A 227692-nucleotide genomic window follows, 5' to 3' on the forward strand; every position below is an offset into this window, starting at 1 on the left:
CCCTGGACACCACCCACCGGATGCGGGATAACAAGCTTCATACAGTATTCGTCGACTGTATGCAATCTACCGCGACGGCAGCCGGGAGCAGCGCATCCGTGCTCCCAACTCCCCTACGAAGGGACAGGACTTCGCCATGCCCGACGACAACAGCCAGGACCTCATCTCCGGTGGGCATCTGGTCGCCAAGGCACTCAAGGCAGAGGGAGTGGAGGTCATCTACACGCTCTGCGGCGGCCACATCATCGACATCTACGACGGCTGCGTGGACGAAGGCATAGAGGTCGTCGACGTACGTCACGAACAGGTGGCCGCCCATGCCGCCGACGGTTACGCGCGCATCACCGGGAAGCCGGGCTGCGCCGTCGTCACCGCCGGGCCCGGCACGACGGACGCCGTCACCGGTGTCGCCAACGCCTTCCGCGCGGAGTCCCCCATGCTGCTGATCGGCGGCCAGGGGGCGCACACACAGCACAAGATGGGGTCGCTGCAGGACCTCCCGCACGTCGACATGATGACGCCCATCACCAAGTTCGCCGCGACGGTGCCGGACACGGCGCGGGCGGCCGACATGGTGTCGATGGCCTTCCGCGAGTGCTACCACGGCGCTCCGGGCCCGTCCTTCCTGGAGATTCCGCGCGATGTGCTCGACGCGAAGGTGCCGCGGGAGAAGGCCCGGATCCCCAAGGCCGGGCAGTACCGGGCCTCGACCCGCTCGGCCGGCGACCCCGAGGCCATCGAGAAGCTCGCAGACCTGCTGGTGCACGCCGAGAAGCCGGCGATCCTGCTGGGCAGCCAGGTGTGGACGACCCGCGGGACCGAAGCGGCCATCGAGCTCGTACGGACCCTCAACATCCCCGCCTATATGAACGGCGCTGGGCGCGGCACCTTGCCGCCCGGCGATCCGCACCACTTCCAGCTGTCGCGCCGGTACGCCTTCTCCAACGCCGACGTCATCGTCATCGTCGGCACTCCCTTCGACTTCCGTATGGGATACGGCAAGCGGCTCTCCGCGGACGCGACGGTCGTGCAGATCGACCTCGACTACCGGACCGTCGGCAAGAACCGGGACATCGACCTGGGCATCGTGGGCGACGCGGGGCTGGTCCTGAAGTCCGTGACGGAGGCCGCGTCCGGCCGCATCAACGGGGGCGCGTCCAAGCGCAAGGAGTGGCTGGACGAGCTGCGGGCCGCCGAGCAGACCGCGATCGAGAAGCGGCTGCCGAGCCTGAAGTCCGACGCCTCGCCCATCCACCCGTACCGTCTGGTCAGCGAGATCAACGACTTCCTCACAGAGGACTCGATCTACATCGGCGACGGCGGCGACATCGTCACCTTCTCCGGGCAGGTCGTGCAGCCGAAGTCGCCGGGTCACTGGATGGACCCGGGTCCGCTCGGCACCCTCGGCGTCGGTGTTCCGTTCGTCCTCGCCGCCAAGCAGGCGCGGCCCGACAAGGAGGTCGTGGCGCTCTTCGGCGACGGTGCCTTCTCGCTCACCGGCTGGGACTTCGAGACCCTCGTCCGCTACAACCTCCCCTTCGTCGGGATCGTCGGCAACAACTCCTCGATGAACCAGATCCGGTACGGCCAGAAGGCCAAGTACGGCGAGGAGCGCGAGCGCGTCGGCAACACGCTCGGCGACGTCCACTACGACAAGTTCGCCCAGATGCTCGGCGGTTACGGCGAGGAGGTCCGCGACCCCGCCGACATCGGGCCTGCGCTGCGGCGGGCCCGCGAGTCCGGCAAGCCCTCGCTGATCAACGTGTGGGTCGACCCGGACGCGTACGCCCCCGGAACCATGAACCAGACCATGTACAAGTGAGGGGTCCCGCCATGACAGACGCCATCACGGAAACGGCGCCCAAGGCTCTCTCCGGCATTCGCGTGCTCGACATGACGCACGTACAGTCCGGGCCCTCGGCCACGCAGCTGCTGGCCTGGCTCGGCGCGGACGTCGTCAAGCTGGAAGCGCCGACCGGCGACATCACGCGCAAGCAGCTGCGCGATCTGCCAGACGTCGACTCGCTCTACTTCACGATGCTCAACTGCAACAAGCGGAGCATCACCCTCAACACCAAGACCGAGCGCGGCAAGGAGATCCTCACCGAGCTGATCCGCCGCTCGGACGTCATGGTCGAGAACTTCGGCCCCGGTGCCGTGGACCGTATGGGGTTCACCTGGGACCGCATCCAGGAGATCAATCCGCGTATCGTCTATGCCTCCATCAAGGGTTTCGGTGACGGCCCGTACACCAACTTCAAGGCGTACGAGGTAGTCGCTCAGGCCATGGGCGGCTCCATGTCGACCACGGGCTTCGAGGACGGGCCGCCGCTTGCGACGGGCGCGCAGATCGGCGACTCGGGCACCGGCATCCACGCCGTGGCAGCGATCCTCGCCGCCCTGTACCAGCGGGTGAGCACGGGGCGCGGGCAGCGCGTGAACGTGGCCATGCAGCATGCGGTGCTGAATCTGTGCCGGGTGAAGCTGCGGGACCAGCAGCGCCTGGCGCACGGGCCGCTGGCTGAATATCCCAACGAGGACTTCGGCGACGAAGTTCCCCGCTCGGGCAACGCGTCCGGCGGCGGTCAGCCGGGCTGGGCGGTCAAGTGCGCGCCGGGCGGGCCGAACGACTACGTGTACGTCATCGTGCAGCCCGTCGGCTGGAAGCCGATCACGGAGCTCATCGGGCGTCCGGAACTGGCCGACGACCCCGAGTGGGCGACGCCGGAGTCGCGGCTGCCCAAGCTCAACAAGATGTTCCAGCTCATCGAGGAGTGGTCGGCCACGCTCCCCAAGTGGGAGGTGCTCGAGAAGCTCAACGCGCACAACATCCCGTGCGGCCCGATCCTGTCCACCAAGGAGATCATCGAGGACGCGTCGCTGGCCGCGAACGAGATGGTCGTCGAGGTCAGCCACCCGGAGCGCGGCAGCTTCACCACCGTCGGCTCCCCGCTGAAGCTCTCCGACTCGCCCGTGGACGTGGTCAGTTCGCCACTGCTCGGCGAGCACAACGAAGAGGTCTACGTCGGCGAGCTCGGCCTCGGCGACGAAGAGCTGCGCCTGCTCAAGTCGAACGGAGTGATCTGATTGATGGCCGAAGACCGCGTGCTGAGGGTGCGGACGCTCCTCGACGCCGTGCGGGCCGAGGGCCGTACCGCGCTGACCGCTCCCGAGGGCAAGGTGATCGCGGACGCGTACGGAATCGCCGTACCGGGCGAGGAACTGGCGACGGACGTCGACGAGGCCGTGGCGTTCGCAGCGCGCTTCGACGGGCCGGTCGTCCTGAAGATCGTCTCGCCGGACATCCTGCACAAGACCGACGCCGGCGGCGTGATCGTCGGTGTCCAGGGCGCGGCGGACGTGCGGGCCGCGTTCTGCAAAATCATCGAGAACGCGCGCGCGTACGCGCCAGAGGCACGTATCGAGGGCGTGCAGGTGCAGGAGCTGCTGCCGAAGGGCCAGGAGGTCATCGTCGGCGCGGTGACCGATCCGACGTTCGGGAAGGTGGTCGCCTTCGGGCTCGGCGGCGTACTCGTCGAGGTCCTCAAGGACATCACGTTCCGGCTGGCGCCGGTCGACGCCGACGAGGCCGTGTCCATGCTCGACTCGATCCGGGCCGCGGAGATCCTGCGCGGTGTACGCGGCGCGCAGCCCGTCGACCGGTGGGCGATCGCCGAGCAGATCCGCCGCGTCTCCCAGCTGGTCACCGACTTCCCGGAGATCGCCGAGGTGGACCTCAACCCGGTGATCGCCACACCGGAGAGTGCGGTCGCCGCCGACATCCGCGTCATCCTCTCCGAGGGGGAGGTCAAGCAGCGGCGCACCTACACGCGCGCGGAGATGCTCACTTCGATGCGCCGGCTGATGCAGCCCCGCTCGGTCGCCGTGATCGGCGCCTCCAACGAGCAGGGCAAAATCGGCAATTCGGTGATGCGCAACCTCATCGACGGCGGTTTCTCCGGAGAGATCCACCCGGTGAACCCCAAGGCCGATGACATCTTGGGCCGCAAGGCGTACAAGAGTGTCACCGACGTCCCGGGTGAGGTGGATGTGGCGGTCTTCGCGATCCCCGCCAAGTTCGTGGCCGCGGCTCTGGAGGAGGTGGGACGCAAGGGGATCCCCAACGCGGTACTGATTCCCTCCGGTTTCGCGGAGACCGGCGAACACGAACTGCAGGCGGAGATCGTGGCGATCGGTGAGCGCCACGGGGTGCGCCTGCTGGGGCCGAACATCTACGGCTACTACTCGACGTGGCAGGACCTGTGCGCCACGTTCTGCACGCCCTACGACGTCAAGGGCGGGGTGGCGCTGACCTCGCAGTCGGGCGGCATCGGCATGGCCATCCTCGGCTTCGCACGGGCCACCAAGACCGGTGTGTCGGCGATCGTCGGTCTCGGCAACAAGTCGGACCTCGACGAGGACGACCTGCTCACCTGGTTCGGCGAGGACCCCAACACCCAGTGCATCGCCATGCACCTGGAGGACCTCAAGGACGGCCGCGCCTTCGTGGAGGCCGCACGCGCCACCGTGCCGAAGAAGCCGGTCGTGGTCCTCAAGGCGGGCCGCACCGCGGCGGGCGCCAAGGCCGCCGGCTCCCACACGGGCGCGCTCGCGGGCGACGACGCCGTGTACGACGACATTCTCCGGCAGGCCGGTGTGATCAGGGCGCCCGGCCTCAACGAGATGCTGGAGTACGCGCGTGCGCTGCCCGTCCTGCCGACGCCCAAGGGCGACAACGTCGTGATCATCACGGGTGCGGGCGGCTCGGGCGTGCTGCTGTCCGACGCGGTGACCGACAACGGGCTGAAGCTGATGGAGATCCCGTCCGATCTGGACGCGGACTTCCGGAAGTTCATCCCGCCCTTCGGTGCCGCCGGCAATCCGGTGGACATCACGGGTGGCGAGCCCCCGTCGACGTACGAGGCGACGATCAGGCTCGGCTTGGAGGACCCGCGGATCCACTCGCTGATCCTGGGCTACTGGCACACCATCGTCACGCCGCCGATGGTCTTCGCGGAGCTCACCGCGCGCGTGGTTGCCGAGTTCCGCGAGCGCGGCATCGAGAAGCCGGTTGTGGCGTCGCTCGCGGGCGACGTCGAGGTCGAGGATGCCTGCGCATACCTCTTCGAACGGGGCGTCGTTGCGTACCCGTACACGACGGAGAAGCCGGTGGCCGTACTCGGCGCGAAGTACCGGTGGGCGCGGGCGGCGGGACGACTGTGAGGCGCGGTCGAGGGGCGGGTCTGTTGGGGGGCGGTCGATGAGGTGATCGAGGGAGGGGCCGGCCGGCGGTGCGCGCCGGCCGGCCCCGGGACCCGTGCGCGCACGAAAGGAATTGGACAGGGGGCGCTGGCCAGATCTTTCGACGCAAGGGGTGCTTTCGCGACATGACAACCACCGACATTCCCACGTCCGTCCCCTACAGGGAGGTGACGGACCGCAACGGCCGCCTTTACCGGATCGGCGAGACCGACCGGGACATCATGGGGCGACCGCGATGGACCATGGTGCTCTTCCCGTGGATGGGCATGATGGGCATCAGCTCCTCGGAGTACGCGTTCACATCGGCCGAGGACACACTGCACGAGGCACATCTGTGGTCGAGCGGCCACATCTTCTGGCTGATGGGTGTCTGGGTGTTCTTCCAGGCGGCCGTGGCCTTCCCCGCCGGGCAGCTGCGCGAGAGCGGCAAGCTGCCGGCGCGGTACGCGATGATGCTCGGTGCGCTGGGCACCATCCTCGGCTATCTCTCACTCGCGTACGCGCCGCATGTGATCGTCGCGTACATCGGCTTCGGCATGTTCAGCGGCATCGGCGCCGGTCTCGTCTACGCGACCTGCGTGAACATGGTCGGCAAGTGGTATCCGGAGCGCAAGGGCGGCAAGACCGGCATGGTCAACGGCGGTTTCGCCTACGGCTCCGTGCCGTTCGTGTTCCTCTTCACCTCGTACATGGACCTGAGCAACTATCAGGGCGTCCTGGTGATGGTGGGCTTGGTCTGCTGCGCCGTGGTCGCCTTCGCGGGCTGGTTCTTCAAGGACCCGCCCAAGGGCTGGTGGCCGGCCCACGTGGATCCGCTGAAGGTGTCGGACGACCCGAAGATCCGACGGGCGCTGGAGAAGAACCCGCCGGCGGTGAAGCAGTACACGCCGAAGCAAGCCGCCCGCACGCCGGTGCTCTGGATGATGTGGTTCTGTCTCCTGTGCACGGCCGGGATCAACATCTTCGGTATCGCGTTCCAGGTGCCGTTCGGCAAGGACATGGGCTTCGCCGGCGGAATCGTGGCCACGGCCATGTCCCTGAAGGCCATCGTCAACGGCACCGGACGGGGCGTCATCGGCTGGATCTCCGACCGCTACGGGCGCCGCAACACGCTCATCATCGTCTGCATCGTGCTGGGCTCCGCCCAGTTCGGCGTGCTGGTCTCGGGCTCCATGGGCAGCATGCCGTTCTTCCTGTTCTGCTCCATGGTCTCCGGATTCGGCGGCGGCGCGATCTTCCCGCTGTTCGCGGCCATGACCGCCGACTACTTCGGCGAGAACAACAACGCCACCAACTACGGGATGGTCTACAGCTCGAAGCTGATCTCGGGCCTGCTCGGCTCGGGCATGGGCGCCGTCGTGGTCAGCGCCTGGGACTACGAGGGCGCGTTCATCATCGCGGGTTCCATCGGTCTCGCTTCGGCCGTCCTCGCGCTGTTCCTGAAGGCCCCCGGCAGGCCCGGGGGCCGCCGTATCGCACCCAACCCGCATCCGATCGGGGAGGAGATGGCGTGACATGACGGCGGACCCCATCGCAGCGAACAGCGCATCGGCGCACGCCGGCGCCGACGCCGACGCCACGAACCTCTCGTACCGTGAAGTGACCGACTCCCGCGGACGCGTCTACCGCATGGGCGAGACGGACCGGGACATCCTCGGTCACTCGCGCAAGCTCATGGTGTACCTGCCGTGGATCGCCATGATGGCCATCAGCGTCTTCGAATACGCGTACGGTTCGGCCGAGGACACCCTGTCCCACGCACACGGCTGGACGCAGAGCAACACCTTCTGGATCCTCAGCGTTTGGGTCTTCTTCCAGGCCGGCATCGCCTTCCCGGCGGGCTGGCTGCGGGAGAAGGGCATCCTGACCGCCCGCCAGGCCATGTACATCGGTGCCGGCATGTGCGTCGTCGGCTTCCTCGCCCTGTCGCACCTGAGCAACGTCCTCCTGGCGATCCTGGGATTCGGTGTCGTCGGCGGCATCGGCTCCGGCCTCGTCTACGCGACCTGCATCAACATGGTCGGGAAGTGGTTCCCCGAGCGCCGCGGCGCCAAGACCGGCTTCGTCAACGGCGGATTCGCCTACGGCTCTCTGCCGTTCATCTTCATCTTCAACTACGCGTTCGACACGGCGAACTATCACCGGGTGCTGGATCTGATCGGCTGCTACGTGATGATCGTCGTGCTGTCCTGCGCGTTCTTCTTCAAGGATCCACCGAAGAACTGGTGGCCGGCGGATATCGACCCGCTGACGCACGCCGGCAAGGGCAAGAGCTCCGCCGGCCTGGCAAAGAACCCTCCCGCGGTGAAGCAGTACACGCCCAAGGAGGCCATCAGGAGCGGCGTGCTCCCGCTGATGTGGATCACTCTCGTCATGACGGCGGGTGTGTCGATCTTCGGTATCTCCTTCCAGGTCGATTTCGCCAAGGAGGTGGGCTTCGGCCCGCTGGTGGCGGCGTCGTCGATGGGCATCATGGCGGTCATCAACGGCATCGGCCGTGCGGTGGTGGGCTGGCTGTCCGACCTGTGGGGCCGCAAGCTGACCCTGGTGTTCGTCATCGTGGTACTGGGACTCGCTCAGTTCGGCGTGATCTGGGCGGGCGACGTCAGGAACGAATGGCTGTTCCTGTTCTTCGCCTTCCTCTCCGGATTCGGCGGCGGCGCCTTCTACCCGATGTTCGCGGCCCTGACCCCGGACTACTTCGGGGAGAACTACAACGCCACCAACTACGGCCTGGTGTACAGCGGCAAACTGATCAGCGGCCTGTTCGGCGGCGGTCTCGGCTCGATGGTGGTCGCGGCCTGGGGCTACAACGGGGCGTACGCGCTGGCCGGCGGGATCTCGATGGTGGCAGCGGCGATCGCCCTGCTCCTGAGGCAACCGGGGCGGACCAGGGAAGCCACCCGGACTCCGCAGCCACAACCGGCGGGCTGAGAGGGCAGCTCGGCACACGGCAACAGATCAGGCGGCCCTCCCCACGACGTTACGTGGGGAGGGCCGCCTGATTTGTTGTCCGGGAACCGGTGATGCCTGGTTAGACGCGCTTCTCGCGCAGGGCCGCGAGGTTGTCATAACCGATCTTCGCGTGCCGCAGTGACTGCCCCGGGTCGGTGGAGCTCGGGGCGTTGTCCTGCTCGACCATCGGGTTGTGGTAGTTCCTTGCGCCGACGCGTGAGAAGAACGTGGTGTAGTCGATGACGCCGGTGCCGAACGGGACCATGTCGTAGCCCATCCCGTTCGTGGTGTTGACGGTGCCGTCCTTGGCGTGGAAGAGCGGGTAGCGCTTGTTGTTGCGGGCGACGAGCCCCGCCGGGTCGAAGACGTTCTCCTGCGTCGAGCCGTCGTGGGCCGTGTAGGTGTGGAACTTGTACCGGGCGACGTGTGCCCAGAAGATGTCCATCTCCAGCCAGACGACCTTCGGATCGGTGATCTTGAGGAAGTACTCCAGCTTGCGGATTCCGGAGCTGCGGGTCGGGCGGCCCTGGGCGTCCAGCGGGCCTCCGTCGATCAGGAAGCCGTAGGCCGCGTCGTGGTTGTGGGTGTACAGCTTGATGCCCTCACGTCGGGCGATCTCCCCGAGCGCGTTCCACTTGTCGGCCGCCACGTCCCAGTCGGCCCGGTAGGCGCTGCCGGTGGGGTCGCCGCCCGTGCCCATGTGCGCCATGCCGAGGATGTTGGCGATTTCCAGGTGCTTCTTGAAGGTGTCCAGGTCGGGGGTGGTGAGCGGCCAGGAGGGCGGGATGAAGCCGTGGTTGCCCTGTGCCCTGAGGCCGTACTCGTCGAGCCAGGAGCGCAGCAGCTTGGCGCCCTCGACGGACTCCAGGCTGGCACCGCCCGGGGCGTTGGCGTGCTGGCCGTATCCGGCGAACTCCACCTGTCGGTAGCCGTACCGCGCGAGCTCCTTGAAGACCTCGCGGAAGCCGGACGGCAGGTCGGTGGAGAGTGGGTCGCGGCCTGTCGCATCACGGACGGTGTAGAGGATGATTCCGCGTTTGTCTGCGGGGACGAGGACGTCTCCGCCCCGGTCGTCACCTCTTCCCTGGTCCTGAGCGTCCTGAGCCAGTGCTGGTGAGGCCCCGAAGACGGGTGCGGCGATCGCCGCTGTCGCGGCGGCGGTGCAGGTGCTCAGGAAGCGGCGGCGGCTGACGCCGAGAGCGCGACGCAGGGCGTCGCCGGTTCCGGATTCGTCGTTGAATGCGGTCACGGTCTCTCTCTTTCGAGTCGGTGTACGGGTCGAGCGGGTGCCGAACGGTCTGCTGCTCTTCCGCGGGCCGGACGCGTTGTCAGTGGCGCGTGTTTCACTTTCTGCAGTTGCTCAGTTGCTCGTCATGCGAGGCCGGCCAGGTCGAGCAGCAGGGATTTCACATCGGTGGCCGCGATGCGGCCGCCGACGGCGCGGGGGGTGGAGCACATGATGAGCGGACCTTCGTCGTCGCTCGCGGGAAGGCGGCCGTGGCTGCCTCGAATAGGTGACGGGTCCAGGGGCACGACCGCCATGCGGTAGCGCATGCCGAGTTTCTTGCGGGCCAGCGCTCCGGCTGCCTTGACCCTGACGTAGGGGTCGAGGGGGTCCATGAAGAGCTCGGCGGGGTCATAGCCGGGTTTGCGGTGGATCTCGACGAGCTGGGCGAAGTCGGGGGCCTGGTCGTCGTCGAGCCAGTAGTAGTACGTGAACCAGGCGTCCGGCTCCGCGACGGCGACCAGCTCACCGGCGCGGGGGTGGTCGAGGTGGTGCGCCTTCTTGCCCTCGTCGTCGAGGAGTTGGTCGATGCCGGGCAGGTCCCGGAGTGCTGCGCGAGTGGCGTCAAGGTCCTCTGGTCGGCGGACGTATACATGGGCGAGCTGGTGGTCCGCGACGGCGAAGGCGCGCGAGGCCATCGGGTCGAGGTATTCCATGCCGTCCTGGGTGTGCACTTCCAGCAGGCCGGCCCGGCGCAGGGCGCGGTTGATGTCGACGGGGCGGCTGACGCGGGTGATGCCGTACTCGGAGAGAGCGACGACGGTGCGGCCCTGGGTGCGCGCGTCGTCCAGGAGGGGGGCGAGAGCCTGGTCGAGATCGGCTGCGGCCTGGTGTGAGCGGGGATCGTCGGGGCCGTAGCGCTGCAGGTCGTAGTCGAGGTGAGGGAGGTAGCACAGGGTCAGGTCGGGGTTGCGGCCGGCCATGATGTGCCGCGTGGCGTCGATGATCCACTGGCTGGAGACGAGGTCGGCGCCGGGGCCCCAGAAGTGGAAGAGCGGGAAGGTGCCGAACTTCTCGGTGAGTTCGTCGTGCAGGTCCGGGGGCCGGGTGTAGCAGTCGGGTTCCTTGCGGCCGTCGGCGTAGTAGACGGGACGGGGGGTGACGGTGATGTCGGTGTCCGCGCCCATGGCGTACCACCAGCAGATATTGGCGACCGTGAAGCCGGGGTGGGCGCGACGGGCGGCGTCCCACAGTTTGTCTCCGGCGACGAGACCGTTGTGCTGGCGCCACAGCAGTACGTCGCCGAGCTCGCGGAAGTACCAGCCGTTGCCGACGATGCCGTGCTCGGCAGGTGTGGTGCCGGTGAGGAACGTCGACTGGGCGGTGCAGGTGACGGCGGGCAGGACGGTGTCGAGCGCGGCCTGGGAGCCGGCCTGGCCCAGCGCACTGAGGCGGGGCATGTGCGCGAGGAGGCGGGGGGTGAGGCCCACGACGTCGAGGACGAGGAGAGGAGTCGGGCCGGGGCGTTGGTGTCGGTCGTCGGAACCGAGTGGGTGCGTCACGGGAGTTCCTTCAGGCCGAGGTCCGTCAGGAGGTCGCGGGCGAGGGTGAGTTCGGCGGCGATGCCGTCGGCGAGCTGGGATCGGGTGTGTGGGCGCAGCTCGGGTGGGAGGGCCTGCCAGGTGTAGGTCTCGACCTCGAGATGGCTGGTCAGCGGGTGCGGGCCGCCGACCAGCCGGGCCAGTGTGTCCTTGAGCACGGGAAGAGTGGAGGTGAGTGGCGCGGCGGGGGCCGCGTGCAGGGGGACGTGGAAGTGGGAGCGCCACGGGGTTCGGTCGGGCAGCGCATCACCGGCGAGGGCTTCGCCGAGGTCGTCGGTGCCGCGCAGTGCGGCGGTGGTGCGGGTGCGGGTCTGGTGGAGAAAGCGGGGTTCGTCGAAGGCGGCGAGGGCTTCGCGTACGTCGGGGAGATGGGGGTGTTCGGCGTGGAGTGCGGCGGAGAGCTGGGATTTGACGATGGGGATGCGGGCGGCCCTGAGCTCGTCCAGCGCGGTGTGCGGGTCTTCGAAGGAGGTGGCGAGGTGGCAGGTGTCGACGCAGATACCGATGCGGTCGTGTCCGACCGCGGTGAGGGGCGCGATGGCGTCGCCGGTGGTCTCGACGATGCAGCCGGGCTCGGGCTCGAGGCCGATGCGGATGGAGCGGCCGGTCAGCTCCTCCAGGGCGTCGAGTCGTCCGGCGAGGGTGGCGAGTGCGGCATGCGCGGCCTCGGCACGGTGTGCGTCATACGCGGTGCGCCAGGCGATCGGCAGTGTGGAGATGCTTCCCTCGGTCACGTCGTCGGGCAGCAGCTGGGCGAGCAGGCGCGCCAGGTCCATGGTGTGGCCGAGGCGCTCCGGGTCGGCCCAGTCCGGTTTGTAGACGCGGTACTTGACCTCCGCTGCACCGAATCCTTCATACGGGAAACCGTTGAGGGTGACCACTTCCAGGCCGCGCCGGTCGAGTTCGGTGCGCAGTCCGCGCAGCGCCGCGGGGTCGGTGACCAGAGCCCGGGCGGCGTCCTTGGCGAGCCACAGGCCGATGCCGAGCCGGTCGCGGCCGAGACGCTTGCGGACGGGTTCGCAGTGATCTCGCAGTTGGGCGAGGACGCCGTGGAGGGTTTCGGCGGGGTGGACGTTGGTGCAGTAGGCGAGGTGGACGGTGGAGCCGTCGGGGTGCCGGAACCGCATGGCTCACGCCTCCGTCTTCGGGGTGCCGCGCAGGATGGAGTTGCCCTCGTGGGTGGCCTCGGGCTGCGGGACATCGAGGGTGAGGCGGCCGCTGAGCCCGTAGAAGGCCACGGGGTTGCGCCACAGCACCTGGTCGACGTCGTCCTCGCCGAACCCCGCCTTGAGCAGCGCGTCGCCCACCTTGCGGGTCTTGAGGGGGTCGCTTCTGCCCCAGTCGGCCGCGGAGTTGACGAGCACCTTCTCGGGCCCGTACTGCTCAAGGACGGCGACCATCCGCTCCTCGTCCATCTTGGTGTCGGGATAGACGGAGAAGCCGAGCCAGCAGCCGGCGTCCTTGGCTTCCTTGACGGTCGTCTCGTTGAGGTGGTCGATGAGCACCCGCTCGGGCGGCAGGGCGGACTCGCGGACGACGTCGAGGGTGCGGCGCAGACCGGCCAGCTTGTCGCGGTGCGGGGTGTGCACCAGGGCCGGCAGCTCGTGGTCGGCGGCGAGCTGGAGCTGGGCGGCGAGTGCGGTGTCCTCGGCGGGCGTCATGGAGTCATAGCCGATCTCGCCCACGGCGACGACGTTGTCCTTGACGAGATACCGCGGCAGCACGTCGAGGACGGGGGTGCAGCGGGGGTCGTTCGCCTCCTTGGGGTTGAGGGCGAGCGTGCAGTGGTGGGCGATGCCGTACTGGGCGGCGCGGAAGGGTTCCCAGCCGAGGAGGGAGTCGAAGTAGTCGACGAAGGAGGCCGGCGAGGTGCGGGGCTGGCCCAGCCAGAAGGAGGGCTCGACGACAGCGCGTACACCCGCCGCATACATGGCCTCGTAGTCGTCGGTGGTCCGTGACGTCATATGGATGTGGGGGTCGAAGATGCGCATCAGGACTCCTCGCCGGTCGAAGCTGTGGAGGGGGCCGAGGGGGTGGCCGAAGGGGCTGGGCGACCGGCCAGTGACAGGACCCGGTGCAGGTCCTCGGGGACGGGGCGGCCCGCGGCAGTGCGTTCGTTCGCGTAGTCGACGAGCATGCGGGCCAGTTCTCCATCGGCTCGGGCGCGCTCCGCCAGGCCGGCCACCGCGTCCACGGAGACACCGGTGAACAGGCACTTGAGGACGGCGTGCCGCCAGTTGTGGGCATCCAGGTGTTCGGCGGCGTACGGGCCTACGGCGGCGGCGACCAGGCGCGTGTCGTTGGTGCGCAGGGCGTCCTCGACGAGTGCCAGGGCCTGGGGGCCGGTGACGAGGTGGGGCAGTGCGTGCAGGACGGCGCGGCGTTCGGCGGCAGAGCCCTGGGCGTAGATGCGGCTGAGGGTGGCGGGGCCGGCGCCTGCGGCGCCCAGGAGGAGCAGGCGGACGGCGTCGGCGTACTCGGGGCCGCAGCGGCGCCCGGCTTCGGCGAAGCGCAACTCCCAGCCAGGCGTTGCGCTTTGCGGCGCCTCCTCCTGGTGGGCGGCGGCCTCGGCGAGTGCCTGGTCGAGCCAGGCCCGGGCACCGTCGTCGAGAGCGGCGCCGAGCCGGGCGTGGAGCATGGCGATGGCGGGTTGCACAGTGGCGGCCGACTCCTCGAGCGCGGCCGACTCCCCGCGGCCGCCGACCGGGATATTGGCGTCCGGTTTCCCGCGGCCGTCGGCCGGGGCGGTGGCGGGGCCCGCGTCGTTGCCGCGTGGGTGGGCCGAGTGGGTGGGGTCGTGCGTCACGGCGTGCTCCCTTCCAGTGCGGCCTCGGCTGCCCCGGCCCGAGCCCGGCTGGCCCGTGCTGCTCCGGGGAAGGCGCGGCGCAGGAAGTCCAGCGACTCCTCCGCGAGGCGTGGGCCGGCGTGGGAGTGGCGGGGCAGTTCGACGACGGTCAGTCCCTGGTAGCCGGTGGCGGCAAGGGCTTCGAGTACGGGCGGGAAGTCGATCTCCCCGTCCCCGAACGGGAGGTGTTCATGAACACCGCGACGCATGTCCTCGATCTGGACGTGCCGCAGCCAGGGTGCCGCGGCCCGGACGCAGTCGGCCGGCGGCTCCGGCTCCAGGCACTGGCAGTGGCCGATGTCGAGGGTGAGGCCGAGAGCTTCGGGACTGCCGAGTGCCTGACGCAGGCGGTGGAAGTCGGCGAGCGTGGCGACGAGGTGGCCCGGCTCGGGTTCGACGGCGAGCGGGATTCCCGTGGCGCTGGCGGCGTCCAGGACGGGGCCGAACGCCTCGGTGAGCCGTTGCCACGCGACGTCGTCCGACGTGTCCTCGGGTGTGACGCCGCTGAAGCAGTGCACCGCGTGGGCACCGAGGTCGGCGGCGATGCGGACGGCGAGGATCAGCAGCCGGGTGCGTGCGGCACGCCCGGCCGGGTCCGGGTCGAGGAGGGAGGGGCCGTGCTTGCGGCGCGGGTCGAGCACATACCGGGCGCCGGTCTCGATCGTCACGCCCAGTCCGTGCCGGTCCAGGCGGCGGGCCACCTCGCGGGTGCGCGCGGCCAGGTCGGGGGCGAGCGGGTCCAGGTGCATGTGGTCGAGCGTCAGCCCGACCCCGTCGTACCCGAGGTCGGCGAGCAGACCGAGGGCGTCGGCGAGCCGCAGGTCGGTGAGGCCGTTGGTGCCGTATCCGAAGCGGAGAGTGCCTGGGCTCATGTCACGCTCACCTTCCGTGCGAACGAGCGGGCGGCCGGGGCCAGGACGGCGGTCAGCAGTGCGGTGCGGAGTCCGCCGCCGCGTGCGGCGAGTGCTGCCTGGAGCGGGATCATGGCTCGGATACCGGCCCCGACGGCCTGTTGGGTGAGCGGCGGAGACGGGTTGAGGGCGGCGTGGAAAAGGGGGCGGGCGGCGGTTGCGGCATAGGCCGCACCGAGGGCGCCCTGGAGGACGGCCGCAGTTCCGGCAGTCGCCGTTCCGGCAGCCCCGGTTCCGGCAGTCCCGGTTCCGGAAGTCCCGGTTCCGGCAGTCGCAGTTCCTGCAGTCCCGGTTCCGGCAGTCGCGGTTCTGCGGTTCGGCGCCGTGGCGCGCTTCGGCCCTGAGGGGCTGGAGCCCGGCAGGCGGACAGCGGCTTCTGTCCGTCGGCCTGCCGGGAGTTCGGGGGCGGCACGAGCAGTGCTGCGACCGGCTGTCCACGCCAGCAGCAGCGTCGTCGCCAGCGCCGCTAGCGGGGCCGAGGAGGAGCCGCCCTGGGCCTCCCGGCGGGACACGGCCGTCACCGCGAGCGTGTGCGCGCCGAGGACCGTCGCCGAGGGCAGGGCCCCGCGCCACCGGCCGCCCGGAACCGTCGCCGCCGCGCCCAGCGCCAGGTCAAGGCCCCGGGCCGCCGCCATGGCCACGGGACCGGCGGCCGTTCGCTTCAGACCCAGGTCGTAGGCCCAGACAGTGGTGGCGAGCGTCCCGGCGACCGCCAGGGCCGGCCGTCCGGCGCGCGAGGCCACGGCCAGGCCGGCGATGGTGAGGCCGCCCGCCGCCGCCAGCGCCGTGACGGGGCTGATGCGGCCTGACGGCAGCGGGCGGTGTGGGCGTTCCACGGCGTCGTCGGCGCGGTCGGCCCAGTCGTTGAGCGCCATGCCCGCCTCGTACAGACACAGGGAGGAACCGATGGCGAGAAGAGTGCGGCGATCGGGCCGGGCGCCTGCCGCGGCGGCGCCCGCGAGGGCGTCACCCGGCACCGTGAACAGCGCGGGAAGCCGGAGCAGTTCGGCCCAGGCGCGGGCACGACCCCCAGCTCGGACGCGCGGGCTCATCGCGCCGCCCGCAGCCGTCCGGCGAAGCCCACCAGCTCCGCGTACTGCTCCGCGAGTGCCGACGGCGAGCCCGGGTCGGGATCCTTGAAGTAGAAGCCGAGCTCCGGAAGAGGTCCTGACAGGCCGGTCTCGTGGGCGCGGGCGGTCAGGCGGGCCAGGTCGAGTACGAGGGGTGCCGCGAGGGCGGAGTCGCAGCCCTGCCAGATGGTCTGGAGCACCATCCGGGAGCCGAGGAAGCCGTCGAAGGCGATGTGGTCCCAGGCGGTCTTCCAGTCGCCGAGGGCCGGTACGTCGTCGATGTGCACCTCGCCTTCGGGGACCGAGCCGAGGGTGTCGGTGAGGACGCGTTCCTTGCCGGCGTTCTTCGCGGCGGCCGCACCCGGGTCGGCCAGCGCCGCGCCGTCGCCGCCGCCCAGCAGGTTGGTCCCGGACCACGCCCGCACGGCAAGGGCACGCTGCGCGAACATCGGTCCCAGCACCGACCGCAGCAGCGTCTGCCCGGTCTTGCCGTCGCGCCCCGCGTACGGCAGGCCGGAGCCCGAGGCCGCCGCGTGCAGTGAGGGATGGTGCAGGCCCGTCGACGGGGTGAAGTTGACGTACGGGCAACCCGCCCGCAGCGCCGCCGCCGCGTACAGGGAGCTGGCGGGGAGGGTAGAGGGGTCCCCCGTCGCCACCGGCTCCGTCGACGCGACGTTCACCACGACGGCGCGGGCCAGCCCGCCCCGGCGTACGAATTCCCGTATGTCGGCGGCGAAGGACTCGATGAGTTCCTCGTCGGAGCGGCTGTCGCCGGGCAGAGGACCGCCGCTGCGGATCTCGCGGTCGGCCGCGGCCAGTTCGCTGTGCACCGCCGAGGGCAGCCCGTGCGGCAGGACTCGCCCGGCGACCAGTGCCTCCGCGCGCTTGGGCAGGGGGCAGTCCACCGTGTCGTGCCCGCCGAAGACCAGGGACGCGAGCGGTGGCAGGCCGCAGTCGCTGAAGGGCGCCGTCTCGGTCACCATGCCGGTGGCCGGATGCAGACCGGCGGCCACGGCGGCACATCCCACGACCACGGTGGTGGCCACGGAACCGCGCGCTCCGACGAGCCACACGCCGGTACGCGGACGGGGAGCGGAAGGTTCGGCGGACATGGACAGCCTCCTTGACGACAGGACTGGGCGAGTGAGCAGGAGAAGCGGCACAGTGAGGAGGAAGTGACGGCGGGCGGAGGTCCGGCGTCCCCCGCCCGCCGCCGTCTAGTCGCCCTTCACGGGCAGATCCAGGAGCTCCTTGCCTGCGCCTGCGCCTGCGCCGAACTCCTTGATCCGGATGCTGCGGAACGAGACCTGGTCGTCGGCACCGTGGTTCTGGATGCCGATGTGACCGTCCTCGAGGCTTCGCGCCGGATCGGTGTTGGTGAAGTCGTTGATCTTCACCCCGTTGAGCCAGACGCGCAGCCGCTCGCCCTCGACACGGATCTCGTAGGTGTTCCACTCCCCCGGCGGGTTCAGGGCGCGATCCCGCTTCTTGAGGTCGGCGGACTGGAAACCGTAGACCGAGCCCGTCGTCTTCTCGGGCACGTCGGTCGCGTCGATCTGGATCTCGTAGCCGTTGTTCACGGCCGACCAGGGGTCGTCGGAGGCGGGGAAGCCCACGAAGATCCCCGAGTTGTCGTCCCCGGCCGTCTTCCAGTCGAGCTTGAGCGAGTAGGACCCCAACTCCTCGGCCGCGTACCAGAGCATGCCCATACCACCGGAGGAGGTGAGCGTGCCGTCGTTCAGCTCGAACGATCCCGGTCCCGCCTGCTTCCAGCCGTCCAGGGACGTCTGCGTACCGTCGAAGATCGGCGTGTAGCCGTTCTCCGGGCGGCAGTCGGCCTGGGCTGAGCCGACGGCCCAGCGGATGCCGCCGAGCAGGTGCTGCCGGAAGGCGGGGTCGGCGTAGGACTCCTTGGTGTGGCCGCCTCCGGTGTAGAAGGCGCGTCCGCCCTGGTAGTCCTGGCACCAGGCGATCGGGTGGTCGCCGGCCATCGTGCCGCCGGTGTACGACGACTCGTCCAGCGATGCCAGGACGTGGGCCCGTTCCCGCGGGTTGGAGCGGTAGTTGTACCACTCGTCCGTGCGCTCCCAGGCCGCCGCCAGATGCGATGTCGCGGGGTGTGCCCGGTCCTCCACATCCACGGTCGCGGGCTGGATCGCGGGGTGCGACTGGAAGTACGCGCCCGCGAGGCCGCCGTAGAACGGCCAGTCGTACTCGGTGTCGGCGGCGGCGTGGATACCGACATAGCCGCCCCCGCGCCGGATGTAGTCCTCGAAGGCGCTCTGCTGGACCTCGTCCAGTACGTCACCCGTCGTCGAGAGGAACACGACGGCGTCGTACTTCCGCAGGTTCGTCGACGTGAACGCCGTGGCGTCCTCTGTGGCGTCGACCGCGAAGCCGTGCGCCGCCCCCAGACCCCTGACGGCGGCGATGCCGTCAGGGATGGAGTCGTGCCGGAAACCGGCGGTCTTGGAGAACACCAGTACCTTCTTCTCCGTGGCCGCGTCCTTCCTGTCCGGGGCCGCGTCCTTCGAGACGGCCGGCCCCGACAGTCCGCCGATGAGCAGGGCGGCGCCCACCGCGGCGGTCACCAGTCGAGTTCTCGCACGCATTGCAGGCCTCCCCTCATTCCGTCGTGAAGGTGAAGTCGTCCACCTCGTACAGGGCATCGCCGATGCCGCCCTTGAAGACGAGGTAGAGCGTGGTGGTGCCGGTCGGAGCGCCCTTCAGGCCGGCGGTGACGTCCTGGTAGTCCTCCCAACCGCCGGTGGCCGGGACGGTCGCGGTGCCGAGCAGCTTGCCCTTGGCCGAGCCCGCGCGGATCTCGAGGGTGCCGCCTTCGCCGGCGGAGGCGACGCGTGCGCTGATCTTGGTCGCGTTGGACAGGACGTACGGCTGGAAGGCGATCCAGTCGCCGTTGCTGATGTCGCCGACGGTCTTGGCACCGTGGGCCGTCGTCCGGCTCTGGACGGTGATGCCCTCGGAGGTGCCGAAGTGCTCGGCCTGGCGGTGCCTGGGCTGGACGACGCTCTGGTCATGGCCGGTCAGCGCGGCCTGGCCGCCACCACCGGCGTCGGTGTACTCCGCGTTGACGACACCGAAGATGTTGGCGTCCTCGTCATGGCCGCCGTCGGCGCTGGTCTGAAGCGTGCCGGTGCAGCCGTTCGCCGAGGTCAGCGGGTGTCCGTGGCTGTCGTGGCCGAGGATGAAGGAGACCTTCACCTTGGCGCAGTCGATGGTGCCGTCCTCCGGGTCGGTGACCTTCACCTTGAACGGCACGGCGTCACCGAAGCTGAACAGCTGGCCGTCCTGCGGCAGTTCGAGCGTGACCTTGGGAGCGGTGTTGCCGACCACGATCTGCACGCTCGCGCTGCCGGTGCGTCCGCTCGGGTCCTTGGCGGTCAGCGTCGCCGTGTACGTCCCGTTCTTCTTGTACGTGTGGGAGGGGTTCGCGGCAGTGGAGGCGGCGGAGCCGTCGCCGAAGTCCCAGCTGTACGTGAGCGTGTCGCCGTCCGCGTCGGTGGTCCCGCTGGACGAGAAACGGACCTTCAGCGGGGCCTGCCCGGAGGTGCGGTCGGCGGCGGCCTGCGGGGTCGGCGAGTGCCCGTCGGTGGCGTTCTCGATGCGGTACAGGGCCGAGTTCTCGTCGCCTCCGAACCAGGAGACGCCGTAGTCGAGGACGTAGAGGGCTCCGTCGGGCCCGAAGGCCATGTCCATCACCTGGGTGCCGGACCACGGGACGTCGTTGATGGACTGCACGGTGCCGTCGGCGTCCGACGAGATGCGCTTGATCCAGCGGCGGCCGAACTCCCCGGCGAAGAAGTCACCGTCGTACGCCTCGGGGAACTTGACCGGCGAGTCGAGCGTTGCGTCGTAGTGGTAGACCGGTCCGCCCATCGGGGACTCGGAGCCGTCGCCGAACTCGGGCACGGACGGGCCGTTGTAGGGGATCCAGGCGGGCTGGGCCGGGGGCAGGTCGGTGAGGCCGGTGTTGTGCGGGGAGGTGTTCTTGGGGGCAGCGCAGTCGAAGGCGTCACCGGACGTCTTGGTGGCGAAGTCGTAGTCGACGTACGCGTCGTTCTTGCCCGTGCAGTAGGGCCAGCCGAAGTTGCCGGGCTTGGTGACGCGGGCGAACTCGACCTGTCCGGCAGGGCCGCGCGCCGGGTCGGCGGCTCCCGCGTCGGGGCCGTAGTCGCCGACGTACAGGATGCCGGTGGCCTTGTCGACGCTGAAGCGGAACGGGTTGCGGAAGCCCATCGCGTAGATCTCGGGCCGCGTCTTGTCCGTGCCGGGCGGGAAGAGGTTGCCGTCGGGGACGGAGTACGAGCCGTCGGCGTTCACCTTGATCCGGAGGATCTTGCCGCGCAGGTCGTTGGTGTTGCCGGAGCTGCGCTGGGCGTCGAAGGCCGGGTTGCGGTCGGCGCGCTCGTCGATGGGCGTGTAGCCGTCCGACTGGAAGGGGTTGGAGTCGTCGCCGGTCGACAGGTAGAGGTTGCCGGCCGCGTCGAAGTCGATGTCGCCGCCGACGTGGCAGCAGATGCCGCGCGAGGCCGGGACGTCGAGGATCTTCGTCTCGCTGGCGGTGTCGAGCGTCCCGTCGGTCTTCAGCACGAAGCGGGAGAGCCGGTTGACTCCGTCGAACTTCGCGAAGTCGGCCGCGGTGCCGGTCTCGGGGGCGTCGCCCGCCGGGGTGTCCAGCGGCGGGGCGTAGTAGAGGTAGATGAAGCGGTTGTCGGCGAAGCCGGGGTCGACGCCGATGCCCTGCAGGCCCTCCTCGTCGTGCGAGTACACGTCGAGCTTGCCCGCGACGCGGGTGTTGCCCGCGGCGTCGGTGATGCGCAGCTCGCCGTCGCGTGAGGTGTGCAGGACCGAGCGGTCCGGGAGCACCGCGAGGGACATGGGCTCACCGACCTCGGGCTCGCCCTTGGCGAGGGTGACCTGCTGGAAGTCCTCTGCGGCGGCCGCCGAAGCGGTCGTCGACGCGTTCGCCTCGGGGTCGGCGGCGCCCGCCGGCGGTGCGGCGAGGGCGAGTGAGGCGCCGGCGAGGAGTGAGCCGGTGAGGAGTGCGAGTGCCTTGCGGAGTCTCGGACGCTTGCTGGTTCGCGTTCTCGTTCCCGTTCTGTTTCCGGATTTCCTGAGCACGAAGTGCCTCCATGAAGGGGCCGGTCGTACGTGACGGGTGCGGGATTCCGGGGTGCGCCGTCACCCCGGAGCCATACGTGTTGTGTGCATTTCAGCTCTCTGCCCCAGGGACCGTAGCCACCTTTGTCCGGGCCCGAAAGCCCTTGGGAAGGAACTGAGTTGGACTTTTTCCAGCAGAAGGACAAACTGTGATGCGGGCAGGCCGGACTGCCCCGGCGCGGGGGATCCGCGCCGGGGAGCAAGCGCCTGGCAGGAGTGCCGGTGGATCGCCCTGCCGGGCTAGTCGGCGCTCCCGAACGCCGCGTCGAAGGACGCGGTCGGCGGCTCGAAGTCGTAGGCCTTCAGGCGCTGCAGGGCCTCAGGCGCCCCCTGCAGACGGTCCATGCCCGCGTCCTCCCACTCGACCGAGATGGGCCCGTCGTACCCGATGGAGCGCAGCATCCGGAAGACGTCCTCCCAGGGGACGTCGCCGTGGCCGGCCGACACGAAGTCCCAGCCGCGCCGCGGGTCGCCCCACGGCAGATGCGAGCCGAGGCGCCCGTTGCGGCCGTCCAGCCGCTTGCGGGCCTCCTTGCAGTCGACGTGGTAGATGCGGTCGCGGAAGTCCCACAGGAAGCCCACGGGGTCCAGGTCCTGCCAGACGAAATGGCTCGGGTCGAAGTTGAGGCCGAACGCCGGGCGCCGGTCGACGGCTTCGAGGGCGCGGTGCGTGGTCCAGTAGTCGTACGCGATCTCGCTGGGATGCACCTCGTGCGCGAACCGCACGCCCTCCGCGTCGAACACGTCCAGGATCGGGTTCCAGCGCTCGGCGAAGTCCTCGTAACCGCGCTCGATCATCCGCTCGGGGGCGGGCGGGAACATGGCGACCAGGTGCCAGATGGACGACCCGGTGAAGCCGACGACGGTGTCGACGCCGAACGCGGCCGCTGCGCGTGCCGTGTCGGCCATCTCCGCCGCCGCCCGCCGCCGTACGCCCTCGGCCTCCCCGTGCCCCCAGATCCGCGCGGGCAGGATCGCCTGGTGCCGCTCGTCGATGATCGCGTCGCACACGGCCTGGCCGACCAGGTGGTTGGAGATGGCCCAGCACTTGAGGCCGTACTTGTCGAGCAGCTGCCGCCTGGATTTCAGATACGAGTCGTCGTTGAGTGCCTTGTCCACCTCGAAGTGGTCGCCCCAGCAGGCGAGTTCGAGGCCTTCGTAGCCGAAGTCGCGGGCGAGCCGGCAGACCTCCTCGAGCGGCAGGTCGGCCCACTGGCCGGTGAAGAGGGTGAAGTCGCGGGGCATGGAACGGGCCTCCTAGACCGATGAAGCGGATGCGGCGGCAGATGGGGCCGCGGGGTCGGAATCCGTGGCCGTTACCGACAGGACGGGCGTGTACACCGCGTTCTTCGCCGCGCTCTCCTCCACCGCCGCCAGTACGCGCTGCACCCGCAGTCCGTCGGCGAAGGAAGGTTCCGGCGCGACACCCGTGGCGATGGCGGTCGCCAGGTCGCGGGCCTGATGCACGAACGAGTGCTCGTAGCCGAGACCGTGGCCCGGCGGCCACCAGGCCTCCAGATACGGATGGTCGGGCTCGGTGACGAGGATGCGGCGGAAGCCCGCGCTCACACCCGGTTCGGTGTGGTCGTGGAAGGACAGTTCGTTGAGCCGCTCCAGGTCGAAGGCCAGCGAACCGCGTTCACCGTTGAGTTCCAGACGCAGTGCGTTCTTGCGGCCGGTGGCGAACCGGGTGGCTTCGAAGGAGGCGAGCGCCCCCGAGGCGAACCGGCCCGTGAACAGCGCCGCGTCGTCGACCGTCACGGCGCCGAGTCCACTGCCGCTGCCGCCCGCCGCGCTGAGTCCCGACGACGCCCCGGCGGGCAGCGGCCGCTCCCGTACGAAGGTCTCGGTGAGCGCGGACACGCCGACGAGGGGTTCGCCCGCCAGGTGCTGTGCGAGGTCGACGATGTGCGCGCCCAGATCGCCGAGTGCCCCCGATCCCGCGAGTTCCCGTTGCAGCCGCCAGGTGAGCGGGAAGCCGGGATCGACCAGCCAGTCCTGCAGATACGTGACGCGCACGTGCCGCAGGGCGCCCAGCCGGCCATCGGCGACCATCTTGCGGGCCAGCGCGGTCGCCGGCAGGCGCCGGTAGTTGAAGCCGACCATGGCGACCTGGCCGCGGGCCCGTGCCTGTTCGGCGGCCTCGGCCATGGCCTCGGCCTCCTCGACGGTGTTGGCCAGCGGTTTCTCGCACAGCACGTGCTTGCCCGCCGCGAGCGCGGCGATGGCGATCTCCGCATGGCTGTCGCCGGGTGTGCAGATATCGACGAGGTCGACGTCGTCACGGGCGATCAGGTCACGCCAGTCGGTCTCCGCGGCCGCCCATCCGAGCCGGTCGGCCGCGGCCCGTACAGCGTCCGGGTCGCGCCCACAGATGGCCGCCAGCTCAGGCCGGCACGGCAGGTCGAAGACGCGCCCGACGGTGCGCCAGCCCTGGGAGTGGGCGGCACCCATGAACGCGTATCCGACCATGCCGACGCCGATCCGGCGCTTCCTGGAACCGGCACCGGCGCCTACTTCAACTGGACCGGTGTCGGCTCTGGTTCCTACCGGCCCGGCTCCGGCTGCCGCCCCGCTCTCGGGCTGCTCCGGCTGTCCCATACCGATTTCCTCCTCGTGGTCGACGCTCTGTGGGGGCGGGCGTACGCATCACTTGAAGCCGGTGGGCATGTACTGGTCGACGTTGTCCTTGTCGACGACGGCCGAGTAGAGGGTGAGGGAGGCCGGGATCTCGAACTCGGCCAGGCCCGATACGCCCTTGGACTGCCCGAGCGCACGCGCCAGATCGATCGCCGAGGCGGCCATGGTCGGCGGATACAGCACGGTGGCCTTGAGCACGCTGTTGTCGGCCTCGATCGCCTGGAAGGCGGAGAGTGCGCCCGCGCCGCCCACCATCAGGAAGTCGTCGCGGCCCGCCTGCTCGATGGCACGCAGGGCGCCGACGCCCTGGTCGTCGTCGTGGTTCCACAGGGCATCGAACTTCGACTGGGCCTGCAGCAGCTGGGCCATCTTGGCCTGGCCCGACTCGACGGTGAACTCGGCGGCCTGGCGCGCGACCTTCTTGATGTTCGGGTAGTTCTTCAGCGCGTCGTCGAAGCCCTGGGTGCGCTGCTTCGTCAGCTCCAGGTTGTCGAGCCCGGCGAGCTCCACGACGCGTGCGTTCTTCTTGTCCTTGAGCTTCTCGCCGATGTAGTGCCCGGCGTTCAGGCCCATGCCGTAGTTGTCGCCGCCGATCCAGCAGCGATACGCCTGCGGGGTGTTGAAGATCCGGTCGAGGTTGACGACGGGGATGCCCGCGCGCATGGCCTTGAGGCCGACCTGTGTGAGGGCCTTGCCGTCGGCCGGGAGGACCACCAGGACGTCGACCTTCTTGTTGATCAGCGTCTCGATCTGGCCGATCTGGGCCGCGGTGTCGTTGGAGCCCTCGGTGATCTCGAGCGTCACGTCCTCGTACTTCTCAGCGCGCTTCTTGGCGTTGTCGTTGATCGCGTTCAGCCAGCCGTGGTCGGCCTGCGGGCCCGCGAAGCCGATGGTGACCTCCTTGCCGGGCTTGTCGTCCGCGACCGGCTGGTCGTTCGCGGCGGACTCCTCCTTCTTGGGTTCGTTGCTGGTGCAGGCGGTGAGGAGGGCACCGGCGGATACGGCGGCGGTGCCGAACAGCAGTCCTCTGCGGCTCGTGAGCTCTGGCATGGCGGTGAACCCTTTCCTCATGTCGTCGTGCTTGCGGTACGGCGTTGGACCAGCACGGCGGCGACGATGATCGCTCCCTTGGCGATCTGCTGGACGTCGCTCTGCAGGTTGTTGAGGGCGAAGATGTTGGTGATCGTGGTGAAGATCAGGACGCCGAGGACGGAGCCGGTGATGGTGCCCCGGCCGCCGCTGAGCAGCGTTCCGCCGATGATCGCGGCGGCGATGGCGTCGAGTTCGTAGAGATTGCCGTTGGTGTTCTGGCCCGAGCCGGACAGGATGATCAGCAGGAACGCGGCGATGCCGCAGCACAGCCCGGACAGCAGATAGAGGTAGAGGCGCTGGCGCCGTACATCGATGCCGGCCAGCCGCGCCGCCTCCGCGTTGCCGCCGACGGCGACGGTGCGCCGGCCGAAGGTGGTGCGGTTGAGCACCAGCCAGCCGACGATCGTGACGGCCGCGAAAACGAGGACCAGCGGCGGAACGCCGAGGATGTACGCGTCGCGCTCCCCGAGATCGAGGATCCCGTCGACGCTGACGACCTGCGTCCTGCCGTCGGTGATCTGCAGGGCGAGGCCGCGTGCGGAGGCCAGCATGGCGAGCGTCGCGATGAACGGCACCATGCCGCCGTACGCGATGAGCAACCCGTTCACGAGTCCGCAGCCGACGCCGACGAGCACCGACGTGAAGAAGATGCCCCCGAAGCCGTACTCCTGGGTGGCGACGGTCGTGGCCCACACCGAGGCGAGCGCGACGATCGCGCCCACGGACAGGTCGATGCCGCCGGAGGTGATGACGAACGTCATGCCGACCGTGACGACACCGATGACGGACGACTGGGTGAGGACGAGCTGGAGGTTCCTGGTGTCCAGGAACTCGTCGGGCTTGGTGATGCCGCCGACGACGATCAGCGCGGCGAGCACACCGAGGAGCGACAGGGTCCGGATGTCGGCGCGCGCCCATACGGTGCGGAGCGGACTCCCGCCGTCCGCGGGGGCGGACTTGCGGGTGGATGCGGAATCGGGCCGGGGCCGTGCGTCCGGCTGACCCTGCTGCGCCGGCGAGGCGGGCTGCGTCATGACGTCGGACTCCCTTCCGCGGTCACGGGGTGTGCGGGGGTCACCGGGGTCACGGAGCTTCCTTCCATCACGAGGTCGAGTACGCGGTGTTCGTCGAGCTCCCGGGCGGGCGCCGTGTGCACGACGCGGCCCTCGCGGAGCACCAGCACACGGTCGGCGAGCCCGAGGACCTCGGGTACTTCGCTGGAGACGAGGAGGACGGCGAGGCCATCGTCGGCGAGGCGGCGGATGACGGCGTACAGCTCGGCGCGGGCGCCGACGTCGACGCCCCGGGTGGGCTCGTCGAGCAGCAGGACGCGGCAGCCGCGCAGCAGCCAGCGGGCGAGTACGGCCTTCTGCTGGTTGCCGCCGGAGAGCGTGCGCACTGGAACGGACGGGTTGTCGGGGCGCAGCGACAGTTCGCGCGTGGCCTTCCGCGCCGCGTCACGCTCGGCGGACCGGTCCAGCCAGCCGCCCCTGGAGAAGCGGGACATGGAGGAGACCGACACATTGCGGGTGACGGACTCGAGCATCAGCAGGGCCTGGGCCTTGCGCTCCTCCGGGGCGAGCCCGAGCCCGGCCCGCACGGCGGCGCGCACGCTGCCGGGCTTCAGCGGCTTCCCGTCGACCAGCACCCGGCCCGCGCTCGGCCTGCGCGCTCCGTAGATCGTCTCCAGGATCTCCGAGCGGCCGGAGCCGACGAGCCCCGCGAGGCCGACGACCTCGCCGGGGTGCAGGTCGAGGTCGAGGGGCGCGAACTCTCCGTCGCGGGCGAGTCCTTCGACGGTCAGTACGGGGGCGGAACGGAGGGTCGCGGAAGGATCGGACGGCCGTTCCGGGAAGACGTACTCGACGTTGCGGCCGGTCATCAGCGCGACGACCTCCCGCGTCGGGGTGGTCTTGGCGGGCAGCCCCACCGCGACGGCCCGGCCGTCCTTGAGGACGGTGACCCGGTCGCCGATCGTGCGGATCTCCTCGAGGCGGTGGGAGATGTAGACGACGGCGACGCCGTCTGCGGTCAGATCGCGGACGATACGGAAGAGGTTCTCGACCTCGTCCGGATCCAGGGCTGCGGACGGCTCGTCCATGACGATGAGCCGTACGTCGTGGGAGAGCGCCCGCGCCATCGAGACGATCTGCTGCTGGGCGGCGGAGAGATCGCCGACGAGCCGGGCCGGGTCGATCTCCGGGTGCCCGAGCCGCTTGAGGAGGGCCGCAGCCCGGGCGCGCGCCTCCCGCCCTCGTACGACGAACCCTGCCGCGGTCGGCTCATGGCCGAGGAAGACGTTCTCGGCCACCGACAGGCCCTCCACCAGGTCGAGTTCCTGGTAGATGGTGGCGATGCCGAGGCGCATGGCGGCGATGGGAGAGCGGAGGACGACGCGTTCGGAGCGCCAGGTGATCTCGCCGTCGTCGGGCTGGTGGGCGCCGGCGAGCACCTTGATGAGGGTGGACTTCCCGGCGCCGTTCTGGCCGAGCAGGCAGTGGACCTCGCCGGCCTGGACCTCGAGGTCGACGCCGTCGAGGGCGCGGACGCCCGGGAAAGACTTGGTGATGCCGGACATGGTGAGCAGGGGTGGTTCTGGTGCCATGACGGTTCCCCTCGGCGGGTGCGGCCGGTGAGCGGGTGCGATTCAGGGCAGGTGCAGTTCAGGGCGTGTACTGATATTTCGGGTACGGCAGAGCAGAGCGCTGTACGTGGATGCGGTACTGGGTGGTGCGGGTGGTGTGGGTGGTGCGGATGCGTACCGGCGATCAGGCCGGCGAGAACAAGTGGTCGCTGATGAGCCGGGCCGCGCCGGTCACACCGGCCGCGGGCCCCAACTCGCCGAGGACGATGGGCAGGTTCCCGGTCGCGAGGGGCAGCGACTGGCGGTAGACCTGGGTGCGGATGGCGGCGAGCAGCGTGTGGCCGAGGCCGGTCACGCCGCCGCCGATGACCACCAGGCCGGGGTTGAAGAAGCTGACGAGTGAGGCGATGACCTGGCCGGTGCGGTTGCCGCCTTCGCGGATGAGGTCGAGCGCGGTGGCGTCGCCTGCGGCGGCCGCAGCGGCGACGTCAGCGGCGGTGAGCCGCCCTGCCGCCTCGAAGCGGGTCGCGAGCTCGGGTGAGCGTCCCTGCTGGGCGGCCTCCTCGGCGTCACGGGCGAGAGCCGCGCCGCTGAAGTGGGCTTCCAGACAGCCCCGGTTCCCGCAGGCGCAGGGCCGCCCGTCCGGTTCGACCTGGATGTGGCCGATGTCGCCGGCGCTGCCCGTCGTACCGCGGTGGACCTCGCCGCCGACCACGATGCCGCAGCCGATGCCGGTACCGATCTTGATACAGAGGAAGTCGCCGACCGAGCGCGCGACGCCCGCGTGCTGCTCCCCCATCGCCATGAGGTTCACGTCGTTGTCGACGAGGACGGGGCAGCCGAGTTCCTGGCTGAGGGCCTCGCGTACGGGGAAGCCGTCCCAGCCGGGCATGATCGGCGGCGCGACCGGCACGCCTTCGGGGAAGCGGACCGGTCCCGGCACGCCGATGCCCGCCCCGTCGAAACCTTCGGCGAGCCCGGAGGCCTTCAACTTCGCTGCCATGGCGAGGACTTGCTCGAAGACGGCGACAGGGCCCTCGCGTACGTCCATGGGCTGGTTGATGTGCCCGAGCACCTCGAGCTCCGCGTTGGTCACGGCGACGTCGATCGACGTGGCGCCGATGTCGACGCCGAGGAAGCGCAGGTTGGGCGCGAGGCGGATGTTGTGGGAGCGGCGGCCGCCGCGCGAGGCGGCCAGCCCGTCGGCGACGACGAGTCCGGTCTCCAGCAGCCGGTCCACCTCGACCGCGAGCTTGGAGCGGGACAGATCGATCTGATCGCCCAGCTGCGCCCGCGAGTTGGGGCCGCCGTCACGCAACAGCCGCAGCAGTCGCGCCTGATGTGCGTTCGCGGGCCGAGCCGTCATACGTCTCACGTGCCCCTCCCCGCCTGATCGGCCTGTCTCCGTCGCTTTCGAGGGGAACGTAGCAGTGGTTGCCGAGAGTGGGAAGAAGTTGCGCAGGAACCGCCCCCAACTTTCTCCTGCGACAGGACAAAGCCCTGACCGGCCCGGCGGCTACCCCCGCTGCTCGCACACCCCGTGGTATTCGTGATGAATGATTCTTGTGACGGGGGCCACGGGGAACGTCGGATCCGAAGTGGTGCGGGCGGTGGCCGAGGCGGGCGAACCCGTGCGGGCGCTCAGGCGGGCGAACCCGTGCGGGCGCTCAGCCGTTCCGGGACGACACGCGGGCTGCCGGACGGCGCCGAGGCGGTGGCCGGAGACCTCAACGAACCGGGGACGGTCAAGGACGCGCTCGACGGCGTACGCGGCCTGTTCCTGCTGCCCGGCTACGGCGGTCAGCACCAGGTGCTCGCCGACGCGCACACCGCCGGTGTCCAGCATGTCGTGCTGCTCTCCAGCAGCTCGATCCCGGGCGGCGAGGACAGCAACGCGGTCACCCGCTACATGCTGGAGGCGGAGGCAGCGGTACGCGACTCCGGTCTCACCTGGACGTTTCTACGGCCCGTGGGCTTCATGTCCAACACGCTGGAGTGGGCACAGCAGTTGCGCGAGGGCGATGTGGTCCGCGCCCCCTTCCCACGCGTGCGCGTGGCGAACATCGACCCGTACGACATCGGCCGCGTCGCCGCCCGCGCGCTCCTGCCGCCCGGCCACGAACGAAAGGCGTACGCGCTGACCGGCCCGGAATCCCTGCTGCCCGAGGACAGGGTCCGCGTTCTCGGCGAGGTGCTGGGCCGCGAGCTGCGCTTCGAGGGCCTCTCGGACGCGGAGGCGCGCGAGGAGCTGAGCGCCCGCATGCCCGGCGCCTACGTCGACGCGTTCTTCCGCTTCCACGTCGACGGAACCCTCGACGAGTCGCAGGTCCTGCCGACGGTCCAGGAGATCACGGGCCGGGCGCCGCGCACCTTCCACCAGTGGGCCGAGGCGCATGCGGACGCGTTCCGGTCGTCCTGATCGGCGCGCAGACGCAGCTCGCCCGTCCGTGCTGTGCCGCCCTCAGGACTTCTCGCGCGCGTGATACGTCTTGCGCGTGTGCTCCGTATGGGCGCGCATGACCTCCGTGGCGCGCTGCTCGTCGCGGGCCGAGATCGCCGCGATCAGGTCGCGGTGCTCGATCCAGGACTGCTTGCCGCGCTGCCGGGCGACCGGCGTGTAGTACCAGCGGACGCGCCGGTCGACCTGGCCTGCCAGTTCGGCCAGGACGATGTTGCCCGCCAGCTCCATGACCTTGGTGTGGAACGCGGCGTTGGTCGCCACCACCAGGTCCACGTCGCCGTCCTCGACCGCCTGCTCGCCTGTCGCGCAGAGCTCTTCCAGCGCGGTGATCCCCGCGGTGCCCGCGTTGGCGGCGGCCAGCCGTGCGGCCTCGGCCTCAAGGAGCGTACGCACTGTCAGCAGCTGGTCCGCCTCGTCCTCCGTCGGCTCGTGCACGAACGCGCCCTGCGCGGGCCGCAGATCTACCCAGCCCTCGGTGTTGAGGCGCTGCAGGGCCTCGCGCACCGGCTGCCGCGAGACACCGAGATGCCCGGCCAGTTCGCTCTCGACGAGGTGCTGGCCGGGCTGCAGGGCGCGGGTCGTGATGAGTTCGAGCAGTGCCTCGTAGACCCGGTCCCGCAGGGGACCCGGACGTTCGAGCCTCGGCACCGCTCCCTGCGGCAGTCCTGTGGACAACATCGCGGTCCCCCTCCTGGGCGGCGGACGAGCCGGTATCAAGTGGCTTCGGACGAGCCGGTATCAATTGGCTTTCGTCTACAGTCTACTGAGCACAATGGCCAGTACCAGAGCCAGTTGGACACGTCACACCGCGCTCAGGGCGCCCCACCGGGCCGGCCCGTCGGTCGCCTCACGGGCAGCGCACGACCTGCCCGGCGTACGACAGATTGCCGCCGAACCCGAAGAGCAGCACGGGATCGCCGGTGCCGATCTCGCCGCGCTCCACCAGCTTGGACAGGGCGAGCGGAATGCTCGCCGCCGACGTGTTGCCGGAGTCGACGACGTCGCGGGCGACGACCGCGTTCACGGCGCCGATCTTCTGGGCGAGCGGCTCGATGATCCTGAGGTTCGCCTGGTGCAGGACGACCCCGGCCAGATCCTCGGGCGCAAGACCCGCACGCTCGCACGCCTGGCGGGCGATGGGCGGGAGCTGGGTGGTGGCCCACCGGTAGACGCTCTGGCCCTCCTGCGCGAAGCGCGGCGGGGTGCCCTCGATGCGTACGGCGTTGCCCATGCCGGGCACGGAGCCCCACAACACCGGCCCGATGCCGGGCTCGGAGCCCGGGGCGCTCGCCTCGACGACGGCGGCCCCCGCGCCGTCGCCGACGAGGACGCAGGTGGTGCGGTCGCTCCAGTCGGTCACGGCGGACATCTTGTCCGCGCCGATGACGAGTGCCCGCGCCGATGCCCCGGCCCGTACGGCGTGGTCGGCCGTGGCGAGCGCGTGCGTGAAGCCCGCGCAGACGACGTTGACGTCCATGGCGGCGGGGGACGGGATGCCGAGGCGGGCGGCGACCCGGGCGGCCATGTTCGGGGAGCGGTCCTCGGCCGTGGAGGTGGCGACCAGCACCAGGTCGATGTCGCCGGGTGTCAGGCCCGCGGCGGCCAGGGCCTTGGCTCCGGCGTGCGCGGCCAGTTCGTCGACGGGCTCGTCGGGACCGGCGATATGGCGGGTGCGGATGCCCACCCGGGACGTGATCCACTCGTCGCTCGTGTCGACCATGCCCGCCAGGTCCTGGTTGGTGAGCACCTGGGCGGGCTGGTAATGGCCGACAGCGGCGATGCGTGAGCCGTTCATGGGCGAGCCCCCTCGTGGCGGAGATACGGGACTCACCAGTCTGGTAAGCGACTCACGGGTACGAGGTGACGTAAAGCGACAGGATTGGGGCGCCCCACTTGTCGGTTTCCCTCATGCCGTACAGCCGCATGCCGTACAGCGCGGGGCACCCCTCCTCGGATCCTCGGAGGCCGGAGCCTCAGCCGGTGAACAGCTGCGTCGCCTTCTGCACCAGTTCGTAGACCCCGTAGGCGAGCGGCAGACCCACCCACAGCCAGGCGAAGACGATCAGTCCGCGGCGGCTCGGGCTAGGCGGACTGCTGGTCCCGGACGGTGTCGTCATCGGCGGCCTCCCTCGGGGCGGGGATGTGGTGGCGGGTGTGGACGGGACGTACGAGCTCGTTGGCGACGAAGCCGACGACGAGCAAGCCGATCATGATGGTGAGCGACAGGCCGTAGAGGCCGGAGCCGTGCTTGCCGGCCTCCTCCTGGCTGTCGGCGACCCAGTTGACGATCAGCGGTCCGAGGACTCCGGCGGTGGACCAGGCGGTGAGCAGCCGGCCGTGGATGGCGCCCACCTGGTAGGTGCCGAAGAGGTCCTTCAGATAGGCGGGGATCGTGGCGAAGCCGCCGCCGTAGAAGGAGAGGATGACCAGCGCGCACACGATGAACAGGGGCTTGGAGGAGTCACCGAACTGCACGATCAACAGGTACATCAGCGCGCCCACGCCCAGGTACAGCCGGTAGATGTTCTTGCGGCCGATGAGGTCCGAGGTGGAGGACCAGCCGATGCGCCCGGCCATGTTGGCCGCGGACAGCAGCGCCACGAATCCGGCCGCCGCGGAGACCGACACCGGGGTGTCCGTGTCCGCGAAGAAGTCGGTGATCATGGGCGCGGCCTTCTCCAGGATGCCGATGCCCGCGGTCACGTTCATGCACAGCACGACCCACAGGCACCAGAACTGCGGGGTGCGCACGGCGTTGCGCGCCGAGACCTGGACGCCCTCGATCGGGGACGGCGCGGACGGGTTGGGCCGCGAGTCGGGACGCGGCACGCGTACCAGCAGCACGCCCAGTGACATGAAGACGGCATACGTCAGACCGTGCACGAGGAACGCGAGCGCGATGCCGGACGGGTCCGCACCGAAGGACTCGAGCATCTGCGCCGACCAGGGCGAGGCGATGAGGGCGCCGCCGCCGAAGCCCATGATGGCGATGCCGGTGGCCATGCCGGGCCTGTCCGGGAACCACTTGATGAGCGTCGAGACGGGCGAGATGTAGCCGATGCCGAGGCCTATGCCGCCGACGAAGCCGTAGCCGAGGACGATCAGCCAGTACTGCTCGGTGGCGGCGCCGAGCGCGGCGAGCAGGAAGCCGGAGGAGAAGCAGCACAGCGAGACCGTCATCGCCCAGCGCGGCCCGTTGCGCTCCACGAGCGTGCCGCCGAACGCGGCGGACAGGCCCAGCATGACGATGCCGAGCTGGAAGGGCAGGGCGCTCTGGGTGCCGCTGAGGCCGAGCGCCGACTCCAGTGGGGGTTTGAAGACGCTCCAGGCGTAGGCCTGGCCGATGGAGAGGTGGACCGAGAGGGCGGCTGGCGGAACCAGCCAGCGGCTCCAGCCGGTTGGGGCGAGGGGTGGGCTCATGATCCCGAACGATAGGAACCCGTACGGGACTTGGGAAGGCGTTCGGGGACACGAACCCTGTCGACGGTATGCAATGCCTTGCTCAAAGAGCTGTCGCAGCTGCTGCGCGAACCCTTGCTGGCCCAAGTTCCATACTGTAGACAATATTTCGTCGACACTCTCTGTCCCTTGCTTTCCCTCCGGTTTCCCTCGACCGAACGGAGCGCCCCACAGTGAAAGTCGCAGTTCTCGGCGCCGGTGCGATCGGCGCCTACGTCGGGGCCGCGCTGCACCGCGCAGGCGCCGACGTGCATCTCGTCGCCCGTGGACCGCATCTCGCGGCCATGAGGCAGCACGGAGTGCAGGTTCTCAGCCCGCGCGGCGACTTCACCGCGCGCACCCACGCCACCGACGACCCGGCCGCGATCGGCCCGGTCGACTTCGTCTTCCTGGGTCTCAAGGCCAACTCGTACGCGGCGTGCGGGCCGCTCATCGAGCCGCTGCTGCACCAGGACACGGCCGTCATCGCGGCCCAGAACGGCATCCCCTGGTGGTACTTCCACCGGCACGCCGGCCCCTACGACGGTCAGCGCATCGAAAGCGTGGACCCCGACGGCGCGGTCAGTGCGGTGCTCGCGCCCGAACGGGCCATCGGCTGCGTCGTGTACGCGGCGACCGAGCTCGAAGGCCCCGGCGTCGTACGCCACTTGGAGGGCACCCGGTTCTCCATCGGCGAGCCCGACCGGTCGGTGTCCGCGCGCTGTGTGGCCTTCAGCGAGGCCATGCAGGCCGGCGGCCTCAAGTGCCCCGTCGAGCCCGACCTGCGCAACGACATCTGGGTCAAGCTGCTCGGCAACATCTCCTTCAACCCGATCAGCGCGCTCGCCCGCGCCACCATGCGGCAGATGTGCCTGCACGGCGGCACGCGCAAGGTCATCGAGATCATGATGGCCGAGACGCTCACGGTCGCCGAGGCCCTGGGCTGCAAACCGGGCGTCTCCATCGAGCGGCGCCTTGCGGGCGCGGAGCGCGTCGGCGACCACCGCACCTCCACTCTCCAGGACCTGGAGCGCGGCAAACCGCTCGAACTCGACGTGCTGCTCGCGGCCGTCGTGGAGCTGGCGGAGATCACCGATGTGCCGGTGCCGACGCTCCGTACCGTCCACGCCATCTCGGACCTGCTGGCCGACCGCATGAGGAGCGCGGCATGAGCAACAGGGCACGCAAGAAGGACCGCACGCCCAAGACGTACACCCGGCTGACGCACCCCCTCGTCCGCGACTCCCGCGACGAGCCGTTCCGCCGCGCCACGTGGGACGAAGCGCTCACCCGCGCCGCCGACGGACTCCGTGCGGCGCGGGGCGCCTTCGGGATGTTCTCGTGCGCCCGGGCGACCAACGAAATGAACTATGTGGCGCAGAAGTTCGCGCGGGTCGTGATGGGCACGAACAACGTCGACTCCTGCAACCGCACCTGCCACGCGCCGAGCGTCGCCGGTCTGTCGGCCGCGTTCGGCTCGGGCGGCGGCACGTCCTCGTACGAGGAGATCGAGCACACCGACCTGATCGTGATGTGGGGCTCCAACGCCCGCTTCGCGCACCCGATCTTCTTCCAGCACGTTCTGAAGGGCATCAGGAACGGCGCCCGGATGTACGCCGTCGATCCGCGGCGTACGAGCACCGCCGAGTGGGCGGAGAGCTGGCTCGGCCTGAACGTGGGCACGGACATCCCGATGGCGCACGCGATCGGGAGGGAGATCATCCACGCGGGCCTCGCCAACCACGCCTTCATCGAGCGGGCGACGACGGGCTTCGAGGAGTACAAGCAGCTCGTCGAGCCGTGGACGCTGTCGCTCGCCGAGAAGGTGACGGGTGTTCCGGCGGCCGCGATACGGGAGCTGGCGCACGCGTACGCCCGCGCCGAACGGGCCCAGCTGTGCTGGACGCTGGGCATCACCGAGCACCACAACGGCACGGACAACGTACGGGCGCTGATCAACCTGTCGCTGCTCACCGGGCATGTGGGGCGGTACGGCTCGGGGCTGCAGCCCCTGCGCGGACAGAACAACGTGCAGGGCGGCGGCGACATGGGCGCGATCCCCAACCGCCTGCCCGGCTTCCAGGACATCCTCGACCCGGACGCCCGGCTGAAGTTCGAGTCGGCGTGGGACACCGTGATCCAGCCGCACTACGGGCTGAACCTGACGGAGATGTTCGAGGCCATGGAGGAGGGCTCGCTCAAGGCTGTGTACTGCATCGGTGAGAACCCGGCGCAGTCGGAGGCGGACAGCGAGCAGGCGATCCGGCGGCTGAAGGCCCTGGACTTCCTGGTGGTGCAGGACATCTTCCTGACGAAGACGGCCGAGTTGGCCGATGTCGTGCTGCCCGCCACGGCGGGTTGGGCAGAGACCGACGGCACGACGACCAACAGCGAGCGGCGCGTACAGCGTGTACGCAAGGCGGTCGACCCGCCCGGCGAGGCGCGCGAGGACATCGACATCATCTGCGACCTGGCCGCCCGGCTGGGCCGCGACTGGAAGTACGCGGACGCGGAGTCGGTCTGGAACGAGCTGCGGTCGGTGTCCCCGGACCACTACGGAATGACGTACGAGCGGCTGGAGGAGCACCAGGGCATCCAGTGGCCGTGCCCCGACACGGAACAGCTCGAACCGACCTATCTGCACGGCCGGCTGTGGGACCCCGACCCGGCCGGGCGCGGCCGGCTCGCGCCGTTCGGTCTGGTCCAGCACGACCCGCCGGTGGACCTCACCGACGAAGAGTTCCCGATCCGTCTGACGACCGGGCGGCGCCTCGACTCGTACAACACCGGTGTGCAGAGCGGCGGTTTCGCGTCTCCGCTGCGGCGCGGTGAGTACGTGGAGCTGTGCCCGGAGGACGCCGAGCGGTACGGGGTCGTGGTGGGTGAGGACGTGCGGGTGTCGTCGCGGCGGGGGTCTGTCGTGGCGCCCGTGTGGGTCGACCCGGGGCTGCGGCCGGGGCTCGCCTTCATGACCATGCACTTTCCCGACGAGGTGGACACCAACCAGCTGACGATCGAGGCCAACTGCCCGATCGCGGGCACGGCGGAGTTCAAGGCGTCGGCGATCCGCATCGAGAAGCTGACCGAGAACGCGAAGGCACCCGTCACGGCCGTGAGGAGCTGAGACAGGCATGGATCTGCACTTCGGTGACAGCAAGCCGACGGACGAGGAGCGGGCCGCGGTCGACGCGCTGCTCGGCCCGCCGGAGTCGGCGTGGGAGGGCGCCGACGACCGCACCGACGCCGACCTGAGGTGGGCGCGCGGGGGCCGCGAGGCGCGGGAGCGGCGCGACCTGCTGTTGCCGGGGCTGCACGCGGTCAACGACCGCGTGGGGTGGATCAGCGAGGGTGCCCTCGACTATCTGTGCCGGCGGCTCACGGTGCCGCCGGCGGAGGCGTACGGGGTCGCCACGTTCTACTCGATGTTCTCGGTGAAGCCGCGGCCGGCGACGGTGCTGCACGTGTGTACGGATCTTGCGTGTGCGGCCGCCGGGGCGGCGGAGGTCTGCGCCGGGGTGGAGGCGCGGCTGGGGGTGGGGAGCGGGGTTTCGGTGGAGCGGAGCCCGTGTCTGGGGTTGTGTGAGCGGGCGCCGGCAGCGTTGGTGGTGCGGGCGGGGGCACCCGCGGCGGGCTTCTCCCCTGCCCCGCCCCTTCCCGAACCAGAGGGCTCCGCCCCCAGCGGGGTCCGGGGCGGAGCCCCGGTTTCGGGAAGGGGCGGGGTGGGGGAATCCTCCTACGCCACCGCCATCGCCGCCCCGGCCACCATCGACTCCGCCGTAGCCACCGCCGAAAGCCCCGAGACGGCACCCGCCGAACCCCCCGCCACCACGGCGGTCCCCCAGGCCGGCCAAGACGGCCTGGTCCTCCTGCGCCGCATAGGCGCAGTCGACCCCACCTCGCTGGACGACTACCGCGCCCACGGCGGATACGAGGCCCTACGCCAGGCCTTCGCGATCGGCCCCGCCGGGGTGATCCGCGAAGTGACCGACGCCGGCCTCGTCGGCCGCGGCGGCGCCGCCTTCCCCACCGGCCGCAAGTGGCAGGCGACGGCCTCCCAGCCGGACCACCCCCACTACCTCGTCTGCAACGCCGACGAGTCAGAACCCGGCACCTTCAAGGACCGGGTGATCATGGAGGGCGACCCGTACGCCCTCATCGAGGCGATGACGATCGCGGGCTACGCGGTCGGCGCGCACAAGGGCTACCTCTACCTGCGCGGCGAGTATCCGCGCGCCCTGCACAGGCTGACCCACGCCATCGAGCAGGCACGCGCGCGCGGCCTCCTCGGCGACGACGTACTCGGCCAGGGCTACGCCTTCGACATCGAGATACGCCGCGGCGCGGGCGCGTACATCTGCGGTGAGGAAACGGCGCTGTTCAACTCCATCGAGGGGTACAGGGGGGAGCCTCGCTCGAAGCCCCCATTCCCGGTGGAGAAGGGCCTGTTCGGCAAGCCGACGGCCGCCAACAACGTCGAGACGCTCGTGAACGTCCTGCCGATCCTCACGATGGGCGCCCAGGCGTACGCCGCGATCGGCACGGAGAAGTCGACGGGCCCCAAGCTGTTCTGCGTGTCGGGAAGCGTCGAGCGGCCCGGCATCTACGAGCTGCCGTTCGGTGCCACGCTCGGCGACCTCCTCGACCTCGCGGGCAAGCCGGACAGTCTCCGGGCGGTACTGCTGGGCGGCGCCGCAGGCGGCTTCGTACGCCCCGACGAGCTGGCCATCCCGCTCACCTTCGAGGGCACGCGCGAGGCCGGTACGACGCTCGGATCCGGTGTCGTCCTGGCACTCGACGACACCGTGCCGCTCCCCCGCATCCTGCTCCGCATCGCCGAGTTCTTCCGCGACGAGTCGTGCGGCCAGTGCGTGCCGTGCCGGGTCGGCACTGTCCGCCAGGAGGAGGCGCTGCACCGGATCGCGGAGCGCACGGGTGCCGCCGCGGCCGACGACATCGCCCTGCTCCGCGAGGTGGGCCGCGCCATGAGGGACGCCTCGATCTGCGGTCTCGGTCAGACCGCCTGGAACGCCGTGGAGTCGGCCATCGACCGCCTCGGGGCATACGAATGACCGCCGGGGAGCCGGTCGGCCACCGATCACCCGGAGGCATACGAATGACCGCCGTGGAATCCGCGATCCACCGCCTTGGGGCCCTCACGCCTGGCGCCCTGCACATGACGACCATCGACTTCCTGGGGGCGTACGCATGACCGCCATACCGCTGGGACCGCCACGCCGCCTCGTCGAGTTCACGCTGGACGGGCAGGAGGCCAGGGTTCCCGAGGGCTCGACGATCCTCGACGCCTGCCGGGCGGCGGGCAAGGACATACCGACGCTGTGCCAGGGCGACACACTCACCCCGAAGAACGCGTGCCGCGTGTGCGTGGTCGAGGTGGAGGGCGCCCGCACGCTCGCCCCGGCCTGCTCGCGCAAGGCCGAACCAGGCATGGATGTGCGCACCGACACCGAACGCGCCCGCCACAGCCGCAAGATCGTCCTCGAACTCCTCGCCTCCTCGGTCGACTTGTCGACGACACCGAAGGTCGCCGAGTGGATCAAGGAGTACGAGGCGAAGCCGGACCGCTTCGGCCCGGACGCGGCACGCCTCAACGAGGAACCCAAGATCGACAACGATCTGTACGTGCGCGACGACGACAAGTGCATCCTCTGCTACAAGTGCGTCGACGCGTGCGGCGACCAGTGGCAGAACACCTTCGCGATCTCGGTCGCGGGCCGGGGCTTCGCCGCCCGTATCGCCGTGGAGCACGACGCGCCGCTGACCGACTCGGCGTGCGTGTACTGCGGCAACTGCATCGAGGTGTGCCCGACGGGAGCGCTGTCCTTCAAGACAGAGTTCGACATGCGGGCCGCGGGCACCTGGGACGAGTCGGCCCAGACGGAGACGACCACCGTGTGCGCGTACTGCGGAGTGGGCTGCAACCTGACGTTGCACGTGCAGGACAATGAGATCGTGAAGGTAACCTCGCCGCACGACAACCCGGTGACCCACGGCAACCTCTGCATCAAGGGTCGCTTCGGCTACCAGCACGTACAGAACCGGGACTGATTCGGAACTTTCGGGACTTTCGGGACTGAGGAACACATGGGACGCGTCACCGAGCGACGGCGGGTGATCAGGATCCGGGACGGGGCCGTGAGCACCCGCCCGGACACACTCGTCGCCGAAGAACCCCTCGAGATCCGGCTGAACGGCAAGCCCCTCGCCATCACCATGCGCACCCCGGGCGACGACTTCGCGCTCGCGGCGGGCTTCCTGGTGAGCGAGGGCGTGCTGGGCACGGCGGACGAGCTGCAGAACATCGTCTACTGCGCCGGCGCCACGCAGGACGGCTCGAACACGTACAACGTGGTCGACGTGAAGCTGGCACCGGGCGTGGCCGTCCCCGACATCACCCTCGAACGCAACGTCTACACCACCTCCTCCTGCGGCCTGTGCGGCAAGGCGAGCCTGGACGCGGTGCGGACCACCGCCCGGTGGCCCATCGACGACACAGGCGACGGCAGCGCTCCCCCGGTCCGGCTCGAACCCGAGCTGCTCGCAAGCCTCCCCGACCGGCTGCGCGCCGCTCAGCGGGTCTTCGACCGGACCGGGGGCCTGCACGCGGCGGCTCTGTTCACGGAGGACGGGGAGCTGCTGGACATACGCGAGGACGTGGGCCGCCACAACGCGGTCGACAAGCTGGTCGGGCGCGCCCTGCAGAACGGCGGCCTGCCCCTGTCCCGCACGATCCTGCTGGTCTCCGGCCGGGCGTCCTTCGAGCTCGCACAGAAGGCCGTGATGGCGGGCATCCCGGTCCTGGCCGCGGTCTCCGCCCCGTCCTCGCTCGCCGTCGACCTCGCCGCCGAGACCGGCCTGACCCTGGTCGGCTTCCTGCGAGGCGACTCCATGAACGTGTACGCGGGTGAGCACCGCATCGCCCTGCGGGCCGCGGCCGCCCAGGGCTGACCGGCTCCCCGCTGCACGGCGGCGGGGCCCCGGCCGACGGGGAGCGCCCCCTGCGCCGGCCGGGCCTCGCCACACCCGGTGGCCGTTGCGAGCGACACGCGCAGCTCCGGCGTGGGCGGATGTTCCTCCCCGAGTGCACTGCCATGGGAAGGTCGGCCACCACACCCGGCGCCGGGTCCCTTGACGTCGGTGAGCACCGGGCCCGCGCGTGCCGCGCAACGTCACTCGCGCTCAGCAGAGCCGGTGATGTCGCGCTCCCGCGTCGACGTGCGGGCCGAGCCCGCCGCGGACGGGCAGGTCGTCGGTCGCGCTCAGCAGAGCCGGAGAAGCCGCCCGCAGGGGCAGCCGCCTCGTCCATCCGGTGGGAGGCAACATCGTCCCGGTCGGACCATTCCGCTTACGACGACTCGCGCACCACAAGCTGCGTGGGCAGGACAACGTGCCGACGCGGCGCGTCGGGATCGTTGATCTCCTCAAGGAGGAGGTGGGCGATGGTGCTGCCGATCTCCTCGACGGGCTGGCGCACGCTGGTGAGGGGCGGATTGCTGTGGCGGGCGATGATGGAGTCGTCGAAGCCGACCACGGCCACGTCGTCCGGGATGCGGCGCCCGGCCCGGCGCAGTTCCGTCAGGGCGCCGGCCGCCATGACGTCGGATGCCACGAAGACGGCGTCCAGGTCCGGGACTTGTTCGAGAAGTGAACTCATGGCGGTGCTGCCGCCCTCCTCGGTGAAGTCGCTCGTGGCCACGAGCTCCTCCCCGGCCGGACGGCCTGCCTCCGTCAGGGCATCCCGCCAGCCCTGAAGCCTGCTGCGTGCCACGTCCATGTCCAGCGGTCCGCTGATCGTGGCCACGTTCGAGCGGCCGCGTGACAGCAGGTGCCTCACGGCCGCCGCGGCTCCCCCCGTGTTGTCCGAGTGGACGTGGCTCAGCGACTCGTCGGGGCCTCGGCGGCCGGCAAGCACCGTGGGCAGGCCCATGTCCTCCAGCAGCCCCGGCAGAGGATCGTGCTCGTGCACGGACACCAGGAGCACACCGTCCACCCGGCGCTCTGCGACCGAGTCGGTGAGCTGGTCACGTTCCCCCTGATCGCGGACGAGCACGAGCTGCAACTGCGTCCTTGTCTCGGCGAGGACCGCGCTGACACCGCGGATGACCGCCGAGAAGTACGGCTCCGACCCGAGGCGGCTCTCCGACTCGGGGATGACCAGGGCCACGGAGTTGGTCTTGCTCGTGACGAGGCCGCGGGCCACGGAGTTCGGTACGTACTGGAGCTCGGCGATGGCGGCCAGTACGGCAGCCCTGGCCTTCTCGCTGACGAGTTCGGAGCCGTTGATGACGCGCGAAACCGTGGTACGTCCGACTCCGGCGCGTGCGGCCACGGTCTTGATGGTCGGCCGTTGCCTTCCCCCCATGGCTCCTCCCTCGATGCCGTGCCGTGGGGACGGCGTTCACCTGCGCATTGTGCCAGACAGGTGATGGCGGTCCGTCGCCTTGGGGTGGGCTCCCCTCCGACAACTCTCTGAAATCTAGTCAGTTCACCTTCTTGACACGGGAGTTGAGGGGCGGCGACGCTTCGGAAACCTTGGTGGGCACGTTCCCACCCGTGTTTGGGTACGTACCCAATGGACAAATCGGGCCGCTGAGCGGTCCGTACAGCTGGAGTTCCGGCGCGTCGACGCCGCCGCTAGGAGGACGGAATGAGCAAGGTCCGCAGGCAGTTGCGTACAAGAGTCGTGGCCGCGTTATCGGCTGTGACGGCTCTCGGCCTGGTCGTGGGCTGCAGTGGCAGCAGCGACACGGGGACCGGCGGGGGCCGGAAGGACGGCAAGGTCACCATCACCATGGGGCTCTTCGGCGTCATGGGCTTCAAGGAGACAGGTCTCCTCGAGAAGTACATGAAGCTGCACCCGGACGTCGTCATCAAGGCGGATGTCGCCGGTGACGAGCAGACTTACTACACCGCCCTGCAGACGCACCTGGCCGCCGGCAGCGGCCTGAAGGACATCCAGGGCATAGAGATCGGACGCGCCAAGGAACTTGTCGACACCCAGAAGGACAAGTTCACCGACCTCTCGGGCGTCGCCGGCACCGACCACTTCCTGCCCTGGAAACTCAGCCAGGTCACCGCACCGGACAAGAAGGTGATCGGACTCGGCACGGACATCGGCCCGATGGCGGTCTGCTACCGCAAGGACTTCTTCGAGCAGGCCGGACTGCCCACCGACCGCGACGAAGTCGCGAAGCTGTGGGAGGGCGACTGGTCGAAGTACGTCGAGGCGGGCAAGCGCTTCAAGAAGGACATGAAGGACGATGTCGCCTTCATGGACAGCTCGAGCGGCCTGTTCAACGCCATGATCTACGGCAGTTCGGAGCAGTTCTACGACAAGAGCGGCAAGCTCGTCTACGCCGAGAACCCCGTGGTCAAGGACGCCTGGGAACTGGCGTCCGATGCGGCCACGTCCGGCTTGACCGCCAAGCTCCGGCAGTTCCAGCCCGGTTGGGACCCCGGCCTCGCCAACAGTACGTTCGCCAGCACGGTGTGCCCCGCCTGGATGCTCGCCCATATCAGCGAGAAGGCCGGGCCGAAGAACAAGGGCAAGTGGGACGTGGCCAAGGCACCGCAGGGCGCGAACTGGGGCGGAGCGTTCCTCGGCGTCATGGAGCAGAGCCCGGTCAAGAAGGAGGCGAAGGAACTCGTCGCCTGGCTCACGGCTCCCGAGCAGCAGGCCTACATCTTCGAGAAGATCGGCAACTTCCCTTCGTCCGAGGCCGCGTTGAAGATGCCCGAAGTGGCCGACGCGAAGTCCGACTACTTCAGCGGCGCGCCCATCGGCAAGATCCTCGGCGAGGCGGCCAAGGAGATCCCCGACGAGCAGGTGCTCGGCCGCAAGGACGGCACCATCAAGGACATCTTCTCGCAGGGCCTGACGCTGATCGAGGCGCAGAACAAGACCCCGGACGAGGCCTGGAAGACCAGTGACGAACGCATCAAGAAGGCCGTCGGCTGAGCGGTCCCGCCCTTCCCGCAGGCGCCTGGCGCCCACGCTCACCCAGCGTGGCCGCCAGGCCCTCGGCCCCAACCCCCGCTTCGAAGGAAGGATGCCTTCCGGTGGCCACCTCCACCTCGACGCCCCAGGGCGGTGCCCTCGGCACCGCTCCCCCGGCCGGGAACCGTACGCACGGGGACCGCCAGGGTCGGCGGAACCTGCTGCACCGCCTCGACCTGCGTGGCGCGCCGTACGCGTTCGTCGCCCCGTTCTTCGTGGTCTTCGCGGCCTTCAGCTTCTACCCGCTGCTCTACACGTCCTGGATCTCGCTCCATCGCGTCGAGATGTCGTCGCTGAACCTGATGGAGTGGGTCGCGTTCGACAACTACACGGCGCTGTGGCACGACGACCGCTTCTGGAACGCGCTGGCCAACACCATCACCATCGGTGTGATCTCGACCGTGCCGCAGCTGCTGATGGCCCTCGGCCTGGCCCATCTGCTCAACTACCGGCTGCGTGGTTCGACGTTCTTCCGCGTTGCGGCCCTGACTCCGTACGCGACTTCGGTCGGGGCCGCCGCCCTCGTGTTCACGATGCTCTTCGAGCGCGACTTCGGCATGATCAACTGGATGCTGAGCCTGGTCGGCGTGGACCACATCGACTGGGAGAACAACAAGTGGGCGGCGCAGACAGCGATCTCGACCATCGTGATCTGGCGCTGGACCGGCTACAACGCCCTGCTCTACCTCGCGGCCATGCAAGCCATCCCGCGGGACCGCTACGAGGCGGCCGCCATCGACGGTGCCTCCCGCTGGCAGCAGTTCCTCAAGGTCACCGTGCCGGGCATCCGTTCCACCATCGTCTTCACCATCGTGCTGTCCACGATCGGCGCCACCCAGCTCTTCGGTGAGCCGCTGATCTTCGGCCAGGGCCCCAACGGCATCACCGGCGGCGCGGACAACCAGTACCAGACGCTGGGCCTGCTCCTATACGAGGAGGGCTGGAAGAACTACCAGATGGGACGGGCCGCCACCGTCGCCTGGGCCATGTTCCTGCTGCTCATCCTCATCTTCGTCGTCCAGCGAGTCCTCAAGCGCGCCCTGTCGCGCAGGTCCTGACCAGGAGCCCTCCATGACCACCGACAGTCTCCCGGTCCGGAAGGCGGACGCACGCCCCCGTACCGCCCTCGACGGCACGCCGTCCGGTCGTCGCCGCCCGCGTCTTTCACTGCGCCAGCGGGCCGGCCGCCAGCATCACGCGGGACCGCTCACCTATGTGCTGCTCGGCCTGGCCGCGCTGTTCTCCCTCTTCCCGCTCTACTTCACGATGGTGGCGGCGTCGAGCGACAACACGCGCGTGACACAGACGCCCCCGCCCTTCCTGCCGGGTCCCCATCTGTTCGAGAACCTGGGCAAGGCCTGGCAGGACGCCGCACTCGGCAAGGCCATGGTCAACAGCTTCATCGTGGCCGGGGTCATCGCGCTGTCCACCGTGCTGTTCGCCACGCTGGCCGGGTTCGCCTTCGCCAAGCTGCGCTTCAGGGGCCGCAACATCCTGCTGATGCTGGTGATCGGGACGATGATGATTCCGCCCCAGCTCGGTGTCGTTCCGCTGTTCATGATGATGGCGGAGCTGGGGTGGGGGCAGAAGCTGCCCGCCGTCATCTTCCCCACCCTCGTCAGCGCGGTCGGCGTGTTCTTCATGCGGCAGTACCTCTCCGAGGCCCTGCCCGACGAACTGGTCGAGGCGGGGCGCGTCGACGGCGCGCACTCGCTGCGCATCTTCTGGAGCATCGTGCTGCCCGTCGCGCGGCCGGCCATGGCCGTACTGTTCATGATCACGTTCGTACACGCGTGGAACGACTTCTTCTGGCCGTTCATCGTGCTGGACATGAGCAACCCGACGGTCCCCGTCGCCCTCACCCAGCTCAGCGCGGGCTATGTACGCGACCAGTCGCTGATCATGGCCGGTGCGCTGCTCGGCACCCTGCCCCTGCTCGCAATGTTCGTCGTCTTCGGACGCCAGATCGTCGGCGGGATCATGCAGGGCGCGGTCAAGGGCTGAGCGCCGCGCACGCCCTGATCACCGTGACGGACGACTGCCGTCCGCGCGTCACCTCCCTTTGTTCCACACCACTTCAGCCTCCCTCTGCTCCACACCACTTCCATCGGGAAGGACCTCCGTGACCACCGCAGCCCGACGTGTCGCACCCGCCCCCCAGACCACCGCCGCCCGCAGGTTTCCCCCGGGATTCGTCTGGGGCACCGCGACCGCCGCGTACCAGATCGAGGGCGCCGCCACCGAGGACGGCCGCACGCCCTCCATCTGGGACACGTACTCCCACACCCCCGGCAAAGTGCGCAACGGAGACACCGGCGACGTGGCCTGCAACCACTACCACCGCTGGCGCGAGGACGTCCGGATCATGGCCGACCTCGGTGTGAGCGCCTACCGCTTCTCGCTGTCCTGGTCGCGCGTGCAGCCGACCGGGCGCGGCCCCGCGGTCCAGAGGGGCCTGGACTTCTACCGCCGGCTGACCGACGCCCTGCTCGAGAAGGGCATCCAACCGGTGGTCACCCTCTACCACTGGGACCTTCCGCAGGAGTTGGAGGACGCCGGCGGCTGGCCGGAGCGGGTCACCGCCGACCGGTTCGCGGAGTACGCCTCCCTGGCCGCGCGGGCGCTCGGAGACAGGGTCAGGACCTGGACGACCCTCAACGAGCCCTGGTGCAGCGCCTTTCTCGGCTACGGGTCGGGGGTGCACGCGCCCGGGCGCACCGATCCGGTGGCGGCTCTGCGCGCGGCGCACCATCTCAACCTGGCACACGGCAAGGCGGTTCAGGCGCTGCGTGCGGAGCTCCCCGCCGCCGCGCAGACGTCGATCACCCTCAATATCCACCACGTCCGCGCCCTCACGGACAGCGCGGAGGACGCCGACGCGGCTCGCCGCATCGACGCAGTGGCCAACCGGATCTTCACCGGACCCCAACTGGAAGGGCGCTACCCGGACGATCTCCTGCAGGACACCGCCCGCCTGACCGACTGGTCCTTCGTGCACGACAGAGACACCGCCGCGATCCACCAGCCGCTGGACTTCCTGGGCGTCAACTACTACACACCCACTCTCGTGTCGGCCGCGACCGGCGAGGGCGGTCACGGCGCCGACGGCCACGGCCGCAGCGACCACAGTCCCTGGCCCGGCGCCGAACACGTGGCCTTCCACCTCCCGCCGGGCGACACGACCGCGATGGGCTGGGCGGTCGACCCCAGCGGCCTGTACGACCTGCTGCTGCGGCTCAAGGCCGACTTCCCCGAGCTCCCGCTGATGATCACCGAGAACGGCGCGGCCTTCGACGACTACGTCGACCCGACGGGCCGCGTCGTCGACCCGGACCGTATCGCCTATCTGCGGGGCCACCTGACGGCCGTGCACCGGGCGATCGAGGCGGGCGTCGACGTCCGCGGCTACTTCCTGTGGTCCCTGCTGGACAATTTCGAATGGGGTTACGGCTACAGCAAGCGGTTCGGCGCCGTCTACGTCGACTACCCCACCGGGAAGCGCATCCCCAAGGCCAGCGCACAGTGGTACGCCGACGTGGCCCGCACGGGCACCCTGCCCACCGCGGTCGGCGACAACCGGTGACGGATTTCCGGACCGCCTACCGGGCTGACGCTCCCGTCCGCCGGGGCATCTCGCCTGCGTCAGGGCGCGAGTCGCTCCTGGGCCGATGCCACGGAGCCCAGAGGCCGTGATCACGCCGGACGCCGTCCGGGCATGCCGGGTTGCGGCAGCCGCAGGAGACCGCCTGAGGCGCCCGGACGGCCGGCGTGGACGGGGCGGCTGGTCCATGACCGCCGCCCCGGAGGGCGCACTCACGCATCAGCGCGCCATCCCCCCGGTGCTCCGGGTCGCAGCGGGTCTCCGGCGCATTCGGCCGCGGCTCCGGTAGGGGGGCGCCACCCCTCACGTAGACGGGACCCCGGGTTCGGCGTCCTGCGTCCCCGGCTCGGCATACCCCCACGCTTCGGCGATCTCCACAAGCCGCTCCGGCAGTCCGGAGCAGTCCGTCGCGGTCCGGGCCGCCTGGATCCGGCCGGAGCGGATCTTCTCGCTCCAGTCGCCGATGTGCGGCCGGAAGTCTCCGTGGTCCTTCGAGCCGTAGTCGAGCATCGCCTCTTCCCACTCGACACCGAGGTAGGTACACATACGGCGGGTCTCGCGCTCTGGGTCGGCGGTGAGGTCCTCGTACGCGACCGTAACGCCGTCGAGCGCCTCCTGCGCCTCCTCCAGTCGCTCGGCGTACTGCAGGACCTCGGCGTGGATCGCGTCCCGGTCGGGGTCCTGGCGGCGGGCCGTCAGCGACTCCACGACGGCGGCCGGGTGGCGGATCAGGAAGATGTAGCGGGCCTGAGGCCAGGCGCGGCGGAGCCGGGGCCACATCAGGGTGTTGGCCGGGGTCTTGTCGACGATGAGGTCCTTGCCGCTGCGCTCGAGCGCGTGGCCCAGCACGCGGTCCCAGAGCATGTGCTCCAGCTCCTCGCGGTCCAGTCCCAGTTCGCGCATGGCGGTGACGGTGAAGTCGCGGTCCTGGCGGACGTGGAGGGTGCGCAGGTGCATCTCGTGCGGCGCCCGGATCCGCGAGTGGCTGTTGAGCAGGACCCGCAGCAGCGTGGAGCCGGACCGTACGGAGGAGAGCAGGAACACCGGGGACTCGACGAGCCGGCGCGCGCGTTCCACCGGCGGGCCGTCGAGGCCGGAATCAGGCTGGGCGGGAATCCCGTCGAGAGGCCGCGCCTGGTCCGGCGCGGGAGCCAGCGGCTTGGCGGCGGGCGGCTTGAGCGCCTCGCCGAGCAGTCTGCCTCTGCGCCGCAGCCCCTTGCGTACGGCGTCCCAACGGGGGTCCTGCACGGTGGTGCCACCTCTCCCTGATCATGATCCTTCGGCCTCTGACTCACTGTCCCCTCGGCCGTTCCCCCGTTCAGGACACCTCAGGGGGTCGAAGCGAATTTCCGGTTACATCCAGGCAAATCGGAGACGGCACATCGCGCACGCAGGCACCGAAGGAGCCACGGAGGTCCACTGGCCTCACACGGAAGGCTCACGGCCTCACACGGAAGGTCCGCGGCCTCACACGGAAGGCCCACCGCGCCACCCGGAAGGCCTGCCGCGCCGTCGGCCCGGGCCAGCCCCTCAAATCCCGAGGTGACGGTGCTTCATAAGCCGACGGATCGTCAGCGACGCGGAAATTCCCCTGACGCAGGGTCCTTGTGAGGCACGAAGGGGCCCAAGTAGCGTCTATAGGGCGCACGTTGGACGTGGGATGTCCAGATGTCCATATGACGTGAAGGGCAGGTTGCTCCATGCCGTCAGATGTCCGTGTACGCCCCAGATCCCCAAGAACGCTCAGAAGGCTCCGTGTCCTCGTCACCGCCCTGTCGGCCCTCGCCGTCGCCGCGCTCCCCGTGCCGGGGTACGCACAGGACGGCTCGGCTCAGGCCGGCTCGGCGGAGGCAGCGCCGGTGACCACCGGCTTCGAGCAACAGGTGCTCTTCAAGGCCTCACAGGATCCCGGCTACGCGTGCTTCCGGATCCCGGCCGTCGTGAAGACGACGAAAGGCACGCTGGTCGCCTTCGCCGAGGGCCGGGTGAACGACTGCAGCGACGCCGGCGACATAGACCTCGTGGTCAAGCGCTCCACGGACGGCGGCCGCACGTGGGGCCCGCTGCAGGTCGTCAGCGAGGGCGGGGGCGACACGCACGGCAACCCGGCGCCCATCGTGGACCGCAGGACCGGCCGGATCGTCCTCGCGGAGACGTACAACACCGGCCGCACGGACGGCCGGAACTGCTCCGTGCCGTGCGACCGCACGCCGCACATGCAGTACAGCGACGACGACGGCCTCACCTGGTCGGCGCCCCGGGATCTGAGCGACGAGATCCTGCCGGACGACTGGAACTCCTGGTACGCGACCGGACCGGTGCACGGCATCCAGCTGACCCGCGGCAGGCACGCGGGCCGCCTCGTCTTCGGCGTCAACGCGGAGACGTGGAACGGCAGCCGCGTCACCGCCAACCACGCCGCGCTCATGGTCAGCGACGACGGCGGCGACCACTGGAGGATCGGCGCGAAGGACACCTGGCCGATCGCCGACGACGGCACGTTCCGCCAGAAGCCGTCCGAGATGACGCTCACCGAGCGCGCCGACGGCACGATCTACGTCAGTGGCCGCGAGCAGGACGGCACCGACCTGGGCCACCGTACGCACGCAGTCAGCCGGGACGGCGGCGACAGCTTCACCGCGCCGTTCCGCGACATCCCCGACCTCTACACCCCCCAGGTGCAGGGCTCCACGCTGCGGCTCGGCGACCGGATGCTGCTCGCCTGCCCCGGCGACCCGGACCGCCGCCGGACCATGATGATCCGCTCCTCCTACGACGGCGGCCGCACCTGGGACAGCGTCGACCGCGGCACAGTCGTGACCACCGACTGGTCGGGCTACTCGGACATGGTGGGGATCGACGGCGACACCGTGGGCCTGATGTACGAGGGCGGAGCGGTCGACGCGCGCGACGAGATCCGTTTCGCCCGGTTCACCGAGGACTGGCTGAAGCCCCGCCGCGGCCCCGACCCGACCACCGCCGACCTGGCGCCGGGCGCCCACCGCGCAGCCGTACTCGGAGGCGCCGAGGAGACGCAGGGCCGGTTCGGCGGCGCGATCAGCTTCGACGGCACGGACGACGCCGTACGACTCCCCTACCGCGACAGCCTTCCGCTCGGCACCAGGGACTTCACCGCGTCCCTGTGGTTCCGCTACACCGCCACCAGCGGCGAGCAGCCGCTGCTGTGGATGGGCGGGGTCGGTACGACGCAGCCGCAGGTGTGGCTGCGCGGCGAGCCCGCGTCGAACCGCATCACCGGGCTGATCACCACGCGCGACGGCGCCGCGGCCCCGACGTCCGCGTCCGTGCGCACCACGGTCGCGTACAACGACGGCCAGTGGCACCATCTGGCGCTGCGCCGCGGCGGAGGACACCTGACCCTGTCCATCGACGGTAGGCAGATCAGCACCGCCGACGTACCGGGCTCCGTCAGCCGCAACTCCCCCTTCGGTGTGCACATCGGCCAGAAGCTCGACAGCCGGGCGTACTTCACCGGGGCGATCGACGACGTACGCGTCTACGACCGGGCATTGAGCGACGCGGAGCTGGACGGGCTGGGCACAGCCGAGTCATCGGTGAGCCAGGAGACCCAGGACACGGTCCTGTGGCTACCCATGGACGGGATCAGCGGCGACCACTGACGATCAGAGGCGACCGCTGACGTCCGGACGTCAGCCGGAACGTGTCCCCGTACCGGCCGCGGTTCGTCGAGCCGCGGCCGGCGGCGCAGTCGTGGCGGGGGCCGCCTCCGGGTCGCGGGCACGGCGCCCCGCGATCACGGCGCAGACCATGAGCTGCATCTGGTGGAAGAGCATCAGCGGCAGCACGGCCAGCGAGGCGTGCGCGCCGAACAGCACGCTCGCCATGGGAAGCCCGGAGGCGAGGGACTTCTTGGAGCCGGCGAACTGGATCGCGATCCGGTCGGCCCGGTCGAAGCCCAGCCGCTTGCTGCCGTACCAGGTGAGCGCGAGCATCACCGCGAGCAGCACCGCCTCCACACCGAGCAGCGCGGCGAGCCGCAGCGGGGTCACCTGGTGCCAGATGCCCTGCACCATGCCCTCGCTGAAGGCCGTGTAGACGACGAGCAGGATCGAGGCGCGGTCCACCTGGCCGAGGACCTTCTTGTGGCGCGCGACGAAACCGCCGATCCAGCGGCGCAGGAACTGCCCGGCCAGGAACGGCACCAGCAGCTGCAGCACGATCTTCACCAGCGAGTCCGCCGAGAACCCGCCGCCCGTGCTGCCGAGGAGCGCCGCCGCGAGCAGCGGCGTCAGGACGATTCCGGCGAGCGAGGAGAAGGATCCCGCGCAGATGGCGGCGGGGACGTTGCCGCGCGCGACCGAGGTGAAGGCGATGGACGACTGGACCGTCGACGGGACGAGCGTGAGGAACAGGAAGCCGCTGTAGAGGGCGGGCGTCAGCACGTACGGGACGAGCCCTTTGGCGGCGATCCCGAGCAGTGGGAAGACGACGAACGTGCAGGCGAGGATCGTGAGGTGGAGCCGCCAGTGCCGCAGTCCGTCGAGCGCCTCGCGGGTGGACAGCCGCACGCCGTAGAGGAAGAACAGCAGCGCCACGGCGGCCGTGGAGGCGCCCGATGCGACATCGGCGGCGGTGCCCCGCGCGGGGAGGAGAGCGGCGACGCCCACCGTCCCGAGCAACGCCAGGATGTACGGGTCGATCGGCAGCCGGCTCGGCCACTGCAGGCGTTTCACGGTGCTCCATGCTCTCGGTGCTCGGTTCAGGTCGTGCCCTCTCCATCATCCTCTTGATCAGCGTGATCGGGAATCCGCTATACCGCTCTGACTGTCATCACGATTCGCGATGAGCAGCGCTAGGCTGGCCAGCGTGTACGACCCTTCCCAGCTGCGTACGTTCCTGGCGGTGGCGCAGACGCTCAGCTTCACGCAGGCCGCCCGGCGGCTCGGGCTGCGCCAGTCCACGGTGAGCCAGCACGTGCGGCGCCTGGAGGACGCCACGGGCCGACAGCTGTTCAGCCGGGACACCCACTCCGTGGAGCTGACCGAGGACGGCGAGGCGATGCTCGGCTTCGCGCGCCGCATCCTCGAGGTCCACGAGCAGGCGTCGGCGTTCTTCACCGGCACACGGCTGCGCGGCCGGCTGCGTTTCGGCGCCTCCGAGGACTTCGTCCTCACAGCGCTCACGGAGATCCTGGAGTCCTTCCGCCACGACCATCCGGAAGTCGATCTGGAGCTGACGGTCGAGCTGTCCGGCACGCTGCACGAGCAGCTCGCCGCGGGGAAGCTCGACCTCGTGCTCGCCAAGCGGCGCCCGGAGGACCCGCGCGGCGAGACCGTCCGGCACGACAAGCTGGTGTGGATCGGATCGGAGCGGCTGCGCCTCGACCCGGACCGGCCGGTGCCGCTCATCGTGTACCCGCCGCCGGGCATCACCCGCGCCCTGGCCCTCGAGGCGCTGGAGCGGCAGGGCCGTGCCTGGCGCATCGTCTGCACGAGCGGCAGCCTCAACGGCCTGATCGCGGCGGCCCGCGCCGGGCTCGGCGTGATGGCCCACTCCCGCGGCCTGATCCCGCCGGGACTGGTGCGGGTCCCCGACCGGGCGGGCCTGCCGGAGCTGGGCGAGGTCGACTTCGTACTGGTCCACGGCAGGCGCCGGGCCTCCGCGCAGGCCGCGGCGGACGCGCTCGCGGCGGCGATCCTGACGGGCGGCGACCGGCTGAGCGGAGGCAGACCTTAGCCGGAGGACGGAAGCGACGGAACAGCCCAGGGTCTCCGGCACCAGCGCCCGGGCCAAAGAGGCTGAACCAGTACGAAGCTGACTGGTCGGCAGGTCGGCGGCCAGAGGGCTGTCCGGGATCGCGATGGGCCACACCGCAGGAGCGACCGCCCAACCCGAGTGACAAATCTGCACAGATTCAGTGGAGATTAGGGCACCCGAACTTACTGAACCGTAAGTATTCTGTCCCGCCCTTTCCACTTGTGGCCACATTTCGACGGCTGACCAGTGCATATGCCGGAGCCCGGACGATCCGGACCCCCTCCCACGGCGCCGCGCCGTGAGGTACGGTCACCGCGCTGTGCGGAGCATCACTAGGAGCATCATTGCGCGAGTTCACCACCCCTCCGTTGGCGCTGCCGCCGGCGGTGGGCGGCCTGGCCGACGCCGTGTTCGACCATGCCGTCGAGGACCCGCTGCGCATCGCCCTGGGCCGCAAGGGGGACGACGGACAGTGGCGTGACGTGACCGCCGCCGAGTTCCGCGACGAGGTGCTCGCGCTCGCCAAGGGACTGCTGGCACAGGGCGTACGGTTCGGGGACCGCGTCGCGATCATGTCCCGTACCCGCTACGAGTGGACGCTCTTCGACTTCGCGCTGTGGACGATCGGTGCCCAGGTGGTGCCCGTCTATCCCACGTCATCCGCCGAGCAGGTCTTCTGGATGATGCACGACGCCCAGGTGACCGCCGCCATGGTCGAGCACGAGGACCACGCCATGACGGTCGGCTCGGTCATAGACCGGCTGCCCCGGCTGCGGTGCCTGTGGCAGCTCGACGAGGACGCGGTGCAGGAGCTGTACGAGGCGGGCGCGCACATCGACGACGACGTGGTGCACCGGCACCGGGCGGCGGTCACCCCGGAATCCGTCGCGACGGTCATCTACACCTCGGGCACCACCGGCCGCCCCAAGGGCTGTGTGATCACCCACGGCAACTTCATGTTCGAGGCCGACACGGTGATCGAGCGCTGGGAGCCGGTGTTCCACTCCAAGCGCGGCGACGAGGCGGTCACGCTGCTGTTCCTGCCGCTCGCGCACGTCTTCGGCCGCATGGTGGAGGTCGCGGCGGTACGCGGCCGAGTCAAGCTCGGCCACCAGCCGCAGCTCAACGCGGCGGCCCTGCTGCCCGATCTGGCCGCGTTCAGGCCGACGTTCATCCTGGCCGTGCCGTACATCTTCGAGAAGGTCTTCAACGCGGCCCGGCGCAAGGCCGAGAAGGACGGCAAGGCCGGGGCGTTCGACAAGGCGGTCGACGTCGCCGTGCGGTACGCGGACGCCGTGGAGGCCAAGGCCTTCGGCACCGGCTCGGGCCCGTCCGCCGCCCTGCGCCTGCAGCACCAGCTCTTCGACAAGCTCGTCTACGCCAAGGTGCGGGACGCGATGGGCGGCCGGGTGCGGCACGCGATGTCCGGCGGCTCGGCGATGGACCGGCGGCTCGGACTGTTCTTCGCCGGCGCCGGCGTGCTCGTCTACGAGGGGTACGGACTGACGGAGTCGACGGCGGCCGCGACCGCCAACCCGCCCGAGCGCACCCGCTACGGCACGGTCGGACTGCCCATTCCGGGCACGACCGTGCACATCGCGGACGACGGCGAGGTGTGGCTGCACGGCGGGCAGGTCTTCCAGGGCTACCTCAACGATCCCAAGGCAACCGACGCGACCCTGCACGACGGCTGGCTGGCCACCGGCGACCTCGGTGCGCTCGACGAGGACGGCTACCTCACGATCACCGGCCGCAAGAAGGAGATCCTGGTGACCTCCGGCGGCAAGAGCGTGTCGCCGGCCGTCCTGGAGGAGCGGGTCCGCGACCATCCGCTGGTCGCACAGTGCATCCTCGTCGGCAACGACCGCCCGTACATCGCGGCCCTCGTCACCCTGGATGCGGAAGCCGTGGAGCACTGGCTGCAGATGCGCGGCAAGCCGACGCTGAAACCGGCCGAGCTGGTGCGCGACCCCGATCTGGAGACCGAGGTGCGGCGTGCGGTGGTGGCCGCCAACACGCTGGTTTCGCAGGCGGAGTCGATCCGCACCTTCCGGATACTGGCCCACCAGTTCACCGAGGAGCACGGTCTGCTCACCCCCTCGCTGAAGCTGAAGCGGAAGGCGATCGAGCAGGCGTACCAGACAGAGGTCGAGGCGCTGTACCAGACATGAGCCGGGGCTTCGGCGGCCCGGATGTCCTCTGACAACCCCTCTGACGGCCCTATTGCAACTTCTGACGGTTCATCAATTACCGATGCGTCAGTTATTGACGGATCGTCAGGTCGCACACAGAATTTCGGTCACTCTGACGAGGAGGGGACCCGACGTGTTGCGACCCATCCGCACCCTCGCCGCAGCGGCCACCGCGCTGCTGCTCGCCACCGCCTGCAACTCGGCCGCCACCGGCGGTTCCGGCTCCGGGGACGGCAAGACCGGTTCCGTACGCGGAGTGACCGACGACTCCATCAAGGTCGGCGGGATCGTCTCCATGACGACCGCCAGCGGTTACAGCAAGAAGGACACCGACCTGGGCGCGAAGGCCCGCTTCGACCGTGCCAACGCGGAGGGCGGTGTGGGCGGCCGGAAGATCGAGTACCTGGGCGCGGAGGACGACGGGCAGGACCCCGCCAAGAACCTCGCGGCGGCCCGCAAACTCGTCCAGCAGGACAAGGTGTTCGCGGTCGTCCCGATGAGCTCGGTCACCTTCTCCGGCGCCGACTTCCTGCAGAAGCAGAAGGTTCCGACCTTCGGCTGGGGCACGCTCCCGTCGTTCTGCGGACCCACGTACATCTACGGCTACGGCGGCTGCATGGTGCCGTCGCCCGGCGGCACGATCTCGCAGACGTGGCCCGAGGGGCTGAAGGAGGTGACCGGCGGCTCCGAGGGCAGGACCGTGGCGATCCTCGCCAACGACAACGACGCGGGCACCTTCGCCATCCGCACCTACAAGCAGAGCTTCACCTCGGCCGGCTACAAGGTGACGTACGCCAAGCCCGTGGTGCCCGCGACCTCGGTGCCGAGCGACTGGTCCGCGTACACGAAGGAGATCCTGCGCAGCGACGGCGGCAAGGCACCCGACGTCGTCGTCTCCGTGATGCAGACGCCGTACAACATCGGGCTGTTCACGGCGATCAAGCGCACCGGGTACAAGGGCGTACTCACCGATCCGACCGACTACGACCCCGGTCTGCTGGCGAAGAGCGCGACCAGGAAGGCGCTGGACGGGGTGCACGTGCTGCTGTCCTTCCAGCCGTTCGAGCAGGGCACCGCGGCGATGCGGCAGTTCAAGGAGGACATCAGGAAGGCCGCAGGGAAGGACGTGCCGCTCAACATGCACATGATGACCGGCTATATGTCGGCCGACCTGTTCCTCGCCATCGCCGAGAAGGCCGGTGAGGACCTCACGGTCGCGTCCTTCCAGAAGGCGGCGAACGGGTTCTCCGACACCGGCACGCTCGTCGGCGACCGTGCCGAACCCAGGGGGCGGACGGAGTCCTTCGGGTGCGGTGCGCTGGTGCAGCTCAAGGACGGCAAGTACGAGGTGTCGTCGCCGTTCGAGTGCTACGAGCCGATCCCCTTCAAGTAGCCCATCGCGCCCGGGACTTGAGGGATGACCTGAGGGATACGCCATGTCGGATCTGCTGGGGTTCGTGCTGAGCGGACTGGTCTCGGGCGCGCTGTACGCGCTGCTCGCCACCGGACTGGTCCTGTCCTACTCGGCGTCGGGCCTGTTCAACTTCGCGCACGGCGCCACCGGCTACCTCTGCGCGCTCGCCTTCTACGAGCTGCACTCCGGCTTCGGCTGGCCCGCCGTGCCGACGGCGCTGCTGCTGGTGTGCGTCGTGGCGCCTGGGCTGGGCTGGGGTCTGGACCGGCTGATGTTCCGCAAGCTGGCACGGGTCGGCGAGACGGCGCAGATCGTGGCGACGATCGGGCTGCTCGTCGCGCTGCCCGCGCTGGGGCTGTGGGTCGTGGAGCTGCTGGAGGACGCGGGGGCACCGGTCAAGCCCGCGGAGAACCAGTTCGGGCTGCCAGGTGTGGGCCCGAGCCCGGCCACCTCGTGGCAGCTCGTGGACGGGGTCGGGGTCGACTCCGACCAGCTGATCACCTGGGTGTGCACGGCCGTGGTCGCGGTCGGCCTGTGGGTGCTGATGCGCCACACCCCGCTGGGACTGAAGCTGCGGGCCGCGGTCGACAACCGCACCCTCGTGGAGCTGCGCGGGATGAGCGCGGACCGGCTGTCATCGGTGGCGTGGATGCTGTCGTCGGCGCTGGCGGGCCTCGCCGGAGTGCTCGCCACTCCCCTGCTGGGCCTGTCGGCGCACGACTTCACACTGTTCCTGTTCGTCTCCGCGACGGCGGCGGTGCTCGGCCGGTTCGCGTCGATCCCGCTCGCCTTCGCGGGCGGCCTGGGCCTCGGTGTGCTGCAGAACCTCGTCGCGGGATACGCGTCCTTCGCCGACAGCATCACCGGATTCCGTACCGCGGTGCCGTTCCTGATCCTCTTCGCCGGGCTGCTGCTGATGACCCGACGGCAGCGGACGGCGGGCACGGCGGCCTCCGACGCACCGCCGGTCGACTATCTGGCGGGCCGGTCGTGGGCGCGGCGCTGGGGTCCGTGGGCGGTGGCCGCCGTCCTGCTCGCGCTCGCCTTCTACACCGTCACGACCCCCTTCTGGAGCGGCATCCTCGCCCAAGGGCTCGCGATATCGCTCGTCTTCATCTCCTTCACGGTGGTGACGGGGCTCGGCGCGATGGTGTCGCTGGCGCAGGCGACGTTCGTGACAGGGGCGGCGCTGATGGCGGGGCTGCTGATGAGCCACGGATGGCCTTTCGTCGCGGCCGCGCTGGCCGGCACCTGCGCCGCCGCGCTGCTCGGCGCGCTGGTGGCGCTTCCGGCGCTCCGGCTCGGCGGCCGCTCCCTCGCCCTGGCGACGCTGGCGCTCGCGTTCCTGGCCGACCAAGTGCTGTTCCAGATGGGGTGGTTGAGGAACGGCGACACCGGCTGGGAGATCCCCCGGCCGGTGTTCGGTCCGGTGGACCTCAACGACGACCGTGCCATGGGCGTCGCGATGATCGTGCTCGTCACGGCGGCGGTGGCGAGCCTGAGCGCCCTGCGCGGCTCGCCGTCCGGCCGCGCCATGCTGGCGGTGCGTTCGGCGCCCGCGGCCGCCATGGCCTCCGGCGTCTCCGTGGTCCGTACGAAGCTGCTGCTCTTCACGCTGTCCGCCGGGCTCGCCGGCTTCGGCGGCGTGATGTACGCGTCGTACAACACCCGTATCACCGCGACCGACTTCACGGCGATGACCGGGTTGATCTGGCTCGCGGTGGTGGTCGCGGCGGGCGTGCGCAGGCCGCAGTTCGCGGTGGTCGCGGGCCTCGTCTTCGCCCTCGTCCCACACCTCGTGTCGGACTACGTCACCGAGTCCGTACACCTCCCGGTGATCCTCTTCGGCCTGGCGGGCCTGGCCCTGGCGAACGACCCGGACGGGTACTGCGCGGCGCTGCCGGTGCGGTTGCACCGGAGGCGGGCGGCGGTCTCCCCCAGCCCACCCCATCCTGTGACCGAGGCTCCGCCCCAGACCTCGGATCGCCCTTCGGGCTCGTCCTCAAACTCCCCCAGCTACCGCTGGGAGGTGCCCCCAGGACGGGCTGAAGTGTCCCCTGCTCTCGAACTCCGCGGCGTCCGAGCCGGGTACGACGGTGCCCCGGTGCTGCACGGCGTCGATCTCGCCGTACGGCCCGGTGAGATCCTCGCGCTGCTCGGTCCCAACGGCGCGGGCAAGTCCACGACCTGCAGGGTCGCCGCGGGGCTGCTCGCGCCGAGTGCGGGCGCGGTGTACGTCGGCGGGCGCGACGCCACGCGCGAGGGTGCCGTACGGCGTTCGCGGGCCGGGGTCGTTCTGGCGCCGGAGGGACGCGGCATCTTCCCGGGGCTCACCATCGAGGAGAACCTCGCCCTGCGGCTGCCCGGCAAGGGCGAACGGGACGCCGTGTACGAGCGGTTCCCGAGCCTCGCGGCGCGGCGGCGCGTCGCGGCGGGCTCGCTGTCGGGCGGGGAGCAGCAGATGCTGGCCCTCGCGCCGCTGCTCCTGCGCCCGCCGCAGGTGCTGATCGCGGACGAGCCGTCCCTGGGGCTGGCGCCACGTGTGGTCGAGGAGGTGTTCCGGCTGCTGGCGGAGTTGCGGGAGGCGGGTACGGCGCTGCTGCTCGTCGAGGAGAAGGCGGCGGAGGTCCTCGGCGTCGCCGACACCGTCGCGTACCTCGCCCAGGGCCGGGTGTCCTGGTGCGGGCCGCGCGACCAGGTGCAGGCGGACCGGCTCGCGGAGGCGTATCTCGGCATCGCGGCGCCCGGACCGGACCGCCCGGAGCAGGCCGGACCGGCGCCAGGACCGCAGGCTTCGGGCACGCGAGGGGTGGTGCAGCCATGAGCGAGAACGTCCTCGAGGCCTCCGGAATCGGCGTCCGGTTCGGGGGCGTCCGGGCCCTGGCGGGCGTCGGTGTACAGCTGCGGGCCGGTGAGGTGTGCGGACTCATCGGGCCCAACGGAGCGGGCAAGACGACCCTCTTCGACGTCCTGTCCGGCATCCGCCGGCCCGACGAGGGCCGGATCCTGCTCGACGGCACGGACATCACGCGCCGCTCCCCCGTGTGGCGCGCCCGGCACGGCATGCGCCGCACGTTCCAGCGGCAGCAGCTGTTCGGCCAGCTGACGGTCGCCGACAACCTGCTGGTCGCGCAGGAGTGGCGCGGCGGCGGTGGCGGGCTGGCCGCCGATCTGGTGACGGCGCCGACCCGGCGTACGCAGGAGGCGGCACGGAGGCGACGGGCCGCGGCGGTGCTGGAAACCTGCGGACTCGACGGGCTCACCGAGTCGTACGCGGGCGGCCTGCCCGTCGGCCAGGCGCGGATGGTCGAGCTGGCCCGCGCCGTGGCCGATCCGCCCAGGGTGCTGCTGCTGGACGAGCCCGCGTCCGGGATGGCGGCGGACGAGCGGCGTCATCTGGCCTCGGTGATCCGCCGTCTCGCGGACGACGAGGGCTGCGCGGTCCTCCTCGTCGAGCACAATGTCGCCTTCGTGATGGAGCTGTGCGCCCGTGTCGTCGTGCTCGACCTGGGCTCCGTGCTGGCGGAGGGCGGCGCCGCGGACGTCAGGGCGGACCCCGCCGTACGCGACGCGTACCTCGGTACGTCGGCGCAGTGACCTGACACCGCCGGCCCGCTGACCTGGCACGACACCACCGACCCGGCACCACACCGCTGCCCACACAGCCGCCTACAGCGCTGTATGTCAGGACCCGGTCAATGATCCGGACCGGGTCGATATGATCGGATCCGTGTCAGCCGAATCTCGCGGCTCCCTCAACGGCCACGGGGCCCACCGGAACGACCGCACAACCGGACCGTGAACCAGGAATGCACCGTCACCCGTGATCGTTGACGATGGACGTACCACCCGACGACAAAGGATCGAGAGCTCGTGAGCAGCAAGGTCCCCCCGATCATCCTCAACAACGGCATCGAGATGCCGCAGCTGGGTTACGGCGTCTGGCAGGTGCCGGACGACGAGGCCGAGCGGGCCGTCGCCACGGCGCTTCAGACCGGGTACCGCAGCATCGACACCGCTGCGATCTACGGCAATGAGGAGGGCACGGGCAAGGCGATCGCCGCGTCCGGCATCCCGCGCAAGGACCTCTTCGTCACCACCAAGCTCTGGAACAGCGACCAGGGCTACGACGCGACACTGCGCGCCTTCGACGTCTCCCTCGAGAAGCTCGGGCTCGACTATGTCGACCTGTACCTGATCCACTGGCCGCTGCCGGCCCGGGACCAGTACATCGACACGTACAAGGCCTTCGAGAAGCTCCTCGCCGACGGCCGTGTCAAGTCGATCGGCACCTCCAACTTCCTGCCGGAACACCTGGAGCGGCTGATCGACGCGACGTCCGTGATCCCGGCCGTCAACCAGATCGAGCTGCACCCGCACCTGCAGCAGCGGGCGGCCCGCGAGTACCACGCGGAGCAGGGCATCGCCACGGAGGCCTGGTCGCCGCTGGGCCAGGGCAAGGGCCTCCTTGAGGTCCCGGCGATCATCGCGATCGCCCAGAAGCACGGCCGTACGCCGGCCCAGATCGTGCTGCGCTGGCACATCCAGCTCGGCAACGTGGTGATCCCCAAGTCCGTGACGCCGTCCCGGATCAAGGAGAACATCGAGGTCTACGACTTCGAGCTGGACGTGGAGGACCTGGCCGCGATCAGCGCCCTGAACGAGGAGCGCCGGCTGGGCCCGGACCCGGCGACGTTCGACTTCTCCTGAAGCCGGCGAGCAGCGGCGTGGCCGCCCGGCACTCCCGGGCGGCCACGCCGTTGTCATGTCCGCTGGTCCGGCGGATCAGCGCAGATAGGGCCAGCTCACCGTCAGGGTCGGGTAGGAGTAGATGTACACCCTGCCATCGGGCTGCGTGTGGGCGCCGGGGGGCAGGTTGTCCCCGATCCACCTGTACGGCGACCCCCGGAAGGGGAAGGAACGGGCCTTCAGCGGTCCCGATCTCCAGCCGCCGCCGTTCCTGGCGAGCCTGACCGACCGCACGCACCAGTCGTCCGGGCCCACCTTGCTGAACTCGACAGCGGAGGTCAGATCCCAGCCGGAAGGCAGGTCGGCGAGATCGAACACCTCGCGGCTGCCCGGCTGGAAGGCACCGTCCAGCACCTGCCAGCCCGTCGTCATGCCGTTGAAGCTGTGGAGCCGGACGGACACTTGGTCGCCGGTGCCGGCCCCGCTGACATTGCAGGTGCTGACACTCAGATCGCCGGACAGACCGGACTTCGCCGTTGCTGCCGAGGCCGACGGGATGGTCGCCGGAGCGCTCAGGGCCCCCAGCGTCGCGATCACCGCCGCAGCCGTACGGATCTTCATTGAGACTCGACTCCTCACACCGGAAACGGATCGGATGCGAGGCCGAGCATCAAGGCCCGCCATGCGGTGGGCGTGACAGCGCGCGCCGGGGATCCGCTGCTCGGTCCCGTGAATTCAGCCGGACGGTGGTCCGGGCACGCGGACCCACTGGTCCTGTCGGGTTCCTGGTCCGTTGTTCCTGTTCGGCGAGGGTGGAGTACGCCTCCGGGGCCCGGCGGTGGGAGGTGGTCCGCCGGGCCCCGGAGCTCGTCCGCCGGGGCCGACCGTACGGCCGGCCCCGGCGGACCTGGCGTCACAGCGCCGGGTACGCGTTCTTCATGAGCTCCTGGAACTGGGCGGAGAACCAGTGCCCGGAGAGGGGCGCGTCCCCGAGGGCACCGGACATGTTGTTGTTGTTGCGGGGGTTACCGGTGTACGTCGGGTCGCACATCCGGTCGAAGCCCTTGCCCTCTTCGTTGTCGATCTCCTCGCTGGCACCGTCGGACTCCCCCGGCGGCTTCATCCACACGTAGGCGTCGATGCCGGGCTCGGGCGAGGCCTGCGGGCGTTCGCCGAGGCCGGCGCCGGACTGGTTGCACCAGTTGCCGAGGTGGATGCGGCGGTCGTAGCGGCCACCGTTGACATAGGTGTCCACGTCGGTGGTCGCGCCCGGTCCGGTGGGCCGGTTCGCGCCGCCCCAGCCGTTGCGCGAAGTGTCGATCAGCATGCCGAGGCCGGAGTCGAAGCCGATGGAGACGAGCTTCTCGCGCATGGCCTGGGCGAAGGACAGCTCGTCCACGTAGCGGTTCCAGTCGACCCACTTGGACTCGCGGACCGACTTGCCGCCCACCGAGTCGTTGATCGTGAAGTTCTCCTCCTTCAGGGCGCTGTAGTTGGCGGTGTTGGCGATGAAGCCGTGGACGTCGTTGACCGTGGCGCCCTCGGCGGTGGCGGCCTGCTTGAACGTCTCCGCGGACGCGGTGAAGTTGTCGTCCCAGCCGATCCAGCCGTGGTGCCCGGCGTCGATGTAGTTGTAGACGTTGGGGACATCACCGAGCTTGTTCAGGGCGTAGCCGACGCCCTTCACGTAGTTGCCGTTGGCCTTCATCACGTCGCACTCGGGCGTGGCTGTGGCCCGGCTGCCGGTGTTGGTCACCAGGTTCGGCAACGAGTCGATCTCGATCGTGGTGACGATGCGCAGGTCCGCGTACTTCTCGTCGGCGAGGATCGCGGCGATCGGGTCGATGTACTCGGTCTTGTACCGGTCGATCTCCGTCGGGCCGAGCTCGCCGTTGGAGGCGAGGGCGGCGCAGTCGCGGCCGGGCAGGTTGTAGATGACGAGCTGGACGACCATCTCGTCGGAGCCCTTCTGCTCCAGCGCCGTGTCGAGGTGGTCGCGCAGGCCCATGCCGCCGTTGACGCCGTTGATGGCGGCGATCCGGTCGAGCCAGACACCGGTGGGCTGGTCGGCGATCCGGTTACCGCCCGGCTCGGCGGCGGCCTTGGCGGACCACTCGGGGTTCACGTACACCTTGGCCCCGGAGTACGGGTTGTCGACGCGCTCACCCGCCGGCGGATCCGTGGGCGGGTCGGTGGGCGGGTCGGTGGGCTCGCTGCCGCCGTCGTCGACGTTACAAGTGACACCGTCGAGCGTGAAGGTGGTGGGCAGGGCGTTGGTTCCGGTGTAGGAGCCGTTGAAGCCGAAGCTGACCGAACCGCCGGTCGCCAGCGACCCGTTGTAGCTCTCGTTCTTCGCCGTGACGGCGGCGCCGCTCTGGCTGAGCTGGGCGTTCCAGCCGTTGGTGATCTTCTGGTTGCCGGCGAACGTCCACCCGAGGGACCAGGACGACTTGGCGGAGCCGAGGTTGGTGACCGTGACGGCGGTGGTGAAGCCGGTGTCCCACTGGTTCTGCACCTTGTAGTCGACGGTGCAGGGGGTGGCGGCCGCGGCGGTGTCCGCCAGCGTCAGGGCGCTGCCTGTGGCCCCGGCGACCAGGGCCATGGAGGCCAGTAGTGCTGTTCTGGTGCGACTCATGAACAGGTGTCCTTATCCGTTGAGGGAGCGCAGGTGATCGCGCAGCCCGATACCGAACGACGTAGGAGTGCCGTCGTAGTTGCTGATCAGGGATGGACCGGAGGAGCAGTCCCAGGTGTTCCAGGTCCAGCCCAGGTAGGAGAGGTCCCGGTCGTCGAACCACTGCATGACGCGGTCGATGAACGAGTGCGCGCAGGTGTTCTCGCCGATCTCGCCCGCGACGAGCGGGACCTCGGCGGCGACGGGAGCGAGCGTGGAGTCCCAGCAGCTTTCGTTGGAGCAGGTGTTGAAGTTGTAGACGTGCCAGGCGGCGGCGAGATTGCCCGCCGGATCGGACGGCTTGTACGTCAGCCACTGGCTGAGGTCGTTGGAGTAGGCGAGGCCGCCCGCCAGGATCAGGTTGGTGGCGCCCGTGTCCCTGATGGCGTCGACCAGGTCCTGCATGCCCGCGACCTCGTAGCCGATTCCGGAGCAGGTGCCGCCGTCACGCCAGCAGGTCCAGGCCTGCTCGGTGGTGGACGTGGCACGGTCCGGGTACGGCTCGTTGAACAGGTCGAAGACGACGGCTTTGTCGTCCTTGAAGGTGTTCGCCACCGAGGCCCAGAAGGACGGCGTGTACTGCATGTTGGGCATCGGCTTCTGGCAGCTGGCGTGCACGTCGGAGCAGCCTGCCGAGTTGCCGGTGTACTGGCCGTACGACCAGTGCAGTTCCACCACCGGCGTCATGCCGTGCGCCTCGACGCGCGCCACCAACTCCTTGACGGCGTTGATGTAGTTGGCGCCCGCGTACTCGGGCTTGATGTTGTCCAGGCCCAGCCAGCACTCCTCGTTGAGCGGGATGCGGACGGTGTTGACGTTCCAGTCGGCGATCGCCTTGACGGAGGCGTCGTCGACGGGGCCGTCCCAGATGCCGTAGCCCTGGACGCACATGAACTCGCCGCCGGAGCGGTTGACACCGAGCATGCGGCGGGTCGCGCCGTTCGCGTCGACGAGCTTGTTGCCGGAGACCTTGAGGGCGGGTGGCCCTTCCTCCGGGTCCGGCGGATCCGTCGGGGGATCGGTCGGGTCCGTGGGATCCGGATCGGGCTCGGACTCCACGTTGCAAGTGGTGCCGTTCAGTTTGAACGTGGTGGGTGCGGTGTTGCTGCCTGACGACGAGGCGAGGAAGCCGGCGCTGGTGCTCGCGCCCGTGCCGAGAGAGCCGTTGTAGCTCTCGTTGGCCGCCGTGACGGTCGTGCCCGACTGGGACCACTTGGCGTTCCAGCCCTGCGTGACCTTCTGGCCGTCGGCGAAGTCGAAGGTGAGCTCCCAACTGCTCACCGACGGACCGTTGTTGGTGATGGTCACGGCTCCCTGGAAGCCGCTGTCCCACTGCCCGACGGTCTCGTACTCGACCGTGCAGACGGGTTCGGCTCCGGACGCCGTCACCACCGGTGCCACCGCGGTGCCCACCAAGGCCAGACCGGCCGAGACGAGCAGTACGGATAGGCGCGGGGGGTGTCGCATGAGCGACTCCTTACAGATCGTGCGCGTTCATGACAAACGCGTCGACTGATGGAACCGCTCCCACTGGTGCGTACGAAGCTAGCGCCAAGTGACGGTAAAAACCAGGGGAGTTACTTTCTTCATCCATCGAAACAGTTCGACTCTTCAAGAACCTTGACCCCTCAGGCCCCTCTCCCCAATATGGGAGCGCTCCCACTGGTTCAAGGCTTGTTGCTCCACCCCCACCCCTCTTTTCCGAGCCGCGAGGAGAAACCAGCGCATGCACCAGAGAAGGAGACGCCGCGTCGCGCGGCGATTGTGGACCGCCGTGGTGGCGGCTCTCGCAATCCCCGTGACGACGCTGGCGACCGGGCAAGGAACCGCACAGGCGGCGGCCGTGCAGTGCAGCGTCGACTACAAGACGAACGACTGGGGCTCCGGCTTCACCGCCGAGCTGACGGTCACCAACCGCGGGTCCGAGGCGATCGACGGCTGGACCCTGACGTACGACTACACGGGTGACCAGAAGCTGACCAACGGCTGGAGCGGGATCTGGTCGCAGTCCGGCAAGACGGTCACCGTCAAGAACGAGTCCTACAACGGGAAGATCGCCGCCGGGGCCGCCATCTCCACCGGTGGCCAGTTCACCTATAGCGGCACCAACGCCGCGCCGACGAGCTTCGCGATCAACGGGACCACGTGCGCCGGCGCCCATCAGCCGCCGGTCACCGTGCTGACCAGCCCGGAGGCGGGCGCGGTCTACAGCGAGGGCGACACCGTGCCGATGGCCGCGACCGCTGCGGCCGCCGACAGCGCCACCATCTCGAAGATGGAGTTCTACGACGACACGACGCTGCTCGGCACCGACACGTCCGCGCCGTACACGTACGACGCGGACGGTCTGGATGCGGGCAGCCACTCGCTGTACGCGAAGGCGTATGACAGCCTCGGCGCGTCCGCAGAGTCCACGCCGGTGGGCATCACGGTCGCCGAGGGACCGGCCGTCGTCGCCTCACCCACCCAACTGGGCATCCAGCAAGGCAAGACCGGAACCTTCGACGTGAAGCTGTCGACCGAGCCGTCCTCGAATGTGACGGTGTCGGTGGCCCGCACCGATGGCAACTCGGGCCTGTCGGTCACCGAGGGCGCGAGCCTCACCTTCACGCCGTCGAACTGGAGCACGGCGCAGAAGGTGACGATCGGCGCCGACTCGTCCGGCACGGGCGCGGCGACGTTCACGGCATCGGCTCCCGACCACGCCAAGGCCGAGGTCACCGTCACCCAGCTGGCCGCCAGCAAGGCGTACGACGCCCGCTTCCTCGACCTCTACGGGAAGATCACCAACCCGGCGAGCGGCTACTTCTCGCCTGAGGGCATCCCGTACCACTCGGTCGAGACCCTGATCGTCGAGGCGCCCGACCACGGCCACGAGACGACCTCGGAGGCGTACAGCTACCTGATCTGGCTGCAGGCGATGTACGGGAAGATCACCGGCGACTGGTCCAAGTTCAACGGTGCGTGGGAGATCATGGAGAAGTACATGATCCCCACGCATGCCGACCAGCCGACGAACTCCTTCTACAACGCCTCCAAGCCGGCCACCTACGCACCCGAGTGGGACCAGCCGTCGCAGTACCCGGCGAAGCTCGACTCCTCGGTCACGTCGGGCTCCGACCCGATCGCCGCCGAGCTGAAGAGCGCGTACGGCACGGACGACATCTACGGCATGCACTGGATCCAGGACGTCGACAACGTCTACGGATACGGCAACGCGCCCGGTAAGTGCCAGGCTGGTCCGTCCGACACGGGACCGTCCTACATCAACACCTTCCAGCGCGGCCCGCAGGAGTCCGTGTGGGAGACCGTCACCCATCCGACCTGCGACAACTTCACCTACGGCGGCACGAACGGCTACCTGGACCTGTTCACGGGTGACTCCTCGTACGCCAAGCAGTGGAAGTTCACCAACGCCCCCGACGCCGACGCGCGTGCCGTGCAGGCCGCGTACTGGGCCGACCTGTGGGCCAAGGAGCAGGGCAAGGGCGGTGACGTGTCGGCGACCGTCGGCAAGGCCGCCAAGATGGGCGACTACCTGCGCTACGCCATGTACGACAAGTACTTCAAGAAGGTCGGCGACTGCGTGGGCCCGTCCACGTGTGCCGCGGGCACCGGCAAGAACAGCTCGCACTACCTGATGTCCTGGTACTACGCGTGGGGCGGCGCCACCGACACCTCGGCGGGCTGGTCCTGGCGCATCGGCTCCAGCCACGCGCACGGCGGCTACCAGAACCCGATGGCGGCCTACGCGCTGAGCTCGTACGCCGACCTGAAGCCGAAGTCGGCGACCGGCCAGGCCGACTGGGCGACCAGCCTCGACCGGCAGCTGGAGTTCTACCAGTGGCTGCAGTCCGACGAGGGTGCCATCGCGGGCGGCGCGACCAACAGCTGGCAGGGCCGTTACGCGACCCCGCCGACCGGTACGCCCACCTTCTACGGCATGTACTACGACGAGAAGCCCGTCTACCACGACCCGCCGTCCAACCAGTGGTTCGGCTTCCAGGCGTGGTCGATGGAGCGGGTCGCCGAGTACTACCACGAGACGGGTGACGCGGACGCCAAGAAGGTCCTCGACAAGTGGGTCGACTGGGCGCTGTCGAAGACGACCGTGAACCCGGACGGCACGTACCAGGTCCCGTCCACCCTCCAGTGGTCGGGTGCCCCGGAGACCTGGAACCCGTCGAGCCCGGTCGAGAACAGCGACCTTCACGTCACCGTCGCCGACTACACCAACGACGTGGGTGTGACGGCCGCGTACGCCAAGACCTTGTCGTACTACGCCGCCAAGTCCGGTGACACGGAGGCCGAGACGACGGCGAAGGCGCTGCTCGACGGCATGTGGGACAACTACCAGGACGACCTCGGCATCGCCGTCCCGGAGACCCGCGCCGACTACAACCGCTTCGACGACGCCGTGTACGTCCCGAGCGGCTGGACCGGCACCATGCCGAACGGCGACAAGATCGACTCGTCGTCGACGTTCGCCTCGATCCGTTCCTTCTACAAGGACGACCCGGCCTGGTCGAAGATCGAGAGCTACCTGGCGGGCGGAGCCGCGCCCACCTTCACGTATCACCGGTTCTGGGCCCAGGCGGACATTGCCCTCGCCATGGGCTCGTATGCGGAGCTCTTCGAATAGTCCCCCGCTGCTCCGTGTACACCCGCCGGGCGGGCCCCAGCTTCCCGGGGCCCGCCCGGTCTCGGTTCCTCCCTTCCTGCTTCCTCCCCCGTTCCCCCGCTCTTCGGAGAGGACATCACCGTGCGAAGAACCCGCACTCTCACAGCCGCGCTCGCCCTGGCGGCCGGCCTGCTCGCGGGCACCCCGCCCGCGGTCGCGGCCGCCGACGATCCCGTGACGATCGCCGCCGACACCTACACCTGGAAGAACGCCCGGATCGACGGGGGCGGCTTCGTCCCCGGCATCGTCTTCAACCGCACCGAGAAGAACCTCGCCTACGCCCGTACGGACATCGGCGGCGCCTACCGCTGGCAGGAGTCCACCAAGACGTGGACACCGCTGCTCGACTCGGTGGGCTGGGACGACTGGGGGCACACCGGTGTGGTGAGCCTGGCGTCCGACTCGGTCGATCCCGACAAGGTGTACGCGGCCGTCGGCACCTACACCAACGACTGGGACCCGGGCAAGGGCGCCGTGCTGCGGTCGTCCGACCGCGGGGCGAGCTGGCAGAAGGCCGATCTGCCGTTCAAGCTGGGCGGCAACATGCCCGGCCGCGGCATGGGCGAGCGCCTGGCCGTCGACCCGCACGACAACAGCGTGCTCTACCTCGGCGCCCCCAGCGGCAAGGGCCTGTGGCGCTCCACGGACTCCGGCGCCACCTGGTCGCAGGTCACGAACTTCCCCAACGTCGGCAATTACCAACAGGACCCCAGCGACACCAGCGGCTACGCGTCCGACAACCAGGGCATCGTCTGGGTCACCTTCGACGAGTCGACGGGCACGGGCTCCTCGAAGACCCAGACCATCTACGTCGGGGTCGCCGACAAGGACAACGCCGTCTACCGCTCGACGGACGCGGGTGCCACCTGGTCCCGCGTGGCGGGCCAGCCGACCGGCTACCTCGCCCACAAGGGCGTACTGGACGCCGAGAACGGCTACCTCTATCTCGCCTACAGCGACACGGGCGGCCCGTACGACGGCGGCAAGGGCCAGGTGTGGCGGTACGCCACGGCCACCGGTGAGTGGAAGAACGTCAGCCCGGTCGCGGAGGCCGACACGTACTACGGCTTCAGCGGCCTGACGATCGACCGGCAGAACCCGGGCACGGTCATGGTCACGGGCTACAGTTCCTGGTGGCCGGACACGCAGATCTTCCGCTCGACGGACAGCGGCGGTACGTGGACGAAGGCCTGGGACTACACCTCGTACCCCAACCGCGAGAACCGCTACACCATGGATGTGTCGTCGTCCCCGTGGCTGACCTGGGGCGCGAACCCGTCGCCGCCCGAACAGACCCCGAAGCTCGGGTGGATGACGGAGTCCCTGGAGATCGACCCGTTCAACTCCAACCGCATGATGTACGGAACGGGTGCGACGATCTACGGCACCGAGAACCTCGGCCAGTGGGACAGCGGGAGCAAGTTCACCATCAAGCCGATGGTGGAGGGCCTGGAGGAGACCGCGGTCAACGACATCGCCTCTCCCCCGTCCGGCGCCCCGCTGCTCAGCGCGCTCGGTGACATCGGCGGCTTCCGGCACACGGACCTCACCAAGGTGCCGTCGATGATGTACACCTCGCCGAACTTCACGTCGACCACGAGCCTGGACTTCGCCGAGACGAAGCCCGACGTGGTGGTGCGGGTCGGCAACATCGACTCGGGCGCGCACGTGGCCTTCTCCACGGACAACGGCTCCAACTGGTTCGCGGGTCAGGACCCTTCGGGCGTGACGGGCGGCGGCACGGTCGCGGCGGCGGCCGACGGCAGCCGCTTCGTGTGGAGCCCGGACGGCACGGGCGTGCAGACCACGTCCGGATACGGCTCATCGTGGACCGCCTCGTCGGGCATCCCGGCGGGCGCGATCGTCGAGTCGGACCGGGTGGACCCGAAGAAGTTCTACGGCTTCAAGTCGGGCAAGTTCTACGTCAGTACGGACGGAGGCGTCTCGTTCAGCGAGAAGGCGTCGACTGGTCTCCCGGCTGACGGCAGCGTCCGCTTCAAGGCGGTTCCGGGTGAGGAGGGCGACATCTGGCTGGCCGGCGGTTCGGCCAACGGCACGTACGGTCTGTGGCACTCGACGGACGCGGGAGCCACGTTCACCAAGCTGTCGGGCGTCGAGCAGGCCGACACGATCGGCTTCGGCAAAGCGGCGCCCGACGCCTCGTACCAGACGCTCTACACCAGCGCGAAGATCGGCGGAGTGCGCGGCATCTTCCGGTCCACGGACGCGGGCGAGAGCTGGGTTCGCATCAACGACGACGCCCATCAGTGGGGCTGGACGGGTGCGGCGATCACGGGTGATCCGCGGGTGTACGGGCGGGTGTACGTGTCGACGAACGGCCGGGGCATCATCTACGGCGACACGGCAGACACAGGCGGCGGCGAGACCGACCCCCCTGGCGACGGGGACGGTGACACCGACCCGCCGGCCGAGGGCGCCTGCACCGTGACGTACAAGATCACCAATGAGTGGTCGAGCGGCTTCCAGGCGGACGTCACGGTCACCAACACCGGTGACCAGGCCTGGTCCGGCTGGTCGCTCGGCTGGTCCTTCCCGGACGGCCAGAAGGTCAGCCAGATGTGGAACGCGTCGTACACGCAGGACGGTTCCGCGGTCACGGCGAAGAACGTGGACTGGAACGCGAACGTCGCGCCAGGCGCGTCGGTGGCGTTCGGGTTCACGGGAAGCTCGTCCGGCACGAACGGGAAGCCGACGGCGTTCAAACTCGGAGAGGAGGGGTGCGCGGTCAACTGATGCTCAGCTGAAGTCTCCCCGCACAGACGGATGGCGCGTGCCTGGGCACGCGCCATCCGGTCAACGGGTGCGGCGGATCCTGATGCCGAAGATCGCGAGGCTGCCCGCGATCAGCAGAGCGACGACGAATGCGAGCAGTCCGGTGACCGATGCACCGGTCGGGGGCAGGGTCCCCGATGGACCGCCCGGTGATGTTGTGGCTGGTGGTGTTGTGGCCGGTGGAGTTGTGGGGGCTCTGACGACGGTCAGAGTGGCGGGGTTGGTGGTGACGGTGGTGCCGGCGGCGTTGGTGAACACAGCCCGGAAGCGGCTGCCACTGTCGGCGAGGGTGGCATCGGTCAGGGTGTAGGTGGTGGAAGTGGCACCGGGGATGTCGGTCCAGGGCCCGCCAGCGGCGGCTTGGCGCTGCCACTGCACCGTCGGGGCCGGATCACCGGAGGCGTCAGCGGTGAACGTAGCGTCTTCGCCGGCGCTGACGACCTGATCACTCGGATGTTCCAGGACGACCGGCGGGGTGACGACGGTCAGGGTCGCGGAGTTCGGGGAGTTGAGACCAACGGCAGTGATCCTGTCAGGGCCGCTGACGTACGCACCCGTCGCGTCAGCGGTGACATTCACCGTGACCGTACAGGACACCTCATCGGCGGCCAGATCGCCGCCGCCCAGAGTCACGGACGAGCCGCCCGCCACCGCAGAGACCGTGCCGTCGCCGCACGTCGTCGTCGCATTCGGGGTCGATGCCACGCTCACCCCGGCGGGCAGCCTGTCGGTGAAGGTGAAGTTGTTCTTCGCCGCCAGTTCACTGGTGTTCGTCACCGTCATCGTGAGCGTCGAGATGCCGCCCTCATCGATGGTGGCAGGACTGAACGCGTTGTCCAGTTGGGGAGTCGCATCCAGGATCCGAATGTTGTCGAATGCGTGGTCATTACCGAACCATTGGCCTTGCCCGTTGACCATCTTGATGCCCAACTCGGTACCGGTGAACAGTACAGCACTGTTGCCGGCGAACGACCCGGCCATAATCCCATTTCCTCCGGGGTAGGGCTTGGAGTTGGGGTCGGTGCAGGGATTGATGGGGGTGGTGAAGGTCGGGATGTCCGGACCGCCGCCGGTCAGATAGAACTTCAGCAGCGGCTGGGCCTGTTCGCAGTTCACCACGGCTGCGTCCACTGCGAAGCTGATGTAGCGGTTCGGCGTCGCGATCGGGATCGGCTGCTCGGTCCGGAACTCCACCAAATCGGCACCCGGGTTTACCCAGTTGGTGTAGGCGGTGACCACGTTGTTCGTCGGCGGATTCGTCCCGCCGACCTCCCCCAGCGCACTGGCCATGCTCCTCAGCAGTGCATTCGGGCAGTCAGGCTGATCAGGACTGGTCGGGTTGAGGATGATGCCGTTGCACTGTGCGGGGTCCAGCCACGGCGGGTCGGCTGTGTACGTCTCGTTCAGCGGTGGAGCCCCGACGTAGTTCTCCAGCAGAACTGGGGTCTGGCCGGTGTTTTCGAAGTCCTCGACGAACACCGTGACCGGCGCCTGCGGGACCCCCGGAGTGCCAGGTGCATGGATGGCGTTCACGCCCGCCGACACAACGGGCGCCTGGGCTCGAGCAGTCAGCGGAGCACTCGCAATTGCAAGTGCCACCACGGACACCGATGCAGTGCGCCTGGAAAACTTCACTGCGGGAATTGCCACCACCTCATTTCCAATCACCACAGCACACAGGCACAGCGGACATAGGCAGCCCAAACCGCATATGTGCACCGACAGGCAGGTCGGCCAAATTGCAGCACACGCACCCAGCAATGGGTGACCGGCTGACTCAAGAGTTTCAGCGTTCACCGTGTTGGTCGCCTTGGATTGAACCCTGCGAGTGGAAGTAGATTTCACAAATACGACGAGTGATGTTTCAGGTTTTTGAACGAGTGCAGCTGAACAGGTGTTTCATCGAAATGGATGACCGGCAGAGCCCGGGCACGGTCATGGTCACGTACGGAACGGGCTCGACGATCTACGGCACCGCGAACCTCGGACAGCGGGACAGCGGCAGCAAGTTCACCTGCTTCAACTGGTGTGCGGGACAAGGCCCTTCGGGCGTCACGGGCGGCGGCACGGTCACGGCAGCGGCCGACGGCAGCCGCTTCGTATGGAGCCCGGGTGGCACGGGCATGCACGTCCGGATACGGCTCGTCGTGGACCGCGTCGTCGGGCATACCGGCGGGCGCGACGGTCGAGTCGGCGTTACCGTCCACCTATTTGGCTGTTAAGTCGGTTATGGAAGCTTCACGTTCGGGCAGACGGGCCGCCATCGGCACTGTCGCATCACTGCTCCTCCTCGCCCTCACGGCCCTGGCCGGCTCCACAGCCTCCGCCGGCAGTCAGTCGCCGCCTTCGGCGGACCCCGCGGCGATCCGCGAGTGGAACGCCATCGCGACCGACACCATCAGCGCCAACCTCACCCCCACCCGCCCTTCCGGGCAGGCGGTCATCTGGCACGGGTTCGTCTCGGTCGCCGTCTACAACGCCGTGGTCGGCATCGAGGGCGGCTATGCCCCGTACAAGTGGCAGGTGCGCGGGCCCTCCACCGCATCGCCCGAGGCGGCGGCCGTGACCGCCGCACACCGCGTACTGGTCACCTACTTCCCCACCTCCCAGGCCCCGCTCGACGCCGCCTACGCCGACTCCCTCGCCAGGATCCCCGACGGCACCGCGAAGCGGCAGGGTGTGGCCTTCGGGGAACGCGCCGCCGACCACATCATCGACCTGCGCGAGAACGACAGCAGGTTCGAGCCGGTGGAGTTCACCACTCCGCCCGCGCCCGGCGTGTGGCGGCCCACCCCGCCTGCCCACCTGCCCTTCATCGACACCTGGCTCGGCAGACTGCGCCCGCTGCTGCTCAAATCCCCGTCCCAGTTCCGTCCCGGCGAGCCGCCCGCCCTGTCCTCGGCCCGCTATGCCGACGACGTGAACGAGGTGCGAACCATGGGGGCGAAGACGGGCTCGGCACGCACCGCGCAGCAGACCGAGACCGCTCTGTTCTTCGGGGGCAGTCTGGTGGTGCCGCTCCAAGAGGCGTTCCGGGATTTCAGCGCCCGGCACCAGCTGGGCATCGCCGAGACGGCCCGGCTGTTCGCCGCGGCGAACGCTGCCGCGACCGACGCCGTCATCGCCTCATGGGACGCCAAGCTCCACTACGGATTCTGGCGGCCGATCACCGCCATCCACCTGGCCGACACCGACGGCAATCCCGCAACCGAAGCCGACCCGCAGTGGCAGCCGCTCCTCGTCACGCCGCCCCACCCCGACTACGTCAGCGGTCACACCGCGGTCACCGGCGCCGTGACCAGGACCCTGACCGGCATCCTCGGCACCTCACACCTCGACCTCAACATGTCCTCCGAGGCCACCGGCACAACGCGGCACTACGAATTCGCCGACCAGCTGAACGAGGACATGATCGACGCCCGTGTCTGGGCCGGCATCCACTCCCGCTCAGCGGACATCGCCGGATGCCAAGCCGGCGACCGAATCGGCGTCTATACCGTCACCCACTACTTCCAGCCGCTGCACTCGGCACGCTCGGCTGCGGCACCGGTGCTCAGTCGCTCTTCAGAGGCTTGTCCGGAGCCACATGGTTCGCGATCGACACCAGGAGATCGGTACTGAAATTCTCGGCGGCGTCACTGCCGATCCCCTGGGTCGCGACCGTGGCGATCGCGATCTTCTTGGCGGGGAGATAGGCGACTGTTCCCTGGTAGCCGGCGAATGACGGGTTCTGCAGGAGCCAGGTGTTCTGCACGGCCAGGCCGAGGGCGTAGGAGGTCGTCGCCGTCACCTTGGAGACGGGCGTGATCTGCAGCCTGTGGGACTCGGGCGTCAGCAACGTGCCCTCGCCGAGCGCCGCCACCGACTTCCCCATGTCGTCCAGTGTTGCCGTCATCACCGCTCCCGGTGCCAGCGTCCACGACGGATTCCAGTAGGTGGAGTCCTCGAACACGCCGCGTTCGTTGTCGAAGGCGTGGAGCACCGGAGCGGTGATCTCGGCTGTGGACGGGTTCTCCGTCTGAGTGAGGCCGAGGGGCTTCAGGATGTCGTTCCGCATCACGTCCGCGAGGGGCTTCTTCTCCACCTTCGAGATGATGTCCCCGAGGATCTGCCAGTTCGCGTGCGAGTAGACGAAGCCGGTTCCCGGGGGTTTCTCGAGGGGCTTGGAGACGGAGATCTTCACGAGTTCGTCCGACGTCCACTGCCGGAACGGATTCTTGTAGAGGTCGGCCACGAACTTGCGGTCCCGGACGTAGTCCGAGTATCCGGAGGTGGTCGAGGCCAGCATTTTCAGTGTGATCTCGTCCGCGCGCGGGAGATCGGGGCGCCACCGGGAGATCCTGTCGTCGAGCGCGACCTTTCCCTGATCGACGAGTCTGAGCAGTTCGGTCGTCAGATAGGGAATCGCGACGGCGCCGATCCGGACGTGCATGTCCGTCGAGGCGGGGACGCCCGTCATCGACTCTCCCGAAGCGACGGTCGAGATTCTCTCCCCGTCGACCCATACGCCTGCCATGGCGGCATTGAGCTTGTACTTCTTCAGTGATTCGCCGACCGCGTTCTTCACGAATTCGGCGGTGTCGGCCGGAATACAGGTCTCTCCTCGGGAGATCTGGCCCGACGGACACGTCTGCCGCGCGCTCTCGGCCTCCGCACCGGCGCAGCCTGCCAGCGACGTACCGAGAACCAGCGTCAGGGACGTCAGCATCGCTGTCTCAGGTCTGCGCACGGTGGAGCCCTCCATGCATGCGAAGGCGGGGTTTCCCCCTTCATGTCGTGACGGGGGCCTCTTTCCGGATGCTAGGTGTCGGCGTCGGCCATCGCCCGCCCGAGCCCGCCACCCTGCTGACGACACTCATGCCGACCTGGACGGCGGCGGGACCCGGGCTCCGGCGAGATCACCCGTCACCGGAGGCCGGGCGAGCCGTTGCGGTCAGGACTCCCGCGGCCTGCGTCGTCGCAGGAGAACCCCTGCGACCCCCGCCACGAGGGCGCCCGCGGCCGTGGCCAGGAGGGTGGGGGCATGGTCGTCCGTCCCGCTGTTCGCGAGGGAACCACCGGGGCCTTTGCCCGGAGGGGTCGGCGCGCCGGGAGTCGGCCGTTGGGGGGAGGCAGGCGGCGTCGTGGTCGGCGGAGAGGCGGGAGGCGTCGTGGTCGGCGGGGAGGCGGGAGGCGTACTGGGCGGGGAGCCGGGAGGCGTGCTGGACGGAGAGGCGGGAGGCTTGCTGGACGGAGAGCCGGGAGGCTTGCTGGACGGAGAGCCGGGAGGCGTGCTGGACGGAGAGCCGGGAGGCTTGCTGGACGGAGAGCCGGGAGGCTTGCTGGACGGAGAGCCGGGAGGCTTGCTGGACGGAGAGGCGGGAGGCGTGCTGGGCGGAGAGGCGGGAGGCGACGCGGACTGGGCCTGCACGGCGACGGGACCGTGACGGCTGCCGGCGGCGCTGGTCGCGTCCGTCTGGACCGGCACAGCACTGTCATGGAACGTTTCTTCATTCAATTGTTCGAAACTGTTCTGCCTCCACGCGAGCACGTTGCCCGTGGCTGCCGCCGCGGGCGCCGCCGGGGTCATGCCCGGTGAAACCATCGCCAGCCCGAAGGCCGCCGACACGGCGGCACCAGGCAATGCGGCGGATCTCAGCGAGCGGAACGGCCACCGGAATTCGCACCGATGACGACTTCTGACAGAAAAACGCACTACAGCCCTTCCTGCGAATACGGAAAGACGTCGGATAATCGACGCCTTGCTCAGCGCATTCGGTCTACCAGACCGCAAGCCCATATCCGCCAAATGAACAGCCGACAGGCCCAACCGGATGATCGTCCCGCCGCCATACGGGTCTACGTGCAGGCAGCACGCTCAAGGCGGGTGCGTGCAGAAGTCATGCACGCACCCGCCGCTGTTTCCGCATTCCGTGGGGCGTTATTCCGTAGGGCGTTTACCTGTTACGGCGTGGTGATGGTCGGCCGCGGTGCGGTCGGCATGCCGTTGCCGATGAAGAAGCTCGGGTGCGGCGGCTGGTTGTATGCGGTGTTCTGCCAGGCCAGACCCGTGCGGTACATCGTGTCGTGGAGCAGGGTGGTGATCTTCGTGCTGGTCTCGATCGGCGTGGAGTAGATCCGCAGTGCGGTGTTGTCACTGGTCGGCCAGACGACCTCCTCGCGCCAGTCGCCGAGGATGTCACCGGACAGGGACGGTGTCGCCTTGGTGCCGTTGTTGGAGTGGACGGAGGAGCCGGTCAGCAGACGGGTGTCGGACGACGTGCCGTACTTGTCGATGTGGGTGCCGTCGAGGAGTTCACGGGTGGTGTCGCCGTCCCACCAGGACAGGAAGTTCACGGAGGACGGTTCGCGGCCCTTCGTGGCGCCCGCCTCGTCGCGGATGTACGTGTCGGACGCGGACCACACCTCGGCGCCGTCGTTGCCCGCGTAGATGTCGCCCGCGACACCGCGGCCGTTGTCGCAGCAGGCGTCGAGCTTCCAGCGGACGGATCCGTTGGAGGGATTGATGTAGAGCTCGGCGGGCTGGGAGGTCGACTCGGACACCTTGAAGTACTCCAGGCCCGAGGTCGAGGGGTCCAGGTCCCCCAGGTGCTGGGCGTCGCCGTGCCCGGTCTTCGTCGTCCACAGGCCGTAGCCGTTGTCGTCGACGGCCATCGCGCCGTAGACGATCTCGTCCTTGCCGTCGTTGTCGACGTCGCCGACGGACAGGCTGTGCGAGCCCTGCCCGTCGAAGCCCTTGCCGGTGTTCGTCGAGGAGTTGGTGTCGAAGGTCCAGCGGCGGGTGAAGGCGCCGTTCCGCCAGTCCCAGGCGGCGATCACCGTACGTGTGTAGTAGCCGCGCGCCATGATCAGGGACGGTCGGGAGCCGTCGAGGTAGGCCGTCCCTGCGAGGAAGCGGTCGACGCGGTTGCCGTACGAGTCGCCCCAGGACGACACCGTGCCGCGCGCCGGGACGTAGTCGACGGTGCCCATCGCGGCGCCCGTCTGCCCGTTGAACATGGTCAGGTACTCGGGCCCGGAGAGGATGTAACCGCTGGAGTTGCGGTAGTCGGCTGAGGAACTGCCGATGGTGGTGCCCCGGCCGTCGACCGTGCCGTCGGCCGTCTTCATGGCGACCTCGGCCTTGCCGTCGCCGTCGTAGTCGTACACCTGGAACTGGGTGTAGTGCGCGCCCGAGCGGATATTCCTGCCCAGGTCGATGCGCCACAGGCGGGTCCCGTCCAGCTTGATGCCGTCGATGATCGTGTTGCCGGTGTAGCCGGACTGCGAGTTGTCCTTGGCGTTGGTGGGCTGCCACTTCAGGACGAAGTCCAGGGCGCCGTCACCGTCGAGGTCGCCGATGGAGGCGTCGTTGGCCTCGTAGGTGTAGGCCACGCCGTCCGGTGTCGTGCCGCCGGCCGGGGGCGTGATCGGCACGTCCTTGTAGCCGGAGCGGAACTGGATGGCGTGCACCGAGTCGCCCTGCTCGACGCCGTTCACGATCGCGCGGACCGTGTAGTCGGCCGAGTTGGGCGCGCCGGAGTGGAAGTAGTTCGTGGAGCCGGTGATCGGCGACGAGTTGACCTTCGTACCGGCCCGGTAGACGTTGAACGACACGTTGTCCGGGTCGGTGCCCAGCCAGCGCCAGCTCACGAGGTTGCCGCTGTCGGTGTGGACGCTGACGACGCCGCGGTCCAGCTTCTCGGCCTGCCGGGCCGTCGCCGCCGAAGACGTGCCCGACAGCGCCGTGAGCCCGGCGGCGGCCATCGCACCGGCCACGACGGCCGTCACGAGGACGCGGGCGCGGGTCGCGCGGCGTCTGCGGTGGTGCGGATACGGGTGCGGGTGCTCGTTGTGCACGGTTGCCTCCCGAGGGACGGATGAGTTCCGGTCCCTCAGTTGCCGCTGCACGCAGGCGAGTTGCCGCTTCCGGTGCGGAAATCCCGCGGGGATTCAGGGAGGAGTCCGGGAGGGGATCCCCGGATGGCGGCGGGCCCTCAGGCGTCGCGGCGGAACGCCCGGAGCCGGTAGACCGGTTCCGCGCGCGGCGTGTCCGGGTCCGGCAGGGCCTCGACGCGTTCCGCGAGGGCCTGCCCGCCCGTCGCGTACACCCTGCCGCGCCGGATGTCGTGCGCGAGGCGACGCGGAGTACGGCCCTGACCGTGGCCCCGGAAGCGGGCCTCGCCGCACGGGCGCAGGCCGTGCGAGGCGGCGTACTCGGTGATGCGGGCGGACGCGTCGGCGGCATGTGCCGAGCGGTGCGGTGCGACGAGTGCGTCGATGTCACTGCCCACCTCGTGCGCGGCGTTCTTGTCGACGGTCGTCACGAAGACCCCGCCGGGCCGCAGCACGCGTGCCGCCTGGGCCACCACGGGCGCCGCGTCCGGCAGAAGATGCAGCAGCCAGATGACGGTGACCGCATCGAACGAGCCGTCCGCGAAAGGGAGTCGGCGGCTGTCGCCGAGCACCACGGCGCCGTCCAGACGCCGCGCGGCGACGCTCAGCATGCCGGGTGATATGTCGACACCCGTCGTTCGCAGCCCGGCTCTGGTCAGCCTGCTGGTCACCAGGCCGGTGCCGCACGCCACGTCGAGCAGGGTGCCCGAGGCGGCGGGGACGAGTCCGAGGACGGCCTCGGCAGCGGCCTGCGCCCTGGGTTCGCCTCCGCGCGTACGGTCGTAGACCGCCGCCTCCTCGTCGTAGTCCAGCACCTCGCCCCCCTGTCTCCTCTGTCTCCGCGTCGCTCAGCGGATACCGTGCCCCGCCGCCAGCTCCTCCACCTTGTGCGCCAGCTTGAAGTCGAGTTCGGTGACGGCGCCGCCCACGCTGTGGGTGTTCACGGTGAGGGAGACGGTGTTGTAGCCGAGAGTCAGGTCCGAGTGGTGGTCGAGCGCGTCCTGGACCTGCGCGATGTGCACGACCAGCGCGGTGGCCGCGAAGTGGGAGCCGAGCCGGTACGAGCGGGCGAGGCGGTCGCCGTCGAGCGACCATCCCGGCAGCTCCGCGAGCCGGTCCTCGATGTCCTTCTGCGACAGCGGTTCGACGGCCATGGCCGCGCTCCTTCCGTACGAGTACGACGACGTACGACCACGTGTACCTCGTACCACTACGTGGACGACGTACACGCCTGCTTGCCTGCGGGTGGTCCTCGCCTCAGCCTGCCACAGGGCAGGTGCCCGGTCGCCCCGGCGGAGCCCCGGCGCCTTCCGTGCCCGTGCCTCTCCTGCGGTCGGGCTACTACGGTCGGGGGCATGGGAGCGAGTACGGGAGCCACGGGAGTCGGCGCGTTGCTGCGCGGCTGGCGTGAGCAGCGCGGGGTCAGCCAGCTGGAGCTGGCGCTGCGGGCCGGTTCGTCGGCGCGGCACATCAGTTTTGTGGAGACGGGCCGGTCCCGGCCCAGCGAGGAGCTCATACTGCGCCTGGCCGAGCATCTGGACGTGCCGGTGCGCGAGCGCAACGCGCTTCTGCTGGCGGCCGGTTACGCGCCCAGGTATCCGGAGACCCCGCTGGACGATCCGGCGCTGGGTTCGCTGCGCGAGGGCCTGGAACGGCTGCTGGGGGGATACGAGCCCTATCCGGCGCTCGTGGTCGACGCGACGTACAACGTGGTCGCCGCCAACCTCGGTATCGCGATGCTGCTCGACGGCCTCCCGGACCATCTGCTCACCCCGCCCCTCAACGCCATGCGGCTGACGCTGCACCCCCAGGGCCTGGCGCCGAAGATCCGCAATCTGCGCGAGTGGCGCGGCCATCTGCTGGCCCAGATGGAGCGCCAGATCGCCCTGATGCGTTCGGATGCGCTGCGTGCGCTGTACGAAGAGGTCGCGGCGTATCCGGTGCCCGACATCCCGGACACCGGCACCGAGGGGCCCGCGGATCCGGTGCCGTACTTCGCCCTTCCGCTGCGGATCGAGCACGACGGCCGCGTGCTGTCGTTCGTCTCGTCGATCTCGACGTTCAACACACCGATGGACGTGACCGTCGCCGAGCTGGCCATCGAGACGTTCCTCCCGGCCGACCCGGCGACGGTCAAGTATCTGCAGTCCCTCATGCCCTGAGGCCGGGTACGGCGCTCAGCATCCGCAGCGCCGCGTACTGCAGGCCTGCGAAGCCCGCCACGGTCAGGGCCTGCAACGGGACCCAGACGGCACCTGCGGTGGTCGGCGAGAGCCAGACTGCGAGGGCGATGAGGCTGAGCGCCGTCCAGAGCAGGTTGGCCTCGATCACGGCACGGACGGCGAGGACCGGCGGGCGCCCGCGCCCGGCGATCACCCCGACTGCGGCTCCGAAGACCGCCAGGAACACACCGAGGGCGAGCAGCAGCCCCGCGTCCACCCCGAGCAGCCGCCCGATGGGCCCGGACGCGGCGACGTAGGCGAGGCCGTTGGCGGTGGTCACGACGGCGTCGAGGGCGAGGAAGCGGCGCAGCATGGTCGCGGGTTCGGAGCTACGGGCCAGGACGGCGAGCGGGGACGCGGACGTGGTCGCGGACGACGTGGGCGTGGGCATGGCGGGCATGGCGGACTCAGCCTCCATCGAGGTCGAAAGCGCTGGTCGGGACCTGTACCCCGGGCCGCAGTGCGGCGGCCCGGGGTACAGTGCGACCACCATGCCCTCGGCGTCGGGACCCGGTCGATTACGTGCGAGGTAATGGCGGTGAGGCCCTATTCGGCAGCCCGACCCGTCGACGCCCTGGAGACTCCTCCGCCTCGCCCCGTAGGACACGGTCGCCTCAGGGCGGTCCGCGCGGAGGGCCAGGAGGCGAGGAGCTCGCGTTCGGCGTCGTCGGCCGTGGCGATCGCCTCGCGGTGCGCGGCGTCCAGTACCTCGTCCACGTGCACCCGCCGGTCCTCGGTCGCTGACAGGACCGCGGAGTCAACCATGGCCAGGCTCATGACGTTCTCGTGGATCTCGCCCCGGGGGACGGTGCCGGTGCGCAGCGCGTGTACGAACTCGGCGAGGGCACCCTCGATACTCTCCGCAGCGTCCGGCATTCCGCTGTCCTCGTCCGGCGGTGTGTCATTCGCGTCGATCCGGGGCGGAGTGTCGCCGTCCCAGACGGCGGTGCCGTGCGCGCCGCTCAGGCGCCAGGCGCCGTTCCATGACGTCTCCAGGCCCGGGCTGCACCAGCTGCCGGTGTAGACGTAGCGGACACCGCCGGTCATCTCGAAGACGGCGGTGGCGGCGGCGTCGCCGGCGTACCAGCTCCAGGCGGGGTTGTACCCACGGCAGTAGACGGACACGGGCTCGGCGTCCAGCAGGAACCGCGCGGTGTCGAAAGGGTGTATGGCCATGTCCAGGAGCAGCGGGTGCGCCATGGCGTCGCGGAAGCCGCCGAAGCGCGGCGCCAGGAAGAACTCGGTGGTGAGGATACCGAGGTCGCCCAGCCGGCGGGCCAGTTCCCGAAACCGGAACAGCTGCCGGTTGTAGCGGCGGGACTGGCTGACCATGAACAGCAGGCCCGACCGCTCGGCCGCCGCCGCCAGCCGCAGCGCCTCGGCCACGGAGGCGGCCGCGGGCTTCTCGCCGAGCACGGGCAGGCCGAGGTCGAGTGCCCGGAGAGTGACGGGCAGGTGGGCGGCGGGGCTGGTCACATCGATGACGGCCTCGGCGCCGGTCTCGGCGGCGAGCGCGGCCTGGTCCGTGCCGGTCGGGGTGTCGGGTGCGCCCACCGCGGCGGCGGCGATGCGGGCCGCCTCCGGGTCGAGGTCCACGACTCCGGCCAACTCGGTGTCGGGGGAAGTCTGGACGGCGTGCAGCCAGGCCCGGCCCATCCCCCCGGCGCCCACGACGATCACCCGAAGCGGAGCGCCGGTGGCCGGCAGGGTGCGGAATGCGTGCGCGTTCACGACCGGGGGCCTTCGACCTCGAACCAGCCGGTCTCGCTGTGGGCCAGCCGTGGGGTCCGGCGTTCCGCCGTCGGGGCGGCCCAGGTGACGGCGTTAGCGATGACGCGCCTCACATCGGGGTGGTGGTAGACGGGATAGTCCTGGTCCCCGGGGCTGAAGTAGAAGATCCGCCCGTGGCCCCTGCGGAACGTGCAGCCGCTGCGGAACACCTCGCCGCCCGAGAAGGAGCTGATGAACACCAGCTCGTCGGGGGCGGGGATGTCGAAGAACTCCCCGTACATCTCCTGCTCGTCGATCACGATCGGGTGTGGCACACCGGCTGCGATCGGATGGGCCGGATCGACGGTCCACACCAGCTCGCGGTCCCGTTCGGCGCGCCAGCGCAGGGTGCACGTCGTGCCCATCAGCCGGGTGAAGATCTTCGACCAGTGCCCGGAATGCATCACGATCAGGCCCATCCCGGCCAAGACATGCCGGTGCACGCGGTCCACTACCTCGTCCGACACCTCGTCGTGAGCGATGTGCCCCCACCATGTCAGGACATCCGTGTCGGTGAGCACTTCCTCAGTTAGGCCGTGCTCCGGCTCGTCCAGCGTCGCGGTGCGGACCCGGACTTCGTCACCAAGATTCAGGCGGACGCCCTCGGCGACCGCTCCATGCATGCCCTGCGGATACAACCGCGCGACGTGCGCGTCCCGCTGCTCGTGACGACCCTCACCCCATACGGTGACCCGCAACGGATCGGCGGACATATTGGGCGACATAGAGGCTCCGATCCCACCAGGTACGAAAATTTTTTCGCGACATTCCAGCTCTTCGGGCGGCGAGAGAGAAGCTAGGTGTGGCGGGTTAGCGTGTCAAGGCGCCCAAACCCGAGCGAGCGGAGCAAGTAATTCTTGTCAGGGGGCGCAGCGCCGATCTAGATTATTTGCGAAAATTACCGGGGACAGCAGGGAGCCCATCCATGACCGGTGGCCGGACGTCTCGCCCGACCCTCGCCCAGATCGCCGAAACGGCCGGCGTCTCCGTCTCCACCGTCTCCAAGGTCCTCAACGGCCGCGACGACGTCTCGCAGGACACCCGGGACAAGGTCGACTCAGCCCTGCGTCGGCACCGGTACATCCGCCGGGGGGTCTCCCTCACCGACTGGTCCGCCCGCACCGTCGACCTGGTCCTGGGAGGGCTGGACGGCTCCTGGCCGGCGAGCGTCGCCAGCGGTATGGAGGCGGCGGCGTATGAGGCGGGACTGCACGTGGCGATCTCCCTCGCCCGGGCGCCTGTCGCCACCGGCGGCCAGTACGCCCCGGACTGGGTGGACCGCATCCTGGAGCGCGGCAGCGCGGGAGTGGTGCTGGGCCTGACCGAGCCCACCGACGAGCAGCTCGCCCGGCTCCAGCAGGCTCAGGTCCCCTGCGTGGTCATCGACCCCCTCAGCGACCCGCCCCCTGGTGTGCCGTCCGTCGGCACCACCAACTGGGCCGGGGCCTACGAGGCGACCACCCACCTTCTGGAGCTCGGGCACGAGCGGATCGGCCTGGTGACCGGGCCGCCACGACACCTCTTCGCCCGGGCCCGCATCGCCGGCTACCGCTCGGCCATGGCGGCGGCGGGCATCGACACACCGCCGGAACTGGTGCGTCACGGAACCTACGACCGTGCCAGCGGCAAGCGGCATGTCGAAGCGCTCCTTCGGCTGCCCGTGCCGCCCACGGCCCTGTTCATCTGCTCCGACCACATGGCCATCGGCGGCTACGACGCTCTGGCGGAGGCCGGGCTGCGGGTGCCGCGGGACGTCAGCGTCGTGGGCTTCGACGACCTGCCTGAGGCCCGGTGGGTCACCCCGCCGCTGACGACCGTGCGCCAGCCGCTGAAGGAGATGGGCGGCACCGCTCTGCGGACGCTCGTCCGGCTGATCGGCGGCGAGGAACTGGAAAGCCCCCGGGTCGAGCTGGCCACGTCGCTCGTCGTCCGCGGCAGCACCCGCGACCGTCACTGACTCCGACGTCCTCGGCCCGGGGCGGTGAGCGACTGCGGGTCGCCGACGGTTCGGCAGCGCGGCTCCGGGATTTCGGTGCGTCACGCTCTCAAGGTGCCAGGCGAATCGATCGTCCGGCTCGGCGGTCAGTGGGGCAGACTCTGCGTGACGCGCCACAAGAGGCGAGGCAGCTCGCCTTCCTCGAAGGCATGGACCTCGTCCACGCTCCAGCCGTCGGCGAGGGCGTCGACCAGGTCGTTGGAGAAGAAGTGCACGGCGAAACCACCGTGCTCGTAGATCTCGTCGCCGTGGGCGGTTCCGGTACCGTAGTGGGCGTCGCCGACGTGCCGGACGGTGTAGACGAACACCCCGAGGCGGCCGGCGGCGCTGAAGTCGAGGGCCTGGACGCGGAAGCCTTCCCTGGCGAAGTACAGGGCGTCGCGGCCGTGCCCCGAGCCCAGCTCGAGCACGTCCCTGGCTCTGGCGGCATGGAAGACGCCCGCGCCGTGGACGGCAGGGGCGGAGGGCTGCTCGCCGTATATGCCGGGGTGAACGGTGTACGTGTTCTGCCAGTGCGCTTGCTGGGTCTCAGCCAGGTCCCGCCCGTCTTCCGGGGGCCTGCTCCATGCCCCCTCCCTCCTCGTCTGTGCAGGTCAGCCTAGCCATCGCAGGGCTGCGACCAGGCGGGTGGGTCAGTGCGCGCGAGGCCCATACATGATCACCGCCATCCCGGCGAGGCAGATCAGCGCGCCGATGACGTCGAAGCGGTCGGGGCGGTAGCCGTCGGCGATCATGCCCCAGGCGATCGAGCCGGCGACGAAGATGCCGCCGTACGCGGCCAGGATGCGGCCGAAGTTCGCGTCGTGCTGGAATGTGGCCACCACGCCGTACAGACCGAGGGCGATGACGCCGGCCCCGATCCAGATCCAGCCGCGGTGTTCACGGATGCCCTGCCAGACCAGCCAGGCACCCCCGATCTCGAGGAGTGCGGCGACGGCGAACAGGGCGACGGAGCGAGCGACGAGCACGGTGGCGGGGTCTTTCCGGCAGGCGAACGGGGTCGAGCACCAGCACCGTACCGTTCCTAGGGTTGTTGGCCGGTGTTGGCCAACTCGCCATAAACCCGGCCAGTGACGGTCCGGTGACCCTCCGAACGGTCTTGAGGGTCGAGGAACAGCGCGAGCTGGTCACCTCGGCGCAGTCGGGTCTTGCCGCCCGGGTTGGGCGTGCCCGCTGTCCTGGGTGGGCTCGCGGTCCCGCACGCCTTGGGGTGGGATGCGGCCTGGCCGGTAGCTCTCCGCGCCACCATCCTCTGGTGGTGGGCGGTCACACCTGGCCGACGCCGGATCCCGTGCCCGAGGGCGCGCCTGCCGATGGCCACACCGGCTGCGTGATGCCGGGTGACCGTGGTCTTGGTGGACTGGTACTTCAGGGGCTTGGTCCAGTGCCGGGCGCCCCAGCGGCTGGTGTAGGCAGGTCGGCGGCGATGACGACCATGCCCTGGTGGTGGGCCATGCCGCGCAGGCGTTCGCGGAAACGGGCGGTGGGGATGCCCGCCACGGTGCGGCGGAACGTGTTGCCGCGCCTGCCGCGGCCCATGGTCTCCCGGCCGGTGGCGCGGGCTTCGGCGAAGCCCAGGTCTTCGATCGCAATCCCCGCGCAGCCGTGTTGCCTGGCGAGGGCGATCAGTTGGCTGATCGCGGTGCGCAGACGGCCGTCCCGTGTGGCCGCGGGGCCGCACGGGGCGGTCAGGCGGCGGGTGATGGCGTGGATGGCCCGGCGCAGGCCGGCGCGCTCGTCGTACAGGCAGCGCATCGACAGCTGGTACTGGTCCTCGCTGGCGCGGGTCATCGCCCCGGCCCACCGCGACGAGGACACTGCGGTGAGCTTCTTCTTCCGCGACCCCCGTTGCGTGTCCTTCGCTGTGACCTGGCCGATCCTGACCCGCTCGGCCAGATCGGCCCGCTGTTGGCGGCCCAGGTGCTCGCCCACCAGGCGTAGAACCTTCTCATCGGCCGGCTCCAGGCGCAGCCGGTCCCGGATCCGCGCCCCCGACGGCGCCGCCACGGTGAACGCAGCCGCCAGCACACGCAGTTCACGCCCTCTCCCACGCTTGCGTGCCACCGGCCACTCCCCCTCCCCTGCTCACAGCGAACTCAGCTGCCAGCACCGATCATGCGTTCCCGGTGATCGCACGATCCGAAGAACCAGCCCCATTCACCCGCAGGAGGGACCCGATCGCCAACTGTGACCTACAGCCCAACCAACAGCTGCTCACCCGTACGGACGCAGTGAGCAGGTGGCCGTCCCGCTCCGCCCCTAGGTTTCGAGGCATGGTCCACCAAGGGAGCTCACGGTGACACAGACCACGGGGACCCCCGCCGAACCAGGCGCGGTGCTCCTGCGTACGGGGAAGTTCTTCCGGCGCGGGACTGCGGCGCCTGATCTGCACAGTGTGCAGTTCAAGGGCGGCCGCCAGGGGGACGCCTTCTACCGGGACCGGTGGAGCCACGACAAGGTCGTGAACTCGACGCACGGTGTGAACTGCACGGGTTCGTGCCGCTGGAAGGTGTACGTCAAGGACGGCATCATCACGTGGGAGACCCAGCAGACCGACTATCCGTCGGTGGGCCCCGACCGCCCCGAGTACGAACCGCGCGGCTGCCCCCGGGGCGCCGCGTTCTCCTGGTACACGTACTCGCCGACGCGCGTGCGCTACCCCTACCTCCGGGGCGTGCTCCTCGAGATGTACCGGGAGGCCAAGCAGCGCCTGAAGGACCCGGTGCTGGCGTGGGCGGACATCCAGGGCGACCCGGAGCGCCGGCGCAGGTACCAGCGGGCGCGCGGCAAGGGCGGCATGGTGCGCGCCACCTGGGACGAGGCTGTGGAGATCGTGGCGGCGGCGCACGTCCACACCATCAAGACGTGGGGCCCGGACCGGATCGCGGGGTTCTCGCCGATTCCCGCGATGTCGATGGTGTCGCACGCGGGCGGGGCCCGTTTCATGGGTCTGATCGGCGCGCCGATGCTGTCCTTCTACGACTGGTACGCGGATCTGCCGGTCGCCTCGCCGCAGGTGTTCGGCGACCAGACCGACGTACCGGAGTCGGGTGACTGGTGGGACGCGGCGTATCTGATGATGTGGGGCTCCAACGTGCCCGTCACGCGTACGCCCGACGCGCACTGGATGGCGGAGGCCCGCTATCGCGGCCAGAAGGTCGTGGTGGTCGCCCCGGACTACGCGGACAACGCCAAGTTCGCCGATGAGTGGCTGCATCCGCATCCCGGCACCGACGGGGCGCTCGCGCTGGCCATGGGCCATGTGGTTCTCAAGGAGTTCTTCGTCGACCGTGAGACGCCGTTCTTCGCGGACTATGTGCGGAAGTTCACCGATCTGCCCTTCCTGGTCACGCTCACCGAGCGGGACGGTGCGTACGTGCCGTCGAAGTTCCTGCGGGCCTCCGATCTCGACCAGGCCGGGGAGGGCGCGGAGTGGAAGACGGTCGTCCTGGACGCGGCCACCGGGCATCCCGCCGTGCCGAACGGCTCGCTGGGCTTCCGCTGGACTGACACCGGCAAGGGCCGGTGGAACCTGGATCTGGGCGACATCAGCCCGCGGCTGACCCTGCACGGCACGTACCGCGCGATGCCGGTCGAGGTGCTGCTGCCGCGCTTCGACACGGAGGGCGGGGAGCACGGGCAGGGGCGCGGCGAGGTCATGCGCCGCGGGGTCCCCGCCACACGGATCGGCGGGCCGGGAGGTCTCCTGGTCACCACGGTCTTCGATCTGCTGCTGGCCCAGTACGGGGTGGGGCGGCCGGGTCTTCCGGGTGACTGGCCGTCGTCGTACGAGGACGCGGAGGCGCCCGGCACCCCGGCCTGGCAGGAGGTGCACACCTCCGTGCCCGCGGCCCAGGCCATCAGGATCGCCCGGGAGTTCGCGCGGACCGCGGAGAAGTCGCGGGGCCGCTGCATGATCCTGATGGGTGCCGGAACGAACCACTGGTTCCACTCCGAGACGATCTACCGTGCCTTTCTCGCGCTGCTGCAGCTCACCGGCTGCCAGGGCCGCAACGGCGGCGGCTGGGCGCACTACGTCGGCCAGGAGAAGTGCCGGCCGTTCACCGGCTGGGCCACGCTCGCTGGCGCCCTGGACTGGCAGCGGCCGCCGCGGCAGATGATCGGCGCCGCGTACTGGTTCCTGCACACCGACCAGTGGCGCTACGACAAGTTCGCGGCCGACGTGCATGCGTCCCCGCTGGGCAGGGGCCAGTTCGCGGGCATGACGGGCGTCGACTGCCTGGCGCTGTCCGCGCGCTCCGGGTGGATGCCGTCGTACCCGACCTTCGACCGGAATCCCCTGGACCTCGGGGACGTGTTCGGCGACCCGATCGCGCACGCCGTGGCGCAACTCAGGACCGGGGAGCTGAAGTTCGCGGTCGAGGATCCGGACGCGCCCCAGAACTGGCCGCGCGTACTGACCCTGTGGCGCGCCAATCTGCTCGGCTCGTCGGCGAAGGGCGCCGAGTACTTCACCAAACACCTGCTGGGCACGCACTCGTCGCTGCGGGCCGAGGAGGCCGGAGAGGACGAACGGCCGAGGGATGTGACCTGGCGGGACGAGGCACCCGAGGGCAAGCTCGACCTCCTGCTGTCGCTGGACTTCCGGCAGACCTCGTCCACGCTCCTGTCGGACGTCGTGCTGCCCGCCGCGACCTGGTACGAGAAGCACGACCTGTCGACCACGGACATGCACCCCTACGTGCACGCTTTCTCGCCGGCGGTGGACCCGCCGTGGCAGGCCCGCACCGACTTCGACACCTTCCACGCCCTCGCGCGGAAGCTCAGTGAGCTCGCGGTGGGCCATCTCGGCGTCCGCCGGGACATCGTCGCGACCGCACTGCAGCACGACACACCGGGTGAGACCGCGCAGCCCGGCGGCGTCGTCCTGGACTGGAAGCGTGGCGAGTGCGAGCCCGTGCCGGGCAAGACGCTGCCGAACCTCGCCGTCGTCGAGCGCGACTACACCGCGATCGGCGCCAAGTTCGCGGCGCTGGGCCCGCTGGTGGAGGATCTGGGCCTCCCCGTCAAGGGCATCGCCCTGCGGCCCGACCAGGAGGTGGAGGAGCTCAAGGTCCGCAACGGTGTCGTACGCGGTGGCCCCGCCGACGGGCGCCCGGCGCTGGACACCGCCGTGAAGGCGGCGAACACCATCCTCGCGCTGTCCGGCACGACCAACGGGCGCCTGGCCACGCAGGGTTTCCGCACCCTGGAGGCGCGCACCGGCCAGGAGATGGCGCATCTGGCGGCCGAGCACGAGGGCAAGCGCATCACGTACGCGGACACGCAGGCCGCGCCCGTCCCGGTCATCACCTCACCGGAGTGGTCGGGGAGTGAGTCCGGTGGCCGCCGCTACACCGCGTTCACGCTCAACACCGAGCATCTGAAGCCCTGGCACACCCTCACCGGCCGGCAGCACTTCTTCCTCGACCACGACTGGATCCACGAGCTGGGCGAGGCGCTGCCCGTCTACCGGCCGCCGCTGGACATGAACCGCCTGTTCGGCGAGCCACGGCTGGGGCCCGATGGACAGCGGGAGGTGACGGTCCGTTACCTGACCCCGCACAACAAGTGGTCGATCCACTCCGAGTACCAGGACAACCTGTTCATGCTGTCGCTCTCCCGCGGCGGCCAGAACATCTGGATGTCCCCGCAGGACGCGGACGCGATCGGCGTCCGGGACGACGACTGGATCGAGGCCGTCAACCGCAACGGCGTGGTCGTCGCCCGCGCGGTCGTCTCGCACAAGATGCCGCCGGGCACGGTCTACATGCACCACGCCCAGGAGCGCACCGTGAGCGTCCCGAAGACCGAGACGACCGGTAAACGCGGCGGCATCCACAACTCCCTGACCCGCGTGCTGCTCAAGCCGTCGCATCTCATCGGCGGGTACGCCCAGCTGTCATGGGGCTTCAACTATCTGGGCCCGACGGGCAACCAGCGCGACGAGGTGACGGTCATCCGCCGCCGCTCGCAGGATGTGGAGTACTGACATGCGCCCGATGGCCCAGATCGCCATGGTCATGAACCTCGACAAGTGCATCGGCTGCCACACCTGCTCGGTGACCTGCAAACAGGCGTGGACCAACCGCACCGGCATGGAGTACGTCTGGTTCAACAACGTCGAGACGCGCCCAGGACAGGGCTATCCGCGCCGCTACGAGGACCAGGAGCGGTGGCGCGGCGGCTGGGAGCTGAACAAGCGGGGCGCCCTGAAGCTCAAGGCGGGCGGCCGGTTCCGCAAGCTGGCCGGGATCTTCTCCAACCCCGTACTGCCGGAGATCAAGGACTACTACGAGCCCTGGACGTACGACTACCAGAACCTCACCGACGCCCCGCTCGGCGACGACTTCCCCGTCGCGCAGCCGCTGTCGCAGATCACCGGCAAGCCGATGAAGATCGAGTGGTCCTCGAACTGGGACGACAGCCTCGCGGGCGCGCCCGAGCACGGGGACCTCGACCCGATGGTCGCCAAGGTCCGCGAACAGGCCGCGGAGAAGGTCAAGTTCGCGTACGAACAGGCCTTCATGTTCTTCCTGCCGCGGATCTGCGAGCACTGCCTGAACCCGTCGTGCGTGGCGTCCTGCCCGTCCGGCGCGATGTACAAGCGGGCTGAGGACGGCATCGTGCTGGTCGACCAGGACCAGTGCCGCGGCTGGCGCATGTGCGTCACCGGCTGCCCGTACAAGAAGGTGTACTTCAACCACCGCACCGGCAAGGCCGAGAAATGCACGTTCTGCTATCCGCGCGTGGAGGTGGGCCTGCCGACGGTGTGCTCTGAGACCTGCGTGGGGCGGCTGCGCTACCTCGGTGTGATGCTGTACGACGCGGACAAGGTGACCGCGGCCGCGTCCGTGAAGGACGACAAGGCGCTGTACGAGGCCCAGTTGGGGGTCTTCCTCGATCCTCACGACCCGGGTGTGCAGCGGGCGGCCGAGGAGGCCGGGATTGCGTACGACTGGATGGAGGCGGCGCGCCGCTCCCCCGTGCACGCCCTCATCAGCAAGTACAAGGTCGCGCTGCCGCTGCATCCCGAGTACCGCACGATGCCGATGGTCTGGTACATCCCGCCGCTGTCGCCCGTCGTGGACGCGCTGGCCGAGACGGGCTTCGACGGCGAGGAAGCGGGCAACCTATTCGGCGCCATCGACACGCTGCGGATCCCGCTCGAGTATCTGGCGGAGCTGTTCACGGCGGGCGATGTGGGGCCGGTCCGGGCCTCGCTGGAGAAGCTCGCCGCGATGCGGTCGTACATGCGTGCAATCAACCTCGGGGACCAGCCGGACTCCTCCATCGCCGCGTCGGTCGGCATGGACGGGCAGACCATCGAGGAGATGTACCGGCTGCTGGCGATCGCCAAGTACGAGGAGCGGTACGTCATCCCGACCGCGGCGGTCGGCGACGCGGCCCGCCTCGAGGAGACGGCTCTCCCGGCCGATCTGCCGGACACCTGCAGCCTCGACTTCGAGGGCGGTCCCGGCATGGGCGGCGACGGACCGCTCGGCCAGGACTCCGGGCGCAGGCATCTGCCGCTGGTCTCCGTGGAGAACTTCCACGTACTGCGGGAGCGGCAGACCGCCGACAAGGAGAGCGAACTGAAGGGGGATCCGCCGTGACGTCCTCTGCCGTGCTGTACCAGGCCGCCGCGTACTGCCTGGGCTATCCCGACGACGAGTTCCGTGAGCGGCTGCCGCTGCTGCGGGCCGCCGCTCCCGAGCTGGGCGGCTTCCTCGACCACGCGGCGGCCGAGGCGCCCGCGGACCTCGCCGCGCACTACGTCCGGGTCTTCGACTTCAAGAACCGGCACAGCCTGTATCTGAGCTGGTGGCGGGACGGTGACACGCGGCGGCGCGGCATGTCGCTGGTCCGCTTCAAGGAGACCTACCGGGCGCACGGCCTGGAGTTCACCGGCGAAGAGCTGCCCGACTTCCTGCCGGTGGTGCTGGAGTTCTCGGCGCAGGCCGGGCCGGTACTGCTCAAGGAGCACCGCGCAGGCCTGGAGCTGCTGCGGCTCGCTCTCACGGACTTCGGCACGCCGTACGCGCGCGTGCTGGACGCGGTGTGCGCCACGCTGCCGGGTCCGTCGCCGAAGGACCGGGCCGCGGCGCTGGCCCTTGCCCGGTCGGGCCCGCCACGCGAGGAGGTGGGCCTGGAGCCCTTCGGACTCATCGCGGAGCGACCTGTTGCGGAACCACCCATCGGAGAGCCACCCATCGGAGAGCCACTCATCGGAGATCGTTCATGAAGACACTGCTGTGGGGGGTCCTGCCGTACATCGCCTTCGTGCTGCTGGTCGCGGGCACGATCTGGCGGTTCCGCTACGACAAGTTCGGCTGGACGACGCGCTCGTCGCAGATCTACGAGTCGAAGCTGCTCAACATCGCGTCACCGGTGTTCCACTACGGCATCCTCTTCGTGCTGGTGGGCCATTTGGTGGGGCTGTTCATCCCGGAGTCGTGGACGGACGACATCGGCCTCAACGAGCACACGTACCACCTGCTGTCGCTCTACGGCGGGACGGCGGCCGGGGTACTGGCCCTGGCCGGCATCGCGCTGCTCGTGTACCGGCGGCGCACCAAGGCCCCGGTGTTCCGCGCCACGACCGCCAACGACAAGCTGATGTACCTGGTGCTGGTGGCCGCGCTCGTGCTCGGCATGGTCGCCAAGCTGATGCACGTCTCCGGCGACGGCTACAACTACCGTGCCACCATCGCCCCTTGGGCACGCAGCCTGTTCACGCTGCAGCCCAAGACGGACCTGATGGCGGGCGTGCCGGTGATGTACCAGATCCACGCGGTGGTGGGCGTGCTCCTCATCGCCCTGGTCCCCTTCACCCGCCTCATCCACATGTTCAGCGCCCCGATCCAGTACCTGTTCCGCCCGTACGTGGTGTACCGCACGCGCGACCCGGAGCAACTGGGGGCGCGGCCGGAGAGGCGGGGGTGGGAGCGGACCGGGGTGTAGCCGCTGCTCAGGCAGCCCCGCCCTTCGACTCCTTGTCCTCGTCGACGATCTCGGCGTCGACCACGTCCTCGTCCGACTTGGGACTCTCGGTACCCGTACCGCTCTCGCCTCCTGAGCCTGATGCGGCCTGGGCCTGTGCGTACATCGCCTGCCCCATCTTCTGGCTGACAGTGCCCAGCTTCTCCACGCCCGAGCGCAGCGCCGCCGTATCCTCGCCGCCCGCCTCCAGAAGCCCCTTCAGCTCGCTCACCGCCGCCTCCACCTCCGACTTCGTATCACCCGGGATCCGCTCGCCGTTCTCGGCGAGGAACCGCTCGGTCTGATACACGAGCTGTTCCGCCTGGTTGCGGGTCTCGGCGGCCTCGCGGCGCCGGCGGTCCTCGTCGGCGTACTGCTCGGCGTCGCGCATCATGCGGTCGATGTCGTCCTTGGGGAGCGCCGAGCCGCCCGTGACGGTCATCTTCTGCTCGCGGCCCGTCGCGAGGTCCTTCGCGGAGACGTGCATGATGCCGTTGGCGTCGATGTCGAAGGTGACCTCGATCTGTGGGACGCCGCGCGGCGCGGGCGGCAGCCCGGTGAGGTCGAAGACGCCGAGCTTCTTGTTGTACGCGGCGATCTCGCGCTCACCCTGGTAGACCTGGATGCCGACGGACGGCTGGTTGTCGGTGGCCGTCGTGAAGATCTCCGAACGCTTCGTGGGGATCGTCGTGTTGCGTTCGATGAGCTTCGTCATGATGCCGCCCTTGGTCTCGATGCCGAGGGACAGCGGCGTCACGTCGAGCAGCAGGACGTCCTTGACGTCGCCGCGCAGCACGCCGGCCTGGAGCGTGGCGCCGACGGCGACGACCTCGTCCGGGTTGACGCCCTTGTGCGGGTCCTTGCCGGTGAGGTGCTTGACCAGGTCCGTGACGGCGGGCATGCGCGTCGAGCCGCCGACGAGGATCACGTGGTCGATCGCGGAGAGCTCGATTCCGGCGTCCTTGACGGCCTGGTGGAAGGGGGTCTTGCAGCGGTCGAGGAGATCTCCGGTCAGCTCCTGGAACTGGGCGCGCGTCAGCTTCTCGTCCAGGTGCATCGGGCCCTCGGGCGAGGCGGTGATGTAGGGGAGGTTGATGGTCGTCTCGGTCGACGAGGACAGCTCGATCTTCGCCCGCTCCGCGGCCTCGCGCAGCCGCTGCAGCGCCATCTTGTCCAGCGAGAGGTCGATGCCGTACGCGTTCTTGAACTGCTTGACGAGATGGTCGACGATCCGCTGGTCCCAGTCGTCGCCGCCCAGATGCGTGTCGCCGTTGGTGGCCTTCACCTCGATGACGCCGTCGCCGATGTCGAGGAGCGACACGTCGAAGGTGCCGCCGCCCAGGTCGAAGACGAGGACGGTCTGCTCCTCGCCGCGGTCGAGGCCGTAGGCGAGGGCCGCGGCCGTCGGCTCGTTGATGATGCGCAGCACCTTGAGCCCGGCGATCTCACCGGCCTCCTTGGTGGCCTGGCGCTGGGCGTCGTCGAAGTACGCGGGGACGGTGATCACCGCGTCGGTGACGTTCTCGCCCAGGTACGACTCGGCGTCCCGCTTCAGTTTCTGCAGGACGCGCGCGGAGAGCTCCTGTGCGGTGTAGCGGGTGCCGTCCACGGAGCCCTGGTCGGGGAAGCGCCAGTGGGCGTCGCCCATGTGCCGTTTCATGGAGCGTGCGGTGCGCTCCACGTTGGTGACCGCCTGCCGCTTGGCCACCTCGCCCACGAGGACCTCGCCGTTCTTGGCGAAGGCGACGACCGATGGTGTGGTGCGCGCGCCCTCGGCATTGGGGATGACGGTGGGCTCACCGCCCTCCAGCACGGCCACCACCGAGTTCGTCGTACCGAGGTCGATTCCGACCGCACGTGACATGTCCGTCCCCTTCCGCTGAACCCGGGGTTTCCACTCTCAGCACAAAACTTGAGTGTCCACTTGTCAATCCCTGGGGGCCGGATGCGGCCGTGCCGCCGTCCGCTTCGGGCTGGACGACGGCACGGTCGATGCAGGGTGGACGGCCGGTGTCCGGCTTCAGCCGACGAGCTTCGCGTCCAGCGTGATCGTCGTGCCGGTCAGTGCCTGGCTCACCGGGCAGTTCTTCTTGGCGTCCTCGGCGGCCGAGACGAACGTCGCCTCGTCGATGCCGGGCACCTGGCCCTCGACGGTCAGATGGATCCCGGTGATGCCCGTACCGGGCTGGAATGTCACGTCCGCCGAGGTGGTGAGGCGGGTCGGCGGATTGCCGGCGCCCGTCAGGCCGTGGGACAGCGCCATGGAGAAGCAGCTGGAGTGGGCGGCGGCGATCAGCTCCTCGGGGCTGGTCTTGCCGTTCGCCTTCTCGGCCCGGGACGGCCAGGACACCGGCTGCTCGCCGATGCCGGAGGAGTCGAAGGTGACGACGCCGTTGCCCTCGAGCAGGTTGCCTTCCCAGACGGTGTGTGCGGAGCGCGTGGTTGCCACGATGTATCCCTTCAGTGAGGTCCCGTGTCGTGTCCGGGTTCCGTAACCACCATCCGATCACACCCGGACCCGGCGCACCCGGAAGAACGGCTCACGCCTCTTCTGCCGGTACGGCTTCTTCGTCCCGTACCGCTTCGTGTGCGCCCACCGGCACCTGGGGTCCGTCGCCGTCGCTCAGCCAGCGCCGGAAGACTTTGTGCAGTTGTTCGGCGCCGATCAGCTCCTGGCCGTCGTCGACCGGCGCGGAGAGCGCGTACGGCGACAGCAGGAAGGGCTGGCTCTGGGCGCCGCCGAGCCCGCCGTGCGAGCCGATCTGCTCCTCGAAGGCGTGGACCTCGCCCTCCTCGGGGTCGTACCAGGAGTTGACCATGATGTCGGCGGTGCGCGGGAAGGAGTGGGTGCGGCGCACGGCGTCGGCGGCGCCGGGGCCGAAGGCCGCGAGCGGCCCGGGGTCCCCGTCCAGCTCGTCGAGGGGTATCTGCGCGCTGTGCGCGCCGAGCACGAGCCCGTCGTGCTCCTCGCTGTCGACGAGCACGAAGCCGATGCCCGGGTGGTTGGCGAGGGTGGACAGCAGCGCGGGATGGCGCCGGTCGATCTCCTCGCGCGTCATGCGGTGCGGCACGTCCGGGAAGGAGATGAGCCCGAGGTTGCCGGACGCGAGCACGACAGGGCCTGAGCGGCGGGACGGGCGGCGCTGCTCCGCCTCCTCCTCGACGGGCCGGTGCAGAGCGGCCCGGACCGCGGCCCGCGCCTCCGTGCCGCTGCGCGTCCGCTCCACCCGGCGCCGCACGGGCAGCCCGCACCCGGCCCTGACCAGGTCGGCGAGGGTGAGGCCGTAGCGGGAGAGGAAGGTCTCACCGGGACTCTGCCCGTGATCGGAGAGCACCACGATGCGGTACGGCCGCGGGGCGTGCTCGGCGACCTTGGCGATCAGGGCGAGGGACCGGTCGAGCCGCTGCAGCACCTTCTCCGCGTCGCGGCTGCGCGGCCCGGAGTGGTGGGCCACTTCGTCGTATGCGACGAGGTCGGCGTACACGGCGCGGCGGCCGACGAGCATGTCGCCGACGACCGCGGCGACCACGACGTCTCGCTCGACGACCGTCGCGAAGGCCCGGACGAACGGATACAGGCCGCCGCGGGAGACGCGCGGCCGCCGCTTTGTGAGCAGGGCGTGCGTCGACTCGGCGATCTCGCGGCAGACCTCCGCGACGAACGACATGGCGGTACGGACGGCGTTGGCGGGGTCGGAGAAGTAGGCGAAGTAGCCGGCGCGGGAGCGGTTCTCGCGGCCGCGGCGGGCGGCGACGGACAGGACGAGGGCGAGCTGGTCGGCGCCGCCGCTGAACAGGTTGCCGCGGCTGGCGCCGTCGAGGCTGAGCAGACCCCCGTCGCCGGTGTGCGCGATGGCGCGGCGCTGGAGTTCGGCGGCGCTGCTGGGGCGGTTGCAGACCATGACCTCGCGGGTGTCCTTCTCGTACCAGCGGAAGGCCGGGATGTCGTGGTTGGTGCCGTGCAGGATGCCGAGCTGGCTGGCGCCGGTCTGGCTGGACCAGTCGGTGCGCCAGGGGGTGAGCCGGTGGGTGGGTTCGGCGGCGGCCGGCACCTCGCCGTCGCCGCCGTCCACGGACGCGTCCGTCGGCGGGCCCTTCGCCAGCCAGGCGGCGACGGTGGGCATGAGCCCCTTGCCGACGGCATCCAGGAGAACGTCGTGGCCGACGCCGTCGAGCTGGATGAAGACGGTGCCGGGGGTGGCCGGGCAGGCTCCGGCCAGGGCCCGCCTGCGCCGGCGGTCGGCGAGCCGGTAGAGCCTGCGGCGGTACGCGTCGTCGTCACGCACGGCGAGCGCGGTGCCCGTCGCGGACGCCACGGCGGACATCACGGCGGCCACGACGACGGCCGTCTCGGGGGCGACCTCGCCGCGGCCGGACGGGTTCAGCTGCATCGCCACCAGCAGCAGCGAGCCGTTGAGGAAGAAGACGAGCAGCCCGATGACGAGGGCGGGCACCAGCAGCAGCGCTCTGACGAGCAGCGGCCACACCAGGGCCGACAGCAGACCGAAGGCGCCCGCGCCGAGCGCGGCCGTGATCGCGATACGGGTGCCGCTGTCGCCGTCGGGCGACTGCAGCCGGAAGTCCGGCAGGATCCCCGCGAGCACCAGCATGGTGACGGTGCTGACCGCCCACACGGCGATCACGCGCCACGAGGCGCTGCCGACCCTCCGCCACCGCCAGTCCGCCACGCCCTGCTTCACCTCACGTCCCGCCCCGCCCCGGACGGACGGTCCAGGTCCAGCCTTTCACAGCCGGGCAGAGGGCTGGCGTCGACTGGTTGTGGGCAGGCGTTCCGACCGTTGTGGGCAGGCGTTCCGCAGGGCTGGGGGCACCTCCCAGCGGTAGCTGGGGGAGGGTGGGCACAGCCCGCGACGGCGGGTGCCCTGAAAATTCGGGCCAGCCGCCCGGTACGGCGGCAGCCCCTCAGCAACCGTCGTACCCCGCCGTCGGCATAGACAGCCGCCGGTGGATCCGCGCCTTCATCTCCGCGTCATACGCCGGTTCGGCCAGCCCCGCGGTCTCGACGCGCACCCCGCGCCGTACGCACTCGGCCGTGAACTCGTCCACGGACCGCAGAGCACGCTCCAGCACGCGCCGGCTCGGTACGACGAACAGGTCCACCAGACCCGCGTCGACGTCCGCCCACAGCACCCGGTGGTCGGGGCGCAGGCCGTGCACGACCAGTTCGCGGGTGACCACGTACCCGTGCTGGGAGGCCCAGCGGGCGCACATCGCGTGCTGACTGCGCGAGTCCACCAGGAACGGGTCCGCGTCCAGCTCCTCGAGAGGCGTCAAGCTGGCGATCGCCGTGACATGCACGCGACCTGCGCGGTCGACCGCGCTCCCGGCGTCCTCCATGGCGTCCCCCTCACCCCTGGCTTGGGCGTCGACCCTACCTCTGCCCGTAGGCTCGGGGGGAGTTACACGAAGGAGGTACCGCGTGCCGGTGGAGATCACCTGGTGGGGTCACGCCACCTGCACCGTCGAGGACTCGGGCACCCGGGTGCTGACCGACCCGCTGTTCGCGCGGCGCCTGGCCCATCTGCGGCGCCGCCGCGGTGCGCTGCCGCCCGCCGAGGCCTCGGTCGCCGACGTGGTGCTCGTCTCGCATCTGCACGCCGACCATCTGCATCTCCCGTCGCTCGTCCGGCTCGCGCCGGGCACCCGGCTGCTGGTGCCGCACGGCGCGCTGCAGGCCGTCCCGGGCCTGCGGAAGCTGAACCACCTGCACCTCACGGAGGTCCGCCCCGGGGACGAGACGGCGGTGGGCAAGCTCGTCGTACGCACCGTGCCCGCGCTGCACGACGGGCGGCGGCTGCCATTCGGGCGGCAGCGCTCGCCCGCCCTCGGCTATGTGATCGACGGCGAGGCGCGAACCTACTTCGCAGGCGACACCGGGCTGTTCGACGACATGGCCAAGGAGGTGGGCGACGTCGACGTGGCGCTGCTGCCCGTGGGCGGCTGGGGACCGTATCTCGGCCACGGGCATCTGGACGCGGGCCGCGCGGCGGAGGCGCTCGCCCGGCTCGGTCCCGGCAGTGCGGTGCCCGTGCACTACGGGACGTACTGGCCGATCGGCATGGACGGGGTACGGCCGCACGAGTTCCATGCGCCGGGCGACGAGTTCGTACGGCTGGCGGCGGCGCGGGCGCCCGAGGTGGCGGTGCACCTGCTGGGGCACGGGGAGAGCGTGCGGCCGGGGACGAGCTGGGGGAGCGACCGGACCGGCGAGGGACCGGAGGACAGGACCAGGTGAGCCACGTGTTCCACGGCGCGCTCGCACTCGCATACGCGGCTCATCTGCCGCAGTCGGCCGCGGCGACGGTGCCACCGGAGTCCACGCAGCAGGCGGTCGGATACCCGTCGCTGTTCCTCCTGGTGCTGATCGGCGCGCTGGTGCCCGTCGTGCCGACCGGTGCGCTGGTCAGTTCGGCTGCCGTGGTCGCTTTCCACCAGACGGCGCCGTTCTCGCTGCTGCTGGTCTTCGTCGTGGCGGCGACGGCCGCGTTCCTCGGCGATGTGGCGCTGTACTGGCTGGGGCGGCGCGGGATGCGGTCGAAGAACGGTTCGCGGTGGCTGGAGGCGATGCGCAGCCGCGCGCCCGAGGACCGGCTTTCCCAGGCGCAGCGGAAACTCGACGACCACGGGGTGATGGTGCTCGTCCTGTCGCGGCTGGTGCCCGCGGGCCGGCTCCCGGTGATGCTGGCCTGTCTGCTGTCGGAGATGCCGCTGCGCCGGTTCGTGCGTGGCAATGTGCCGGCGTGTCTGGCCTGGGCGGCGACGTACCAGGTCATCGGCATTCTGGGCGGTTCCCTGTTCCCGGAGCCGTGGGAGGGTGTCGTGGCGGCGGTGGCGCTGACGCTGCTGATCAGCGCGGTGCCGTCGGTGTGGCGGCGCCTGCGCGGGTCGACGGCCTGACCGGCCGCCGTCCGGCCGGCGTGCCCGTGGGTGTCACACCTCGAGCACCCGTGACCCACCGATCGGCAGGTCCCAGAGGTCCTCGCGCGGGAGGCCGGCCTTCTCCCAGGCGGTCCGGACGCGCTCCAGAGGCTCCATGACGGGTTCGGCCGAGAGCAGGAACGTCGCCCAGTGCATGGGCGCCATGCGTCGCGCCCCGAGATCCAGGGCCGCCTGAACCGCTTCCTCCGGATTGCAGTGGACGTCCCTGAGCCACCACTGCGGGTCGTACGCGCCGATAGGCAGCAGCGCGACGTCGATGCCCGGGTAGCGGTGTCCGATACGCGAGAACCAGTGGCCGTAGCCGGTGTCCCCGGCGAAGTACACGCGCTGCCCGGCCGGATCCGTGAGCACCCACCCGCCCCAGAGCGAGCGGCAGGTGTCGTTGAGACGGCGCTTGGACCAGTGGTGGGATGGGACGAAGTCGAACCGCACTCCGCCGGTCTCCGCGGCCTCCCACCAGTCGAGCTCCGTGACCCGCGTGAAGCGCCGCCGCCGGAACCAGCGGGCGAGCCCGGCGGGCACGAACAGCGCGGTGTCGCGCGGGAGCCGGGCGATGGTGGGGGCGTCCAGATGGTCGTAGTGGTTGTGGCTGATGACGACCGCGTCGACGGCCGGCAGGGCGTCCCAGGCGACGCCCACCGGCGTGATACGGGCCGGGGTACCGATGATCTTGCGGGACCAGACGGGGTCGGTCAGCACGGTGAGCCCGCCGATACGGAGCACCCAGCTGGCGTGCCCGGCCCAGGTGACGGCGACGGTGCCCGCGTCGACGACGGGCAACGGCCCCGGCTCGAACGGCAACCGAGGAATGTCGACAAGCCCTTCGGGCCGGGGCCGGAGGGCCCCTTCCCTAGCGAACCGCGCAAACGCCCCGATCCCGGGCAGGGGCGCGGTCAGCCGATCCAGAAAGGGCCTCGGCCAGAGACGGCGCTCGCCGAGGGGGCGGGGTGCGGGAAGGGCGACGGGGGGCCGGCTGGGGGCTGAGGGTTCGTCACGGGCGGCGGGCCGGACGGGTCTGTCGGCGCTGGCACGGAACGCGACTTGCGGCGCGGCCACGGCTGATTCGGCGAGCGTGTGGGGACCGGCGAACGCGTTACGCTCCGACGCGTGTGGCCCGGCGGGCGTTTCCGTGTCGGTGCCCGCACCGGTGGAGTCCCGTTCCGACGGTTCGTCGGACTGCTGCGTCGTCGACCGGGGGTGCTGCGTCATCTAGGCGGCTCCAATCGCTGGGCGTCGGCGCGGAGATCGTCCAGTACCGATCCGAACATGCTCAACGCCCGCTCGACAGACGGCAATTCCAGCGGATCTGATGCCGTGAGCGACTCGGCCCGCTCCTCCTCGGTGGCGCCGAGGAGCGGCCCCGTGGACAGCCGGACGCGCAACTCGCCGATGTGGTCGCCGAAGCGGTGGCCGCCCGGCGCGGGCAGCTCCAGGCGCCGGGTCAGGAAGTCCTCCAGTTCCTGCGCGTCGCTGACACCCCGCTCGGCGAGCGCGGACCGCAGCGGGCCGAGGTCGGCGTAGAGGTGGCGCCCGGCCTGCGGGGGCAGCGCCAGTCCGCCCGCCGCAAGCACGGCCTGATGCACGGCGGCCGCCACGCGCGCGTGCACCCGCACCTCCGCGGCCAGCCGGGCCGTGACCGCCTCGGGTTCACCGAGGGCGTACGCGGCGGCCGCGGCGGTCGGCGTGGCGACGCGCGCACCGACCGCGGTGAGCACGTCGAGGACTCGGTTCCGCAGGTCGGAGCCGTCCTCCGTGGCGGGGAAGCGGGCGATGGCGGCCGGCCAGCCGGTGGGCAACAGCGCCCCGGAGAGGTCGCACAGCACGGTGACCTGCCCGGGCAGCATGTCGGCCGGGCTCACTACGACGGTCTCGTGGGGCCGGTGCACCGTGTCGCGCCACGTCTCGTCGCTGACGATGTGCAGACCCTCCCCCGCGGCGGCCTCGACGGTCTCGTGGAGCACCTCGGGCGGCGGCACGGTGGCCGTGGGGTCGTCCGCGACACCGAGCACGAGCACCCGAGGGTTCCCGCCCTCGGCACGGACCCGGCGTACGGTCTCCAGGAGCGCGTACGGATCGGGGATACCGCCGCATTCGGCGGGCGTCGGCACATGGAACACCGATCTGCCGAGCAGTCGCGCCGTCGGCGCCCACCAGGCGGGGCAGGGGCGCGGCAGGAACACGTCACCGGCGAGCGCGCCGGTCAGCGCGAGCAGCAGCGCCGGAGCGCCGGGGGCGGCCGCGACATGGCCCCGCTCGCAGGACAGGCCGCGGCGCTCCCAGTAGCCGCCGACGGCATCCAGTAGGGCGGGTCCGCCACCGGACGGTTCCGCTTGGGCCGCGCCCGCCGCCGCGGCCAGCACCGCGGAGAGTTCGGGCAGCATCGGCAGCCCCTGCTCGGGAATCGGCGGGCCGTACCGGACGGGGCCGTGCCCCCCTGGATCCGTCCGCCTCCGCCGCATGTACTACCTCCGCGCAGTCACGTGTCGCTTCCCGTGCCCGTCACCGTTCGGTCTCTGTGCCTGCCGTCGTCCGTACGGCCGTTGTGACGCCTGTCCCGGCGCAGAAACCCGACGCCTGTCCGTACGGTCCTGTGGACGCCCTCATGACCTCTCAGTACCCAGCGTCCCGCTGATCCATTTCCGCGGCACGCGATGCCGGGTGTCACATGCGGTCGCGACCAGCCGGCTCGCCGCGCGTGACCGGCCGGCCTCCGAAGGCTGTCGGGCACTTCAGCAATCCTCGGCATCCTCCCTGCGGTACACCCTGTAGACGCCGGCACCGATCGCACCCGCGATCAGGACTCCGCCGCTGATCGACGCCGCGAGCGATCCGGCGAAGCTGCCGCCGTCGCCGGCGTGCACGCCGTGCGGCAGGTTCGCGTCGGTGCCGGAGTCGCCGCCGTCTGCGACGGCGGCGTCCCAGTCCGGGGTCTCGTCGTCCCGGCCCGGGGCCTCGTCCCGGCCCGGGGTCTTCCCCACGTCGTCAGGGCCTTGGGGGGCGGCCGAGTCGCGGGCCTTCGGACCCGCCGGATCGTTGCGGCCACCGGGTTTCTCGGAGGCAGCGGGATCCCTCTCGCCGCCAGGCTTCTTCGACGCCGCAGAGTCCCTCCCACCAGCAGGTTCCTCCGACGCCGCCGGATAACTTTCACCGGCCGGCTCTTCAGGGACGGCGGAGTCCTGGCGACCCCCCGCGTCCTGGCGACCCCCGGCGTCCTGGCGGCTGCCGGCGTCCTGGCTGCTCTCGGCGTCCTGACTGCTGTCGGCGCCCTTGCGGCTCCCTGTTTCCTGCCGGCCGTCGCCTTCCTGCCGGCCGTCGGCTTCCTGGCGGGTACCGGGCGACTCCAGCCGCTGGGATTCCTCCGGCGCTTCGGGCTCCCTCAGCGCCTCGGACTCGCTCTGCCCCTCGGACGGAACCAGGCCCTCCGACTCGCCCGCACCCAAAGATTCCTCCACCCCCTGAGGCTCGCCGGCACCCTCGGGCTCGCCCAGGCTCTCGTACCCGCCCCGGTCCTCGGACTCGCTCTGCCCCTCGGACTTGTCCAGCGCCTCGGACTCGCCCTGGCCCTCGGACGGGACCAGGTCCTCCGGCTCACCGGCACCCGCAGGTTCCTCGACCCCCTGAGACTCGCCGGCGCCCTCCGAATCGCGCAGCTTCTCCGACTCACGGGCACTCTCCGACTCCGCCAGCGCCTCGGACTCGCCCGCAGCCTGGGACTCGTCCAAGCTCTCGTACCCGCCCCGGTCCTCGGACTCGTCCAGGTCCTCCGACCGGCCGACGCCCTGGGATTCCTCCAGCGGCTTGGACTCGCCGGCCCCCTCGGCCTCGCCCCGGCTCGCGTCCTCGTCCCGGCCCTGAACATCGCCCGATCCCGTCAGCTCCCCCTGCTCACCCGGCTTCCGCTGCTCTGCCCGGCCCCCCTCCCCTCCCTGGCCTTCGCGATCCCTCGGCCCGCCGCCCTCAGTCCTTTCCTCTTCCCCCTTGGGCTGTTTCGGCCCGCCGGACGCCGCCGGATCCTTGGGTTGCCCGGACTCCGTCGGCCCCTCCGACTGCCCCTGTCGAGGGGGCTCCTGCAACCCGTGGCCCTCCTCCGAATCGCCGGTATACGCCCCGGCACCCACCCCATACGCCTCAGCAGCCGCCGCATGGGCGACTGGCGCGGTGCCGGCCACGGCGGCCGAGGCCAGGACGGTGGCGGCGAGGGCGCGGGCAGTACGCATGAGCGGGCTCCTTCGGCCGACGTCGCGGCAGGCACGGCGTGTCCGTGCCCCGCACCCCATCACAGCCCGCCCACGGGCGATGCGCGCGCGGCCGTGCCCCATTCGTGCTAACCGCGAACCCGGCCGTGTGACAGAGTCGGCCCGCCCAGCAAGTGCTAGCCGGCCAGCGACGCCAGTTCCTTCTCGAGTCCTCGGCCGCGGGTGTCCACGAGGCCCGACGCCACGTCGGAGAGCTTGCGGTTGGTGCCCTGGGAGATCCGCTTGAGGATCGCGAAGGCCTCGTCGGCGTCGCAGCCCAGCACATGCATGACGATGCCGCAGGCCTGGTCGACCAGCGGGCGCGAACGCAGAGCGGCGCCGAGGTGGTCGACCTCCGTGAGCGCCGCCCGGTACGAGCGGTCGCGTACGAGGCAGGTGGCGGCGAGATCACCGAGTGCCTGGGCGGGACCGTGCGCGGCGCCTTCCAGGGCGCCGGGCCGGAAGCTGTACAGGCTCAACGTGACGGTGAGATTGGGGCGCCGGAAGGGCAGCGTGAGACAGGCGCGCACGCCGGAGTCGAGGGCCACGGCGCGGTACTCCGGCCACCGCCGTTCGTTCAGCAGGTCCTCGGCGCCGACCGGCTCCCCGCGCTCCTCCGCCGCCGGAATCGGTCCCTCGCCGGAGCGCAGCTGTACGGAGACGAGCCCGGCCAGATCGGGATGGGTCACCGCGGCGGGCCGCTCGGAGCCGCCGTCGGACGCCGTCGTACCGGCACCGCAGCAGGCGGCGGTGCAGCGAGCCGCCTGTTCCGCGAGCTCCGAGAGCCTTCGCCCCGGAAGGGCTGATTCCGGGGACTCCGGTCCGAGGAATTCGGATTCCGGCATGCTGTGGACCTCCTCTGTGCTGCTCGCTGGCTCCTGCTCTCGTCCTCTGTTGTGCTCTCTTGTGTTCTCCCGCTGCCGGTGCCCGGCTCATGGTGCTGCTGCCCGGACGAACCATCGAAAAACACGTGGATCTCCGTCGCCTCCCCGGACGCCTGCTCGACGGGATACGTTCGTCGCATGGCGCAGACGGAGGAGTTCGGTGAAGAGCTCGCGGATTTCGTACGCCGTGTCGCGGAGCTGAAGGCGGCTCGCTCCGTCCCGACGGACGAGCTGCCCCCGGTTCTCGACGCGGCGATCTTCGAGCTCGATCATGTCGCCGACCAGCTGTGGCCGTGGTACGAGCGGCTCGCGGCCGGCGGTTCCGCGGGGGCTTCTCCGGGCAGCCGTCCGTCCAACGACCGTCAGGAACAGCAGTTGCTGCGGGCGCTCTTCCAGCGGTTTCCGCTGCCGGTGGCGCTCGTGGACCGTGAAACGGTCGTACGCCGGCTGAACTTCGCGGCGACGGAGTTCACTGGTGTCCGCGCCGGGTACGCGACCGGTCGCCCGCTCACCGGATTCCTCGCGCACGCCGACCGGGCCGCGTTCCGGTCGCAGGCGGCGGCCGTGGCGCGGGGCGACGGGGACCGGAGCCTGACCGTCCATCTGCAGCAGCGTCCTTCCGCACCGGTCCGTGCGACGCTCACCGCGCTGCGGCCGAGCTCGGAACCACGTACCGCGGTCCTCGTCGTACTGCAGCCCGCCGCCGGCGGCCGACTGGCCGTGCACGCCGGCTCGCCGGGCTGGGGCAAGGTGCCCGATCTCGCCGAGACGACGCGGCACGCGGCACTGATGGACCTGGTGGACGCCATGGCCACGTCCTTGCTGTCCGCGCCGCCCGGCGACCGGGCCGCCACGCTGGAGCGGGCGGCCCGGGTCCTGCACGGACGGTTCGCCGACTGGGTGGTGGCCGACGCGGGCGCGGCGCATCTGACGCGTACGACGGTGCTGGGCCCTCCGGGCGCTGACATCGGGGCCGTCGTGGAGCAGGATCCCGCCGCGTGCCCCCTCGTCGTCGAGGCGGCACGCGGCGGGTCCACGGCCCTGCAGGTGCGTCCGGAGGATCCGGAGGCCTTCGGGCTGGACACGACCGGGGCCCCCGTTCTCGTACGGGCGGATGTGACGTCGCTCCTGTGCGTGCCGCTCACCGCGGGTGCGAGTGGGGCGGTGCAAGGCGTTCTCACGCTGTTCAGGACGGGTGCGCGGCTGGCGTTCTCCCTCGCCGAGGCGAAGGCGATCGACATGATGTCGCGCCATATCGCCCTCGCGATGCGGCGACACGGCTGACGGCCAACCGCAAAGACACCCGCCGTCGTGGGTCGTGCCCACCCACCGGCAGGTGGCGCACCACCCACCGGCAGGAAGCCGAAAGGACGGGACGGGACGGCGGCTACGCCGCCTCGCTCAGGACCTGGTCGCGCATCTTCTCGCAGCAGCGGCTGATCAGCCGCGACACGTGCATCTGGGAGATGCCGAGCTGCTCGGCGATACGGCTCTGCGTCATGTCTCCGAAGAACCGCATGTAGAGGATCGTGCGCTCACGCTCGGGCAGCTGCTGCAGCCGCGGCTTCACGGCCTCGCGGTCGATGACGACGTCGAGCGCCGGATCCGGGGCGCCGAGCGCGTCGCGCAGCGCGTATCCGTCCTCGCTGCCCGGCAGTTCGGCGTCCAGCGAGAGAGCGGTGAAGCTCTCCAGCGCCTCGAGACCGACCAGCACGTCCTCATGGCTCATGTGGGCGTGCTCGGCGATCTCGGCGACGGTGGGCATCCGTCCGGAGACGGACTGCGACAGGTCCTGGCAGGCGAAGCGGACCCGGTTGCGCAGGTCCTGGACGCGACGCGGCACGTGCAGGGTCCACATGTGGTCGCGGAAGTGCCTCTTGATCTCACCGGTGACGGTGGGCACGGCGTAGCTCTCGAACGCGGAGCCGCGTGCCGGATCGTACCGGTCGACCGCCTTGACGAGCCCCAGCGCGGCGACCTGGCGCAGATCCTCCAGGGACTCGCCGCGGCCGCGGAACCGTCCAGCGAGCCGTTCGGACATGGGGAGCCAGGCCTCGACGATCTCCTGGCGCAGTGCGTCGCGTTCGGGCCCGTCGGGCAGTTCGGCGAGCCTGCGGAAGGCCTCTGTGGTGTCGGGTGCGTCGTCGTGCGGGTGCTGCTTCTTCGCTTGTGCCTGGGTTCGCATGGTGCGTCGCGCTCCCTAAAGGTGCGTGCCTGCGATGTAGCCGGTCACCGTGGGAGAGCATTCGAGCCGCTCGGGGCACACCCGGGGCGAATGATCACGTGCTTGATCACCGGTCTCCCACGGACGTGCCTCCGGTCCGAAGCACTGACTCTGCGCCTGCCCCTACGCGAAGGACGCAAACACCGGGTTCGCCGTCGATGTACGGGCGGCTCGACCCGGTGAACGAGCCGACACGGAACGCCGAGGTTTCCGCGCGGACCCCGTGGTGACCCGGTGCCGTGGTCTCACCGTCCGTCCCCGCCCCGTTCCCGGAGGTCCTCTCATGAGCACCAAGGTCGCCGATCACATCCTCGCGAGGCTGCGCGAATGGGATGTGGAGCACGTCTTCGGCTACCCCGGGGACGGCATCAACGGTCTGCTCGCCGCCTGGGGCCGGGCCGAGGACCAGCCCCGTTTCATCCAGTCGCGGCACGAGGAGATGTCCGCGTTCGAGGCGGTCGGGTATGCGAAGTTCGGCCACCGGCTGGGGGTGTGCGCGGCCACGTCCGGGCCGGGCGCGATCCACCTGCTCAACGGCCTGTACGACGCGAAGCTCGACCATGTGCCGGTGCTGGCGATCGTCGGGCAGACCCACCGCAGCGCGATGGGCGGCTCGTACCAGCAGGAAGTGGACCTGCACACGCTCTTCAAGGACGTCGCGTCCGACTTCGTGGAGACGGTGACGGTGCCCGAGCAGCTGCCGAACGTCCTGGACCGGGCGATCCGCACCGCGTACGCGCGCCGCTGCCCCACCGCCGTGATCATCCCGGGCGACGTCCAGGAGCTGGACTACTCGCCGCCCACGCACGAGTTCAAGATGGTGCCCTCGAGCCTCGACCGCAGCGGCTGGACGGCGCTGCCGTCGCAGACGTCGCTGGAGCGGGCCGCGGAGGTGCTGAACGCCGGCGACAAGGCCGCGATCCTGATCGGCCAGGGCGCGGCGGGAGCGCGGGCCGAGGTCGAGGAGATCGCCGCTCTGCTCGGCGCGGGCGTCGCGAAGGCCCTGCTCGGCAAGGACGCGCTCAGCGACGAACTCCCTTACGTCACAGGCTCCATCGGCCTCCTCGGCACCCGGCCTTCGTATGAGCTGATGCGCGACTGCGACACCCTCCTGACGATCGGCTCGTCGTTCCCCTACACCCAGTTCCTGCCGGAGTTCGGCAAGGCGCGCGGGGTGCAGATCGACATCGATCCGCACATGGTCGGGATGCGCTATCCGTACGAGGTGAATCTCGTCGGCGACGCGAAGGCCACCCTGCAGCGGCTGATCCCGCTGCTGGACAGGGACCGCGGACGCGAATGGTTCGACGAGATCTGCGCGAGTGCCGCGCGGTGGCGCGAGGTGATGGAGCGGCGCGCGGGCCTGTCGGCGGACCCGGTCAATCCCGAGTACGTGGCGCGGGCCCTGGACCCGATGCTCCCGGACAACGCGATCATCACGTCCGACTCCGGCTCGGTCGCGAACTGGTACGCGCGGCACCTGACGATCCGCGGTGAGATGCGGTCGTCGCTCTCGGGGACGCTCGCCACGATGGGCTGCGGGGTGCCGTATGCGATCGGCGCGAAGTTCGCGCATCCGGACCGGCCAGCGATCGCGCTGGTCGGGGACGGTGCGATGCAGATGAACGGCCTGGCGGAGCTGATCACCGCGGCCAAGTACCGGCACCAGTGGGAGGATCCGCGGCTGGTCGTCGGGGTCTGGAACAACCAGGACCTGAACCAGGTGACATGGGAGCTGCGGGCCATGGGCGGCGCCCCGTCGTTCCTGCCGTCGCAGGAGCTGCCGGATGTGCCGTACGCGGCGTTCGCCCGGTCGATCGGGCTGACCGGCATCCGGGTCGAGAAGCCCGGGGACGTCGAGGCCGGCTGGCGGGCGGGCCTCGAGGCCGAGGGGCCCGCGGTGATCGAGTTCCTGACGGATCCGTCGGTGCCGCCGATTCCGCCGCATGCGACGTGGGAGCAGATGGAGGCGACGGCCGAGTCGCTCCTCAAGGGCGACGCGGAGCGGTCGTCGGTGATCCGGCAGGGGCTGAAGGCGAAGATGCAGGAGTTCCTGCCGGGGGTCGGCAGGCAGCGCTAGCCCGTCTGTTGAACGGCGCTGAGTAGTTCAGTCGCGCACGAATCTGTTCAGCGGGTCGCTTCCGTACGAGTCGCTGCGGAAGCGTTGACTACTCCGGCTCATGCCAGGGAGCAGCCCCTCCAAGCGCCCGGAGCACCCCTACCAAGTATGCTTCCTGCCTCTCCCTGTCATGATCCCCCCACAACGGAGTCCCCCATGCCCACAGCCCGGTTGTCCGCGGCGACTTCCCTTCTCTCGGCTGTAGCTGCCGGCGTGCTGCTCGTCGGCTGCTCGGCCTCGGTCAGCGTCGGAAAGTCCACGCCGAAAATGTCTGCGGACAAGCTGGCGACCATACTCGCCGAAAAGCTCGCCGAGACAACGGGCCAGCCAAAGCCGGACATCGCCTGCCCCGAGGATCTCGTCGGCAAGGTCGGTACCACCACCCGGTGCACGCTCACAGCGGACGACGGCAGCACCTTGGGCGTATCGGTCACGGTGTCATCTGTCGAAGGAGACCAGATCAACTTCGACTTCAAGGCCGACGACAAGGCTTCCCCAGCTGCGAACTGACCACCGCGCCGTTCTGCTGCAACGTCGCCTCCTGTGCGACGGCTGACAGGCAGTCGCCCGTCGCACAGGAAGCGACGTTGCTCTTCGCTCCGCCCGCTCTGCGCGTTCCGATGCCTTGATCGGCTACACCCAAACCCAGGCCGGGGCCCATGAGTTGCAGGGTGTGGAGGCGCTCCTGTACGACTTCGTCGTTGAACTTGGGTTGCTGCGAACGCTTGCGCCGTACGGCGACACACGGGGAGATGCGGAGTCATGGCAGGGCCGGAACCAGGACAGACGGGAAGCAACGTGACGGGACAGTCCATCGGGATGCGACTGAACCAGCTGCCGGCCGACGCTGGAGGGTCCTCTGGTTCCTCGGGGCCGGCCGGAGGGCAGGAAGATCTTGCTTCCTCGCCGGCTGAGAAGAGGGCCGCGGCAAAGGCCATCGAGGATCACATCGAGCCCGACACCCGCAAGGCCGGCGACTGGGCGGACGCGGAGACCAACGAGGCCGTCAAGGGGTTCCGTGACGGATGGCTCACGTCGGGGGCTTTGAAGAAGGCGCACGAGACGTGGGGCGAGCAGGTCAAGAACCTGATGAACCGACTCGCATCGGAGAAGGCAGCGCTGCGGAGTGCTAACACCGTGCTGCAAGGCACGGATATCCAGGCCGGAGCGAGTGCGCGCTCGGTGTCGGTGATCGACGGGTACTGACCGGGCTGTATGAAGCGCTCAGCCCTGAACAGCGGCTCCAACTGGCAGGTCGCTACAGCAAAAACAACGGGGAACCATGCCGACGTATCACGAGGTCATGACGACCGATCTGGCCACGCTCACCACGGCCGCAAGCCGCTGGGACGGGATGGCGAAGGAGTTCCACAAGCAGGAGTTCGCCTACAAGCGGGACGTGTACGGCATCTCCATGGGCCAGACCTGGACGGGGCTGAGCGCGGACGCCGCCAACAAGCGCTTCGCCGTCACACTCAAGGAATTCCAGAACGCTCAGGTGGAGGCCGAGGCGGTGGCCTCACTGCTGCGTGACGCGCACACGCAGTTCACGGATCTGCGCAAGAAGCTGGAGTCGGCCCGAGCGGACGCCGTCGAGGCCGGCATGGCGGTCTCGGACAACGGCGTGGTCTCCTACGACACCGCAAAGCTCAGCGACGGCGAGCGTACTGCCCTGCACCATGACCCCGACTATCAGCAGTCCGTGCGCACGGCTGTCGCCTCCTGGCAGGCGCGCATCGACCAGCTCGTGAAGGACGTCGGCGACGCCGACACCGGGGTCGAGATCGCCCTCAAGGCGGTAGTGATCGACTCCGACATCAACGACGGCACTCTCACCGGCTTCAACGGCCAGGCGCAGGGCGACATTGAGAAATACGAGGCCGCAGCAGCAGCCAGAGACACCCGCACGAAGACCGACGGGTGGGTCGCCGACGGCGAGACCGAAGCCTCCGGCCCCGGCGTCGGGACATCGGCTACCGGGCCCGACACCGGGACCGGCAAGCTGGGCGAGGCCGAGGCGCATGCAGACCTCGGCCGCGCGAGCGCGGAGGGCTCGCTCACCAACGGCCCGATGAAGCTCGCCGGGGAGGCCGAAGCCTATGCAGGCGCCAAGGGCTCCGCGGCCGGCGGCATCACCAACGAGGGCATCAAGGGCGAGGCCGGCGCCTTCGCGGGCGCCGAGGCCACAGCCTCGGGCCGCGCCGACGCCGGCCCTGTCGGGGTCTACGCACGAGCGGAGACCAAGGCGGGCGCTGAGGCTGGCGTCAACGCCGGGGCCGGCCTCGAGGGGTTGCAGGCGGGCGCGGAAGCGTTCGCCGGCGCGAAGGCCGGGGCCGCGGGGGGCGCAGATATCGGGGGCATCGGGGCGGGCGCGACGGTCGAGGGCTGGGCCGGTATCGGGGCCGAGGCCGAGGCGACTCTCGGCAAGGGCACAGACGGCAAGTGGCACATCGGCGCGACGACGGGCGTCGCCCTCGGGCTCGGCGGGGAGGTGGGCTTCGAGGTCACCGTTGATCCGGGGAAGATCGCCGACACGGCGAGCGATGCGGCCGACGCCGTGGGCGATGCGGCCGGGGCGGTCGGCGATGCGGTCGGCAGCCTGTTCTGATGCACGCTCCCGCCGACCCACTGCCATAGGCACACTGCCGTAGTAAGGAGGGCCCGAGATGGCCACGACCCTGCCCGTACCGATCGAGTTCGAGCTGCCGGAAGGCTGGCGCGCCGCACCGCCGGATGAAGTCGGCGCACCGGGCGCGGCGTTCGTCGCGCTGCATCCGCAGCCGGATGCCGGATTCACCGCGAACATCACGATTGATGGCGAGTACCGGCCGGACGCGGCGGCGCTGACCGAGATCGCCGACGAGTCCGTGGAGCGCTTGAGCCAGGCCGCCACGTCGGTCGTGGTCACCGGACGCCGTGAGATCGGCTCCGCGGACGCGCCCGGTTTCACGCAGACGCTGGCCCTCTCGGCCATCGTCGGCGGCGTACCCCGGGACCTCGTCCAATCCCAGGTGTACCTGTCCATGCTGGACGTCGCCGATCCACGCAAGCGGGCGGTGATTCGCCTGGTCCTGACGGCCACCGCGTCCCAACACCCCTTCGTCCTGGACGACTTCCAGGACTTCGTGCGCACCGTCCGCCCGGACGCCAGCGCAGCTTCGTAGCGCGTCCCGCGGAAGCGATCTTGCACCGTCAATCCCACTCCTCATAGGTTGATCTTCATGGGACTCTTCGACAAGCTGACCGGAACCAAGCGCCCCGCAGACGGTGTCACCCCGCGATCCGCAGCTGACGTCCACGCGGCTCTGCTCAGCCTCAACCGCTCTGACGTCCCGTACGTCATCCGGGACGGTCGCGAAGAGGGCGCCGACCTGGTGGCCGAGTGGCGCATCCTGGACCCGGCCTGGCAGACCTTCTTCGTCCGCACCCAGGTGAGTCGAGTGTTCCAGGTCCGAATGCGCCTGGTCCCGGAGAAGAACGAGGTCCGCTCCCTCGACCAGCAGTACGAGGTCACGTGGGTCGGCGACACCCCCAGGCTGGCCATCGCTGCCGAGGCCCAACGTGGCCAGGTGCAGACGGTCTCGAAGCGCTGGACGCTCGGCGGGGGCGAAGACGGCGGCATCGAAGCGACCGAGACGTTCAGGTTCGACAGCTCCGACCTGAAGAACCCCCTGCAGGAGACCGTCCTGGGCGCGGGGTGGACCTGGCGCGGAGTGATCACCGGCAAGCTGTGAGGTGACATCTGGCCGGTTGAGGCCGAGCAGCGCAGACCGGACCTCATGAGCGGGGCGTGGGACGACGTCCACCTCAGGCCTTCGACCACCGCCTGCCGTCCTACATGTTCCGAGCCAGTCCTCAGCCCTCAGGTCAGGAGCTTGCGGACTGATCTGTTTCCTGTCGTCCGACACCGTCGACCGCATCCGGCGCCGCCCCACCCGGTGGGAGCTGTGCGTCGCGGAGCCGCTGGTCGATCCCCGGGTGACCTCACATGCACGCCCGGTCTGTGGTCGTGCGCCAGGGGCTGCGGCGACTGCCCGGGGCCACCGGCTACGGACTGGGGCAGACGATGCCGGTCACGGGCCTGTGGATGGCCCCGGCGGGTCTGATCATGACGGCGCTGCCCTCGGCGCGAGGCTCTCGGCCACCGAGCGGCGGCTGTCACCCCGGAAGTCGCGGCCACACCCCGCCCGGCGGCCGAGGCCAAGGTCTGAGCTGCCGATTCCCAAGGTCTGACCTGACGGTTACGGCTCAAGGGGCCGCTGCACCGCCGAGGTGCGGTCGGCCCGCTCGGCCCTCCGCGTCTGCCGCCGCCCGATCCGGGCGGCGGCAGACGTCTCTGGGAGATATTTTCGGGCTCGTCCTCAGAGGCCGGACGCGCCCGATACGGCGCCGTGGGGCTGCTGCTCAGCGTCCTCTGCGGGCGGGAGCAGCCACTCCTCGTACCGGCCGAGCGCCAGGACCGCCCCCAGCATCAGCGCTGGAATGATCACTGCGAGCACCACCATGGCCGTGCCCCTTCCCCGATGGTCCCGAGAGTGGTTGCGGGGGGTACTCAGGTCGGGTCTCCAGGTATCCGCAACGCAAACCACGGCCTGCACGACCAGGGCAGTCGGAGACCGTGGCGGCCCGGGAACCGGGGCCGGGGGGCCGACTTGCGGTCGTGCCCCTGCGCACGTGTCGAAGAGGGTCGGCCGGGTACTCGTAGACGACTCCCCCGAGCGACTGGAGGGAAAGATGCAGCGAGGCAGCAACCGGCTCAGCGTCCACAAGGACGAGGAGATGAAGCACGAACTGCAGGGGCGGCTCAGGACGGGCCACCCCACGAGGACCGAGGAGTGGCACGACCCGGAACCGACCGCCGACGACGACCCTGAGGTCGTCAACGGGCCCGTGACGCCGGGCCGTTCGCCGGAGCCAGTGGCGGTCATGCGCTACGAGCTGGCGCGGCATCTGGGACGCACCGCCTTCCCGGCCGACTCCGCCCGCCTGGCGCGCATGCTGCGCAAGCGGCGCGCGCCCGACGCGCTGATCGAGCCGGTGGAGCGGCTCCGCCGCGGCACCGTGTACCGCACGGTGCAGGAGCTCGCCCATGCGCTGGTCCGTGAACAGGAGGGGCCGCGGCACGCGCCGGGCCGGTAAGAGGAATGAGGCCTCGCCACAGGGGTACTGCGGGCGGGGTCACGGTCAAGTGGCCGTACCCCTGCAGGCGATGGAACGCAGAAAGGGCCCAGAGACATGGCCGATTTCGTGAGGGAAGTCATGACGCCGGGCGTCGTCGCGGTACGTCCGGACGCCTCACTCGTCGAAGCCGCACAGCTCATGCGGGCCCAGGACATCGGCGATGTCCTGGTCACCAGCGACCAGAACATCATCGGGGTCCTCACGGACCGGGACATCACACTGCGTGCGGTCGCCGACGGAGCGGACCCGCTGACCGTGAGCGCCCAGGCCGTGTGCACCCCCAACCCGGTCGTCATCGGACCGGACGACGCGGTGTCGGCCGCGGTGCACCTCATGCGGGACCACGCGGTGCGCCGGCTGCCGGTGATCGAGGACGGCCGCCCGGTGGGCATGGTGAGCCTCGGCGACCTCGCGGTCGCACAGGACCCGGGCTCCGCGCTCGCCGACATCAGCCGTGCGGAGCCAGGCAGTTAGCGGAGCCCGGCAGTCAGGCCGCGGTCCTCTTACGGCCGCCGCCCCAGCAGGCACAGCAGCTTCGTCTGCACATCCGCGCCCGGCGGCGGCCCCACCGGTGCGGCGAACAGGCCGCTCTTCTCCAACTCCGTGGCGTACGGCGTGACTTCGCGCACCGTGAAGTCGACGAGTTCCGCCGGAAGGCGTTCGTCGGCGCCGATCGCACGGGACAGGTCCCAGGCGTGCACCACGAGGTCCGCGGTCATCTGTGAGCAGTAGTTCGAACCGCGGGTGTCGCCGTACGAGAGATGGACGACGCGGTCGAGGGCACCGTGGCTGTCGAAGGCCCTGCGGGAGGCCTCGGCCGCGTTCTCCCACGACGCGACGGGCTCGTGGCCGAGCACGTCGCCGTCGAACGTGTCTCCGATCGCCTCGATGGTCGCGCCGTACACGACCAGCGGCGATACCCACAGCTGCTCTGCGGTCAGGTGGTTGACGAGGTCGCGGACGGTCCACTCGGCACACGGCGTGGGCGCGTCCCACTGGTCCGCACGGACGGCCCGCACCCGTTCGGTGACCAGGTCCAGCGCTTCGGAGTGCCGGGCGAGCAGCGGATTCTCTGCCATCGGCGTCACCGTCCGCATTCCCTCTCCCGCGCGCCCTCACGGGTACGGCCCGTGGCGACGGGCCTGCGCGGGTGGCGGCGCAGGTACTCGCCCTCCAGCTGCGCCATGCGTTCGTTGTGGGTGCGCAGCGCGTCGTTGGACCCGTACAGCAACGTGTCGTGACGGGTGCGGTGGATCGTCTCCAGCTCCTTCATGAGCTGCTGGTCGTCCAGGCGGACCGGGTCGACTCCATCCATGTCGGCACCCCATTCGTCATCGTGTCGTTCCATACGTACCGGGTACCCGAACCGCCACGAACGGCACAGGACGGCGTCCGGGAGGAAGCCATGGATCTCGAGTTCCTCAATCCACTCTACGAACATCCCGGGCCGTGGGCCTCCGTGTACGCCGACACCTCGCGGCACACGGAGTCCACGCCCGACGAGCGATCACTCGAGGCCCTGTCCGTGTCCCGCACCCTGGCCGAGCAGGGGGCCGACGGGGCCACCTGCCGGGCCGTCCGCACGGCGCTGGAGGACCTGCGGCACTCCACCGAGCCGTTCGGGCGCGCCCTGTTCGCCACGGCCGGAACCGTCGTCCTGGACCCGCCGCTCACCGTGCCGCCGGGAGGCGGCCAGGCGCACTGGGGGGCCCTGCCGCACACGGCTCCGCTGCTGGAGCTGGCCGGGGAGGACCCGGTGTGCCTGGTCGCGTACATCGACCGGCGGGGGGCAGACTTCGAGCTGCGCGGCGCGCGGGGGACGCAGGATGCCGGTGCGGTGGCCGGACGGCAGTGGCCGGTGCACCGTACGGCCTCGTCGGACTGGTCCGAGCGCCACTTCCAGCTGCGGGTCGAGAACACCTGGGAGCACAACGCCGCGGAGATCGCCGACGCGCTCACCGTGTGCCAGGAGGAGACCAGGGCCGAGCTGCTGATCCTGGTGGGCGACGACCGCCAGCGGCGCGCGGTGCACGAACGGCTCCCGCAGCGGCTGCACCCCCAGACGGTGGAGGCCGCGCACGGGGCGTCGAGCCGGCTCCTCGACGAGGAGGTCGACCAGGCCCGCGCCGACCATACGCGGCGCCGGGCGGAGGAGGACCTGGAGCGGTTCCTGGCCGCGCTCACCCCGGACGAGGAGGGCCGCACGGGCGCGGTGGAGGGGGTGCCCGCGCTGGTCGAGGCCGCCCGGGAGCACCGCATCGCCGAGCTGCTGCTCCGGCCGGGCGCGCCCGACGCCCGGCGCGAGGTCTGGGTCGGCGCTGACCCGGACCAGCTGGCCGTACGCCGAACGGAGGTCAAGGAGCCGCTGGGCGAGCCGACACCTCAGCCGGCCCGCGCGGACGACGCCCTGCTGCGCTCTGCCGTGGCGACGGACGCAGAGGCCCGCTCCCTGGCGACAGCACACCCACTGGGCTCTCCAGTGGGCGGCCTGGGAGCGCTACTGCGCTGGAGGTGACAACGTCAGCGGGTGCGCTCCACCCGCCGCTCGTCCCACACGGGCTCCGCTGTCTCGCGCACACGACCATCGCTACCGAAGACCAGATACCGGTCGAACGAACGAGCGAACCACCGGTCGTGGGTCACGGCGAGCACCGTCCCCTCGTACGCCTCAAGACCCTCCTGAAGCGCTTCGGCCGACTCCAGGTCGAGGTTGTCCGTCGGCTCGTCAAGCAGCAGGGCCGTCGTGCCCGCGAGCTCGAGGAGCAGGATCTGGAATCGGGCCTGCTGCCCGCCCGACAGCTTCTCGAAGCGCTGTTCCGCCTGCCCGGTCAGCTCGTAGCGGCGCAGCCGGGACATCGCGGCGCCCCGGTCCTTGGCGTGCTCGCGCCACAGGATGTCGAGCAGCGTACGCCCCTCGAGTTCCGGGTGGGCGTGCGTCTGCGCGAAGTGTCCGGGCACGACGCGGGCCCCGAGCTTCCACTCCCCCGTATGGGCGACGTCGTCCCCGGCGAGGAGCCGTAGGAAGTGGGACTTTCCGGAGCCGTTCGACCCGAGCACAGCGACCCGCTCGCCGTAGAAGACCTCCAGGTCGAAGGGTTTCATCAGGCCCGTGAGCTCCAGGCTCTTGCACGTGACCGCGCGTACGCCGGTGCGGCCGCCGTGCAGGCGCATCCTGATGTCCTGCTTGCGGGGCGGCTCGGGCGGCGGACCCGCCTCCTCGAACTTCCGCAGCCGTGTCTTCGCCGCCTGGTAGCGCGATGCCATCTCGTCGCTGCGCGACGCGTACTGCTGCATGTCCAGGACGAGCTTCTTGAGCTGCGCGTGCTTCTCGTCCCAGCGCCGCCGTAGCTCCTCGAAGCGCTCGAACCGCTCGCGCCGAGCCTCGTGGTACGTCGCGAACGAGCCGCCGTGCACCCACACGTCGCTGCCCGCCGGGCTCGGCTCCACGCTCACGATCTTCTCGGCTGCGAGCGCGAGGAGCTCGCGGTCGTGCGAGACGAAGAGCACCGTCTTGCGGGTCTCGCGCAGCCGTTCCTCGAGCCAGCGCTTGCCGGGCACGTCGAGGTAGTTGTCCGGCTCGTCGAGGAGCAGTACCTCGTCGGTGCCGCGCAGCAGCGCCTCCAGGACGAGGCGCTTCTGCTCGCCGCCGCTGAGCGTGCGCACCTCGCGCCACTGCGCCTTCTCGTACGGGACGCCGAGCGCGGCCGTGGTGCACATGTCCCAGAGCGTCTCGGCCTCGTAGCCGCGCACCTCGGCCCAGTCGGAGAGCGCCTGCGCGTACTGCAGCTGCGCGGCCTCGTCGTCGACGGTCATGATCGCGTGCTCGGCGGCGTCGACGGCCTTCGCGGCCTCGCGGATACGGGGCGGCGCCACCGAGACGAGCAGGTCGCGCACGGTCGTGGTGTCGCGCACCGACCCCACGAACTGCGGCATCACGCCGAGCCCGCCGCTGACCGTGATGGTTCCGCCGTGCGCCTTGAGCTCGCCGGAGACCAGCCTCAGCAGGGTCGTCTTGCCCGCGCCGTTCGGCCCCACCAGGGCGACCACCGCGCCTTCGCCGACCCGGAACGAGACATCGCCGAGCAGCGCCCTCCCGTCCGGCAGGTAGTACTCGAGATGCGCCGCTTCCAGATGCCCCATGGTTGCGGATTGTGACGGGCCCCGAGGGCCGGTGGCAACGGCTTTTCGCTGCCTGGTGGCAGTCCGGGCGATGCGGGTACCCGTGCTGCATGTCTACTGGCATGTCCACCGACGTCGACCTCACCGTCCCCGAGTTTCAGCGCCACACCGTCCTCAGCCGGCTGGTGGCTGTCGACTGCCGCCTCTTCGAGGCGGTCGCCTCACGCCACTGGCCCGGCGCCGAACCCTTCCTCCCCCGGCTGAGCCGCAGCGCCAACCACGGACTGCTGTGGTTCGGCACGGCCGCGGCCATCGCCGCGAGCCGGTCGCCGCGGGCCCGGCGGGCCGCGCTCCGCGGGACGGCATCGCTGGCGCTCGCCTCCGCGACCATCAACACCATCGGCAAGCGCTCCGTACGCCGGGCCCGGCCGCTGCTCGACGTGGTGCCCCTGACGCGCCAGCTGAAGCGGCAGCCGATCACCACGTCGTTCCCCTCGGGCCACTCGGCGTCCGCCGCCGCCTTCGCCACGGGTGTGGCCCTGGAGTCGCGCCGCTGGGGCTCGGCCGTCGCTCCGGTCGCGGCCGCTGTCGCCCTGTCCCGCGTCTACACCGGGGCGCACTTCCCCAGCGACGTGCTGGCCGGTGCGGCACTGGGGGCGGGTGCGGCCTTCGCCGTACGCGGCCTCGTCCCGACCCGCGACCAGCTGCAACCCCCCGCGCGCCCGGCCGCCGACGCCCCCGCGCTGCCGCGCGGACAGGGCCTGGTGGTCGTGGTCAACACAGCTGCGGGCCAGCCGGAACGGGTCCGCGCACTGCGCGACGCCCTGCCGCTCGCCGATGTCGTGGAGTGCGAACCGGACGCCATCAGGGACGAGTTGGAGCGCGCGGCCCGTCGGGCCCTGGCCCTGGGCGTGTGCGGCGGCGACGGCACCGTGAACGCGGCCGCGCAGGTCGCGCTGCGCCACGGGCTGCCCCTCGCGGTGGTTCCGGGCGGCACGCTCAACCATTTCGCGCAGGACATCGGCGTCGAGGACGTCCGGACCGTCTGCGAGGCCGTCGAGCGCGGTGAGGCGATCGCGGTCGACGTCGGACGGTTCGTCGTACGGGACGGCATCGGAGACGAGACCGGGGAGAACCCGGGGTCCGACACCAGGGAAGGCTCCGACACCGGCGAAGGCTCCGCGACCAGCGAGGGCTGCTTCCTCAACAACCTCAGCCTCGGGGTGTACGCCGAGCTCGTCCTGGAGCGCGAGCGATGGGCCCCGCGCATCGGCGGATGGGCGGCCGGGGTGTTCGCGGCGGTACGCGTCCTGCAGGCGCACCGGCATCCGCTGCGGGCCGGGTTCGCGATCGGCGAGCAGCCGTTATGGCTGCTGTTCGCGGGCAACGGCACCTATCACCGTACGGGCCTCGCCCCCGGCCGCCGCTTCGATCTCGCGGACGGGCTGCTGGACGTGCGCCTGGTGCACGGCGGCCGCAGGCCCGGCCCGCGGTTGCTGGCCGCGGCGCTCGCCGGCCCGCTGACGCGCTCCCCCTTCCACGCGGCGGTGCGGCTGCGCCGACTGCGGGTGAGCGGCATCGCGGAGGGCACCCCCATGGCGTACGACGGTGAACTGACCTCGATCGGGGGCGAGTTGACCATCGACAAGCTTCCCGAGGCGCTGGTCGCCTACCGGCCGCTCCCCCGGACCCCATGACCACATTGTGAGATAGCGATCTCATTATTCGGCGCACCTGCGTACGCTGATGCGCATCATCCCCCGCGAGGCCGCCTCGCCGGGGGCCGCCTTGTGCGGTCCCACGAGGCCGGGTCCGTCGGGGACCGAGTGACGCGAAGGGGAGAACGCCATGCCGAAGGAGACCGCTGTCTACACGCACGGCCACCACGAGTCCGTGCTGCGCTCGCACACCTGGCGGACCGCCGAGAACTCGGCGGCCTACCTGCTCGGCTCGCTCAAGCCCCACATGCAGATCCTGGACATCGGCTGCGGGCCCGGCACCATCACCGCCGACCTGGCCGCGCTGGTCCCGGACGGGCACGTCACGGGCGTGGACCACGCACCGGGCATCCTGGATCAGGCCCGCGCCACGGCGGTGGAACGGGGCCTGGACAACGTCGACTTCGCCGTCGCCGACGTCCACGCGCTGGACTACCCCGACGACTCGTTCTGCGTCGTCCACGCGCACCAGGTGCTGCAGCACGTGGGTGACCCGGTGCAGGCGCTGCGCGAGATGCGCCGGGTGTGCAAGCCGGGCGGCTTCATCGCCGTACGCGACTCGGACTACTCGGCGATGACCTGGTATCCGCACTCCCCTGGCATGGACGACTGGCTGGACCTGTATCGGCGGGTGGCCCGGGCCAACGGCGGCGAGCCCGACGCCGGACGCCGGCTCAAGTCATGGGCGCTGCAGGCCGGGCTGACGGACATCACCGCCACGTCGTCCACCTGGTGCTTCTCCGCCCCGGACGAGCGCGCCTGGTGGAGCGGCCTGTGGGCCGACCGTACGGCAGCTTCCGCGTATGCGGACCGTGCGGTGGAGGGCGGACATGCGACGGCCGAGCAGTTGACCGCGATCTCGGAGGCGTGGCGGGAATGGGGGCGGCAGGAGGACGCCTGGTTCTCCGTACTGCATGGAGAAATCCTCTGCCGGAAGTGAGAGGTGAGTGAGCGCCACCTCAGGCACATACAGCGGTAGTTCTGGCACACACCGCCGTAAACAGGCGTCAGACGCTGTGTAGGGGGGCCGCTTCGGGCAACTCGTCCTGCAGGAGGTTGAAAAACATGGTTCCCATCCTGCTGGTACTGCTATTGGCACTCATTCTGTTCGGTGCCGGTTTCGCAGCGAAAGTGCTCTGGTGGATCGCGCTCGCGGTGCTGGTCATCTGGCTGCTCGGATTCCTGACGCGGAGCACCACGGGCACCGGAACGAGGGCCCGCTGGTACAGGTGGTAGCCCACTGGTACAGGCGGTAGAGAGCGACCGAGCTCCCGGTCATTCCCGGGGAAGCAGCGGTCCGAGCGGCCCGAGGTCTATGTTGAGGTCCTCGGGCCGCAGCCCGTACCGCTCGCGCAGTTCGATCATGCGCTCCTCCAGGAGCATCAGGGTCAGCCCGATCCGCTCCTCCTGCTCCTCCGTCAGGTCCCCCGTGTCGACGCGGCGCAGCGCCTGCCTCTCCATCAGCTGGCGCAGCAACTCGACGACCGTCAGGACGAGTTTGACGAGATCGCGCTCCACGGTGTCGGGCTCGAGGTCCAGCCGGTTGCGCGCCCTTTTCTGCACGGCCTTGCGCGTCCTGTCCTCTGCCATGTCAGGACACCTCCGGCAGCGCCCGGGGCCGGGCCTCGGGCAGCGTCTCCGGCTGCATCATCCCCTGCCATGGCGAGGGCACCTGCTCGTTCACCGAGCTGATGAGGGCGTTCAGGTCGATGCGTACGAGATCGACGTCCGCGATGCGCAGGGTGATGTCGCCGGTGATGACCACACCACCGGCCAGCAGCCGATCCAGGAGGTCCACGAGGGCGATCTCGCGCCGTTCGACGACGGTCATCGACGGTCCTCCCCCTCGTACGCGCCCTGGTTCTGCGCGGCCTCGGCGGTCCCCTGCCCGTAGTCGTCCAGGCTGGAGAACGAGTACGCGGCCCACGGGCCGGTCAGTTCGACGCGCAGCCCCGGTTCCTCGTCCTTCGTGCGGTCCACCAGCTCTACGAATTCCTCGGAATGAGAACGGTCGACGAGATATGCGGCATTGAGCACATTGCGTCCGGGGGCCCGGGAAAGCGCGGGATTCTGCGGAGGGTGCAGCCGTGTCGCCCACGCATGCCGGGAAAGGTGTTCGTGCAGTCTCCGCGCGAAATTCTCTGCGCGTTCCCAGGTGTTGTCCTGCCGTTCGCGCGCCGCGCGCTTGCGGCGGAGGTAGTCGCGCCCGGTCGCGGCTTTCGGCGCCGGTTCGGGGGCCTGGTCCTGCGGCGCGCTCTTCTCCGGGTCCACATACACCTTGACGCCCCACTCGACCCGGCCGGCTATCCGTTCCAGCGCGGTGTGGAGGCGTTCTCCCTCGGCCTCCATCATGGTGCGTACGCCGCTGTCGTCGCGGAACACGGTGGCCAGCCGCAGCGGCAGCGGGCTCGTGACGGTGGTGAGCGCCGCGATCACACTCTCGTGGGCGCGGGCGGTGTCGGACAGCCAGTCCAGGTCCTCCAGATGCGCACGCAGGGGCTCCTCGGCGAACTCCCCCTCCGGTACGGCGCTGACGACGGCGACCAGGTCGCCGTGGCGCAGCAGCTTCGGGGGGCTGCCCGCGACTCCCGTGAGCTCGGCCTGCAGCGGCGCTTCCAAGGGCCGGCAGACGGCGTACACATAGCGCAGACCGCTCATGTCGCTCATGCCCTCTCCTCGTCCGCCGGGTCGTCGCCGTCCTCGCGATCCGGACGGTCCTCATGGTCCTCACGGGCGCGGCGGACGCCGCCGGACGGGCGCGCCTCGCCGGACCCGCGATCCGCCGCGGCCCGGCGTACCCCACCTGACCGGCGTGCCTCGCCCGAACCCGTATCCACTGCGGACCGTCGTACCTCGCCCGACCGGCGATCCGATTCGGACCGGCGCACCTCGCCGGACCGGCGATCGTCGTCCGACCGTCGGACCTCGTCGGAACTGTGCACCTCGTCGGACCGGGATCCCTTCTCTGCGCGGGGATCCTTCTCCGAGTGGCGCCCTTCAGCGGACCGGTGCGGCCTGTCCGGCCTCTGGCTCTCGACGTCCGATCGGCGAGCCCTGTCCGAAGTACGGCCCTCGGCAGGATGACGGTCCTCGGGGTGACGGTCCTCGCTCGCCGGATGGCGGTCCTCGCCGGGCTCGCGGCGGCGCTCTGCGACCCGGCGGCCCCTCTCCGGCCGCTGGCCCTCGCCGGAACGGCGTGGCTCGTCTGAGCCGCGGGGCTCAGCCGGCCGGTGAGGCTCACCGGAGCGGCGGCGGCCCTCGTCGGCCCGGCGTATCTCGTCGGGCCGGTGCATCTCGTCGGTTCGGCGTATGTCGTCGATCCCGAGCATGTCCTCGTGCCTGCGGCGGTCGTCGTACTCGTACCGGCGGCCGTCCTCGTACTCGCGAACGTCCTCGTATCCGCGGATCTCTTCGGGCGCACGCCGCCCCTCGTACCCGCGGATCTCCTCCCCGCGAACCTCCTCAAGCCTGCGTGCCTCCTCGGGCCGGCGCGCCTCCTCGAGTGCCGCCACGCGCGCGTGGAGCTCCGCGTTCTCGCGGGCGAGTTCGTCGCGGCGGGCGCGGGAGGAGAGCTCGGGGTCGGTCTCCCACCAGTCGATCCCCATCTCCTTCGCCTTGTCGACGGAGGCGATGACGAGCCGCAGTTTCACGGTGAGCAGCTCGATGTCGAGCAGGTTGATGCGGATGTCGCCGGCGATCACGATGCCCTTGTCGAGCACGCGCTCCAGGATGTCGGCCAGATTGGACCCGCTCCCCTGCCCGTACGGCTCGGGAAGCCTGCTTGCTGTCGTCATCAGGGTCGGCTCACTCTCCGAAGGGCCGTTGCATCTGATACGCCTGGGCCTGCTCGAGCCGGTCGAGGAGCTCGTCCTCGAGCCGGTCGAATTCTTCGGCGTCGATCTCGCCCGCCTCCAACTTCTGCTCGAGGCGGGCGAGTGCGCTGCGTATCACCGTCGGGTCGTAGTACTGCCGCTCGGCCTCGTCGAGCACCCGTCTCATCACCCACATGCTGCCGCGCAGGGGGGCGGCGGGCAGCAGCAGGACCTCCTTCAGCAGTCCCATACGCTCACCCACTCCGTTGTCATGGACGTCGAACTCACTCCGTCGTCGACGTGGACGCCGCGGCTTCCGCGGGCTCGGACGGTCCGGGCTCGACGAAGCTGTACGGCGGCAGGGGACCGTTGACCCGCAGCTCCAGATGCGGATGCGCCTTGCGTACCTCCTCGACGGCGGCGAGGAAGGGCTCGGCGGATTCGCGGTCGACGAGGAACGACACGTTGGCCACCCAACCGGTGGACTCCGGGCCGACGCTGATGGCCTCGGCCACCGGTTCCAGGGTGTGCTGCAGTTCGACGGCGTCCTCGGCCTCCCGCGTCTGCAGTGCGGCCACCACCATCTCCCCGAGCCGCAGCCGGTCCTCGTAATTCCCGCCGCCCGCCTTGCGGTTGGCCTCCGTCATGGCGCGGATCTCCGGGTTCTCCGCCATGACGCGGTGCAGCACGGCCTCCTCGTTGTGCACGGCCTTGACGTTGTACTCGTCCATCCCGTCGAGGGACCTCAGCCGCTCGTCGTAGTGTTCGGCACGCTCCTGAAGCACATGCCGGACTGCGTCGTCGTCGGTGGCGATGCTGCCGAATCGCATGGGCAGCACCGGACCGCCGGCGCCCGCCTCGCTCAGCACCTTCTGGTGGGCGAGCAAGTCGCTCCGCTTGGGCCGCAACCCCTCGGGCGCGTCGCTGACGATCGCGGCGAGATCGCCCTCGGCGACGATCCGCACCGGGCGCGGCGGGGCTCCGATGCCTTCCATCCCGTCCGGGAGCGACCGGCCGGCACGGCGAGCGATGCCGTAGACGTAAGTGCTCACTCCTGCTCCTCCTCCCTCTTCACCCGCTTCTCGGAACCCTCCTTCGCCCTCCTGCTGCTCCTGGCGTCGGCCGCCGCCTCCTCGGCCTTGTCGCGGACCGAACCGATGGCGTCCTGCACGGTCTGGGCGGCGCCGGACAGCGCCCCCTTCGTCTTCCGGCGCGCGCCGGACTCGGTGACCTGTCCCACCATCTCGGGCAGCCCGGGCCGGGCCTTCTTGCCGGCCTCCAGGTCGAGCCGGTTGCAGGCCTCCGCGAAGCGCAGATAGGTGTCGACACTCGCGACGACGACCCTCACATCGATCTTGAGAATTTCAATTCCGACGAGCGAGACGCGTACGAAGGCGTCGATGACGAGTCCTCGGTCGAGGACGAGCTCCAAGACGTCGTACAGGCCGCTGGTGCCGCCTCCGCCTCCGGTCTGTGTTGTCGGGACTACGGTCATGACGACCGGTCCTCCTTGTCCGTCTGTGGTTTCGGTCGCGGGTTGGGCGGCCGTCTAGCGGCCGCCGCCGGATCTGTCGGACCTCCCGCGTTCGTAGCGGCGGAGGCGCCGGTACCCCATGAGCTCGCCGCGTGGGTCGAGATCGACCTCGTAGCTCCCCAGCAGGCTCATCGTGTCGGGCACTCGTTCGAGCTCGAGCACCTCGACTTCCAGCCGCCAGCCGTCGTCGGTCCGCTCGAAGGACGAGACGGACTCGGCGGGCATACCGGTGAGCTCCTGCAGCTGGGCGCGTGCGTTGCGCAGCACCTCCATCGGACCCGGCAGGTCCTCCGCCGTTCCGGGTTGCTTCTTGTCCGGTGTGTTCCCCATGGCCACCTCTGGTTTCGAGTGGCCAGTGGGGATGGGGCCAAACATCGAGGGGTCCGGTGCAGGCCTCAGCCGCCGTGCGCGTCCAGCCTGCGCCGGGCCGGCCCGAGCGCGCGTCCGCGCCGCGGCAGTCCCGCCCACGGGTCGCTGCGGGCCTGCTCCACGGCGTCCTTGATGGTCCAGTGGCGGGCGTCGACGGCCGGGTCGTCGAGCTGGCTCCAGGCGATGGGCACGGCCACGGGAGCGCCGGGCCGGGCACGGACGGTGTACGGCACGACAGCGGTCTGTGCGTAGCCATTGCGCTGCACGTCGAGATAGAGCCGGTCGCCGCGGTCCTTCTTGCGGGCGGCGGTGGTGAGCCGGTCCGGGTGGGCGTCGGTAAGGGTGTCGGCGACGTCCCTGGCGAACGCGCGCACCTCGTCGAAGTCATGGTCTCCGCCGACCGGCACGACGACGTGCAGGCCACGGGAGCCCGTGGTCATCAAGGCCGACGGCAGCTTCAGCTCGTCGAGCAGTTCGCCGAGCAGCCGCGCGGCCTCGCGCACCGGCGCGAAGTCGTCCCTGGGGGTCCCCCCGGGCCCTTGAGGCACCGGGGGAGGGTCGAGGTCGAAGACCATGCGGTCGGGCCGGTCGATGCGGCCCACGCGGGACTGCCAGCGGTGCAGGGTGATGCAGGCCTGGTCGGCGAGGTACACCAGCGTTGCCGTGTCCTGGCACACGGTGTGCGTCACGGTGCCACCCTCCTTGGGCACCTCGACCCGCCTGATCCACTCCGGGTAGTGGTCCGGGGTGTCCTTCTGCATGAAACGGAACCCGTCCACCCCGTCCGGGTACCGCTCCAGCATCAGGGGACGGTCGCGCAGGTGGGGCAGCATGAAGGGTGCGACGGAGCGGTAGTAGTCGACGAGGTCTGCCTTGGTGTAGCCGTCCTCGGGGAAGAGCACTTTGTCCGGGCGGTGCAGTTCGACGGTGCGGCGGCCGACCCGCACGGTCCGGGTACGGCCGGTACGGGTGTCGTCCGTCCGTGTGCCGCTCATGGGTCTCCCTTCGTTCCCGACCGCTGCCCCGCACACCTGGTGGACCGATGAAGCCCGTCCGGCGCTTGAGGACGAGCCCGAAGGGCGATCACCTCACAACGGCCTGCTCCACCAGCAACCGCACCGCCGCAGCAATCGACTCCGCATCGATACCCGCGGCATGCAACTGCTCCTGCGGGGTGGCCGACCCCGGCATCACCCGCACCGCAAGCCGCACCATCCGCGGCACCGGCCCCCCATCCACGAACGCATCCATCACCGCATCCCCGAGACCCCCTTCCATCCGATGGTCCTCAACGGTGAGCAGACACCCCGTGCGTTCGGCGGCAGTGCGCAACGTCCGGCGGTCGACGGGCTTGACCGAGTACAGGTCGACGACCCGCACCGGAATCCCCTCCCGGTCCAACAGCCGGCAGGCGGCAAGCGCCTCATGGACGGTCACCCCGGCCGCGACGACCGTCAGCCGATCGGCGTCGGACATCCGCAGCACCTTGCTGCCGCCCACGGGGAACTCCTCGCCGGGCCCGTAGATGACGGGCATCTCACCCCGGCTCGTGCGGAGATAACTCACCCCGCGCTGCTCGGCCATCGCCGCGACGAGATGCGCCGTCTGGTTGGCGTCGCACGGGTAAAGGACGGTGGAGCCGTGGACGGCGCGGAACATCGCGAGGTCCTCGAGACCCATCTGCGAGGGCCCGTCCGCTCCGATGGAGACCCCGGCGTGCGAACCGGCCAGGTTGATATCGGCGTCGCTGATCGAGGCCATGCGGATGAAGTCGTACGCGCGCGTGAAGAACGCCGCGAACGTCGACGCGTACGGCACCCAGCCACGCGCCGCCAGCCCCACCGCGGCGGCGACCATCTGCTGTTCGGCGATGTAGCACTCGAAGAACCGCTCGGGGTGCTCCTTGGCGAAGAACTCGGAGCGCGTGGAGTCGCTGACCTCGCCGTCCAGCGCCACCACGTCGCCGCGGGCCGTGCCGAGCGCGGCGAGGGCCTGCCCGTACGCGTCGCGGGTGGCCACCTTGTCGCCGGTCTCGAAGCGCGGCAGTTCGAGGTGGCCGCTGCGAACCGGGTGCAGCATCCGTGCGGGCGGCGGCTGTTGGACGTCGACGCGTACGTCGTGGACCCCGCCGAGCTCCTCGATGGCCTCATCGGCTTCGGGCAGCGGCTTGCCGTGCAGCCCCTCCCGGTTCTGGACGGACTCGACGCCCTTGCCCTTCACGGTCCGGGCGAGGATCGCGGTGGGCTGCCCGAGGGTCGAGCGGGCCTCGGCGTACGCGCGGTCGATGTCGTCGACGTCGTGGCCGTCGGCCTTGATGGTGTGCCAGCCGAAGGCCTGGAAGCGGCGTGCGTAGGCGTCCAGGTCCCATTGATGCCGCGTCGGGCCGCGCTGGCCGAGCCGGTTGACGTCGACGATCGCGGTGAGGTTTTCCAGGTGCTCGTAACCGGCGTGCTCGGCCGCCTCCCAGACGGAGCCCTCGGCGAGCTCGCTGTCGCCGCACAGCACCCACACCCGGTAGCCGATCCGCTCGAGCCGCTTGCCGGACAGCGCCATGCCGACGCCGACGGGCAGGCCCTGCCCGAGCGAGCCGGTGGCGACCTCCACCCACGGCAGCCGCCGCGGCGTCGGATGCCCTTCGAGGCGGCTGCCGAGCCGGCGGAAGGTGAGCAGTTCCGTCTCGTTGATCGCCCCGGCGGCCTTGTACGCGGCGTACAGCAGCGGCGAGGCATGGCCCTTGGAGAGGATGAAGCGGTCGTTGCCGGAGTGTTCGGGCCGCTCGAAGTCGTAGCGGAGGTGGCGGGCCAGCAGGACGGCCATCAGGTCGGCGGCCGACATCGACGAGGTGGGATGGCCGGAGCCCGCCGCGGCGGCGGCGCGCACCGAGTCGACACGCAACTGCTGGGCCAGAGCGGTCAGTTCACGTGTCTTCGTGGTGATCATGCGATTCCTCCTTGGGAGGTCCGGGCAGGCGGGCGAGTTCCGGCGACGCGGTGTCGAGCGGCACCGACCAGGAGCGCACCAGGCCGAGTTGCACCGCCTGGCGCGGCAGCACGGCGTCGAGGAGCCAGTCGGCGGCGACCCGGACGCGGTTGCCGGGCATCGCGGCCAGGTGGTAGCCGCGGGTGACGGCCCCGGCGAGCGGGCCGGACAGCGGTATGCCGAAGGGGTTGGCGGCGGCCTTCACCCCGCCGAGGTCGACGGTGAAGCCGACGGAGCGGTGCCGGTACGCGCGCCGCTCGCCGACCCCGAGGGACGCAGCGACGTTGCGGCCGGCGACCTTGCCCTGCCGCCAGGCGTGCTGCGCGGTCATCGTCGTGTACTGCCCGGGGTTGTACAGGTCGGGCACGGCGGCCGCGTCGCCGCACGCGAACACTTCGGGGTGCCCTGGCACGTTGAGGAACGGGTCGACGAGCAGCCGCCCGCGCTCCAGCGGCCGTCCGATGTCGCCGACGAGCGGATCGGGCCGTACGCCGACACACCAGACGAGGGTGCGGGTGTCCACGAACTCGCCGTCGTCGAGCAGCACCCCGTCCCGCGTGGCCTCCTTCACGGACGTCCGGGTGCGGACGTCGACGCCGCGCTGCCGCAGCACGCGGTCGGCCGTGTCGGACAGCCGTTGGTCGAGCTCGGGCAGCACGCGGGGCGCGATGTCGAGCAGCATCCAGCGGGGGCGTATGCCCTTGCGCAGCGGATGCTTGCGCACCAGGTCGTCGGTGAACAGCTGCCCTTGCGCGGCGACCTCGGTGCCGGTGTAGCCGGCACCGACCACGACGAAGGTGCTGCGGGCGCGGCAGATCGCGGGGTCCTCGGCGATCTCGGCCAGCTCCATCTGGCGGGTGATGTGGTCGCGCAGGTACAGCGCCTCGGGCAGTCCGCGGAAGCCGTGTGCATGCTCGGCGACGCCGGGGATGGGCAGCAGCTTGTTGACACTGCCGACGGCCAGCACCAGCCGGTCGTACGACAGCTCGCCGCGCTCGCCCTCCGGACCGCGATAGCGGACGCTGCGCCGGTCCAGATCGATGTCGTGGGCCTCGCCCAGCATCAGACGTACGTGCGGCAGGGTGCCGGTGAGCGAGACCGTGGCCCGCCGCGGTTCGAGGACGCCGGCGGCGACCTGGGGCAGCAGCGGCAGATACAGAAAGTAGTCGGTCGGGTTGAGCAGGGTGATGTCGGCCTTGCCGCGGGTCAGGCGGGACAGGGTGCGGGCGGTCCGGTAACCGGCGAATCCGGCTCCGACGATCAGGACTCGGGATCGGCTCACAGGGGCCTCCGGCACGGTCTTGTCGGGAGTGGGTGGGCGGGTCGGCCCTGAGGGGCGCGGCTCCCGGCTCGGGCGGGCGCAGCCGTCCGCCGCGGCGGCCACGGGCCGACGGCCGCAGCGCTTCCCGCGTCCCCCCGCAGGGGGTCGGCAAACGTCGCGGGCACCCGCCGCGGCCCCGGGTTTCCGCCCGCGCCGCCGTGGTTACCCGGGACGCGACCCTCGAGCGGCGCTTCCGGAGGTGACCCGCCATGGCGGAGTACGGCTACTTCATGGCAGCCGAGGAGTTCGGCCCGGCAGCCCTCGTGGAGCAGGGGCGGATGGCCGAGCAGGCCGGATTCCAGTCGTTGTGGATCTCCGATCACTACCACCCGTGGAACGACGCACAGGGGCAGAGCCCCTTCGTGTGGTCGGTGATCGGCGCGCTGGCCGAGGCGGTGTCGCTGCCGGTCGAGACGGCGGTGACCTGCCCCACGATGCGGATCCACCCGGCGGTCGTCGCCCAGGCCGCCGCGACGAGCGCGGTCATGACGGGCGGGAACTTCCGGCTGGGCGTCGGCAGCGGCGAGGCGCTCAACGAGCACATTCTCGGCGCCGCATGGCCGCCGGCGCACAAACGCCTGGAGATGCTCGAGGAGGCGATCCTCGTCATGCGGGAGCTCTTCGAGGGCAAGTGGGTCAACCACTACGGCAAGCACTACACCGTGGAGAACGCACGCCTGTACACCGTGCCCGACGAGCCCGTACCCATCGACGTCTCCGGCTTCGGCCCCCGGGCGACGGCGCTCGCGGCGCGGGTGGCCGACGGCTACATCACGATGACGCCCGACGAGTCGATGGTGTCCCAGTTCCGCAAGGGCGGCGGGGGCGCCAAGCCGGTGCTCGGCGGTACGAAGGTGTGCTACGGCACGGATCGGGACGCCGCGGTCGCCACGGTGCGCCGGCTCTGGTCGAACCAGCTGCTGCCCGGCGAGATGGGCCAGGTCCTGCCCAGCCCGCGCCACTTCGAGCAGCTGGCGCCGCTGATCACCGACGAGATGGTCGCGGAGAACGTGGTGTGCGGCGACGACGTCGAGCAGCACGTCCGGGCGCTGCTGGCGTTCGAGGAGGCCGGGTTCGACCGCATCTACGTGAACCAGATCGGCCCCGACCAGCAGGCGTTCTTCGACTTCTACCGCACGAAGGTGCTGCCGCAGCTGCAGCGGAGCTGAAGCGGCTCGGCCCTGACCCGGCTCACCGCGGGGTGCCGCCGCCTGACAGGATGGCGGCGGCCCTCACCCTGCCCGGCTGTGCCCGGCCGGCCTGCCCGACGACCGGAGTCACCCTTGGCCCGCGACCTGTACAACGTACGCCTGCTGCCGGACGACGACGGCCCGATGCCACTCACGTCCGACGACGAGTACCGGACGCCGCTCACGCCCGACGAGGAACGCCGGGTCCGGGCCGTCTTCCTGCAGCAGATGGCCCAGGAGCTGGCGGACAAGGGGTGGGCGCGCTTCCCCGCGTACAGCCCGGAGGAGCGCATCCGGCTGTACGCCCTCGCCCCCGCACTCGGCGACCACTTCGGCCGCCCGGTGACGGCCGAACCGGAGGACATCACGAGGGTGCTGTTCACGTTCGCCGATCAGCCGCTGCTGCCCGGCGCCTGAGAAGCGCGGCTAGGGCGCTCCGTCAGCCGCGAAAGCCGCCGGCCTGCCAGCGCCGCCGCACAAACGGCCAGCCCCATACCCACGCGCCCCCGGTTACGGGACAGCCACTCCTGCAGCCCGGCGGAAAGCGCCTCCTCGTCGAACCGCCCGTGCGCACCGTAGTCGTGGCCGTGCGGCCCGTCCGCCGGCGCCCACAGGTTGGCCGTCTCGGGCGGCGGCATGTCCGGCGACTGCTGCGCATCGTAGCCGGTGCGGGCCATATAGCGGTCGAGCACGCCGGGTGCGACCGCGTTCGCGACGAGGGTCGCGGCGGTGGAGCCACCCACCCAGTACTCGCGGCGCCGCGGGTGCGCGGCCGCGTGGACGATGGCGCGGGCGGCCACTTCGGGCTGGTAGACGGGCGCGACGGGCCGCGCCCGGCGCGGCAGCCTGTCCAGGACCCAGTCGAACTGTGGCGTGTTGACCGCGGGCAGCTGCACCATCGTCGTACGCACCCGGCTTCCCTGGTGCACCAGTTCGCAGCGCAGTGACTCGTTGAAGCCCTGGATGGCGTGCTTGGCACCGCAGTACGCGGTCTGTAGCGGAATGCCTCGGTAGGCGAGCGCGGAGCCGACCTGGACGATCGTGCCGTGGTCGCGCGGCAGCATGTGGCGCAGGGCGGCCCGCGTGCCCGACACGTACCCCAGATACGTCACTTCGGTGACCCGGCGGAACTCGTCCGCGCTGATCTCCATGAACGGCGCGAAGACGCCGGCGAACGCGTTGTTGACCCAGACGTCGATCGGCCCCAGCGTCTCCTCCACCTGCTCCGCGGCGTCCTCCACGGCTTTGGGGTCCGCCATGTCGACGGGCACGACGAGCGCTTCGCCGCCCGCGCGCTGCACCTCGTCGGCGGCCGCGGCGAGCCCGTCGCGGCCGCGGGCCAGCAGGGCGACCCGGTCGCCCCTGGCGGCGAAGGCGCGGGCGGCTGCCCGCCCGACGCCCGCGCTCGCGCCGGTCACCACGACGGTCCTGCGGCTGCGGAGCCTCATCGTTCACTACGCCCTGTGGTGCGGGGCCTCGGGCCCGGTCGCGCTGGTGCCAGGGGACGGCGGCACGGAGGGCGGCATGGGCGGCACCGGAGGCGCACCCGTACCGCCCGTGGGCGGCACGACCGGCACAGACGGCACGCCGTAGGAGGTGCCGGGCGTCTCACCGGCGCGTTCGGCTTCGGCCATGCGCTCCGGGGTCGGCCGGGTGGCCGAGGGCCGTGCCGCGTTGCGCAGCACGACGGCGGCGACGGCGAGCAGCGCGCCCGTGATCAGGGCGGCCGCCCAGCCGGGCAGGGCGAGGGCGAGGGCGAGTCCTACGGCCAGTGCGACGGCGGCGCCCGCGTACAGCGCCGCGGCCCCCGACCCCGCGTACAGCGCGGCCGTGCGGCGCCGCTTCCTGCTCTGCTCACGCAGTTCGTCCCGCACGGTCTCGCGGGCGACCTGGGCGAGCTCGTCGACCAGGCCCTTGTCCAGATGTTCCAGATGTTCCAAGCGGTTCATGGCGCCCGGGTACCCGGGCGCCTTCGCGTGTAACGCCGCCCAGACGGGTACCCGGGGCGCTCCGCACCCCATCACGGAGGAAGAGGATGACCCAGCACAACGACGTCGTGGAGCTGCTGAAGGAGCAGCACACGAGGATCCGCGAGCTGCTCGACGAGGTTGCGGCCACGAAGGGGGACGAACGGAAGCGGTCCTTCCTGGACCTGGTCCGCCTGCTCGCGGTGCACGAAACCGCGGAGGAGGAGGTCGTGCATCCCTTCGCGCGCGGCGCCATCGACGGCGGTGAACTGGTCGTCAGGGACCGCGTCCAGGAGGAGGAGCAGGCCAAGCGGGCGCTGTCGCGGCTGGAGGACATGGACCCCGATTCGCCTGAGTTCCTGGACGAGTTCGCCGCGCTGCGGCAGGACGTGCTCGCCCATGCGGAGGCCGAGGAGCGGTACGAGTTCGCGCACTTCCACCGGCACGCGGACCGGGGCAGTCTCGAGAACCTGGCCAGGGCGGTGAAGGCCGCCGAGGCGGTCGCGCCCACGCGCCCGCACCCGGGTACCGACACCGCGCTCAAGAACCTGGCGGCCGGCCCGGTCGCGGCGGTCGTGGACCGTACGCGGGACGCCGTCCGGAAGGCGATGAGCGGCTCCTGAGCCGCGTCGTCGCCAGGAGGGGCCGGCCTGGGGGTACCTCCCAGGCCCTTGAGGCACTGGGGGAGGATCGCCCGAATCGATCTCGCCTCCGGCCGGCCCCAACTAGGCTCGCTCGTATGGAGATCCTCGGAACCACGCTCCGCATCTGCGTCGAGGACCTGGAGGCCTCGGTCCCCTTCTACGAGCGCATAGCGGGCAGCAGAGCGCTCCGCTTCGACCGTGGCGGCGTGTCGGTCGCCGCGGTCGGCTGTTTCCTGCTGATGAGCGGACCCGAGCAGGAGCTCGAGGTGCTGCGGAAGGTGTCGGCGACGATCGCGGTGGAGGACGTCGACGAGGCCCACGACGTGCTGAGCTCATCGGGCGCCCGCATCCTCGCCGGCCCGCTCGCCACCCCGGCGGGCCGCAATCTGATAGCCCTGCACCCGGACGGGGCGGTCTTCGAGTACGTGGACCGGCGCACCGTGATGTAGCTTCACGGCTCACGTCGCCCGGTCACGTCAACTGGTCGTCCTCGAAGTCCTCGTCGAGCTTGATCCGCACCGCCGCCTCCTCCGCCGAGAGGCCACTGGTCGAGCCCTCCTGGGAGTACACGTCCTGCTCCCGCGGAAGACCGGGATCCGGCTCGTCGTCGAGCAGGCCGGCTGGTTCGTCCTCGGGCCCCGGCTCGAAGTCGGCGTCGACGTCCGGATCTGCTCCCGGATCGTGCGGATCGTGCGGCGCGGTCACGGCGACCGCCTCCTTCCGTACGGTCGGGTGTGCGTGCGGCTCCCGGGTGCCCAGGCCGGAGCGGGGTACTCACGGCGCGGCGGCCGTAACGGCACCGGGTCTCCTGTCGGTCGCGAGCCGGGCGTGGAGATGGGAGTCGTGGCGCTGCCCGTCCGCGTCCACGTAGAAGTCCCGCATGGTGCCCTCGAGCCGGAAGCCCGCCTTGGTCGCGACCCGGCACGAAGCCGGGTTGAGGAGCGCGTGGTCGAGCGAGAGGCGGTGCAGCCCGAGGCCGCCCTTTTCGGGCGCCGCGAACGACCAGCGGCTTGCCGCGTCCAAGGCGCGTGTCGCCACGCCTCTACCACGGGCCTTCGGCGTCACCCAGTAGCCGAGGACGGCCTGGTCCGGCAGCCGGTTCACATCGCGGACGCCCACGGAGCCGAGCAGGGTGCCGTCCGATGCGTCGGTCACGGCGAAGGCCGCGCTGCCGGTCTCCCAGCTGAGAATACGGAGCCGAAGCCACATCCCGGCCCGTTCGGCCTCGGGCGCCCCCGCGACCGCCCGGCCGACGGCCCAGTGAAGAATCCCGCGGTCGTGGAACGCTTCCGCGACGGCTGGTTCGTCGGCCTCTACGAAGGGCCGCAGCACGAGGCCGTCCGTACTCAGTACGCGGGGAACGAGCGAAGGTGTCGATTGCGTCACCGATCAGTTCTAACTGATCAGCGGCGCAGCGAGGTGAGCAGTCGCCACAGCGGTGAGCGCTTGCGGCGTTCGTCGGGGACCGAGGGCTCGGGCTCGGCGGCGGGCGCTGCGGGACCGGCGGCCCCGGCGGGCCGGACAGAGCCTTCCGGTGCGGCGCTGCACACGTAGCGGACCGGCAGGGAACGCAGGCCGCGGATGATGTGGGCGGCACGCCAGGGCAACTGGTCGGGGGGAAGGGTGAGTTCGAGCGATGAGAAGCGCTCGAAGAGCCGCCCGACCGCGGTGGTCACGATCACGCCGGCCAGCTCGCGGGCCGAGCCCGGGCACTGGTGGGGGCCGGCGCCCCAGGCCAGGTGGGCACGGGTGCTGACGGTGGCGTCGGAGCTGACCGCACTGGAGAAGACCGGGTCGCGGTGGGCGGCGGCGATGGAGGGGACGACGATGTCGCCCGCCCGCAGGCAGTAGTTGCCCATCCAGACGTCCTGCACGGGGAAGCGGAAGGTCATGTTGGCGACCGGCGGGTTGGCCATCGCGGCGCGGTTGACGGTCTCCCCGATGAGCCCGGCGGACAGGCTGACGCGTACGCCCCGGTTGCCGCGGATGACCTCGAGGGCGGTGTTGCTGATCAGATTGCTCGTCACGTCCGACAGATAGACGGCGATCATGAACAGTTCGCGGCCGAGCTGCTCCGCCGAGAGCGAGGGGTCGGCGGCCAGCATCCGTGAGGTGAGGTCGTCGCCGGGCAGTTGCTGCTTGGCGGCCGCCAGCGACGTCATGGCCGCCAGCAGCCGGCCGACCGCCTCGTGCGCGTCGGGGCCGCCGTCGAGCATCCGCCAGATGTCCATCACGACCTCGTCGCCGTGGTCGGTGTGGAAGCCGTACAGCGAGTTGATGACCATCAGCGGCAGCGGGCGGGAGTACTGCGAGCACAGGTCGGCGAAGCCTTCCCACGCGGTACCGCCGCCCGACAGCAGGCCTATGAGCTCGTCGGCGTGTCTCAGCACGGCGGTTCTGAGCTGCCGGGCCTGCGGCGCGCGCGGGTCCTGGTACGGCCTGAGCGCGGTCTCGAAAGTCCCCCGGGACAGGCGGTGTTCCTCGCCGTCGAGGAACATCATGTGCCGGACCTCCTGGCCCGCCCGCAGCGGCCAGTCCGCCGGCAACCGCGCCTCGGCGCGCGCCCGCCAGTGGCGTATGTCGCGCTTCCACAACCGCTCGTTCTGCAGGACCTCCAGCGCCTCGCCGTACCCCAGCACCAGCCAGGCCGGCACGCCCAGCAGACCCACCGGCGCCACCGGCCCGTGCAGGCGGCGCAGCCGGTCGTACACCGCATCCGGCCTGGCCTCGAAGTCCCGCGTCAGCAACGGCTCGACGGGCAGCGATTCCAGCGGCGGGCCGCCGAAGCGCGAGCCTGATCCGCCTGATCCGAAATACGGTTGAGAAGGCATGCGACAGGCATACCGGACCGAAGGCCCGTAGGAAAACGATCGTGACGACACGGTTACCTTCCGGATGCTTCCGGGGGATCCGGGCGGAACCGTACTCATGAGGACGCCGCAAAACCCTTGTGCCCCCGCCGCCCTTGTCGCCTATCGTCGACGCGCTTCCTGCCGGAAGCCCCGGCCCCGCCGGGCCGAGGACCATGACGTGGAGGATGACGGTGCGCTACCGCGAGCTGGGACGTAGTGGATTGTCCGTGTCGGAGATCGGTTACGGCGCGTGGGGTATCGGCGAGTCCGCCTGGGTGGGTGCCTCGGAGGACGAGTCCGTGCGCGCCCTGCACCGCGCCATCGACCTCGGCCTGAACTTCATCGACACCGCCCGCGGTTACGGCGAGAGCGAGCGCATCGTCGGCCGCGTGGTCCGGGAGCGGGCCGGCGACGAGGTGCGCGTCGCGACCAAGGTGCCGCCGAAGAACGGCGTCTGGCCGGCGCCCGACGGCCTGGACCCGGCCGAGACGTTTCCGGGCGACCACATCCGCGCAAGTCTGGAGACCAGTCTGCGCGCGAGCGGCCTGGACCACTTCGACGTAGTGCAGTTCCATGTCTGGAGCGATGAGTGGGTCGGCCGCGGCGACTGGCTGGAGACGGTCGCCGAGCTGAAGCAGGAGGGGAAGATCCGCCTGTTCGGCGTCTCGATCAACGACCACCAGCCCGACAACGCACTCGCGCTCGTACGCAGCGGCGTCGTGGACAGCGTGCAGGTCATCTACAACATCTTCGACCAGGCCCCCGGCGACGCGCTGCTGCCGGCCTGCGAGGAGCACGGCGTCGGCGTCATCGTGCGGGTGGCGCTGGACGAGGGCGGTCTCACCGGCCGGATCACCGCCGGTACGACGTTCCCCGAGGGCGACTGGCGCAACCACTACTTCCGCGACGACCGCCCGGCACAGGTCGAACAGCGGGTGGCCGCGATCGTCGCCGACCTCGGCATCGCCCCGGACGAGATCGCGGAGTACGCGTTGCGGTTCGTGCTGAGTTCGCCGGCGGTCTCCACCGTCATCCCCGGCATGCGCACCGTACGCAACGTGGAGCGCAACACGGCCCTGAGCGACGGGCGCCCGCTCACCGCCGACCAGCTCGCGGTACTGGCCAAGCACCGGTGGCAGCGCAACTTCTACGCCTGAGTCCATGACTGCCGCCTGAATCCGTGGCTGCCGCCTGATTCCGTGACTGCCGCCTGAATCCGTGGCTGCCGCCGCCGTCGGGCGCGGGCTCCCCGGTCACGCCGTGCCCTCGGCCGGCAGCTCCAGGCGCAGCTCGTAGCCGCCGTCGGCCGTCGGTCCTGAGGTGACGGTGCCGCCGAGGAGTGCGGCCCGCTGCCGCAGACCGACCAGGCCGTAGCGCGCACTGGGCAGGGGAAACGGGGGCCGGGTCGGTGCCGTGTTGGTGACGGTGACGCGGACGGCGCCGTCCTCGTGGGCGATGCGGACCGTCGCGGTGGCGCCGGGGGCGTGCTTGCGCACGTTGGTCAGCGCTTCCTGGACGGTGCGGTAGATGGCGCGCTGAACGGTCTGCGGAGGGCTGCCGGGCAGGTCCGTCACCAGCTCGGCCTCGATGCCGCTGCCGTCGACCAGCCGCTGGAGATCGGCCAGCGCCGGCTGCGGAGTCAGCTCCGTCAGGCGGCCCCCCGAGTCGCGCAGGACGCTGACCATGTGCCGCAGCTCGTCCAGGGTCTGCACACTCAGCCGCCGGATCGTCGCCGCGGCCTCCTTGGCTTCCGCGTCCCGCGTGCCGACCTGGAGTGCTCCGGCCCGCACGGCGATCAGGCTGACCTGGTGGGAGACCACGTCGTGCATCTCGCGCGCGAGCTGCGCGCGCTCCTTCGCCAGCACGGCCTGGGCGGTCAGCAGCCGCTCATGGTCACGCGCCTCGGAGATCTCGGCCAGCTTCAGCGACAGGTCACGCCGGACCTGGACGAGCTGGCCCAGGAAGACGGGCGCCGCCGCTGTCGCCAGGGTGTAGCCCAGGGTGATCAGCGTCGGCGGGTGGAAGAGGTCCAGCTTCGGCGACGGCCACGAGGTCATATCGCCGAACGTGAACGCCAGGGCGCAGACGGCCAGCAGAATGCGGTTGCGGCTGAGCGAGGCGAGCGTGAACAGCGCGGCCAGCGCGGCGAAGATCGCGTCGGAGAGCATGACGGAGGGAAGCGTGAGCAGGAAGGTGAGCAGCGGCACGTGCCGGCGCAGCAGAAGCGCGAAGGCGGCGGCGAGGGCGACGCCCATGCGCAGCGACTCTGCGGGGTCGACGTTGACCCAGACGTCCACCAGCGCTGCGGCGACGAGTAGGGCGTCCCGCAGCGGGGTGGTCAGGCGGCGAGGGATCATTCCGCCTCCTCGTCACGCGGCGGCCTGAGGAGGCCGGCCCGTTCGGCGAGCAGGGCCGCCTGGACGCGGCCGCCCACCCCCAGCTTGGTGAGGATGGCGCTCACATGGTCCTTGACCGTGCCGGTGCTCAGATGCATCCGGGCGGCGATGTCCGTGTTGGACAGCCCCTCGGCGACGAGGATCAGCACGTCCCGCTCGCGGTCGGTCAGCCGGTCGAGGCCCCTGGCCGCGGCCTCCTGGCCGCCCGCCCCGAGGAAGCCGTCCACGACCGTCCGGGTGACCTTGGACGACAGTACGGTGCCGCCGTCGGCGAGGGCGCGCACCAGGAACGGCAGCTCCTCGGGGTCGGTGTCCTTGAGCAGGAACCCGGCGGCGCCCGAGCGGAGTGCCGTCTCCACGTACTCGTCCATGTCGAATGTCGTGAGCATGGCCACCACCGGAGGCTCGGGCAGGCGACGGAGGTCGGCGAGGACGGTGAGCCCGTCCACGTCCGGCATCCTGATGTCCAGCAGCACGACGTCGGGGCGCGTCTCCTGCACGGTCTGGACGGCCTGGCCGCCGGCCACCGCCGCGACGACCTCGATGTCGTCCGCCGCGTCGAGGATGTGCTGGAAGCCCGTACGGATCAGGGCCTCGTCGTCGACCACCACTACCCGGACCACGTGTGCTCCACTCGCCGTCTTCGCCGTCGGACCACTCTCCGATTCGTACCACGCGGCGGGGCGCCCCGCGGCTGCCCGACACCGGGTCCGGCCGGGCGGCGGGACCGGGGCAGCCAGTCGGCGGGGGCGGTTCCGGACACCTGCCGGATGGTTGAAGCCACACGCTTCGCCGACCCTTGAGGACATGACGCACGACGCATCAGGGGCCGTGCCGTCCGGGGCGACACCCCTTGGCCCGGGCACACCGCTCCGCCCCGACCACCCGGCACCATGCCGGGCCGGGAAGGAGGTCAGCCATATGGCGGTCCGCCTGACACTTCTGTGTGCGAGCACCTGGGACGCCACAAGGGATGCGATCTTCGGCGACGGTGCTCTGAACGAACGCGCCCTGCTCGAGGCGCGCGCCGTCCGATCGCTCCCTCTGTACTCACCGGCCGTCCGTGCGCCATCGGCCCGCTGTGCGCAGCTCGCCGACGCCCTCGGTCTGGAGACCACCGTCGAACGCGCGCTGCGCGACCTCGACTACGGAGAGTGGTACGGCCGCACCGTCGACGACGTGGTCGCCGACGACCCCTACGGGTTCCACACATGGCTCACAGACCCCGATGCCGCGCCACACGGAGGCGAGTCCGTACGCGGGCTCTGCCGCCGGACGGCGAACTGGCTGAACAGCGTGGATCCCGACACGGGACACGCACTGGTCATCGCCGACGAAGCTGCCATCCGCGCGCTGCTGCTCCATGCCCAGGGCGCGCCGACACGAGCCTTCCGGCATCTCGACGTACCGGCCCTGTCCACGGTCTGCCTCACGCCGAGCAGCGGCTGCCGGCACATCCGGATCGATCCGGTCCTGCGCTACGTGACCGGCGGGCGCCGGGCGACCGACGCGGTCGTCAGCGCCTCCTGAGGCTCACGGCATTCCTGAGGCTCATCGGCGCCTCCTGCGGCCTCATCGGCGCCTGCTGAGGAACAGGGCCCCGCAGAGGGCGCCGATGACGGCCGTGCTGAGCAGCGCCAGCCACAGCGGCATGATCACCTCGGGGATCAGCACGCGGATCGTGGTGCTCTGGGTGTTCTGGAATATGAAGACGAGGGCGAGGACGGCGAGCACGACGACGGCGATCCTGCCGGCCGTCACCGCCGAGCCGCGCGAAGCGCGTGTGCCACCGCCCGTGGAGAGCTTCGGGCTCATGAGTGGCCCCTTCCGTCGGAGGGTCGTCCGGCTTCCCCGACCAGCATGGACGGCCGGCCGGGGTTACCGCGCGGTGGACGTTCCCCCGGAGTGGGGCCGGGACCATACCGGTGGCCCCGGCCCCGTGCGGGTGCGGTCAGCCGCGTACGACCGGCAGCTGGAGCACGCCGGTGTCGTCGGGAGAGCTGGTCACGGTGACCGGCTTGATGCCCTTGTTGCCGAAGTACGCGTCGTCGCTCGCCGCGACGACGAACTCGACGCGGTGCCCCTTCTCGTAACGGTGCACGATGCCCGGCAGGGTCACGGTGAAGCTCCTGGTGACGTCCGGGACCCGCACCGGCGCCACGAGACGGTGCACCAGGGACCTGGTGCCGTCGGGGGCGACGTCGTACAGCTTGGCGAAGAGCACGAGCTTGTCCGCCGCGTCGGCCGAGTTCTGCACGCGCTCGGTCGCGGGTGAGACGACCTTGAGGGTGGCCCTGGGCGCGCCCACGACATCGACGGCCTCCGTCAGCGGTTCGCTGGTCCAGCCGAGGTAGGTGCCCTTGGTGTCGTACGGGTCGGGGTCGGTCACGCCGACGACTCCGGCGAGCGAGCTCTCGGAGTGGCTGGTCGGCGTGAGCCAGTTGCGGTAGACGCGGCTGCCACGCGCGACCTTCTTACGGTTGTCGACGAGCTTGCCGTCACTGGACAGATACAGCGTCCGGTTCAGAGCAGGCACCTGGGTCGCCGTGCCGTAGGTGGCGCCAGGGTCGGTGATCCAGTCGCGGTAGTAGGCGAGGGCGGGTCCGGTGTCGACGTCCTTCTTGTGCTGCAGATAGCGGTCGAACCACGCGAGGATGCGCCTGCCGACATAGCTGGTGTCCAGGTTGCCCTGGCTGAGGTTGAGCTCACCGGCCGCCGGGTCGGTGAGGCCGCCGCTGTGGCCCCAGGACTGCCAGATCATCTTGGTCGCGACGCCGTTCGCCTTGAGCGTCCGGTACGTCGCCTCGGCCTCGTTGAGGTTGAAGAGACTGTCGGCCTGGCCCTGGACGAGCAGCGTCGGCGCCTTGACCTGGTTCAGATAGGAGACGGGCGACACGCTGCGGGCGTATGCGAGCAACTGCCGTGTCGCGTCGGCGGGGTAGCGGCCGGAGTTCAGCGTGCGGACCGTCTCGCAGGCGTCGCTGACGAAGTGCAGGCAGCTGAGCGAGTTGATCCGCGATGGATCGAGACTGGGAACGAGCAGCGGCTGCCCTTCCCCGATGAGGTAGAAGCCGTTCGTCCACTGCCACTTGAAGGCCCCGGGCACGTCGGTGGCGCCCACCGCGTTGTTCGGGTCGAGCGAGTACGCCAGGTCGTTCCAGGTGATCAGCGGGACGAGGGCGTCGACGCGGTGGTCCACTGCGGCGGTCGCCATCTGGATCGCGCCGCCGTACGAGCCGCCGACCATGCCGACGCGCGGGTCGCCGCTGCCGTCCTGGGTGACGTAGTCGGCCTTCGTCCCGTCGTCCGCGGCTCGCTCGCCTGCGAGGAAGTCGACGAGCCCCGAGGCTGCCTGGCCGTCGATGCGCGGGTCGTCGAGCGAGACGAGACATCCGGAATTGCCGAAGCCGAGCCCGGAGTAGACGAGACCGACATAGCCGCGGGCCGCGAACGCCTTGCCGATGGCGTCCGTCGAGCCGTCCGCCTTGCTGCCGCCGAAGCCGTTGGTGGCGAGGACGGCGGGCGCCGGGTGGCTGCTGTCCACCCCGGCAGGCCGGTACAGGTCGGCGTCGATCGTGCACGCACGCCCTCCGGCCTGGACCGTGAACTTCAGCGGCGTGACGGCGTATTGGCCGGTCGCGCTGGCAGGCGCGGGTGCCGTGAGCGCGAGCGGTGCGGCCAGGGCCGCACTGACGGCGAGGGCGAGCGGCGTACGGGAACGGGGCCGGAACAGGGACGCGCGGGATCTGGGCACGGCACGGGACACGGGTGCACGGGACACGGGTTCCTCCACGCTGAGGACGGCTACCGACCGGTAAGTACCGGCCCGGGTCATGCTCGGACACGTGTCATAGACGGGTCAACGACCGTAACGAGGGATTCTTGACGGAGATTCAGTGGAGCAATCGTGTCTCAGGTCGAGCACGGACCGAGTCACGCCAAAGTGACCGCGTTACGTCAGGGCAGGCACATCCAGCGCCAGAGTCCCCGCGTCGGCGTCCAGTTCGGCCCCCACCCCGAACGGAACCGTCAACGCCCCCTCGCAGTGCCCGAATCCGAACTCCTCCAGCACCGGCACCCCGAGCCCGCCCAGCCGGTCGGCGAAGACGGCCCGCACCTCCTCGGGCGCTCCGCACTCCACCCACGAACCGAGCGCGATTCCCGCGACGCCGTCCAGCCAGCTGGCGCGCAGCAGCTGCGTGAGGATCCGGTCGAGGCGGTACGCCTCCTCGCCGATGTCCTCGATCATGAGGATGCCGCCGGCCGCTGAGCGTCGCGCGAACGGTGTGCCGAGGTCGGCGGCGAGCAGGCTGACGCAGCCGCCGAGGGTGATGCCGTGCGCGCGTCCTGGCACCAGGGCCGCGCCGGGCGAGGAGATCGTCTGCACGCGCTCGGGCTCGAAGAGCGTGGCCCGCAGATGCTCCTGCGCCCTCGTGCTCTTGAGGAAGTCGACGCCCGCGACCATCGGCCCGTGCAGGGTGACGAGCCCCGTCCGTGCCGCGAACGCCTCGTGCAGCGCCGTGATGTCGCTGAACCCGAGGAACACCTTGGGGCCCGCGGCACGCATCGCGTCCCAGTCGAGCAGGTCCACCATGCGCTGGACGCCGTAGCCGCCGCGGGCGCACAGCACCGCGTCCACGGAGGGATCGCACCAGGCGTTCTGCAGGTCGGCGGCGCGGTCCTCGTCCGTGCCCGCGAGGTAGGCGAACTCCCGGTGTCGGTCCAGGACATGAGGCCCCACGACGACGTCCAGGTCCCAGGCCCGCAGGATGTCCAGACCTGCCCCCAGCCGCTCCTCGGGCACTGGCCCGCTGGGCGCGACGACGGCGACACGGGCACCAGGGGAGAGCCGGGCAGGACGCGTCAGAGGGATCACGCGGCGGACTCCGTATCAGCTGCGGGACGGTTCACTTGCTGAGCTCCAGGGTCGGTATGCCGGGCATGTCCAGGCCGAAGGCCTGGGCGTACAGGGAGAGTTCGGACTCGAGGGCGCGGATCATGGTGTCGGCGCGCCGGAACCCGTGCCCCTCGCCCTCGAACGCGATGTACGCGTGGGGGACGCTCCGCCCCTCCATCCGGGCGAGGAACCGCTCGCACTGCGCGGGCGGGCAGATCACGTCGTCCAGTCCCTGCAGCAGGAGGAAGGGCGCGGTGATCCGGTCGGAGTGCTCCAACGGGGACCGCTCCGCGTACCGGCCGGGCACGTCGGCGAGCGGCCCGATCAGCGACTCCAGGTACTGGGACTCGAAGTCGTGGGTCTCCCCCGAGGCCCACCCTTCGAGGTCGAGAACCGGGTAGATGATGGTGCCGCAGCGGTAGACATCCGTGCTGGTCAGGGAGACGGCCGTGGTCCAGCCGCCCGCGCTGCCGCCGCGGATCGCGAGCCGGTCCCGGTCCGCGGTGCCCTCGTCGGCGAGGGCGAGGGCGACGGCCGCGCAGTCCTCGACGTCGACGACGCCCCACTGTTCGCGCAGCCGGTTGCGGTACTCCCGCCCGTGCCCGGTGGAGCCGCCGTAGTTGACCTCCGCGACGCCGATGCCGCGTGACGTGAAGTAGGCGATCTCCAGGTCGAGGACGAGCGGGGCGCGGCCGGTGGGGCCGCCGTGCGCCCACACCACGTAGGGCGGCAGTTCGTTGCCGGGCGCGACAAGACCGGGGTGGTGGGGCGGATAGACGTGGGCGTGGATGTCGCGGCCGTCGGGCCCGGTGAAGGTGCGGATCTGCGGTTCCGGGTAGTACGTGGGGTCCACCGGGTCGTCGTGCGCGGCACCGATCACCCGCGCGTGGCCGGTGCCGGTGTCCAGCTCCACGACCTCGTACGAACTGCGGGGGCTGGCGGCGACGCCGAGGACGCGGGTGTCGTGCGCGGAGAGGGTCGGTGCCCACTCGGTCCAGGGGCCTGCCGTATCGACAACCTCACCGGTCTCCGGGTCGAGCACGCCGAGGGCGGTGGCGCCCCGGCCGTGGGCGACGGCGATCAGGCCGCTGTCGAGCGGCGCGAACCACCGCAGGCCGATTTTCCACAGCGCCCCTCCGAACTCCTCGTCGCGCGGGCAGAGCGGGGTGGCGCCGCTGCCGTCGGGGGCTGCCCGGTACAGGTTCCACCAGCCGGAACGGTCGCTCGCGAACAGCAGCCGCCCGTCGGCGGCCCACTCCACCTGCGGGATGGACTCCTCGGGGCCGCCCGCGACAGACACCGGCTCCCCGAATGTCCCCTCCGCGGTGACATCCGCGAGCAGGATCTCCGTCCCGTCCCACGGCATCCGGGGATGGTCCCAGGCCAGCCACGCGGCGCGCGTGCCGTCGGGCGAGAGGCGGGGACCGCTGACGAACCGGTGCCGGGCGTCGGAAAGTTCCCGCACGGCGGCGCGGTCCTGGGCGGCCGAGCCGTCGAGCGGCACCGCGGCGATGACCCGCCGCACATCGGCCGGCCCGTCCCCGGTGAACTCCTCCAGTACGCACCAGACCTCGCCCCGCTCAAGGTGCAGGCTCGGATCGGCCCAGCGCAGGCCGCCACCCACCGGTGAGAGGGGCGTGAGCGGGCGCGGCTCGGCGCCGGAATCGTCGGGCTCGTAGGCGTACAGACGCTGGTCCGCGAAGTTCACGAACACCAGCAGGGGTCCTTCTGGACGCTCGGCGGCGGCCCATGGCCGCCCGCCGTACTCGATGACGCGGCTGCGTACGTTCCACGGGGCGGGCAGCACCGACTCCTCGCGGCCTCCGGCCCGCCGCCGTACCAGCGTGCGCCGTCCGCCCTCCTCGGGCCGCGGCTCGGTCCACCATGCCTCGGCTCCGACCCAGCCCACGTACTCGGGCTGCCCGTCGTGCGCGGCGGCCAGGTCCGCGCCGATCGGCGACGACCACGATCCGTACGGCCGGGTCTCCACCATCTCCCCCACTTCTCTAGGCCGTTCGCAGAAAGCGCTCGAGGACGCGGACCCCGAAGTGCAGCGCCTCGACCGGTACGCGCTCGTCCACGCCGTGGAACAGGGACCAGTAGTCGAAGCCCTCGGGCAGCTTCAGGGGCGCGAACCCGTAGCCGGTGATGCCGAGGCGGGAGAACTGCTTGGCGTCCGTGCCGCCCGCCATGCAGAACGGCACTACATGCCCCCCGGGCGCGAACTCCTCGACCGCCGCCCGCATCGCGGCGAACACCGCCGAGTCGACGGGTGCCTGCAGGGCCACCTCGCGGTGGTGGAACTCCCAGTCCACGTCGGGCCCGGTCAGCTTGTCGAGGGTGGCGCGGAACTCCTCCTCCGTACCCGGCAGATAGCGGCCGTCGATGTAGGCGGTGGCCTCTCCCGGGATGACGTTGATCTTGTAACCGGCGTCCAGCATGGTCGGGTTGGTGCTGTTGCGCAGTGTCGGCTCGACGAACGCGGCGGCCCTGCCGAGCCGTTCGACGAGGGCGTCCGCGTCGAAGGACTCGTCGTCGACGTCCAGCGGGCGGCCGTCGATCGTCTCGATGCCGTACAGAGCGGCGAGTTCGCGCAGGGCGGCCTTCACTGTGGGGGTGAGCCGCAGCGGCCAGGGGTGGGCGCCGATGTCCAGGACGGCCTGGGACAGCCGCATGATCGCGTTCTCGCTGTTGGCCTTCGATCCGTGCCCGGCCCGGCCGCGCGCGGTGAGCTTGAGCCAGGCGGTGCCCCGCTCCCCCGCCGCGATCGGATACAGCTCGTTGCCTCGGCCGTCGTGGAAGGTGAACGCACCGGACTCGCTGACGCCCTCCGTGCAGCCCTCGAAGAGGCCGGGGTGCTCGTCGGCGAGGAAGCCGGAGCCGTCGGCTGCGCTGTCCTCCTCGTCGGCGGTGAAGGCGATCACGATGTCGCGCCGGGGCCGCACTCCGGCCCGCGCCCAGTGGCGTACGACCGCGAGGATCATCGCGTCCATGTTCTTCATGTCGACCGCGCCGCGGCCCCATACGACGCCGTCGCGGATCTCCCCGGAGAACGGGTGCACGCTCCAGTCCTCCGCCTGTGCGGGCACGACGTCCAGATGGCCGTGCACGAGCAGGGCATCGGCGGACGGATCGGTCCCTTCGAAGCGCGCGACCACATTCGTACGGCCCGGGGTGCGCTCGAGCAGCACCGGCTCGAGGCCCGCTCCGGCCAGCTGCTCCGCCGCGTACTCGGCGGCGGGCCGCTCCCGGCAGTCCCCGCCGCCCCGGTTGGTCGTGTCGATCCTGATGAGGTCGGACGTGAACGTGACGACCTCGTCCAGCGCCTGCTGATCCACCTGGTCAGCCATACTGCTCCTCCACCGCGGCCGAGACGATCGTGGTGACCGCCTTGAAGGTGCGAATGGTCTCGTACATCGTCTCGTGGGTGTAGGCCACCTTCCGCTCGCCGGACAGTGCCACGCCCGGCACCACGGTGGCCGCCATCGACAGATGATCGGCGTCGAACTCCAGCTCTACGGTGAACGGCCCGCCGTGGACCGGCTCGTGGCGCACCGCCAGCGGCGCCGCGTGCTTCGCTGCGGCCCTGATCTCGGCTGCCATACGCGCGGGCGTACGGCACACCGCCGCGTACCGCGACACATGGTCCTTGACGGCCACCTTGAGCGCCCCCGGTGCGTACCCGAGGGCGTCCTCGCAGGTCAGATTGTCACCGGTGACGAGCACCACCGGCACACCGAACTCGGCGACCACATGCGCGTTCAGCAGACCCTCGCTCGCCCTGACTCCGTTGAGCCACACACCGGTGATGGAGTTGGCGAGGTACGTGTGCGCGAGGACGCCCTCCATGCCCGCCCCGGTGTGGTACCCGACGAACGCGACGCCGTCGACGTCCCCGTGCTGCACGCCCTCAACCATGGACAGCGCCTTGTGGCGGCCGGTGAGCATCTGCGCCCGTTCGTCGAGGCGCTCAAGGAGCAGATTGCGCATGGTCCAGTGCGCCTCGTTGATAAGCACCTCGTCGGCGCCACCGTCGAAGAACCCGAGCACGGCGGCGTTGACGTCCGAGGTGAACATCGAGCGGCACCGCTCCCACTGGGCAGTGCCCGGCAGCACGTCGGCGGGCCAGGTCACGCCCGTGGCACCCTCCATGTCGGCGCTGATGAGGATCTTCATGCTGCGTCACGTTACGCGCCGAGCGGGGAACCGGCCAGGACACGACAGGACGGCCCGCCTCGCTGTACGAGGAGGGGTCAGAGGGCGCGGCCGAAGAGGTCCAGCAGCGCCGTCCAGTGGCGTTTCGTCGCCTCGGCGCTGTACATCGCGGTGTCGGCCTGGGTGAAGCCGTGGTGGGCGCCGGTGTAGACCTCGGTGCGGTGGCGGACGCCCGCGGCGGTGAGGGCCTTGTCGAGGCGGTCGATCTGCTCCGGGGGCAGGGTGGCGTCCTGGTCGGCGTGGCCGAAGTACAGCTCGGCGGTGATGCGGTCGGCCAGCAGGTGGGGGCTGTCCGGCGCGTCGGTCGCGAGGTACGCGCCGTGGAAGCCGGCCGCGGCGGCGACCCGGTCCGGATAGGTGCCGGCGGTGCGCAGGGCCAGGCCGGCGCCCATGCAGTAGCCGGTGACGCCCACCGGTCCTTCGAATCTGGTCAGGGGGGATGCGGCCAGCCAGTCGAGGTAGACGCCGGCGTCCCGCATGGCCGCCTCCGGGGTGAGTGTCTGCGCGGCCGGACGGAGGGCCTGGATGATCTCCGGTCGCTCGGCCGGGTTGATGAACTCGGGCAGCTCCACCAGGGGCGCCCGGCCGTGGCGGTAGAAGACGTTGGGGACCAGGACCGTGTAGCCGGCGGAGGCGAGGCGGTCCGCCATCTTCTTGAGGTGCGGGCGCAGCCCGAAGGCGTCCATGTAGAGCAGGACGGCGGGGTGGGGAGCGTTGTCGTCGGGGTGGGCGAGGTAGGCGTCGGCGGTTCCGTCCAGGGTCGGGATGTCGACGGATGATCCGTGTACGGCGGCGCTCATGGGTCTCTCTTCGTTGTGGCGGAGGACTGCGTAGGGGTTCTCGACGGCCGCTGGTCTCAGTCGCCGCTGATCGTCGCGCGGGAGCCGCCCGCCGGGCCCCTGACCGCAGCGTCGGTCAGTTCCTTCACGCGGGCGGCGGGAACCGGGACGCCCGGCGTCTCGAAGAACCAGCGCCCCGTCTCCTCCTGGCTCAGCCCTTCCGGCCGCTTCGCCATGTACGGCAGAACGTAGACCGGGGTGCCGGGCTCGCTGCGCCAGCTGTCGGCCAGGGTGCCGATGTCCACCGCGTCGTAGCCGAGGGCGTCCAGCAGCCCGGTCACCTGCCCCTTGGCGGCCGGGTCGTCGGCGGCGACGGGGAGGGCGCTGCGGTCGGGGTCGCCGGCGGGCCGGGCGCTGGTGAACAGGCGGCGGAAGTCGATGTTGTTGAACGCCTTGACCACGCGGGAGCCCGGCAGGTGCCGCTGCACCAGCTCGCTGGAGGTCAGTTCGCCCGCGTCCAGCTCGGCGAGGCGGCCGTCGCGCTCCGGGTAGTAGTTCATCGTGTCGATCACGGTCTTGCCGGACAGTGCGGCCGCGGGGAGCTGTGCGTAGGCGTTCAGGGGGATGGTCGCCACGACCAGGTCGCCGGCCTGCGCGGCCTCGTCGGGCGTGGCCGCGCGGGCGCGTTCGCCGAGTTCGGCGACGAGGTCGGCGAGGGTCTCGGGACCGCGGGAGTTGCTCACCACGACGTCCATGCCGGCGGCCACCGCGAGGCGGGCCAGCGCGCCGCCGATCATGCCGCTGCCGATGAGTCCGAGGGTCTGGGGGGTCACGGCGTCAGAGCTCCCTGAAGTGAGGTGTCGTATGTGAAACTGAGTGTCACGCTAGTGACTGAGTACCGACTCTGCAAGCGGGGATCGTCGAGGGAGCTACGATCGGGGGGTGACCGGGACTGCGCGTACGAACACGAGGGACATCGCCCGGGCCGCCGTGCGGGCAGAACTGGCCCAGGTGGCCTTCGATTTGTTCCGCCGTGAGGGCTTCGACAAGGTCACCCTCGACGACCTGGCCGCGGCCGCGGGGGTGTCACGCAGCACCTTCCTGCGCTACTTCGGCACCAAGGAGGACGCCGTCCTCGGCGCCTTCGACGGCTACGACCGACGCGTCGCCGACGCCCTGCTCGCCCGTCCCGCCGACGAGGACGATTGGACGGCTCTGCGGCACGCCGTGGGCACCCTCATCGAGCGCTACCGCGAGGACCCGGCCGGCTCCCTCGCGACGACCCGGCTCGTGCGGGACACCCCCGCCCTGTGCGCCCGGCACCTGACGAAGCAGCACAACTGGCGCCCGGCCCTGGCACAGGCCCTCGCCGAACGCGCCGGGTCCACCCGGCCCCCGACGCTCGGCCAGTCGGTACGGGCCGCGGCCGCACTGGACTGCCTGAACGTCACCCTCGACCACTGGATCGCCTCCGAGGGCCGACTCGACCTCGTCGAGCTGCTGGACGAGGCCTTCGCCGCACTCGCGGCGCGGTGAGCGCGGGCACCGGGACTTCGGCGCGGAGCCGTCTGCGTGAACCGGGGAGAGGCCCTCTCCGTGTCGGGCACACCGCCTCGGCCGGTGGCTGTCAGATGGTTACGGTCCGCCGCCGCCACTCACTGTGAGCTCGCCGTGAGCACGCCCCCGTCAGCCGCATCCCGAGCAGGCGAGGCGGGCGTCGCCGTCTGAGGCCGGGCCGACGGGAAGGCTGCCGGGCCGCACGGCACATACACGCCACGGAGAAGGGAACTCCATGACCAGCAACACCGAGACCGGCGAGGTCACGGGTACGAAGGACAAGGACTACAACCTGATCTGGTACGTCGAGTCATGCCTGAACAACGCTCTGCGGCTGGAGACCTACATCCGCGACGCCGAACGCGAGAAGGACAACGAGGTCGTGGAGCTTTTCCGCAAGGCCCAGTCCGACAGCCGGAAGGGCGCCGAGTTGGGCAAGCAGCTGCTGCGCACCCGGCTCGGCTGACACCGCACCTCAGGGGGAAGGCCGACCGGGACGGTGAGCCGGCCGGCCTGCCCCGCCACCTGCGAGGGAGTGCCCCGTGATGAGCACGTCATCCTGGTCCACCATCGCCCAGGTCCGCATCCTCGACGGCAGTGCACCGGCCAGGGACGCGGTTCGGGCCGCGATAACTCGCTCGTTCGACACGCTTGAGGTTCCCGTGAGCGCCGGCGGGGCGGGGGAAGCAGCGCCGGCCGAGCCCTCCGGAATCGCGGCCGATCAGCCCTTCGGCGTCGAGACGGCCGGCAGGCGTTTCTGCACCGACCGGGCCCCTCTCGCGCCCGCCGGCTCGGGCCCGGCCACCGTCGAGCTCATCGGCGACGTCGACGCGATCGACCGCGTGGCAGCCGTGCTCAGCGCCGAGTTCGTCGCGGAGCACATCTTCGACGACCCGACGACCCTGACGCTGCGCGTCCACCCGGACACGCCCCGGCCGGGAGTGCACATGCACACCAGGCGCTAGCCCGACCCCACTGGCGCGTCGTCGGAGCAGCGCGTCACCAGGTATGGCACCGGAAGACGGGCGGAACGTTCAGTCTTCGTGCCCGAGTTGCAGGTCCCGCTCCGTACGCCCGCCCGCGGCCACCCGGAGGACCGTGGCCACCGGCGGATAACCCGCCGCGATGACCGTGTACTCGCCGGAGGACAGGTCGACGAACCGGAACGTTCCGTCGTCGCCGGTGGTCAGCGTGTCCACCACGTTGCCCGCCGCGTCCAGCAGTGTCACCCGGGCATCCGCGACGGGACGGCCGTCACCTGCGCGCACGGTGCCGCGCAGCACCGCGCCGCCTGCGAGCTCGACGTCCTGGCGGGTCTCGCGGGACGCCTGCACGGTGACGGGCAGGGCGACCGGCCGGAAGGCGGGCGCACTCGCGGCCAGGGTGTACTCGCCGGCTACCAACTCGGTGATCACATAGCTTCCTTCACGCCCGCTGCGCGTGGTGGCGACGACCTCGCCGTGCACATTGGTGAGGGTGACGACGGCGTCCCGCACCGGCGCGCCGTCGGCGGTCAGCACACTGCCCGCGAGCCGCCCGGCGCCGCCGAGCACCACGTCGAGCTCGACGGGCCGCTCGCCGACGGTCACCGACACCGCCTGGGGCTGGTGGCCCCCGGCCGCGGCGATCAGGACGTACGAGCCGGAGCCGGGCGTGGACAGCGCGTACCGCCCGTCGTCGCCGGTCGCGCCCCGCCCGATCTGCCGGCCACCGACGTCGATGAGGGTGAGCGCGGCGCGCGGGACGGCGGTGCCGTCGGAGTGCTGCACCAGGCCGCAGACGGGCACTCCGGCGGCGTAGGCGGAACGCGCCTGGGGGACCTGCGCGGCGGACGAGGGCTCGGCGGCGGGGCTCTGAGGGGGCGTTGCACTGGACAACAGGGGTGTCTCCTTGAGGAAGCAGGCGATCAGCAGGCCGAGGACGAGCACCGGCACGAGATAGAGGAAGATCCGCGGCATGGCGTCGGCGTACGCCTGGATGTAGCCGTCGCGCAGCGCGGCGGGCATCGCGTGGACGAGGCCCGGGGTGATGGACTGCGGATCCGGCAGGTCCGCGCCGGACGGAAGGCGGTCGGCGAGCGCGTCGGCGAGCCGGTTGGCGAAGAGGGTGCCAAAGATGGCGGCGCCGACGCTGCCGCCGATCTGCCGGAAGTAGTTGTGGGCGCTGGTGGCCGTGCCGAGGTCGGCGACGGGCACCGCGTTCTGCACGGCGACGATCAGCACCGGCAGGACGAGACCGATACCCGCGCCGAGGACGGCCATCCAGATGCTGTAGTGCAGCCGGGGCGTGTCGACTTCGAGCCGGGACAGCAGCCACATGCCGGCGACGGACAGGGCTCCACCGAGGACGGGGTAGATCCGGTAGCGGCCGGTACGGCTGATGAGCTGGCCGGAGACGATCGACGCGCCGACGATGCCGCCCATCATCGGGAGCATCAGCAGCCCGGACTCGGTGGCGCTCACCCCGTCGACCATCTGCAGAAACGTCGGCAGATAGCTGGCCGCGCCGAAGAGCGCGACGCCGACGACCATGCCGACCAGGCTGGTGAGGGCGAACACCGGGTCGCGGAACAGCCGCAGCGGGATGAGGGGTTCGGGCGCGAAGTGCTCGGCGACGAGGAACAGCAGCGCCGCACCCACGGCTCCTGCGCCGAGTCCGATGATCATGCGCGAGTCCCAGGCGTACTCGGTGCCGCCCCAACTGGTCAGCAGCACAAGACACGTGGAGGCCCCGCTGAGGAACAGCATGCCGAGCACGTCGAGCCGCTGCCTGGCCGTGGGCCTCGGCAGCCTGAGCACGACGGTGACGACGGCGAGCGTGACGAGCCCGAAGGGCACGTTGAAGTAGAAGCACCAGCGCCAGGAGAGGTGGTCCGTGAAGTAGCCGCCGAGGAGCGGTCCCGCGACCGAGGCGAGGCCGAACGCGGCCCCGATGAGGCCCATGTAGCGGCCGCGGTCCCGGGGCGGCACGATGTCGGCGATGATGGCCTGGACGCCGATCATGAGGCCGCCCGCGCCCACACCCTGGACGGCGCGGAACGCGATGAGCTCGTCCATGGACCGCGACCAGCCGGCCAGCGCCGAGCCGACGACGAAGACGACGATGGCGAACTGGAAGACGCCTTTGCGTCCGAAGAGGTCGCCGAGCTTGCCGTAGACGGGCAGCCCGATGGTGGCGGTGAGCAGATACGCGGTGATGGCCCAGGACATCTTGTCGAGGCCGTGCAGCTCTCCGACGATCTTCGGGAGCGCGGTGGCGACGATCATCTGCTCGAGTGCGGCGAGCAGCAGCGCGAGCATCAGCCCGAAGAAGACCATCCGGACGCGACGCGCGTCGAGTTCGGGCGCGGCAGCGGGATCCTGGTGCGGGGCCTGCCCGGCCGCCTCCCCGTCTAAGAACCCCGCCGTAGCCGACCGGCCGTCCGGGGGCGCCGGCGGCGGCTGGACGGTGCTCGTCCGCCCGCCCTGCTCGGCGCCCTTCGCCAGTGCCGTCCCGCCCACGTCTCCGCTCCCCTCGTCGCGCTTGCGCCGCCCATTTCTCGCATTAGGCGACAACTACGAGCAAGCACGACGAGTCACCTCGGAACCGGGCACGGTGCACGTCATCCCCGGTGGGAGCCCTACGGCGTACAGCCGAGCCGAGCGGAAAACCACTCGAAACGGTGAGAGTGAGAGCAACTCGTACGGGTTAACCGACGGCCTCTCAGGGCTCCGCCCCGGGCGGAGCCGGATTTGCGCCCCCGGGGGCTACTTCTCCGTCTCGGCGGCGAGCTTCGCCAGCACCGCGTCGTAGATCCGGCCGAGTCCCTTGGGCGCGAAGGTCTTCTCGAAGAAGCCGCCGATGCCGCCCGCGCCCTGCCAGACCGTGGTCACGACGACGCGCGACTTGCCCTCGCCCGCCGGGGTCACCCGCCAGGTGGTGACCATCGAGGAGTTGCGGTCCTTCTCGACGAGTTCACCGTCGGTCGGCTCGGTCACGTCGAGCAGGCAGTCGCGAACCCGCTTGCTGGTGGCCTGGAGCTTCCAGTGGACGAGGGTGCCCGCACCGTCGCCGCCCTCGCGCACCTCGTACTCGCTGAAGTGCTCGGGCAGGAGCCTCGCGCGCGTGCCGCTGTAGTCCGACAGCGCATCCAGGACGTCGTCCGGCTGGGCCGCGATGATCCGCTCCGTGGTGGCCTCTACCTGCGCCATTGCACTTCCTCCAGGGCTTGATGTTGCAGGGGTTGCGATCAGCCAACCACCCCTCGACCGGGTGGCCCAAATCGGGGTGGCGTCCGCCGGGTCCGCCACCAGGCCGCCAGGTCCGCCACCGGGCCGGGGCCCGCTCGCTCGGCCGTCCCGGCACCGAGTCGCACGATCAAGGGAACATGTGTTCTATTCTGGGTCCAGTGCTACCGAGGAGGGTTCATGCGCTGGGAGAACCTCACCGACGGTCCCGCCGGGGACCGGACCCGGGACGCCGCGCTGTTCGGCACGGACGTGGTGACCACCCGCACCTTCGACACCCCGGAGTTCCGCGGCATCACCTTCCACGAGATCCGCGCCCGGTCGATCATCAACCGCGTCCCCGGGGCGTCGCGCATGCCCTTCGAGTGGACGGTCAACCCGTATCGGGGCTGCACGCACGCGTGCGTGTACTGCTTCGCGCGCAAGACGCACAGCTATCTGGACCTCGACACCGGCATCGGCTTCGACACCCAGATCGTGGTGAAGGTCAACGCCCCGGACCTGCTGCGCCGCCAGTTGGCGTCGCGCCGGTGGCACGGCGACCACATCGCGATGGGCACCAACGTGGACTGCTACCAGCGCGCGGAGGGCCGCTACCGGCTGATGCCGGGCATCATCTCGGCCCTGACCGACCACGCGAACCCGTTCTCGATCCTCACCAAGGGCACGCTCATCCTCCGCGACCTCGATCTGCTGTGCCGGGCCGCCGCCGTGACCGACATCGGCATCTCCGTCTCCGTCGGCTTCACCGACCAAGAGCTGTGGCGCACCGTGGAGCCGGGCACGCCCGCGCCGGAGCGGCGCCTGGACGTCGTACGCACCCTCAGCGAGCACGGCATCGACTGCGGCGTGCTGATGGCGCCGGTGATCCCCTTCCTCGGCGACCACCCCGGCCAACTGCGCGCGACCGTCCGGGCGATCGCCGCGTCCGGCGCGACCTCGGTGACACCGCTCGTGCTGCATCTGCGGCCGGGTGCGCGCGAGTGGTTCATGGCGTGGCTGGGGCAGCACCATCCGCATCTGGTGGGGCGGTACGAGCGGCTGTACGCGGAGGGCGCGTACGCACCCAAGTGGTACCAGCGACGGATCACCCGTCAGGTGCACGAACTTGCCGAGGAGTTCGGGATCGGCCCGTCACGCGCGCGTGCCGCACGCCGCATCCCCATACCGGAGGCGGAACCGGAGCCCGTCGCCGGACCGACGCAGCTGACCCTCCTCTGACCTGCCCTGACGGCACGTCACCACCGGTGGCGATAAACATGACGTGATCCAAGGCGCCTGCCGATCGGGTCAATTCTTCGCTGATCACGTCATTTCTTTTCAGAACGCCTTCTTCCAGCCGGACTTTCCGGGACGATCTGCGGGGGCCGTGGCGCTTACGGCCCTTAACCCCCCCCCCCCCGCAGTCCTGGGAGGCTCGATTGAAGAAGAGAGCAGCCGCTCTGTGCGGCGTCGCCGCCGTGACGGCCGGGATGATCACGGCCGTCCCGGCCAGCGCCGGCTCCGCGACCGCACCTCACACCACCCAGACCACCACCAAGCCCCAGAAGCTCACCTGGAAGAAGTGCGGCACCGAGAACTATCCGACGCTCCAGTGTTCGTCGGTGAAGGTGCCGCTCGACCACTCACGGCCGGGCGGGCGGCAGATCACCCTCGCGCTGTCCCGTGTCCCCCACACCGCGAAGACCTCCCAGGGTCCGCTGCTGGTCAACCCGGGCGGCCCCGGCGGCAGCGGTCTGACACTGGCCGGTTTCGTCGCCTCGTCGCTGCCGAAGAAGGTGGCCGCGCAGTACGACGTCATCGGTTTCGATCCGCGCGGCGTGGGCGACAGCGAGCCCGCGCTGAACTGCCGCCCGGGCCACTTCGACCCGGTACGGCCCGACACCGTGCCGTCGACCGCGGCGATCGAACGGGCCAACCTGAACCGGGCCAAGGCCTTCGCGAAGGCGTGCGCCGACAAGTACGGCGACGTGCTGCCGTTCATGGACACGATCAGCGCGGTCAAGGACATGGACACGATCCGCGGCGCGCTCGGGGCGTCGAAGATCAACTACTTCGGTTACTCGTACGGCACCTATCTGGGTGCGGTCTACGGGAAGCTGTTCCCGCACCGCGTACGGCGCATGGTGCTGGACTCTATCGTCGACCCCACCGGCGTGTGGTACGAGGACAACATCCAGCAGGACTACGCCTTCGACGCCCGTCACAAGGCGTTCATGGCCTGGATCGCCAAGCACGACGCGACGTACAAACTGGGCACCGACCCCGCGACGATCGAGGCCAAGTGGTACGCGATGCGCGCCGCCGTCGCCAAGAACCCCGCGGGCAAGAAGGTCGGGGCGTCCGAACTCGAGGACACCTTCATCCCCGGCGGCTACTACAACGGCTACTGGCCCTATCTGGCACAGGCGTTCGCGGCCTACGTCAACGACAAGGACTCCGCTGCGCTCGTCAAGGCGTACGAGACCTTCGGCGCGGTCGACTCCGAGGGCGACAACGGCTACAGCATCTACACGTCGGTGCAGTGCCGGGACGCGTCCTGGCCGCGCGACTGGAACCGCTGGCGCACCGACAACTGGGAGGTGTACGCGAAGGCGCCGTTCATGGCCTGGAACAACGCCTGGTACAACGCACCGTGCGCCTTCTGGCCGACGCGTACGCTGTCCGCGACGGACGTCTCCAACAACTCGCTGCCACCGGTCCTGCTGTTCCAGGCGACAGAGGACGCGGCCACTCCGTACCAGGGGGGCGTCGTCATCCACAACGAACTGCGCGGCTCCAGCCTGGTGGTCGAGCAGGGCGGCGGAAACCACGGCATCACGCTGGGCGGTAACGACTGCCTGGACGGATACCTGTCGACGTACCTGTCGACCGGGAAGGTGCCCCGCGGCACGGGCGAGGCCGACGCGGTCTGCAAGACACTGCCGGATCCCGAGCCTTCCGCTGCGAAGAGCTCTCCGCCTTCGCGGGGCGGGGCACTGCACGGGCTGCTGGGCTTCCGCGGCTGAACAGTGCGACAACGCCGGGGGCGCGGACGGGCGGTCGACTCGACGCACGTCCGCGCCCCCGGCGGCGCATATGGCCCTGGGACACCTTGAAGTGACAGTTCAGCCCGGCAGCCGGGCCAGCGAAGCCGAGGCCGCGGCCGACAGCCGGGGATGAGCGCAGGCCGCGGTCAGGACCAGGCGGGCGCGGGAGTCGCCCAGAGCGCCCAGGCCCTCCACGCAGGCGAGGGCGATCCGCCAGTACGGGCTCTGGGGTGACAGGAGCCGTTCGAGCGTGGCGATAAGTGCCGGTGCGCTCTCAGGGGCCCGCAGCTCGGTCAGCAGACGCACGGGGTAAAGCGCGTACGCGGTGCGCAGCTCGTTCGTCGCCAGGGCCGCCGCGGCCCGGGCCGTCCGCGGGTCCCGGAGGCGCGCCAGCGCATGAGCGGCCGATGCGCAGCGCTCGGGGTCCCGGTGGTTGAGCAGCAGGACGAGCGCCTCGAAGGCGCGCCGATCGCCGGCGCAGCCGAGCCGGAACGCGGCGAGTTCACGCGCCCACAGCGGTTGCCCGTCGGCGGTCAGTACGGCCGCTAGTTCGTCGAGGCGGTCGGTCGCGACCAGCCGCTCGTACACCTCCGAGCCGCCCGACTCCTTCCCTAAGCGGATCGTGAGCGTTCGCAACTCTTCGTCCATGCGCTCGTCCATGGCGCCCGAGACTAGCGGCGACGCACGTCACACACCCAGGGGGCAACGCACAGGACCAGGGGACTGGCGCGCTCGTTACTCACCGGTTAAGCTCAGACGAGCGGGAAACACCCCCGCACCCCACTCATGGCGGCCTGGTGACGCAGCCGCCGCGAGGAAGTCGGTTCGGTACTCCAGTACCGCAAGTACGACGAGGCTCCGGGACAGGGCCCGTCGGTTCTCCCTCACCGGGCGTGTGCAGTGCACTGCTCACGCGCCGCCCGGAAGCGGCATCCACTTCCGCCCACTGCCCGCCTCCGCATGGCAGGGGCTCCTCAGTCGTCACTTCCACTTTCAGGAGTCCTCGATGGACACTCCTCTGCCCTCCCTGAACACCATCGCCGTCGTCGGACTCGGCACCATGGGCACCGGCATCGCCGAGGTGCTGACCCGTGCCGGACGCGAGGTCATCGGCATCGACATCAGCGAGGCCGCCGCCACCCACGCCGTCGACGCCCTGGCCGCCTCGACCGCGCGCGCCGTGGAGCGCGGGCGCCTCACCGAGCAGGAGCGCGGCGATGTGCTGGCCCGCTTCCGCACCTTCACCGACCTGCAGGCGGCGGCCCGAGCCGACCTGGTGATCGAGGTCGTCCCGGAGTCGTACGAGATCAAGCAGCAGGTCTTCCGTGAGCTGGACAGGATCGTCCGCCCCGACACGATCCTCGCCACCGGCACGAACGCCCTGTCCGTCACGCGGCTCGCCGCGGACTCCGCCCGCCCCGAGCGCGTGCTCGGCCTGCACTTCTTCAACCCGGCGCCCGCGATGAAGCTCGTCGAGGTCGTCTCCTCGGTGCTCACCGCGCCGGCAGCCGTCGCGGCCGTCACCGACCTCGCGCTCGAACTCGGCAAGGAACCTGTCGCGGTCGGCGACCGGCCCGGCTTCGTCGCCGACGGCCTGCTGTTCGGCTATCTCAACCAGGCAGCCGCGATGTACGAGGCCAAGTACGCGTCGCGCGAGGACATCGACGCCGCGATGAAGCTCGGCTGCGGCCTGCCGATGGGTCCCCTCGCGCTGCTCGACCTCATCGGCATCGACACCGCGCGCACGGTCCTGGAGGCCATGTACGCCGCCTCGCACGACCGGCTGCACGCGCCCGCGCCCATCCTCAAGCAGCTCAGCGAGGCGGGCCTGACCGGCCGCAAGTCGGGCCGCGGCTTCTACACGTACGAGGCGCCGGGCAGCGTCACCGTCGTTCGCGACGCGCTCACCCCGCTCGAGGGTGGGCAGCTCGCCACCGGACGCACCGTGCGCTCGGTCGGCGTCGCGGGCTCCGGCACCATGGCCTCCGGCATCGCCGAGGTCTTCGCCAAGGCCGGGTACGAGGTCGTGCTCGCCGCGCGCAGCCAGGAGAAGGCCGAGGCCGCCAAGTCCCGTATCGGCAAGTCGCTTTCGCGCTCTGTCGACAAGGTCCGGCTGACGGCGGAGGCGGCGGCCGAGACGCTGGACCGGATCGTTCCGGCCGGTTCGTACGACGCATTCGCCGACGTCGATCTGGCGGTGGAGGCCGTCGCCGAGGACCTGGAGGTCAAGCAGCAGCTGTTCGCCGCGCTCGACAAGGTGTGCAAGCCGGGTGCCGTCCTGGCCACCACCACGTCCTCGCTGCCCGTCGTCGCCTGCGCCCGCGCCACCTCGCGCCCGCAGGACGTGATCGGCATGCACTTCTTCAACCCGGCGCCCGCGATGAAGCTCGTCGAGGTCGTGCGCACGGTCCTGACCGGGAATGACGTGCACGCCACGGTCCTCGAGGTGTGCGCCAGGATCCGCAAGCACCCGGTGGACTGCGGCGACCGTGCGGGCTTCATCGTCAACGCACTGCTGTTCCCGTACCTCAACAACGCGATCAAGATGGTGCAGGAGCACTACGCCTCGCTCGACGACATCGACGCCGCGATGAAGCTCGGCGGCGGCTACCCGATGGGCCCGTTCGAACTCCTGGACGTGGTCGGCCTGGACGTCTCGCTGGCGATCGAGCGCGTCCTGCACCGCGAGTTCCGCGACCCGGGACTCGCCCCGGCGCCACTGCTCGAGCACCTGGTGGCCGCGGGCTGCCTCGGCCGCAAGACGGGCCGGGGATTCCGCGAATATGCACGGCGCTGAGGCACACGAGGACTGGTCCAGGGAGCGCGCCGACTGGGGCGGACTGCTCGATCCCGCCGGAAACGCTCTCCCCGCTCCGGGCGGGGGGAGCCCCGGTCGTGCGCGTTCCGGTGCGCGGATGCAGTACGTTCGGGGCATGTCCCAGCCCGCCAAGTCCTCCCGTACGTCGACCGCGCCAGACGCTCCGGAAAGTGCCGCCGGCAGTCGCGCCGCCGCCCAACGGCTCAAGATGCGCCGAGAACTGGCTGCCGCGGCCATGGAGCTGTTCGCGACGAAGGGGTACGAGGCGACCACCGTCGACGAGATCGCAGCCAGGGCCGGGGTCGCCCGCCGGACCTTCTTCCGGCACTTCCGCTCCAAGGAAGAGGCGATCTTCCCGGACCACGACGACACCCTGGTCCGTGCGGAGGCGGTGCTGAACGCGGCGGCCCCGCACGAGCACCCGCTCGACACGGTGTGCCGCGGCATCAAGGAAGTCATGCGGATGTACGCGGCCCAGCCGGAGATCTCCGTGGCCCGCTACAAGCTCACCCGCGAGGTCCCAACGCTGCGCGAGGCGGAGATTGCCTCGGTGGCCCGTTACGAGCGCCTATTCACCCGCTATCTGCTGGGCCACTTCGACGAGCACGCCCACGACGACGACGCCAACGACGATCCGCTGCTCGCCGAGGTCGCCGCGTCGGCCGTGGTCACGGCCCACAACCACGTACTGCGCCGCTGGCTGCGGGCCGACGGCCAGGGCGATGTGGAGGCCCAGCTGGACCACGCCTTCGCGATCGTCCGCAAGACCTTCGGTACGGGGATCGGGGCCGGGCGCATCGCTGGTGCCCGCAGCGCCGCGCCGGCGACTGTGGCCACCGGCGGGGACGTGCTCGTCACGGTGGCGCGTACGGATGCGCCGCTGGACGAGGTCATGCGCACCATCGAAGAGGCTTTGCGGGCGCGCTAGCCCGCCGCCGCCTCCGGCCCCTTCCGCGACCCGCGGAGGGGGCCTTTCTCGTTGTGGGCCGGGGGTCCCCCGTCGTGGCCCGACATTCCGCAGGGCGGCACGGGTGGGCACAACCCACGACGGCGGTGCCTCCTCAGACGTGGGCGCCCGAGGGTGGCACGGGGTGCCCTGCGTCGCAAGGGTGCCGCTGTGCCCACCCGTGGCGCCCCAGCGGCACGATTGCCCACAGCGGCGGGGACGTCCGCCAGAGCGGCGATGACGACCCCGGCAAAGCGAGAGGTAGCGGGCCCGCAGCGGCCCGCCTGATCGATCATCGCTCATCTGTTACGCGCAGATGACAAGTGAGAGAAATTGTTGGCACGCAGTGTCTTGCGGCTTGGCACGCCGTGCCATACGTTGAAGTTGTCCGGGCGGCCGGCGTGCAGAGCACCTCCGTACGTCGGCTGTCCCCGCAAGCCACCCGGCGAGCGCGCCCGGACGCCTGCGTCACAGGCAACCTCTCGCGCCAACAAAGCGCTGCCGAAGCACCACCTCCGCCGAACCGACGGCACCTCACCTCACAGCTCCACCCAACCCCGACGTTCCCTCAGCGTTTCTCCCTAACGCGCTTCGCCGGAGGCAACACCGTGATGAAGGAAATCCTGGACGCGATCCAATCGCAGTCAGCATCGAACAGCGGCTCCGCCGCGGTCACGGCCGCCGACTTCGCGGCCCTGCCCATCCCCGAGTCGTACCGCGCGGTCACCGTGCACAAGGACGAGACGGAGATGTTCGCCGGGCTCTCCACGCGCGACAAGGACCCGCGCAAGTCGCTGCACGTCGACGAGGTCCCCGTGCCCGAGCTCGGCCCGGGCGAGGCCCTGGTCGCCGTCATGGCGAGCTCGGTCAACTACAACTCGGTCTGGACCTCGATCTTCGAACCGCTGTCGACGTTCGGCTTCCTCGAGCGCTATGGCAGGCTCAGCGAGCTCACGAAGCGGCACGACCTGCCGTACCACATCATCGGCTCCGACCTCGCGGGCGTCGTCCTGCGCACCGGCCCGGGCGTCAACGCCTGGCGGCCCGGCGACGAGGTCGTCGCGCACTGCCTCTCCGTCGAACTGGAGTCCTCGGACGGCCACAACGACACGATGCTCGACCCGGAGCAGCGCATCTGGGGCTTCGAGACCAACTTCGGCGGACTGGCAGAGATCGCCCTCGTCAAGTCCAACCAGCTCATGCCCAAGCCCGCCCACCTCAGCTGGGAGGAGGCGGCGGCTCCCGGGCTCGTCAACTCCACCGCGTACCGCCAGCTCGTCTCGCGCAACGGCGCGGGCATGAAGCAGGGCGACAACGTCCTCATCTGGGGCGCCAGCGGCGGTCTCGGCTCCTACGCCACCCAGTTCGCGCTGGCCGGCGGCGCCAACCCGATCTGCGTGGTCTCCAGCCCTCAGAAGGCGGAGATCTGCCGCGCCATGGGCGCCGAGGCGATCATCGACCGCAACGCCGAGGACTACAAGTTCTGGAAGGACGAGCACACCCAGGACCCCAAGGAGTGGAAGCGCTTCGGCAAGCGCATCCGCGAGCTGACCGGCGGCGAGGACGTCGACATCGTCTTCGAGCACCCCGGCCGCGAGACCTTCGGCGCCTCGGTCTACGTCACGCGCAAGGGCGGCACGATCGTCACCTGCGCCTCGACGTCCGGCTACAACCACGAGTACGACAACCGCTACCTGTGGATGTCCCTGAAGCGGATCATCGGCTCGCACTTCGCGAACTACCGTGAGGCCTGGGAGGCCAACCGCCTCATCGCCAAGGGCAAGATCCACCCCACCCTGTCGAAGGTCTACTCGCTGGAGGAGACCGGCCAGGCGGCGTACGACGTGCACCGCAACCTCCACCAGGGCAAGGTCGGCGTGCTGTGCCTGGCCCCCGAGGAGGGCCTGGGCGTGCGCGACCCGGAGATGCGCGCCAAGCACATCGACGCCATCAACCGCTTCCGGAACATCTGAGGCCGGAGGTCCATACATGACTGAGCGTCAACCCGCCAATTCGCGGAAGGAGAGGGACCGGCCGTGGCTCATGCGGACCTACGCCGGTCACTCCACGGCCGAGGCGTCGAACGAGCTGTACCGGCGCAACCTCGCCAAGGGCCAGACCGGTCTGTCGGTCGCGTTCGACCTGCCGACGCAGACCGGCTACGACCCCGACCACATCCTCGCCCGCGGCGAGGTGGGCCGGGTCGGGGTCCCGGTCTCGCACGTCGGTGACATGCGGCGGCTGTTCCAGGACATCCCGCTGGAGCAGATGAACACCTCGATGACCATCAACGCCACCGCCATGTGGCTGCTGGCGCTCTACCAGGTCGTCGCGGAGGAGCAGGGCGCGGACATCACCAGGCTCCAGGGGACGACGCAGAACGACATCGTCAAGGAGTACCTGTCGCGCGGGACGCACGTCTTCCCGCCGGGGCCGAGCCTGCGTCTGACCACCGACATGATCGCGTACACGGTCAGCCACATGCCCAAGTGGAACCCGATCAACATCTGCAGCTACCACCTGCAGGAGGCCGGGGCCACGCCGGTGCAGGAGATCGCGTACGCGATGTCGACCGCCATCGCGGTCCTCGACGCGGTGCGCGACTCCGGTCAGGTGCCGCAGGAGCGGATGGGCGATGTCGTCGCGCGCATCTCCTTCTTCGTGAACGCGGGCGTCCGCTTCATCGAGGAGATGTGCAAGATGCGGGCCTTCACCCGCATCTGGGACCAGGTGACGAAGGAGCGCTACGGGATCGAGGACCCCAAGCAGCGCCGCTTCCGCTACGGCGTCCAGGTCAACTCCCTGGGCCTGACCGAGGCGCAGCCGGAGAACAACGTCCAGCGCATCGTGCTGGAGATGCTGGCCGTGACGCTGTCCAAGGACGCACGCGCGCGTGCCGTGCAGCTTCCGGCCTGGAACGAGGCGCTGGGCCTGCCCCGGCCCTGGGACCAGCAGTGGTCGCTGCGCATCCAGCAGGTCCTGGCGCACGAGAGCGATCTGCTCGAGTACGAGGACATCTTCGACGGGTCGCACGTCATCGAGGCCAAGGTGAGCGCCCTGGTCGAGGAGTCGCTCGCCGAGATGGAGCGGATCCAGGAGATGGGCGGCGCCATGGCGGCCGTCGAGTCGGGGTACCTCAAGTCGCAGCTGGTCGCGTCGCACGCCGAGCGGCGGGCGCGGATCGAGGCGGGCCAGGAGAAGATCGTCGGCGTCAACTGCTTCGAGTCGACCGAGCCGAACCCGTTGACCGCCGATCTGGACACGGCGATCATGACGGTCGACCCGGCGGTCGAGGCACGCGTGGTGGTGGCCCTGCAGAACTGGCGCGACACCCGCTACCAGCCGCCCTTCAACCACCCACGCCCGTGCAAGGCGCTGGAGAAGCTGAAGGAGGCCGCTGCCACGGACGCAAACCTGATGGAGGCCACCCTCGAGTGCGCCCGCGCGGGTGTTACGACTGGCGAGTGGGCCGGCGCGCTGCGCGAGGTGTTCGGCGAGTACCGGGCGCCCACCGGTGTCTCGTCCGCCCCTGTCGCGGTCGCCGCCGAGGAGGGCACTCCGCTCGCCGAGGTGCGCCGGAAGGTGGCGCGCACCGCCGAGGACCTCGGCACCGGCAAGCTGCGGCTGCTGGTCGGCAAGCCCGGCCTGGACGGCCACTCGAACGGCGCGGAGCAGATCGCCGTCCGCGCCCGCGACGCCGGGTTCGAGGTGGTCTACCAGGGCATACGGCTGACGCCAGAGCAGATCGTGTCCGCCGCGCTCGCTGAGGACGTGCACTGCGTGGGCCTGTCGATCCTTTCCGGCTCACATACGCAGCTCGTCCCGGACGTCCTCGACCGGCTCCGCGAGGCCGGCGCCTCCGACATCCCCGTGATCGTCGGGGGCATCATCCCCAACAGCGACGCCGAGGATCTGAAGCGTGCGGGTGTGGCCGCCGTCTTCACCCCGAAGGACTTCGGCATCACGGAGATCATCGGTCGTATCGTCGACGAGATCCGTACAGCGAACAAGCTCGACACCCTGGAGGTCCCCGCATGACCACGCCCGCGACGCCGGTGAACCGGCTGCGCCCCCGCCGCTCGTGTCTCGCGGTGCCGGGAAGCAACCCCCGCTTCCTGGAGAAGGCCCAGGGCCTGCCGGCCGACCAGGTCTTCCTGGACCTGGAGGACGCCTGCGCGCCGCTCGCCAAGCCCGAGGCCCGGCACACCATCGTGAAGTTCCTGAACGAGGGCGACTGGACCGGCAAGACGCGGGTCGTGCGCGTCAACGACTGGACGACGCACTGGACGTACCGCGATGTCGTCACGGTCGTCGAGGGCGCGGGCCAGAACCTCGACTGCATCATGCTGCCGAAGGTGCAGGACGCCCAGCAGATCGTCGCCCTCGACCTCCTCCTGACCCAGATCGAGAAGACGATGGGCTTCGAGGTCGGCAAGATCGGCATCGAGGCGCAGATCGAGAACGCCCAGGGCCTGAACAACGTCAACGAGATCGCCACGGCGTCCCCGCGCATCGAGACGATCATCTTCGGCCCGGCCGACTTCATGGCGTCCATCAACATGAAGTCGCTGGTCGTGGGTGAGCAGCCGCCCGGCTACCCGGCGGACGCGTACCACTACATCCTGATGAAGATCCTGATGGCCGCCCGCGCCAACAACCTCCAGGCGATCGACGGCCCCTACCTGCAGATCAAGAACGTGGACGGCTTCCGCGAGGTCGCCGGCCGCGCTGCCGCGCTCGGCTTCGACGGCAAGTGGGTGCTGCACCCGGGCCAGGTCGACGCGGCCAACGAGGTCTTCTCGCCCTCGCAGGAGGACTACGACCACGCGGAGCTGATCCTTGACGCGTACGAGTGGTGCACGTCCGAGGCGGGCGGCAAGAAGGGCTCGGCGATGCTCGGCGACGAGATGATCGACGAGGCGAGCCGCAAGATGGCGCTGGTCATCGCGGGCAAGGGTCGCGCGGCGGGCATGCAGCGCACCTCCAAGTTCGAGGCCCCGGAGGCGTAGGGATCATGCAGTTCGGACGCACCTACGAGGAGTTCGAGGTCGGCGCGGTCTACAAGCACTGGCCGGGGAAGACGGTCACCGAGTACGACGACCACCTCTTCTGTCTCCTGACGATGAACCACCACCCGCTCCACATGGACACCAACTATGCGGAGAAGACGACGGACTTCGGGAAGAACGTCGTCGTCGGCAACTACATCTACTCGCTGCTGCTGGGCATGTCCGTGCCGGACGTGTCGGGCAAGGCGATCGCGAACCTGGAGATCGAGTCGCTGAAGCATGTGGCGCCGACCTTCCACGGCGACACGATCTACGGCGAGACGACGGTCCTCGACAAGACCCCGTCGAAGTCCAAGTCGGACCGCGGCATCGTCTACGTCGAGACCAAGGGCTACAAGCAGGACGGCACGCTCGTCTGCGTGTTCCGCCGCAAGGTGATGGTCCCCACCGAGACGTACATCAAGGAGCGCGGCGGCGAGCAGCCCGGCCGCCCCGAGCTCAAGTCACAGGAGAAGTAACCATGGCGCGACTCGCCCAGACCGCCGGTCTGACCGACATCCAGCAGGAGATCCTCTCCACCGTCCGCGACTTCGTGGACAAGGAGATCCTTCCGGTCGCCACCGAGCTGGAGCACCGCGACGAGTACCCGCAGGCGATCGTCGACGGCCTCAAGGAACTGGGCCTCTTCGGCCTGATGATCCCCGAGGAGTACGGGGGCCTGGGCGAGTCGCTGCTCACCTACGCGCTGTGCGTGGAGGAGATAGCGCGCGGCTGGATGTCCGTCTCCGGCATCATCAACACCCACTTCATCGTCGCGTACATGCTCAAGCAGCACGGCACGCAGGAGCAGAAGGAGTACTTCCTCCCGCGCATGGCGGCAGGCGAGGTGCGCGGCGCGTTCTCCATGTCGGAGCCGGGCCTCGGCTCGGACGTCTCGGCGATCACGTCCAAGGCGACGCGGGACGGCGACGACTTCGTCCTCAACGGCCAGAAGATGTGGCTCACGAACGGTGGAACGTCGACCCTGGTGGCGGTCCTCTGCAAGAGTGACGAAGGCCACCCCGAGGGCACGGCCCCGCACAAGTCGATGACGACCTTCCTGGTCGAGAAGGAGCCCGGTTTCGGAGAGGTCCGCCCCGGCCTCACCATCCCGGGCAAGATCGACAAGATGGGCTACAAGGGCGTCGACACCACCGAGCTCATCATGGACGGACTGCGTATTCCGGCCAATCGTGTGCTCGGCGGCACCACCGGCCGGGGTTTTTACCAAATGATGGACGGAGTCGAGGTCGGCCGCGTGAACGTCGCAGCACGTGGCTGCGGCGTCGCACAGCGTGCATTCGAGCTGGGTGTCGCTTACGCCCAGCAACGGCACACGTTCGGAAAGCCGATCGCCCAGCACCAGGCCATCCAGTTCAAGCTGGCCGAGATGGCTACCAAGGTCGAGGCGGCCCATGCCATGATGGTCAACGCAGCTCGCAAAAAGGACTCCGGGGAACGAAACGACCTTGAAGCAGGGATGGCGAAGTACCTCGCCTCCGAGTACTGCAAAGAGGTCGTGGAGGACGCCTTCCGGATCCACGGCGGCTACGGCTTCTCGAAGGAGTACGAGATCGAGCGCCTCTACCGCGAGGCGCCGATGCTGCTGATCGGCGAAGGTACTGCTGAGATTCAGAAAATGATCATCGGGCGTAGGCTGCTCGAAGAGTATCGGTTCCAGGGTTAGATGTCCGAGTTCGGGGTGTTTTCTTCGAGAAGAAGATCACACCCCGTCAGCGCACTTCGGCCGTCGACTCGGCTTCGTGGCTTGCCCAGTTGCGGGCCGCAACCGATACGATCCCGGAAAGCCGCCGTCCCCCGTCAACAGCGCGGCATCATCCGCTACGAAGGTCATCCATGCCCCACAGCCAAACCTCTGCACCTCGCGGCCGGGTCCGCCTAGCGCGCGGAGCATCGCCGTGGCTTCTGCCGACCGTCGCCACCGCAGCCCTGAGCCTGGCCCGGTCCCGCCGCTCCAAGTCCGCGGCCGCCGTCGCCGTGCCCGCCACCGCTCTCGCGGCGGGCATGCTGTGGTTCTTCCGCGACCCGGAGCGTGAGATCGCTCCGGGCCGTGTCATCTCCCCGGCCGACGGCGTGGTGCAGAGCATCATGCCGTGGAAGGACGGACGCACCCGCGTCGCGATCTTCATGAGCCCGCTGAACGTCCACGTCAACCGCGCACCCCTCGCGGGCACGGTGACGTCGGTCGAGCACATCCCCGGCGGGTTCGTGCCGGCGTTCAACAAGGAGAGCGAGAACAACGAGCGCGTTGTCTGGCACTTCGACACCGAGCTCGGCGACATCGAGATGGTGCAGATCGCCGGTGCGGTCGCCCGCCGCATCGTCCCCTACATCCCGCAGGGCACCAAGGTCGAGCAGGGCGACCGGATCGGTCTGATCCGCTTCGGCTCGCGCGTCGACATCTACCTCCCCGAGGGCGTCGAGGTCGCAGTCGAGGTCGGTCAGAAGACCGTGGCTGGGGTGACTCGAATTGACCGTGATTGATCCGGATACGAAGGCCGGCTGGGTGCCGGAGGCCGACGAGGTGGACGACGACGCGGAAGAGATGCCGCTGTCGCTTCGTCTGTCGATAGCGGACACCCTCACGCTCGGCAACGCCACGTGCGGCTTCATGGCGGTGTACTTCACCACCACCGGCATCCTGATCCCGCACCTCACGGGCAGCCAGGAGTCTGGCATGGCCCGGCACAGCGCGGCCACGGCCGTGATCCTGATGCTGTGCGCGGCGGTCTTCGACCTGTTCGACGGACTGGTGGCCCGCAAGCTCCGCTCGTCGCCGATGGGTGCGGAGCTGGACAACCTGTCCGACCTGATCAGCTTCGGCCTGGCGCCCGCGTACTTCGTCCTCGTCTACGGCATGGTCGCGGACGACGCGCACCAGCGGGTGGCGGCGGTCGGCGCGATCGTCGTGCTCCTGGCCGTCGTCCTCCGCCTCGCGAGATTCTCCTGCGTGACGGTGAAGGACGGCACGTTCCAGGGGATGCCCTCGCCGTTCGGTGCGTTGACGGTGGTCTCGATCGTGCTGCTCGAGCTGCCGTTCTTCGCCACGCTGCTGGCGATTCTCGGCACCGCGTGGCTCATGGTGAGCCGGGTCGAGTACCCGAAGCCGCGGGGGCGGCTCGCCGTGGCGATGCTCTCCTGGATCGTGCTCAGCATGGGACTGCTGACGGCCTGGGCGTTCGACGCGCCCGGGGGCCAGCTGCTCCTGCAGACCGGGTGCTCGCTGCAGCTGGTTCTTGGAGCGGTGATCCCCCTCTTCGCTACGGCTCGGAGGGTGAACAACTTCCGGGACAACCGGCGCGAGGCGCGGGCAGCGCAGCTGCCTTAGCGCCAGGCGGTACGGAAACGGGTGTGGCCCGAGCTTTCTGGCTCGGGCCACACCCGTTTTTGTGCGCTCAGGCGGTACGCGAGGGAACCCGCCGTCGTGGGTTGTGCCCACCCTCCCCCAAGCTCTCGGCTTCGCTCGAGCAGGGGGCACCCCCATCGCCCTGCGGAACGATTGCCCACAACGGTGACGGCGTGCCCACCCACGACAGCGACCCCCGCCGGCCCGCAGGCGCCATGTGGTCCCGGCGCGGCCCCGACCCACGTACCGGCAGGTGGCGCACCAGCCGACCACAGGCCCGCAGACGCCACCCGGCCGGAGGTGCCGCGCGCCGAGGGGCGCCCACAGGCGCGTCAGACCAGGAAGTCCCGCCCGATCCGCTCCGCCACGGTCTCCAGGATCGGCCCCGCCTCCGCGATGCAGCGCGCGACGTCCGGTTCGACGTCCGTCAGCGCGTACGCCCGGCGGATCCCCGCCTTCCCCAGCGCCTCCGGCCGGAGCGCGAGGCGGCCGCAGACCGCCACGACCTCCTTGCCCGCCGCGCGGGCCGCAGCGGCGACACCCGCAGGGGCCTTGCCGTGCAGCGTCTGCTCGTCGAGCGACCCCTCACCCGTGATGACGAGAGCGGCCCGTTCCAGGGCGGGCGCGAAGCCGAGGACGTCCAGCATGACCTCGATACCGGGCCGGAAACTCGCGCCCAGCCCGACGAGAGCGCCGTATCCGATGCCCCCCGCGGCCCCCGCACCCGGCGACTGCGCGTACTCCGCAGCCCGCGGCCCGACCGTCTTCTCCAGGACCTTCGCATAGTGGCCAAGCGCGGCGTCGAGCGTCGCGACGTCCTCCGGGCTCGCCCCCTTCTGCGGCCCGTACACGGCGGGAGCCCCCGTGGGCCCGGTCAACGGATTGTCGACGTCGCTGGCGAGCACCACATCGACATCGGCGAGACGCGCATCGAGGCCCGACAGGTCCGCGGAGGCCAGGCCCCGCAGGCCCCCGCCTCCCGGTGCGACGGGCTCCCCGTCCGCGTCCAGGAACCGCGCCCCGAGCGCGGCCAGCATCCCGGCGCCGCCGTCGGTGGTGGCGCTGCCGCCGACGCCGAACACGATGGTGCGGGCGCCCGCGTCGAGCGCAGTGCGGATCAGCTCACCGGAGCCGTACGTCGTCGCGGTCAGCGGCGCGAAGACGCCGTCGGGCAGCCGCTGGAGCCCGCTGGCCTCGGCCATCTCGACCACGGCGGTTCCGTCGCGCAGCGCGTACGCCGCGCTGACCTCGTCGCCGAGCGGCCCGGTGACCCGTACCTCGCGGCGCTCGAAACCGGCCGCGACGGCGGCCGCGACCGTGCCGTCGCCGCCGTCGGCCACCGGCAGCGCCTCGACCTCGACCCGTGGAGCGACGCGGCGCAGCCCGGCCGCGACACGCTCGGCGACCTGCACGGCCGTGAGTGATCCCTTGAACTTGTCTGCGGCTATCAGCACGCGTCCGACGTGACCGGACCCCCCCGACGGCCCTGACGGCCCCGTCGGCTGTGCCTTGCCCGCTGCCGTCCATGCAGCGTCCGCCACCGTTCATCCCCTTGCCTCCGGGCCCTGCTCACGCAAGGCAGTCGCGCCGCTGCGACCTTAGCCGGAGGTGGGGCCCGCTGCCCATGGGCCGTCTCACCTGCTGGTGCGGCCCGGAACGGCATTGGCCGAGCGAAAGCACCCGGGAGTGGGTAAACCGGAGACATGACCACTGTGGACGTGCACGTGGGCACGGATGTGGGCACGCGGCTCGACGACCGGATTCTCGGCGGCTGGCTCGGCCGGATCGCGGGCAACATGCTCGGCAAGCCAGTGGAGCAGGGCGACCACTGGACGCGCGAGCGCATCGACAGCTATCTCAGGCGGGCGGCCGCTCTGCCGCTCATGGACTATCTTCCGGGACCCGTGTCCGAGTCCGACGAGTTCGCGCTGCGCCCGGAGTGGCGCTCGTGCGTACGGGGCCGTATCCACGGCAGCTGCCGGGACGACGACGTGGACTACGCGATCCTCGGCCTGCACCTGCTGGAGACCCACGGCTTCGGCTTCACCACCGAGCAGGTGGGCGAACTGTGGCTGCTGCGGCTGCCGTATCTCCAGACGTTCACCGCGGAGCGCGCCGCGTACCGCAACCTCGCGAACGGCCTCAAGCCACCGCTGACCGCGACGTACGACAATCCCTACCAGGAGTGGATCGGCGCGCTCATCCGCGCCGACGTCTTCGGCTGGACCTGCCCCGGCGCCCCGCGCCGTGCGGCGTCGCTCGCCCGCCGCGACGCGGTGCTGTCGCACACCGGCAACGGCGTGTACGGCGCAATGTGGGCGGCGGCGCTGGTGTCCGCCGCGTTCACGGCGCCGAACGCCCGCACCGCGTTGGACACCGCGCTCACGGTCATCCCGGCGAGCAGCCGTCTCGCCCGGACGGTGCGGCGTGTCATCTCGCTGCACGACTCCCGCCTCGGCTGGGAGGACACACTCGATGCCGTCCAGGAGGAGACGGCGGGCCTCAACTGGATCCACACGATCCCGAACGCCGCCGTCATCACCGCCGGACTCCTCTACGGCGGTGGTGATTTCACGCGCACCATCACCCTGACCGTGCTCGGCGGCCTCGACACCGACTCCAACGGCGCGACCGCAGGCTCCGTGGCGGGCGTCCTGTGCGGCGCCGCCGCGATCCCGTCCCAGTGGAAGGACCCGCTGGAGGACACCGTGCGCAGCGCCGTGTTCGGCTTCGACGGGGCGCGCATCAGCGAACTGGCGGAGCGGACAGCACTGTTGGCACGGGCGCAGAACATCTGAAGCACGCCGTTTGGAACCGAGGCGGGACGCGGGCGCTTGGTTACCCTTCCTTGGTGACCACTCCTGACTACGCCACCTACATCGCCGGCCTCCCCCGTGTCCTCGCCGGCGCCGCCGCCCTCTTCCGTGACGCCGAGGGACGCGTGCTGGCCGTCGAGCCCAACTACCGTGAGGGCTGGGCGCTGCCCGGCGGGACCATCGAATCGGACGCCGGTGAGAGCCCGCGCCAGGGCGCCAGGCGCGAAACGCTGGAGGAGATCGGCCTCGACGTCGAGCTCGGGCGGCTGCTGGCGGTGGACTGGGTGCTGGGCACGGGGCGCCCGCCGATCGTGGCCTATCTGTACGACGGCGGGGTGCTCACCGAGGAACAGCTCAAGTCGATCCGGCTGCAGGAGGAGGAACTCCTGTCGTGGCGACTGCTGCCACGCGCCGAGCTCCAGCAGTACCTGCACGGCACGCTGGGCCTCCGGGTCCTCGCCGCGCTCGACGTGCTGGCGGAGGGTGCGGGCACGGCGGAGCTGGAGAACGGCCGACCGGCGGTGTGACGACGGCGGCCCGGGAACGGGCCCGTGGGGAGCGGCCTACGATATCGGTTCGCCGCCGCAGGCCCCGCGGCCTAGGCTCGGCGGCATGGACAAGCCTCTCGTCCCTCTCGTCGCCATCCTCAGCGGCGCCGGTATCTCCACCGACTCCGGCATCCCGGACTACCGCGGGCCGAACGGGCTGTGGCGGCGCGATCCGGAGGCCGAGAAGCTCGTCACGTACGAGTACTACATGACGGATCCGGAGGTCCGCCGCCGTTCATGGCAGATGCGGCGTAAGAACCGGACCCTGCTGGCCCAGCCGAACGCCGCGCACCGGGCGGTGGTCGACCTGGAGCGTTCCGGGGTGCCGGTGCGGGTCATCACGCAGAACGTCGACGGGCTGCACCAGCTCGCCGGGCTGCCGGACCGCAAGGTGCTCGAACTGCACGGGACTGCGCGGTCGGTGATGTGTACCGGTTGCGGCGCCCGCTCCTCGATGGAGGACGCGCTCGCGCGGGTCGCCGCGGGTGAGGAGGACCCGTCGTGCCTGGACTGCGGCGGGATCCTGAAGTCCGCGACGGTCATGTTCGGCGAGCGGCTCGATCCGGAGGTGCTTGGCCAGGCGGTCGCCATCACCAAGGCCTGCCAGGTGTTCATCGCGGTGGGGACGAGTCTGCAGGTGCAGCCTGCCGCGGGGCTCGCCGGCCTCGCCGCCGACCACGGCGCGCGGCTGATCATCGTCAACGCCGAGCCGACGCCGTACGACGACCAGGCGCACGAGGTCGTACGGGAGCCGATCGGGACGGCGCTGCCGGAGCTGCTGGGGCGCCTCGCCCACTGACCGCGGATGAGCCTCCGGCCCACGATCAGAACAGCCCGGCCCCCATCTCGAAGTCCAGCAGCTGCTGCTTGCGCTCCAGGCCGCCGCCGTAGCCCGTGAGGCTTCCGTTCGCGCCCACCACGCGGTGGCAGGGCACGATGATGCCGACGGGGTTGCGGCCGTTGGCGAGGCCGACCGCGCGGGAGGCCTTGGGGTTGCCGAGTGCTTCGGCGAGCTCGCCGTAGCTACGGGTCTCGCCGTACGGGATCTCCCGGAGCTGCTCCCATACGGTGCGCTGGAAGGGCGTTCCGTGGAGGTCGAGGGGGAGCGTGAACTCTTTGAGCTCGCCTGCGAAGTAGGCCTTCAGCTGGGTGGCGATCTCCGCGAAGGCGAATGCGGTGTCGTCGCGGTCGCCGAAGCTCTCCTCGGCCGGGCGGTGGCGCTGGCTGGTCATGTAGAGGCCGGACAGGACGCCGTCGGTGAGGACGAGGGTGAGGAGGCCGTAGGGGCTGTCCATGACGGTGTGCTGACGGTGGTGGCGGGGCGACATGTCTTCGTACGTCCTTGTGTGTAACTGCCCTATACGGGAAGGAAGTTGATCGGGTGGTCGTCGGTGGCCCACAGGTACTGGACCGCGTAGGCGCGCCATGGGCGCCAGGCCGCGGCGCGGGCGGTGAGCGCGGCCGGAGTGGACGGCAGGCCCAGTTCCTGGGCGGCGCGCCGCATTCCGAGGTCGGTGGCGAGGAAGGCGTCCGGGTCGCCGAGGGCGCGCATGGCGATGGCCTCGACGGTCCAGGGTCCGAACCCGGGCAGCGCGGCAAGCCGTACGCGGGCCTCGTCCCAGTCGCTCTCGGCACCCAACCGGAGGGTCCTTTCGGCGAGTTGGCGGACGAGTGTGGTGAGGGTGGTGCGGCGGCTCTGCGGCAGGGCGAGCGACTCGGGGTCCAGTCCGGCCAGCGCCTCGGGTGACGGGAAGAGGTGGGTGAGGCCGCCCTCCGGGTCGTCGACGGGCTCGCCGTGGGCGACGACCAGCCTGGCGGCATGGGTGCGTGCGGCGGCCGTGGAGACCTGCTGGCCGAGCACCGCGCGGACCGCGAACTCGGCCTCGTCGACGGTGCGCGGCACGCGGCGGCCCGGCGCCTTGTCGACGAGCGGTGTGAGCAGCGGGTCCCTGCGGAGCAGATCGTCGATGGCGACGGGGTCCGCGTCGAGGTCGAGCATGCGGCGGCAGCGGCTGATGGCGACGGGCAGATCGCGCAGGTCGGTGAGGGTGAGGCGGCAGCCGATGTGGTCGGGGGCGGGCGTGAGCGCGGCGATTCCGTGCCCGTAGGGGAGGCGGAGCGTGCGCCGGTACGCGCCGTCTCGCCACTCCTCCACGCCGGGTACGGCGGTCGCGGCAAGATGCCCGAAGAGGTTGTCGGGGTTGAGCGGCACGCGGAACGGCAGCCGCAGGGTGAGCGTGCCCGGGGTGCCCTTCGTACCGGGGCTGCCCTTCGCCCTCAGGGCGCGGGTGCGCAGCTCGCTCGGGGCGAGCGCGTAGACCTCTCGTACGGTGTCGTTGAAGGTGCGGATCGAGGCGAAACCGGCGGCGAAGGCGATCTCCGCCATGGGCAACGCGGTCGTCTCGATGAGCAGGCGGGCGGTCTGGGCCCGCTGAGCCCGGGCGAGCGCGAGCGGCCCGGCGCCCAGCTCCGCGAGCAACTGGCGCTCGATCTGCCGGGTGCTGTAGCCGAGGCGGGCGGCGAGTCCGGGGACGCCTTCGCGGTCGACGACGCCGTCGCCGATGAGCCGCATGGCGCGGGCCACGAGGTCGGCGCGCTGATTCCACTCGGGGGAGCCGGGGCTGGTGTCGGGGCGGCAGCGTTTGCAGGCGCGGAAGCCGGCCTGCTGGCAGGCGGCCGCGGACGGGTAGAACGTCATGTTCTGCGGCTTGGGCGGCACGACCGGGCAGCTGGGGCGGCAGTAGATCCCCGTGGTCAGTACGGCGGTGAAGAACCACCCGTCGAAGCGGGCGTCCTTGGCCTGCACGGCGCGCAGACAGCGCTCGGTGTCGGTGTGCATGGCTCAAGGATGGTGCACGCCGACGGGCCGAGGCTGGCGAGAATCCGACATCAACCTTGCGCTGCCAGGAAGCGCGCCAGGCCTGTTGTGCGGGCGTCAGTGTTTCGCCGGTTTCGCCGGTTCCGCCAGCGCCGCCTCGAACGCGTCGTACGCCGCCTGGTCGAAGAGGACGAAACGCACCTCCTCGACGGGCGGCGTGGCGGCTTCGCGCACCGTGCGTACGGCGATGCGCGCGCCGTCGGCGATCGGCCAGCCGTAGATTCCTGTGGAGATCGCCGGGAAGGCGACGGTTCTTGCGCCCAGCTCGGCGGCGATGCGCAGCGACTGTCGGTAGCAGGAGGCCAGCAGCGAGGAGCGGTCCTCGCCCGGGGACCAGACGGGCCCCACGGTGTGGATCACGTGAGCGGCGTTCAACTTCCCCGCCGTGGTGGCGACCGCCCGGCCGGTGGGCAGCCCTCCGCCGTATACGGAGGCCCGCAGCTTGCGGCACTCCTCGAGGATCGCGGGCCCGCCCCGCCGGTGGATCGCTCCGTCGACACCCCCGCCGCCGAGCAATGAGGAATTCGCGGCGTTGACGATGGCATCGGCCGTCTGCTCGGTGATGTCGCCCTGAACCAGGGTGATCGCGGTCATAACACCCATCGTACGGAGCGGGGCGGGGGCTGGGCAGGCCTTATGACCCGTATGGCCTGCCGATTTCTGAAGTGGGCGAGCCGCGGCGGGCCCGCGCGCATCCGTCCGGATGGAGCGACGGCCCGGCGGCCCGCCGGGCCCGGGCGTCGAGAGCCGGGCGTCACCGATCCCGGGCGTCGAGGGCCGAGTGCCCCCTGACCCCGGGGCGTCGAGGGCCGGGCGCCGGCCGTCACCCGCTCTGCCGCAGCCGCCGCCACACCGCCTTCGCCGCGTTGTGGCCGGACATCCCGTGGACCCCTGGCCCCGGCGGTGTCGCCGACGAGCAGATGAAGATCGCTGGGTGCGGGGTGTTGTACGGAAAGAGGGACAGTCTGGGGCGGAGCAGAAGCTGCAGGCCGGAGGCGGCGCCGCAGGCGATGTCGCCGCCGACGTAGTTCGGGTTGCGGGCGGCCAGCTCGGGCGGGCCCGCCGTGGCGCGCGCCAGGACACGGTCGCGGAAGCCGGGCGCGAACCGCTCCAGCTGCCGCTCGACGGCGTCGGTCAGGTCGCCGTCCCAGCCGTTCGGCACATGGCCGTACGCCCAGAAGACGTGCTTGCCGGCGGGTGCGCGCGACGGGTCGGCGACGCTCGGCTGCACGGTGATCAGGAACGGCGGGTCGGGCGCGCGGCCCTCCCGCGAGGCCGCGCGCAGGGCCGCGTCGATCTCCTGACGGCTCGCCCCGACCTGCACGGTCCCGGCGCGGCGCGGCTCCTCGGCGGTCCATGGCACCGGCCCGTCCAGCGCATAGTCGATCTTGAACACGCTCGCGCCGTACCGGTACCGGTCGTAGGCCCGCCCGAGCCCCGCGATCCGGGCGAGCGCCGCGGGCGAAGTGTCGAAGACGTATGCGCGGGCGGGCGGCAGGTCGTCCAGCCGCTTGACCTCGTAGTCCGTGTACACCAGGCCGCCGAGGTCCTTCAGATACGCGGTGAGCGCGTCGGAGATCGACTGGGAGCCGCCGCGCGCGACCGGCCAGCCGCGCGCGTGCGCGGCCAGCGCGAAGACGAGGCCGACGGCGCCGGTGGCGAGGCCGTCGAGCGGCGCGATGACATGGGCGACGAGCCCGGAGAAAAGCGCTTTCGCCCGGTCGTCGCGGAACCGGCGCATGAGCCACGTCGACGGAGGCAGGCCCACCAGGCCGAAGCGGGCGAGGGTGACGGGGTCGCGCGGGAGCGCGGTCAGCGGCAGCGACATGAAGTCGCGAGCGAGGGTGTCCCATCTGCTGGTGAAGGGGGCGACCAGCCTGCGGTACGCCCCGGCGTCGCGCGGCCCGAACGACGCGGCCGTCTCGGCGACGGAGCGCGAGAGCACCGCGGCCGTGCCGTCCAGGAACGGGTGTGCCATGGGCAGCGGGGCGTGCAGCCACTCCAGGCCGTACCGATCGAGGGGCATCGCCTGGAACGCGGGCGAGTTGATCCCCAGCGGGTGAGCGGCGGAACAGGGGTCGTGCCGGAAACCGGGCAGCGTCAGCTCCTCGGTCCGCGCTCCCCCGCCCACCGTGTCCCGCGCCTCGAAGACCGCGACGGAGAAGCCGCGGCGGGCCAGCTCGACGGCAGCGGTCAGTCCATTCGGTCCCGCACCCACGACGACGGCATCGAGCATCGACGGCACCTTCGGACTCCCTTGTCAGCCGACGGCCACTGCAACCACAGGATATGCCGCGGCTCTGACAGCCCGGCGGGGCGTCGGTACCCTTGGCCGGATGGTGGCGCACCGCTTCCGCGTCCGGTCCGATGACGACGAGACCACGTACTGGTTCGAGACCGCGCCGGACCGCTGGCCGGCGCGGCAGGTCTCCTTCGCGGGCGCTGACCGTCTTCCCGTCACCGCCGCATCGCTGACCGAACTCGCCCAGACCCGCGAGGAGTTCGGGCTGCTGGGCGTGCAGCTCTACGAGGCCGTGTACGGCGTATTGGCCGAGGGGCCCGTGGAGGAGCCGCCGGATGCGGAGCCGGTGACCGAGGAGGAGTTCGCACACGCCTGGCGGCAGGCTCGCTGGTATCGCCACTGCGAGGCGCCACCGTACGACAGCGGACCGCTACCCGCGGGCACCCGCATGATCGGCGAAATCGCCCCGACCCCCTGGCCGCCCGGCGTCACGGGCCTCTTCGTCGGCCTCGGGCTGCCGTTCGACGGTTTCATCGACCTACCGTGGCTGCCGCGCGCTGCCGCCGACTGGCCGCCTGTCGGCACGGAGGTCGAGCTGGAGGTGACCACCCTGCGGTTCGACTTCGACGAAGCTGCAGCGAGCCTTCAGATCAGGCTCCGTCCGAAAGCAGCCCCGCCACCCGGCGAGCCGTGGCCGCGTCCCGTGCGGCCGTGAACGGCAGCGCATTGCCCCCGGTGATACGGAACGGCTCGCCCGCACGCGTCAGATGCGCACCGCCCGCCTCCTCGACGAGCAGCAATCCGGCAGCGTGATCCCAGGCGGCCTCCCAGGAGAAGGCCACGGCGTCCAGCTCACCGCGGGCGACGGCCAGATACTCCAGCCCGGCCGAGCCGCACGGCCGCGGGTCCACGCCGTCCACGCGCAGCCCGAGCAGGGCCCGCTTCTGCTCGGGCGTGGTGTAGTCCGGGTGGGACGTGGCCACCTGCAGCACCTGACCCGCGGCAGGCGAACCGGCCTGCAGCGGCACGCCGTTCAGCACGGCGCCCCGCCCGCGCACGGCCACGGCCAGCTCGTCGAGCGCCGGCGCGTACGTCCACGAGGCCTGCACCTCGCCGCCCAGCGCCAGCGCGACGAGCGTGCAGAACCCGGGGTCCCCGTGCACGAACTGCCGCGTCCCGTCGACGGGGTCGACGATCCACACCGGCGCATCGCCGCGTATGGCCTCGTACGTCGCCGGGTCCGCGTGCACCGCCTCCTCGCCGACGACCACGGAGCCTGGCAGCAGCTCGGTGAGCGCTGTCGTCAGGTACTCCTCGGCCTGCCGGTCGGCCGTCGTCACCAGGTCGTGCGGACCGGTCTTCTCGACGATCTCGTGCGCGGCGAGCTGCCGGAAGCGGGGCACGATCTCGACGGCGGCGGCCTTGCGGACCACCTCCTCGACGTCGGTCAGTCCGTGTACGAGAAAGTCATCAATCATGCGTCCATGAGAGCACGCGTCACTGACACCGCCCGCCGGGACGGTGTACTCGGGGTGGAATCGCCATGAATGTCACGGAACCCGGCACGCGTCAGCGCCCCACCGCATACCCCTGCATTCCCCGCGGGTTGGCCGCCGCCGACAGGACGCCGGTCTCCGGGTCCCTGGCCACGGCGCACAGGCGCCCCTCGGACCACGGGTCCCCCACAGTCACCTCGTGTCCCAGACGCCTCAGCTCCTCGACGACCTCCGGGTCCATGCGGGACTCGACGGTGACGGAGCCGGGCTGCATGCCGCGCGGGTAGAAGGAGCCGGGGAAGCTGTCGTTGTGCCAGTTCGGGGCGTCGATGGCGCCCTGCAGGTCGAGTCCGCCGCGTACCTGCTCGCGCAGCGCGACCGCCAGGAAGAAGTGGACCTGCCACTGGTCCTGCTGGTCGCCACCGGGCGTGCCGAAGGCCATCACCGGCACGCCGTCCTTCAGGGCGAGGGACGGGGTCAGGGTCGTGCGAGGCCGCCGCCCGGGCGTGAGCGAGTTCGGCAGGCCCTCTTCCAGCCAGGCCATCTGGAGACGTGTGCCGAGCGGGAAGCCCAGCTCGGGCACGACGGGGTTGGACTGCAGCCAGCCGCCGCTGGGCGTGGCCGCGATCATGTTGCCCCAGCGGTCGACGATGTCGAGGTGGCAGGTGTCGCCGCGGGTGCCGCCGTCGGGTGCGACAGCGGGCTCGCCGGGCACGGACGAGGGACCACTCCCGCCCACGGTGGGCTCTCCCGCGCCCGCCCCCGCGATACCCAGCGCATCGAAGCCCGGCTCCCCGGTGGCCACCACGCGCGCGTGCGCGCTCAGCTTCGGCACACGCCCGCCCGGGCTGCCCGGCCGCAGCTCGTGCGAGGCCTTGTCGCCGATCAGCGCGCGCCGCTGTGCGTTGTACGCGTCGGACAGCAGTTCGTCGAGGGGCACCTCCGCCGCGTCCCCGTACCAGGCCTCGCGGTCGGCCATCGCGAGCTTGCAGCCTTCGATGAGCAGATGCACGTACTCGGCGGAGCCGTACTCGGGCAGCTCGGGCGGAAGCAGGGCCAGCTGCTGCAGGAAGACCGGGCCCTGGCTCCAGCCGCCCGCCTTGCACAGCGTCCAGCCGCGCCAGTCGTACGTCGTCGGCGCCTCGTACGACGCGGACCAGGAAGCCAGGTCGTCCAGGGTGAGCGTGCCGGTGTTCCGGGTGCCGCTGGTGTCCATCGTGGGGCGCTGCGCCTGCCGTACCAGCGCCTCGGCGATGAAGCCGCGGCTCCAGACCCGCCGTGCGGCCTCGATCTGCGCGACGCGGTCCGAGCCACCCTCCTCGGTCGCCTCGGCGATCAGCCGTCGCCAGGTGGCGGCCAGCACCGGGTTGCGGAACAGCTCGCCCGGCCGCGGGGACCGGCCGCCCGGCAGATAGACCTCCGCCGAGGAGGTCCACTCGGTCTCGAAGAGCTCGCGGACCGTCTCCACGGTCTCGCCGACGCGCTCCACGGGCGCGTGCCCGTCCTCGGCGTACCCGATGGCGTACGCGAGGACGTCCGCGAGCGACTTCGTGCCGTGGTCGCGCAGGAGCAGCATCCACGCGTCGAAGGCGCCGGGCACGGCGGCGGCGAGCGGCCCGGTGCCGGGGACTAGGTCCAGTCCGAGCGAGCGGTAGTGCGCGACGGTGGCCCCGGCGGGCGCGACGCCCTGGCCGCACAGCACGCGCACCTCGCCGCCCGCGGGCGCGAGGATGATCGGTACTTCACCCGCGGGGCCGTTGAGATGCGGCTCGACGACATGGAGGACGAAGCCCGCGGCGACCGCGGCGTCGTACGCGTTGCCGCCGTCCTCCAGCACGGCCATCGCGGACTGCGAGGCGAGCCAGTGGGTGGAGGAGACCATGCCGAAGGTGCCCTGGAGCGTCGGCCGGGTGGTGAACAAGAGTGCAGCTCCTAGCGTGATGTGCGGTGGTGTGCGGATGTGCGGGTGTTCGGGATCGTACGCAGCGGTCAGTCTCCGCCGGGAGAGCCGGCTTCGACAGGAGAGCCGGTTCCGGCGGGAGAGCCGGTTCCGGTGGGAGAGCCGGTTCCCGTACCGGTCGTACCCGTCTGCCCTGGTGCGGACGCGTCCGGTGCGGTGCCGTCGTCCGCGACCAGGTGGCACGACACTTCGCGGCCGCCGCCCGGCAGGACCCGCAGCTCCGGCACCTCGGTGCGGCAGCGTTCGACGGCGAGCGGGCAGCGGGTGTGGAAGCGGCAGCCGGACGGAGGGTCGAGCGGGCTGGGGAGTTCGCCGCTCAGCACGATGCGCTGCCGCGAGCGCTGCTCGGCCGGGTCGGGAACGGGCGCCGCGGACAGCAGCGCCTGCGTGTACGGGTGCTTGGGGTCGGCGAACAGCTCGGCGGTCGGGGCCTGTTCGACGATCTGGCCGAGGTACATCACGGCGATCCGGTCGGCGAGGTACTCGACGGCCGCGAGGTCGTGGGTGATGAACAGGCAGCCGAAGCCGCGGTCGCGCTGCAGGTCGGCGAGGAGGTTGAGCACCGACGCCTGTACGGAGACGTCGAGCGCCGAGGTCGGCTCGTCGGCGACGAGCAGGTCCGGGTCGACGGACAGGGCACGGGCGATGGAGATGCGCTGCCGCTGCCCGCCGGACAGTTCGTGCGGATGCCGGTCGGCGTGCTCGGGGCGCAGTCCGACCTGCTCGAGGAGTTCCGCCACGCGCGCGCGTGCCGCTTCCCGCTTGGCCAGCCCGTGCAGCCTCAGCGGTTCGGCGATGATCGCCCCCACGGTCATACGCGGATCGAGGGACGACGAGGGGTCCTGGAAGACGAGGTGGAAGTCCTTGCGCAGCGGGCGCAGGGCGCGCCGCGACATCCGGGTGATGTCGGTGCCGTTGACGCGTACGGTGCCGCCGGTGGGCTCGTCGAGGCGGACGGCGCAGCGTCCGACGGTGGACTTGCCGCTGCCCGACTCGCCGACGAGGCCCACGACCTCGCCGCGGCCGACGGTCAGGGTGACGCCGTCGGCGGCGCGTACGGTGCCGCCGGAGCCGCTGAAGTGCCGTTCCAGGTCCACGAGTTCGAGTACCGGCTGCGGCGTAGTCCCCTCGGCTGAGCCGGCGGTTGCGATGGTCGCGGTGGTCACTGTCCGGCCTCCTGGGTGATGCGCTGGAGCGCGACGTCGTGGGGGTGCCAGCAGGCCGCCCGGTGCTTGGCGTCCGCGCCCGCGTCGGCCGTGACGGCCTTGAGGCCGGGCCGGCTCGATCTGCACTGCTCGTCCGCGCGGGCGCAGCGCGGGGCGAAGGTGCAGGCGTCGGGCTGTTCGTCGAGGCTCGGCACGAGGCCCGGGATCTCGGGCAGCCGGCGCTTGCCCCCGCCGCCGGACGCGACCGCCACGCCGGACCCGGCCTCCGCATCAGCCTTGACCGCCACCCCCGCTCCGACCGCCACGCCAGGCTTGAGCACCGCGCCGAGCAGCCCGCGGGTGTACGGATGCCGGGGCGCATCGAACAGCTCGTGCACCGGGGCCTGTTCGACGGGCCGTCCCGCGTACATCACGAGTACCCGGTCCGCGATGTCCGCCACCACGCCCAGATCGTGGGTGATGAGCACGACGGCGGTGCCGAGGCGTTCCCTCAGGGACTGCAGGACCTCGAGGATGCCCGCCTGGACGGTGACGTCGAGGGCGGTCGTCGGCTCGTCGGCGATCAGCACCGCCGGGTCGCAGGCGACCCCGATGGCGATCATCACGCGCTGCCGCATGCCGCCGCTGAGCTGGTGCGGGTACTCGTCGATGCGCTGCCGGGGCGCCGGGATGCCCACCAGGTCGAGGAGTTCGACGGCACGCGCACGTGCCTGCTTCTTCGTCAGCCCCTGGTGGCGGCGGAGCACCTCGCCGATCTGCCGCCCGACGGTGAGGACCGGGTTCAGGGAGGTCATCGGCTCCTGGAAGATCATCGCGATGTCCTTGCCGCGGACCCGCCCCAGCTCCTTCTCGTCGGCGCCGGCGAGCTCGCGTCCGGCGAGCCGGATCGATCCCGTGATGTGCGCCGTGGACGGCAGCAGTCCCGTCACGGCCATCGCGGCCACGGACTTGCCGCACCCCGACTCGCCCACCACGGCCAGGACTTCACCGGCCGCGAGGTCGTACGACAGGTGGTCGACGGCGTGCACGGTACGCGTACCCGACCGGAAGGACACCGACAGGTCGCGCACGCTCAGCACGGCTTCCGGCGCCGTCGCGACGGTGGCGGTCTCGGGAATGCCAGAGGTACTCATCGGGTGCCTCCACGGGGATCGAGGACGTCGCGCAGCCCGTCGCCGAGCAGGTTGAACGCGAGGGTCGCCGCGACGATGGCGAGGCCGGGAAAAACCGCCATCCAGGGCGCGGGGGCGAGGAACGCCTGGGCGCTCGACAGCATCACGCCGAGCGAGGGGTCGGGCGGCTGGACACCCAGGCCCAGGAAGCTGAGCATGGCCTCGCCGATGATCGCGGTCGGAATGCCCACTGTCGCCTGGACGATGAGCGCGGAGGTGGCGTTGGGCAGGATGTGGCGCAGCAGCACGGTCCCGTCGCCTCCGCCGTTGGCGACGGCCGCCGCCACGTAGTCGGCGTGGGCCAGGCGCAGCGTCTCCGCGCGGGTGATCCTGATGACCGCCGGCATCTGCGAGATGCCGATCGCGATGGTCGCATTGGTGAGCGAGGGCCCGAGGACGGCGGCGAGCCCGACGGCCAGCACCAGGAAGGGGAAGGCGAGCAGGGTGTCGGTGAGCCGCGAGACGGCGCTGTCCGCCGCCTTCCCGTAGTAGCCCGCGAGCAGGCCGAGGGGTACGCCGACGAGGAAGGCGAGCGCCACCGCCAGCAGGCCCACCTGCATGGAGGCGCGCGCCCCGTAGACGGCGCGGGAGAGCTGGTCGCGGCCGAGGTCGTCGGTGCCGAGCCAGTGCGCCCAGCCGGGTGCGGACAGTGCGTTGTCGAAGTCGGGCTGGGCGGGATCGTAGGGCGCGACGAGAGGTGCGAAGAGGGCGGCGAGGACGAACACGGCGGCGATCACCCCGCCGGCCACCGCAAGCCTGTTCGCGCGGAGCGCGCGCAGCTTGGCGCTTCCGGTTCCCCTGGCCCTCATGTCCCGTATCGCTGTCACGACGACTGCCGTGGTCACCGGGCTGCACCTCCGAGCCGGATACGCGGGTCGATGGCCGAATAGGCCGCGTCGACCAGCAGGTTGATCAGGATGTAGGCGGCCGAGGTGCACAGCACCACGCCCTGCAGGGTCGCGTAGTCGCGGGTGAAGACGGCGTCGATGGTGAGCTTGCCGAAGCCGGGGAGGACGAAGATCTGCTCGGTGACGACCGCCCCGGAGATCAGATGGCCGAGCTGGAGTCCGAGCACTGTCACCACGGTGACCAGGGAGTTCCTGAGCGCATGCCCGCCGATGACCTCGCGCCGTGACAGTCCCTTGGCCCGGGCGGTGCGTATGTAGTCGGCGGAGAGCGAGTCGAGCATGGCCGCCCTCGTCTGACGCATGACGACCGCCGCGAGGCCCGAACCGAGCACGACGGCAGGCAGCACCATGCGGCGCAGGTTGTCGAGGGGGTCCGTGCCGAACGGTACGTAGCCGGAGGCGGCGAAGACGGGGAAGGCGATGGCGAACGCGAGGACGAGCACGATGCCCAGCCAGAAGCTGGGAACCGAGAGCCCGAGCAGCGCCACGGCGTTGGCGAGCCACTCCTCGGGCCTGCCGCGCCGGACGGCCGCGACGACACCGGCGCCGATGCCCAGGACGACCGCGAACAGCAGGGACAGGAGCGAGAGTTCGAGGGTCACTGGCAGTGCTTCGGCGATGGCGTCGGACACGGGGAGCCCGGTGCGCGACGAGGTACCGAGGTCTCCGGTCAGGGCGTGCCCGATGAACCGTCCGTACTGGATCACGATGCTGTCGTCGAGTCCGTACTCGGCGCGGATCGCGGCGAGCGCCTCCGGGCTGCGCTCCTCTCCCGCGAGCGCGAGCGCAGGGTCGCCGGGCAGGGCCCGGATGCCGGCGAAGACCACGACGGAGACGAGGAACAGCGTGATGACGGACTGGCGCAGGCGCCTCAGCAGATACGCGGCCATGGGGTTCCGTGGAGCACGGAGCTTCATGGCAGCCAGGAGCTTGGTGCGCCCCGTGGCCTTCGGGGGCTCGGCGGACGTGGTGGACTCGGCGGGCTGCGTGAGCGTCATCGCACGTACCCCACGTTCTTCACCCGGACCAGGCCGTCGCCGTAGACACGGAGGCCTGCCACGTCCTTGCGGGCGACGACGTAGTTCTTCTGCCTGTAGAGGTAGATCAGGGCGTGCTGGTCGTTGACGCGGCGGGTCAACTCGTCGTAGATACGGGCGCGTTCGGTCAGGTCGGCCTCTGTCCGGCCGCGGTCGATGAGGTCGTCGATCTTGGGGTCGGACAGTCCGTAGGAGTTCATGGCACCCTGGGTCTTCAGGAAGCTGGCGATGTTGCCGTCGGGGTCGAGCCGCCCGGACCAGCCGCTGGTGTAGGCGTCATAGTCACCGGAGTCGGTCTCTTCGAGGAGCGTTGCGTACTCGGTCGGGCGCAGGGTGACGTCGAAGCCTGCCTCCTTGGTCATGGCCTGGATGACCTGGCCGACGCGGTTCTGCTCGGGTGTGGTGGGGATCTTGAGCTCGAGCCGCACCGGAGTTTTCACACCCGCCTCCTTCAGCAGCCGCTTCGCCTCGGCCACGTCCCGCTCGGGGCACTGCGACGCCTTGACGCCGGGCGCGATGGCGGATTCGGGCGAGATCGGGCCGCAGGCCGGTTCGTACATGCCCTGGAAGACGACCTTGTTGATCAAACGGCGGTCGATGGCCAGCTCGAAGGCGGCACGCACGCGTGCGTCGCGCGCGAGGGGCGTGTCGATGGGGCCGGGCTTCTCGCCGAGGCCCTTGACGTTGCCCACGTTGAGGCCGATGCCCTGGTAGCCGAGCGAGGGCGAGTTGAAGAGCTGGAGTTCCGGCTCGGTGAGCGAGCTCCGGACGTCGACGGGGGTCATCTGGTCCCCGATCTGGATGTCGCCGGAGCGCAGGTTGGCGAGGCGGACGCTGCCGTCGGGGATCGGCCGGTAGACGACCTTGTCGAGGTGGACCGTTTCGGCGTCGTAGTAGTTCGGGTCCTTGACCAGCACGATGCGGTCGCCGCCGACGCGCTCCTCGAAGCGGAACGGGCCTACGCAGGAGGGGTTGTTGGTGAAGTTCTTGCCGTACTTCTTCAGCGCGGCCGGCGACATCACCATGCCGGATCGGTCCGCGAGGACGGCGGAGAGCGGGACGTACGGCTGCTTGAGGGTGAGCTTCACCTCGTACCGGCCGGTGGCCACGGCGCCGTCGAGCGGGGCGAGTTCGGTGGCGCGTGCGGAGCCGGGCAGGTCGCGGTGGCGCAGCAGCGAGGTCACGACGGCGGCGGCGGCGAGCTTCGTGCCGTCGCTGAACCGTGCGTCCTCGCGGACGCTGAAGGTGACGGTACGGCCGTCGGGCGAGGTCTTGGGAAGGGCGGTGGCGAGCTGGGGGACGACGGCGCCCGTCTGGTCGATGTCGTAGAGCTTCTCGCACATACCCGCGAAGACCGTACGGCCCACCAGGGTCTGTGCGAGCGACGGGTCGAGTTTGTCGGGATCGGCGTTGAGCGCGACCGTGAGGGTTCCCCCGTCGCGTACGGGGCGGTCGTCGGCCATGCGCTCCCCGCCGACCTCGGTCGCCGAGGACTGCAGGGAGCCGCAGCCCACCGTTGTGGACAACACCAGGACAACTGCCGTCAGAGAAACGGCTGTTCGGCGCACGAGGACAGACCTCCGAGAGGGGGATCGGCGATCGGGAATACCGCAGAACGTATTTCGCATACATTCGGCGATCAAGGGGTGCGGCCCGCAGGCATGAGGGAAAGCTGTGAAGTTTGAATGTCGGGGTGCGACATAAGGGTGCGCGCTACACACATCGACCTGCGCGTCGCGCCGCCACCCGCACCCATCACCCATCACCCATCACGCCGCCAAACGAGATCCGGTCACTGTGAGTCGAGGGACCGGTCGCGGCGACGCGCGGGCTGTCCGAAATCGGGTGACTTACCGCGCGTACGGACCAAGCGGATGGCACGATGGCCGCCATGACCACCGGGCCCGCCTTCCGCCTCGCGCGCTCCGCGATCTTCGCGGCCGTGTGTGTGGCGACGACGGGCCTGGGCCATGCGCTGATGTCCGGCGATGCGCTGCCGGCCGGGGCCGTCGGGTCCGCGTTCGCCGCCGTCGTTCTCGCCGCATGGCTCCTGACCGGCCGCGAACGCGGGGCTGGCGTGGTCACCGGCGCGACCGTGGTCACGCAGATCGGGCTGCACCTGGCCTTCACCCTGTCCTCGTCCTCATCCTCGGCGTCGCCGACGGGGCATGAGGCGGCCGCATCGTCGACGGCCCATCACACGGCCGGTATGCAGACGGCCATGGGCGCGGGCACGAGTACCGGTACGGGTACCGGCATGGCGCAGATGCACCACCTGCACCACACCATGGACCCGGCCTCAATGGCGTCGGGTCACATGCACTTGGCGGCCGGCCACGGCACGTCACTCGGGATGCTGCTGGCCCACGCCCTGGCCGGGCTGCTGTGCGGCCTGTGGCTGTGGCGGGGCGAGGCCGCGGTGTTCCGGCTCGGCCGGGCCCTCACCGCGTTCCTGTTCGCGCCGCTGGTGCTGGCCGCCGGCCTGTTCACGGCCGCGGCCGCGCCCCAAGGCCCGGCCGCCGTACGGCCGTTCCGCCGCGCCGGCCAACGGCTGCGCCGTCTGCTGCTGCGGCACGCCGTCTCGCGGAGGGGTCCGCCGGTACGGCCGGTCTGCGTCTGACACCACCCGTCCCGGCCACGGCCGGTGACCGGTGAAGCGGTGACATACCGGAGTACCGGAGCTCGTGCACATCGCACTTGAGGCACTTGAGTCCGAATGTGCTTGGCGTGCGCCGGGTCTTGAGATCCCATAGCTCTCCGTCGTGCCCCCGAGCGGGGCCCGTGCCCGGAGAGCCACCCGCCGACGGAACCGCGCCCGCGCGCCCGTTCCGTCCGCACGCGAAGGACGGTTTGCGATGCCCCCTTCCCCGATACGGCCCCCGCGCGGCCAGACCCGGGCGCACAGCGACACTCAGGTCACCGCGTGGGCGCCGACCGCCCGGGACGGTGACCGGGAGGCGTTCGTGCTCACCCAGTTGCTGGGGCTGCCCTATGCGGAGCCCGCCGGCGCGGCCGGCTACCCGGTCGGCACCGTGCGTTCCCGGGTGGCCCGGGCACGCGAGGACATGACCGCGCTGCTGCGCCAGACGGAGGCGCTGCACTCGCCGAAGCCGATGGTCCCGGACAGCACGCCTGGGGGTTCCATACCGTCCGCCCCCCGACAGGGGATTCGCCGTTCGCGGCATCCCCTGATCGCGGGAGCGCCGGGTCCCCGGGCCATCGAATCCCACATCCCAGAACCGACACGGAGGTTGCACCATGACGGACACCAACGGCCTCGAGCCGATCGCCGCGTTCTGCGGCAACTGCAACTGCGGCTGCCCGCAGCTGTACGTCGACCCGCACGCTCCCACCGATCGCCGTGTCGTCCTCACGGACGACTTCGGGCAGCGCGTGCAGATGAGCGCGGACCAGTTCGCCTCACTGGTCGACGAGGCCAAGTCGGGCGCGCTGGACGGCGTGCTCAAGGCCTGACAGACCTGACAGGCTGACAGGCTGACAGGCCTGAACGGGGCGGCGCGGCGGTGTGCTTCGAAGCTCACCGCCGCGTCGCGGCGCCTGACGCGAAACCGGCTGTCGGTCAGCCCTCGGCCATGTGCCAGGCCGTGGTGCCGAGTTGTTGCTCTGGCCCGATGTCGAGGGGATCCGTCATCCGTACGGTGACGGGGTCGTCGCCCGCCGTGGGCGCGATCCGCAGATACGTGCCGGCCCCCGCTCCCATGCGCCAGACCAGTCCTGCCTGCGCCGACTCGCCCGGGTCCAGGGTCAGCGGCCCCGGTTCCGGGTCGTCCGGCGGAGCCATGGGGATGGAGTCGGTGCCCTGTACGGTCTGCACGCCGCTCATGACCTTGCCGCTCTCGTCCAGGACGCGGACGGACGGATAACCGTTCAGGCGGTACGGCTGCTCACCGCAGTTGGTGAGTGTGACCGTCTGGGCGCGGAGTCCCATGGCGCCGTCCACTGGGCCCGCCGAGATGCGCACACCCGATGCGGGACAGGCCGTCTCGTCCTGGGCGGGCCCGCTCGGGCTCGACACCTGCCCGGACGACCGCGCCGGGAGGGGCGGCACAGACGAGGTCGCCGACGGCTCGGGCCTGCGCTCGGGGTTGCGTTCACGATCCAGCTCGGCCGACAGGCCGCACCCGCTCGCCGCGATCGCCGTCAGGGCGGTGACGACGGCGAACAGGACCGGTCGTATCCGTATCGCCCGTATCGCAGTCACCCGCCGACCCATCGCAGTCACGCGCCGATCATCGCACGCGCCTTCGATCGGGGCGGCGGAATCGAGATCGTCAGGAGCGGCGGAACCGTGCTCGTCGAAGTGACCGACGATCGCCTTGTCCGAGCGGATCTCGCGGGCGACCGTGAGGGCATGAACGTCGCCGACCGTACGCACCTTCCGGTCCCCGAACCCGACCTGACCGAAGCCGAGTTGGTCGAACGGGCCGTGGCACTGCGGCCCGTCCTGCTGGAGCGCCAGCAGGAGACCGAGCGGCTGACCCGCTATCCGCCCGCCACCCACGAGGACTTCCTGCGGGCCGGCTTCTACCGCACCCTGCAGCCGCGCCTCTACGGCGGCTACGAGTTCGGACTGCCCACCTTCTACCGCGTCGTCGTCGAGATCTCCCGCGGCTGCCCGTCGACGGGCTGGGCGCTGTCCCTGGTCTCCGCCCATGTGCTGCAGTTCGCCTCGCTGTTCGGCGAGCAGGTCCAGACGGAGGTCTTCGGCGCGGACGGCGAGTTCCGTGCCGCGTCCACGGTCATGCCGATCGGCGTCGCCCAGCCGGACGGCGACGGCCACTACATCCTCGACGGCACCTGGCCGTACTCGTCAGGCGCGCCCTACTCGACGCACTACGTGGGCCAGACCCTGCTCGCCCCCGAGAAGGAGGGCGATCCCCCGGGCCCCATGCTGCTGTTCGTGGCGCCGCGCTCCGCCTGGACGGTGGTCGACGACTGGTACGGCACGCTCGGCCTGCGCGGCTCCGGTTCGAACAGCATCCGTATCGACCGCAGCCGGATCCCCGCCCGTCTGACCTTTCCGGCGAGCCTGCTCGACCTGCCCGTCGAGGGCGGCACCCCCGGCTCACGGCTGCACGGCAACCCGATGTACGCGGGCCGGGCGGCCAGCTTCTTCCACGGCGAGCTGGCCTCGTTCATGGTGGGCACCGCCTACGCGGCCGCCGACGAGTACGCGTCGATCATCGCGAACCGTCCGCTCGCCACCGACCCTGGACGGACCCGCGCCGAACTCCCCGACTACCAGCGCTACCTGGGCCAGGCTCTCGCCAAGATCTCCACGGCGGAGGCGGCCCTGCACGGTGCGGCCGAGGAGTACATGGAGGTCTGCCGGCGCAACGCCTCGGGCGAGGCGCCCTTCACCCTGGCCGAGGACGACCGGCTCGCGGCCGTTTTCCTCACCGCCGGACAGCTCGCCTGGGAGGCGCTGCACAACATCCTCTACCGGACCGCGGGCTCCCGGCACGCCCGCGACGGAGCCCGTATGCAGCGGTACTTCCGGGACGGCGCGACCTACCTCAGCCATGTCGCCCCGAACATGGCCGATCCGCTGGCCCAGCGCATCGGTTCCGCCCGCGTGGGGCTGCCGTTCGACCACATACCGCTGGTGACGTGACCTGCGGCCCTCTTCGGGCAGCGGTGTTCATCACCGGGCGGGACCTCACGGTCGGCCGAGCGGACCACACGGCCGGCCGAGCGGGACCTCACGGTCGGCAGCGTCGCAGCTCGGGGACGCTCTCACCGGTGAGGAGCTCGTGCGCGACCAGGCGTCCGATGGTGGGAGCAAGGGTCACTGCCGAGTGCATGACGGCCACGTACACGGACTCGTCCGGTGTGAGCCGCCCTACGATGGGCCCGTTGGCGGGCATGGGGCGCATGCCGACCTGGTGACCGAGCAAGTGGACGGGACCGGTGTCGTGGAAGGCCGACCGCAAGCGCTCCAGCGTGCGCCGGGCAAGCCGGTCCAGGGTAGACGCTCCGGACAGTCCTTCTCTGTAAGCCGTGCCTTCTGTGTAAGGCGTGGTCATCATGAGGTGACCGTCGCGGTACTCCCGGGCCTCGAACTCCGGGCCGGCGAGCACGGTCCTGACCAGCCCGGCCGGCGCCGCTACACGCAGGGAGAAGGCCGGAGAGGCCGCTACGGGCAGCGCCACACCCAGCGGCGCGCACAGCACCCTGACGCCGGTCCCGGCGGCGAGCACCACCGTCGAGGCCGGATGGAATCCGTCGCAGGTCATCACTCCTGTGACACGTCCACCGACGGTCTTGAGGGAGGTCACAGGCGAGCCGTGGACCACCTGCGCACCGAGCGCGCGAGCGGCGTCCACGAGCGCCACGGTCATGGCGACCGGATCGACACCGCCGTCCGTCGGCGTGTACACGGCCTGCTCGGGAGGAGTACGGAGGTTCGGTTCGAGATCGGCGATCTCGCGGCGCCCGACCACGTATTGACCGTCCCCGGTCCGGGCACCTTCCCCGGACCGAACCGACGTGTCGCTCCACACCAGCGACCCCGTCCAGCGAACCGCCACTCCGGGCAGCTCGGCTTCGAGCCGACGGTAGTCCGCCAGCACCGAGCCGCGCAGATCCTCGGCACCGCCCGGCCAGTCACCACTGCAGCCACCGATCCACGCGAAGGAAGCGCCTGTAACTCCCGCGGCCGGCGACGGTCCCGCGTCGATCAGCGTCACGGACGCGCCCTGGCGTGCCAGGTGATACGCCACAGAGGAGCCGACGATTCCAGCGCCTACGACGACGACGTCCGACACGGTCTACAGCACCGGCTCGGTGAAGAGTTCACGCAGCCAGCGGGCGCTCGCCACATCGCCGGCGTCGCCTGTATCGCCGGCGTCTCCCGAATCTCCAACGCCCTCGGATGCCCCGGGAAAGAGACGGCCCCAGGAGCAGGCCCGGCCGATCGCCGCGAGCCGGCATGCAAGACTCACCGCGCGCCGCAGCTGCCGGGCCGTGGGGCCGTCTTCCGTCCACGGTTCCAGGTAGGCGTCCCGCAGACGCGGGAGCACGGCAGGCCCGTACCGCTCGCGGGCCACGCGTGCGGTGACCAGCAGACTGCAGAAGGGATGGGAGACGGCCGCGTCGCCCCAGTCGAAGAAGGTGAAACGGCCCGGCTCCGGAGCGAAGACCTGAGCTTCGTGCAGGTCGGAGTGGTCGAGCGAATCGGCGATGCCCGTGCCCGCGAGCTCCTCGCACCAGCCCACGAGCCGAGGCCGCAGCTCACGCAGTGCCGTGCGGTCGCCGGCGTCCAGCACGGTGTTCTCCTCCACGATCCGGTCGAAGAGCTCGGGGAGTGCCCGCGTGCGCGCGCTGGGGACGCCGAGTGCTTCGATCTCCTTGGCGTACGGAACGAGGGTGCGCTGCGTCTCGGCGTACTGGCGCAGCAGCTCCTCCCAGGCGTGCGGGCCGGCGGCGCCACGGTTGAGTACGTCGGCGAACAGCGGGCCGCCGTCCGGGAGCAGGGACCAGCCCTGTTCGGCGTCGACAGCGAGCGGGCTCAGGACGTGTTCCGACACCCAGGAGGCCAGCGCAGCGCCCAGCCCTGCCTCGAAGGCGCTGGCGGGCGGGTTCGCCTTGAACCACACGGCCTCGTGCGCGCCGACGGACATCCGTACCAGCACGGACCACGGCCGTAGCCGCACCTTCCGCTCCCCCGTCTCACGCAGCCCGTGGGCGGCGAGCCCCTGCTCCGCCCACCCGAGCGCGGCCTCCCGCCAGGCGTCCAGCTCCCACGGTGTCACAGCCCCCGGATACCGCCCTCGGTCCACAGCCGCCGGCACATCACGTCGCATCCCGCCATCCCATCACCTGGCCCGCTGAGTCATCATCCGGTTTTCTCCCCCCGGCCGGCCGGAGGCGCATGCCCGGTCCGGGGCGCGCGCCGCTGTCTGCGGTCGCGGCGGAAACACACCGGTCGATGCGGCGTAAGGCGATCGCGGGCGATCACGGCGCGGCCACGGCGGCACGCCTCAGTCCATGCCGGTCCGTTGCCCGTCCGCGGCACCCCGCGCCGTGACGAGCCCCGACTCGTACGCGAAGACGACCAGTTGGGCGCGGTCGCGGGCGCCGAGCTTCGTCATGGCGCGGCTGACGTGGGTCTTGGCCGTGAACGGGCTGATCACCATGTGCGCGGCGATTTCCTCGTTGGTCAGCCCGCGGGCGGCCAGGGCGGTGACCTCGCGTTCGCGGCGGGTCAGGCACTCCAGGCCCGGTGCCGTGGACCGCTCCGGCGGCCGTGCGACGAACTCGCCGATCAGCCGCCGGGTGACCGAGGGGGACAGCAGCGCGTCACCGCGCGCGACCACCTCGATGGCCTGCAGCAGGTCGGAGGGCTCCGTGTCCTTGAGCAGGAAACCGCTGGCTCCGGCCCTCAGCGCCTCGAAGACGTACTCGTCGAGGCCGTAGTTGGTCAGGATGACGACGCGTACGCCGGAGAGCCTCGGGTCGGCGGCGATATGGCGGGTCGCTTCGATGCCGCTCATCACGGGCATCTGCACATCGACGAGGGCGATGTCGGGCACCTGTGTGCGGACGAGTGCGACTCCTTGTTCCCCGTCGGCGGCCTCGCCGACCACCTCGATACCGTCCTCGGCGTCCAGCAGCGCGCGGAACCCGGCCCGCATGAGGGCCTGGTCGTCGACGAGTGCGACACGGATGGGCGCGCTCATGCGGCCTCCGTGTGCTTGTTGAGGGGCAGTTCGGCACGTACCGAGAAGCCGCCTTCCGGGCGGGCGCCGGTGTGGAGCGTGCCGCCCAATGCCGTGACGCGTTCGTGCATGCCGGTGAGGCCCGTGCCGGGGGCGGGCGGGCGAGCCGGATCGGCGGCCCCGTCGTCGTCCACCTGGATCGTCAATTGCCGCTGTCTGTAGTCGAGCCGGACGCGGATCCTGGCGGGTCCCGCGTGCCGGGCGGCGTTCGTCAGGGCCTCCTGGACGATGCGGTACGCGGCGCGGTCCACGACGGCCGACAACGGGCGCTCGCGGCCCGTGACCGTGAGCTCGACCGAGAGACCCGCCGACCGGGCCCGCTCCACGAGCAGGGCGGGGCCCCCGGTCGGCTCGTCCGTGCGCAGCACGTCCAGCGTGGAGCGCAGTTCCCGCATGGCCTCGCCGCTCGCCTCCTGGATGGCGAGCAGCGCGGGCGGTATCTCCTCACCGCGTTTGCGCGCCAGATGCGCCGCAACGCCCGCCTGCAGCTTCACGATCGAGATGCTGTGCGTCAGTGAGTCGTGCAGCTCGCGGGCTATCCGCAGCCGCTCCTCGCCCGCCCTGCGCAGTGCCACTTCCTCGCGGGTGCGCTCGGCCTCCAGGGCACGCTGCTCGGTCTGGCGCAGATACGCCTGCCAGTTCTTGTCGGCGAGCCCCGTGACAACGGCGCACAGGAACCAGCCTGCCAGCAGCAGTGTCTCCTGGACGGCGTCGCCCGTGACATGCCCCGCCGCCAGATATCCGGCGAGGAAGACTGCGGCCGCCCCGGCCGCAGTCCCCCGGTGGCCCGCGCGCGCCGCCGTGTGGACCGCCCCCACGACAGGTATGGCCGCCGTTCCGGTGGGGCCCGCGTGCACCACATAGCCCAGCAGACACGCCGTGGCGACCGCCAGCACGGCGCGGGGCGCCCTTCGGTGCGCCGCGAGCGCCAGCGAGCCCGCGGTGATCAGCACGTAGTCGAGCGCGTCGGCGCCTTCGTCTCCGAAGGCTGCCGCGAGCACGACGATCACGCCGACGACGGCCGCCAGTGCGGCGTCGGCGAGCCCTGCCCGCCCGACCTGCTCCCCCTCCATGGCCCCCTCCACGTCCATCTTGTTCGCACGATAGCCCGGCGCTCTGACAGTGGCGTCGGTCGTGGGAACGGCTCTCGCGCTACTCCCGGTGTAGTAGGCCGCGTCCGGTTCCAGGTGCTCGGCGTAGGGCCAAGTGCCTTCGGGTGTACGACGCCTGGAGCCGCGCCGCGGGGCGAGGGTTGCATCAGCGGCACGCCCGGCCTGGGCCCGTGCCACTGGTTTCGCCCTGAGGGACGACAGCCCACAGCGATGTTGGAGGACTCATGGCCACGCCCTTCCGCTACACCGATCCCCCGCCCCCGAAATCCGCCGTCGGCCGGACGGCCGAGGTCTTCGCGCAGATCGCCGAGGACTTCGGGATCGAGCGGGCGTCCACCTTCGTGGTGCTCTCCTCGGCACCCGAACTGCTCGTCGCGACCTGGGCGTTGATGCGCGAATCACTGATTGCCGGGGATGGCACCCGTACCGGCAAGGAACTGGTGGCCGCCGGTGTCTCGCTGGCCAACCGGTGTCCGTTCTGCGTGGACGCGCACACCATGCTGCTGCACGCGACGGGGGACCACGCCCTCGCCGAGGCTCTGGCACGCGGGGAGCAGCCCGCGGACGAGGAGCACGCGCGCGTGCTCGCGTGGGGCAGCGCCACGCGGAATCCGGGCGCCCCCGGCCTCGGTGTGCTGCCCTTCCCGCGGACTCATGCCCCCGCGTATGTCGGCACCGCCCTCGCGTTCCACTTCATCAACCGCATCGTCTCGGCCCTGCTGACCGAGAACCTTCTTCCGGGCAATGCACAGCGGTTCCGGGTGGTGCGGAGCCTGGTAGGCCGTTCGGTGGCCGGGACCGTCCGCCGGCGGCACGCCCCGGGCGCGGGCCTCGCGCTGCTGGACGATCCGTCACCCGGCCCGTCCTGGGCTGCCGGGACGACCGTCGGTCCCGCTTACGCAGCACTTCGCGTGGCGGCCCTGTCCGGTGCGGGCCTGCTGGACGAGGCCGACCAGGACTGCCTGCGCGAGGCGGTCGCGGCATGGGACGGCGGCCATCCGCCGCTCGCTTGGGACGGACTGCCTAGCCGCGACCGGCCCGGGGCACGCCTCGCGGTACTGGCCGCCCTCGCCCCGTACCGCATCACCGACGAGGACGTGGCGGCGTGGCGGCGCCCGCCCTACACCGACCACTGCCTGGTGCATCTGATCGCGTACGGCGCCTTCGCCGCGGTCGACCGGATCCAGAACGCACTGACGGCACAGCTGAGCCCGAACGACGAATCTGTCAAGGAGACGACATGACCACGACACCGACCGCCGACCCCGTCCAGTCCGACGCCTGGAACGGCTCCCTGGGGAGGCACTGGGCCGCGCACCAGGACCGCTACGACGCGATGCTCGCCGGCGTCAACGACGCGCTGTTCGAAGGCGCGGCCATCGGTGAACGCGACCGGGTGCTGGACGTGGGATGCGGCGCCGGTGCCACCACCCGGATCGCTGCCCGCCTCGCCCCGCACGGGCACGCCGTGGGCATCGACATCTCGGCGCCCCTGCTGGAGCGGGCCCGCGCGAGCACCTCGGCCGAAAGCATCACGAACGCCGTGTACGAACTGGCCGACGCACAGCTGCACACGTTCCCACCTGCCGGCTACGACGTCGTCATCAGCCGTGGCGGCGTGATGTTCTTCGCCGACCATGCGGCCGCGCTCGCCAATCTGGCCCGGGCGCTGCGTCCAGGAGGGCGGCTCGCCTTCATCTGTCCGCAGCCGACCGGGCCCGATTCAGAGGAGTCCAAGGCCTTCAGCCTGTTCACCAAACTCCTGGAGGAGCAGGATGGGCCGCTGCGGCCCGCTCCCGAGACGGTGGCCGCGCACGTCGCGATGGCCTCGCTGTCCGATCCGGCCCGCATCCGTGAGGTACTCGGGGCATACGACGACGTGACGGTCACGCCCGTGCCGGTGGAGACGGTCTGGGGCCGGGACGCGGCGGACACCGTCGACTTCGTGCTGTCCCGCACCCCGGACCGCCGGGTGTCCGCCGCCTCCCGTGCGGCGCTGGAGGACGCGCTCCGGCCGTACGAGACAGAGACCGGCGTGCGGCTACGGGCAGGTGTGTGGCTGGTGACGGCGGTACGCCCGCAGTGACGGCGATACGCCCGCGGTGAGTGACGGCTGTCAGGCGCGCCGCCCCACGCTCAGCAGGTGGCCGCTGATGCCCAGCAGGGTGGGCTCCGACTCGATGCGCCGCGTCGCCGCCAGTACGGCCTCGCGGCGGTCCGGGTCGTCAAGCCACTCCTCGACGCCGCCCATCAGCCAGGCGGCGCCCTCCAGGCCGTACTGCCCCACGGGCACGAGCCCCGCATCGGTGAACTCGTCCGGGATCTCGGCCGGATCGGCGAAGTAGGCGGTGGTGAAGAGCGCGTCCTCGCCGCCGGAGCCGTGCCGTCCGTCGGTGGCGTAGGCGTCTGTGCGGGCGCGTTGGAGCGGGTTGAAGTAGCGCTCCTCGCGGAGCACGTCGTGCAGTCCCGCGTAGCGGTTGATGGTGGCGGCGGCCACGAGCCCGCCGGGGCGGACGGCGCGCCGGGCCTCGGCGAGGGCACGCACCCGGTCCGCCCGCTCGGGCAGGTGGTAGAGGGGGCCGAGCATCAGCACCACGTCGTAGGCGCCGTCGTCGGCGGGCAGCGCGCGGGCGTCTCCGCGGCGGGCGCTGACGCCCGGCAGCCGGTCCGCCTGCTCGACATGGAGCGGGACGGGGTCGATCAGTTCGACGGTGTACCCGTCGCGGGCCAGCCACTCGGCGTGGACGCCGGTGCCGCCGCCGACGTCGAGTACGCGCGCGGGAGGTTCGGGAAGATGTCGCCGCAGCACTTCCTGGGTGCGCCAGAACTCCAGTCGGCCGACGCCACGTCTCAGACGTGCGTCCTCCTTGCCCTGGGCGTAGTAGGCGAGGATCTCTTCGCGTACGGAGGGCAGTTGCGTCATGTCACCAGGCTGCTGAACAGGCGCGACGGCACGCAACTGGTTTCGTGGGCTGTGCCCCCGGGTGCGTGCCGTCGGGCCGGGGGTGCTTGCCGGCGGGCCGCACGCATCGAGGGAGGCCCGGCAGGGTGCGGAGCACGGGACAAACCGGGCTCCCCTGTCGCCGCCACACAGACTCGTGTGAAACTGTCGTCCCCTCCGCAGTGCGGGCCGAGCCCCAGTGCGGTTCGCCCGTCTGCCGCCGAACTCCTGAGAAGTGACCCGTGCGTCCACTCCCTCTGCCGCTCACTCTCACCGCGCGTCTGCTGCCGGTCGCGATCCTCGCCGTCGTCGGCTGGGCATGGACGCCCGACCAGGACTCCTCACAAGGCGGGCACACCGATGCGTCGTCGGGTGCCGGGGCGACGCCCTCGGCGTCGGCGACCGCGGTGGCGGTGAAGACGTACCGTACGGCTCCGGCACCCTGCGACAGCATCTCGGACAAAATGATCAAGTCGCTTGTCCCGGGCGCCAAGACGGCGGGCAAGGAGCTCGCCTCGACCGACAAGTCGGTGCGCCGCACCTGTTCGTGGAACGCGCTCAAGGGCTACGACTACCGCTGGCTCGACGTGACCTTCGAGATCAAGGACAACGACGCGGCGGCCCGGACGGCCTACAAGCAGCGCACCGCGGAGAAGAGCGGCGGAGGGGCGGTGCCCGGCCTCGGCGACACGGCCTACTCCGTCGTGAACCTCACCACCGAGGACAAGCAGCAGACGCGCGAGGGGGAGGTAATGGTCCGCGTGTCCAACGCGCTGGTGGTCGTCACGTACAACGGCAGTGACTTCGAGACGAAGAAGGCGCCGAGTACGGACGAGATCAACAAGGGTGCCATCAAAGCGGCCAAGGACGCGGTGGCCGCGTTGGAGGACGGCCAGAAGAACTGACCGTCCTCCACCGCCGGAGCGGGCTGAAAGCCCCTACGCTTCGGCCCGCTCCTCCTCCCGGCCCGCCATCAGCACCACGTACAGCACCAGCGCCGACGCCAGACCGATCGCCCAGCCGTAGTCCGCGAGCGGCTTGAGGAACGGGATGAGGCCGTCGACCGGGAAGGGCCCCTGCTTCACGCCCTTCGCGTCGACGGCGGAGTGGGACCCGCCGACCGCCAGCACGCCGCCCACCGCGAAGGCCACGATCGCCCGCCAGTTGAAGCCCGACGAGTACCAGTACCGGCCCTCGCTCTTGTAGAGGTCGGCGAGGTGCAGGACCGTGCGGCGCACGATCCAGTAGTCGGCGATGAGGATGCCGGCGACCGTGCCGAGGAGACCGCCGACCACACCGAGCCAGGTGAAGATGTAGAACTCGGGCGTGGAGATCAGCTTCCACGGGAAGATCAGCACACCGATGACGCCGGTGATCAGCGCGCCCGTACGGAAGTTGATGAGCTTCGGGGCGAGGTTGGCCAGGTCGTACGCCGGGGAGACCACGTTGGCCGCGATGTTCACGGAGATGGTGGCGATCAGCACCGTGATCAGCGCGAAGAGCAGGCCGAAGACGTTGTCGGCCTTGGCGGCCAGCGTCACCGGGTCCCAGATCGCCTCGCCGTAGATGGCCTCCGAGCCCGAGGTGACCAGGACCGCGAGGACCGCGAAGAGGGTCATGGTGGTGGGCAGGCCCAGGGACTGTCCCCAGATCTGGGCGCGCTGCCCGGCGCCGAAGCGCGTGAAGTCGGGGATGTTCAGCGACAGGGTCGACCAGAAGCCGATCATGCCCATGAGGGACGGGAAGAAGACAGTCCAGAAGTCGGGTCCCCAGCCCAGCTTCGAGGGCTGGTCGAGCAGGTGGCCGAAGCCGTCCGCCTTGACGGCGATCCAGATCAGCAGCACGAGCGCGCCGGCGATGACGAACGGGGCGGCCCAGTTCTCGAAGTGCCGCAGGAAGTCCATGCCCCGGTAGATGATGGCGATCTGCAGGGCCCAGAAGAGGATGAAGCAGAGCCACAGCGGCCACGGGTTGCCCGCGATCTGGCCCGCCTTCTCCCACTCGCCGCCGGTGAGCTTGGAGCCGAGGGCGAAGATGCCGCTGCCGCCGATCCAGGTCTGGATGCCGAACCAGCCGCAGGCGACCCCGGCCCGGATCAGCGCCGGGATGTTGGCCCCGCGCACACCGAAGGAGGCACGGGCCAGCACCGGGAACGGGATGCCGTACTTCGGGCCCGCATGGCCGGTGGCCAGCATCGGCAGCAGCACGATGACGTTGGCCAGGGCGATGGTGAAGACCGCCTGCTTCCAGTCCATGCCGAGGGCCACCAGGCCGGACGCCAGGGTCCAGCTGGGGATGCAGTGGGCCATGGAGATCCACAGGGCGGCGAAGTTGTACGTCGTCCACTTGCGCTCGGCAAGCGGCACCGGCCGCAGGTCCTCGTTGGCGAAGGGACTGTGTTCCGGATAGGCGCCGGGGCTTATCTCTACGCGGCCGTCGGCCGCCGTGATCTGAGAGGCCGGGTACGCGGCGGGCTGCGGCGGCGGGCCCGTGGGGACGGTGTCGGTCATGAGCAGGCCAATCGGTGAGGAGTGTAGGGAGAGGCCGTGCCGTGCGGGGTGGCCGGTGCCCCTCCCCCGGACGGCGGGGAGGGGACGACAAGGGGTGGGCGGTGGCCCGGGTGCCGCTACCGCTGTGGGCAAACGTCCCGCAGGGCGATGGGGTCCCCCCTGCTCTGGGGGCACCTCCCAGGCCCTTAAGGCACTGGGGGAGAAGCCGAGAGCTTGGGGGAGGGTGGGCACAGCCCACGACGGCGGGCACCGTAAGAGGTTGGGCTACCGGGTCACCCGGCGAGGACCGCCGGGATGACCGTCGACCCGTACGCGTCGATGACGCGCTCCTGCGCATCGTGCATGTCGTACACCGCGAACTGGTCGACCCCCAGCTCCCGCAGCGCCTTCATCTTCTCGATGTGCTTCTCGACCGGCCCGATCACACAGAACCGGTCGACGATCTCGTCGGGCACGAAGGCGGTGTCGGGGTTGTCGGCGCGACCGTGGTGCGAGTAGTCGTAGCCCTCGCGGGCCTTGATGTAGTCGGTCAGTTCATGCGGCACCATCTCCGAGTCCGAGCCGTACTTGGACACCAGGTCGGCGACGTGGTTGCCGACCATGCCGCCGAACCAGCGGCACTGGTCGCGGGCGTGCCCCAGCGCCTCCGGCGAGTCGTCCTCGGTGACGTACGCGGGCGCGGCGACGCAGATCTTGACCGCGGACGGGTCGCGGCCGGCCGCGGCAGCCGCGTCCTTGACGGCCTTCACCATCGACTCGGTGAGGAACGGGTCCGCGAGCTGCAGGATGAAGCCGTCGGCCTCCTCGCCGGTCATCTTCAGCGCCTTCGGCCCGTACGCGGCCATCCACACCGGAAGGTGCGCGTCCTCCTTCGCCCAGGGGAACCTGATGACCGTGCCGCCGAGGTCGGCCTCCTGGCCGGAGCCGAGGGCCCGGATCACCTTCATGGCCTCGCTGATCCGGGCCAGAGTGTTGGGCTTGCGGCCCGCGACGCGCATCGCCGAGTCGCCGCGCCCGATGCCGCACACGGTGCGGTTGCCGTACATGTCGTTGAGGGTGGCGAAGGTGGAGGCCGTGACCTCCCAGGTGCGGGTGCCGGGGTTGGTGACCATCGGGCCGACGGTCAGCTTCTGGGTGTTGGCGAGGATCTGGCTGTAGATGACGAAGGGCTCCTGCCACAGCACACAGGAGTCGAAGGTCCAGCCGTAGGTGAAGCCGTTGCGCTCTGCGCGCTGCATCAGGCTGATGACACGGGAGGCAGGGGGGTCGGTCTGCAGGACGAGTCCGAAGTCCATGGCGCCACTCCTAAGTGCTCAGTGTGCTCAGTCTCAGTTGAGGTACTGACAGGTGGAGCGGGGGGTGTAGACGCCGTGCCCGGCACGCCCGGTGAACTCCCGCTCGGTGATGACGAGTTCGCCCCGTGACAGCACGGTCTCGACGCGTCCGGTGATCCGCTTCCCCTCGTACGCCGAGTAGTCGACGTTCATGTGGTGCGTCTCGGCGGAGACCGTCTGCTCCGCGTGCGGGTCGTAGATGACGACGTCGGCGTCTGCCCCGGGCGCGATGGTGCCCTTCTTCGGGTAGAGGCCGAACATCCGGGCCGGGGTCGCGCAGGCGATCTCGATCCAGCGCCGGCGGCTGATGTGGCCGTCGACAACGGCCTGGTGGAGCAGGTCCATACGGTTCTCGACGCCCGGCAGACCGTTGGGGATCTTCGAGAAGTCGCCGCGGCCGAGCTCTTTCTGGCCGACGAAGCAGAACGGGCAGTGGTCGGTGGAGACGACCTGGAGGTCGTTCGTCCTGAGGCCCCGCCACAGGTACTTCTGGTGCTCCTTGGGCCGCAACGGCGTCGAGCACACGTACTTGGACCCCTCGAAGTCGGGCTCCGCGAGGTTGTCCGTGGACAGGAACAGGTACTGCGGGCAGGTCTCGCCGAAGACGTTCAGGCCCTCGTCGCGCGCCTTGGCCAGCTCGGCGACCGCCTCCATGGCGGAGACGTGCACGACGTACAGCGGGGCGCCCGCGACCTGCGCGAGTTTGATGGCTCGGTGGGTGGCCTCGGCCTCGAGCAGCGCCTTGCGGACCTCGCCGTGATACCTCGGATCCGTCTCACCTCGGGCGAGGGCCTGCTGCACCAGCACATCGATCGCGATGCCGTTCTCGGCGTGCATCATGATCAGCCCGCCGTTCTCGGCGGAGCGCTGCATGGCGCGCAGGATCTGGCCGTCGTCGCTGTAGAAGACACCCGGGTACGCCATGAACTGCTTGAAGGAGGTCACGCCCTCCTCCACCAGCAGGTCCATCTCCTTCAGCGTGTCGTCGTTGACGTCGGAGACGATCATGTGGAAGCCGTAGTCGATCGCGCAGTTGCCGTCTGCCTTCGCGTACCAGGTGTCGAGGCCCTCGCGCAGGGAGTGGCCGACGCTCTGGACCGCGAAGTCGATGATCGTGGTGGTGCCGCCCCAGGCGGCGGCCCGGGTGCCGGTCTCGAACGTGTCGGAGGCGAAGGTGCCGCCGAACGGCAGCTCCATGTGCGTGTGCGCGTCGACCCCGCCCGGGATGACGTACTTCCCGGTGGCGTCGATGGTGCGGTCGGCCGTCCAGGCCTCGGCGGCCGGGGTTCCGTGCGCGGCGAGGGCGGCGATGCGGCCGTCCTCGATCAGGACATCGGCATGGATCTCGTCGGCGGCGGTGATGACGAGGCCACCGCGGATGACGGTACGGCTGCTCATAATCCCTCGTTTCCTCGTAGGGAAGTCCTCGTAGGGAAAGGCTCGTAGGGAAGGTGGTCCCGCGGGCCCGGCTCCCGTCGGTGCCAGGCCCGCGGACGTGCTGCGCATCGGCCCGCTCAGGGCCGCTCCACGCCTGCTCGGTGTGCGTTCACGGCGTGGTCAGCGGCGTGTACGCGCCCGGGGCCCGGTCGCGGTAGAACTGCCAGCGGTCGCGGACCTCGCGGAGCTTGGCCATGTCCAGGTCGCGGACGACGAGTTCGGTGTCCTTGTCGCTGGCGACCTCCCCGACGAACTGCGCCTCCGGGTCCACGAAGTACGAGGTCCCGTAGAAGTCGTTGTCGCCCAGCTCCTCCACGCCCACCCGGTTGATCGCGCCCACGAAGTACTCGTTGGCGACGGCCGCGGCCGGCTGCTCCAGCTGCCACAGGTACGCGGACAGGCCGCGCGAGGTGGCCGAGGGGTTGAAGACGATCTCGGCGCCCGCGAGACCCAGCGCACGCCAGCCCTCCGGGAAGTGCCGGTCGTAGCAGATGTAGACGCCGATCTTGCCGACCGCAGTTTCGAAGACGGGCCAGTCGGAGTGGCCGGGGCGGAAGTAGAACTTCTCCCAGAAGCCCTCGACCTGCGGAATGTGCGTCTTGCGGTACTTGCCGAGGTACGAGCCGTCGGCGTCGATCACCGCCGCGGTGTTGTAGAGGACGCCGGGCTGCTCCTCCTCGTACATCGGCAGGATCAGGACGATGCCCAGCTCCTTGGCGAGGGCCTGGAAGCGCTTGACGATCGGGCCGTCCGGGATCTGCTCGGCGTACTCGTAGAACGCCTTGTCCTGGACCTGGCAGAAGTACGGCCCGTAGAACAGCTCCTGGAAGCAAAGGACTTGTGCGCCCTGTGCGGCGGCGTCGCGGGCCGCCTGCTCGTGGACCTGGATCATCGACTCCTTGTCGCCGGTCCAGGCGGTCTGGAAGACGGCGGCGCGGACCACTCTGCTCATCGGGACCTCCGGTCGCTCGGTGTGCCGTGAGCCTAGAAAGCCCGGGAAGCCCCTCGGAGTTGCACCGTGTCACGTCTGCGGCGGGGTGGCGTTCCACGGTGTCACCCCTGTTCGGGCCGTCGACCCCGCCGTGTTCCGCCCAGTTTTCTCTGCTGTTTCTGCCGTGTGCCGGCGCATCGATTCGGCCGCGCGCCATCACGCCGCGTCCCATTCCGTCACCTCCGCTGGGCGTCGTGCGCGAGCAGCGCGATGTGGAGGGACGCGGCCTGCTCGAAGTCGTCGAGGTCGACGCCGAGCCGGGCCTCGATGGCCTCCAGCCTGCGGTACAGCGCGGGCCTGCTGACGTGGTGCAGCTGGGCGGTCAGCGACTTGTTGCGCCCGGTCGCGAGGTACGTCCGTAGCACGGGCAGCAGGTCCGGATCGCCGTCTCCACCGCACAGCAGCCCGTCGAGCTCGCGCTCCGCGAAGGACTGCACACGCGGGTCGTCCCGCAGCAGCCGGACGAGACCACGCAGCCGTACGTCGCGCAGCCGCACCAGGACGGGAAGGTCCTGGTCGACGGGCGTGTCCGCGGCGGCCTCGGCGACGTGCAGTGCTTCCCGAAGTCCGGCGGGCACGTCCTCCCAGGCGGTACGGGACGCCGCGGCGGCGACGACCGGTCGGTCGTCCCCCACCCCGGTGCGCAGCCGGGCGGCGAAGTGCACGGCCAGGGCGTCGGCGTCCTGGTCGCGGGCGAGGCTCAGCAGCACGGCGGTGAACCCGTCGGCCAGCTCCGCGACGATCCCTGACATGCCCAACAGCCGTAGAACGCGGTTCAGTCGGCCCGAGTCGCCGTCGCGTACCACCAGGGGTACGAACGTGCGCCGGTTGACCGGCAGCCCGGCGGCGCGCGCCCGGGGCAGCAGTTGGCGGGCCGGTACGACACCGGAGATCACGTCGGTCAGCAGGCTCTGCGCGGACTGCTCCTCCCAGGCGGCGACGGTGCCGCCAAGCAGGCGGTGCAGGACGAGGGCCTCGGCGCCGCGGTCGGCGAGCAGCCGCCCGGTCGCGGAGTCGCCGCGGTAGCCGCACAGCACGAGCCGCCCCCACTGCTCGCCGCGTCCTCCGATGTCGGCGCGGATCCAGCCGTCGCCCTCGTTGCCGCCCGCCTGGCGTGCGATGCGCTCCCAGTCGCGCAGCACATCGTCCACCGCGGACCGCTCGCCCGCCGTGGCGAGGACGCGGTGGGCGAGGTTGCTGAGGACGACGGGGCAGGCGCTGTGCCCGGCGATCTCGTCGAGCAGCCGCTGCAGCGGTGCGCCCGTCGTGATGAGCCCGGTCAGTGCGGTCCGTACGGCCTCGGAGAGGCTCACGGCCGCGAACTTCCGCCGCACCAGCCGGGACTGGACCTCCTCGGTGAGTTCCGCGAAGGGGAAGGGCCGGTGCAGCACGACCATCGGCATCCCGCACCGCTCGGCGGCCCGCAGCATGGAGTCGGGCGGGGCGGGGAAGGCCCGGCCGAGTCCGAGGACGACGGCCGCGGCCTCCGCGCGGTCCAGCGACCGGATGTACTCGGTCTGGATCCGGGCGTCGCCGGCGAGCAGCACGCCGGTGGTGAGCACCATCTCGCCGCCGGCGAGCATCACTCCGACGTCGGCGGCCTCGGCGACATGCACCCAGCGCACCGGCCGGTCGAGCTGCCCGGCCCCCGCCACCACCTCCGGCTCGCCCGCCACGACCCTTTCGAGCGCGAGGATCTGGCGTACGGACAGGGCCGATTCAGGAGCCGGAACGGCGGTGGTGAAGGTCATGACGACCCCTCCCTGGGCTGACTAACAGACGCTGCGCAGAGCCCGTTCGAGGATCGCGGCGCCTTCCTCCGCCTCCGCGACGGTGAGGGAGAGCGGCGGCGCGATGCGCAGCACGCTGGTGCTGTGGCCTCCGCCCTTGCCGATGAGCAGCCCTCCGGCGCGGGCCTCCTCGAGCACGGCGGCGGCCGCCTCCGGGCCGGCCTCATCCGTGCCGGGCTTCACCAGCTCGATACCGATCATCAGTCCGCGGCCGCGCACTTCGCGTACGGCGGGCAGCTGGGCGCAGATGCCGCGCAGCCGCTCGATGAGGAGGCCGCCGACGCGCCGCGCGTTGCCCTGGAGGTCGTGTTCCAGCAGGTACGAGAGGTTGGCGAGGCCCGCGGCCATGGTCACCGGGGAGCCGCCGAACGTCGAGATGGAGTTGGCGTCCAGGCAGTTCATGATCTCTGCGCGGGCCACGACGCCGCCGATGGACATGCCGTTGCCGATGCCCTTGGCGAAGGTGAGCATGTCGGGCGGTCCGGACTGCCCGTGCGCCTGCCAGCCCCAGAATTGGTCGCCGGTGCGGCCCCAGCCGGTCTGCACCTCGTCGGCGATCCACAGGATGCCGTGGCGCTGGAGGACCTGGCGGAACGCCGCGTACAGCCCGTCGGGCGGTGACGTGAACCCGCCGACGCCCTGGATGGGTTCGGCGATGAGGGCCGCCACTCCGCCCCGGGTCTGGCCGAGCATGTCCTCGAGGTCGGCGACGCAGGCGGCGATGAACTCGTCGTCGCTGAGGTGCGCGAACGGCCCGCGACCGCGGACACCGCCGTGCACGTACAGGGTCTGCAGCGGCGAGAGGCTGGTCGGGGACCAGCCGCGGTTGCCGGTGATGCCGATCGAGCTGAACGAGCGGCCGTGGTAGCTGTTGCGCATCGCCAGGATCTGGTTGGAGCGGCGGTACGCGGTGGCGAGCAGCAGCGCCGTGTCGTTGGCCTCCGTGCCCGAGGTGGTGAAGAAGACCCGGGCGTCCGGGATGCCGGAGAGGGCCGCGATGCGCTCGGCCAGCTCGACCATCGGCCGGTTGAGGTAGAGCGTCGAGGAGTGGATGATCCGCCCGGCCTGCTCGCTGACGGCCTTGGTGACCTCGGGCAGTGCATGCGCGGTCATCGTGGTGAGGATGCCGCCGAAGAAGTCGAGGTACTTGTTGCCCTCGGCGTCCCAGACGTGCCGGCCCTCGCCGTGCGTGATCTCGATCGGGTCGTCGTAGTAGAGGGCCAGCCAGTCGGGGAGGACGGCGCGGTGGCGGTCGTAGAGGTCTTTCACGGCTGTACCAGTCCTTCGTACGCGTCGGGTCGGCGGTCGCGGTAGAACGCCCACTGGTTGCGTACCTCGTCGATCAGGTCGAAGTCGAGATCGCGGACGACGAGCTCCTCGGTCTTGTCGCTCGCGGTCTCGCCGACGAACTGGCCGCGCGGGTCGACGAAGTAGCTCGTCCCGTAGAAGTCGTTGTCGCCGTACTCCTCCTGGCCGACGCGGTTGATCGCGGCGATGAAGTACTCGTTGGCGACGGCGGCCGCGGGCTGCTCCAGCTGCCACAGGTATGCGGACAGGCCGCGTGACGTGGCCGACGGGTTGTAGACGAGCTGGGCGCCGTTCAGGCCGAGCTGGCGCCAGCCCTCCGGGAAGTGGCGGTCGTAGCAGATGTAGACGCCGACTTTTCCCACGGCGGTGTCGAAGACCGGCCAGCCCATGTTCCCCGGCTTGAAGTAGTACTTCTCCCAGAAGCCCTTGACCTGCGGGATGTGGTGCTTGCGGTACTTGCCGAGGTAGGAGCCGTCGGCGTCGATCACGGCCGCGGTGTTGAAGTAGAACCCTGACTGCTCCACCTCGAAGACGGGGACGACGATCACCATGCCGGTCTCGCGCGCGAGGTCCTGCATACGACGCACCGTGGGGCCGTCGGGCACGGGCTCGGCCCAGCGGTAGTGCTCGGCCTCCTGCACCTGGCAGAAGTAGGGAGCGTTGAAGACCTCCTGGAAACCGATGATCTTCGCCCCTTGGCGGGCCGCATCGCGTGCGTGCTCCTCATGCTTTGCGATCATGGATTCGGTGTCGCCGGTCCAGGTCGCCTGGACCAGTGCGGCACGTACGACGTTGGCCATGAGCTGCTCCTTCGACGGGAACGTCAGAGAGCCTCTACGCCCGTAGAAAACAGGGTGTAGAGGCCGAAAGTAAGCCGCGCCGGGGAGCTGGGCAAGACCATAGCCGTTAACCCGCTGAGTCGATCATGTTTCGCACCCGAGCGGGTGAGATCCGGGCGGGCGCGAGGCCGATCCCTGTGCGCGTGCCCGAACGCGTGCGTGCTTACGCGCTCACGCGCTCAGTCCGGCCACCCGGAGTGCGTGTACGAGGTCCCAGTGCCGCTCGTCGGACACTCCCCGGGCCGCGTCCAGGAGCAGCGGCACCAGCAGCCCCGGGTCGCTCTGGGCGCTGCGGGCGGCCTCCTCAGGGGTGCGGACCCGGACGTACGCGTCGAGCAGGACGCGGGCCTCGCGGTGGCGGCCCTCGTCGACGAGCACGACGACGGCGCCGCCGATCTCCCGCGCGGGCCGTACCACGCCCTGGCGCAGGATCTGGTCGCTGTCCGATGTGCGGCCCGCGGCGGACAGGGCGTCGGCCGCGGCGACGAGCCGGTCGGGCGGCAGTGACGCGGTCTCCCACAGCAGCGTGGCCCAGTCGGCGCCGAGTCCGGCGTGGTGCAGCTCGGCGGCGAGCAGCGGGAAGTGGGCGGCCGGCCAGTACGCGGCCTCGACGAGCACGGCGTGGGCCTCGCCGCTGCGGCCCTCCGCCCGCAGCCGCACCAGGCTCTCGACGGCGCCCGAGACGGCCCGGCGCACCTCGGCGTCGAGCGGCTGGGCCTGCGCCTGCCGGGAGTCCTCCTGGGCGGCTCCGGCGAACCGGGCGCCGCGGGGTGTGCCACCGGTCGCCGCCGGAGCGGGCATCGCAGGGAGGGGTATGGCGGGCCCGGCGGCGGTGTCCGGCTCGGCCTCCATCCCGGCGAACCGGGCGCTGCCGCGCCGGCGCTTGGTGCGGGTCTCGGCTTTGCGGGGCTCGGCATTCCGGGCATCGGCCTTGCCGCCGTTGTCGGCTTGCACGGTCTCGGATGAGCGGTTCGCGGGTTGGGGAGCGGTGCCGGTGCCGGTGCCACCGGGACGATGGGCCCCCGCAGACGCAGGATCGTTCCCAGTGGCCGCGGGAGCGTACCCACCGGGGGATGCGGATCCGCCCCCGGCAGCGCCGGGGCCGTAGCCACCGGCGGACGCCGATCCACCCCCGGCAGCACCAGGGCCGTAACCACCGGCGGACGCGGACCCGCCCCCGGCTGGTCTGGGGCCATATCCCCCAGCGGACGCGGACCCGTCACGGACGGGACCGGGGCCGTACCCGCCGGACGCCGCACGGTCCGGCGCGCCCGACCCGTGGGCGCCCTCCGACGGGCGGGCCGGTCCGTCATGGCGCTGCGCTTGCCCGGCCGCCGACGGCCCGCTGCGCGGGCGCTCCTCGTCCTCCGGGCGGAACCAGTCGTCGGGGACGATGCTGCGGCCTGCCGCGACGGAGTGGCCCGCACCCGGCCGCGCGGGGCCCGCGGAGCTCTCCGGCGCGGCGGGGTGTTGCCGGGCCGAGGTGTCGTCCGGCGCCGCCGGTCGCGCCGGCCCCTGCACCTGACCGTCCGGCGTGAAGGATTCCGCGCCGGTCCAAAGGCGGTCCACCGTGGCGATGCGGGAGCGGAGTTCCGCGCAGCGCGCGGTCGCGCGCTCCTGGTCGTCACTGGCCCAGGCCAGGTCGAGGCGGAGGGCCTCGCCCTCGTCCGGCGAGGTGGCGTCGCGCAGCAGTCTGCCCAGTTCCGCCTGGCGCTCGGCGGCGTACCGCTGCTCCCTGAGCATGACGTCGAGCCGGTCGCCGAGCGCCTCACGGCCGCCGGGCCTGGCGTCGTATGCGGCCAGCGACGCGGCATGCAGGCTGCGAGCCTGCACGGTCTCCGGCCCGGCCATCCAGTTGCCGCGCTCCGCGGCGAGATCCTGAATCAGGGACTCCACGACATCCCAGGGCGGCACCTCTCGGCCGTCCAGGCAGGCATGCATCCCATCGGGGTCGCGCTGCCAGAAAACGCCGCACCAACCGGAGTCCTGATCGAGCTGCGTCACGAGCCTTCTCAGATAGGCCGCGAACTCCCGAACTTGATCCGGGAGTTGTTCCACTGTCATCGAAGTCCGCCCGTTTTCAGACTGGAATCTTCCGGTCCGCCAGGAAACACCCGCCGTGTTACAGGCGCGCTACGAGCAGTTTGCGGTGGAGCCGCAAAGCTCTCTGCGCGGCCGGGTACGCGGCTGTGCGGCGGCCTCGGCTCGCGCCCGCGACGTGGGCCCAGTCCGCGTTTCCTCCTGGCGCGCTAGCCTGCGGCATGCGCTTCAGACACGGCACACCCGCCGACGCGGACCGGATCGCAGAGCTGCACACGGCCAGCTGGCGCAGTGCGTATGCCGGGCTCATGCCCGCCGAATACCTCGAGGGGCCGCTGCGCGAGGAGCACCTCGCAAAGTGGCGGCAGCGGACGGCCGCACCGACCGCCCACCGCCGCCTTCTGCTCGCAGAGGAGGAGGACGAGCTGCTCGGCTTCATCCACCTCGACACCGCGGTGGACAGTCGCGTGCATGTCGACAATCTGCACGCCCGGCCCGGCCATGTCGGTACCGGCATCGGCCACCGCTTGCTGCGCCGCGGCTTCGCCTGGGCAGCGGCCGAGCACCCCGGCCGGGACGTCTACCTCGAGGTGCTGCGCGGCAACGACCGTGCGATCGCCTTCTACGAGCGCCAGGGCGGCCTGCGCACCGCCGAGCGGACGCTGCACATGGCCGCGGGGTTCGCACTCGACGAGATCGAGTACACCTGGCCCGCGGCCACGGTCAGCCGCCGCGCGGCCTGACGGCCCCGCCCTCACGGCGGCCGGGCCCCTCTCGCGCCGGTCGGCCACCGCACGCAGCGCGATACGACGCCACGCGCGGCAGGCCGACGCTCGCTACGACGCCGGCCGCACCACCATCGCCGAGCCCCCGCCCCGCCGTACCGTCTCGGCTGCCGCGAGCCAGCGGCCGTCCTTGAGGCGCTGGACTCCGGTGGCCGCGCCGATCTCCGGGTTCTGGCGGAAGCCGTGGCCGATGGACTCCAGTTCCGCCTTCAGGGGGCTGTTCCACAGGCCCGGTTCGAGTTCCGTGGTCGTCTGGTTGCGCTGGCTGGCGCGGGGGGCCGCGATGGCGTCGACCAGCGGCAGACCCCGGTCGAGGAAGCCCGTCAGCGTCTGCAGCACGGTCGTGATGATGGTCGCGCCGCCCGGCGAACCGAGGGCCACCACCGGCTTGCCGTGCTGGTCGAGGACGATCGTCGGGGACATCGACGAGCGGGGCCGCTTGCCGGGGCCCGGCAGGTTCGGATCGTGGACGTCCGGGCTCGCGGGTGCGAAGGAGAAGTCGGTCAGCTCGTTGTTGAGCAGGAAGCCGCGGCCCGGCACGGTGATGCCGCTGCCGCCGGTCTGCTCGATGGTGAGGGTGTACGAGACGACGTTGCCCCACTTGTCGGCGACCGTGAGGTGTGTGGTGTTCTCGCCCTCGTACGTCGTCGGGGCGGCCTTGTCGCCGGTCGCGCAGGCGGCCGGGTTGCGCGGGTCGCCCGGTGCGAGCGGGCTGGTCAGCACGGCGTCGTCCTTGATGAGGCAGGCGCGCGAGTCGGCGTACTTCTGCGACAGCAGTTCCTTCGTCGGGACGTCCTCGAAGGCGGGGTCGCCGACCCAGCGGCCGCGGTCCGCGAAGGCGATCCGGCTGGCCTCGATGTATCGGTGGAGGTACTGGACCTCGCTCGCCTTCGAGAGGTCGGTCTTCTCGAGGATGTTGAGCGCCTCGCCGACCGTCGTGCCGCCGGAGGACGAGGGTGCCATGGAGTACACGTCGAGGCCGCGGTACGAGGTCTTCGTCGGCGCCTGCCGCTTGGCGCGGTAGGCCGCGAGGTCCTTCAGCGAGAGGTCACCGGGCCGGGCCACCCATCCCGAGGACGGGTCCACAGGCGGATCGTTCACCGTACGCACGATGTCCTTCGCCAGGTCGCCGCGGTACAGCGCGCCGACGCCCTTGCGCCCCAGCTCGGCGTAGGTGGTGGCCAGATCGGGATTCTTGAAGGTCGAGCCGACCACCGGCAGCTCGCCGCCCGGCAGGAACAACTTCTCCGTGTCCGGGAAGTCCTCGAAGCGGGCCTTGTTGGACTCGGTCTGCGAGCGGAAGGTGGCGTCGACGGTGAAGCCGTCGCGGGCCAGCCGCTCCGCCGGTTTCAGCAGGGAGCCCAGTGACCGGCTGCCCCACGCGTCGAGCGCGGACTGCCAGGTCGCGGGAGTGCCGGGCGTGCCGACGCTGAGTCCGCTGGTGACCGCGTCGGCGAAGGCGATCGGCTGGCCGTTCTCGAGGAACAACCCCGAGTCGGCGGTCAGCGGCGCCGTCTCGCGTCCGTCGATGGTCTGGACGGTACGGGATTTCGCGTCGTAGTAGACGAAGTAGCCGCCTCCGCCGATGCCCGACGAGTAGGGCTCGGTGACGCCGAGGGCCGCCGCGGTGGCGACCGCCGCGTCGACCGCGTTGCCGCCGTTCCTCAGGACCTCGATGCCGGCCGCGGAGGCGTCCGGGTCGACGCTGGCGACCGCGCCGCCGTACCCGACAGCGACGGGTGTCCTCTCGGGCGGAGACGCCGCGTCCGAGGAGGGTGGCGCGGCCGCCCCGAGCGACACCACGGCCGCCGTAACGGCCACGAACGACAGGCTCCGCGCAACAGGGCGACGCATCCGTACCTCCAGTCGACACCGGTCCACGCAGCGTAACTTCACTGCCATGCTCCCGTCAGGACCACCTTGAACTCGAACACGGGTCCGCGCGACCGCTACCATGCGCGCCCATGACTGACGACGTGCGCAACATCGTCCTCGGCGTGGTGGCGGCCGGTATCAGCGCCGCGCTGGGCTGGCTCGCCCGTACGTATCTATGGAGGCGAAAGCTCCGCCGCAAGCAGGCGTTCTTCGGGCTGCCCGCCAATTCCGAGTCCCTGCTGGTGGTCAACCGGGAGGCGGGCGGTCCGGAGCTGACCGTGATGCGGCACGACGTGTTCGCGCTCCTGGAACTCTCCGCACTGATCAAGGACTGCGGCGCGCACGCGCAGGTAGTCGCGCACGATGCCGCCCAGCAAGGGTTCGGGGAGCGCACTGAGTTCTGCGTGGGGGCGCCGCCGTCGAATCGCCGCATGGCGGCCCACCTCCAGTCGCTGCTGCCGGGCGTCCTCGTGAACACCGACGCCGAACCCGGACCGGACCGCGGCTCCTTCCAGATAGGCAGCGAGCGCTACCGGGCGGAGCCCGGCAAAGCCGAGTACGTGATCCTCGCCCGGCTCACCGCGGGACAGAGCCGCGGGGCGAGACCCGTCTTCCTCTTCTGCGGTCAGCGCGCGATCACCAACCAGGCCGCCACCCGCTATCTCGCGCGCACCCACGAGCGGCTGGCGCGCAAGCACGGCAGCGGCTCGTTCGTGCTGCTGCTGAAGGTCGTCAACTCGCAGGCGTACGGCCCGGACGTGGTGGAGCTGGTCGCCGACGTCACGCGGGCCGCGCAGGCCCCGGCACCGGTGACGTCCGCGCCCCGCACCTCCCATCGCGCCTCGTGAGCAGGCCGGTTGCACGCGGCCCCCGCACAGGCCCTCGCACAACAATCGTTACTCCCACGTAACTTACCGACGGGTTACCCCCGGTAAGCCGACACGGTTACCGTCAGGTCACTTTTTGCTGGCACGAGTCAGGAGAGTGACTGATGGGACACCCGCGCAAGGCCCTGCGTACGACTGGTGTCGGCGCCGTCTCCGCGACTCTGGTCGCCGGCGCCGCGCTCGGCCTCGCCCCCGCCGCACAGGCGGCTCCGGCCGTGCAGGCAGCGGCAGCCGACACCGCGTCCGCCTCCGGCATCCGGTTCGTCGACATCACCGGCGACGGCGGCACCGTGCTCAAGGCCAACGTCGTGACGCCCGCCGCAGCCGCCGACGGCACCCGCAGATTCCCGGTCGTCGTGCTCCCGACCAGCTGGGCCACGCCGCAGGTCGAATACCTCGCGCAGGCGCAGAAGCTCGCCGACTCGGGCTACGTCGTGGTCACTTACAACTCCCGCGGCTTCTGGCAGTCCGGCGGCTACGTCGAGGTCGCGGGCCCGGCCGACATCGCCGACGCCTCCAAGGTGATCGACTGGGCGCTGGCGAACACCCCCGCGGACCCGGACAAGGTCGGCATGGCAGGCGTCTCGTACGGGGCGGGCATCAGCCTGCTCGCCGCCGCGCACGACAAGCGCATCAAGGCGGTCGCGGCGCTCAGCGGCTGGGGCGATCTGATCGACTCGATCTACAGCGGACGCACCCAGCACCTCCAGGCCGCCGCGATGCTCGGCGGCACGGCGTATCTCACGGGCCGCCCGAGCCCCGAACTGCAGCAGATCATGGCGGACTTCTTCGGCTCCGACCTGGCCAAGGAGCAGGAGATCATCGCGTGGGGCAAGAAGCGCTCCCCGGCCGCCTACGTCGACCGCATCAACGCCAACGGCGCCGCGATCATGCTGGCCAACGCCTGGGGCGACACCATCTTCCCGCCCAACCAGTACGCCTCGTTCTACGAGAAGCTGACCGGTCCGAAGCGCCTCGAGCTCCGGCCCGGCGACCACGCCACGGCCGAGGCGACGGGCCTCCTCGGCCTGCCCAACGACGTGTGGACCGACACCACCCGCTGGCTGGACCACTACCTCAAGGGTGCCGACAACGGCATCGACCGCGAGCAGCCCGTACAGATCAAGTCCCGCTCCACCGGCGGCTACGAGGGCTATCCGGACTGGAAGTCGGTCGGCCCGACCCGCAAGAAAATCGCCCTGGCGGGCACCACCACCATCCACACCAACGTCGACTCGGGCGCGAACGGCGGCATCCTGATGCTCTCCAACGCCCTCGACCAGTTCGTGCAGGTCCCGCCGGTCGCGTCCGTCCCGCTGCTGCCGCGCCGCTACGCCGCGGTGTGGCAGTCAGAGAAGTACGGCACGGCGCAGCAGATCCGCGGGACGACGAAACTGCACACGACGGTCACCGGCACCAAGGAGAGCGGCACCCTCGTCGCGTATCTCTACGACGTGGGGCCGCTCGGCCTCGGCAAGCTGGTCAGCAACGCGCCGTACACCTTCCACGGGCAGACGCCCGGGAAGCCGTTCGCCGTCGACCTGGAGTTGTTCTCCACGGCCTACGACGTCCCGGCGGGGCACCGGCTCGCCCTGGTCGTGGACACGGTCGACCCGCTCTACATCGAGCACAACCCGACCGGCGCGCAGCTGACCTTCTCCTCGCCCGCGGCCGACCCGTCGTATGTGTCGGTACCGCTGCGCGAGCAGTGATCTTCGGCTGCCGCCGGGCAGGCACGGCCGTGCGGGCTTGCACTCCCCCCATGGCTCCCCCTACGGCTTGGGTGCCGTGGGGGGACCCGCCCCCGGCAGCAGCGTCCCCGGTTCCGCGGGAGCGACCTCGACCGCCTCGGTCTTGAGGCTGCGCCGCTCCGCCTTCGCCACCCATGTGGCGAACCAGGAGAGCAGCATGCACATCCCGATGTAGATCGGCGAGATCACCATCACCACGGGGATGAACGGCAGGTCGTAGTCGAGGTTCGACGCGATCAGCTTCCCGGCGTGGAGGAACTCCTCGTAGGTGATGAGGAAGCCGAGTGAGGTGTCCTTCAGGGCCACCACCAGCTGGCTGATGATGGCGGGCAGCATGGCGCGCACGGCCTGGGGGACGAGGACGTACCCCATGACCTGCGTTTTCCGCATGCCGAGCGCGTACGCCGCCTCGCGCTGCCCGCGGTCCACGGAGTTGACGCCGGAGCGGAAGACCTCGGCCAGCACCGAGCCGTTGTAGAGCGTCAGTCCGGCGACGAGGGCGGGCAGCGGCTGCACCTTCAGCGCCACGAAGATGAAGAAGATCATCACCAGTACGGGCATGGCGCGGAAGAACTCGACGATCAGCGTGGCCACCCAGCGCACCGGCGCGTGGTCGGACAGCCTGCCGACCGCCAGGACGCCGCCGAGCGCGAGCGAGAGCACCGCGGCGATCGCGAACGCCTTGAGCGTGTTGCCGAGGCCCCGCAGCAGGAGCTCCTGGATGCCCTCGTACTCGAACGGCATCCACTTGGTGTAGGTGAACTGGCCGGTGTCGAAGAGCAGGTACAGCAGCCACGCGATGAGCCCGATGATGACGAGTGTCGCGAGGAGACCGTAGACGAGGTGCCGCTTGCGGGTCTTGGGGCCGGGGACGTCGTAGAGGGCGGAGGCGGATGCGGCGGCCGTGGCGGTACGGGCCATGGGGCTCATCGGGCGACTCCATAGCGCTTCTCCAGCACGTTGAAGATCGCGCTGATGGTGAGGGTGATGATCAGGTATCCGACGGCGATCCAGACGAAGGTCCAGATGATGTTGTAGCCGCGTTCGCTGAGGATCTTGTAGGTGCCGAGGAGTTCGGTGACGCTGAAGGCGCCCGCGATCGCGGAGTTCTTGGCGAGCGCGATGAGTGTGGAGCCGACGGGCGGGATGACGGTGCGGAAGGCCTGCGGCAGCACGACGGTGGACAGGGTCTGGCGGAACGTCATGCCCAGGCTGCGGGCCGCCTCCCCCTGCCCCCGGGGCACGGTGTTGATGCCGGCGCGCAGCGCCTCGCAGATGAAGGCGGAGGTGTAGCAGCCGAGGGCGAGGACCGCGAAGACCTGGAACGGCAGCACGATTCCGAACCGCGGCAGGCCGAGCAGTACGGCGAAGAAGAGCAGCGTGAGCGGGGTGTTGCGCAGCACCGTCACCCACACCGTGCCGAAGACCCGGAGGGATCCGACGGGCGCCACGCGGAACGACGCCATGACGAAGCCGAGGACGAGGGCCAGGACCGAGGAGTACACGGTGAGTTCGACGGTGCCGAGGAACCCCTCACCGTACACGGAGAAGTTGTCGATCAGTACGTTCACGGGGCCTCCCTCAGCTCGCCGGGTAGCGGTCGATCGGCGGCGGCGTGGGCGCCGGGACGCCGGACAGGCCGAGCGTCGCCTCGTACGCCTTCTTCCAGTCGCCGTTCTTCACACCGGCCTCCAGCGCGTCGTTGATCGCGTTGCGCAGCGCGTTGTCGTGGCGCGGCACGCCGATGCCGTAGGGCTCCTCGGAGAACGGCTTCCCGACGACCTTCAGCTCCTCCGGCAGCTTGGCCGCGAAGCCGATGAGGATCGCGTCGTCGGTGGTGACGGCGTCGACCTGGTAGGTGAGCAGATTGTCGACGCAGACCGAGTACGTGTCGTACGCGACGAGGATCGCCTCCGGGTACTTCTCCTGGATCCGCTGGTACGGGGTCGAGCCGCTGGCGGAGCAGACGCGCTTGCCGGCGAGGTCCTGCGGACCCTTGATGTCGTTCTCGTCGGCGCGCACCAGCAGGCTCTGACCCGCCATGTAGTACGGGCCGGCGAACCCGACGAGCTTCTTGCGGTTGTCGTTGATGGTGTAGGTGCCGACGTAGTAGTCGATCTGGCCGTTCTGCAGGGCCGTTTCGCGGTTCGCGGAGGCGATCGTCTTGAACTGGATCCTGTTCGGGTCGAGCCCGAGGTAGGCCGAGACCATCTTGGCGATCTCGATGTCGAAGCCGGTGTACTCGCCGGTCGCCGGGTCCTTCTCGCCGAGGTACGGCTGGTCCTCCTTGGCGCCGACGATGAAGTAGCCGCGTTCCTTGGCCCGCCTCCAGGTCGGCGATTCGGGCAGCTCGAAGTCCTTGTTCACCTCGAACGTGGGCAGTTTGTCCTGCGCGGGGCCCTTCGCCGGCGGGCTGCCCTCCTTGCCGCAGCCGACGGCGGCGAGGGCGGTGAAGGCCGCGACCACCAGCAGGGCGAGGGCGCGGCACACACGTGTCGTACGCGTCATGGTTCCGTCCCCCGCCTCAGTGCTTGAGGATCTTGGAGAGGAAGTCCTTGGCGCGGGTGCTCTCCGGGTTGGTGAAGAAGTCATGGGGGGCGCGGTCCTCGATGATGCGGCCGTCGGCCATGAACACGACGCGGTTGGCGGCGTTGCGCGCGAATCCCATCTCGTGGGTGACGACGACCATCGTCATCCCGTCCCGGGCGAGCTGCTGCATGACCTCCAGGACCTCGTTGATCATCTCCGGGTCGAGCGCCGAGGTCGGCTCGTCGAAGAGCAGCGCCTTGGGATTCATGGCGAGGGCGCGGGCGATGGCCACGCGCTGCTGCTGGCCACCGGAGAGCTGTGCGGGGTACTTCGCGGCGTGCGCGGCCAGGCCGACGCGGTCGAGGAGTTCGCGGGAGTGCTGGTCGGCCTCGTCCCTCTTGCGCTTGCGGACCTTGGTCTGCGCGAGGGAGATGTTCTGCAGGACGGTCTTGTGCGCGAAGAGGTTGAAGGACTGGAAGACCATGCCCACCTCGGCGCGGAGCTTCGCGAGGGCCTTGCCCTCCTCGGGGAGCGGCTGCCCGTCGAGGTGGATGCTGCCCGACTCGATCGTCTCGAGCCGGTTGATCGTGCGGCACAGCGTCGACTTGCCCGACCCCGAGGGGCCGATGACCACCACCACCTCCCCTTTGCCGACGGTGAGGTTGATGTCCTGCAGGACATGCAACGTCCCGTAGTACTTGTTCACATCACGCAGTTCGATCAAAGGATCGACGGCCAATGGATCAACGGCCATGCCCAGCTCTACCCACTCTCAGCGGTCTCGGTTCGCGCAAACTATCCACCGCAATATGGGATTTAACGCATGACACGCGCTTACTTGAATAAAAGGTATTTCTCGGGCGACAAGCCCTGATGGGGCCAGCTCAGGGCTCGATTGGAGCCCGCTTGGGGCTCAATTGGGGCCGCTCGGGGCTGGTCACCCGCTCCCCGGCCGGGCCCTCAGTCAGCCCTCGGACGCCTCCGCGTACACCTGGGAGAGCTGGGGCGCGCCGTTCACCGCCCAGTCGAGCCCGGACTCGACGACGTGGATCTCCCGGCCCGAGGCGAGCCGCACCACGGGGTGGCCGCCGGGCCAGACGTGCCACCTCGCGCCCGGCACGGTGCGCACGATGACCGTGCCGAGGTAGAGGCCGGCGTCGTTGCCGAGCCACGGCAGCATCTCGGGGTCGTCGCGCCAGCGCGGCAGCAGTTGGTCGAGCGCCTCCAACGAGGCGGCGGAGTCGTCGAGTTCCAGGCCCGTCTCCCCCGCCTGGGAACGCAGCAGCTCGCACTCGGACAGGAGCGCGCCGACGCCCTCGGGGTCCGCCTCGAACGCGGCCGCGAGCACGTTGCTCCGTTCCGTCTCAGTCGACTGCCGCTTGCGCCAGATGTCCAGGAAAGGGATGTTCATACCACCCAGACTGACACCGGCCCCCGCCCCCGCACCACAGGCGCGCTGGGCTGCCCGTTCGGGCGGAGTTCGGCGGGAGTTCGGATGGTGTTCTGGTCTGACTCATTGACGCGTCCCTGTCGCCTCCATAGCTTCATGGCACACCTGTCACTTGGTTCCCGAGCGGGAGGAGTCGGTCGTGCGCCGACGTATGTGGGGTCCGGCCGCGTTACTCGCTCTTCTCGCCACAGTGGTGCCGGTGGCGTCCGCCGAGGCCGCGCCCGGCGGCAGAGCCGAGCCGCTCCCCCTGGAGCGGCTCTTCGACAACAGGGCGGTCAGCGACGACGCACGCCGCGGCGACGCTGACTTCGACGGCTCGGGCGGCTCGCTGTCGGCCCAGGACCTCACGGCCGCCGGGTGGACCCCCGGGCGCTCCCTGGCGGTGGACGGCGCCCGGCTGACCTGGCCGCGCACGGCCCCTGGCCAGCCGGACAACGTACGTGCCGACGGCCAGTCCGTACGGCTGCGCGGGCGCGGCGACGCCCTGGCCTTCCTGGTCGCCGGAACGGGCGGCGAGGCGCGGGGCACCGGAACGGTCCGGTACCAGGACGGCTCGCACAGCACCTACCGGCTGACCGCACCGGACTGGCGCACCGGCCCCCTGGCCACGAAGTCCGTGGCCCTGCCGCACATCAACACCCCCGGCGGCCAACTCGCCGAAAAGGCACGGCTGTACGTGGTGACGGTGCCCGTCGTCCACGGGCGTACCGTCGCCTCCGTGGAGCTGCCCCGGGACAACGGGCCCGACCTGCACGTCTTCGCGCTCTCCGTGCGGGCGACGACCGCGGGATGGTCCGGCAGTTGGTCGGCGTCCACCGCCGGTTACGCGGCCGTGGGGCCCTGGACGGACCGGACGGTACGGCTCGTCGTGCACACCAGCACGGGCGGGCCGCGCGTGCGGATCCGGCTCGAGAACACCTTCGCGGCCGCGCCCGTACGCATCGGCAGTGCGACCGTGGCGGTACAGGACGCGGGCGCGGGAGCCCGCGGGGAGCCCGTGGCGCTGTCGTTCCGGGGCGCCGCCGGGACCGAGATCCCGGCGGGCGCCCAGGCGTTCAGCGACCCGCTGGACTTCGACGTGCCCGCCGACACCAACCTGCTGGTGAGCTTCCATCTGCCCGGCACGGTGACGGCAGCGCCCCTGCACAGCCAGGCCATCCAGCGGTCGTACGTGAGCGCGCCGGGCGACCACGCGGCGGACGGCTCCCCCGCCGCGTACACCTCGACGATCACCACCTGGCCGCTGCTGACCGGCATCGACGTGGGCGGCGGGCCGGGGTCCGTGGTGCTGCTCGGCGACTCGATCACCGACGGGGTGCGGTCCACGCAGGACGCGAACCGCCGGTGGCCCAATGTGCTGGCCACCCGGCTGCTCAACCAGAGCGCCGTCCCTCGGTACGGGGTCCTCAACCAGGGCATCTCGGCGAACCGTGTGGTCACCGACCGCTACCCCGGCGACGGCGTCTCCACCGACACCGGCGGCGTCAGCGCCCTGCACCGGCTCGACCGCGACGTCCTCGCCCAGACCTCGGTGCGGACGGTGGTGGTCTTCCAGGGGGTCAACGACGTCCGGTGGGGGGCTTCGGCTGAGCAGGTGATCGGCGGGTTGCGGGAGATCGCCGAGCGGGCGCGGGCGCAGGGGCTGCGGGTGGTGGGCGCGACGATCACGCCCTGTCAGGGGGAGGCGCTGTGCACCGCTTCTGCGGATGCGGCTCGGGTGGCCGTCAATGCGTATATCCGGGACAGCGGTGGGGACTTTGACGCGGTGCTGGACTTTGACGCGGTCTTGCGGGATCCGGCGGAGCCGGCGCGGATGCTGGCCGCTTATGACAGCGGGGATCATCTGCATCCGGGGGATGCGGGGTTGGAGGCGATTGCGGCGTCGGTGGATCTCGGGGTGCTGGTGCCGTAGGGGTGGGGTGGGGCGCTGCGCTGGGCTTTCCCCGATCCCGCCCCTTCCCGAAACTGGGGGCTCCGCCCCCAGACCCCCGAAATCGCCCTTCGGGCTCGTCCTCAAGCGCCGGACAGGCTGAAATACTCAGCCCGGGGTGGGGGAATTCACACGTCGAGGTCCACCACAACGGGCGCGTGATCCGACGCCCCCTTCCCCTTCCGCTCCTCCCGATCCACGTACGCATCCGACACCGCCTTGGCGAACGCCTCGTTCCCGTAGACCAGATCGATCCGCATCCCCCGGTTCTTGGGGAAGCACAACTGCCGGTAGTCCCAGTACGTGAACGGCTGCTCGTACTTGAGAGGCCGCGGCACCACGTCCGAAAGCCCGGCCTCCCGCAGGGACGTGAGGGCCGCCCGCTCGGCAGGGGTGACGTGCGTGAGGCCCTCGAAGAAGGTGGGGTCCCACACGTCGCCGTCGGTGGGCGCGATGTTGTAGTCGCCCATCACGGCGAACGGACGGCTGCCCCCCGCGTCGCCCGCGACCGCCGCCTTGAGGGCCTCGATCCACTGAAGCTTGTAGGCGTAGTGCGGGTGGTCGACCTCGCGGCCGTTCGGCACGTACACCGACCAGACGCGGGCCGGGCCGCACGTCGCGGAGATGGCGCGGGGCTCCTCCGCGCCGTCGTACCCGGGGTCGCCCGGCAGGCCCCTGACCACGTCCTCGATGCCGACCCGGGAGATCACCGCCACGCCGTTCCACCGGCCGGTGGCGTGCACCGCCGATTCGTAGCCGAGCTCGCGGAGCTGCTCGACCGGGAATCCCTCGGCGGTCGTCTTGGCCTCCTGGAGGCACAGCACGTCCGTCCCGCTGCTCTCCAGCCAGGCGAGCAGCCTCGGGAGGCGGGCGGTGATCGAGTTCACGTTCCAGGTGGCGATGCGCATGCCGTACAAACTACCTGCCGGGTACGACAAACGGTCGGGCCACATGGGTGAGCGGCCGCTCAGTCGGGTCGTAGGCCCTGCGGCGACCCGCGCCGGTGGCGCGCCCGCCGCCGTCACCGGGCTGCCTGGTTACTTGGTGAGGTACTTCTCCAGGTCCCCGACGACCTCGTTCGCAGCCGTGACGCCGAGGCCGAGGTACCAGGTCTCGTCCGGGACGTCGTAGGCGTGGCCGGCCTTGACAGCCTTGAGGTTCTTCCACAGCGGGTTGCCCTGGGCCTTGGACTTGTCGGTGGCCTTCGGGTCGCCGTAGACACCGGTGAAGACGTAGTCGGCGTCGGCCTGGTCGATGTTCTCGGCGCTCACCTCGGCGGCGAGGTCCTCGATGTCCTGGTTCTTCGGGCGCGGGATGCCGGCGTCCTTGAGGATCGTGCCGATGAACGAGGCGTTGGCGTAGAGGCGGATCACGCCGTCGGGCAGATAGCGGACCATCGAGACGGTCGGCTTGTCGGCTCCGAGCTTGTCGCTCAGCGCCTCCACCTTCTTGTCGTAGGCGGCGAGCTGCGTCTTGGCCTCGGCGGTCTTGTCGAGCGCTGCCGCGTTCAGGAGGTAGTTCTCCTTCCACGTGAAGCCGGGGCGGAGGGAGAAGACGGTCGGCGCGATCTGCTTCAGCTCGTCGTACTTGTCGGCGGCGCGCAGCTGGCTGCCCAGGATGAGGTCGGGCTTGAGCGCGGCGATGGCCTCGAGGTTCAGGTTGTTGATGGTGCCGACGTTCGCGGGCTTGCCCGCGTCCTTCTTCAGGTACGAGGGCAGTTCCGGCGAGCCCTCGGTGGGCGCGAGGCCGACCGGCTTGATGCCGAGCGACACGACGTTGTCGAGCTCGCCGACGTCCAGGACGACGACGCGCTTGGGCTGGGACTTGATCTCGGTCTCGCCCATGGCGTGGGTGATGGTGCGCGGCCACTCGCCGGGCCCCGCGTCGGTGCCCATCTCAGCGGTCTTCTTGGCGGCGTCGGCGAAGTCCTCGCCGCCCTGGGCGACGCCCTTCTTGTCGCCGGCTCCCGCCGTGGCCTTCGCCGAGCCCTCACCGGACCCGGACGAACCGCCGCACGCCGCGAGGGACAGTGTGGCGGCGACGACGAGAGCGACGGCGGCAGTGCCGCGGCGCCGAAGAGACATACAGGGCTCCTGTGTTGCTGTGAATCACCCAAGAGATTCTTAGGTGAGCCTAACCTATGTCTTCCCTGTGTGTATGCGGCAAGCCCCCAGCATGTGCTTCCGGTCACGGACGTGCGGGGATCAACTCGTCCATCACGGACGTGCGGTCGTCAACTCGCCCGTTACGGACGTGTGGAAGCCAACTCGTCGGCAGGCCCCGCCTCGCCGCCGTCACCGACCGGCTGCCACAGGGCGCCCGGCACAACCAGAGGACCACCCGTCACCGGGTCCGATACGACGACCGACTCGAGCCCGAAGACCTCCTGCACGAGATCCGCTGTGACGACGTCGCCGGGGGAGCCCTGTGCGACGATCCGGCCGGCCTTCATGGCGACCAGGTGGTCGGCGTACCGTGCGGCCTGGTTGAGGTCGTGCAGGACGGCGACGACGGTCCTCCCGCGCTCGCGGTTGAGCTGCCGGACCACGTTCAGCACCTCCACCTGGTGGGCGATGTCGAGGTAGGTGGTCGGCTCGTCGAGCAGCAGCAGGTCGGTGTCCTGGGCGAGGGCCATGGCGATCCAGACCCGCTGACGCTGACCGCCGGACAGCTCGTCGACCAGCCGGTCGGCCAAGCTGCTCGTCCCGGTGCGCTCCATGGCCTCGGTGACGGCTTTCTCGTCGTCCCCCGACCACTGCCGCCACCATCGCTGGTGCGGCTGCCGTCCGCGCGAGACCAGGTCCGCGACCGTGATGCCTTCCGGCGGCACCGGGGTCTGCGGCAGCAGTCCGACTGCCTGGGCGATCTTCTTCGAAGGAATACGCGACAGCTCGGTGCCGTCGAGCAGGACCGCGCCGCGCTGTGGCTTGAGCAGCCGTCCCAGCGCCCGCAGGACGGTGGACTTGCCGCAGGCGTTGGGGCCGACGATGACCGTGACCTGCCCGTCCGGTATCTCCAGATCGAGGCCGTCGACGACGATGCGGTCCTCGTACGCGAGGGTGAGCCCCCGGGCCGTAAGACGGTTGTCGGTCACGCGGTGCCTCCGAAACGGCTAGAGGTGCGGGCGATCAGCCACATCAGATACGGCGCGCCCACGGCCGCGGTGAGCACGCCCACCGGCAGCTCGGTCGGCGAGAACAGAACGCGGGCCAGCATGTCCGCCACGACCATGATCAGCGCGCCCGTCAACGCCGAGCAGAGCAGCGGGATCTGGGCGGTGCGCGTGAGCCGGCGGGCGATCTGCGGGGCGAGCAGCGCCACGAAGTCGACCGGGCCCGCGGTGGCGGTCGCCACGGACGCGAGGACGACGCCGAGCCCGACCAGGCCGAGGCGGACCCTGCCGAGCCGGACGCCGAGGGCGGTCGCCGTGTCGTCGTCGAACGACACGTCGCGCTGGGCCCGGGCCGCCCACACCACGAACGGCACGGCGACAAGCAGGATCGCCGCGACAGGCGCCGCCTGGTCGTATCCGCGGCCGTTGAGCGAGCCGGTGAGCCACACCTTCGCCTGCTGGGCTACCAAGTAGTCGCCCTTGGTCAGGAACAGCTGGGTCAGCGAGCCGAGAGCGATCGAGAAACCGATCCCGATGAGCACGAAGCGGGACGCGTGCAGGCCGCGCCGCCAGGCGAAGACGTAGACCAGCAGTGCGGCGGCCAGGCCACCGCCGACGGAGACATACGGCAGCGCGGTGAACGACGTGACGCCGAAGGTCATCGCTGCGACCGTCGCCGCGCCCGCGCCATGGGTCACGCCGATGACGTCGGGGCTGGCCAGCGGATTGCGCGCCACTGTCTGTACGAGGGCGCCGGCCACGCCGAACGCGGCCCCGACCAGCAGACCGACGGTCAGGCGGGGCATGCGCAAC

197 protein-coding genes and 3 pseudogenes (1 of these 200 only partly in view) are annotated in these 227692 nt (G+C 70.5%); 84 read left to right on the forward strand and 116 right to left on the reverse strand.

Annotated features, from left to right (window positions below; translation table 11 throughout):
* Positions 1-136 precede the first annotated feature (136 nt).
* The 5 genes from ABT009_RS12410 to ABT009_RS12430 all read left to right on the forward strand — a co-directional run bounded on the left by ABT009_RS12410 (position 137) and on the right by ABT009_RS12430 (position 8196).
* Positions 137-1822 carry a thiamine pyrophosphate-binding protein gene (locus ABT009_RS12410; protein ID WP_351292463.1) on the forward strand — a complete coding sequence of 562 codons (1686 nt, stop codon included), beginning with the start codon at positions 137-139 and terminating at the stop codon, positions 1820-1822.
* A gap of 11 nt (positions 1823-1833) precedes the next feature.
* Positions 1834-3087 (forward strand): formyl-CoA transferase, encoded by a 1254-nt coding sequence (gene frc, locus ABT009_RS12415; protein ID WP_351292465.1) that lies wholly within the window; start codon positions 1834-1836, stop codon positions 3085-3087.
* 3 nt (positions 3088-3090) lie between these two features.
* Positions 3091-5223 carry an acetate--CoA ligase family protein gene (locus ABT009_RS12420; protein WP_351292467.1) on the forward strand — a complete coding sequence of 711 codons (2133 nt, stop codon included), beginning with the start codon at positions 3091-3093 and terminating at the stop codon, positions 5221-5223.
* Positions 5224-5387: 164 nt separating this feature from the next.
* Entirely contained in the window at positions 5388-6776 is a 1389-nt protein-coding gene (locus tag ABT009_RS12425; protein ID WP_351292469.1) for an OFA family MFS transporter, read from the forward strand.
* 1 nt (position 6777) lies between these two features.
* On the forward strand, positions 6778-8196 hold the full coding sequence (locus ABT009_RS12430; protein ID WP_351292471.1) for an OFA family MFS transporter: 1419 nt from the start codon (positions 6778-6780) through the stop codon (positions 8194-8196).
* A 100-nt stretch (positions 8197-8296) separates the two neighbouring features.
* On the opposite strand, the gene ABT009_RS12435 is transcribed toward ABT009_RS12430, so the two are convergent.
* The 16 genes from ABT009_RS12435 to ABT009_RS12510 form a co-directional block, all read right to left on the reverse strand.
* Positions 8297-9466 carry a sugar phosphate isomerase/epimerase family protein gene (locus ABT009_RS12435; protein WP_351292473.1) on the reverse strand — a complete coding sequence of 390 codons (1170 nt, stop codon included), beginning with the start codon at positions 9464-9466 and terminating at the stop codon, positions 8297-8299.
* Between the two features lie 122 nt (positions 9467-9588).
* Positions 9589-11004, reverse strand: coding sequence for an alkaline phosphatase family protein (locus tag ABT009_RS12440; protein WP_351292475.1), 1416 nt, complete (start codon positions 11002-11004; stop codon positions 9589-9591).
* Positions 11001-12170, reverse strand: a complete 1170-nt coding sequence (gene eboE / locus ABT009_RS12445; RefSeq protein ID WP_351292477.1) for a metabolite traffic protein EboE — start codon at positions 12168-12170, stop codon at positions 11001-11003. Before eboE ends, ABT009_RS12440 begins: the two co-directional genes overlap by 4 nt.
* A 3-nt stretch (positions 12171-12173) precedes the next feature.
* Complete coding sequence (locus ABT009_RS12450; protein ID WP_351292479.1) at positions 12174-13034, reverse strand: TatD family hydrolase; 861 nt, start codon at positions 13032-13034, stop codon at positions 12174-12176.
* Positions 13034-13681, reverse strand: a complete 648-nt coding sequence (locus tag ABT009_RS12455; protein WP_502989867.1) for an EboA domain-containing protein — start codon at positions 13679-13681, stop codon at positions 13034-13036. The genes ABT009_RS12450 and ABT009_RS12455 overlap by 1 nt, the downstream gene beginning before the upstream one ends.
* Before the next feature lie 164 nt (positions 13682-13845).
* Positions 13846-14760: a sugar phosphate isomerase/epimerase family protein gene (locus ABT009_RS12460; RefSeq protein ID WP_351292481.1), complete on the reverse strand. Its 915-nt coding sequence runs from the start codon at positions 14758-14760 to the stop codon at positions 13846-13848.
* Positions 14757-15851: an SCO3242 family prenyltransferase gene (locus ABT009_RS12465; RefSeq protein WP_351292483.1), complete on the reverse strand. Its 1095-nt coding sequence runs from the start codon at positions 15849-15851 to the stop codon at positions 14757-14759. The genes ABT009_RS12460 and ABT009_RS12465 overlap by 4 nt, the downstream gene beginning before the upstream one ends.
* On the reverse strand, positions 15848-16981 hold the full coding sequence (locus tag ABT009_RS12470; protein ID WP_351292485.1) for an inositol-3-phosphate synthase: 1134 nt from the start codon (positions 16979-16981) through the stop codon (positions 15848-15850). Before ABT009_RS12470 ends, ABT009_RS12465 begins: the two co-directional genes overlap by 4 nt.
* Positions 16982-17086: 105 nt before the next feature.
* Positions 17087-18481, reverse strand: coding sequence for a ThuA domain-containing protein (locus ABT009_RS12475; RefSeq protein WP_351292487.1), 1395 nt, complete (start codon positions 18479-18481; stop codon positions 17087-17089).
* 13 nt (positions 18482-18494) lie between these two features.
* Positions 18495-21011, reverse strand: coding sequence for a PQQ-dependent sugar dehydrogenase (locus ABT009_RS12480; RefSeq protein WP_351292489.1), 2517 nt, complete (start codon positions 21009-21011; stop codon positions 18495-18497).
* A gap of 279 nt (positions 21012-21290) precedes the next feature.
* Entirely contained in the window at positions 21291-22295 is a 1005-nt protein-coding gene (locus ABT009_RS12485; protein WP_351292491.1) for a sugar phosphate isomerase/epimerase family protein, read from the reverse strand.
* Between the two features lie 12 nt (positions 22296-22307).
* The gene (locus ABT009_RS12490; protein ID WP_351292493.1) at positions 22308-23651 is read right to left on the reverse strand and encodes a Gfo/Idh/MocA family protein; all 1344 of its coding nucleotides are present in this window, start codon (positions 23649-23651) and stop codon (positions 22308-22310) included.
* Between the two features lie 48 nt (positions 23652-23699).
* A complete protein-coding gene (locus ABT009_RS12495) occupies positions 23700-24740 on the reverse strand; it encodes a substrate-binding domain-containing protein (protein WP_351292495.1) in 1041 nt (346 codons plus the stop codon).
* A gap of 17 nt (positions 24741-24757) precedes the next feature.
* Complete coding sequence (locus tag ABT009_RS12500) at positions 24758-25816, reverse strand: ABC transporter permease (protein WP_351292497.1); 1059 nt, start codon at positions 25814-25816, stop codon at positions 24758-24760.
* Positions 25813-27387 carry a sugar ABC transporter ATP-binding protein gene (locus ABT009_RS12505; RefSeq protein WP_351292499.1) on the reverse strand — a complete coding sequence of 525 codons (1575 nt, stop codon included), beginning with the start codon at positions 27385-27387 and terminating at the stop codon, positions 25813-25815. Before ABT009_RS12505 ends, ABT009_RS12500 begins: the two co-directional genes overlap by 4 nt.
* A 163-nt stretch (positions 27388-27550) precedes the next feature.
* Positions 27551-28732, reverse strand: coding sequence for an ROK family transcriptional regulator (locus ABT009_RS12510; protein WP_351292960.1), 1182 nt, complete (start codon positions 28730-28732; stop codon positions 27551-27553).
* Between the two features lie 291 nt (positions 28733-29023).
* Between ABT009_RS12510 and ABT009_RS12515 the strand changes: the two genes are divergently transcribed.
* Positions 29024-29785, forward strand: coding sequence for an NAD(P)H-binding protein (locus ABT009_RS12515; protein WP_351292501.1), 762 nt, complete (start codon positions 29024-29026; stop codon positions 29783-29785).
* A 42-nt stretch (positions 29786-29827) separates the two neighbouring features.
* Here ABT009_RS12515 and ABT009_RS12520 read toward each other — a convergent pair whose 3' ends face one another.
* From ABT009_RS12520 to ABT009_RS12535, 4 genes are all read right to left on the reverse strand, one after another.
* The gene (locus tag ABT009_RS12520) at positions 29828-30505 is read right to left on the reverse strand and encodes a GntR family transcriptional regulator (RefSeq protein ID WP_351292503.1); all 678 of its coding nucleotides are present in this window, start codon (positions 30503-30505) and stop codon (positions 29828-29830) included.
* Positions 30506-30674: 169 nt separating this feature from the next.
* Positions 30675-31622: a beta-ketoacyl-ACP synthase III gene (locus ABT009_RS12525; RefSeq protein ID WP_351292505.1), complete on the reverse strand. Its 948-nt coding sequence runs from the start codon at positions 31620-31622 to the stop codon at positions 30675-30677.
* Positions 31623-31800: 178 nt separating this feature from the next.
* Complete coding sequence (locus tag ABT009_RS12530; protein WP_351292507.1) at positions 31801-31944, reverse strand: MFS transporter small subunit; 144 nt, start codon at positions 31942-31944, stop codon at positions 31801-31803.
* Positions 31910-33247 (reverse strand): OFA family MFS transporter, encoded by a 1338-nt coding sequence (locus ABT009_RS12535; protein ID WP_351292509.1) that lies wholly within the window; start codon positions 33245-33247, stop codon positions 31910-31912. The genes ABT009_RS12530 and ABT009_RS12535 overlap by 35 nt, the downstream gene beginning before the upstream one ends.
* Before the next feature lie 212 nt (positions 33248-33459).
* Between ABT009_RS12535 and ABT009_RS12540 the strand changes: the two genes are divergently transcribed.
* The 5 genes from ABT009_RS12540 to fdhD all read left to right on the forward strand — a co-directional run bounded on the left by ABT009_RS12540 (position 33460) and on the right by fdhD (position 40231).
* Positions 33460-34437, forward strand: a complete 978-nt coding sequence (locus ABT009_RS12540; protein ID WP_351292511.1) for a 2-dehydropantoate 2-reductase — start codon at positions 33460-33462, stop codon at positions 34435-34437.
* Complete coding sequence (locus ABT009_RS12545) at positions 34434-36389, forward strand: molybdopterin oxidoreductase family protein (protein WP_351292513.1); 1956 nt, start codon at positions 34434-34436, stop codon at positions 36387-36389. The genes ABT009_RS12540 and ABT009_RS12545 overlap by 4 nt, the downstream gene beginning before the upstream one ends.
* Before the next feature lie 7 nt (positions 36390-36396).
* Complete coding sequence (locus ABT009_RS12550) at positions 36397-38334, forward strand: NAD(P)H-dependent oxidoreductase subunit E (protein WP_351292515.1); 1938 nt, start codon at positions 36397-36399, stop codon at positions 38332-38334.
* Between the two features lie 136 nt (positions 38335-38470).
* Entirely contained in the window at positions 38471-39331 is an 861-nt protein-coding gene (locus tag ABT009_RS12555) for a 2Fe-2S iron-sulfur cluster-binding protein (protein ID WP_351292517.1), read from the forward strand.
* 36 nt (positions 39332-39367) lie between these two features.
* Positions 39368-40231 carry a formate dehydrogenase accessory sulfurtransferase FdhD gene (fdhD, locus tag ABT009_RS12560; protein WP_351292519.1) on the forward strand — a complete coding sequence of 288 codons (864 nt, stop codon included), beginning with the start codon at positions 39368-39370 and terminating at the stop codon, positions 40229-40231.
* 397 nt (positions 40232-40628) lie between these two features.
* On the opposite strand, the gene ABT009_RS12565 is transcribed toward fdhD, so the two are convergent.
* Positions 40629-41645, reverse strand: coding sequence for a LacI family DNA-binding transcriptional regulator (locus tag ABT009_RS12565; RefSeq protein ID WP_351292521.1), 1017 nt, complete (start codon positions 41643-41645; stop codon positions 40629-40631).
* Positions 41646-41930: 285 nt separating this feature from the next.
* Here ABT009_RS12565 and ABT009_RS12570 point away from each other — a divergent pair, with 285 nt between their 5' ends.
* From ABT009_RS12570 to ABT009_RS12585, 4 genes are all read left to right on the forward strand, one after another.
* Positions 41931-43241, forward strand: a complete 1311-nt coding sequence (locus ABT009_RS12570) for an ABC transporter substrate-binding protein (RefSeq protein ID WP_351292523.1) — start codon at positions 41931-41933, stop codon at positions 43239-43241.
* 101 nt (positions 43242-43342) lie between these two features.
* Positions 43343-44338 carry a carbohydrate ABC transporter permease gene (locus ABT009_RS12575; protein ID WP_351292525.1) on the forward strand — a complete coding sequence of 332 codons (996 nt, stop codon included), beginning with the start codon at positions 43343-43345 and terminating at the stop codon, positions 44336-44338.
* Between the two features lie 13 nt (positions 44339-44351).
* Positions 44352-45284, forward strand: coding sequence for a carbohydrate ABC transporter permease (locus ABT009_RS12580; protein ID WP_351292527.1), 933 nt, complete (start codon positions 44352-44354; stop codon positions 45282-45284).
* Between the two features lie 118 nt (positions 45285-45402).
* Positions 45403-46863, forward strand: coding sequence for a GH1 family beta-glucosidase (locus tag ABT009_RS12585; protein WP_351292529.1), 1461 nt, complete (start codon positions 45403-45405; stop codon positions 46861-46863).
* A gap of 321 nt (positions 46864-47184) precedes the next feature.
* Here the strand turns inward: ABT009_RS12585 and ABT009_RS12590 are convergent, their stop codons facing one another.
* The gene (locus ABT009_RS12590; protein ID WP_351292531.1) at positions 47185-48129 is read right to left on the reverse strand and encodes a sulfotransferase family protein; all 945 of its coding nucleotides are present in this window, start codon (positions 48127-48129) and stop codon (positions 47185-47187) included.
* Between the two features lie 452 nt (positions 48130-48581).
* Between ABT009_RS12590 and ABT009_RS12595 the strand changes: the two genes are divergently transcribed.
* Positions 48582-50522, forward strand: a complete 1941-nt coding sequence (locus ABT009_RS12595) for an exo-alpha-sialidase (protein ID WP_351292533.1) — start codon at positions 48582-48584, stop codon at positions 50520-50522.
* Positions 50523-50552: 30 nt separating this feature from the next.
* Here the strand turns inward: ABT009_RS12595 and ABT009_RS12600 are convergent, their stop codons facing one another.
* Entirely contained in the window at positions 50553-51596 is a 1044-nt protein-coding gene (locus tag ABT009_RS12600; RefSeq protein WP_351292535.1) for a bile acid:sodium symporter family protein, read from the reverse strand.
* 133 nt (positions 51597-51729) lie between these two features.
* On the opposite strand from ABT009_RS12600, the gene ABT009_RS12605 reads away from it, so the two are divergent.
* The 6 genes from ABT009_RS12605 (at position 51730) to ABT009_RS12630 (ending at position 60936) form a co-directional block, all read left to right on the forward strand.
* A complete protein-coding gene (locus ABT009_RS12605) occupies positions 51730-52599 on the forward strand; it encodes a LysR substrate-binding domain-containing protein (protein WP_351292537.1) in 870 nt (289 codons plus the stop codon).
* 365 nt (positions 52600-52964) lie between these two features.
* The gene (locus ABT009_RS12610; RefSeq protein WP_351292539.1) at positions 52965-54791 is read left to right on the forward strand and encodes an AMP-dependent synthetase/ligase; all 1827 of its coding nucleotides are present in this window, start codon (positions 52965-52967) and stop codon (positions 54789-54791) included.
* 154 nt (positions 54792-54945) lie between these two features.
* Positions 54946-56205, forward strand: a complete 1260-nt coding sequence (locus ABT009_RS12615; protein WP_351292541.1) for an ABC transporter substrate-binding protein — start codon at positions 54946-54948, stop codon at positions 56203-56205.
* A 43-nt stretch (positions 56206-56248) separates the two neighbouring features.
* Entirely contained in the window at positions 56249-59050 is a 2802-nt protein-coding gene (locus tag ABT009_RS12620) for an ABC transporter permease subunit (RefSeq protein WP_351292543.1), read from the forward strand.
* On the forward strand, positions 59047-59823 hold the full coding sequence (locus tag ABT009_RS12625) for an ABC transporter ATP-binding protein (protein ID WP_351292545.1): 777 nt from the start codon (positions 59047-59049) through the stop codon (positions 59821-59823). The genes ABT009_RS12620 and ABT009_RS12625 overlap by 4 nt, the downstream gene beginning before the upstream one ends.
* Positions 59824-60099: 276 nt before the next feature.
* Positions 60100-60936: an aldo/keto reductase gene (locus ABT009_RS12630; RefSeq protein WP_351292547.1), complete on the forward strand. Its 837-nt coding sequence runs from the start codon at positions 60100-60102 to the stop codon at positions 60934-60936.
* A gap of 75 nt (positions 60937-61011) precedes the next feature.
* Here ABT009_RS12630 and ABT009_RS12635 read toward each other — a convergent pair whose 3' ends face one another.
* The 3 genes from ABT009_RS12635 to ABT009_RS12645 all read right to left on the reverse strand — a co-directional run bounded on the left by ABT009_RS12635 (position 61012) and on the right by ABT009_RS12645 (position 65056).
* On the reverse strand, positions 61012-61536 hold the full coding sequence (locus ABT009_RS12635) for a hypothetical protein (protein WP_351292549.1): 525 nt from the start codon (positions 61534-61536) through the stop codon (positions 61012-61014).
* Positions 61537-61828: 292 nt separating this feature from the next.
* Entirely contained in the window at positions 61829-63550 is a 1722-nt protein-coding gene (locus ABT009_RS12640; protein ID WP_351292551.1) for a glycoside hydrolase family 6 protein, read from the reverse strand.
* A gap of 12 nt (positions 63551-63562) precedes the next feature.
* Positions 63563-65056: a cellulase family glycosylhydrolase gene (locus ABT009_RS12645; protein WP_351292553.1), complete on the reverse strand. Its 1494-nt coding sequence runs from the start codon at positions 65054-65056 to the stop codon at positions 63563-63565.
* A 259-nt stretch (positions 65057-65315) separates the two neighbouring features.
* On the opposite strand from ABT009_RS12645, the gene ABT009_RS12650 reads away from it, so the two are divergent.
* Complete coding sequence (locus tag ABT009_RS12650) at positions 65316-68231, forward strand: glycoside hydrolase family 48 protein (protein ID WP_351292555.1); 2916 nt, start codon at positions 65316-65318, stop codon at positions 68229-68231.
* Positions 68232-68351: 120 nt separating this feature from the next.
* The gene (locus tag ABT009_RS12655; RefSeq protein ID WP_351292557.1) at positions 68352-71024 is read left to right on the forward strand and encodes a cellulose binding domain-containing protein; all 2673 of its coding nucleotides are present in this window, start codon (positions 68352-68354) and stop codon (positions 71022-71024) included.
* 60 nt (positions 71025-71084) lie between these two features.
* Here ABT009_RS12655 and ABT009_RS12660 read toward each other — a convergent pair whose 3' ends face one another.
* Positions 71085-72542, reverse strand: a complete 1458-nt coding sequence (locus ABT009_RS12660; protein ID WP_351292559.1) for a DUF7933 domain-containing protein — start codon at positions 72540-72542, stop codon at positions 71085-71087.
* A gap of 428 nt (positions 72543-72970) precedes the next feature.
* Between ABT009_RS12660 and ABT009_RS12665 the strand changes: the two genes are divergently transcribed.
* The gene (locus tag ABT009_RS12665; protein WP_351293015.1) at positions 72971-73285 is read left to right on the forward strand and encodes a hypothetical protein; all 315 of its coding nucleotides are present in this window, start codon (positions 72971-72973) and stop codon (positions 73283-73285) included.
* A 7-nt stretch (positions 73286-73292) separates the two neighbouring features.
* A complete protein-coding gene (locus ABT009_RS12670) occupies positions 73293-74684 on the forward strand; it encodes a vanadium-dependent haloperoxidase (RefSeq protein ID WP_351292962.1) in 1392 nt (463 codons plus the stop codon).
* Here the strand turns inward: ABT009_RS12670 and ABT009_RS12675 are convergent.
* Complete coding sequence (locus tag ABT009_RS12675; protein ID WP_351292561.1) at positions 74617-75792, reverse strand: serine hydrolase domain-containing protein; 1176 nt, start codon at positions 75790-75792, stop codon at positions 74617-74619. The genes ABT009_RS12670 and ABT009_RS12675 overlap by 68 nt on opposite strands.
* Positions 75793-76186: 394 nt before the next feature.
* Here ABT009_RS12675 and ABT009_RS12680 point away from each other — a divergent pair, with 394 nt between their 5' ends.
* Positions 76187-76489: a hypothetical protein gene (locus ABT009_RS12680; RefSeq protein WP_351292563.1), complete on the forward strand. Its 303-nt coding sequence runs from the start codon at positions 76187-76189 to the stop codon at positions 76487-76489.
* A gap of 517 nt (positions 76490-77006) precedes the next feature.
* Here ABT009_RS12680 and ABT009_RS12685 read toward each other — a convergent pair.
* From ABT009_RS12685 to ABT009_RS12695, 3 genes are all read right to left on the reverse strand, one after another.
* Entirely contained in the window at positions 77007-78902 is a 1896-nt protein-coding gene (locus tag ABT009_RS12685; protein WP_502989858.1) for a rhamnogalacturonan lyase, read from the reverse strand.
* Between the two features lie 137 nt (positions 78903-79039).
* Entirely contained in the window at positions 79040-79753 is a 714-nt protein-coding gene (locus ABT009_RS12690; RefSeq protein ID WP_351292565.1) for a class I SAM-dependent methyltransferase, read from the reverse strand.
* Positions 79754-79786: 33 nt separating this feature from the next.
* Positions 79787-80092 carry a 4a-hydroxytetrahydrobiopterin dehydratase gene (locus tag ABT009_RS12695; RefSeq protein WP_067275753.1) on the reverse strand — a complete coding sequence of 102 codons (306 nt, stop codon included), beginning with the start codon at positions 80090-80092 and terminating at the stop codon, positions 79787-79789.
* Positions 80093-80293: 201 nt separating this feature from the next.
* Between ABT009_RS12695 and ABT009_RS12700 the strand changes: the two genes are divergently transcribed.
* On the forward strand, positions 80294-81100 hold the full coding sequence (locus ABT009_RS12700) for a helix-turn-helix domain-containing protein (protein ID WP_351292567.1): 807 nt from the start codon (positions 80294-80296) through the stop codon (positions 81098-81100).
* Here ABT009_RS12700 and ABT009_RS12705 read toward each other — a convergent pair.
* The 3 genes from ABT009_RS12705 to ABT009_RS12715 all read right to left on the reverse strand — a co-directional run bounded on the left by ABT009_RS12705 (position 81090) and on the right by ABT009_RS12715 (position 83643).
* Positions 81090-81560, reverse strand: coding sequence for a hypothetical protein (locus ABT009_RS12705; protein ID WP_351292569.1), 471 nt, complete (start codon positions 81558-81560; stop codon positions 81090-81092). The genes ABT009_RS12700 and ABT009_RS12705 overlap by 11 nt on opposite strands.
* A gap of 146 nt (positions 81561-81706) precedes the next feature.
* The gene (locus tag ABT009_RS12710) at positions 81707-82891 is read right to left on the reverse strand and encodes a Gfo/Idh/MocA family protein (protein ID WP_351292571.1); all 1185 of its coding nucleotides are present in this window, start codon (positions 82889-82891) and stop codon (positions 81707-81709) included.
* On the reverse strand, positions 82888-83643 hold the full coding sequence (locus tag ABT009_RS12715) for a ThuA domain-containing protein (RefSeq protein WP_351292573.1): 756 nt from the start codon (positions 83641-83643) through the stop codon (positions 82888-82890). The genes ABT009_RS12710 and ABT009_RS12715 overlap by 4 nt, the downstream gene beginning before the upstream one ends.
* 212 nt (positions 83644-83855) lie before the next feature.
* Here ABT009_RS12715 and ABT009_RS12720 point away from each other — a divergent pair, with 212 nt between their 5' ends.
* Positions 83856-84887, forward strand: a complete 1032-nt coding sequence (locus tag ABT009_RS12720; protein WP_351292575.1) for a LacI family DNA-binding transcriptional regulator — start codon at positions 83856-83858, stop codon at positions 84885-84887.
* Positions 84888-85012: 125 nt separating this feature from the next.
* Here the strand turns inward: ABT009_RS12720 and ABT009_RS12725 are convergent, their stop codons facing one another.
* From ABT009_RS12725 to ABT009_RS12735, 3 genes are all read right to left on the reverse strand, one after another.
* A complete protein-coding gene (locus ABT009_RS12725; RefSeq protein WP_351292577.1) occupies positions 85013-85336 on the reverse strand; it encodes a class I SAM-dependent methyltransferase in 324 nt (107 codons plus the stop codon).
* A 222-nt stretch (positions 85337-85558) separates the two neighbouring features.
* On the reverse strand, positions 85559-85894 hold the full coding sequence (locus tag ABT009_RS12730) for a YnfA family protein (RefSeq protein ID WP_351292579.1): 336 nt from the start codon (positions 85892-85894) through the stop codon (positions 85559-85561).
* 400 nt (positions 85895-86294) lie between these two features.
* Complete coding sequence (locus ABT009_RS12735; protein ID WP_351292581.1) at positions 86295-86990, reverse strand: hypothetical protein; 696 nt, start codon at positions 86988-86990, stop codon at positions 86295-86297.
* A 232-nt stretch (positions 86991-87222) separates the two neighbouring features.
* On the opposite strand from ABT009_RS12735, the gene ABT009_RS12740 reads away from it, so the two are divergent.
* From ABT009_RS12740 to narI, 4 genes are read left to right on the forward strand one after another with little or no spacing between them, the layout of a single operon-like run.
* Positions 87223-90918, forward strand: coding sequence for a nitrate reductase subunit alpha (locus ABT009_RS12740; RefSeq protein WP_351292583.1), 3696 nt, complete (start codon positions 87223-87225; stop codon positions 90916-90918).
* A 1-nt stretch (position 90919) separates the two neighbouring features.
* Positions 90920-92542, forward strand: coding sequence for a nitrate reductase subunit beta (gene narH, locus ABT009_RS12745; protein WP_351292585.1), 1623 nt, complete (start codon positions 90920-90922; stop codon positions 92540-92542).
* Positions 92539-93171: a nitrate reductase molybdenum cofactor assembly chaperone gene (narJ, locus tag ABT009_RS12750; RefSeq protein WP_351292587.1), complete on the forward strand. Its 633-nt coding sequence runs from the start codon at positions 92539-92541 to the stop codon at positions 93169-93171. Before narH ends, narJ begins: the two co-directional genes overlap by 4 nt.
* Positions 93168-93890: a respiratory nitrate reductase subunit gamma gene (narI, locus tag ABT009_RS12755; protein WP_351292589.1), complete on the forward strand. Its 723-nt coding sequence runs from the start codon at positions 93168-93170 to the stop codon at positions 93888-93890. Before narJ ends, narI begins: the two co-directional genes overlap by 4 nt.
* 7 nt (positions 93891-93897) lie before the next feature.
* Here the strand turns inward: narI and dnaK are convergent, their stop codons facing one another.
* From dnaK to ABT009_RS12775, 4 genes are all read right to left on the reverse strand, one after another.
* On the reverse strand, positions 93898-95772 hold the full coding sequence (gene dnaK / locus ABT009_RS12760; protein WP_351292591.1) for a molecular chaperone DnaK: 1875 nt from the start codon (positions 95770-95772) through the stop codon (positions 93898-93900).
* A 156-nt stretch (positions 95773-95928) separates the two neighbouring features.
* Complete coding sequence (locus ABT009_RS12765; RefSeq protein ID WP_351292593.1) at positions 95929-96357, reverse strand: OsmC family protein; 429 nt, start codon at positions 96355-96357, stop codon at positions 95929-95931.
* Positions 96358-96448: 91 nt separating this feature from the next.
* Entirely contained in the window at positions 96449-98596 is a 2148-nt protein-coding gene (locus ABT009_RS12770; protein WP_351292595.1) for an alkaline phosphatase family protein, read from the reverse strand.
* A 235-nt stretch (positions 98597-98831) separates the two neighbouring features.
* Positions 98832-99266 carry a recombinase family protein gene (locus ABT009_RS12775; protein ID WP_351292597.1) on the reverse strand — a complete coding sequence of 145 codons (435 nt, stop codon included), beginning with the start codon at positions 99264-99266 and terminating at the stop codon, positions 98832-98834.
* A gap of 82 nt (positions 99267-99348) precedes the next feature.
* On the opposite strand from ABT009_RS12775, the gene ABT009_RS12780 reads away from it, so the two are divergent.
* Together ABT009_RS12780 and ABT009_RS12785 are read left to right on the forward strand one after the other, a co-directional pair.
* Complete coding sequence (locus tag ABT009_RS12780; protein ID WP_351292599.1) at positions 99349-100164, forward strand: MBL fold metallo-hydrolase; 816 nt, start codon at positions 99349-99351, stop codon at positions 100162-100164.
* 44 nt (positions 100165-100208) lie between these two features.
* Positions 100209-100826, forward strand: coding sequence for a DedA family protein (locus tag ABT009_RS12785; protein WP_351292966.1), 618 nt, complete (start codon positions 100209-100211; stop codon positions 100824-100826).
* Positions 100827-100859: 33 nt separating this feature from the next.
* Here the strand turns inward: ABT009_RS12785 and ABT009_RS12790 are convergent, their stop codons facing one another.
* The 4 genes from ABT009_RS12790 to ABT009_RS12805 all read right to left on the reverse strand — a co-directional run bounded on the left by ABT009_RS12790 (position 100860) and on the right by ABT009_RS12805 (position 105948).
* Complete coding sequence (locus tag ABT009_RS12790) at positions 100860-102077, reverse strand: MBL fold metallo-hydrolase (RefSeq protein WP_351292601.1); 1218 nt, start codon at positions 102075-102077, stop codon at positions 100860-100862.
* Positions 102074-103327: an aminotransferase class I/II-fold pyridoxal phosphate-dependent enzyme gene (locus tag ABT009_RS12795; protein WP_351292603.1), complete on the reverse strand. Its 1254-nt coding sequence runs from the start codon at positions 103325-103327 to the stop codon at positions 102074-102076. Before ABT009_RS12795 ends, ABT009_RS12790 begins: the two co-directional genes overlap by 4 nt.
* 270 nt (positions 103328-103597) lie before the next feature.
* A complete protein-coding gene (locus ABT009_RS12800) occupies positions 103598-105085 on the reverse strand; it encodes a putative sodium/potassium/calcium exchanger (RefSeq protein ID WP_351292605.1) in 1488 nt (495 codons plus the stop codon).
* Between the two features lie 155 nt (positions 105086-105240).
* Entirely contained in the window at positions 105241-105948 is a 708-nt protein-coding gene (locus ABT009_RS12805) for an ANTAR domain-containing response regulator (RefSeq protein ID WP_351292607.1), read from the reverse strand.
* 177 nt (positions 105949-106125) lie between these two features.
* On the opposite strand from ABT009_RS12805, the gene ABT009_RS12810 reads away from it, so the two are divergent.
* Complete coding sequence (locus tag ABT009_RS12810; protein WP_351292609.1) at positions 106126-107271, forward strand: PAS domain-containing protein; 1146 nt, start codon at positions 106126-106128, stop codon at positions 107269-107271.
* A gap of 103 nt (positions 107272-107374) precedes the next feature.
* Here ABT009_RS12810 and ABT009_RS12815 read toward each other — a convergent pair whose 3' ends face one another.
* Positions 107375-108172, reverse strand: coding sequence for an RNA polymerase sigma factor SigF (locus ABT009_RS12815; protein WP_351292611.1), 798 nt, complete (start codon positions 108170-108172; stop codon positions 107375-107377).
* Positions 108173-108494: 322 nt separating this feature from the next.
* On the opposite strand from ABT009_RS12815, the gene ABT009_RS12820 reads away from it, so the two are divergent.
* From ABT009_RS12820 to ABT009_RS12850, 7 genes and pseudogenes are all read left to right on the forward strand, one after another.
* Entirely contained in the window at positions 108495-110291 is a 1797-nt protein-coding gene (locus ABT009_RS12820; protein ID WP_351292613.1) for a thiamine pyrophosphate-requiring protein, read from the forward strand.
* A 195-nt stretch (positions 110292-110486) separates the two neighbouring features.
* Positions 110487-110840, forward strand: a complete 354-nt coding sequence (locus ABT009_RS12825) for a DUF4333 domain-containing protein (RefSeq protein ID WP_351292615.1) — start codon at positions 110487-110489, stop codon at positions 110838-110840.
* A 309-nt stretch (positions 110841-111149) separates the two neighbouring features.
* Positions 111150-111536 (forward strand): hypothetical protein, encoded by a 387-nt coding sequence (locus tag ABT009_RS12830; RefSeq protein WP_351292617.1) that lies wholly within the window; start codon positions 111150-111152, stop codon positions 111534-111536.
* A 97-nt stretch (positions 111537-111633) separates the two neighbouring features.
* A complete protein-coding gene (locus ABT009_RS12835; protein WP_351292619.1) occupies positions 111634-112938 on the forward strand; it encodes a hypothetical protein in 1305 nt (434 codons plus the stop codon).
* Between the two features lie 58 nt (positions 112939-112996).
* Positions 112997-113494 carry a hypothetical protein gene (locus ABT009_RS12840; RefSeq protein ID WP_351292621.1) on the forward strand — a complete coding sequence of 166 codons (498 nt, stop codon included), beginning with the start codon at positions 112997-112999 and terminating at the stop codon, positions 113492-113494.
* 57 nt (positions 113495-113551) lie between these two features.
* The gene (locus ABT009_RS12845) at positions 113552-114064 is read left to right on the forward strand and encodes a hypothetical protein (protein WP_351292623.1); all 513 of its coding nucleotides are present in this window, start codon (positions 113552-113554) and stop codon (positions 114062-114064) included.
* Between the two features lie 205 nt (positions 114065-114269).
* Positions 114270-114450: pseudogene (locus ABT009_RS12850) on the forward strand (MFS transporter); the annotation flags it as partial.
* Positions 114451-114691: 241 nt separating this feature from the next.
* On the opposite strand, the gene ABT009_RS12855 reads toward ABT009_RS12850, so the two are convergent.
* The gene (locus ABT009_RS12855; RefSeq protein ID WP_351292625.1) at positions 114692-114835 is read right to left on the reverse strand and encodes a hypothetical protein; all 144 of its coding nucleotides are present in this window, start codon (positions 114833-114835) and stop codon (positions 114692-114694) included.
* 229 nt (positions 114836-115064) lie between these two features.
* Between ABT009_RS12855 and ABT009_RS12860 the strand changes: the two genes are divergently transcribed.
* The gene (locus ABT009_RS12860) at positions 115065-115469 is read left to right on the forward strand and encodes a DUF2795 domain-containing protein (protein ID WP_351292627.1); all 405 of its coding nucleotides are present in this window, start codon (positions 115065-115067) and stop codon (positions 115467-115469) included.
* Between the two features lie 96 nt (positions 115470-115565).
* Positions 115566-115985 carry a CBS domain-containing protein gene (locus ABT009_RS12865; protein ID WP_351292629.1) on the forward strand — a complete coding sequence of 140 codons (420 nt, stop codon included), beginning with the start codon at positions 115566-115568 and terminating at the stop codon, positions 115983-115985.
* 29 nt (positions 115986-116014) lie between these two features.
* Here ABT009_RS12865 and ABT009_RS12870 read toward each other — a convergent pair whose 3' ends face one another.
* Positions 116015-116590, reverse strand: coding sequence for a TIGR03086 family metal-binding protein (locus ABT009_RS12870; protein WP_351292631.1), 576 nt, complete (start codon positions 116588-116590; stop codon positions 116015-116017).
* A gap of 5 nt (positions 116591-116595) precedes the next feature.
* Positions 116596-116859, reverse strand: coding sequence for a DUF6158 family protein (locus tag ABT009_RS12875; protein WP_351292633.1), 264 nt, complete (start codon positions 116857-116859; stop codon positions 116596-116598).
* Positions 116860-116916: 57 nt separating this feature from the next.
* On the opposite strand from ABT009_RS12875, the gene ABT009_RS12880 reads away from it, so the two are divergent.
* On the forward strand, positions 116917-118026 hold the full coding sequence (locus ABT009_RS12880) for a baeRF2 domain-containing protein (protein ID WP_351292635.1): 1110 nt from the start codon (positions 116917-116919) through the stop codon (positions 118024-118026).
* Between the two features lie 5 nt (positions 118027-118031).
* On the opposite strand, the gene ABT009_RS12885 is transcribed toward ABT009_RS12880, so the two are convergent.
* Entirely contained in the window at positions 118032-119651 is a 1620-nt protein-coding gene (locus ABT009_RS12885) for an ATP-binding cassette domain-containing protein (RefSeq protein WP_351292637.1), read from the reverse strand.
* A 101-nt stretch (positions 119652-119752) separates the two neighbouring features.
* On the opposite strand from ABT009_RS12885, the gene ABT009_RS12890 reads away from it, so the two are divergent.
* The 3 genes from ABT009_RS12890 to ABT009_RS12900 all read left to right on the forward strand — a co-directional run bounded on the left by ABT009_RS12890 (position 119753) and on the right by ABT009_RS12900 (position 122584).
* Positions 119753-121327 carry a bifunctional phosphatase PAP2/diacylglycerol kinase family protein gene (locus ABT009_RS12890; protein ID WP_351292968.1) on the forward strand — a complete coding sequence of 525 codons (1575 nt, stop codon included), beginning with the start codon at positions 119753-119755 and terminating at the stop codon, positions 121325-121327.
* Between the two features lie 151 nt (positions 121328-121478).
* Positions 121479-122288, forward strand: a complete 810-nt coding sequence (locus ABT009_RS12895) for a class I SAM-dependent methyltransferase (RefSeq protein WP_351292639.1) — start codon at positions 121479-121481, stop codon at positions 122286-122288.
* Between the two features lie 125 nt (positions 122289-122413).
* A complete protein-coding gene (locus tag ABT009_RS12900; RefSeq protein ID WP_351292641.1) occupies positions 122414-122584 on the forward strand; it encodes a hydrophobic protein in 171 nt (56 codons plus the stop codon).
* A gap of 39 nt (positions 122585-122623) precedes the next feature.
* Here ABT009_RS12900 and ABT009_RS12905 read toward each other — a convergent pair whose 3' ends face one another.
* The 11 genes and pseudogenes from ABT009_RS12905 to ABT009_RS12955 form a co-directional block, all read right to left on the reverse strand.
* On the reverse strand, positions 122624-122938 hold the full coding sequence (locus ABT009_RS12905; protein ID WP_351292643.1) for a gas vesicle protein K: 315 nt from the start codon (positions 122936-122938) through the stop codon (positions 122624-122626).
* A 1-nt stretch (position 122939) separates the two neighbouring features.
* The gene (locus ABT009_RS12910) at positions 122940-123179 is read right to left on the reverse strand and encodes a gas vesicle protein (protein ID WP_502989859.1); all 240 of its coding nucleotides are present in this window, start codon (positions 123177-123179) and stop codon (positions 122940-122942) included.
* Positions 123176-124006, reverse strand: a complete 831-nt coding sequence (locus ABT009_RS12915; RefSeq protein WP_351292970.1) for a GvpL/GvpF family gas vesicle protein — start codon at positions 124004-124006, stop codon at positions 123176-123178. The genes ABT009_RS12910 and ABT009_RS12915 overlap by 4 nt, the downstream gene beginning before the upstream one ends.
* Positions 124007-124821: 815 nt before the next feature.
* Positions 124822-125142: pseudogene (locus ABT009_RS12920) on the reverse strand (gas vesicle protein); the annotation flags it as partial.
* 10 nt (positions 125143-125152) lie between these two features.
* Positions 125153-125410 carry a gas vesicle protein GvpG gene (locus ABT009_RS12925; RefSeq protein WP_351292645.1) on the reverse strand — a complete coding sequence of 86 codons (258 nt, stop codon included), beginning with the start codon at positions 125408-125410 and terminating at the stop codon, positions 125153-125155.
* A gap of 34 nt (positions 125411-125444) precedes the next feature.
* The gene (locus ABT009_RS12930) at positions 125445-126212 is read right to left on the reverse strand and encodes a GvpL/GvpF family gas vesicle protein (protein ID WP_351292647.1); all 768 of its coding nucleotides are present in this window, start codon (positions 126210-126212) and stop codon (positions 125445-125447) included.
* Positions 126209-126655: a gas vesicle protein GvpJ gene (gene gvpJ / locus ABT009_RS12935; protein ID WP_351292649.1), complete on the reverse strand. Its 447-nt coding sequence runs from the start codon at positions 126653-126655 to the stop codon at positions 126209-126211. Before gvpJ ends, ABT009_RS12930 begins: the two co-directional genes overlap by 4 nt.
* Positions 126656-126709: 54 nt before the next feature.
* On the reverse strand, positions 126710-127024 hold the full coding sequence (locus ABT009_RS12940; RefSeq protein ID WP_351292651.1) for a gas vesicle protein GvpO: 315 nt from the start codon (positions 127022-127024) through the stop codon (positions 126710-126712).
* A 65-nt stretch (positions 127025-127089) separates the two neighbouring features.
* Positions 127090-128058, reverse strand: coding sequence for a non-homologous end-joining DNA ligase (gene ligD, locus ABT009_RS12945; RefSeq protein ID WP_351292653.1), 969 nt, complete (start codon positions 128056-128058; stop codon positions 127090-127092).
* Between the two features lie 88 nt (positions 128059-128146).
* Positions 128147-130003: a transketolase gene (locus ABT009_RS12950; protein ID WP_351292655.1), complete on the reverse strand. Its 1857-nt coding sequence runs from the start codon at positions 130001-130003 to the stop codon at positions 128147-128149.
* Positions 129981-131324: an NAD(P)/FAD-dependent oxidoreductase gene (locus ABT009_RS12955; RefSeq protein WP_351292657.1), complete on the reverse strand. Its 1344-nt coding sequence runs from the start codon at positions 131322-131324 to the stop codon at positions 129981-129983. The genes ABT009_RS12950 and ABT009_RS12955 overlap by 23 nt, the downstream gene beginning before the upstream one ends.
* A gap of 248 nt (positions 131325-131572) precedes the next feature.
* Between ABT009_RS12955 and ABT009_RS12960 the strand changes: the two genes are divergently transcribed.
* Together ABT009_RS12960 and ABT009_RS12965 are read left to right on the forward strand one after the other, a co-directional pair.
* Positions 131573-132532, forward strand: coding sequence for an LLM class F420-dependent oxidoreductase (locus tag ABT009_RS12960; RefSeq protein WP_351292659.1), 960 nt, complete (start codon positions 131573-131575; stop codon positions 132530-132532).
* 114 nt (positions 132533-132646) lie between these two features.
* Positions 132647-132970: a hypothetical protein gene (locus ABT009_RS12965; protein ID WP_351292661.1), complete on the forward strand. Its 324-nt coding sequence runs from the start codon at positions 132647-132649 to the stop codon at positions 132968-132970.
* Here ABT009_RS12965 and ABT009_RS12970 read toward each other — a convergent pair.
* Complete coding sequence (locus ABT009_RS12970) at positions 132946-134001, reverse strand: SDR family oxidoreductase (RefSeq protein WP_351292663.1); 1056 nt, start codon at positions 133999-134001, stop codon at positions 132946-132948. The genes ABT009_RS12965 and ABT009_RS12970 overlap by 25 nt on opposite strands.
* Before the next feature lie 6 nt (positions 134002-134007).
* On the reverse strand, positions 134008-134502 hold the full coding sequence (locus tag ABT009_RS12975) for a phage holin family protein (protein ID WP_351292665.1): 495 nt from the start codon (positions 134500-134502) through the stop codon (positions 134008-134010).
* Positions 134503-134588: 86 nt separating this feature from the next.
* Here ABT009_RS12975 and ABT009_RS12980 point away from each other — a divergent pair, with 86 nt between their 5' ends.
* The gene (locus ABT009_RS12980; RefSeq protein WP_351292667.1) at positions 134589-135143 is read left to right on the forward strand and encodes a hemerythrin domain-containing protein; all 555 of its coding nucleotides are present in this window, start codon (positions 134589-134591) and stop codon (positions 135141-135143) included.
* 116 nt (positions 135144-135259) lie between these two features.
* Positions 135260-135613 (forward strand): VOC family protein, encoded by a 354-nt coding sequence (locus ABT009_RS12985; RefSeq protein ID WP_351292669.1) that lies wholly within the window; start codon positions 135260-135262, stop codon positions 135611-135613.
* A 22-nt stretch (positions 135614-135635) separates the two neighbouring features.
* Here ABT009_RS12985 and ABT009_RS12990 read toward each other — a convergent pair whose 3' ends face one another.
* The 3 genes from ABT009_RS12990 to ABT009_RS13000 form a co-directional block, all read right to left on the reverse strand.
* On the reverse strand, positions 135636-135869 hold the full coding sequence (locus tag ABT009_RS12990) for a DUF5709 domain-containing protein (RefSeq protein ID WP_351292671.1): 234 nt from the start codon (positions 135867-135869) through the stop codon (positions 135636-135638).
* Positions 135870-135938: 69 nt separating this feature from the next.
* The gene (locus ABT009_RS12995) at positions 135939-136550 is read right to left on the reverse strand and encodes a GNAT family N-acetyltransferase (RefSeq protein ID WP_351292673.1); all 612 of its coding nucleotides are present in this window, start codon (positions 136548-136550) and stop codon (positions 135939-135941) included.
* Positions 136551-136567: 17 nt separating this feature from the next.
* Positions 136568-137995, reverse strand: coding sequence for a cytochrome P450 family protein (locus ABT009_RS13000; RefSeq protein ID WP_351292674.1), 1428 nt, complete (start codon positions 137993-137995; stop codon positions 136568-136570).
* A gap of 212 nt (positions 137996-138207) precedes the next feature.
* Here ABT009_RS13000 and ABT009_RS13005 point away from each other — a divergent pair, with 212 nt between their 5' ends.
* On the forward strand, positions 138208-139173 hold the full coding sequence (locus tag ABT009_RS13005) for an aldo/keto reductase (RefSeq protein WP_351292972.1): 966 nt from the start codon (positions 138208-138210) through the stop codon (positions 139171-139173).
* Between the two features lie 96 nt (positions 139174-139269).
* Here the strand turns inward: ABT009_RS13005 and ABT009_RS13010 are convergent, their stop codons facing one another.
* Together ABT009_RS13010 and ABT009_RS13015 are read right to left on the reverse strand one after the other, a co-directional pair.
* On the reverse strand, positions 139270-140373 hold the full coding sequence (locus ABT009_RS13010) for a sensor histidine kinase (protein ID WP_351292676.1): 1104 nt from the start codon (positions 140371-140373) through the stop codon (positions 139270-139272).
* Positions 140370-141035, reverse strand: coding sequence for a response regulator (locus ABT009_RS13015; RefSeq protein ID WP_351292678.1), 666 nt, complete (start codon positions 141033-141035; stop codon positions 140370-140372). Before ABT009_RS13015 ends, ABT009_RS13010 begins: the two co-directional genes overlap by 4 nt.
* 298 nt (positions 141036-141333) lie before the next feature.
* On the opposite strand from ABT009_RS13015, the gene ABT009_RS13020 reads away from it, so the two are divergent.
* On the forward strand, positions 141334-141942 hold the full coding sequence (locus ABT009_RS13020; protein WP_351292680.1) for a histidine phosphatase family protein: 609 nt from the start codon (positions 141334-141336) through the stop codon (positions 141940-141942).
* A 42-nt stretch (positions 141943-141984) separates the two neighbouring features.
* On the opposite strand, the gene ABT009_RS13025 is transcribed toward ABT009_RS13020, so the two are convergent.
* The 8 genes from ABT009_RS13025 to ABT009_RS13060 form a co-directional block, all read right to left on the reverse strand.
* Positions 141985-142227: a lipopolysaccharide assembly protein LapA domain-containing protein gene (locus ABT009_RS13025; protein WP_351292682.1), complete on the reverse strand. Its 243-nt coding sequence runs from the start codon at positions 142225-142227 to the stop codon at positions 141985-141987.
* 136 nt (positions 142228-142363) lie between these two features.
* A complete protein-coding gene (locus ABT009_RS13030; RefSeq protein ID WP_502989868.1) occupies positions 142364-144178 on the reverse strand; it encodes a CocE/NonD family hydrolase in 1815 nt (604 codons plus the stop codon).
* A 186-nt stretch (positions 144179-144364) separates the two neighbouring features.
* Positions 144365-145288: a S66 peptidase family protein gene (locus tag ABT009_RS13035; RefSeq protein WP_351292684.1), complete on the reverse strand. Its 924-nt coding sequence runs from the start codon at positions 145286-145288 to the stop codon at positions 144365-144367.
* Between the two features lie 31 nt (positions 145289-145319).
* The gene (locus tag ABT009_RS13040; RefSeq protein ID WP_351292686.1) at positions 145320-147302 is read right to left on the reverse strand and encodes a S9 family peptidase; all 1983 of its coding nucleotides are present in this window, start codon (positions 147300-147302) and stop codon (positions 145320-145322) included.
* Positions 147303-147315: 13 nt separating this feature from the next.
* Complete coding sequence (locus tag ABT009_RS13045; RefSeq protein WP_351292688.1) at positions 147316-148659, reverse strand: M20/M25/M40 family metallo-hydrolase; 1344 nt, start codon at positions 148657-148659, stop codon at positions 147316-147318.
* Positions 148652-149485 (reverse strand): M55 family metallopeptidase, encoded by an 834-nt coding sequence (locus ABT009_RS13050; RefSeq protein ID WP_351292690.1) that lies wholly within the window; start codon positions 149483-149485, stop codon positions 148652-148654. The genes ABT009_RS13045 and ABT009_RS13050 overlap by 8 nt, the downstream gene beginning before the upstream one ends.
* A 77-nt stretch (positions 149486-149562) precedes the next feature.
* The gene (locus tag ABT009_RS13055) at positions 149563-150324 is read right to left on the reverse strand and encodes a dienelactone hydrolase family protein (RefSeq protein ID WP_351292692.1); all 762 of its coding nucleotides are present in this window, start codon (positions 150322-150324) and stop codon (positions 149563-149565) included.
* A gap of 56 nt (positions 150325-150380) precedes the next feature.
* A complete protein-coding gene (locus ABT009_RS13060) occupies positions 150381-151136 on the reverse strand; it encodes an NADPH-dependent F420 reductase (RefSeq protein WP_351292694.1) in 756 nt (251 codons plus the stop codon).
* 109 nt (positions 151137-151245) lie between these two features.
* On the opposite strand from ABT009_RS13060, the gene ABT009_RS13065 reads away from it, so the two are divergent.
* The 3 genes from ABT009_RS13065 (at position 151246) to ABT009_RS13075 (ending at position 152825) form a co-directional block, all read left to right on the forward strand.
* Complete coding sequence (locus ABT009_RS13065; RefSeq protein ID WP_351292696.1) at positions 151246-151839, forward strand: TetR family transcriptional regulator; 594 nt, start codon at positions 151246-151248, stop codon at positions 151837-151839.
* A 256-nt stretch (positions 151840-152095) separates the two neighbouring features.
* A complete protein-coding gene (locus ABT009_RS13070) occupies positions 152096-152326 on the forward strand; it encodes a hypothetical protein (protein ID WP_181657581.1) in 231 nt (76 codons plus the stop codon).
* 79 nt (positions 152327-152405) lie between these two features.
* Positions 152406-152825: a hypothetical protein gene (locus tag ABT009_RS13075; RefSeq protein WP_351292699.1), complete on the forward strand. Its 420-nt coding sequence runs from the start codon at positions 152406-152408 to the stop codon at positions 152823-152825.
* Positions 152826-152894: 69 nt separating this feature from the next.
* On the opposite strand, the gene ABT009_RS13080 is transcribed toward ABT009_RS13075, so the two are convergent.
* Positions 152895-155360: an MFS transporter gene (locus ABT009_RS13080; RefSeq protein ID WP_351292701.1), complete on the reverse strand. Its 2466-nt coding sequence runs from the start codon at positions 155358-155360 to the stop codon at positions 152895-152897.
* Between the two features lie 246 nt (positions 155361-155606).
* A complete protein-coding gene (locus tag ABT009_RS13085; RefSeq protein ID WP_351292703.1) occupies positions 155607-156050 on the reverse strand; it encodes an SRPBCC family protein in 444 nt (147 codons plus the stop codon).
* Between the two features lie 216 nt (positions 156051-156266).
* Here ABT009_RS13085 and ABT009_RS13090 point away from each other — a divergent pair, with 216 nt between their 5' ends.
* A complete protein-coding gene (locus ABT009_RS13090; protein WP_351292705.1) occupies positions 156267-157307 on the forward strand; it encodes an Rv2578c family radical SAM protein in 1041 nt (346 codons plus the stop codon).
* Between the two features lie 200 nt (positions 157308-157507).
* Complete coding sequence (locus tag ABT009_RS13095) at positions 157508-159094, forward strand: alpha/beta hydrolase (protein ID WP_351292707.1); 1587 nt, start codon at positions 157508-157510, stop codon at positions 159092-159094.
* 99 nt (positions 159095-159193) lie between these two features.
* Here ABT009_RS13095 and ABT009_RS13100 read toward each other — a convergent pair whose 3' ends face one another.
* Positions 159194-159763 carry an adenylosuccinate lyase gene (locus tag ABT009_RS13100; protein ID WP_351292976.1) on the reverse strand — a complete coding sequence of 190 codons (570 nt, stop codon included), beginning with the start codon at positions 159761-159763 and terminating at the stop codon, positions 159194-159196.
* A gap of 358 nt (positions 159764-160121) precedes the next feature.
* Here ABT009_RS13100 and ABT009_RS13105 point away from each other — a divergent pair, with 358 nt between their 5' ends.
* The 9 genes from ABT009_RS13105 to pssA all read left to right on the forward strand — a co-directional run bounded on the left by ABT009_RS13105 (position 160122) and on the right by pssA (position 171276).
* Positions 160122-161912: a 3-hydroxyacyl-CoA dehydrogenase family protein gene (locus ABT009_RS13105; protein ID WP_351292709.1), complete on the forward strand. Its 1791-nt coding sequence runs from the start codon at positions 160122-160124 to the stop codon at positions 161910-161912.
* A 136-nt stretch (positions 161913-162048) separates the two neighbouring features.
* Positions 162049-162861: a TetR family transcriptional regulator gene (locus ABT009_RS13110; protein ID WP_351292711.1), complete on the forward strand. Its 813-nt coding sequence runs from the start codon at positions 162049-162051 to the stop codon at positions 162859-162861.
* A gap of 629 nt (positions 162862-163490) precedes the next feature.
* Positions 163491-164852: a crotonyl-CoA carboxylase/reductase gene (gene ccrA / locus ABT009_RS13115; protein WP_351292978.1), complete on the forward strand. Its 1362-nt coding sequence runs from the start codon at positions 163491-163493 to the stop codon at positions 164850-164852.
* A gap of 16 nt (positions 164853-164868) precedes the next feature.
* Positions 164869-166917: an ethylmalonyl-CoA mutase gene (locus ABT009_RS13120; protein ID WP_351292713.1), complete on the forward strand. Its 2049-nt coding sequence runs from the start codon at positions 164869-164871 to the stop codon at positions 166915-166917.
* Complete coding sequence (locus ABT009_RS13125; protein WP_181657588.1) at positions 166914-167888, forward strand: HpcH/HpaI aldolase/citrate lyase family protein; 975 nt, start codon at positions 166914-166916, stop codon at positions 167886-167888. Before ABT009_RS13120 ends, ABT009_RS13125 begins: the two co-directional genes overlap by 4 nt.
* A gap of 5 nt (positions 167889-167893) precedes the next feature.
* Positions 167894-168406 (forward strand): MaoC family dehydratase, encoded by a 513-nt coding sequence (locus tag ABT009_RS13130; RefSeq protein ID WP_181863853.1) that lies wholly within the window; start codon positions 167894-167896, stop codon positions 168404-168406.
* Between the two features lie 2 nt (positions 168407-168408).
* Positions 168409-169614: an acyl-CoA dehydrogenase family protein gene (locus ABT009_RS13135; protein ID WP_181657590.1), complete on the forward strand. Its 1206-nt coding sequence runs from the start codon at positions 168409-168411 to the stop codon at positions 169612-169614.
* Positions 169615-169784: 170 nt separating this feature from the next.
* Positions 169785-170432 carry a phosphatidylserine decarboxylase gene (locus tag ABT009_RS13140; RefSeq protein ID WP_351292716.1) on the forward strand — a complete coding sequence of 216 codons (648 nt, stop codon included), beginning with the start codon at positions 169785-169787 and terminating at the stop codon, positions 170430-170432.
* A 22-nt stretch (positions 170433-170454) separates the two neighbouring features.
* Entirely contained in the window at positions 170455-171276 is an 822-nt protein-coding gene (gene pssA, locus ABT009_RS13145; RefSeq protein WP_351292980.1) for a CDP-diacylglycerol--serine O-phosphatidyltransferase, read from the forward strand.
* Between the two features lie 350 nt (positions 171277-171626).
* Here pssA and ABT009_RS13150 read toward each other — a convergent pair whose 3' ends face one another.
* A complete protein-coding gene (locus ABT009_RS13150; RefSeq protein WP_351292718.1) occupies positions 171627-172748 on the reverse strand; it encodes a glycerate kinase in 1122 nt (373 codons plus the stop codon).
* Positions 172749-172997: 249 nt separating this feature from the next.
* Here ABT009_RS13150 and ABT009_RS13155 point away from each other — a divergent pair, with 249 nt between their 5' ends.
* From ABT009_RS13155 to ABT009_RS13165, 3 genes are all read left to right on the forward strand, one after another.
* The gene (locus tag ABT009_RS13155; protein WP_351292720.1) at positions 172998-174092 is read left to right on the forward strand and encodes an ADP-ribosylglycohydrolase family protein; all 1095 of its coding nucleotides are present in this window, start codon (positions 172998-173000) and stop codon (positions 174090-174092) included.
* Positions 174093-174142: 50 nt separating this feature from the next.
* The gene (locus tag ABT009_RS13160; protein ID WP_351292722.1) at positions 174143-174637 is read left to right on the forward strand and encodes an NUDIX domain-containing protein; all 495 of its coding nucleotides are present in this window, start codon (positions 174143-174145) and stop codon (positions 174635-174637) included.
* Positions 174638-174722: 85 nt separating this feature from the next.
* Positions 174723-175457 (forward strand): SIR2 family NAD-dependent protein deacylase, encoded by a 735-nt coding sequence (locus tag ABT009_RS13165; RefSeq protein WP_351292724.1) that lies wholly within the window; start codon positions 174723-174725, stop codon positions 175455-175457.
* A gap of 25 nt (positions 175458-175482) precedes the next feature.
* Here the strand turns inward: ABT009_RS13165 and ABT009_RS13170 are convergent, their stop codons facing one another.
* From ABT009_RS13170 to ABT009_RS13185, 4 genes are all read right to left on the reverse strand, one after another.
* A complete protein-coding gene (locus tag ABT009_RS13170; RefSeq protein ID WP_351292726.1) occupies positions 175483-175986 on the reverse strand; it encodes a methylated-DNA--[protein]-cysteine S-methyltransferase in 504 nt (167 codons plus the stop codon).
* A gap of 29 nt (positions 175987-176015) precedes the next feature.
* Entirely contained in the window at positions 176016-177497 is a 1482-nt protein-coding gene (locus ABT009_RS13175; protein ID WP_351292728.1) for an AlkA N-terminal domain-containing protein, read from the reverse strand.
* Between the two features lie 96 nt (positions 177498-177593).
* Positions 177594-178130, reverse strand: a complete 537-nt coding sequence (locus ABT009_RS13180; protein WP_351292730.1) for an O-acetyl-ADP-ribose deacetylase — start codon at positions 178128-178130, stop codon at positions 177594-177596.
* Between the two features lie 229 nt (positions 178131-178359).
* Positions 178360-179772, reverse strand: coding sequence for a phytoene desaturase family protein (locus ABT009_RS13185; protein WP_351292732.1), 1413 nt, complete (start codon positions 179770-179772; stop codon positions 178360-178362).
* Positions 179773-179872: 100 nt separating this feature from the next.
* Here ABT009_RS13185 and ABT009_RS13190 point away from each other — a divergent pair, with 100 nt between their 5' ends.
* Entirely contained in the window at positions 179873-180493 is a 621-nt protein-coding gene (locus ABT009_RS13190; protein ID WP_351292734.1) for a hypothetical protein, read from the forward strand.
* On the opposite strand, the gene ABT009_RS13195 is transcribed toward ABT009_RS13190, so the two are convergent.
* The 7 genes from ABT009_RS13195 to ABT009_RS13225 form a co-directional block, all read right to left on the reverse strand.
* The gene (locus tag ABT009_RS13195) at positions 180429-181256 is read right to left on the reverse strand and encodes an inositol monophosphatase family protein (protein WP_351292736.1); all 828 of its coding nucleotides are present in this window, start codon (positions 181254-181256) and stop codon (positions 180429-180431) included. The two genes, ABT009_RS13190 and ABT009_RS13195, sit on opposite strands and share 65 nt — an antisense overlap.
* 91 nt (positions 181257-181347) lie before the next feature.
* Positions 181348-183195, reverse strand: coding sequence for a gamma-glutamyltransferase family protein (locus tag ABT009_RS13200; protein WP_351292738.1), 1848 nt, complete (start codon positions 183193-183195; stop codon positions 181348-181350).
* A gap of 68 nt (positions 183196-183263) precedes the next feature.
* Entirely contained in the window at positions 183264-184400 is a 1137-nt protein-coding gene (locus tag ABT009_RS13205; protein WP_351292740.1) for an ABC transporter ATP-binding protein, read from the reverse strand.
* Complete coding sequence (locus ABT009_RS13210; protein WP_351292742.1) at positions 184397-185533, reverse strand: ABC transporter ATP-binding protein; 1137 nt, start codon at positions 185531-185533, stop codon at positions 184397-184399. Before ABT009_RS13210 ends, ABT009_RS13205 begins: the two co-directional genes overlap by 4 nt.
* Positions 185530-186381 carry an ABC transporter permease gene (locus tag ABT009_RS13215; protein ID WP_502989869.1) on the reverse strand — a complete coding sequence of 284 codons (852 nt, stop codon included), beginning with the start codon at positions 186379-186381 and terminating at the stop codon, positions 185530-185532. The genes ABT009_RS13210 and ABT009_RS13215 overlap by 4 nt, the downstream gene beginning before the upstream one ends.
* Positions 186382-186413: 32 nt before the next feature.
* Positions 186414-187370, reverse strand: coding sequence for an ABC transporter permease (locus ABT009_RS13220; RefSeq protein ID WP_351292982.1), 957 nt, complete (start codon positions 187368-187370; stop codon positions 186414-186416).
* A gap of 104 nt (positions 187371-187474) precedes the next feature.
* On the reverse strand, positions 187475-189046 hold the full coding sequence (locus tag ABT009_RS13225; protein ID WP_351292746.1) for an ABC transporter substrate-binding protein: 1572 nt from the start codon (positions 189044-189046) through the stop codon (positions 187475-187477).
* Positions 189047-189408: 362 nt separating this feature from the next.
* Between ABT009_RS13225 and ABT009_RS13230 the strand changes: the two genes are divergently transcribed.
* Positions 189409-190137: a hypothetical protein gene (locus ABT009_RS13230; protein WP_351292748.1), complete on the forward strand. Its 729-nt coding sequence runs from the start codon at positions 189409-189411 to the stop codon at positions 190135-190137.
* Between the two features lie 331 nt (positions 190138-190468).
* Positions 190469-190580 (forward strand): annotated as a pseudogene (locus ABT009_RS13235) (sigma factor-like helix-turn-helix DNA-binding protein); the annotation flags it as partial.
* Here ABT009_RS13235 and ABT009_RS13240 read toward each other — a convergent pair.
* A complete protein-coding gene (locus ABT009_RS13240) occupies positions 190534-190662 on the reverse strand; it encodes a hypothetical protein (protein WP_351292750.1) in 129 nt (42 codons plus the stop codon). The pseudogene ABT009_RS13235 and the gene ABT009_RS13240 overlap by 47 nt on opposite strands.
* Before the next feature lie 113 nt (positions 190663-190775).
* Between ABT009_RS13240 and ABT009_RS13245 the strand changes: the two genes are divergently transcribed.
* Complete coding sequence (locus ABT009_RS13245; protein ID WP_351292752.1) at positions 190776-190991, forward strand: hypothetical protein; 216 nt, start codon at positions 190776-190778, stop codon at positions 190989-190991.
* A 106-nt stretch (positions 190992-191097) separates the two neighbouring features.
* On the opposite strand, the gene ABT009_RS13250 is transcribed toward ABT009_RS13245, so the two are convergent.
* A complete protein-coding gene (locus tag ABT009_RS13250; protein WP_351292984.1) occupies positions 191098-191751 on the reverse strand; it encodes a DUF4232 domain-containing protein in 654 nt (217 codons plus the stop codon).
* A gap of 75 nt (positions 191752-191826) precedes the next feature.
* On the opposite strand from ABT009_RS13250, the gene ABT009_RS13255 reads away from it, so the two are divergent.
* Complete coding sequence (locus ABT009_RS13255; RefSeq protein ID WP_351292754.1) at positions 191827-193152, forward strand: acyl-CoA dehydrogenase family protein; 1326 nt, start codon at positions 191827-191829, stop codon at positions 193150-193152.
* 88 nt (positions 193153-193240) lie between these two features.
* Here ABT009_RS13255 and ABT009_RS13260 read toward each other — a convergent pair whose 3' ends face one another.
* From ABT009_RS13260 to ABT009_RS13275, 4 genes are all read right to left on the reverse strand, one after another.
* Positions 193241-194305: an NAD(P)/FAD-dependent oxidoreductase gene (locus tag ABT009_RS13260; protein WP_351292756.1), complete on the reverse strand. Its 1065-nt coding sequence runs from the start codon at positions 194303-194305 to the stop codon at positions 193241-193243.
* Between the two features lie 3 nt (positions 194306-194308).
* Entirely contained in the window at positions 194309-195343 is a 1035-nt protein-coding gene (locus ABT009_RS13265) for a phosphotransferase (protein WP_351292758.1), read from the reverse strand.
* Between the two features lie 177 nt (positions 195344-195520).
* Complete coding sequence (locus ABT009_RS13270) at positions 195521-196219, reverse strand: response regulator (protein WP_351292760.1); 699 nt, start codon at positions 196217-196219, stop codon at positions 195521-195523.
* A complete protein-coding gene (locus ABT009_RS13275) occupies positions 196216-197331 on the reverse strand; it encodes a sensor histidine kinase (protein WP_351292986.1) in 1116 nt (371 codons plus the stop codon). Before ABT009_RS13275 ends, ABT009_RS13270 begins: the two co-directional genes overlap by 4 nt.
* A gap of 263 nt (positions 197332-197594) precedes the next feature.
* On the opposite strand from ABT009_RS13275, the gene ABT009_RS13280 reads away from it, so the two are divergent.
* Together ABT009_RS13280 and ABT009_RS13285 are read left to right on the forward strand one after the other, a co-directional pair.
* The gene (locus ABT009_RS13280) at positions 197595-198614 is read left to right on the forward strand and encodes a carboxymuconolactone decarboxylase family protein (protein ID WP_351292762.1); all 1020 of its coding nucleotides are present in this window, start codon (positions 197595-197597) and stop codon (positions 198612-198614) included.
* Positions 198611-199456 (forward strand): class I SAM-dependent methyltransferase, encoded by an 846-nt coding sequence (locus tag ABT009_RS13285; protein ID WP_351292764.1) that lies wholly within the window; start codon positions 198611-198613, stop codon positions 199454-199456. Before ABT009_RS13280 ends, ABT009_RS13285 begins: the two co-directional genes overlap by 4 nt.
* A gap of 30 nt (positions 199457-199486) precedes the next feature.
* Here ABT009_RS13285 and ABT009_RS13290 read toward each other — a convergent pair whose 3' ends face one another.
* Positions 199487-200293: a class I SAM-dependent methyltransferase gene (locus ABT009_RS13290; RefSeq protein WP_351292766.1), complete on the reverse strand. Its 807-nt coding sequence runs from the start codon at positions 200291-200293 to the stop codon at positions 199487-199489.
* Positions 200294-200553: 260 nt separating this feature from the next.
* Here ABT009_RS13290 and ABT009_RS13295 point away from each other — a divergent pair, with 260 nt between their 5' ends.
* Entirely contained in the window at positions 200554-201216 is a 663-nt protein-coding gene (locus tag ABT009_RS13295; RefSeq protein WP_351292768.1) for a hypothetical protein, read from the forward strand.
* Between the two features lie 33 nt (positions 201217-201249).
* Here the strand turns inward: ABT009_RS13295 and ABT009_RS13300 are convergent, their stop codons facing one another.
* The 8 genes from ABT009_RS13300 to ABT009_RS13335 form a co-directional block, all read right to left on the reverse strand.
* A complete protein-coding gene (locus tag ABT009_RS13300) occupies positions 201250-202821 on the reverse strand; it encodes an NCS1 family nucleobase:cation symporter-1 (protein WP_351292770.1) in 1572 nt (523 codons plus the stop codon).
* A 272-nt stretch (positions 202822-203093) separates the two neighbouring features.
* A complete protein-coding gene (locus tag ABT009_RS13305) occupies positions 203094-204116 on the reverse strand; it encodes a TIGR03842 family LLM class F420-dependent oxidoreductase (protein WP_351292772.1) in 1023 nt (340 codons plus the stop codon).
* 33 nt (positions 204117-204149) lie between these two features.
* The gene (hydA, locus tag ABT009_RS13310; protein ID WP_351292774.1) at positions 204150-205553 is read right to left on the reverse strand and encodes a dihydropyrimidinase; all 1404 of its coding nucleotides are present in this window, start codon (positions 205551-205553) and stop codon (positions 204150-204152) included.
* Between the two features lie 148 nt (positions 205554-205701).
* On the reverse strand, positions 205702-206544 hold the full coding sequence (locus tag ABT009_RS13315; protein ID WP_351292776.1) for a nitrilase-related carbon-nitrogen hydrolase: 843 nt from the start codon (positions 206542-206544) through the stop codon (positions 205702-205704).
* A 215-nt stretch (positions 206545-206759) separates the two neighbouring features.
* Positions 206760-208334: a PucR family transcriptional regulator gene (locus ABT009_RS13320; RefSeq protein ID WP_351292778.1), complete on the reverse strand. Its 1575-nt coding sequence runs from the start codon at positions 208332-208334 to the stop codon at positions 206760-206762.
* Between the two features lie 21 nt (positions 208335-208355).
* Entirely contained in the window at positions 208356-209642 is a 1287-nt protein-coding gene (locus ABT009_RS13325; protein WP_351292780.1) for an aspartate aminotransferase family protein, read from the reverse strand.
* Positions 209639-210481 carry a nitrilase-related carbon-nitrogen hydrolase gene (locus ABT009_RS13330; RefSeq protein ID WP_351292782.1) on the reverse strand — a complete coding sequence of 281 codons (843 nt, stop codon included), beginning with the start codon at positions 210479-210481 and terminating at the stop codon, positions 209639-209641. Before ABT009_RS13330 ends, ABT009_RS13325 begins: the two co-directional genes overlap by 4 nt.
* Before the next feature lie 210 nt (positions 210482-210691).
* On the reverse strand, positions 210692-212584 hold the full coding sequence (locus ABT009_RS13335; protein ID WP_502989860.1) for a hypothetical protein: 1893 nt from the start codon (positions 212582-212584) through the stop codon (positions 210692-210694).
* A 197-nt stretch (positions 212585-212781) separates the two neighbouring features.
* On the opposite strand from ABT009_RS13335, the gene ABT009_RS13340 reads away from it, so the two are divergent.
* Entirely contained in the window at positions 212782-213303 is a 522-nt protein-coding gene (locus ABT009_RS13340) for a GNAT family N-acetyltransferase (RefSeq protein WP_351292786.1), read from the forward strand.
* Between the two features lie 93 nt (positions 213304-213396).
* On the opposite strand, the gene ggt is transcribed toward ABT009_RS13340, so the two are convergent.
* Complete coding sequence (gene ggt, locus ABT009_RS13345; protein WP_351292788.1) at positions 213397-215199, reverse strand: gamma-glutamyltransferase; 1803 nt, start codon at positions 215197-215199, stop codon at positions 213397-213399.
* A 110-nt stretch (positions 215200-215309) separates the two neighbouring features.
* Here ggt and ABT009_RS13350 point away from each other — a divergent pair, with 110 nt between their 5' ends.
* Entirely contained in the window at positions 215310-216068 is a 759-nt protein-coding gene (locus ABT009_RS13350; protein WP_351292790.1) for a hypothetical protein, read from the forward strand.
* Positions 216069-216211: 143 nt separating this feature from the next.
* On the forward strand, positions 216212-217819 hold the full coding sequence (locus tag ABT009_RS13355; RefSeq protein ID WP_351292792.1) for an alpha/beta fold hydrolase: 1608 nt from the start codon (positions 216212-216214) through the stop codon (positions 217817-217819).
* A gap of 60 nt (positions 217820-217879) precedes the next feature.
* On the opposite strand, the gene ABT009_RS13360 is transcribed toward ABT009_RS13355, so the two are convergent.
* The 5 genes from ABT009_RS13360 to ABT009_RS13380 form a co-directional block, all read right to left on the reverse strand.
* Positions 217880-218779, reverse strand: a complete 900-nt coding sequence (locus ABT009_RS13360) for an amino acid ABC transporter permease (protein ID WP_502989870.1) — start codon at positions 218777-218779, stop codon at positions 217880-217882.
* Positions 218780-218784: 5 nt separating this feature from the next.
* A complete protein-coding gene (locus tag ABT009_RS13365; RefSeq protein ID WP_351292796.1) occupies positions 218785-219429 on the reverse strand; it encodes an amino acid ABC transporter permease in 645 nt (214 codons plus the stop codon).
* A gap of 10 nt (positions 219430-219439) precedes the next feature.
* Complete coding sequence (locus ABT009_RS13370) at positions 219440-220366, reverse strand: glutamate ABC transporter substrate-binding protein (protein WP_351292798.1); 927 nt, start codon at positions 220364-220366, stop codon at positions 219440-219442.
* Between the two features lie 16 nt (positions 220367-220382).
* Positions 220383-221126 (reverse strand): amino acid ABC transporter ATP-binding protein, encoded by a 744-nt coding sequence (locus ABT009_RS13375; RefSeq protein ID WP_351292988.1) that lies wholly within the window; start codon positions 221124-221126, stop codon positions 220383-220385.
* A gap of 225 nt (positions 221127-221351) precedes the next feature.
* Complete coding sequence (locus ABT009_RS13380) at positions 221352-221798, reverse strand: DUF6278 family protein (RefSeq protein WP_351292799.1); 447 nt, start codon at positions 221796-221798, stop codon at positions 221352-221354.
* A 190-nt stretch (positions 221799-221988) separates the two neighbouring features.
* Between ABT009_RS13380 and ABT009_RS13385 the strand changes: the two genes are divergently transcribed.
* Complete coding sequence (locus tag ABT009_RS13385; protein ID WP_351292990.1) at positions 221989-223749, forward strand: SGNH/GDSL hydrolase family protein; 1761 nt, start codon at positions 221989-221991, stop codon at positions 223747-223749.
* A 146-nt stretch (positions 223750-223895) separates the two neighbouring features.
* On the opposite strand, the gene ABT009_RS13390 is transcribed toward ABT009_RS13385, so the two are convergent.
* The 4 genes from ABT009_RS13390 to ABT009_RS13405 all read right to left on the reverse strand — a co-directional run.
* On the reverse strand, positions 223896-224675 hold the full coding sequence (locus ABT009_RS13390) for an exodeoxyribonuclease III (RefSeq protein ID WP_351292801.1): 780 nt from the start codon (positions 224673-224675) through the stop codon (positions 223896-223898).
* Positions 224676-224804: 129 nt separating this feature from the next.
* Complete coding sequence (locus tag ABT009_RS13395; protein WP_351292803.1) at positions 224805-225851, reverse strand: ABC transporter substrate-binding protein; 1047 nt, start codon at positions 225849-225851, stop codon at positions 224805-224807.
* A gap of 161 nt (positions 225852-226012) precedes the next feature.
* Positions 226013-226861, reverse strand: a complete 849-nt coding sequence (locus ABT009_RS13400) for an ABC transporter ATP-binding protein (protein WP_351292805.1) — start codon at positions 226859-226861, stop codon at positions 226013-226015.
* Positions 226858-227692, reverse strand: partial view of a FecCD family ABC transporter permease gene (locus tag ABT009_RS13405; RefSeq protein ID WP_351292807.1) — the 3' portion only. The gene runs 230 nt beyond the window's last position; 835 of the gene's 1065 nt are visible here — the last part of the coding sequence; its start codon lies beyond the right edge, outside the window — the gene reads right to left on this strand; the stop codon is at positions 226858-226860. The genes ABT009_RS13400 and ABT009_RS13405 overlap by 4 nt, the downstream gene beginning before the upstream one ends.

Origin of the sequence: Streptomyces sp. NPDC002896 (genome assembly GCF_040295225.1) — a bacterium.
Taxonomy (GTDB): domain Bacteria; phylum Actinomycetota; class Actinomycetes; order Streptomycetales; family Streptomycetaceae; genus Streptomyces.

What these genes read in the sequence shown, in the direction of transcription:
- ABT009_RS12895 (WP_351292639.1), top strand. Translation starts at nt 121,479, where the DNA reads ATGCCGAAGGAGACCGCTGTCTACACGCACGGCCACCACGAGTCCGTG.
- ABT009_RS13340 (WP_351292786.1), top strand. Translation starts at nt 212,782, where the DNA reads ATGCGCTTCAGACACGGCACACCCGCCGACGCGGACCGGATCGCAGAG.
- ABT009_RS12550 (WP_351292515.1), top strand. Translation starts at nt 36,397, where the DNA reads ATGGATCTGCACTTCGGTGACAGCAAGCCGACGGACGAGGAGCGGGCC.
- ABT009_RS13360 (WP_502989870.1), bottom strand. Translation starts at nt 218,779, where the DNA reads ATGGCCCGTACCGCCACGGCCGCCGCATCCGCCTCCGCCCTCTACGAC.
- ABT009_RS12465 (WP_351292483.1), bottom strand. Translation starts at nt 15,851, where the DNA reads ATGAGCCCGCGCGTCCGAGCTGGGGGTCGTGCCCGCGCCTGGGCCGAA.
- ABT009_RS12645 (WP_351292553.1), bottom strand. Translation starts at nt 65,056, where the DNA reads ATGCGACACCCCCCGCGCCTATCCGTACTGCTCGTCTCGGCCGGTCTG.
- ABT009_RS13320 (WP_351292778.1), bottom strand. Translation starts at nt 208,334, where the DNA reads ATGACCTTCACCACCGCCGTTCCGGCTCCTGAATCGGCCCTGTCCGTA.
- ABT009_RS13170 (WP_351292726.1), bottom strand. Translation starts at nt 175,986, where the DNA reads ATGTCGCCCCGCCACCACCGTCAGCACACCGTCATGGACAGCCCCTAC.
- ABT009_RS13330 (WP_351292782.1), bottom strand. Translation starts at nt 210,481, where the DNA reads ATGGCCAACGTCGTACGTGCCGCACTGGTCCAGGCGACCTGGACCGGC.
- ABT009_RS12940 (WP_351292651.1), bottom strand. Translation starts at nt 127,024, where the DNA reads ATGGGGAACACACCGGACAAGAAGCAACCCGGAACGGCGGAGGACCTG.
- ABT009_RS13045 (WP_351292688.1), bottom strand. Translation starts at nt 148,659, where the DNA reads ATGGCTGACCAGGTGGATCAGCAGGCGCTGGACGAGGTCGTCACGTTC.
- ABT009_RS12475 (WP_351292487.1), bottom strand. Translation starts at nt 18,481, where the DNA reads ATGCGTGCGAGAACTCGACTGGTGACCGCCGCGGTGGGCGCCGCCCTG.
- ABT009_RS13185 (WP_351292732.1), bottom strand. Translation starts at nt 179,772, where the DNA reads ATGCTCGATGCCGTCGTCGTGGGTGCGGGACCGAATGGACTGACCGCT.
- ABT009_RS12805 (WP_351292607.1), bottom strand. Translation starts at nt 105,948, where the DNA reads ATGCCGGAATCCGAATTCCTCGGACCGGAGTCCCCGGAATCAGCCCTT.
- ABT009_RS12640 (WP_351292551.1), bottom strand. Translation starts at nt 63,550, where the DNA reads ATGAGTCGCACCAGAACAGCACTACTGGCCTCCATGGCCCTGGTCGCC.
- ABT009_RS13020 (WP_351292680.1), top strand. Translation starts at nt 141,334, where the DNA reads ATGGCGGTCCGCCTGACACTTCTGTGTGCGAGCACCTGGGACGCCACA.
- ABT009_RS12830 (WP_351292617.1), top strand. Translation starts at nt 111,150, where the DNA reads ATGCGACTGAACCAGCTGCCGGCCGACGCTGGAGGGTCCTCTGGTTCC.
- ABT009_RS12840 (WP_351292621.1), top strand. Translation starts at nt 112,997, where the DNA reads ATGGCCACGACCCTGCCCGTACCGATCGAGTTCGAGCTGCCGGAAGGC.
- ABT009_RS13075 (WP_351292699.1), top strand. Translation starts at nt 152,406, where the DNA reads ATGAGCACGTCATCCTGGTCCACCATCGCCCAGGTCCGCATCCTCGAC.
- ABT009_RS12535 (WP_351292509.1), bottom strand. Translation starts at nt 33,247, where the DNA reads ATGAGCCCACCCCTCGCCCCAACCGGCTGGAGCCGCTGGCTGGTTCCG.
- ABT009_RS12970 (WP_351292663.1), bottom strand. Translation starts at nt 134,001, where the DNA reads ATGAGGCTCCGCAGCCGCAGGACCGTCGTGGTGACCGGCGCGAGCGCG.
- ABT009_RS12455 (WP_502989867.1), bottom strand. Translation starts at nt 13,681, where the DNA reads ATGCTCCACGCCCGGCTCGGCGCCGCTCTCGACGACGGTGCCCGGGCC.
- ABT009_RS13070 (WP_181657581.1), top strand. Translation starts at nt 152,096, where the DNA reads ATGACCAGCAACACCGAGACCGGCGAGGTCACGGGTACGAAGGACAAG.
- ABT009_RS13220 (WP_351292982.1), bottom strand. Translation starts at nt 187,370, where the DNA reads ATGGCCGCGTATCTGCTGAGGCGCCTGCGCCAGTCCGTCATCACGCTG.
- ABT009_RS12900 (WP_351292641.1), top strand. Translation starts at nt 122,414, where the DNA reads ATGGTTCCCATCCTGCTGGTACTGCTATTGGCACTCATTCTGTTCGGT.
- ABT009_RS13000 (WP_351292674.1), bottom strand. Translation starts at nt 137,995, where the DNA reads ATGCCTTCTCAACCGTATTTCGGATCAGGCGGATCAGGCTCGCGCTTC.
- ABT009_RS13305 (WP_351292772.1), bottom strand. Translation starts at nt 204,116, where the DNA reads ATGGACTTCGGACTCGTCCTGCAGACCGACCCCCCTGCCTCCCGTGTC.
- ABT009_RS12715 (WP_351292573.1), bottom strand. Translation starts at nt 83,643, where the DNA reads ATGTCCGCCGATCCGTTGCGGGTCACCGTATGGGGTGAGGGTCGTCAC.
- ABT009_RS13120 (WP_351292713.1), top strand. Translation starts at nt 164,869, where the DNA reads ATGACTGAGCGTCAACCCGCCAATTCGCGGAAGGAGAGGGACCGGCCG.
- ABT009_RS12470 (WP_351292485.1), bottom strand. Translation starts at nt 16,981, where the DNA reads ATGTCCGCCGAACCTTCCGCTCCCCGTCCGCGTACCGGCGTGTGGCTC.
- ABT009_RS12835 (WP_351292619.1), top strand. Translation starts at nt 111,634, where the DNA reads ATGACGACCGATCTGGCCACGCTCACCACGGCCGCAAGCCGCTGGGAC.
- frc (WP_351292465.1), top strand. Translation starts at nt 1,834, where the DNA reads ATGACAGACGCCATCACGGAAACGGCGCCCAAGGCTCTCTCCGGCATT.
- ABT009_RS12425 (WP_351292469.1), top strand. Translation starts at nt 5,388, where the DNA reads ATGACAACCACCGACATTCCCACGTCCGTCCCCTACAGGGAGGTGACG.
- ABT009_RS12815 (WP_351292611.1), bottom strand. Translation starts at nt 108,172, where the DNA reads ATGCGAACCCAGGCACAAGCGAAGAAGCAGCACCCGCACGACGACGCA.
- ABT009_RS13140 (WP_351292716.1), top strand. Translation starts at nt 169,785, where the DNA reads ATGCCCCACAGCCAAACCTCTGCACCTCGCGGCCGGGTCCGCCTAGCG.
- ABT009_RS13050 (WP_351292690.1), bottom strand. Translation starts at nt 149,485, where the DNA reads ATGAAGATCCTCATCAGCGCCGACATGGAGGGTGCCACGGGCGTGACC.
- ABT009_RS13025 (WP_351292682.1), bottom strand. Translation starts at nt 142,227, where the DNA reads ATGAGCCCGAAGCTCTCCACGGGCGGTGGCACACGCGCTTCGCGCGGC.
- ABT009_RS12775 (WP_351292597.1), bottom strand. Translation starts at nt 99,266, where the DNA reads ATGGAGGACGCCGGGAGCGCGGTCGACCGCGCAGGTCGCGTGCATGTC.
- ABT009_RS12985 (WP_351292669.1), top strand. Translation starts at nt 135,260, where the DNA reads ATGGAGATCCTCGGAACCACGCTCCGCATCTGCGTCGAGGACCTGGAG.
- ABT009_RS12485 (WP_351292491.1), bottom strand. Translation starts at nt 22,295, where the DNA reads ATGCCCCGCGACTTCACCCTCTTCACCGGCCAGTGGGCCGACCTGCCG.
- ABT009_RS12860 (WP_351292627.1), top strand. Translation starts at nt 115,065, where the DNA reads ATGCAGCGAGGCAGCAACCGGCTCAGCGTCCACAAGGACGAGGAGATG.
- ABT009_RS12520 (WP_351292503.1), bottom strand. Translation starts at nt 30,505, where the DNA reads ATGTTGTCCACAGGACTGCCGCAGGGAGCGGTGCCGAGGCTCGAACGT.
- ABT009_RS13300 (WP_351292770.1), bottom strand. Translation starts at nt 202,821, where the DNA reads ATGACCGACACCGTCCCCACGGGCCCGCCGCCGCAGCCCGCCGCGTAC.
- ABT009_RS12530 (WP_351292507.1), bottom strand. Translation starts at nt 31,944, where the DNA reads ATGACGACACCGTCCGGGACCAGCAGTCCGCCTAGCCCGAGCCGCCGC.
- ABT009_RS13245 (WP_351292752.1), top strand. Translation starts at nt 190,776, where the DNA reads ATGACGGACACCAACGGCCTCGAGCCGATCGCCGCGTTCTGCGGCAAC.
- ABT009_RS12580 (WP_351292527.1), top strand. Translation starts at nt 44,352, where the DNA reads ATGACCACCGACAGTCTCCCGGTCCGGAAGGCGGACGCACGCCCCCGT.
- ABT009_RS13100 (WP_351292976.1), bottom strand. Translation starts at nt 159,763, where the DNA reads ATGGACGAAGAGTTGCGAACGCTCACGATCCGCTTAGGGAAGGAGTCG.
- ABT009_RS13315 (WP_351292776.1), bottom strand. Translation starts at nt 206,544, where the DNA reads ATGAGCAGAGTGGTCCGCGCCGCCGTCTTCCAGACCGCCTGGACCGGC.
- ABT009_RS12625 (WP_351292545.1), top strand. Translation starts at nt 59,047, where the DNA reads ATGAGCGAGAACGTCCTCGAGGCCTCCGGAATCGGCGTCCGGTTCGGG.
- ABT009_RS12915 (WP_351292970.1), bottom strand. Translation starts at nt 124,006, where the DNA reads ATGAGCGGTCTGCGCTATGTGTACGCCGTCTGCCGGCCCTTGGAAGCG.
- ABT009_RS13040 (WP_351292686.1), bottom strand. Translation starts at nt 147,302, where the DNA reads ATGGTGGAGACCCGGCCGTACGGATCGTGGTCGTCGCCGATCGGCGCG.
- ABT009_RS12720 (WP_351292575.1), top strand. Translation starts at nt 83,856, where the DNA reads ATGACCGGTGGCCGGACGTCTCGCCCGACCCTCGCCCAGATCGCCGAA.
- ABT009_RS12855 (WP_351292625.1), bottom strand. Translation starts at nt 114,835, where the DNA reads ATGGTGGTGCTCGCAGTGATCATTCCAGCGCTGATGCTGGGGGCGGTC.
- ABT009_RS12790 (WP_351292601.1), bottom strand. Translation starts at nt 102,077, where the DNA reads ATGACGCAGCACCCCCGGTCGACGACGCAGCAGTCCGACGAACCGTCG.
- ABT009_RS13175 (WP_351292728.1), bottom strand. Translation starts at nt 177,497, where the DNA reads ATGCACACCGACACCGAGCGCTGTCTGCGCGCCGTGCAGGCCAAGGAC.
- ABT009_RS13230 (WP_351292748.1), top strand. Translation starts at nt 189,409, where the DNA reads ATGACCACCGGGCCCGCCTTCCGCCTCGCGCGCTCCGCGATCTTCGCG.
- ABT009_RS13110 (WP_351292711.1), top strand. Translation starts at nt 162,049, where the DNA reads ATGTCCCAGCCCGCCAAGTCCTCCCGTACGTCGACCGCGCCAGACGCT.
- ABT009_RS12620 (WP_351292543.1), top strand. Translation starts at nt 56,249, where the DNA reads ATGTCGGATCTGCTGGGGTTCGTGCTGAGCGGACTGGTCTCGGGCGCG.
- ABT009_RS12450 (WP_351292479.1), bottom strand. Translation starts at nt 13,034, where the DNA reads ATGCGCATCTTCGACCCCCACATCCATATGACGTCACGGACCACCGAC.
- ABT009_RS12800 (WP_351292605.1), bottom strand. Translation starts at nt 105,085, where the DNA reads ATGCGTACTGCCCGCGCCCTCGCCGCCACCGTCCTGGCCTCGGCCGCC.
- ABT009_RS13190 (WP_351292734.1), top strand. Translation starts at nt 179,873, where the DNA reads ATGGTGGCGCACCGCTTCCGCGTCCGGTCCGATGACGACGAGACCACG.
- ABT009_RS12565 (WP_351292521.1), bottom strand. Translation starts at nt 41,645, where the DNA reads ATGGGGGGAAGGCAACGGCCGACCATCAAGACCGTGGCCGCACGCGCC.
- ABT009_RS12495 (WP_351292495.1), bottom strand. Translation starts at nt 24,740, where the DNA reads ATGCCAGAGCTCACGAGCCGCAGAGGACTGCTGTTCGGCACCGCCGCC.
- ABT009_RS12545 (WP_351292513.1), top strand. Translation starts at nt 34,434, where the DNA reads ATGAGCAACAGGGCACGCAAGAAGGACCGCACGCCCAAGACGTACACC.
- ABT009_RS12810 (WP_351292609.1), top strand. Translation starts at nt 106,126, where the DNA reads ATGGCGCAGACGGAGGAGTTCGGTGAAGAGCTCGCGGATTTCGTACGC.
- ABT009_RS12890 (WP_351292968.1), top strand. Translation starts at nt 119,753, where the DNA reads ATGTCCACCGACGTCGACCTCACCGTCCCCGAGTTTCAGCGCCACACC.
- ABT009_RS12910 (WP_502989859.1), bottom strand. Translation starts at nt 123,179, where the DNA reads ATGACCGTCGTCGAACGGCGCGAGATCGCCCTCGTGGACCTCCTGGAT.
- ggt (WP_351292788.1), bottom strand. Translation starts at nt 215,199, where the DNA reads ATGCGTCGCCCTGTTGCGCGGAGCCTGTCGTTCGTGGCCGTTACGGCG.
- ABT009_RS12905 (WP_351292643.1), bottom strand. Translation starts at nt 122,938, where the DNA reads ATGGCAGAGGACAGGACGCGCAAGGCCGTGCAGAAAAGGGCGCGCAAC.
- ABT009_RS12555 (WP_351292517.1), top strand. Translation starts at nt 38,471, where the DNA reads ATGACCGCCATACCGCTGGGACCGCCACGCCGCCTCGTCGAGTTCACG.
- ABT009_RS12420 (WP_351292467.1), top strand. Translation starts at nt 3,091, where the DNA reads ATGGCCGAAGACCGCGTGCTGAGGGTGCGGACGCTCCTCGACGCCGTG.
- ABT009_RS13380 (WP_351292799.1), bottom strand. Translation starts at nt 221,798, where the DNA reads ATGAACATCCCTTTCCTGGACATCTGGCGCAAGCGGCAGTCGACTGAG.
- ABT009_RS13290 (WP_351292766.1), bottom strand. Translation starts at nt 200,293, where the DNA reads ATGACGCAACTGCCCTCCGTACGCGAAGAGATCCTCGCCTACTACGCC.
- ABT009_RS12505 (WP_351292499.1), bottom strand. Translation starts at nt 27,387, where the DNA reads ATGGCACCAGAACCACCCCTGCTCACCATGTCCGGCATCACCAAGTCT.
- ABT009_RS12595 (WP_351292533.1), top strand. Translation starts at nt 48,582, where the DNA reads ATGCCGTCAGATGTCCGTGTACGCCCCAGATCCCCAAGAACGCTCAGA.
- ABT009_RS12695 (WP_067275753.1), bottom strand. Translation starts at nt 80,092, where the DNA reads ATGGCCGTCGAACCGCTGTCGCAGAAGGACATCGAGGACCGGCTCGCG.
- ABT009_RS12885 (WP_351292637.1), bottom strand. Translation starts at nt 119,651, where the DNA reads ATGGGGCATCTGGAAGCGGCGCATCTCGAGTACTACCTGCCGGACGGG.
- ABT009_RS13130 (WP_181863853.1), top strand. Translation starts at nt 167,894, where the DNA reads ATGCAGTTCGGACGCACCTACGAGGAGTTCGAGGTCGGCGCGGTCTAC.
- ABT009_RS12510 (WP_351292960.1), bottom strand. Translation starts at nt 28,732, where the DNA reads ATGACGGCTCGGCCCGCGAACGCACATCAGGCGCGACTGCTGCGGCTG.
- ligD (WP_351292653.1), bottom strand. Translation starts at nt 128,058, where the DNA reads ATGAGCGGCACACGGACGGACGACACCCGTACCGGCCGTACCCGGACC.
- ABT009_RS12500 (WP_351292497.1), bottom strand. Translation starts at nt 25,816, where the DNA reads ATGACGCAGCCCGCCTCGCCGGCGCAGCAGGGTCAGCCGGACGCACGG.
- ABT009_RS12960 (WP_351292659.1), top strand. Translation starts at nt 131,573, where the DNA reads ATGGCGGAGTACGGCTACTTCATGGCAGCCGAGGAGTTCGGCCCGGCA.
- ABT009_RS13055 (WP_351292692.1), bottom strand. Translation starts at nt 150,324, where the DNA reads ATGAGCGCCGCCGTACACGGATCATCCGTCGACATCCCGACCCTGGAC.
- fdhD (WP_351292519.1), top strand. Translation starts at nt 39,368, where the DNA reads ATGGGACGCGTCACCGAGCGACGGCGGGTGATCAGGATCCGGGACGGG.
- ABT009_RS13210 (WP_351292742.1), bottom strand. Translation starts at nt 185,533, where the DNA reads ATGAGTACCTCTGGCATTCCCGAGACCGCCACCGTCGCGACGGCGCCG.
- ABT009_RS13250 (WP_351292984.1), bottom strand. Translation starts at nt 191,751, where the DNA reads ATGGGTCGGCGGGTGACTGCGATACGGGCGATACGGATACGACCGGTC.
- ABT009_RS13370 (WP_351292798.1), bottom strand. Translation starts at nt 220,366, where the DNA reads ATGACGCGTACGACACGTGTGTGCCGCGCCCTCGCCCTGCTGGTGGTC.
- ABT009_RS12865 (WP_351292629.1), top strand. Translation starts at nt 115,566, where the DNA reads ATGGCCGATTTCGTGAGGGAAGTCATGACGCCGGGCGTCGTCGCGGTA.
- ABT009_RS13335 (WP_502989860.1), bottom strand. Translation starts at nt 212,584, where the DNA reads ATGACAGTGGAACAACTCCCGGATCAAGTTCGGGAGTTCGCGGCCTAT.
- ABT009_RS12845 (WP_351292623.1), top strand. Translation starts at nt 113,552, where the DNA reads ATGGGACTCTTCGACAAGCTGACCGGAACCAAGCGCCCCGCAGACGGT.
- ABT009_RS12490 (WP_351292493.1), bottom strand. Translation starts at nt 23,651, where the DNA reads ATGGGACAGCCGGAGCAGCCCGAGAGCGGGGCGGCAGCCGGAGCCGGG.
- ABT009_RS13285 (WP_351292764.1), top strand. Translation starts at nt 198,611, where the DNA reads ATGACCACGACACCGACCGCCGACCCCGTCCAGTCCGACGCCTGGAAC.
- ABT009_RS12635 (WP_351292549.1), bottom strand. Translation starts at nt 61,536, where the DNA reads ATGAAGATCCGTACGGCTGCGGCGGTGATCGCGACGCTGGGGGCCCTG.
- ABT009_RS12925 (WP_351292645.1), bottom strand. Translation starts at nt 125,410, where the DNA reads ATGGGACTGCTGAAGGAGGTCCTGCTGCTGCCCGCCGCCCCCCTGCGC.
- ABT009_RS13195 (WP_351292736.1), bottom strand. Translation starts at nt 181,256, where the DNA reads ATGATTGATGACTTTCTCGTACACGGACTGACCGACGTCGAGGAGGTG.
- ABT009_RS12670 (WP_351292962.1), top strand. Translation starts at nt 73,293, where the DNA reads ATGGAAGCTTCACGTTCGGGCAGACGGGCCGCCATCGGCACTGTCGCA.
- ABT009_RS13350 (WP_351292790.1), top strand. Translation starts at nt 215,310, where the DNA reads ATGACTGACGACGTGCGCAACATCGTCCTCGGCGTGGTGGCGGCCGGT.
- ABT009_RS13085 (WP_351292703.1), bottom strand. Translation starts at nt 156,050, where the DNA reads ATGGCGCAGGTAGAGGCCACCACGGAGCGGATCATCGCGGCCCAGCCG.
- ABT009_RS13275 (WP_351292986.1), bottom strand. Translation starts at nt 197,331, where the DNA reads ATGGAGGGGGAGCAGGTCGGGCGGGCAGGGCTCGCCGACGCCGCACTG.
- ABT009_RS13090 (WP_351292705.1), top strand. Translation starts at nt 156,267, where the DNA reads ATGCGCTGGGAGAACCTCACCGACGGTCCCGCCGGGGACCGGACCCGG.
- ABT009_RS12880 (WP_351292635.1), top strand. Translation starts at nt 116,917, where the DNA reads ATGGATCTCGAGTTCCTCAATCCACTCTACGAACATCCCGGGCCGTGG.
- ABT009_RS12795 (WP_351292603.1), bottom strand. Translation starts at nt 103,327, where the DNA reads ATGCGGCGGAGGCGGACGGATCCAGGGGGGCACGGCCCCGTCCGGTAC.
- eboE (WP_351292477.1), bottom strand. Translation starts at nt 12,170, where the DNA reads ATGCGGTTCCGGCACCCCGACGGCTCCACCGTCCACCTCGCCTACTGC.
- ABT009_RS13125 (WP_181657588.1), top strand. Translation starts at nt 166,914, where the DNA reads ATGACCACGCCCGCGACGCCGGTGAACCGGCTGCGCCCCCGCCGCTCG.
- ABT009_RS12980 (WP_351292667.1), top strand. Translation starts at nt 134,589, where the DNA reads ATGACCCAGCACAACGACGTCGTGGAGCTGCTGAAGGAGCAGCACACG.
- ABT009_RS12460 (WP_351292481.1), bottom strand. Translation starts at nt 14,760, where the DNA reads ATGAGCCCAGGCACTCTCCGCTTCGGATACGGCACCAACGGCCTCACC.
- ABT009_RS12665 (WP_351293015.1), top strand. Translation starts at nt 72,971, where the DNA reads ATGGATGACCGGCAGAGCCCGGGCACGGTCATGGTCACGTACGGAACG.
- ABT009_RS12875 (WP_351292633.1), bottom strand. Translation starts at nt 116,859, where the DNA reads ATGGAACGACACGATGACGAATGGGGTGCCGACATGGATGGAGTCGAC.
- ABT009_RS13280 (WP_351292762.1), top strand. Translation starts at nt 197,595, where the DNA reads ATGGCCACGCCCTTCCGCTACACCGATCCCCCGCCCCCGAAATCCGCC.
- narI (WP_351292589.1), top strand. Translation starts at nt 93,168, where the DNA reads ATGAAGACACTGCTGTGGGGGGTCCTGCCGTACATCGCCTTCGTGCTG.
- ABT009_RS13215 (WP_502989869.1), bottom strand. Translation starts at nt 186,381, where the DNA reads ATGAGGGCCAGGGGAACCGGAAGCGCCAAGCTGCGCGCGCTCCGCGCG.
- dnaK (WP_351292591.1), bottom strand. Translation starts at nt 95,772, where the DNA reads ATGTCACGTGCGGTCGGAATCGACCTCGGTACGACGAACTCGGTGGTG.
- ccrA (WP_351292978.1), top strand. Translation starts at nt 163,491, where the DNA reads ATGAAGGAAATCCTGGACGCGATCCAATCGCAGTCAGCATCGAACAGC.
- ABT009_RS13105 (WP_351292709.1), top strand. Translation starts at nt 160,122, where the DNA reads ATGGACACTCCTCTGCCCTCCCTGAACACCATCGCCGTCGTCGGACTC.
- ABT009_RS13265 (WP_351292758.1), bottom strand. Translation starts at nt 195,343, where the DNA reads ATGCGACGTGATGTGCCGGCGGCTGTGGACCGAGGGCGGTATCCGGGG.
- ABT009_RS12705 (WP_351292569.1), bottom strand. Translation starts at nt 81,560, where the DNA reads ATGCCCGCCATGCCCACGCCCACGTCGTCCGCGACCACGTCCGCGTCC.
- ABT009_RS13385 (WP_351292990.1), top strand. Translation starts at nt 221,989, where the DNA reads ATGTGGGGTCCGGCCGCGTTACTCGCTCTTCTCGCCACAGTGGTGCCG.
- ABT009_RS12870 (WP_351292631.1), bottom strand. Translation starts at nt 116,590, where the DNA reads ATGGCAGAGAATCCGCTGCTCGCCCGGCACTCCGAAGCGCTGGACCTG.
- ABT009_RS12525 (WP_351292505.1), bottom strand. Translation starts at nt 31,622, where the DNA reads ATGAACGGCTCACGCATCGCCGCTGTCGGCCATTACCAGCCCGCCCAG.
- ABT009_RS13010 (WP_351292676.1), bottom strand. Translation starts at nt 140,373, where the DNA reads ATGATCCCTCGCCGCCTGACCACCCCGCTGCGGGACGCCCTACTCGTC.
- ABT009_RS12570 (WP_351292523.1), top strand. Translation starts at nt 41,931, where the DNA reads ATGAGCAAGGTCCGCAGGCAGTTGCGTACAAGAGTCGTGGCCGCGTTA.
- ABT009_RS13135 (WP_181657590.1), top strand. Translation starts at nt 168,409, where the DNA reads ATGGCGCGACTCGCCCAGACCGCCGGTCTGACCGACATCCAGCAGGAG.
- ABT009_RS13390 (WP_351292801.1), bottom strand. Translation starts at nt 224,675, where the DNA reads ATGCGCATCGCCACCTGGAACGTGAACTCGATCACCGCCCGCCTCCCG.
- gvpJ (WP_351292649.1), bottom strand. Translation starts at nt 126,655, where the DNA reads ATGACCGTAGTCCCGACAACACAGACCGGAGGCGGAGGCGGCACCAGC.
- ABT009_RS12950 (WP_351292655.1), bottom strand. Translation starts at nt 130,003, where the DNA reads ATGATCACCACGAAGACACGTGAACTGACCGCTCTGGCCCAGCAGTTG.
- ABT009_RS12410 (WP_351292463.1), top strand. Translation starts at nt 137, where the DNA reads ATGCCCGACGACAACAGCCAGGACCTCATCTCCGGTGGGCATCTGGTC.
- ABT009_RS12825 (WP_351292615.1), top strand. Translation starts at nt 110,487, where the DNA reads ATGCCCACAGCCCGGTTGTCCGCGGCGACTTCCCTTCTCTCGGCTGTA.
- ABT009_RS12650 (WP_351292555.1), top strand. Translation starts at nt 65,316, where the DNA reads ATGCACCAGAGAAGGAGACGCCGCGTCGCGCGGCGATTGTGGACCGCC.
- ABT009_RS12975 (WP_351292665.1), bottom strand. Translation starts at nt 134,502, where the DNA reads ATGAACCGCTTGGAACATCTGGAACATCTGGACAAGGGCCTGGTCGAC.
- ABT009_RS12820 (WP_351292613.1), top strand. Translation starts at nt 108,495, where the DNA reads ATGAGCACCAAGGTCGCCGATCACATCCTCGCGAGGCTGCGCGAATGG.
- ABT009_RS13270 (WP_351292760.1), bottom strand. Translation starts at nt 196,219, where the DNA reads ATGAGCGCGCCCATCCGTGTCGCACTCGTCGACGACCAGGCCCTCATG.
- ABT009_RS13180 (WP_351292730.1), bottom strand. Translation starts at nt 178,130, where the DNA reads ATGACCGCGATCACCCTGGTTCAGGGCGACATCACCGAGCAGACGGCC.
- ABT009_RS13165 (WP_351292724.1), top strand. Translation starts at nt 174,723, where the DNA reads ATGGACAAGCCTCTCGTCCCTCTCGTCGCCATCCTCAGCGGCGCCGGT.
- ABT009_RS12430 (WP_351292471.1), top strand. Translation starts at nt 6,778, where the DNA reads ATGACGGCGGACCCCATCGCAGCGAACAGCGCATCGGCGCACGCCGGC.
- ABT009_RS13155 (WP_351292720.1), top strand. Translation starts at nt 172,998, where the DNA reads ATGACCACTGTGGACGTGCACGTGGGCACGGATGTGGGCACGCGGCTC.
- ABT009_RS13240 (WP_351292750.1), bottom strand. Translation starts at nt 190,662, where the DNA reads ATGGAACCCCCAGGCGTGCTGTCCGGGACCATCGGCTTCGGCGAGTGC.
- ABT009_RS13395 (WP_351292803.1), bottom strand. Translation starts at nt 225,851, where the DNA reads ATGTCTCTTCGGCGCCGCGGCACTGCCGCCGTCGCTCTCGTCGTCGCC.
- hydA (WP_351292774.1), bottom strand. Translation starts at nt 205,553, where the DNA reads ATGAGCAGCCGTACCGTCATCCGCGGTGGCCTCGTCATCACCGCCGCC.
- narH (WP_351292585.1), top strand. Translation starts at nt 90,920, where the DNA reads ATGCGCCCGATGGCCCAGATCGCCATGGTCATGAACCTCGACAAGTGC.
- ABT009_RS13355 (WP_351292792.1), top strand. Translation starts at nt 216,212, where the DNA reads ATGGGACACCCGCGCAAGGCCCTGCGTACGACTGGTGTCGGCGCCGTC.
- ABT009_RS12700 (WP_351292567.1), top strand. Translation starts at nt 80,294, where the DNA reads ATGGGAGCGAGTACGGGAGCCACGGGAGTCGGCGCGTTGCTGCGCGGC.